The following is a 230,686-nucleotide window of genomic DNA, read 5'->3' on the forward strand; positions in this document are numbered from 1 at the left end:
CGCCCAAGGAAGGGCTCCCCGACCACAGCAAACCTGCCGCCGTGCTCGTGACCGTCAAGGACAAGTCGCCGCGCGATGGGGTCTGCGGGCCTCCATCCTTGACAAGTCACTGCGCGCTGGCGGCGACAGGCGACGGGTAATATAGGGTCGGGGCGAGGAGATGGTCGCCAATCGGTCATGCAAGATGGTTGACGAAAAGCAAAGCTTGACAATCATCGCCCCATTCACGCCAGACTTCTCCTGTGCGCTCATCACTCGGCTACGGCTCCTCGCCTGCCCCGACAAGGCTATCGCCGCCCGGCCGGGCAAGCGATGTCCCAGGTTCCGACGTGTTCCATTCATGCTTGATGGACCTAGGCCCCGGCAGGGCGGGAGCATGAGGCTGGGTTCTCGGTCGCGGATCTGTGAGGCAAGCACGGGGTAAGCGAAGGCTCGACCCACCATTGGGGAGGCCGGCTTCGGCACGGAGGTGCGGCCTCGGCGTTGAGAGGCATCGGATCGGGTGTAGCAGGACTTTCGAACTAACTGCCGACAACACACTGGATAGGCTGTTCTCGTCGTTCGGTCCAGTTCACCAACGCCTGTGTCGACATTTTACGGCGCTTCACTACTCAGCGCCGCGCCCGTGAGCGCCAGCGAGTGGTCGTCGGCGGGCTCGATGGCGCTATCAGGTCGGGGACTCGACCTCTATGATCATCACCGACTTAATTCAAATTTGTCTGTATATATTGACGATTGCACCACCTTCACCTCGTAAACGGCAATGCGGGCGGATGGAGAGGGTTCTATGATATGACAAGCGATTTTTCCGCCGCCCGAGGGCATTTAGATCGAGCGTATGACTACCTTTGTGGGGATGACCCGATGAGTCAAAGGGGCCGAGAAGCCTTGGATCTGCTGATTGAGGCGGTTGCCGTCGAAGAGTTCAAGCAGCCACGCCAAAGCGCGGAGGTGCTGAGGTTTCCGATCGGGCGCCGCTGCTGAGGTAATCTCCACGGCCGCCATGTAGCCTCAGGTGGCAGGGACTCGCCGCCCCGTGAGGGCCGGGAACGAACGCATTGGCAAAAGGAAAGCCCACTTGCCAGACCCGCGCCCGGCCGGCGTGGTAAGAAGGCCGGCGGGTTCCCAAGCGGAGACATTGACGCCGGACTATGACGTTCTTTGCATCGGCAGTGCAGCGCCGGCAACACCGCCGCCGGCGTAGGCAGCTTCGGCGGGCGCGCCGCCTTCTTCGGCAGGTGTCGAACGACGCGCTCGGCGAGATCTACGCCCACGACATCCACGCCCAGGGCGTCGCCTTCGACACCGAACCGCTAGTGGGACAACCACCGACGGCATGCTCGATGATCTTCGTAACGCCCGATGGCGAGCGCTTATCTCGGCGCCTGCTTCGAACTCGGCCCGACGATGTCGAACCGGACAAGGCTTCGGGCACCAAGGTCACTTATTTCGAGGGCTATCTGGGGGACCCGCCGCGCGCCAAGCAAGCGATCCGGCAGACCGCGCGGCTGGCGCATGCCGCTGGGCGCGAAGTGTCGATGACGCTGTCGTATTCGTTTTGCGTCGACCCCTACCGCGACGAGTTCGTCGAGCTGATCCGCTCCGGCACGGCAGCAGCAGGTCGTCTGGATCGCGGGGACTATCCGGGTGAGTACGTCGGGGTAGTGTGCTGAGAGTTCTGCAAATTCGCTGAGAGGGGGCGGTCATGGCAGGCTGGTGATTGTTCACGTCACCGATTGCCGCGAAGGAACGCCACCATGACAAGACTGAAGTTAAGACCGCCAGCGCTGCCGTCAAAGCAAGGGCATCGGGTTGGTCGTGTCCGACGATCACGCCGGCATGGTGGCAGCTGTCGGCGAGGTGATCCCCGAAGCCGCCTGGCAACGCTGCTACGTGCACTTCCTCAGGAACGCGCTCGATCATCTGCCGAGGAAGCACGGCGACGACTGCCTGCAGGAATTGCGCTGGCTCTACGACCGGCGCGATCTCGCAGAGGCCAGGGCTGATCTTGCCGCATGGCTTGCCAAATGGTCGGCACGCTATCCGCGCCTGACAGGCTGGGCCGAGGATGCCATCGAACAAACCCTGACCTTCTTCAGGCTGCCGAGACAGCACCCAAGCATCTCAAATCCACCAACATGCTGGAGCGGCTCTCAGCCGGCGCACCTATGTCGTGCGCATCTTCCCCAACACCGAAAGCTGCCTGCGCCTGGTCAGGGCGTTGGCCGTCGAGACCAACAAAACTGGATGGAGGCCTACCTGCGCGAGCACAAGAAGCTCACTCTGCGCCAAGCCGCATGACCAGCATATGGCCGCCCCATTTTGCAGGACTTGACGCACACAACCCGCTTTGCTCTCTCTACAAAGGCATCGGAGTTGCCGAGCCGCAACCGCCTTACATGCCACTGAAAGCGCCAGCCCGATGCTGACTCGCGCCATGTGAATTAAGAAGGGAGATCGAGCCGGCTTCGAGTGAGCCCAGGCTAAGATCTAAGCTCACCCACGTGCATGATCAGCTTACGACGGGCAGTCACGGCGTGGATGTGCCCGCGGTCAGGAGGCGTATCCAAGTAAACCCGCTGGGTAGATTGCAGTTCGGGATCCGAGGCACGCCCGCTGCCCGTAGCGATTTGAGGACAGCATTGTACACGATCCAACGCAATGACCGGCCGTCCGGCCTCTCGTGCAATTTAAATTGAAACGTCTGTCTTGCCGCTGCAGGTCGGCCCGTAAATCAAATGGATTAGCATGTGTTTACCGCTTAGAAGCCCTTGTTTTCGAACTAACTGCCGACAACAAACTGGATAGGCTGTTCTCGTGGTTCGGTCCAGTTCACCAACGCCTATGTCGACATTTTAGGGCGCTTCACTACTAACGGGCACCGCACGATGGCAGCTCGTTCTCTCCGGCAAAGATACTCCCTGTGTTAGCTTCCGTGTTGTGTGCTTGCCCTCACCTGCGGGATACGGAAGGCCATCCCTAAAAGCATCGAATGCGGCAGCGACAGCGCGAATCCCAAAGCGATGCTCCCGCCGTACGCGGACAAAACCGTTTTCGAAGTCCACTATTCCGACCTTGGCCAGCATCGCCAAACGCTCATCTGAACCGCGAAGACGGATCAAATCAGATCCGTGGGCGACACAGATTGCCGGCACGTCAGCCTCGAAATCGCACATTAATCGCTCGATGATTGCGGCTCGCAGGCGGTCGTCGTCTGTGAGGCGATGGCCCTTCGATGTCGCCAGTCGGCCAGCTGCGATGTGCCGGATGTAGAAATCCCGTGTAACTTCGTTTTGAACGTACCCCTGGCCAAAGCGGCCGATAGCCGACGCGCCGAAACCGATCAGGGTTCTGCAGGTATCGGCAGAGTAGCCCAACGAGTTACGTCGCAGGCGACCTGTTTCCTGTGCCAGCACGAGCTCGTCGTGCGGCAAGGCGAAATGGTCGAGCCCGATCTCTCGGTAGCCGGCGGCAACCAGCGTCACGGCGGCAGCCGCATGCTGTTCAGCGCGGGCAGCGCTGTGGGGAAGAAATTCCGCCTCGATGAGGCGCTGGTTCTTTATTTGGGATGGGATATGCGAGTAGCCGAACAAGGCAAGCCGGTCGGGGCGCATGGCGACCGCCGCCCTCGCCGTCTCGACGCACGACTCCACCGTTTGACGCGGCAGGCCGTAGATGAGGTCGAAGTTGATCCGGTTTACTCCATGCCGGCGCAGCATTTCCACGGCAGCCGACGTCTGGGCCTCGCTCTGGATTCGGTTGATCGCTTTTTGAACAATGGGATCGAAGCTCTGTACGCCCAGGCTCGCGCGGTTCACGCCGGCCGCTCCCAAGCCTTCCGCCATCTCGGGCGTGAGCGTGCGTGGATCGATCTCGATGGCGACCGTAGCTGTTTTCGAGATGGCGAAGCGGCATCGCAGGAACTCCATCAGAGCGAGGAACTCGGCTGGTCCGATGAGAGACGGCGTTCCGCCGCCGAAATGTATGTCGCTCACGGGCAGCGTCTTCGGCACTCGCTCACAAACCAGACGGATCTCGTCACGCAGCGCCGCCAGATAGTTGAGGATGGGCGCATCATGGCGGGTGATGGTGGTTGGGAAGCCGCAATACCAGCAGGCTGATCGGCAGAACGGAACGTGCAGATAGAGTGACACCGGATCCTCAGCCGGCAGGTTCCTGAGCCATGCCTCATAAGCCTCGGCGCCGACCGCCCCGGAGAACTCCGACACAGCCGGATAGATAGTGTACCAAGGCAGCCGGGCCTCTCGAAATTTCGTGGTCTGCAAAGGCACAATCCCATACTGATAACAACCAACCCTACCCACCGCGCCCGCCTGGGTCCTTGCGCTATGTCAGTCCGTTCCGTTGGGCTCGAATCTAGATCTTTTTTAGCAATGGGCCACAGGCGCCGCTGCCCATCACTTCGCGCTACGGCACCCTGAACGACGTTTACGAGGCCCCGGACGCCGATGACTGGGAATCGACCAACTACGCCAATCTCGTCGGCTCGCCGGATGCGTCGACGCTGCGAGCGTCCGGCCGGCTCCGGGCCCTCAAGCGGCTCTTCGCGCCGACGCCGGGGGGCAAGGACCTCCTTGACCAGGGCGCCAGCGTCGATTTGGTGTTGCCGGTGGCAAGCGTGACGGATCCGCTCTTCAATCGGATCCTGGGGGGACTGGCGCCCCTCAAAACCGGTGGCGCGGAACGAGCCCCGATCTGCATCTTGAAAGGCGCGTTTACCAGCCGATGGAGCGCCTCGACCGATCGCGTGCTCGACCGCTTTGAAGTCGCCTACACGCCCTCCCCGTATAATGCACCTGCAAACCGGCCCGTGCTCGCACAGCTGAGTGACTTCAACCAGCTGAAGCTTGCGCTGGCGAGCGACGATCCCGAAGTCATCGCCCGCGCGCCCAAACTGAGCCGTTCCGGACGTGTCGTGACCTTCCTCACCTATCCCGATGCGGCGGTGCCGATGCCTTCCGCGGGCCACCTGCCCGCCACGGCGCCTTGGCTGGTCGCAGCGCCTCCTCCGAGCGGGCGGTTCTTTGGCTATTTCCTGTCGCATTCTTCACACAGGACGCCCGCGGCGAGGAGCGCGACGCCGAGACGGAGCGGCTGGCGAGCGAAACGCTGCGCTTCATGAATTACCTGACCCCGCAATTGGCTTGGACGCTCGACGGATACCTGCAACATCAATACACGCAGCGCTACCCGTTGACGGCCCCGACGGTGATGTTGCCGCTTGCAACCGATATCCAAACCCCTGCCACAGCTGCGCTGCGGGACGACCATGGCAGCGAACTGCCGCTGATGGGCTGGCGGTTCTATCTCTCGCCTGCGCACTTCGAACTTGGTTTCTTGCGGCAATACCTCAAGAAGGCTCTGGCGCCGGCTGACAATGGCGAGGCAAGGCCAACCGCGCTCCGCTCCATTTATGAGCCGCTGGCGGACCTGATTTTGGCCGTGGACCGCGGCAGCGCCGAACTGGTGTTGCAGCGCTGGGCCTATGAGGCCGATGCCCGCGCGGGGGCGTGCCGTCGCAGAGCGGCGCCCTCACCGCAAACGTGGCAAAGGTTGGAACACACAAGCGCGCGCTAAAAGCGTCTGATTCACCTAATGAATTCAAGATCCTTCGGGACTTGCTGCGCCAGCCGCTCGACAAGTTCCAAGCCGCCGTCAAGGTCTTCGCCTCTGGCGTGAAAGACGACTGGCTGACGATCACGATACCGTGCCCGGCTGGATGGAGCGGACTGGGCTCCGCAAGCCCTGTCACTGACGGCAGCGACGTGCTGCGCCTCGGCCTTCGCCTGGAGCGCCCGAGCGATGCGGTGGTGCCGGCGGGCATTGCCGACCCAATGCGGCCGCAGGCCACGCCTGGATTGGCCTTGCAGTCGACAAGAACGAGGTCGCCATCTAACCGGAACTGCAAGGCGACACCTTTGCCGATCTGCATGACGGGGCGGCCACAGAGCTGGGCAAATATGTCTCGGCCAGCATGAAGACCTCACTGCGCGAACGCCTCGACTGGCTGCGTGCGATCCGGGCCGCGCCCGCGCTGCGCTCGCCGCTCCGACTCGCCCGCCGACGCCTTTGGCCTGCGCAACACCGTGCGGGCTCTCCTGCCCGACGTGGCCGCACGCATGGCCGCGCTGGTGACCTATGTGCACAATGACGACCCAGCTTCGGGTACCGACGCGCTGTTCGAACACGTCAAGGACCTTTCGGCAGAGCTGGCCGGCCATCTTTCGATGACGCTGAAGAGCCTGCTCATCACGACCCCGGGGCTCTTCGCCACGACCAAGGGCTTCGGAGTGGCGATCTTCGAACCCGATTCCTGTACCCAACGGCTCTACTCCTTGCAATTGCGTAAGCAGATCCATCCCGCACCCGCGCCAGGCGAGACCGCTAGCGACCCGTCGCGCTTTGATGTCGACCGTTTCCTCTTTCCTCTGTTCCACAACGCTGTGGCGGGGCGTTACGTTGTCGATATACTCGACGACGCCCGATATGATGACGAGTTCGAGATCGATGGGAGCGTTTTTGACCCGCCGCGGCCGCTGTGGACACGCGGCGGACCTGGCGTTGTGCTTGGGTCGGGCGGCGCGAAACTGCGCCAGCGCGGCGATGCCCAAGCGCGCAGCGGCGAGGACGTCATCGAGCAGCATAATCGCTTCGACGATGGCCTCGCCCCGGCCCGCCAGATCGAAGCCGATGTCGTGCATTGGAACCCGAACTGGACCGAACCGGTCGCCCCGAACACCCGGCGCTTCTACCTGCTGCCCTCGCGACGTCGGCCCGCGACGCCAGTGAAGCAGAAGCCCAGCGCCGACAGCGGACCGCCTCGCGCGCCGCTGCCGGTGAATCTGACAACGCCCATGCGGCCCCTGAACGATCAGCTGGCCGACCTCCTGAAAGGTCGTCTCGATGATAAGAAGATGGTGGCCTTCGGCTCGGGCGGCACAGGGCTAAGAGCGAAGCGCCGCAATCCAACCCTGACAGGGCTGATCCAGCCGACAGCAATGGGCTAGCCGCGCCCGGCTGGTGGCATCTCGAGAGCTATGCCTCCGAGCACTATTTCGTGCTGGAGGGTGACGAGGAGTCCTCGGGCTCCGAAGGCCCATTCCACAATGACCGCATCCGCATCGAGGTCGAGATTGGCGACAGCCCGTTCGTGGACGAGGATGCCGTCGCGCCAAAGACATACGCCGTCGAGGGTGAACTCGGCGACTGTTCGCATACCAGCGTCTGCGGGTCGCAAACCAAGCGGCGTGATCCCGAAGCCCGCCAAGATCTCGCGTGCTAACCTTGAGAAGCAGCTCCGCGACTGGCTGGCCCCAACGACTGCCGACGATGGGCTCCTGGTCCCGGCGCCGCCGGTCGTGGACTCCGGCAAGCGAGCATCGCAGAAGGGTAACAGCACGACTGTCGTGGCCGGCTTCACGCCCCAGCAAATCGGATGCCGCGCAGCGGCTCGAGAATCAATGGCCGCAAGGGATTGGCGCGGTGCTGGCCGCCGAAATCATGGATCTCGATGCCGATCCAAAGCCGCAGGATCGCTTGTGCTGAGGGTGGTTGTGCTGGACGAACCCTGGCGCTACGCGCGCGTGCGGGTCCGGATCGAGCGCAACAAGGCGGACGTCAACGACGACAAGCTGCCCGACATCAACCCGCTGTTCCAGATGATCGGGGAATTCTCCAGCTGGAGCAGTCATGGGCGCGAGCCGATGCTCCTTGATTTGCGCGACAGCGAGGGACTGGGCTTGCCAGCCGAGGCAGTTCAATTGGCTGCGAAGCTGACGCTTGGCGAGTTCCTCAAGAAAGATATGACTACTCCCCTCGACTACGGCGATCAGGTTGGGACAGCGGTTGACGCCCAATTCACCGCATCGGGTTTCGGGCGGCTTCCTCTGTGGAACCCCGATCGTGTTCGACTGGGGCAGTACGCGGTCTCTGGCATGGTGATCCAACTGCGAGCGGACCTTCATCCGCGCTACGCAAGGGCCGAGCTGAACGATCAGATTGAGGAGCGCATCGAGGAGATCCCGCGCGTACATTTGGCGCCCATGCCGTCCGACCCGACTATGCCAAGGCGTGACTTCGCGCCACTTCTCAAGGGCTTCACGCACACTGACGTGCCCTCGGCCATCATGCGGTGCGTATCAATTGGACCAACGCCGCCGGCGAGCTAATGGTGAGTTGCACGTGGCCAGTGCGATTCCAATCATGAAACGCAACGAGAGGCGCAGCCGAGCGATCTTGATTTTTGCTGATGCCATCGCACTAGGGTGCTCGATGCGACTCGAACGCGGCCTCGCCTTCGAAGCGCGGCTGTTCAGCGCCCTGCCCTCCTCGCGGCGCAGCGGGCATTGGTGGCGACGCTGGCGGAGGTATGTGCAGGGCGTGTCGACCCGCAAGGTGAAGGCGATCACGGAAGAACTGTGCGGCCATGCCTTCTCGGCCTCGTCGATCTCGGCCATCAGCAAGCGGCTGGACGAGAGCCTCGCTGCCTTTGCCAGGCGCCCCCTTCAAGAGCCGTTTCCTTACCTCATCCTCGATGCGCGCTACGAGAAGGTGCGTGAAGCCGGTGTTGTCATGAGCCAGGCGGTGCTGATCGCGGTCGGTATCGACTGGGACGGAAGGCGCCAGATCCTGGCCGTGGAGATGGCCAATCGCGAGAGCCGCTCGGCCTGGAGGGACTTCCTCGTCGGCCTCAAGGCGCGCGGCCTCAAGGGCGTCGAGTTGGTTGTGTCCGACGATCACGCCGGCCTGGTGGCAGCGATCGGCGAGGTGATCCCCGAAGCCGCCTGGCAACGCTGCTACGTGCACTTCCTCAGGAACGCGCTCGATCATCTGCCGAGGAAGCACGGCGACGACTGCCTGCAGGAATTGCGCTGGCTCTACGACCGGCGCGATCTCGCAGAGGCCAGGGCTGATCTTGCCGCATGGCTTGCCAAATGGTCGGCACGCTATCCGCGCCTGACAGGCTGGGCCGAGGATGCCATCGAACAAACCCTGACCTTCTTCAGGCTGCCGAGACAGCACCACAAGCATCTCAAATCCACCAACATGCTGGAGCGGCTCAACGAGGAAATCCGCCGGCGCACCTATGTCGTGCGCATCTTCCCCAATACCGAAAGCTGCCTGCGCCTGGTCAGGGCCTTGGCCGTCGAGACCAATGAAAACTGGATGGAGGCCAACCGATACATCAACATGGACGACCTGCGCGAGCACAAGAAGCTCGCTCTGCGCCAAGCCGCATGACCAGCATCATGGCCGCCCCATTTTGCAAAACTTGACGCACACAACCGGCGGAGCTGCCTTGCCGAGCGCCTCGACTAGCTTGCGATCACGCCCTTTGCTCCTTTGCAATCGGGCGACGGCGCCCAGATGGGAGCAACATGACGAACGCGCCTTCGGCGCCTCTGAGCGTTTGCCGATGGCTGCCGAACAACAGACGCTCACCAATTTTTTCGTACAGTGAGCGCTGGAAAAATTGAGCTTCCGCTAGCCAGAGCAGGAAAGAAGCCAGAAGAGTGCCAAAGGCGTTTATATCAAGGACCTAACTTCATACATCGATAAGCGACTGTCTGAAGTGCGCTCCTTCAGGCGTAGCTATCAGCAGCCCACCTGTGGCATCTTTGCGCTCGGAGTTTCAGCAATTCCTAGATGACTCACAAGATGCTAGCTCCCGTCCGCCATTCGTGCCCATTCCCAAAATACACCCGATTGCCCGCGCAGAACGGCGAACCCTTCTCGAGCACTGGCTCGCCTCAGAATGCCGCTGCCCCAGTAATGATCAACGTTTGGAAGATCGTGGCGCGTGGTCGTCTCAGTTTTCATCCCGCTCCTCGGTTTCCTCGGCAAGAATCTCCCTCTCCTGCTCAAGTCTTCGAATAAGGCGATCGAACTCTTTGACCCCAATCGCGCCAGTTGAAACGAGGTGAAAGCTGGCATCTTTCGACAGCATCCCTGCCCACTCGCGCTGATCGCCGTGCGGGCTCGCCACTCGCTCGACCCCCTTGGGTTTGGCATGCGGGTCGCCGGTCAGCACCGGTGGCCATGAAAACCAATCATCCGCGTACGGGACCTTGTACGACTCCTTTGCCCAATATCGGTCATGGTCGAACCGAGGAACCCGATCCATGTCCACGCCCAGATCGTTCAATCGCTCGTAGAATCCCGTGTAATTGAAGTTCTGCGGGTCACTGTGGCCGTCCGGAATCCCGCGATCGATTTCTATATGTGGCACGATCGTGAGAACTCGATCGACCGTACGGCAAGCGCCAATATAACAAGCCGCTAGGCTCGTGTACTGCGCCGAGTTCGGAGAGCCCCCCTCCTCGTAGTCTATTTCAATGTTAATTGCCTTGCCCTTAAGGTCGAACTTAGGCAGCTTTCCGTTCTTTGGCTTCAAGCCGGACTCTGCCTTCGTCGCCCACACGTTCGTCTCTTGGAATGGCCACAAATGGACCACCTCTCCCGTTTTGAGAATTACCGCGTGCGACTTGTTACGCTTTTTCCCAATCCAAGGCTTCACTGTGTCGTAGGTGAGCTTTCCGTCCACGGTCTGGTGGAGGATGAAGTGAGTGCGCCCGGCGCAACTGCCATCCATAAGGTCACAAGCGTCCTCGAGGTCAGCCAATGGATCTGTCGAAATATCGTTAATGCCCATGTCCCACTCCTAGCAAATAAATCCCCGATACTAGCATAGTAGCCGAGGCGTAGCCGGTTTGGTCAGCAAATCGTTCACGGTTTCCCTCCGCTGTAACATTTCCCCGACAGCTCAGAATAAGCCGGTTAGATCGAATTGCAATTGCGCGATGACGGGACGGTGTCGGTAGTAAGTTGCAACCTTTTTGGACCTTACAACCTGAATGAACCGAATTCACGCCCCTGAAATCGCTCACCTGTTAAATACTCAGAACAAGCTCGTCATTCATTACGACGTTCATTGAGCAGGATTGTTGAGCATTACCCTTTCATGAGCCCTGAACTCACGTGTGCTAGTGTGCCAGGCCTCTTGTCGCTGACCGTTAGCGACCAGCAGGCGCGGTCTTGTCAATCACAGCTGAAATCGCCTTCTGCCACACGCCGACGAGGTCACGCGCTTTCACTACCAACTTTGCTCAACGGAAATTCTGGATCACGTTTGAGCACATGCCAATCTGAATTTTCCGCAACGATCTCTTTGATAATACTTCCGGGGTCATCCTGAAGTCACTCGCCTAGCCAGCTCAGTTCGCTTCAACGTAGGCAGCGGCTCGATACCGCCCATAGCCGACCTTCACGAGCAGCCCTTCCTCGCACATCCGGGAGAGGTAGCACCGTGGGATGCCGACGTCGGTGAGATCGCGAGTCCGTACCTCGCCGCGTTCTTGCGCCAGAGCAACGGCGCGATTCCGGAGCGATGGTGGACGCCCACCTGCGAGGTGTAGCGCTTCCGCGCGGTCCCGATCACGTTTTCGCATTTGATGCGGCAGTGCCGCGTCCCGGAGTAGCGCTATGGCGAATTCGTATTTCTCAGATTCATCGATCCCGGAGAGCCAACTTCCAAAGATTTGGCCAATCGTGAGCATTGGCGGCGGCATAAGCCGCAGCTCTTTGTGCAGCAGATGCGCGAGGTTGGCGGCTTCGGATTTGAGGACATTCCACGCACGGCAGTTTGTTCTGCCCAATTGAGCGCGGATATCGTGCCGCTCATCTACCATGGAAGCAGTCGAACGACGCCGCTCACTGGCAAAGTGTTCGCCTGGCGCTTGCCCGATCTCATCGATTTCAAACACGGGAAGCTTCACTTCGAAACGCGCGAAACCTCTGTCGCACATAGTGGTGGACCCTTGGCGAGCAGCGCACCGCCATCATTAGGGGGACAAAGGAACTTGGAATCGCGCTTGTAACGACCCCGAACTTCGGTCTTCTGCTCGACAATCCGCGAACAGATGATCTTCACGCGATAAAGCGTATCGCCATCACATTCGAAGAATTCCAGCGTGAAGGGGTGGCCTGCGCACTCCATCCTAACGGCCGGACCTATCGGGACTTTGAGCGCTGGTCGAGACTTATTGCCGAGCGCTGTTTGGTGCAAGGCTGCAGCGCGTAGTTGTCGAGCATCAGCTCGCCAACATGACGGCGTCGTGCCGAGCGGTGCCGCCGCATGATGCCTCAACGTCGGGCTCACCACAAACAATGCTGTCCCCATTGAACGGAACTGTCGCGAAGCGAACAGTCGAACTGTAGCCGAACGTTTTCCGTTCGTGCTTGGGTGGATCCGCAAGGCAAAAACAAGGAAGTGCGAACCAAGGTCCGCCCGCACAATTGAGCTTCAAGCCGCAGCTGGTCGTCAGGCTGGCACGTCATTTGCGGTCGAATGCAGGACCCTTTGTGACGCCTACCTCTACCAGCTGAGTTGACTGTGATGATTGTACGAAATTTTGCATACCTCCATTTCGGCGAAAATTATGTTATCGGCAGCTAAAACCAAATATTGGACAACAATCACCAGAGTACATTCTAGGATTTCCTTCAGGGCTTAGCTGACGGCGCAGCAAAACTGCGCACGTTTCAAAGCTGTTCACAGAATCACTCGCGTCCATCACTTTATTATTAAAGCGGAGATCGACAATGACCACTAGGAGCCTCCTCCTCGGCTCAACTGCGGCACTGATTGCCGTTTCCAACGCTCGCGCCGTCAGCACCGCCGCCGAGCCTGACCCGACTGAGTACGTCAAGATCTGCGACGTCTACGGCTCGGGCTACGTCTACATTTCAGGCACCGAGACCTGCCTGCGAATCGGCGGCTCTGTCCGTTACAACGTCGGATTGTTTGACCACTCAAGAACCTCGGATGTGAGGACTGGTGAGCATCAGAGCGCGTGGCAAAACAACACACGCTTCACATTGAAAACCTGGACCGGCCAGGAGACCGAACGCGGGACGTTGAAGACCTACACCGAAACCCGCGTGAACTTCGGCAGCCACCAGACATCGGTTTCGGACAGTTCTCGGTCCTATGCCTTGAACGGAGGCAGCGGCCTGACTATCGCCTGGATTCAGCTTGGTGGCCTGCGAGTTGGTAAGGACCGGTCGGCTTTCGACATGTTTATTGGCTGCGCGGGTGATGTACTGAACCAGACGCCGGCTCCGTACGGCGCTTTCGATACCAATGTGGTTCAGTACTACTTGGACGCAGGGAACGGCTTTTCGGCCGTGGTTTCGCTGGAACAAGGCTCGGACGTGGTCGGCACAATCGACAGCTACGCTCCCCACATAGTAGGCGGCTTGAAATACGCACATGGCTGGGGAGCGATCACCGGCGTTGCAGCTTATGATAGCAACTACGAATCGGTGGCCGCCAAGGTCCGTGTCGACATCAATGTCACCAACGAACTATTGCTATCCGGAATGTTGGGCTACGGTTCCCATGGCCAGCTCAACTACGGCTCGACGAATTCGGTAGACGCTCATGGTCGCGGTTTCTATAAACCTTGGGGTGGGAACTGGGCTTTCTGGGCTGGCGCCGGTTACGAGCTCACCGAGTCAGCTTCGTTCAACCTTCAGCTCTCGGGTGATCAGCTCAACAACTATGGTGTCGCTGCGAACGTCGCCTATGCGTTCCTTCCCGATTTCACAGTTACGGCTGAACTCGACTATGACCGCTACGGAGGCTCCGCCGTCGGAAAGGTGAAAGCTTCCGAAGTGAACTGGACCAATGCCAACAAGAAGAGCAGTGTCGGCGGTATCCTGCGTTTCGAACGCTCATTCTAATGCGATGAAGCGTTGAGCTCCGAGGTCCAGTTGATGCGCGGACATTCCCCCTACATTCCGTTGATTGTGCATGCACGGCTCGGCCGTCGTACGCGGCGACCGTCATAGAGCTCGGGTTTGACGCCGTGCTCCTGAACACGGCGGTCCCGAGGGCGGCCGATCCGGTCGGCATGGCGCGTGCGTTCGGCAAAGCGGTCGATGCCGGTCGTGAAGCTTTCAGCTCGGGAATGCTCGAACGGCGCTACCCACCGACGATTGGCAGGGCCGTCTACTCATGAAGTCGTGGACGTGCCGGCTGGATTGACCGGCTGGTTCCGCTCGGCGTGAGTCTGGTGCAGCTCCGGATAAAGGATATGGACGAGAAAGGACTGCAGACGGAAATCCGCCGCGCGAACGACGCCTGCGCGGTCCATGGTTGCCAAGTGAGTCAACAACATTTGGCGCACGGCAATCGAGGAAGGCTGCGACTTCGTCCATCTTGGTCAAAAGGATTTGGCTGCCGCCGATGCTGGCGATGAAATACGTCGGATTGAAGCTCGGCCTGTCGATCCACGATCACACCGAACTGGAAACGGCGCCAGTGGCGGAACCGGAGTATGTGGCGCTCGCCCCAGTCTATCCAACAGCCTCAAGAAGATGAATGGGCGTCGCGAGGACTCGAGCGGATCAGCGGTGGAAGCACCAGGTCGCGCCGATCCCATTGGTCTGCATCGGCGGCCTCAACCTGACCGTCTCGAAGGCGTTTTTTGAGGCTGGCGCGGAAAGCGCAGCCGTGGTCACCGACTTTGCGCTGAACGACGCCCCAGAAGCGCGCACGCGAGAATGGATCGAAAGACCAGAGCAATGGCGCCGAGGCGAGAACCGCATGTGCTCGTTGCTGTCGGGTCAGACACCAGCGGTGGGGGCTGGAATTGCCCGCGAGATCCAGACGATCGCTTCCAGTGGCGTGCGCACCTGCCTTGCTGTCAGCGCGCTGACGGTGCAAACCCATGAACACGCCTGGAAATCCAAGTTACGCAACCCCGTCCGGTGGCGGATCAGATGCGCGCTACGCTTCAGCCTAACAGAGTGGCCGCCACCAAGATCGGCATGCTCGCAACGGCTGAGATCGATCGTCGCTGCGGTTGCCGCTGTGCTGCGCGAATATCCGCGCACCGGCAATCCAGATCCGGTGCTTCCACGTCAGGCCGAGCGTTCTTGAAGCAAGCGCCATCCCGCATCATGAAGTAGCATCTGATGCCGCTTTGCCGTGTCGACACCCAATGTCATTGAACTGGCGCTTCTTGCCGGCTCAGTGCTACCGGTGAATGAGGCCGGCGCGCTTCAACAAGGACCACAAGCCACCCCGTCTGCTGGACTCCTCCAAATTCGAAACACGGATGGTTACTATCCAGACAATTGATTTTATCAATCTGCGACAATACCGCATAGCGGCGCCGGCGGAATGATCACCGGTAGCAAGACGAGCTGTTTCGTTGGCCTGTAGGACGCGCACCGCGACCGAGGTACAAGCCAGCCCGTCTGCGGCCATGTTCGGATCGGGCGCATCGGTGCGCCGATGAGATTGCCGGCGGAACGTTCTATTCGTACAGCCGTGACGGCAGTCATCTCACCGGCGCCATCCTGCCGATGGATGGCCGGCAGTCGGTGCAGCATGGGCTGACACTGTTCGGAATGAAGCCGCTCGCGCTTCGGACGGTTGAAATGGAGGACATTAGCGTGGAACCGATCAGTCTCGACGAACTTCTGGCCAGCGTCGGCAAGGAAGTCGGCGTGTCGCCGTGGCGGGTGGTCTCGCAGCAGATGATCGACCAGTTCGCCGAGGCCACCGATGACCACCAGTTCATCCACTGCGATCCGGAGCGCGCCAAGCGCGAGACGCCGTTCGGCGGCACCATCGCACATGGCTTCCTGTCGCTTTCGCTTTTGTCGGCGATGACTTTCGAGACCATGCGGCCGCTCGAAAACTGCAAGATGGGTGTCAACTATGGCTTCGAATCGCTGCGCTTCCTGGCGCCGGTGAAAACCGGATCTCGCATCCGCACCCGTTTCGTACTGGCCGACGTCAAGGTCAGGCCGTCGGGCTGGGTGCAGACGGCGCTGGGCGTGACGATTGAGATCGAGGGCTCGAAAAAGCCGGCGCTGACCGCGCGCTGGTTGACGCTGACGCTGATCAAACGCCAGCCGGAGGCGGCCTGAATTGCTCAAGAGCATCAGCAGAGACGATCTTCACGTGCCGGGGCGATGTAGGCGACTAGTGCGCACCGATCGGCAACGCGGCCACGGGGGTCGGCTAGATAGAGTGGCAGGAATGCCTAATCGGGGCTCCGACTCGGAAGGGGCTTCGATCTATCGGAAGCGCTTCGGCTTTCGGCGCTGCATTCCTTCTTCACGAAGGTCCATGGAGAATTCCCGACCACGGGGTCGAAAGATCGGCTTGTGATCGGAGTGGGCAGATCCTCCCCGACTGAATCTGCCAATAGGGTGTTATCGAGTCAACCGGGTCGAACTTGAGGTCGCGGGTGTCGCTGATCGGCTGCTCGTCGAGCTCGAGAGCTGCCAGCTAAAGGAAGAACACGGCTATGAAGAGCTCCGCAGTTGATGTGGATGCCCAGAGCTGGGAGTGCAGACCGGCGAGTTCCCAGTGGGCGAACTTGCCATTGGTAGCGCGCCAGACCAGTGGCGAGAAACCCTCGATGAGAAGGCCCCCGAGGCGCACGCGGGATGGACTACAGTGGCGTTTGGCGAGAGGGCCTTCGAAGACGAGATCGAGTGTAAGATGGGCAAGCTCGACACGCGTATCGCGCAGTCCCTGCGATCGCCTTGTTCGCGGCGCTCGTGCGTGCGAACTGTTGGTAGATCGAGCTGACTAGATGAACCGGGATGGCATTAAAGCGGAACTGGAAGAGACGTCCCTGGCCGAACTAAGTAAGATCAATCCAGCCATCGCTAAAGGTAGGCGAACACGAGACGTTCGGACTCCGTGCCGCTGAAATCCTCAAATTGAAACGGCCGGACCGTTGGAGCTATCATCACCCGCTTGGCTTCCAGAGCTACGGAGCGGGTTGATTATCTGAACGTCCTCGAAGTCCTTTTCATTGTCGGTCACTACGACACACTCGTTGACTTCGGCTACAGCGGCAATGATTGTGTCTAGGGCGCTCCGCAAACGGCCTCTGGCTTTGCCGTTGGCCATCAGCCGCGCCCACACGAGGCCAGCTTTCTCGTCGAACGATAGCACGCGGCCAGCGAACAGCGCTTGCGGGCCTTCGGAGCCTTCGAACCAAGTTTCAAGGCTACTGCGCTTCTTCCCCTTCGGCTTCTCTAGGATGCCTCGGCGAATTTCGGCGACAGTAAGCGAAGCAATGAAGAGGTCTTCGTCCTTCTGCGCGCCCATCCAGGCCAGCAACGAGCCCGAAGGCTCCGGTTTTATGACGTTGCTGATGATGTTGGTATCAAGAAGGTAGCGCGTCACAGGTCGGTCTTGCGCCCCTCTTCGCGCGGCCGGCTGAGGTCGAGATTGGAGCCAACCAGAGGGGAGCGACGCAACGCGGCGAGAATGCTGCCCACTTTCGGTGGCTCACCCGCCACGGCTTGCTGTATGGTCCGACGAAGCTGTCGGGCATCCGGCCCGCTCTCCGTTAATTTTCGGGCAAGAGTTCGCAGTAGATCGCGGTCTGCGTCGAAGGCCTGGATCTCGAACCGCGCGATGCCGCGCTCAGCCAGGCGAGAGCGATAATTCTCGATGGCTCTCTTCTGTGCAGTGTTGCCCATCGCGTGCCTCCGTTCTCTATCCGGATATATAGCCATGGCTTCTTCGGAGCACAAGGTGCCCCGTCATCGGCCAGCACTGGCTCCTGCGCGACGCGCGTTATTGATAGAATTCCAGCTTGTCGAAGCACTGTGACTTGGCATCATTGTCGCGAAACGGAGTATTTCGCGTCAGGACAGGAACGCGATCATAGCGCGCCGAAACGGCAACAGCCGAAAAGCTTCGTGTGGTCGCCGGCGCGGCCCGCGAATCGGCTGTGTCTGCGTCGCCGAAGCCCGATCGACGCTTCGTCAATCTGGTCCGGCTGCTGGCGCGACAGGCCGCACGGGATTTCGTTCAAGCCGAAACGGATAGCCAGACGCGAGACCGCGTCCCGGAGTAAGGGGCCGCCTCATGAAGGTCGCGCTTGGCGCTCGCTACTCAACTGACAATCACCGAGACGCCTCGATCGAGGATCAGTTGCGGCTCTGCTGCTTGCGTGCTGAAAAGCAAGGCTGGACAGTCGTCGACAGCAATACCCACCGCGCGATCTGCGGCGGGTCGCTGTTGCGTCCCGGCCTTCAGGAGCTGATCAGCGATGCGATGCAGGGCAAATTCCTGATCGTGCTCGCAGAGGCGATGGATCGCCTGACCATGACCGCTGCAAACCGGGAGCAGGCCAGGCTGGGCAAACGTTGCAACAGATCCTTCAAGGAAATTCATAGACTCTTAGCAACTCCGGCTCGCTTTGAATGGTAGGCTTATTGCAACGTCTGAGGTCAGTGGTTCCAAACCGTGGCCCCGCTTGTCTTCGACTGGCCGAACTGCTTGCAATTTCGGCTAAAGGCAAGAAGAGCGCCCATTTGTTTGTTCGACACAGGATATCGACGGTCGTCACGGCCACCGAGATTTGTCCGGTCGTTGGACAACCCTTCGAAATCGCAACTTCTGCGGAGAACGCGAAATGAGAAATTCGGTAGGACTTGGTCCTGAGCCATGATGACACTGGTTAGTCGCCTACGCATGGCAGCGCATCCTGACCGCCTTCGAATCCTGGGCCTTTGTGCGCATGCGGACCTAACTGTCTGCGAGCTAGCGGAGATTCTGAGCGTGTGTCGAGAGCGGGTTGCGCGACACGTCCGGCTGCTCGCCAGAGCCGACTTTCTTTGCTGCAACGAACAGCCTCCGTGGCGCTCGTACCATCTCAACGCAGGATCCAACGACGGCGGGCTGGTTCAATTATTGGTCGATCTCCTGCCCCATCGCGACGGCTATCATAAACAGGACCTGCAGCGGCTCGAAGCGGTACGAGACACGCGGCCGAAAGGGACCGCGTGCTTGATCGTGAAATAGGTCAATCCAATTGGAGCGCGAAGCTACCATGGACAACTCCGCAGACGGCGCAATCGCACAGCCGGACACCCACGGGCGGTCTTCCTTGGCCGCGGTTGATTGCCGCGTCCACGAGCTGCTTCTGAGACAGGAGCGGCAGGAGCGGACGACCCTCAAGCTCATCGCCTCAGAGAACTTTGCGTCCTCGGCCGTGCTGGAAGCGAACGGCTCGATTTTCACGAACAAGTACGCCGAGGGGTACCCCGGCGCGCGCTACTACGCTGGAAACGAGATCGTTGATGAGCTTGAGGATCTGGCCATTGGGCGCCTGAAAACGCTATTTGGCAGCGAGCATGCCAACGTCCAGCCTTATTCCGGCTCGCCGGCCAACCAGGCTGTCTATCGTGCGCTTTTGAGTCCCGGTGACAAAGTCATGGGCTTGCCCCTTCCGGAAGGGGGCCATCTGACTCATGGTTGGGCCATCAACTTTTCCGGAACTGACTATCAACGCGTGCCCTATGGACTAGATGAAAAGACACAGCAGATTGACTATGACCGCTTGCGCGAGACAGCCAAGCGGGAACGGCCGCGGCTCATTTGGGTCGGCGGAACCGCTTACCCGCGTGTCTTTGACTACGCGGCAATGGCAGAAATTGCCCTGGAAGCGAACTCCTATCTCGTAGCCGACATTGCGCACATCAGCGGCCTGATTGCCGCGGGAGCGCACCCGAATCCCGTGGGCCATTGCGACGTGGTCAGCAGCACGTCCCACAAGTCGATCCGCGGTCCCCGCGGTGGCTTCATTTTGTCAAGGAACGAAGATCGCTATCAGGCCCTGTATCATACAAAGAGCAAATACAATCTCGCCAGACGAATAGACCGGGCGGTCTTCCCTCACCTGCAAGGCGGACCTCACATGAATGCCATCGCTGCGCTAGCGGTTGCCTTGCACGAAGCCGCGAACCCGTCCTTCCGAGGCTACGGCCAACAGACGGTCAAGAATGCCAAGGCTCTGGCACATGCACTGCTTGAGCGAGGTTATGACCTGGTTACCGGGGGGACGGACAATCACATGCTGATCCTTGATCTTCGCGATCGGCCACTATCGGGCAAGGCCTATGCCGAGCGACTAGCAAAGGCAGGAATCATCACAAACTTTAATATGGTGCCTGGCGACCCGCGGCATCCGGCGGTCACAAGCGGAATTCGCCTGGGGGCGCCAGCAGTGACGTCAATGGGCATGCGCGATGTGGAAATGGTGCAAATTGCTGGCTTCATTGACTCCGTCCTCCAGCGGCCAGACGACGAAGATCTCCATGCCTGCGTGCGAAGAGACGTTGCCGACATGTGCGCTGCGTTCGAGGTCCCGGGCATCTCCGACAAGTAAGGTGGGCCAAGCAAAATGCCCATACCACATCCAACATCCGAAGCGAGGTATTCATGGCTAGGCAGTTCGTGTTCTCTTCCGAATCGGTTGGCGCGGGGCACCCGGATAAGTTGGCCGACAACATCTCGGATGCCATCCTCGATGCCATCCTCCGCACAGATCCCAAGGCGCGCGTCGCCTGTGAAGCGTTGGTAAAATCAGGGATAGTCGTTCTGGCTGGCGAGATCACCAGCGATGCCCAGGTGGATTACAGCCAAGTTGCGCGCGATACGATTCTCGACATTGGGTACGACGACGAGGCCGTCGGCTTTGACGGCCGGCGTTGCTCCGTCGTTCATGCCCTCACCGAGCAGTCGCCCGACATCAGCCAAGGCGTTGACGAGGGAAGAGGGCAAGACCTCCAGCAGGGAGCGGGAGATCAGGGCCTCATGTTCGGCTACGCATGCCGCGAAACCGATACCCTGATGCCTTTGCCGATCCAGCTCGCTCATCGCTTGACGAAACGGCAGGCGTATGTCCGGAAGGCACAACAGCTTGGCTGGTTGCGTCCTGACATGAAATCCCAAGTCTCAGTGCGCTATGAGGGGTTGCGCCCGGTCGCCCTGGATACCATCGTCGTATCGACGCAACATGACGAGCAGGTCTCGCAAGAGACTGTCCGCGAGGGCGTCATTGAGGAAATCATAAAGCCTGTCCTGCCGACCCACCTGGAGACGGAAGGCATCAGAATTCTGGTCAACCCGACGGGGCGGTTCGTAGTCGGCGGGCCGCGCGGCGACTGCGGTCTCACTGGACGCAAGATCATCGTCGATTCCTATGGGGGGATGGGTCGTCATGGCGGCGGCGCCTTCTCGGGCAAGGACCCGTCCAAGGTTGACCGCTCGGCTGCCTATGCAGCCCGCTATGTCGCAAAGAACATCGTCGCTAGCGGACTTGCGGACGTGTGCGAGGTGCAGCTTGCTTACGCAATCGGCGTGGCCAGTCCGGTTTCCGTCATGGTCAACACGTTCGGGACAGCCAGGGTTGAGGAAAGCAGGATCGAGCGCCTCATTCTTGAGTTGTTCGATCTCAGACCGAAAGGCATTATCAAGATGCTTGATCTCTTACGCCCTATATATCGCAATACAGCGACCTATGGCCATTTCGGCCGTGAAGAGCCTGATTTCACCTGGGAGAAGACAGACAGGGCGGACGAATTGCGTCGCGAGGCAGGACTCGCCGCCCCGTGAGAGCCGCCGGCGAACGGATTGGCAAGCGGAAAGCCCATTTCCACCGGGCAGACCCGCGCCTGGCAGGCGTGGCGAGAAGCCGGCTCGGGTTTTTTGGCGGAGACATTGATGCCGGATTATGACGTGCTTTGCATCGGCAATGCCATTGTCGACATCATCGCCCAGTGCGACGAGGCATTCCTCGAGATCAACGGCATCATCAAGGGCGCGATGAACCTGATCGACACGCGCCGCGCCGAACTGCTCTACAGCCGCATGGGCCCGGCGATCGAGGCCTCCGGCGGCAGTGCCGGCAACACGGCGGCCGGCGTAGCCAGCTTCGGCGGACGCGCCGCCTTCTTCGGCAAGGTGTCGAACGATCCGCTCGGCGAAATCTATGCGCACGATATCCATGCACAGGGTGTCGCCTTCGACACCAGGCCGCTCAAGGGCGAGCCGCCGACGGCGCGCTCTATGATCTTCGTCACCCCCGATGGCGAGCGTTCGATGAACACCTATCTCGGCGCCTGCGTCGAGCTTGGCCCTGAGGATGTCGAGGCCGACAAGGCATCCGGCGCCAAGGTTACCTATTTCGAGGGCTATCTGTGGGATCCGCCGCGCGCCAAGGAGGCGATCCGGCAGACGGCGAAGCTCGCACACGAGGCCGGACGCGAAGTGTCGATGACGTTGTCGGATTCGTTCTGCGTCGACCGCTACCGGGACGAGTTCCTCGAGCTGATGCGCTCGGGCACGGTCGACATCGTCTTTGCCAACAGCCACGAGATCAAGTCGCTCTACCAGACAAAATCCTTCGACGAGGCGCTGGCTCAGATCCGCAAGGACTGCAAGATTGCCGCCGTCACCCGCTCCGAAAAAGGCTCAGTGATCGTGCGCGGCGACGAGACCGTGGTCATCGAGGCGACCGCCATCAAGGAGTTGGTCGACACCACCGGCGCCGGCGACCTCTACGCCGCCGGTTTCCTGCATGGCTACACGCAGGGCCGCAACCTCAAGACCTGCGGCGACCTTGGCTCGCTGGCGGCCGGCCTGGTGATCCAGCAGATCGGCCCAAGGCCAAGGCAGAATTTGCGCCGCGAGGCGGAAGGGGCTGGGTTGCTGTAGATGCGCGGGCAACTAACCAGCCGCCCTACTGACGCGATGACCGCAGTGGCGGAACTGTGTCAAAGCTCGCTGATAGCGACAGCCATTCGCTTCGGAGAACTGACCCATGCTGCTGCCGTGAAGCTCGCTGGAGGAGCGGTGCAAGGCGTGCTTGCCATGACGGCATTCACCGTCATCCAGATCGTCACCTGCATTTTCCAGAAGCTCAGCTTGGGGAAGGCCAGTAAGGTTCCTGAGGTAACGGAGAACTCGCGGCGTCCGTCGGACTTGACTTGCGATCACGTCCCACGATGCCGAATGCGGGCAGCAGACTGAATATTTCACAATGCTAGACAAAGGCGTAAAAGCGCGATCACATAACTACATAAACATTTCGTTATGCGTCATTGACAAAAGAGCGAACTGCTGTGATTGTCTACGTGTCGTGGTTCTCGCGTGCGGCGCTGCCGCAGCGGAGCTAAGAGGGAAGCCGGTGCGATGCCGGCGCTGCCCCCGCAACTGTTAGCGGCGAGCCAACCCCAATCACGTCACTGAGGCGAATACCCTCAGGAAGACGGGTAGAGGCTATGACCCCGCGAGCCAGGAGGCCTGCCACGCGAATTACGTCCACGGGCGGGGTGTCTCGGTGGCCGCTGCAACCCGGCGTTGATGCCGGCCTGCTAGCGCCTTCCTTGTCACCGACGCCCCAATCATCGGGGTATGACATGACTGTCTCTCAGCAAATTCCTGTAGCAACGCTCGGCGTGCCGCGCTTCGGTCGTCGGCGAGAACTGAAATTCGCGCTTGAAAGCTACTGGTCCGGAACATCGTCCGCTGGCGACCTTCTCACGACGTCGAAGGCGCTCCGTGCCGCTAGCTGGGAAGAGCAGCGCGATCGCGGTGTGTCGAAAATCCCGTCGAACGACTTCTCGCTTTACGACCAAGTGCTCGACACCGCAGCCATGGTCGGGGCCGTTCCATCCCGTTACGGCTGGAATAGCGGCGAGGTCCCACTTGACATCTACTTCGCAATGGCGCGCGGCAACCAGGGTCAGACGGAGGATTGTGGACACGCTGGTTACCAGGAGGAGGCTCATGGACCTGGTGTAACCGCGATGGAAATGACCAAGTGGTTTGACACCAACTACCACTACATTGTGCCGGAACTCGATGATGATCAGACGTTCGCCCTCTCGTCATCGAAGCCGGTCGATTACTTCCTCGAGGCTAAAGCTCTCGGCATTCACACACGCCCAGTCATCCTTGGACCCATCACCTTCCTCAAGCTGGCGAAATCGCCTGCCGAGGGGTTCGGTCCCATCGCTCTCCTACCGCGGCTGCTGCCGGTTTACGAGCAGCTTCTGGAGAGGCTGAAGCTGTCGGGAGCCGACTGGGTGCAGATCGATGAGCCAGCGCTTGTCCTCGATCTGAACCCGAACGAACGAGCTGCGTTCGAATTCGCCTATGGCCAGCTGTCGAAAGCCGCGCCCGAGCTGAAGATCATGCTGGCTACGTATTTCGGGTCGCTGGGAGACAATCTCGAAACCGCGATTTCTCTGCCCCTGGCCGGCCTGCATATTGATCTCGTGCGCGCTCCCGAGCAGCTGGAAACGGTGGCTCGGCTCGCTCCGAAGGATCTGGTGCTCTCGCTTGGCTTGATCGATGGCCGCAACGTCTGGCGTGCGAACCTGCCCGCCATTCTCGACCGCATCAAACCGATCGTCGCCGGCTGGCCCTTGGACCGCGTCGAGATCGCGCCTTCTTGCTCGATGCTGCATGTGCCGATTGATCTGCGCATGGAGACGGAACTCGACGCGGACATCAGGTCGTGGCTCGCCTTCGCGGCCCAGAAGACCGACGAGCTGGTCTTGCTGGCCCGGGCCCTGTCCCAAGGCAGGGATGCGGTGGCAGGCGCGTTGAAAGCGTCTGCCGAGGCTGCCGCCACGCGCGTGACATCCACGAGGATCCATGACCCGCTTGTTCAGGGGCGGATCGCTAGCATTGAGGACAGCGCGAAGCGACGAGAGAGCGCTTTTGGCGAGCGCTCCAGAGTCCAGGCCGGCTCACTCGGGCTGCCGCCGTTCCCGACGACGACCATCGGGTCCTTCCCGCAGACGCCGCAGGTACGCAAGGCGCGGGCCGCTCATGCGAAGGGCCAGCTGAGCTATGTCGACTATGAGACGTTCCTGAAGAAGGAGATCGAGGCTGCAATTCGCTGGCAGGAAGAGATCGGGCTGGACGTGCTGGTGCATGGTGAGTTCGAGCGAAACGACATGGTACAGCATTTCGGCGAGCAGTTGTCCGGCTTCGCGCTCACCCAGCATGCCTGGGTACAAAGCTATGGGTCGCGCTACGTGCGTCCCCCCATCATTTTCGGCGACGTATCGAGGCGCAATCCGATGACAGTGCGCTGGTGGCAATTCGCCCAGTCGCTTACGGAAAAGCCCGTGAAGGGAATGCTCACAGGCCCAGTCACCATTCTCAACTGGTCTTTTGTTCGCGACGACGTACCCCGCTCCGAAGCCTGCCGCCAGATCGCGCTCGCCATCCGCGACGAAGTGACGGATCTCGAAAGATCCGGCGCAAGGATGGTCCAGATCGATGAGGCCGCGTTTCGCGAAGGATTGCCACTGCGCCAATCTGACTGGAAAGTCTATCTCGACTGGGCTGTCGAATGTTTCCGGATCGCTTCAACGGGTGTAAAGGACGCGACTCAAATTCATACCCACATGTGCTATTCGGAGTTCAACGAGATCATTCACGCGATCGCTGGAATGGATGCGGATGTCATTTCGATTGAGACGTCGCGCTCGAAGATGGAACTGTTGGACGCCTTCACGAGCTCCAAATATCCGAACGAAATCGGTCCTGGCGTCTATGATATTCACTCACCACGCGTCCCGGAAGTCGGCGAGATTTCGGACTTAGTCATGCTTGCCCGCGAGCGACTGTCCGACGGCCAACTGTGGATAAACCCGGACTGTGGCCTCAAAACACGCAAATGGGAGGAGGTCCGCCCTGCCCTCATTAACATGGTCGCTGCAGCACGCGCGCTCCGGCAGAAAGTGCAGGCGTGAGGCCTCTCTTCCTCACCGTGTGGGGAGTTGCCGGCTGGCGGATGTCGGCCGGGAATATGCCAAACCGATCACACTCTTGGAAATGAGCCACTCGGCGCAAATGTGCAATTTCCCTACGGCACGTGTCTTAATCCCGCAGAAATATAAATGTGGCACTACGCTATAACATCGGTTCCTTGGGGACATACAGGCCCCGCGCCTCGAACAAATCGGACTGGCGTCGTTTCTCAAAGTAGACTGCTTGGCGCGTTCGCTCAGGCAGCGACAATATATGGTGCTGCGTCTGTCCGCCCCCAGTTGATCGCGCAGACTACGGGCGAGGTGGCAGGGTTCGGGTATCGCTAGCGTCCCGCCAATTCGGAGATGGACGTCGCAATTCGTGTCGCCAAGTAAAAATCGCCAATCATTTTCGATTGCAAGTCCGCAGCCAGTTGGCCCTTATTTTCCTGAGATCTGCGTTACAGGCCGGGGCGTTGTCGCCGTTTCTGAGGGTAAGATGGGATAGGCGACGTCAGGTGCCTCTCCGGTCAGCGAGTTGAGGAAGGCAACAAGCAGGTCAACTTCTTCGTCCGCCAGTACTACGCCGAGCTGGGTGGTCCCCATAATGGCGACGGCCTGTTTCAGATCCCAAACCTTGCCCGAATGAAAGTATGGCGCGGTGAGTGCAACGTTGCGCAGCGGCGCCACGCGGAAGACATAGGAATCGTCGGCTGCATTGGTGACCTCAAATCGGCCCTTGTCTTTGTCCGGCAGGACTTCGGCGCTGGGCCGTTCCACGAGGCCGAATGGGTAATAGGCTTGCCCACCAACGTTGATGCCGGCATGGCAGGACGAGCAGCCTTTGTCCATGAAAAGCACCAGGCCCTGTTTCTGTTCGGAAGTCATGGCAACCTCATCACCATTCAGGAAGCTGTCGAACGGGGCAGGTGTGACCAGTGTCGCCTCGAAGGCTTCGATCGCCTTGGCGAAGTTGTCGAAGGTGACCCGATCGGCTTCAGCCGGAAAAGCTGCATCGAACCACTCGACATATTGCGGCATGGACTTGAGAGTGGCGATGAGTTGGCCCGGTGTATTGGCCATTTCGATCCCGGCTTGGACCGGTCCCTTCGCCTGAGCCTTCAGGTCTTCGGCACGACCATCCCAGAACTGGGCGATGTTGAAGACAGCGTTCAGTACAGTCGGCGCGTTGCGCTGTCCCTTCTGCCAACCATGGCCAATCGAGGTTTCGTGATTGTCGTCGCCGCCGGTGGCCAGGTTGTGGCATGAATTGCACGACAAGACGCCTGACGCCGAGACGCGTGGATCGAAGAACAGTGCCTTGCCGAGAGCGATCTTTTCCGGGGTGATCGGGTTGTTGGCGACTGTCGGCGTGGTGGATGGCAAAGCCGTGAAGGTGGCCAATGCCGTATCTCTGAGGTCGGTGGGGATCGAATCCGCAGCAAAGGCGGTGGGTGCCAGCAAGGTGACAGCCATCGTACTGAATAGGATTTTCATAATTGGTCTTCCTGCGTCGTCCACGCAGCCATTATGCGATCTGCGGCTCATGAACGCCCTGAGCTAGATCAGCTTGAGGGAGAGGACGGGGTCTCACACCTGTTTTCGCAGCTGAGCTGGGACCCTCTTGGAAGCGATCGCTCTTCTCGATTGGACTTCAGGGAGGAGGAGTATCCCTGGTTGGCAACCGGTTTTATGCATCAAAGCACGCCCTGAGGGCGGCTTCGTAGATTCGGTCACTGCGATCTTTCAGCCAAGGTTGAGAAAGTCACAGCATGCGCAAGACTGGCAATCTCTTGCACGAGGTGCGCTGCACGCCTTGCGAAAAGTGAGCTTCTGAACCGTCAGGGTTCATTCGTTGCGTGAATCGGCCTTATCGACACCCGCCGACTGCACATTGTGATGTCACCAGCGATGGCGGTTTCAATACCTAAGCAGCGACGGTCTATGTGACAGTATGGATGTCGTATCGGAATAGGCGTTCCGCCTTTGTGGACCGTCACACCGGCATATAGCTCCGCTTCCACGAACATCCCATCACGCGAGGAAAGACATGGCCAACACGCGCAGTATCGCCAATCTAGCCCTTTGTGTCGACGGCGCCGCGATCGAGCAGGTCCACCCGCTGTAACTGCCTCACCTTGATCCACAGATCCTAGGCGCTGACCAGTTTGTCGTCATCATTTGACGGGCGGGGGGCATTGGCCCATAAGCGAGCCAACGCAAACTGTGCGGTTGCCAATGCGTAATGAAGTGAATTGCAATGATCTTCGGTTTGCGAAACACGCACTTCCGACGCAGCTTGCGTTGACAGAGGCGCTTTTAGGCGCAATAGCACTTCCGCTGGCCTATTTTGTGGAGTTCAACTGTGGTTCGGCCAAGGGCGCGGGGCGCCGGACCGGCCTCTTGTAAACCTAATCAAAGAGAGAGAGACCCTGCATGGAAGAAATCTTACCGCGCATCGCCACTGGTGCCGGCATCGGCCCGGCTCTCGCAGAGAAGGCCGTTGGGTTAATGCTGGGGTTCCTGCGGAGCCACGCGGCCGACGGCCCCGGCGCGCGCATGATCGAGGCCATTCCGGGAGCTTCGGAATTAGTAGCGAAGTATCATGGCGACGACCCAGAGGGTGGCGGCCTTATGGGGCTCGGGCAGCAATTGATGGGTGAGGGTCTCAGCATGGCAAAGATCGCCGCCCTCGCCAACGAGACGATCGCCTGCGCCAAGGAACATGCCGGCGACGAACTCGTGGACGAGGTCCTCAATTCCGTTCCTGGCCTTCCCCAGTTCGTCTGATCAGCGGCAGCCGGGGCGCATGACCTTGTGCGCCCGTGCCGGCCCGTCTGCGCAGCAGGCATTCTCCGCCGAGCGTTCCGCACCGATCTCGCCAGACCACCAACCGCTGGGCACGCGAATCGCGCGTTGGAGTACTTCATTCGTCTATCGAAAAATCAACTTCAGGCGATTCGATGTGTATAATTTCTGGCGGTAAGGGTTTATCCTGAACGCTTTCGATGAAGCCCGCGAGATAAGCAAACGTATTGTATTTCTCGAGGACTAGCCGTTTCGCCTCTCTTATTGCGCCGCGACGTTCCTTCCAGAGGTCTGAGTTGATGATTTCTTGAATTTTTTGGATTACGTTCTTGTCCTCTGGGTCAATCAGAACCATAGAGTCCGAAGGGAAGAACCTCGTGATTGCCGGGCTGCCGTAATAGATCGGCATTGTTTCAGCGACGAAGCAGTCCATAAGCTTCTCTGTAAAATAGTAATCAGCACGAGTATTCTCGAACGCTATACTGTAACGATAAGGTGCGAGCGCGTTCCATTTATCTCCAATCAGCCGAAAACCTCGGCCGAACAGGTCAAAATCGAGCTCCTTTCTTAGCCGTTCCAGAAACGCCAGCCGATACCGATGTCCTCTAAGCAGGGCGATGTTACTGGTAATCCATGAGAGCCGAAGTGGCTTATCCATGACTTCGCTGACCAGAAGTTGGTCATATGTCTTGTTTACAGACCAAGACCGAGTGATCGGTGGAGACAAAACGAATCGGCGAGCTGCATTCTGCCGAGCAACCAGCTCTGCGTCAGACGTCAGGACGATAGTATTTTTCCCCTGCCCTTCATGAAATGCACGATGAGCTTTCGTCGGCGGTTCGCCGATTGCAAAAATTGTCCTGTTTGGGCTCGCCTCGATATCGACAGGGAGCCCAAAAAGAGAAGCAGAGTTAAAGACAATATGCCAATCGGGCACGAAGGATGTCGTGCGTACAAAAGCGACATTGTTCCAGATTCCACTGCCCTTTGGAGTGAGCTGGTGGATTGCATCATCCAAAACGCCCCAAGAATCTAGACATGTAGCAACAATGGGCGCCGGGCGTTCCGTCAACAATTTGGCCGACAAAGCAGTTCCACTCCCTTCACTCGTGAAGGTACTCAATCGCCATTCAGGATTGCGGTAACATCGGGCAGCATAAACCTTCCGAGACCTGCTGTCGAGGCAATTGTCGCTTTGCACTTGACCAGGTTCTTCCTCGCTTCGTGTGGTGATTAGGCCGGCTGAGTGGCAGCATGCGTGCCTAAGGAGTTCGCAGCCGGCGCTGCCTAATGGTACGTTTGATCGTCTTCAGGCGGTTGATCAGCCCTTCCGCTTCGGCCGTTCTCCACGGCAGTTCAATGGCATCGCGAACGGAGTCACGGCGTAGGACCAGACTGAAACGCGTGATGGCAATGAGCCGGGTGACGCCAAGTCGATCGAAGTGCCGAGCTTGCCCAACTCACAGGCCCCGCAAAATGCCGCGGAAGGGCATGGCAAACCTGCGCATAGTGGCAAACTCATGTCATCCCTGCTTCAGGACGTCGACCTTTCTGGCCTGGTTGATCGTCAGCACATCCGGAGGCTTCATGCAGAGGGCCTCGGCGACTACCGGCGAGATCACACGGCCGGTCGCGGCATTCTGTATGAGGACGCGTCGCTGGCTGGTTGATGCGTATGATTGATGCAGGCGGCTCACTGTCCTTGCCCGGCCTCTCGGCGCGGCGCCAACTTGCGAGAAGCCGCTCCAGATTCGAGAAGCTGCCGGTCGCCGCGCTGTTTGATATCGTGGAACAGGTGTCATCCGCAGCCATTGCCGCCTCTCCAGGACCGGCTAAGAAACGCCTCGAAATACATTGATGTCCTAGGTTTATCAGCGGCGGTTCCCAGCCCCTTGCAAGAGCGGCTCACCGGCGATGAACTTACATCACTTTGGCCGTTGCCAATGAACGTTTGTTCCATCGTCCCTGACGCCCACCATCAAGCGACCACTATCGCTCGGTTTCACAGTCCAAAGAAGCAAAGCGCGACAAAAACAGCGCGCTTAGCCTCGAGGCTACTAGCAACTTCGGCGCAAAGTTCGAGCGGAACGCGCCACGCACCTCGGCAGGGTCGCCAACAACGAGTGGCTCAGCGGTCACAACGCGAAATATGGCGCATCGATGTCGCTTCTGGACGAGCATTGGCAATAACGCAGTCAGAGACATTGTTGCTTTCAGCGGCAACCGGCCCTATGAAGCGACGCTTCGCTGACTATGTTTCACCGCCTGGAGAGTTTCATGACAGAAGAAGCCGGAAAAAACGTCGACACCCTCATTGAGCTTGCCGCCGACGTCGTGTCGGCCTACGTGTCCAACAATCCGATCCCGGTGGGGGATCTCCCTGCCCTCATCGGCCAAGTGCATGCGGCTCTGAGAGCGACGGCCGGAGGTATCCCTGCACAAGAGCCGGTTGCCCTTACGCCCGCAGTCCCGATCAGGAAGTCGGTGACACCGGACTACATCATCTCCCTTGAAGACGGGAAGAAATTCAAATCTTTAAAGCGCCATCTGTCGACCCACTATGGGCTGACGCCGGGTGAATATCGGGCCAAATGGGGCCTGCCGGTGGATTATCCCATGGTGGCGCCGAACTACGCCGCGAAGCGTTCGTCACTGGCGAAATCGATGGGGCTCGGCCGCAAACCGAAAGCGCCGAAAGAGCCGGAAGCGCCGGTGCCGACGAAGCGAACTCGCAAGAAGGTCGCGGCTTGATTGCGGCAATTGAAATCCCTTCTGCAGCGTTGCAGCCGTCGGCTTAATCGTCGCATAAAAAAGGCGGGGCCAACCCCGCCTTCCTTTCCAACAACTTGTTTCATGAGGAATTCGCGACCCATGCAGCAATCTGCTGCCCTCACTTTTGCTCGTCCCTATCGAGCGGCCGTGAGCACTTCCGGGCCTACACGCCCACTCTTGCGACTTCGCAGGAGAAAATTTCAACCAGCTTTGCTCAGGCTGCCAGCGGAGGACTTGCCAGTGCGGCGATCCTGCTCGATTTCATAGTTGATCTTCTGGCCGTCAGCGAGGGTCGAGAGGCCCGCGCGTTCGACAGCGGAAATGTGGACGAAAACATCCGGCCCGCCATTGTCGGGCTGGATAAATCCAAACCCCTTGGTGCTGTTGAACCACTTTACCGTTCCAGTCGTCATATACTTGTTCCTTCTTCTACAATGCAACGTGGGCAGGCCATTAGGCCTGTCCGAGTCATAGCCGAGAGTTGGGCGCAGCAAAAAGCGAAAAATTGTTAAGCCCCAATCAGCTGGCGCACTCCATTGTTGGCGTAGCCGCCAGCAAGCACTGTCCACACTACCGCTCGACCAGGCGGAAGCGCTCGATCTTCCAACGCTCCTCAGCGCCCAGGTCTATGGCTCGTGCTTTGGCACGAGACGTAAGGCCGATTGCTGCTCGTGCCGTCAGGTCAAAGGCCGGGTAGTTCACGGAGCTGCCTTCGTGCATAACACCTTGGGAGCGCCTTAAGGAGTTTCGAGTTGGATTGTTTCAAGAGGGTCGAGGGGTTGATCGATGCGACCAGCGTGGAAGCGATCGATAGCGCGCGCGTTTTGCTGGACCAGTTCAAGGGCAAGTCAGAAACAATCGCCCAAGCGATTGACGACTTCCTGCTTGATTTCATGACCTTGCTGTTTGTGGTAGAAGCCACGCGCGAGCAGTTCCACAATCCGGCGAGGCGGTTAGCGCGCATCAGATTGAGCAAGGTCAGGCTGTTACTCACGCGATGCTCTTGACCTAAGCGACCACTCCGCCAGGCATGCATTTGCAGCCGAGCGCACCGGGCGGTATTTTACGCACATGAAATCAATCGCGACCGCTAAATTCTGCTGTTTGGTTCCCATGGACGACGGCAAGCGCGGACAGCTTCCGTGCTGCTGTCCTGCAGCGGCAAATGTGCTGCATGCCCCCATCCAAGGCGAGCTCGACGTTTGTTTCTTACGTTGACCAAGGTCCCGCGAAAACACTCTCCTTTCCGCAGCAACTCATCACTGTTCAACCGCCTCGCGGCAGGCCATCACGCCAGAAGACAGCAACGGCATCGTTTTTCCCGCCCAGTCCTACGACCTCGTTTTCCAGCGCCTCGCGAATGTCGCCACCCGCCGTTTTTTTACAGGTCCGCGCGAGCTGGGTCCGCGCCCACTTAGCTACGCTGCTCACGCCTCTACCCTTCAGTACCGCCCGGTCTGACTGTCGAGGACATCGGTCCGCTGGAGCGACAACATTTCAATTCTGACCATCGGTGCAGCGGCCTTCGAAGCGCATCCTGTCCCCCTTCCCCAGCAGCGCGCCCAATCGTCTTCCAATGAAGAAGATATTCTCAGCCGTGCTCGCGTCGCCTTCAGCCCCGTTCGATGGCCCACAATGTCGGATGCACAACATGTCAGACTGACTTGTCCACATGCCTCGAATGTTTTCTGATCTGGCACGGTGCATGCGTGGTCGTCCGCAAGGCGTCGCGGATCAAGGAAAATCCCTCCAATGACCATCCCCCCAAGAACACCGCCGCCGGTCTCCTGGACTCATCCCAAGATGAGGCTCGAGTGAGCCTTGGCCGCATGATTCATCTGGCTCGGCCTGCCCGCCGATCCTCCCACGGGGATCGAAGACGCAGCCCGTTCAGGAAAATGAGGAACAAATCACTGCCTCGAAACTTGCCTTTCCAACCGGAGCCATCGATCGCCCCCTGGCTGCGCAAGGCATTCACTGCCACCGCCCTGGCCTTGGCGACGACCGCTCCGGCTCTGGCCGCCACCGACGGCGGCAAGATTACGGATTTCCTGCTCGATGATGGCATGGAACGGTCGACATGACCCCGCGCAAATCGTCACTCATATGATCTGGCACAAGGTCCGCAGCGCCGACGAGCCACCGGGCAAACCCGAACTTGCCCCTTCCCTCGAGCGTCTGATCTTTAGGGCGACGCCCAACCACGCCGACAGCGAGTTCGACGGAGCCGTCTCAGTCAGCGGCTATAATACCGCCCTCACCGCCTATAAATCGCTTTGGGCGAGATGATGGGCTTCGAGGCCGCTAAACGACCATGATCGAGAGCGAGCGAAACGCGATCCTGAAGGAGCGCCGTTGCCGCACAGAGACGAACTGCTGGACGGGAAGGTCAACGCGACGTTGCGGCCAATCAGCCCTACCGCATTCCGGTCAACGGCTGGAGAGGAGATGCAGAAGCTGAACGGCACCGACGCATTCTCGATCTCCAACGGATACCGAACAACGCCGTGCTGGTGCTGGCCGGCGACGCAGAGCCTGAGACGGTGAAGGCGCTGGCAGCGAAGACCTATGGAAAGGTTGCGCGCGGGCCGGACCTGCCACCGCGCAACCGACCGTCGAGCCCGACTAGTAGAACCGCTAGGCGTCTTGTAGCGAATTCAGATATTCTCCCTGCCACTTGGGTACCGTGGTCTGCTAGCTGTATGGCCGAGGCCCTATAAGGAACCTTTACGTCCGGAATACACACCCCACCGACTATATACACCTGCTGCGTTGAGGAGGAATCCGGTATTGCCCCTGTGCCCGCCGATGATCCGTCACCTGCGATCCCCTGACCTGTTTGGACCCATCGATCGCCTGCCGGCACTTGGCACGCGGATGGGCGAGCGGACATTTGAGGTTCTCAACCCGTCGACCGGCGAAGTGCTGGCAGAGCTACCCGATATGGGTGTCGAGGAGACATGCGCTGCGATCAACAAGGCCTATGTCGCGCAGCCTGGATGGGCAGGGTTTACCGCACGTGAGCGCAGCGACGTTCTATGGCGATGGCATCAGTTGATCATCGACCACGCCGACGATCTCGCTGCAATTCTCACTGCGGAGATGGGCAAGCCGCTTGCGGAAGCCAAATCGGAGATATCGCATGCTGCGGCGTATCTGCAATGGTATGCCGAGGAGGCAAATCGGGTCTATGGCGAGACGATCTCCGCACCATCGGCCGACCGCCGAATGTTGGTGATCAAGCAGCCCATCGGGGTCGTCGGCACGATAACGCCATGGAATTTCCCGGCCTCGATGGTGGCGCGCAAAATCTCCCCAGCCTTGGCAGCGGGCTGCACGATCGTCCTCAAGCCCGCTGAACAGACGCCGCTCGTGGCTGGAGCAATGTTCGCCCTCGCCCATCAGGCAGGCTTTCCCGAAGGCGTCGTCAACCTGGTCTACGCATCCGAAGCTGACGCGGTCGGCCGCGAACTTTGCACAAATCCCAAGGTCCGCAAGATCAGCTTCACCGGGTCTACTGAGATCGGGCGCCTACTCATGCGCCAGTGCTCAGCCCAGATCAAAAAAGTCAGCCTAGAGCTTGGCGGCAATGCACCTTTCATCGTCTTCGATGACGCCGATATCGATGCCGCGGTTGACGGTGCGATCCAGGCGAAGTACCGCAATGCCGGTCAGACCTGCGTTTCAGCGAACCGCCTTTACGTCCAGTCGCGCGTTCACGACGAGTTCGTCGAGAAATTCGTGGAACGGGCTCGCCAACTTCAAGTTGGTGACGGTTTCGCTCCCGGAGTGGACATCGGGCCTCTCATCGACAAGCAGGCTTTGGCCAAGATTGAATCCCATATTGCCGATGCCGTAGCTAAAGGCGGCGCAATTCAATGCGGGGGCAAACGCGCCGGCACGAATGGCACGTTTTTCGAACCAACGGTCCTGACCGGGGTCACCAGCGAGATGACCGTGGCGCAAGAAGAGACATTCGGGCCGCTCGCACCGATTATTCGCTTCAACGATGCGGATCAGGTCGTGCGTGATGCCAATGAAACGATCTACGGCCTCGCGGCGTATTTTTATGCCTCCAACCTGAAGCGTGTCTGGCGTGTCGCCGAGGCCTTGGAATATGGAATGGTCGGGGTAAATACCGGCCGGATGTCTTCGGAAGCGGCGCCGTTCGGTGGGATAAAACAGTCCGGCATCGGGCGGGAGGGATCCCGCCATGGCCTCGAGGACTACCTCGAATTGAAATACCTCTGCATGGGCGGCATCTGAAGCATCGGCTTGCAGGGTTCACAGACGGGTTACCTAGCGAGCGATCTCCAAACATGTGAATTGTAGAATCGCTCCTCGATTGGGAACTGAGGGGCGGTCCGCACCCGAGCAAACACGCAATCCTGAGGAACCCCCTAAAATAGCTGGATGTATCTCTCGACGAGACAAGCGTCTGCATTTTCGGCGAAGACGGCGCGCATGCGACGGAGGATACGCTTGCGATTTGGCGGCCCTCGCCGACTATCCTCAGGCGACGGGCTGTCATTGCGCGGTCTGGTTGGAAGCTTGTGCACCAAGCCATCGTCAACGCTGATTGAGCAATATCCGGCTTCAGGGGCAGAATTTGGACCTGCTACATTCCGATATCAGTAGCTCAGCTGTTCTTCGGCTGACTGCCGCGCCGGTACACGCTCGGACAGAATCGAAGGTACCATCACGCGGCATTCGCATCCACATTGGTGATCGGCGCACGGTCCAGGGCGCGCCATGTTGACCAAGCGGGTCGAACCGAATGACAGCCTTGACCGGCTGGAGGACGGAAATCCCGATGCCGAAGAGGTTGGTCAGCCCAGTCGAGCCCACACGCATTTTCGGCACGAACAGCAAGGGCTGGGAAGCGATCGGCCGAGCGGTCCTTGAAGGGGCGGGCCAGGGTTGTTTGACGACGCGTTGGTTCAGGTCAGCTAATCTAGTCTCTACCGTTCAGAGCGGCTTCCCTCGCCAGTGACAGCGAGTCAAGATAGTTGGCATCGTCGGCTTTGATTGCCGCGCAGATCTGGTCGAGATGGGGACAGCTCACTGGTGCACCTTTGGGCTCATAGTGTTTCCTCGTCATCGAGGATTGCCGGATTTGGCATAGAACACCACCACGGGTCCGAGATCAAAGCGCGTCCCGGGCGCAAGGCGCTGGACGGACCGGGGCCATGTTTCGGTTGAGGCGCCATCGATGCCTCGCGCCAGCGTTTTGGCGAAGCGGGGCATCAGCGGAGCGAGTGTCGGTGCCAGGATCGCAGCGGCCGTCGTCTGAAGGGCTAGCGAAGTCCGATTGCGGGCTGGATAGAAACGTCGCGCCGCCGCAAAGTCTTGCGTCCCACGGTAGATCACGCAATCGCGCACGAATTCGCAGACCTGAGTGGCCGCGCGCCGGACCGAGAAGCCTTCGTCCGAATATGCCCGCTCCATCGCAGCGCGATAGATCTCTATGCGAGCAAAGAAGGCGCGGTCGACCGGGCTCCAGTCGCCTGCATCGGGTACACGGCCGGCAAAATCCTGCTTGATTTCCTGGTTCAACGCCTCAAGCCAGTTCAGCCAGATGCTTTGGAACACCTCGTTCTCGGTGCGGCGCAGCGCGTCCAGCGTGAAATCCGTCCGCTCACCTTCCGGGCGTGTCAGGCCCAAATGAAGGCGCACGACGTCGACTGTCTTTGGGCTCAGAACCTCCTTGCCCCAGACCGCATGGCGGCAGCTGGTTGAGAACTTCTTGCCGTCGAGCAGGTAGAACTCGTTGACGTGATAGCGGATGCGTGGCTTCCAGTGGGTGAAGACCTCGGCGTAAAGAGCGGGGTAGAGCAGCGCGTGGTAGAACGAATTGTCGAAGCCGAAGAAATGGACAATCTGCCAGTCGTTGGCGGGCATCTCCGCCTTCCAGTCGCGACCCATCGAGCGGCCGAGCGCCTGGATGTTGTACAGAAAACCGAAGGCCATCTCCGGCCACACCCAGGTCACTTGCCCCGGGAACCCCTCGGCCGGCAGGCCCCAGTCCGAGGGGTGGGTAATGGGTAATGAAAATCCGCCGCGTTGGCGTAGGCGCGCGAAGAGATCCAAGATGCGTAGCGAGACGCCTGATGCCCTTAGATGCCGGTCGATATTGTCGTAGCAGCGGTCCAGGGCAAGTTCCGGACGGCGGAGGGAGCCGACCAGCGGCGCTTCGGCAGACTGCCGTGACCGCGCTGCACCCAAGTCGTGGCAAAGGTTTGGGGCGCCGCATTCCTCGCAGATGTTGCCAGCGGCGGAGCCGCCGCAATCGGGGCAGAGGCCTCTAACATCCGGCTCATAAAGATAGTGGCCTGTCACAGCATCGAAAAGCGCGGGGCTCTGGCGCAGATCTACCGCCGTGCTGCTCAGAAGAGTTCGGAAACACGCGGCTTGAAATTCGCGGTAACCGTCATCGCCCATTGTGGCTTGGAAGCTGTGGACGTCACAATCGAGAAGTGCAAGCGTGGCGCGAATCTCGTCGGAATAGTAGCGCGCCACGTTTGCAGGCGTCCATTGATCGGTAGCGGCGCGTGTCGCGACGTAGCTCTGGTAATCGTCGCTTCCGGTCAGGTGATACGCCTCGACTCCTTTCATGCGCAGGAAACGGGTATAGACGTCAGCGCCGAAATAGGGGCCAGAAAGATGCCCCAGATGCAGATCGCCATTTGGCGTTGGCGGCGCGGAGAAGACGAAGGTCGGCCCGCGTGGAGCCGTGGTCTTTGCAGCGGCATGAAGGGCGGCCTCGCCGTCTCGCCAGTAGACATCGACGAAATCCAGGTCTTTGTTCCCGTCATTGCGCAGCACATGCGCTTCAAAAGGATGGAACAGAACGACGTCGCCGGCCCCGACCGAGATTTCCCCAAGGTCGGTGGTGACCTTGCCCGCACCAGACAGGACCACGAAGGCCTCGATTTCGTCGTGCCGATGGGGCTCGGATGTGACCCCGGGTCCAACCTTTCCGAACGAAAACCCCGTGCGAGCGCTGCCCGTTCCAAGCGTGGCCGTGTCGATACCGAACGCTCGCGACAGCTCCGTTCGAGAAAAGGTGTATTTGCGCATGACAACGAACCTAAGCTTTTGAAGAGTGGGACGGACCTTTGGCTGCCAACGAACAGCCTCAAGTGCACTTCATGGAGAGAAACGGCAGCCCGACCCGTTGGCGGCCCGGCCAGGATAATGCAGCTCTGGGCCGGCAGGCGGGCGACCAAGGGGGGCGCTAGTCGGGCTGTAGGCACACAGAAGACCGCCTGCAACCACGTCCACAATCCACGTGCCAAAGCGTCCGATGCTCCGCGAGCCCGCAAATCAGACCGCCATACCGTCCGCGCATCTTTGAGCGGTCGATCAGTTTCGTGTGCTTGCCTCCGCCTGGCTGCGTGAGCTCAATCGCGATAGAAGATGCCATTTGGGGGCTTGAGATTGTCGAGATCGGCCACTTTGCCCTCGGGCGGGTTAAGGGCGCGCTTGAGCACGTTATATTCAGCGCGGGTCGGCCCACTGGTTGAGGCACGCTGGAATACCAAGTAGAGTGTCCGCCGAGAACGATTGCTTTTGTTCGGTCGTGAGTAGTGCGGTGCGTAATCGTCGAAGATGAAGATGTCGCCAGCCTTCCATACTACGGGTTCCCACGAGAACGTTTCGGCGACTTGAGGATAGATCACCCCACCGGCATCCATGGGAAAGACCCCCTTTTTGTGGTTGCCGGGGCTGAAGAAAAGCCCGCCGTTTTCCGGGTCGGAGTCGTCGATGCCTATGGCAACCACGGCATGGACCATCCGGTCGGGGAGTTTGTGTGGAATGTGATAAATGTCCTGATGCGGGAGATAGCCGCCGCTGTCGGGGTAGTGGAAAATCAGCAACTCCTTGAGCCTGCGCGAATCTTCTCCAAGCAAATCATCGACTGCTGACTTTATGCGCTGATCTTCTAAGAGCAAACGACGCAATGGATCATGGAAGTCGAGAAAATTCTCGATCTTGGAGATGATCTTTCGATTGTCCGTCGTCTTCTCGAACCACATGAGCCATTTATCATCGCTGACATCCCAGCGTGACATATCTTCGACAAAAGTAGAGATATCTTCCTGAGCCGCTGGAGCAAAGAAGCTTTCGAACCTGACGTATCCGTCTTTCTGCCACTTGTCTCTTTGTGCATCAGTCAACATGCGAAAAGCCTCCTGTTGGAAAGACTGGTTGGTCGGACATCCCAATTAGGGCAGTCGGGCGCTGGGCAAGTTGCGGGTCCACGGAGACGGTCCCGCGCATGTGGGACGGCGATGCTAAGTGCGTTCCGCTCCAACGGATTTTGTCCGCAGAAGCTCGGCGCGAGACTGCCTATGTCAGGCTCAGCCGGGTCCAGGGCTTCGGTAAACTGGGCCGGATCAATCGGTTCACCCGGTCCAGCCGCGACACGCATCGCTATAGGCCGGCACCATCCGACCGCCGACCCAGCCATGGCCGCCAACGCCACGGCGCTCTTTCGAGTGAGCGACCTGGTACGGTCTTGACAACCGTAGGGGAAATGCACGCCCCCAGAATAATGCGATGCGCCGCTTGGTCCAAGAACTTGTTCGGTCACGATGATTTCGGAGAAGCCTCTGGCCTTCGCCGCAGCGGAGGCGGACATCATTCCCAAGATGCCACCGCCGATAATCAGAAGTTTACGAGTCATATCCCGCTGCCCATTTCTTCGGCTACGGGGGCGGGCCAGCTCTCGATCGAGGTATGGCTGATGAAGCCAGGATGCTCGGGGTTCGCGCATGGCGCGCGCCCAAGAAGGCTATCGAGGATGCGGCGCGCGCGCCAGGCCAGCAGGCTTAGGTTCGGATCGGCCAGGCCGCGCTGCCCGAGGCTCGCGTTTTGTACGAAGATGCGTCTGTCACGCGGTCCGTCCCAGCTCACCGAAAAGTCCTCGCAAATAGCTAATTCATTGTCGATATGCTCCAGCCGGTGCGCGATGGGTTCCAAGAAGTCTGGCATCGCGTTCTCGTAACCGGTGGCCAGGATGACGATGTCAGCCGTGACTTCTTCGACCTCGACCATGCCGTGCTGCAGGGTCAGCCTGTGACCCGCGCCGGCGTTGATGCAGTGCGAGACGGTGCAGCCCGGCCGTAGTGTGATGTCGGATCGGTTTGGCTCGAAAAATGCGTGGCGGTAGAGCGCCTGATAGATCGCGCGCAACGTGCTTTCCGAAATGCCGTCCGAGGCAAGCACGAAACGCCGCAGGAGCAGCTTACGCTGCGACTCGCTCATCGCCGCGAAACGATCCGAAAAGCAGGGCATGAACAACTCGTTTGTGAACGGGCTGTTGTCCAGAGGCAGATAGTTTTCGCGCTGCGAGACCCAAGTGATCGAGGCAGGCCCCCGATCTTTCGGCAGGCCAACAAGATGCAACATCACCTCGGCACCCGACTGGCCTCCGCCGACCACGCAGACATGCTTTCTCCGCACCTCAGGGTGGATGTGCAGTAAAACAGATGAGTGGAACAGGTTGCGTCCAGTCCAGCCCTGGAAGTGAGGCGGAATTTGCGCCTGCTTGCCAATACCGACCACGACGTCTCTGGCGCCGAGAACCGCCTTATCCGTCCGCACCCGAAACTCGCCATCAAAGCGGATTTCGCGCACTGTCTCGCCGCCACGCACAAGTGGGTTCCTGTGGAAGACCCAGTTCAGGTATTGTTCGAACTCCACTCTGAGCACGGCTTGGAACTGTGCGTTCAGGAAGTGATACAGACGCCCGTTCTCGTGCAGGAAGTTTACGAAAGTGTAGGCTGATCGCGGATTCACTAGAGTGACCAGGTCCTTGAAGTGGCTGACCTGGAGCTCCGAGGAATCGAATGCACTGCCTGGATGCCAGCGGAAGTCGACCTGCCGATCCAGGAACACCGCCCCTTTCCCAACTTGCTCGTGTAGCTGACACGCAAGGCTCAAATTGGACGGGCCAGCACCGATCCCAACGCAAGATAACTCCACTGCTTCCTCCTATAGAGTCTTCCCACTAAGCGGCTTGTTCGCGGCGAATATCGGCCGCAGCCACTGGACCCCCTCGCGGACGTTCGGAGCACCGGTCCCGACCGGGTTTGCGAGAATTTGTCCAGCGCGTTCGCGTCGTCGAATGTAGACCGGAGCATTCCAGCGCGGTGAAATCGAGGGGTCAGGCCGGCGACGTGGGGCAACGACGTAGTCTTTCCGTTCGTCTCGATGCCCGCGTCGCCGTCACGCGAGACGCTTTGCAGGCCCATTAAGGTGTTTGAAGCCGGCCCATTCGCCGGCCCGACCATGACGCGCCGGCCTTTCGGCGGCTTGATGGCAGGCGAGAGCGCGGTGTTCACTACGGCGACGGCATTTTCGGTGCGCATGATCATGGACGACGTCTCGCTGATGCGTTCGCAGAGTCCCATGCATGGGCCGTGCCAGAGAAGAAAACTTTATTAAACAATGGGTTGGCGGTCTACAATGCTGTTAGAAATCTGACATTGAGGGGGACGCCTCCCGGCGGCGCCCGATTTGCAAGTCGATGTCGCCTTTTCCGAAATAGCTAATCGGGCACCTTCTGCACCAGAATACTTCTCTTATGGAGACCAGCACAAAGTCTTCATGAACGGACTGTGCAGAACCTGGTGTCTCGCCGGAGATCGCGATTCCGTCGCCCTTATCGATCCGAAGCTCGGCCGATTTCGCGGTGAGCTTCACTGCTTATTCCGCAGTGCCCACCGAGCTGGCACAGGAGGTTCTATCAGGCGGTCACGGCTGCATTCGTTGTCGGATCTTCGACGATGTCGGACATGAGACACAGCGCCATCAGGGCGATCCCGTCGTTTTGAAACGATTTTTTCATTTGGCACGACTCCTGCGAGGCTGTCCGCAAAACGCGCTGCGGCACGGACACAGGAGAAATCATCACATGATCATGCGCGCCGAACATGCGGTCGCAGCCGCGAAAGCGGAGTTTCAACGGAAGACTTTGGGCCTGTTTTCCCGGCGACTTCACTCTTCGGGTTAACCGGGCATGAACGCATTCGATTGCCGCCCAACGCTGAATGCTCCCGACGATGATCCCTATCTTTGGCTCGAAGATGTAGAAGGCGAACGGGCACTTGACTGGGGCGCCAGCCAGTCTGCCAGGACCCTGGAGCAGTTCGGTGGAACGCAATTCGAGCGGGACCATGATGCCCTGACAGCGATTTTCGATCGCCCTGACCGGCCCCCCTTGATCGGGCGCCGCGGCCAGCACCTCTACAATTTGTGGCAAGATGCCGGAAATCCGCGCGGACTGTGGCGCCGGACCACCCTTGCCACCTACATGAAAGTTGATCCCCAGTGGGAGCTACTGCTCGACCTGGACGCCCTCGCCGCTAGTGACGGAGAGGACTGGATCTGGGGCGGCGCGTCTCTTGAGCCAGAGAGACGGGAAAGAGCAGTTCTGCGCCTGTCGCGCGGCGGCAGCGACGCGGTCGCGCATCGCGAATTCGATCTGGGATCTGTTAGCTTTGTCGCCGATGGTTTCAACCTCGCGGAGGCCAAGGGCGAGGTTAATTGGATCGACCCTCACACGCTTCTGCTTTCCAGTGCGCTTGGTGATGGCATGGCGACCCGCTCCGGCTACGCACGCACCGTGCGGCTGTGGAAGCGTGGCGCGGATCCGCTCACCGCGCCGGTAATATTCGAAACCGGTTCCGACTCCATAGGCGTGTCCGGCCATCTGGACCGCACCGCCGAGAGCGAGCGTATATGGTTCACCGAGCGGCCGGCCTACTTCGAGAAGATCGTCAGAATTGGCGACAGGAGCGGGCCCAAGATGCTGATCGACCTTCCTCGGGACGCCTGGAGGAGCGGCTTCGGCGACTGGCTGGCGATAAAGCCGCGCAAGCCATGGACAGTGGGAGGAATGACCCATGCCGCGGACGCGCTGATCAGCATCTCGCTTTCCTCCTTCATCGCCGGCGAGCGCAGTTTTGCCATCCTCTTTGAACCAGGGGACAGGCGCTCCCTGCAATCATTCTTCTGGAGTAACGGGAAGCTCGTTATCTCCTACCTCGTCAACCTCGATCCACGTTTCGAGATGTTCACCCCCGAGGGCCACGAATGGACGCGCCGAGCGCTGGACACCGTGCCCACCGAAGGGACTGTTGACCTTTGGTCGCTCGATGCTGAACCTCACGAGACCAATGGAGAGGTCCTCGTTTCGGCTCAGGACCCGATCACACCGCCGAAGCGTCTCCTATTGGACCTCAATGCCGCAGCGCCTCTCGGCGCTCCAGTAATCCTGAAGCGCGACCCGGAGAATTTCGACGCATCCGGGTTGGTGGTGGCGCGCCACGAGGCAGTTTCGACCGATGGTGAGATGATCCCCTATACGCAGGTCGGTCCGGCGAATGGGAACGGGGATGCCCCGGTTCACCTCACCGCCTACGGCGGGTACCGCAAATCGGTCCTGCCCCACTACAACTCCTCGCTCGGCAAACTGTGGCTCGAACGCGGCGGCACGTGCGTGGTGGCGAACATCCGGGGCGGCGGCGAGTTCGGCACCCGTTGGCACGAGGCCGGGCGCAAAGAGGGCAAGCGGCTCACCCATGACGATTTCGCCGCCGTTGCCGCCGACCTCGTGCGAAGAGGCATTACGCTGCCGAGGCGGATTGCCGCCCAGGGCTGCTCGAATGGCGGCCTTCTGATCGCCAATATGCTTACCCGCTATCCTGAGCGTTTCGGCGCGCTGTTCTGCACAGTCCCGCTTATCTATATGCGCCGCTACACCAAGCTTTTGGCGGGCGCGAGCTGGATTGACGAATATGGCGATCCCGACAAGCCGGAGGAATGGATTTTCCTAAAGGAAATCTCGGCCTATCACGCCGCGATACCAGGACAGCCCTATCCGCCGATCCTGCTTGGCACCACGAGGCGGGACGACCGCGTCCACCCGGGCCACGCGCGTAAGATGGCCGCAAAGCTGCAGGTTCTTGGCTATCCCGCCTACTTCTACGAGCCCGGCGCCGGCGGGTACGGCTACGACAAGAACAATCGGGAGCGGGCCGCATTCATTGCCCTGGGCATCAATTTCCTTCGCAGCGCGATCGGCTGGCAAGCCGAGGGCGTTCGATAGGTGGAACGGAGACAAAGGGCAACGTTTCAACAAGTGAGTACAGGTCGAAGATTGCGAGCACGGCGCAAACAATGTGTGCGCTGTCCCAGGCAACTGCGCCTGAGCGCTCCGTCGATTCCAGCAGGATTTCATAGTGCATCGCATCATTTCTGAAGAGCAAGGAGAGAATATCATGGCGAAAAAGCGAATGGGCGTGGCGCGGGGAACAACAGCGGCCATCATCCTCATAGTGGCGGGACAGCAGGCCGTCGCGGCGGACCTTGCGCACCCCGCGTGCGTCCCGCAGGCAGGAGCCTCGGTCACGGAAGCGCCAAGCCCTTGGCAGATCCGCCTGCGTGCGTTGGGGGTCGTCACTGAGGATTCGGGCTACGTCAATGCAGTGCCCCGCTCCGATCTTTCTTTTTCAAACACGGTGACGCCGGAACTCGATATCACCTATTTCTTCACGGACAACATCGCCACCGAGCTTATCCTCGGCACCAGCTATGCCAACATCGAGGGCCAAGGAACGATCGGCGGACTGGGCAATATCGGTAAGGTTTGGCTGCTGCCACCCACGCTCACCTTGCAGTATCATTTTACCGATTTCGGCGCTTTCAAGCCCTATGTCGGCGCCGGCGTGAACTACACGATATTCTATAACCAGGATGCCGGCAGCGCCGATGCTCTCAAGGTTAAGAACACGTTCGGCACCGCGCTGCAGGTCGGGTTCGACTACATGGTGGATCAGCACTGGGGCGTCAACTTCGACGTGAAGAAGGTTTTCCTCGAGCCAGACTTCGACGTCACGGTCAACGGCGCGAAGCTGACGGGGAAGGCGGAGCTCGATCCCTGGTTAATAGGCGCAGGTCTCACTTATCGCTTCTAACAACGAAAGGTGAAGGCGGCTGCTGATAGCTGATCGGAAATGAAGGGCGCCTCGTGCGCCCTTTCCACGCTGCACGGGCGAGTGGACCCGGATCATTAGAGGGGTGGGGCCTTGTGACCCCTAGGCGGGAGGTGTCCGAATCGGAGGAACGTTCTGATCAACTTAAGAGTGGGCGTCCCCGCCTGCGCCCGACCAGGTACTTGCCAGTAGCAGCCGACAGGCTGCCCCGCGCCGGGGCGCGAAGCCGAACGGGGCAAGATCGCTGGAGCCTGCCGAAGAAGACCGGGGGTCCACGAGCAGCCGGCGCGCTGGGAGGCGCGCGGGCCCGTTAGCAATTTCTTGGAAGTCCGGTGGGTCAGGCCTGTTTGTCGGGCCGAACCAGATCCGTGTGGCTGACGTCGAGGGCCAATGCCAGTTCATAGATCGTGATGATGGTCGGATTTCTTCGTCCTTTCTCCAAGCCGCTGATGTACTGCTGGCTGAACCCGGAAATTTCGGCAAGCTGCTCCTGCGTCAGACGCTTCCTTAGCCTGATCCTCTGCACATTCCGTCCGACCAATCTGCGCATATCCATGCACGATAGCCGGCGGATTAGGCAGCTTGAGTTTATCAACTAAAATATGTAATCCACATTGAGTATTTCAATCCGCTGGCGGAGCGCTTCGCGGAGGCCGTTTTGCGGAGGTATAGTCAGCGATGTTACAGCCCAAATCGATCACGCCGATTGCCGACGAAGTCCCATGGTCGGAGAGCCTTACGAGCTACGACAGGGAGCATTTCACGATCTATCTGCGTATCCTGGATGCCTGTGCCGACAATGCCAGCGAGGAGGAGATGGCCAATCGCATTCTCGGCATTGACCCGTCCATTGAACCGGTCCGCGCCAAAAAGGCCCTCCGCAACCATATCGACCGTGCTAATTGGATGGTGACGACCGGCTACAAGGAACTGTTTGCCGGCTGACGCACAGCGCGGATCTCATGCTCTTCAAAGAAGGAAATTCAGATATTCGCCGTCCATTAGCGCATGGCCACGTGAGACGGCGCGCCGGATACGATCGCGCAGGTGATCTTGAGGATCCTTCCAGTCGGACTGGACGCGCGCTTGGCCGACGAGCGCTTCGGCGATTTCGCGATGTGATGCTCCGGCAAGCGCGCCATCGAGCGCGCGGAGGACGAAGTTCAATCGGGGCCCGCGTCTTTCTGGCGGAAACAAGCGCGCGGGGAGTTTTCCGTAGGCACAAAGGGCATTGAGGCACTCCAGCGCTAACAGACGATGCTTCGAAAGTGCTGCCGGCCAGATCGCCTCGGTGCGCAGGTAAACAGGATGCAGGACATCCGCTCCCGAAACAGCAAGCTGGAGGCTGCGCTCCGCATCACGAAGAAGAACCTCCTGGCTCTTGTCGGGCATCAGCAGGACTGCAGCACGACATGGCAATGCCGCCAACTCGAACGACGATATCGTCGATGACGCAAATCGCCGTTCCGCAATTACAGGCAACACGCTTGGACACCGGCGGGGACACCAAAACACAGTCGCACTGCGCCCGTAAGATTCAGCGAAACGAAACACCCCAGCGCGACAGGTTGCCGGCCGACGCGATCACCTCGACGGTGGTTCCATGCGGCAAACTGTTGGCCTGCCGGCGCGCAGCAAGCACATCATGCTGGAATACCGGATTGCGCCGCAAAAACTCCCAAGCCCAGCCACGCAGCGTCAGCTGAGCGGCATAGTCGTATGCGCTATCATTCCACCAGTCGGGCAGATCGGCGTCCGTCGCAAGAGACGTGGACATGACTGTGCTCTCCTGCCGGGCGTCACATTCACGCCACCCGGCGAAGCACCGGCGCCCATAGCACCGGACTGTCGATACCGCTGTTTTGTCGCACCGCATGAAGTGTCGCTTTCGACACTTCGAGGTAGCCCGCCAGTGCGCGTGTCGCGCCGATCGTGTGCGGGTTGCCGATCCGCTCGAGGGGCCAGCCGGCGCGACGAAGAATGCGCTCCATGCGCAAGTCGGTGACCGTGACGATGTGGCTGAGCCGGCGTGAGAGGCCGAACTCGATCATACCGGCGAAGAGCTCATATGTCCCGAGAGCGATACCGCCCGCTCCCTTTTGCCCAGATGAAGCTATGTCGAGCGCAAAACGGCTGCTTTCCCACACGCTCGGATCCTCAGGTGCAGCCCTTCCTTCCAACAGCATCGGAAAGGTATCGCGAATCATGGTCGGGCCCGCTGAGGACAGAAGGCGAACGCAACCCTCCACCCGGCCACCGAAACCGCGCAACAACAGGTAGTGCGGTCTGAGCGCGTCAAAGGAATCGATTTCATAGCCGCCATTATCCTGCACGTCCCAGCCTAGGCGTTCCTTGAACACGCGAAATCGAAGCCGATGCATTGCATGCAGTCCGTCAGCAAAGTCGTCGTAGCACTCAGGCGCAATAAGCTGGATCATCAAACGCCTCCAATGGCGGGAAACATTTCCTCGCCATTGGAGACGATCCTCCGCGAAAGCGCAGCCTGTGCAGTTCCGGAGGTCAAGCCGACTCATCAGGAAGCGAAAAGCCTGAAGCCGCCAGACGCGTAATCGCCTGTCGGGTGGTTGTCACACCAAGCTTCTTGCGGACGTTTGCCAGATGGAACTGAGCCGTGTGCCGCGAGATCTCCAGGATGCCGCCTGTATCTCGGGCGGACTTGCCACGCGCCGCCCACTGCAGGCACTCGTATTCACGCGACGTCAACAACACCCCGCCAACTGTTCGATCGCCCGATAGTCTGCAGCGGACGAACGTATGAAAACAGCTCGCGAAAAACGGAAGACCTTGCTCGTAGCGATCGGCCATGCGAAAGTATGCAGGATCGGTCTTGTGAGCGGCAAAGGTCATAGCTGCAAAATTGCCGCGGCCATCAATGATCGGGATCGTCACGCCGCAGCGGATGCCGAACTGCGCTGCTTCCTCGAAAAACCTAAGCTGAGGCCCGGACAGATCAGAACCTTTTACGTCAAATCCCCATCGAAATGGGGATTTTCCATAGCTTGCCCGTAAAATGACCGGGTCGACGTTTTGATACCGGTTCTCAAGATAGCGCGCTCTCCAAAGCGCCGGATAATTTGAGATGAGCACCGGCCTGCCATCCGACCCCGGCGGCATGGAGAGGTAGGCAAAGGCCAGTAGATCGAGACTTAAAGCGACATCGGCCAAGGCTCCGCGAAAATCACCCTCATCGACACCTACCGACAACTTTTCCAGGAATGTCTCGAAGACAATTCGCATGTCCTTCCTCATTGTCCTGACTCACTCCCTTCATCTCTCTGCTGTGCGCCACCCGGCCTGTAGACCCCATCGTAAGCCGACCTCTTAAACTGGCCGGGCTGACTTTCTTTACAAATGCCGCGACGGTCGCGCATTCATTAGCTCGCCAGCCGTAGCTACGCGGCGAGCTCGGACGTTTTAGTCCGAAATGCTACGGCAGCCTCCCAACACAAGAAGGTGCTGATGGAGCAGTTCGAGAGTGCGAAGCGCATTGGTGGAGAGCAGCGGGCCGAAAATTGGGTCACCGAACCCAACAAAAAGACGGGCCGTGCGAGTGTTCGTCTTTGACAATTTCGACCGGTGATCGGCAAGGCGACCATTGTATTCCTGTGCAGCTATAACCGACGTGATCAGGTCGGAAATCGTCAGGCGTGTTGGGTAGCAGTGCTTTGGGCGACTTATGCCAGATGGGTAGAAGCTGTTGCTCCCGTTTGACAGACCGAGCGGCGATTCCGTCGATTTCGTAGTTCGTCCAGCCTTCGAACGGCTCTGACAAAGCGACCACGCCGAATGGCTGTTCGCTAATCCCTGATCGATCCGCCTGAGGCTGTTACCGATCCGAAGCTCGAATCCGTCAGACCAGACTACGAGTCCATCATTCAGCGCCGGTGGACGGACGACATCATCCTTATCTTTCGGAAGCATGGGAGATGAACACCTCGTACTGGCGATTCCCGTCTGTGGATGTTCCCGGCGGCGAACTATCCGTGACCAGGGACGGAACAGAACACAAAGCTTCGCGCAATTCGGGTAGAGGCCCGGGCAATTTCCTGATGCTGGAACAAGTGCTGCCTTCAAGCCGCTGCATATTGACGGCTACATGCCAACGCGCCGACTTGGGAACCTGCAGGCGGACTGGCTGCGTCGCAAGCCGGCCAATATACTGAGGTCGTTCTCCGTGCCCGTAATTGCTGCAGCTCGTCAAATCCAGCAACCTTAGATTGGCTGCCGACGCGAAAGTGATCTCGGCCCTCCGACCGCGAGAACACTGCCCCAAATCGCAATGCGTAAAATTCATCTCCCCCTCATCCTGTGTCGGCCAGAATTTTGATTAAGCTTTTACGATCTCCTCGCCTGTTTCAGAAGAGGGACTGGTGTAGGCTTCGATAGTCGCTTCTTTCTCATCCAGGAATTCAAAGAGAAATAACTTGGTCCGCAGTTGGCAGAACCAAGAGTGCAAAGACCACTCACCCGGTTTGCCGCACATGAGCATCATGACGGGCCTTTGATTTCGCGCCGTTGGGGTTTTTATGATCGTTTTCAGGCATACTCGATCCGTCCAGCTCAGGCGGTTCGAAACGACATCGGGGTGGGTGTGCCAGTCCCCGAGATACGTGTCCAACCTCCCGGAACGCTCATAGTGCTTCGCAATCTCCGCCTGTTGCCAGCTTTGATCAGGGAGAAAGCTGCTTCGCTCGTGAAATGCTCGGGGCCCGGCCGGGATCATTGCTGTTACGACGGCAACGTTGCTTTCGGCCCAGTATCCCATGAAGGTCCCACCCGTTTCCCGATCATACCAGCGGTCGGCATCGATCTGCATATCCTGCATAATCGCCCGAGGCACCCACACTATGGGTTGCATCCGCATTCCTTCATGGGAGGCAACCCATCCACCCGCCAAGACGGCGGCACCCGCTTGATGCCGTCATGCAATGTGAGGGTGTGAACCAAGGATTCCTTGAAATCGGCTGGCCGCGAGAGAATGTCCACGGTCAACCGGACAGCTTCCAGCGATAATTCATGAAGATCGAATGAAGCCCCAGTGAAGGTCAACTCGGCGCATCCAGCCGGCTGATTTAGCGCGGAGATTTCTCCTGACCCAGGAGCTTTCTCGATCAAACCTTTCGCATAGGCAAATTCGCGGCAGGTTGGACAGCCGGATTTCGGCTGATAGGCCGCAACGACGCCCCCCTTCAAAGAGAGCGTCCCGAAAAGAGAGATCATCGGTTTGCCCGCGGACTTGCAGTGGTCGGCCAGTAAACGTGAGATTCCCGAAGAGGCCGTTGCATCGATGACGATGTCCGCCTTCCCAAAAATCGGCGGTAGAACTGCATGATCTCCTCCGTTCCCGTCGGCGGCCGTGGCTATGCCTACGGTGTGGTGGATCGCCTCGACCTCGACGCTCGGGTATTCGGATTCCACGTGGTGCTTGACGGCCGTCGTCTTTCGCATTCCCCAGGCCGTCGCACCAAGCGGCCATCGGATCGAGTTTCCTGGTTCGACGATGTCATGGTCGATGACGGAGAGATGGGAACAGCCGTTGCGGGCAAGCTCGATCGCAACTGGGGCACCAATAGCTCCCACCCCGAAGATGACAATTACCTTATCCTTCAAGATGCCGACCGATGGAACTCGGGCGCCGATGTCTGTGGCCCCGGCGCGGAGCGTGGGAACTATGATCATGGAGGGGCTGGTCCCTCTCTGTCCTTGCTTCACAGCGCGGAACGACTTTGCTGGTCCGTAACGCAGTGGAAATAGCCAGGTGTCGCCGTCAACACGGTGGCTGAGTTCCGTCGATTGGACCGTGACGGACATCGAAATAGCGGGCGAGCCACTATTGATCACGTCGCCTCCAAAGGTAAGCTGGCCCTGCGCCTTCCGCCAACCCTCGGGCGATGGCGGCGCGAAACGACCTACGCGCCTCCACGGAAATATGCCCGTGACCTTCTTCAATTGAAGTCCGGGAGGAAGCGGAAATTTCCGGGCAGCTAGAACGGACCCGTCCTTCGCCTTGATTTCCTCGACCACACCCTGGAATCTAATTTTGTCGTCCATCTTTTGAAGGGAGTAAGACGCCCGCAAGGTGCCCTCTGTTTCAGCTCCTATATTCCAGGCAGTGTCGATCAACATATAGCTGCCGTCGACATAGCCATCGAATGCCGGGGCGAAGGCGTTCCACCAGAATTCCATCGGTTCGCCCTGTGGATCCTCCATGCCCGTACCATTCAGAGCGTTGGCGAGTTGCTTCTCCAGAAGTTTCGCCAACGTCCACTCGATGGACCACAGACCTGTGTCACGGCCCAACAGGCAAAGGTTGCCGTCGGTCGGTGAGCAATGCTTGTGCGGAAAAGTTTCCGGGTTTCCTCGAAGGGCGACTTGCGGGCGCACGAAGGGATAGCTGTCGGGGAAAACTGCGCGAAACTGGCAGACTTCCCCGGATGCCAGCGGCCATTCGAACTCGATGCTGAGCACCCCCTGTTTCAGTTGGTCTTCGTCGACTCGCAGCGAGTCTCGGGCGAAGAATGCCAGGTCGCGGAGTTCGAAATCCAGTCGCCCAACGCAGGTATGCTCCCAGTGGGGGAGCATACCTGTTTTCAGATGGCCATAGCCTATCCAGGTCATCCTACTGGACGATCCGGCAGCTGAGGTGGGTCCTTGGGGCCAGGCGGAACGCCGGGCGGACGACCCGGAACGCCGTCTGGCGGGCCTGGCACCCAATCGGAGGGGCGGGGCGGGGTGTGGCCTGGATTGCCGGGGATTGGGGGCCGTGCCATGTTGATTCTCCTTTTTTGGCTTTGGTCGAAGATACAGATTTTCACCTTGAGGTGTTCTCAGCCAAGCTGAGAACACGATTGCTTTATTTCCGTTGAGCATAATCCGCCGCTCCACATGCAGCTTGACGGCCTGTGCAAGGACTCGGCTTTCGATGTCGCGGCCCATCGCAACGAAATCCTCCGCGCTCATCCCATGCGTTACGCGCTCAGTCTCCTGATCTATGATTGGACCTTCGTCGAGGTCGGGCATCACGTAATACGGTGGCGCCGATAAGCCTCGCGAGCCTGACGGTCGGGCTTTTACGACCCTTGAAGGAGGGCAAGAAGAAATGATGGATGTTAGAAACTGTCCGTGCAAGCGAGTTGATAGGTCGGATAAGACTTTGCATTTTGAGGACTATAGTAATTAGAAACGATAGTTTGCACCAAAATGCGTTGGCTGCTGAAATACGGGCTGCGGAAGCCAGCGCGCTTTGAAACGTCGCTAGAGTATGCGGCGTCAGCAGCAATGAGACAAAATCGGTTTAACTGAGAGAGGAGGATTTCTGGTTCATCGTAGCCATTCAAGGAGCGAAGATGAGACAGAAATCCGGGACGGAAAAGCGCCCTGCAGAAGCGGTGATCAAGGACATCCGCCGGGTCACCTGCAAGCAGTATGGTGCGGAGGAGAAGATCCGCATCGAGCTGGAGGGACTACGCGAGGAAGAGTCGATCGCGGCGTTGTGCCGGCGAAGGGATCGCCGAGAGCCTGTATTACAACTGGTCGAAGGAATTCCTCGAAGCCGGCAAGAAGCGGCTGGCAGGTGATACTGCGCGTGCCGCCAGCACTGACGAGGTCAAGGTTCTTCGCCCCGAGTCGCGCGATCTGAAAGAGGTCGTGGCCGAACAGGCGCTGGAACTGCAGCTGCTCAAAAAAAGCATAATCGCGGATGGGGGCGACGACGAATGAGATACCCCGCCTCAGAGAAGCTCGAGATCATCCAAGACTGTCGAGCGATCGCACTTGCTGGCGCTTCGCACGCTGGAACGGCTCGGTATCCCGCGTGCCACCTTCCACCGATGGTATGATCGTTTCCTGACGGGTGGCGTCGATGCGCTCGAGGATCGTAGCCCACGGCCTGGCCGGGTATGGAACCGCATCCCGCAAGACGTCCGGGATAGGATCGTCGAGCTTGCCCTGGAGTAGCCGGAGCTCAGCCCACGGGAACTGGCGTGACGTTCACCGACACCCAAAGCTATTTTGTCTCGGAGCCTCAGTCTATCGCCTGCTCAAGGCGCACGATCTCATCACCAGCCCGGCCTTCATCGTGATCAAGGCCGCCGAGGAGTTCAAGGACAAGACGACGGCGCCCAACCAGCTCTGGCAAACCGACTTCACCTATCTGAAGGTCATCGGCTGGGGCTGGTTTTACCTCTCCACCATTCTCGACGACTTCTCCCGCTACATCATCGCCTGGAAGCTGTGCACGACCATGAAGGCCGAGGACGTCACTGACACGCTGAACCTGGCGCTTGTCGCATCAGGCTGAGATCGGGCGACCGTGCGACAACGTCAGATCCTGATGTGCGATCAGCGCCGCATCATCCGATGCCTTGGCCCTGGCGGTTCCGTCGTCGTCGTTGGCGCCGTACACCCAGATGACGTACGCGATGACCGACCGCTCGGCGGCGCCGATCCGCCGGCGGTCGTGTTCTCCTATTCCCGCGATCGCCGAGGCGAACATCCCGCGGCGCATCTCGCCGGCTGGAGCGGCATTCTGCAGGCCGATGCCAATGGCGGTTATGGCGATCTCTATGCGGCGGCCCGTCAGCCAGCGCCTATTCTGGAAGCCAGCTGTTGGGCTCACAGCCGGCGCAAAGTGTTCGAGCTAGCCGATATCGAGGCGGCGGCGCGCAAGAAGGCGCACGGCGAGAAGCCCAACCTGGTCTATCCGCTCGCGGTTGAAGCCGTGAAGCGCATCGATGCCCTGTTCGATATCGAGCGCGCGATCAACGGCCTGTCGCCAGGCCAACGCCATGCCGTGCGCCAAGAGCGGAGCGTGCCGCTGGTCACCGAGCTCGAGCGCTGGATGATCGAGACGCGCGACAAGCTCTCTCGCGGACACGATCTGACCATGGCCTTCAACTACATGCTGCGCCGCTGGTCGTCCTTCACCCGGTTCCTAGACGATGGGCGGATCTGCCTATCGAATAATGCAGCCGAGCGAACCCTGCGCGGCATCGCTCTCGTCTGAAAGTCCTGGCTGTTCTGCGGTTCCGATCGCGGCGGACAGCGCGCTGCCGTTCTCTACAGCCTGATCGTCAGCGCCAAGTTGAATGACGTCGACCCTCAGGGTCCGGGCCGCTGGCTGTTCGGCGGCGATCTCGTCTTCCGTTGCCGTGCTCTCGAGTTCCTCGAAGGTGAGTTCCATCTGGTCGTGCAGGCGGGCGGCACGTTCAGAACTCTGACCATGCAGCGCCCGCTGCAGCTTCCGGATCGTCAGATCCTGATGTGCGATCAGCGCCGCATCATCCGATGCCTTGGCCCTGGCGACCGCCAGTTCGGCCTGGACCAGCGCAGCGCGTGCGGCCTCGTCTTCGGCTCTGGCCAGCGCCGCGGTCAGCGCTGCTCTCAGCGCGCCAATATCGTCCGGAACAGCATCCGCGGTGGCAACCATGCCCTGGAGTGAATCATAAAACGCGTCCGCTGACTCGCGGAAAATCGCGCAAACTCAAAGAAAAACTCAGCCCGCGAGCTCAGGGCGGAACGTGTGACGCGGGTTGCGCCAATCGATCCCGTCGAGCATGTAGGCGAGCGGTGATATGGAAACCGTGCCGTCCGCCGGCGACGGCCATAGAAACCGGCCCTTCTCGAGCCGTTTTGCATATAGCGACATGCCGAGCCCATCATGCCAGATAATCTTGTCAGATTGCCGCTGCGGCCGCGGAAGACATAAAGATCGCCGGCATGCGGATCCCGGCCCAACGTCTCCTGAACCTGCAGAGCGAGGCCTTGCATTCCGCGACGCATATCGGTCCGGCCGACCGCCAACCAGATCCGCACCTGGCTCGGGACCGGGATCATGAAACGCCCAGCGCCTTCACCATCGCCCCGCCAGTGCCGGCGGCGTGGTCAGCGGAATCCGCAGCCTCACCTTGCCGGCGATCTCCAGCTCGATCACCGCTAGGGGCGCCCCGGCACCGAAGCGGCGACAGGTTTATCGGGAACCACGACAACTTCGGCAAAGCCCGTCTCGCGGGTTCTCATCGTGCGCCGCCACTTATAGATCAGACTCGTCGCGACATCGTACTGACGCGCTACCGCCTCCACCGTGGACCCGGGCGCGAATGCCGCGGCCAGTATCCGGCACTGATCCTCTTCACTCCAACGACGACGACGCTCAGGCCCGGTCAATAATGTCACATGGCTCATGCTGTGCTGCTAACTGCGCTCGTAAGGACGACCTTAGGAGCGCAGACTCGCTACCGTGCCATACTCGCGCAAGGCGGCCTTCGCCGGAGGCGTACGGTCGTTGAGGGGCCAAGCAGCACGGAACAGGACGACCCCGGGTAGCGCCAGGGATGCGCGCCTGCGCGCCGAAAGCGGCCATGAAGCGCATGAACGCATCGTTGAGGGCGACAGGATCGAGGGCCGCCAGCACCCGGCTGAAGGTGTCGTGGCTGGGCGCGCCACGCTCGAGCGGGATGAACTGCCGCAACAGGTCGAGCCGATTCCTGGCGAACAGCTCCATTTCCGTGCAATGCGTCGCGCCGCAAAGGACCGCCGCAAGCGCTACGAACAAAATCTCCGGCAACGGGTGCTGTGCCGTCAAGTCTCGAAGGTCCGGAACCTCGCCGAATACATCCAGAAACACCATGCTGACCTCCGATCATCCAGAGTCCTTTCAGAATCGATTTCCGCACACCACACAAGAGTCCCTTTGTACTCATGTGCGATTCCCCTGCGGGTAGCGCCGGTGGTGTTGCGAAAACGAGAGGATATTCCCATGGTACAAATATTCGAAGAACGGCTCTGCTTGTTACAGCCCTGATCATGGCAATCCTCCGCTTCAGCTCCCGCAACGCCTGGTGCGCTCGCCATCATCTCGACAGACACAGCGGATGCTGTATAGCTTCGTTATCCACTCGCATCGACAGCTCGGTAAGCTCGGACGGCTAATCTCCTAAGCCTGTTTTAGCAGCGCCATCGCCGGCGGCCATGCTTCAACCTCAGCGTGTCCGGGTGCGTCGGGACCGCATTATCGCCGGCATCAGGCAAACCTGACGCCTTCAGCCAAATCTCGGCGCAACCGATGGCTAGTCTCGATGCCGATCAGGCACTGTATGGCGACCTCGTCGCGCCGCAGCGCCTATCTCGCGAGTGGGGATGCAGTAGTTTTTTCATGAGAATTTCTCCGGATGGCATCGTGGCCCGGTAGTTGGCGCGGTGCCTCAAAAGGGTTGGTCTTGCAAGCAGCAGGTCGAACACCGCCCTATAGGCTGGGCCCAGGTGTCGCGGCCGGTCGGCCGGCGCTAGATGTTTGGTCCCGGCATTTGCTGGAGCGGATTGAGTTTGAAGCGTTCCGGTTGTGAGGCCCACGCTTGCAGATGAACTCGTAGGGTGTGAGACCCTTGAGGGTCTTGAGTCTGCGAGCGAAGTTGTAGGCGGCGAAAAATCGGTGAGATGGGTGCGGAGGTGGTCATGGCTCTCGTAGTAGAAACGCTTGACGGTGGCGTCCTTGATAGTCCGGTTGTCCTCTCGACCTGGCCGTTGGTCCACGGATGCCTGGCCTTGGTCGTGCGGTGCTCGATGTCGTTCCTGGCGCAGGCGTATTCGAAGGCGTGAGCGCGGAAGATCTCGCCATTGGCGATTGCCTCCTTAATCAGCGGCACCGCCGAGCCACCGGCACCGGGGGTGGTGAACTGGATGCCGTTGTCGGTAAGCACGGTGTGGATTTTGTAGGGCACGGCCGCGATCAGCCGGAGCAGGAACTCTTTAGAGACGGCGATGGGGGCCTTCTCGTGCAACTCGACGAAGGCGAACTTCGAGGTGCGGTCGATAGCGACGAACATGTGCAGTTTGCCTTGCTCGGTCCTGACCTCGGCAATGTCGATGTGGAAGTAGCCGATCGGGTAGCTTGAATTTCCTCTTCGCCGGTTTGTCGCCCTCGACATCCGGGAGCCGGCCCGCGTTGCAGGCACCGATGCAATGAAGACCGTGTCAGGTGCGGGATGGTCGCCTGAAGCGCATAGAGGCAGTCGTCGAGCGGCAGCAGCGTGTAGCGGGCGGAAAGCGACAATGACCGCCTCCTCCTCAATCGAGAGCACCGTCGATCTCGGTTCCTTCGGACCAGTCGGCAGATCGGTGACCGAAGCTCGCCTCTTCCATTTCGCAACCGTCTTCTGGTTGATCCCGTAGCGCTTGGCCAGGGTCCTCAGGCTCTCTTGACTATGCTGTATCGCTCGACGGACCGCCTCTGTCGTTGTGGCACTCCCATGCAGAACTTGGCCCATAGCGCATCCTTTGATTCGGAAGATAAGGATGCCCCATCAAAGCCTGGGATCAAACATCTTGTACTATCCGTTGCTGCCTGGTGCACGAAATGGTGAAATGCGGGTCAATCGGGGTACTATGTGCCAAAATGTGCCTATCGAAAGTCACAAGCGAGCCATCCTACTGAGAAAGGTGGAACAAACGGGCCTAGATAGCGCCAAGCTGTTACGTGCCCGGTGTTGACGCGAACGGCGCGATTCTCACGCTAGTGAGGCAGGCCGCGGCGAGGGTGTTTCGCGCTTGCGATTTTCTGGTGCGCCAGCGGACCCAGACCATCAATGCGATAAGTGGCCATCTTGCCGAATTCGGGCTGGTGGCCGCCCAGGGCCTTTTCCACTGGCCAAGCTTGTAGCGGCGATCGAAGGTCATGGCTCCGCCATCCCCGAGCCCCCCGTCCGATCCAGGTCTGTTTGTGGAACAGTTGCGCTCCCTGGATGAGTGGTGCATGCTCGTTCCCAGTGACGCACGCCAGCGGGTGATTGGTCACAACCTTCCATGTCATCCGCGTCGCCGTTTGTTGTCACAAGTCCAGGTGTCGCCGCTGGCTAGATAACGCCAGTCAATATGCTGTATAAATCAACATCCGTCTTTACGACGCTGTCAATTGCGCGACTTGTGTCAACACTCCGCCGCGCGACTCTGCCCTGCTACAAGCCCGGCGGAAGCGAGAGATTTCAAATCCCGTCGGTTTGTGCAGTCCGTATTTCAGCAGCCGACGCTATTTGGCGCAAACTGTCCCGCCCAAAGTGCTACCTGTTTCAAGATCGCTTCGTAGAGGATATCGGGAGAGAAAAAGGCGTCTCCTCTTCGGGATCGAATTGCCTACTCATAATGTCAACGCTAGGTGCGGATTAACCGCGCCGATGGCTCAAAAGGGAGGAACTGGACATGGCGCTTTCTCGACGCGAACTCATTAAAGCGGGACTGGCCGCCGGAACGGCTCTATCGATCCCGTCTGTCTTGCGGGCGCAGACGGCACCAGCCGACGCGCGGACGGTGCGGATGGTGATGGGCAGTGATCTGAGCGTGTTCGATCCGATCTTTTCGACGGCTTCCATCACCGGCAATCATGGTTACGCCATTTACGACACGCTGTTTTCGCCCGATTCAAAGCTTGTGCCTCAGCCGCAAATGGTGGGGAAGTGGGGCGTTTCCGACGACAAGAAGACCTACACATTCGAACTCCGCGATGGCTTGGGCTGGCACGATGGTACCCCAGTCACCGCAGCGGACTGTGTCGCCTCAATCCGTCGCTGGGGCCAAGCTTTTGGAAACCTGCTCCTGGAGCGGGCCAACGATATCTCGAAGAAGGATGACAAAACCTTCACGATTGCGCTCAAAGAGCCGCTGGGAATCTTGTTCGACCTGATGGGGGGAATCTCGGCGGTACCGGTGTTCGTCATGCGTGAGAAGGATGCGGATCGCCCCCCGACAGAACAGGTGACCGCAAATGTAGGATCGGGGGCGTTTAAGTTCAATCATGCTCTTGCCAAGCCGGGCGCTAACTTCACCTACGATCGCAACGAGAAATATGTTCCGCGCAGCGAAGTCCCCGATGGATTCGCCGGTGGGAAGGTCGTCAACGTCGACCGTGTCATCTGGGATAATATCGCCGATCAGCAGACTGCCTTAGCAGCCTTGCAGGGCGGTGAAGTTGATTTCCTCGCAACGCCTTCCGCCGATCTTTATCCCATGATCGAGAGCGATCCTAACCTTGCACTTCAGATTCTGAACAAGTCGGGAGACAACATGTTCTTCCGGATGAATTGCCTGCAGAAGCCGTTCGACAACGTGAAGGCGCGTCAAGCAATGCTTCACCTGATCGATCAGGAGGCGTTCCTCGGTGTCATTTCCCCCGATCCAAAGTACGGCCATACAGTTACTTCGATGTTTGGAACCAATACACTTTACTCGAACGACGAGAACACCGGATGGTATAAGAAGGGCGGAGATCCGGAAAAGGCCAAGCAGCTCTTCCAGGAAGCCGGATATGCTGGTGAGAAGATTGTCATTCTACAGCCGTCGACCTGGCTGCAGGTCAGCGACGCGGCGCAGCTTTTGGCGGCAACGCTTCGCAAGATCGGGGTGAATGCTGAGCTTGCGCCGAGCGACTGGGGCGGAGTTGTCGCACGCCGGTCGAACAAGGGCCCGGTCGAGAACGGCGGCTGGAGCATTTTCATTACGAACGACGCGGATGTTGCCTTCGGCGATCCGATCGCCGCACCTTACCTAATCGCGAATGGCGATAAGGGCTGGTACGGATGGTTCAAAAGCGACGAATATGAGGCTCTTCGGGCCAAATGGCCGGATATCGGAACGCTTGAAGAGCGCCAGACCCTGGCCCGCGAAATGCAGAGGGCTTGGTGGGACTCCGTCGGATTCGTTTATATTGGTCAAACTATTGGACCAATCGCGCGCCGCAAGACGCTTGCTGGGCTCATCGAAATGCCGGTGTGGACCGCGATGTGGAACATGCAGAAGACCTAAGCAGGGGCCGCTACAACCTCCCTGTTACGCCACCTCCCAAGGCGTAGCGGCCCGGCAGCGAGCTCTGGCTCCTGTCGGGCCTACTTCCGTGTGCACCTCGGGAGACCTACCGGCGTCTGAGCAAACGCTCCGAGATGAACGCACAAGAAAATCGGTGACTCGGCCTTGAAAGGCGAGTCTGCCAGCGACGCCCGTTCCGAATCCGGAGTGGCCTTTGTGCCGTCAGCGAGGAGATGAATTTGATCCTGCCATGTGCCCACCCTGTCGCCTGGGGAAAATGCCAGTCAACGCGCGACAGACGCGAAGCAAAGGCTCGCAGGAAAAGGTAGTGTTGCAAATTCGCTGAGAGGGGGCGGTCATGGCAGGCTGGTGATTCCCGCGAAGGAACGCCACCATGACCAAGACTGAAGTTAAGACCGCCAGCGCTGCCGTCAAAGACATTTTGCTTTCGAACCCGGATGGATTGCACGAAGTGCTCCGTGCGGTGATGCAGGAGGTGCTTGAGGCCGAGGATGCCGGGAAGGATGGGACCCATCTTTTTGACGGCGTTAACAGCCCTGGGGGGGGGCGCCGGTCCACATCCATCCCGCTTCGTCGCAAGTGACGTTGGCCGCCCTCGCGTCGAACTCTTTCGTCAGGCCTTGGTCATGGCGCCCCCTCCGGCAGCAGGCCCTGGGTCAGCTTGCGCGCCAAGGCGACGATCATGGTGCGGCGGATGCGTCCTTTGCCGGTGCCGACGCGCTCGTGAAACCAGCGCGCGAGACCGCTATCGGGCTGATGGCGCAGCCACAGCCAGGCGAGTTCAATGGCGGTTCGTCGCGCTCGCGGATTGCCCGATCTCTGGATGCCTTGGTCGCGGCTGACCGCGCCGCTGCTCCAAGGGCTGGAGACCGAGATAACCGGCGATCTCATGCCGGTTCTGGAAATCGCGGAAGAACACCTCGTTCGTCATTACGCTTGCGATAGTCAGGCCGATGCCACGCAGATGACTCAGTTGGGCGATCCCGGGAGCTGTGGTCTCGGCGGCCTGACGCTGCTCAGCCTCGACCTCCATGATCATCTCGATTACTTGCCACAAGCGGCGGCACTCGCGCTTGATCTCGTTTTTCGGGCAGGGCGGCAGATCCCGCCCGTCAGCCGTGCGCAGCGTCTCGAGCTGCTCACGCCAGTCCCGTCTGGCTGGCTTGAAGTCGCGGATGCCTTGGGTCATCAAAAGCCCCTTGATGCGGCTCGAATGCTGGCCGCGTTCGTTGACGAGCCGAGCCCGTTCCCGGCTGCGACGGCGATCGTTCTCCTGCTCGAGGCTCGGCACTCGCACAACCCGGCAGACCCTCGGCTCGCCACGTTCCATCGCCATCAGCGTGCGCAGCAGCGCCGCCGCATCGAGGCGGTCCGCCTTGGCGCGGCGTGACCGGCGGTCGACGGATGCTGGCCGCGTCCAGAACCTGATTGTCGATGCCGCGGTCGCGCAGGAAACGATGCAGCCAGAAACCGTCGTAGCCGGCCTCGTAGCACGACATTACCCGAACCGAACGCTTCAAGGCGGCCTGCGCCTGTTCGCGCCGGTGTTCGATGAGAGCCATAAGCCCTTCGTGTCACCTCCTTGCAGGCGATGCAGGCTGATCTTGTCGACCGCCGGCGAGTGGCTACAAGCCAGGTCGACTTGCTCAATTCCAGCGCCATGAAAATTGTGGCAGTCTTCTCGTTAACGGGCGGCAGAGCAACGGATGAGAGATTCATGACACGTCTCCAGGGTTAGGATGTCGGACCCCGAAACCTTACCTGAGTTCCGCCGCCCGTCCCCTCATGGGATCTTTTCCGGTCGCTGCCTGCTGGTGGGCGCGAACGATGGTACTGTCGAGCATCAGGTATTTGTTGTCGCGGTCAGCGGTCAGCTCAGCGTGTCGAACACGCGTTCCCAAACGCCGGCATGGCACCACCCGCTGAAACGCCGATGAGCTGTCTTCCACTTGCCATAGCGTTCGGGCAAGTCGCGCCAGTGCGCGCCCGATCGCAGAACCCACAAACAGCCGTTCACGAACAATCGGTTGTCCGAGCCAGTGCGGCCCGGATCACGCGCCTTGCCACGCAGTAGCGGCGCGATCCGCAACCATTGCGCCTCATCCAACTCGTACCGCTTGATCCCCATCGTTCGCTCCGTGCCTCAACACGGAAAATGAATCAGACATCAGCTGATTTGGGGAATCCTGAATGTCGATCCGCCCTAGATTTCCGACATCTTTGGGGTCGGAACAAGAGCTGTTCGAAATCGACGGGATCGCTCCCGCTCCGCCGGTGCTAGGTTGGCATCGCTGAGGATGGACAAACAGGGAGCGAATGGTAGAGATTTCCATCGTTGGCATCGACCTCGCGAAGTCGGTGTTTCACGTTGTCCGGCGCCAAGCTGCGCCGCCAGCAGATGTTGAAGTTTTTCGAGCAGCTACCACCCTGCCTGATCGGAATGGAAGCGTGCGGCACTGCCCACTCTGCGCGACGCCACGCTAAAAACGCTCTGCATAATCGTCAGGTGGCCATAATGCGAAGGAACGAGCGCAGATCGGCCGGTGGTCGGCGTTCCCGCCCAAAATTCCTTCGCATCATTTCAGAGCGTATCGAGCCAGGCGACAAGCTTGCATCCCGCTTCCATGATGGCCGATGACTTGCGGTCGTCGGAACGTCGACCAGTTCTTCGCCTTGTTTCCAGATTGGCTTTCGCGTAGTGGTTGGTGGTGTCGAGGCTCACGTGGCCTTAGCCAACGGCGGATGATCGTGACGTCGATGAGAGGTAGCGCTCCGCCGTTCTTAGGCCTTTTTGCAGGTAAACGAGCACTTCTCCGGCGCTTCCCCAACGACGTGCCAATGCTGCCATTCGAGCACATCCGAGCAACGATCCCCGCTAAAAGTGAGCAAGAAGATTCCGTTTCCTTCGCGCCGCTCCGAGGTGCCTCGCCGCGTCGTCTCTGCTTTCCAGTTTATGAGGACGCGGTCGGGTGATGGCTGGCAAAGGATGTGGAGAACGATATGGTTGTCCTGCTGACGCTCGGCAAGCGCTTGCCAAAAGGCGTGAAGGTCTTTTCCTGGAACAGGCTCCATAAATGGAGTCTCGCGATACTCGCAGTCCGGCGTGAAGAGGGTCACAATCAAATCTGCGTCTTGCGTCTCCCAGGCTTGCTTGTAGCGCGCAACCCAAGACTGCAGCTGCTCCTTCGACATCACATCGCTCATTTTGCTGTCTCCAACTCGATTGATTCCACAAATCAGAGGCGAGACGCTATAGGTTTCAGTAGCAACCGTTCGCGCAGACGCATTACGGGAGATTCCCGCCATCTCTCAGAGGAATGCCAAAAGATAGCCGAAGCGGTCGCACAATCGAGGCAAATTGCGCCCATTCTTGAAACAAGAGCCGCAAAGGAGCCGCAATTTGAAATGTTTGGGATCTTCTAAGGGCCAGGAAGATAACGGCATCGTAATGTGCCAAGGTGATGTGGCTAGGCCACAGAACAGAACGGACGGCGAATGAAGGATACGTTGGATCAGAGTGGATCTGGCAAAAAAATGTTTTCGTGCGACCTGCAAGTCGCGTGAGTTTCTGTTTCACAGAAGGAGATATTGGCCGGCGTATCCGACAAACAGATGCAATGCACTATACAGCTCAACCTAAGATCGCCCGTCAGTCCCGATGTGCGTCACCGGAAGCTGACGACATTCAACTGAACGCCTTTTTGTGCTCGACATTTCAGCAGCCGACTCACTTTGGCGCAAACCTGTCTTGTCTGAGTGCCATATTTCCTGAACGAGAATACTCTCCTTGAGACCAAACGGGGGTCTCTGCAGCGACGGTTGAAGCGCAGAAGCGTCCGTTACGAACGTTCGATGTAGGAGGTCCCTGCTCTGAACGGGACGTCGCTTCCCGAAAGGGGATGGAAAATGTGGAATTTTTTCAACATGGACGGTGGGCGATGAAGATTGCTCTTGGACCGCTACCCGTCACATTAGTGGAGAATATATGGTACGCTCGGCGGCCGCCCGAAGGACGACGCTGGCGTCCGATATGATGCGTCCGTCATCAAACCCAGTTGTGATCTTCTTGCGTCCGACTGTTGGAAAAAACGCAACGGCAGCAGGCCAACCGTCGACCATGGCGACTGACGAGGGTTTGCCTAAGCACCGGGAACCTTCCCAAATTCAAGCTCCCCGGCAGAGGATTGCCGGCGCAAATGGCCCAGCACAATCGTCTGAAGATCGACGCGGGCGTCAGGTCTACTTCTGTGACCCGCAAAGCCCATGGCAGCGCGGCACCTACTAGAATACGCAGTTTCCTAGAACAGTGCCAAGCTGTTCTATCCGGGGAAGCGTCAAGCGAGCAGATCTGGCAATTCCTAAAAAACGCCAACACACTATCCTTCGGGCCCTTCAGCGACCAACCCGGCTGGCTGATCGAATCGAGCTAAAATTCGCGCGGTGCCTAAGAATCTATCAGGTGGCGCAAACTTCAATGCCATAAGTTTACCAAATTGGAGCTATCCATGAGAATTGCGACGGTCCCTCAAGTCAGCGAGGCGGATACACGTATTGAGCGCCGACGTGTGAGCTCGCGATTTGCCATTCAGGACGGGACGTAGCCCGGAGCGACCCCGGTCTATGACGTGGTGACCTGGAGCTTAAGCGCCTCCGCGCCCGCAAATCTGACCTGCGTTGTCCGCGTCGCAGCAAGAAGGCACCAGGCGGCTGAGCCGAAAGCAGCCAGGTGACAAATCCTCAATTCTAGCCGTCAAGGAGAGCCACCTGTGCAGTACCCCAAGGATTTGACCGATGCCGTGGAGTTCATTTGGGGCGAAGGCATGCTTTCGCCGGGCGGATCGAAGAAGGTCGGCCGAATGCTGGAGGGCATCGACCTTTCCGGCCACCGCGTGCTCGACATCGGTTCTGGCCTAGGCGGCATCGCCGTGCTGCTGGCGGCCAAGTACGGCGCAGCCGCAGTCATTGGCATTGATGTCGAGCCACAGTTGATCAAATCAGCTCGCGACCTAGCAGCTAGGAAGGGGCTCGGCGGGCGTGTCATCTTCCAGTTGGTCATACCGGGAAAGCTCCCGTTTGCGGATGCCACATTCGACCTGGTCTTCTCCAACGACGCGATGCTGCATATCGCCGACAAACCGGCACTCTACCTAGAAGTCCTGCGCGTGCTAAAGCCCGGCGGCTGGTTCATTGCCGCCGATTGGCTCTGGTCCGAGGGCGCCGCCGAGAGCCGCGTCGTTCACGCCTGGCTGCGGGAACAGAAGTTCGCCTTCACGCCGCCCGCGGCCGCCCTTCAGGCGCTCATCGACGCAGGTTTCGCTGAACCGTCTGTTAGCCATCTCCGCAATGAACTGCAGGAGGCCACCCGCCGGGAGGTAGCGATACTCAAGGGGCCGGTAGGTCAGAAGCTTGCGGCCACCCTCGGCACGGAAATGGCCGAGAGCCGTCTCGCCAGTGCGAAGGGCCGTCAGGCGGCGCTAGATTCTGGCGATCTCATCCCTTGCTATATCAAAGCCCGCCGCCCAACCTAGGGCGGCATGGCCCTTCGTCATCTGCTATGTAACGCCCATTGCGGATTCGCCGACGATGCACCTCGGGCTATATTGCCGACGGGAACGATCACCGCCTGTTCCTAGGTCGTCAACATCTTTGTCCAGCCGAAGCCTTTCGATGCGCTTTTGACGCGGTGGCTGACGGCATAGCTACCGTGGCGTGTGAAACGGCCCTTCAATTGCGTGTGGTTGTCAATCCAAAGATTCACTCTGTCATCGCCGGGTCACGGTCCTTTTCCGAAGTCGAATGCCTCATGATGATGTTTGGGTCGGGCGCGTCAACGTGTGCAACGAGGTTCGAAGCCGACTTCAGCCGATTCAACGAGGTCACCACAACACCGTCCCGGCGGGGACATCACGGGTTCCGGAAACGAGCCGGCGATTGGGATCGAGTGCGGATCTGTTACGCCATCTTTTCGCCGCCCCGCTTAAAGCTGGTGCCTTTTCATACCTATCCGCTTTGACAGACGAAGGCCCCACGCCTTCAACGAAGACCATTCTTCGTTCGATTCATGAGTACGCTTGGTACTGCCTGCCCCCCTTCCCCGAAGTAATATTGAAGGCCAGAAAGCTGCGCTGCTCGGTGCGCGATCGCGCGCCGTTAGTAGCGCTGTAGGGAGCGAGCGGCTTTGCGGTGGTCATCGGCGCTTTTCCGGTAGGGTCTGGTTGGGACACCAACCTTTGACCGGAAGGACTACCGATGACCGACGACATGATGAACCTGCGCGCGCTCGTGGAGAAGACACCCGACGCCGATCTGTTGCGTGAGATGATCGGCTTTGCCGCCGAGCGTCTGATGGAGATGGAGGTGGGCGCCGCGACGGGTGCTGCCTATGGCGAGAAGAGCCCACTTCGGACGGCCCAGCGCAACGGCTACCGCGACCGGGACTGGGAGACTCGCGCCGGCACGGTCGAGCTGCGCATCCCGAAGCTGAGGAAGGGCTCCTACTTCCCGGGCTTCCTCGAACCGAGACGCATGGCCGAGAAGGCGCTAACCGCCGTCATCCAGGAAGCTTATGTGCAAGGCATCTCGACCCGGTCGGTTGACGACCTGGTCAAGGCCATGGGTATGAGCGGCATATCCAAGAGCCAGGTCTCGCGGCTGTGCGAGGAGATCGACGGGAAGGTGAAGGCATTCCTCGATCGGCCGATCGAGGGCGATTGGCCATACCTGTGGATCGACGCCACTTACCTGAAGGTCCGCCGCGGTGGGCGGATCGTCTCGGTCGCCGTTATCATCGCCGTCGGCGTCAACGCGGACGGCCGGCGCGAGGTACTGGGCATGGAGATTGGCACCTCGGAGGCCGAGCCGATCTGGACAGAGTTCCTGCGCAAGCTGACACGTCGCGGCCTGCGCGGCGTCAAGCTCGTCGTCTCCGATGCTCACGAAGGCCTCAAGGCGGCCGTCACCAAGGTGCTGTGCGCGACATGGCAGAGGTGCCGCGTCCACTTCATGAGGAACGTGCTGGCCCATGCCGGCAAGAGCGGCCGCAGGGTCGTCTCAGCCTTCATCGCCACCGCTTTCGCCCAGGAAACGCCCGAGGCCGCGTCCGTACAATGGCGCGCCGTCGCCGACCAGATCCGGCCGAAGGTGCCGAAGCTGGCGACAATCATGGACGACGCCGAGCCCGACGTGCTGGCCTACATGACCTTCCCCAAGGAACATCGCGCCAAGCTCCACTCGACGAATCCGATCGAACGTCTCAACGGCGAGATCAAGCGGCGCACCGAGGTCGTCGGAATCTTCCCGAACGACGATGCGATCGTGCGCCTCGTCGGCGCAATCCTGCTTGAACAGAACGATGAATGGGCAGTGCAGCGGGCCAGATATATGACTCTGGAAACGATCAGCCAGATGAGCGATGATCCCCTGATCAGCCTGCCAGCCGTGGCGCGCTGATCAGCCCGGCCCATGCCGGAGAGCACGGCGACTAATGCCGCCAGCTACACCACGCCGCGGGACACGATCCTTTGAAGCACGTAAGGATCAAACCGGCCGTCGCCGGCTGCTCAGTGCGGAATATTTTGAACGTCGGTATAGAGCAGCCTGGTTCCGGCCGGCGAGACGACAGGGCGGGCGTGTTCTGCGGCCAGCGGGGCCGATCGCTGCGGCGCAAATAATTGCCGAGGGCTGCAACAGTGCTCGGATGTAACGCTAACTCGCGGGATTTGCCGGCCTTTCCGTGCGGGATGGTGAGGACGCCACCGACGGCATCGAAGGCGTTGCGTGTTTCAGAAATTCGTGGACACCCATTCCGCTAATTCGCGGACAGCGATTTCAGTCATTACGGGACAGTGATTCCGCTAATTCCCGGACAGTTTTCGGGGGGATATAACGGTCGGTTCTCGGGAGCGCCGTTCTGGCATTTTGCCCTCTCATCATCGGAACGATCAATCCTGCGCCTGACGCATGAGCAGGGCCTCTCGGTGCGTGCGGTCTCGGAACGGCTGAAGATCAGCAAGACTTCGGTTTCGACCTATCTGTTGCGGGCACGTGAGGCTGGCGTCTCGGACTGGCCGCTGCCACCGGGCTGTGACGATGACGCATCGCTTGAGCGGCTTCTGTTTCGCCGGGTTGACCGGCCACCGCAGGATCCGAACGAGCCCGATTGGGCGATGATCTCGCGCGAGCTGAAGCGCAAGGGCGTGACGCTGACGCTGTTTGGCAGGAATACCGCGCGGCGCACCCCGATGGTTATGGCTACACCTGGTTTTGTGACCGGTTCGGCGCTTTCCAGCGCCGGTCGAGCGCCGCCACGAGGCGGGCGCGGTGATGCAGACCGACTATGCAGGCCACACCGTGCCCGTCGTCGATCCCGATACTGGCGTCATCTGCCAGGCTCAGATCTTCGTTGCGGTCCTGGGCGCGTCGTCCTTCACCTTCGCCCATGCCAGCTTCAGCCAGAAACTGCCGACTGGATCGAGGGCCAGTGCCGGGCACTCACCTTCTTGGGCGGAGTAACTAGATGTTTGGTCCCGGCATTTGCTGGAGCGGATTGAGTTTGAAGCGTTCCGGTTGTGAGGCCCACGCCTTGCAGATGAACTCGTAAGGTGACCCTTGAGGGTCTTGAGTCTGCGAGCGAAGTTGTAGGCGGCGAAAAATCGGTGAGATGGGTGCGGAGGTGGTCATGGCTCTCGTAGTAGAAACGCTTGACGGTGGCGTCCTTGATAGTCCGGTTGTCCTCTCGACCTGGCCGTTGGTCCACGGATGCCTGGCCTTGGTCGTGCGGTGCTCGATGTCGTTCCTGGCGCAGGCGTATTCGAAGGCGTGAGCGCGGAAGATCTCGCCATTGGCGATTGCCTCCTTAATCAGCGGCACCGCCGAGCCACCGGCACCGGGGGTGGTGAACTGGATGCCGTTGTCGGTAAGCACGGTGTGGATTTTGTAGGGCACGGCCGCGATCAGCCGGAGCAGGAACTCTTTAGAGACGGCGATGGGGGCCTTCTCGTGCAACTCGACGAAGGCGAACTTCGAGGTGCGGTCGATAGCGACGAACATGTGCAGTTTGCCTTGCTCGGTCCTGACCTCGGCAATGTCGATGTGGAAGTAGCCGATCGGGTAGCTTGAATTTCCTCTTCGCCGGTTTGTCGCCCTCGACATCCGGGAGCCGGCCCGCGTTGCAGGCACCGATGCAATGAAGACCGTGTCAGGTGCGGGATGGTCGCCTGAAGCGCATAGAGGCAGTCGTCGAGCGGCAGCAGCGACTGCGCGATCGACCTGGATACGAAGATGGCGTAGGCATGCGCCGGCCGCCTTGATGATCTCGCGAATGCCGGCTACCTTGTGAGCCGGGAGGTTGTCCATCACGACGACGTCGCCCGGCTGAAGCGTCGGCGCAAGGACGCGGCGCAGGTAGACCAGAAACGCTTCGCCATCCATCGCACCGTCGAGAAGCCAGGGAGCGGCGATCCCGTTGAGACGCAAGCCCGCCATGAAGGTCGTGGACTTCCAATGCCCGTGAGGCACGGCCGCCCGGCAACGTTCGCCGCGCGGCAAGCGACCCCGAAGCCGCGCCATCTTTGTATTGAGGCCACTTTCGTCGATGACGATCAGGCGGCTTGGGTCGAGATCGACCTGTCCGTCGAACGAGTCTTCTCGCGCGGCCAAAACGTCCGGGCGCTGCTGTTCGCCCGCGTGCGCCGTCTTTTCTTATACGTGATGCCGCGCTTTGCGAAGAACTCGTGGACCGTCCTCACGCCGGCTTTGACGCCGCGCTCGGCAAGGCGCTCGGCGATCTCAGCAAGCGTGATGTCCCGCTCGTCGGTCTCCACCAGGGCGAGAATGAACGCCTCGTGCGCATCCAGCTTCGAAAGCTTCGGCTTGCCCTGCCGGCCAGGCTCCGCCTGCCACGCGAACGCCACTCGCGATACCACGCGCCGGACGTCGAAATCCCGATCGAAAACCGCCGCGCCGTTGCCCGGGTCGACAGACCTTCGTTTATCGCCTCGACCACACGCTTTCGCAAATCCACGCCGTAGGCTCGCGCCATGCCGTTGCTCCTTTGCAAATCACTTCGATCAGGGAATCAGAACAAGCCACTCAACGCAAACCCGCGACTCCTAATTTGGCAAAACCGCTCTAAACCGCCAGTCCGGCCATAAGACCCTCGTAGATTGCTTCCTCGGCTGTGCGGGGAGTCTGACAGTCGCCAATCACGTGAACGTCACCGTCAAAATCCGCAAGAATCTCTTCGAGTTCCGTGTTCGATTGGTAACTTCGAGCAAGCACCAGCGTTTCCACGTCCTCCCAAATGATAGGTGTAAGGCTTGCAACATGCTCAAAGGAAACCGCCCGGCCCACGATCCCGGCGAGACGAACATGCGTCACGATATCGACCCCAAGCCGGTGGAGAATTCCCAGCCAATGGTAACGAGTGAACGAATCCAGTTCCTGGCCCGCCATATCACCCGAGACACACAACCGGACCCGATGTCCTTCACGAACCAGCTTTTCGGCCACACCCATACCAACCCAATCGCAACGTTCATCCGCGATCACGACAGACCCACTCACGCCGGCTTCATCCCCTAAGATTTGGGATGCGTCCCATACTGCGATTTCGTCATGATCGATTGTTGAACGATGAGGCAAAGATCCGGTTGCAATGATAACCGCTTCCGCTCCCTCTCGTTGGACCAAATTTAGATCAACCAATGTGCCGGGAACGAGTTTTACACCTGCCTCCTGTGCTTCACGAACGAGGTTCGGCACCATAACTCCGAATTCGCCTCTGCCTGGAATGAGCGCCGCTAATCGAGCCTGACCACCGAAGTGTTTTTCCTGCTCGAAAAGAGTCACGTGATGACCTCGTTCTGCCGCGACCGCGGCTGCCTTCAATCCCGCCGGTCCACCGCCGGCTACTAGGATCCGTCTCGGATGTCTTATGCCGGAGCGTGGTCCCAAAGCCAATTCACGACCGGTTTCCGGGTGCAGAATGCAGGAGACGGGCGCACCTAGTCCCTCATGCCCGATACAAGCCTGGTTGCAGCCGATGCAATCTCGGATACGTTCCGCCTGTCCGCTCTTGGCCTTGTTGGGAAGCTCTGGATCGGCGATCAGCGCACGAGTCATACCGCACAAATCGATTTGCCCATCTGCTAGCAGGCGCTCGGCGACCTCGGGCCGCGTTATTCGCCCTGCAACAAGAACTGGACACCCCGTAGCGGCGCGCAAAATCTCCGCCCCCGAGACCACGGCTTCACTGGACACGCCCATAGGTGGAACTATGTGACTGGAACCTGCGTATGTACCAAGCGAGCCTGTAACGACGTTAAAATAATCCACGAAGGGACCGAGCGCCTTGCAGGCCTCCTGTATTTCCTTAGATGACGGCCCCACTTCATCCATTGGCTCGATCGATACCCGGAGCCCCAGCGGTACGGTATCGCCGATCCGACGACGAACCTCATGAACGATCTCGGCTATAAATCGAAGACGGTTTGCAAAGGCGCCACCGTAGAGGTCCCTGCGTCGATTGATCTCGGTGCTTAGAAACTGGGCGGGCAAATTGCCGTTGCGCGCATTGATTTCGATTCCGTCCAGTCCGGCGGCCATCATGCGCAAAGCTGCCTCGCCAAACGCCGCAATCACTTCCTGAATTAGGGATAGCGACATCGCCCGTGCGGGGATCCGGGTTCTTTCATTGGCTCCCTGAGAAGGGCCCACTGGCACGAGCCTTCTTCCTTCGACGCGCCCACGCATCGACGCACCCGGGTGATAGAGCTGACCGAACACCTTCGCTCCGTTTGCGTGGATTTCTTCGGCAACGCGGCGGAAACCTGGTATGACTTCGTCGCTATGGCAGGTTAAGAAGGAGTCACTGTAAACTGCGGAAGGATGAACGGAGGCAGCTTCAAGAATTATTAGTCCGACGCCACCGCGAGCCAGTGCCGCGTAGTAAGCTGCGGTCGCTTCCGTCAGTAAGCCGTGATCCAGTAGATAGGTGCCGTGCGAGGTGGATACGATCCGATTGCGAATCTCAAGATCTCGGAGGCGCAGCGACGAAAAGAGTCGCGGAAAATGGCGGTTTTCGGTCATTCTGGCTTCTCAGCTAAAAAAATCCAATGGGCGGGTCTAAGATCTCTCCCAAGTGAAGGTGCGGCTATTAAAGGGTGCCATGATGTGCCAGTGTTGCCACTCGCGAACGTCTGAACATTTATAGCTGCGATCGAGCGGGAACTGGCTCGACGAACAGTGTGTCGCAATATTCACAATCTCGCGTGAAAAGTTGAACAAAGGCACATCTGGATCCTGCGTTTTCAGGCCCGCCTTCAAGCTTTAAGCCGTTCTGACAGTCGTCGAGTGCCCATGATCTGTCTCCATTAATAGGGTTGAGCGGCGGTTGGTGCACGTTTGGGCAGATGTGCGTTCACGGTAAATTTGGCGGGCGCTAGTTTTGCATCTGAATCACGGGAAGGACGAAACAAGACTGACATAATTCGATCCAACTGCCACAAACCGATCAAAGTGGTGCGGATTGCCTCTCGATCTCTGTTACTCCGGCTAAAGCGTGTCGCGATTTAAGAGATTCAGGATTCCCATAGATTTGAGTTCGTGATTCATTGCGGTTGAAAGGAGACCGCGATGGGCAAGCCGCTACCGCTTGAGTTGCGTCGGCGTGTTGTTGCGTATGTCGATGAGGGCCATGGTCACCGCGAGGCAGCGCGCCACTTCCGCGTTTCGCCTCGCTTTGTGAACAATCTGATCAAGCTGCGCAGGCAGACCGGTTCGCTCGAAGCGCGCCAGCAGGGCCATGTGGGCGGCGGCAAGCTTGAACGGCATGCCGAGTTCGTCCGCTTGCGGTTGGCCGAGACCGGCGAATTGACGCTGGATGAGCTTTGCCTCGAGCTGGAGGGGCGTGGTGTAAGCGTGCACCGCTCCAATGTCGGGCGACTGCTCAATCGCCTTGGGCTCAGTCATAAAAAAAACTCTACTGGCCAGCGAGCAGCGGCGAGCCGACGTGCGCCAGGCGCGTGAGCTGTGGACCGGGCGGCGAAAGCGCTTCTTCAACAAGGCTTTGGCGCGGCTGATCTTCATCGATGAGACGTCGACCAACACCAAGCTGACCAAACGCACCGGCTGGGCGCCGAAGGGCGAGCGCTTCAGGACACATGCGCCATTCGGCAAATGGCAAACGCAGACCTTCATCGCCGGGCTACGATGCCACGGTCTTGTCGCGCCGTGGATCGTCAACGCGCCGATGAATGCCGCCATCTTCGCAAGCGCCGCCGTCGTCATCATGCTCAGAAGCCTGAAGATGCAGGGCATGGCGCAGGCCGTTGCCGAACTCACCGAACAGAGAGCTCCCGCGTTCGAGGCCGCCGTTCCGATCCTGTCGCAACTGCTGAAGGCCGAAATGGCCGAGCGGGAGGTCAGGTCTGTGGCCTATCAGCTCAAGGCTGCCCGCTTTCCCGTCTATCGCGATCTGGCCGGCGACTTTGCCAGCAGTCAGGTCAACGTGGCCCTCGTGCGGCAGCTCCATCGCTGTGGGTTCATGGGCCAGGCCAACAACGTCGTGCTCGTCGGCGGCCCCGGAACAGGCAAGACCCACATCGCCACCGCGCTCGGCGTGCAGGCGATCGAGCACCTCGCGAACGTATCCGCTTCTTCTCAACCGTCGAACTCGTCAACGCGCTCGAGCAGGAGAAAGCCCAGGGAAAGGCCGGCCAGATCGCCAACCGGCTCGCCCATTCCGATCTGGTCATCCTCGATGAACTCGGATACCTGCCGTTCAGTCCCTCAGGCGGTGCGCTGCTGTTCCATCTCCTGAGCACGCTCTACGAACGCACCAGCGTCATCATCACCACCAATCTGAGCTTCAGCGAATGGGCAACCGACGCTCGGCCTTGGCAAGCAGGAGACCGCCGCCAGGCTGCATCGATCACACCGACCGTGGATGCCAATATGCGTCCGAGACCTACCGAAGAGCACTCGAAACGGCCGGCCTGTGCGGCTCAATGAGTGCGACCGGCAATCCCACCACAATGCGCAGGCCGAGAGCGCCAGAGGAATTTGAAATCCAACTTGCCCGGAAGGCGGCTTAGTTTGGCGGCATCGCCTGATCCAGCCGGGTGGGGTTCACTCCAAGCCGGGTCAGCTCTTAGCGGAAATCAACATCCTCACTGCTCGGCCAAGCAGCTTGTAAAGAGGCTCCCCACCACCTTGCCACGCAGATCCCACAATACAATTTCGGCCAGAAGCCGTTACAACCGCATTGTCACCGGTGTTTTGAACGACTTGCCACGAGCGCATAAGTCACGAACTCGCAACCAGCGATGTCGAGCCGATCACGGGCAACGAGTCGTCACCCGGTTCGGTGGCGGTATGTCGCGGTGATGCCGACATCAGTCCGGTTCGGTAGAGCGGTTATGCCAAAGGCTCTTCAAAGGAGTAGATGGGGCGTGGCTTCATCGTCTAGGGGCCAAATCGGTCGATTGACATTCTTATATTCGTGTTTTCGGCCCAGCAGCCCATCGCTGTTCAAGAAGAGAACCTTCTTAGCGATCGGTCCGTAATCTACCATAAATGCCAAGCTCGACTTTACCACTAGAATTTTCTTAGAAAGTGGATCAATTCCCACGTTACTAAAAAGTTCTAGTCCTAGAGCCTGCGTCCGCTCGCTGGTGAGCACAACTTCCACGCCGCCAATTTGCACCGCAGCGCAGTCACCAAGCGCGGTTCGCGTAGCGCCACTGAACTGCCAGCAATCTCGCTTAAGTCCTACTACGGAGACGGTCGCATCGATCGGCATACCCGAGACGGGGCCGATTTTGCCCCCCATGCGCAACGGAAGCTTTGCTCCTTCACCGGCCTTGAAGCAGATGCGCACCGCGACAGGGTCCCAAAGCGGGCCTAATGCGACGTTCTCGATTTGGTGCTCAATGAGGTACCGAAGAATGGTTGTGTTATCCGAAGTGGCCCCTCCACCGGCGTTGTCCCTACTATCCGCAATCACCACCGGCGCGCCATCGAATTGAAGGGCGGCGTTAATGCCGTCAGGGATAGCATAGGGCCGAAACGCGGAAGTTGGTTCGTCACGCATTGACACCAACTCCAGCCCCAGCTTTGTGGCAAGTGCGCCCCCCTTCTCTTTATCCTTATCTGTAATGACAAGAATGCGCGTCCCCACCTCGGGTACGTCCGATGGGGGGAAACCGTGGCCGATCGAAATAGAGAGGACACCGTCTTTGCCCTCGGTCGCCTTTATGCGATCGACCAAATCTCGCATCCTTGGCATGTTAGTGGCGTACCAATGCATCTGCCGACAATCATACAGTGACATTACCGGCTTCACTTGACCTCGAATCGTCTTCAGGACCAAATCGAGCAATTCCTCGGCGGCTTCGATCTGGTCAGTGTGAGGATATTCCTTATACAGAATTATGATGTCGGCGATCTTCACCCGTTTTACCGTCAAATGACAATGCGGGTCGAGATGAACACCAATAATGCATTTAGGGCCGACAATGGCGCGCACGTGCTCCAAAAGGTCTCCTTCGGCATCATCATAGCCATACGCCACCATGGCGCCGTGCATGCCCAAAAGTACGCCATCTAGAGGCAGCGCCGCCTTGAGTTGGTCTAGGATCTCGTCACGCATGAATTCGTAATCGCGCCGATTGGTTGGGCCAGCAGCCTCGGCGAAGAAACAGCTACCCTCGATCAAAGTGAACCCATCTTTAACCGCTCTGCGCCGCGCCACCCAGAGCGGTTCTGTGCACCAGACTGGCGCCTCTTCGGGGTGCTCGCCCGGACGGAAGAATGCGCCAGCTTTGAAGTCATCGATCCCCGTGGGCATCGGGGAGAAGCTATGGGTTTCAGTACCAAGCGTTGCCGCAAATAGACGCATCAAGGCCTCCGACATCTCTCTGAGTGGAATGCAAAGAGCATAGACTAAGCGGTCGCATGATTGCGCCAAGTCACGCCCATTCCTGAAATGAGCACCGCAAAAGGCGGCCCAGTTTTGAAAGTCAGTGCATTCTTCTGCCCCAATCCAGGTGACCGCTTTGCCTATTGCAACGCCTCTGGCAGCGCCGCGACACGGCCGATCCACCCGGCCGTTAGTAGTAGCGAGCACAAATGCCCGCTTGCACTTACACGCACCGCTATTTTCGCCGCCAGTTCCTTCTTCCCCCGGGGGCCAGCCTTGACCAGGCGATGAAGCAGGCTGAGGGATGTGCGTCTTGTTGAGGACGCCGGCTTCCAGCGCCATCTGGACGGCAGACAGCAGCCTGCTCATCCCGCTGGAGGACTAGCGCCAAGATATCGACTATCTCGCGATCACCACCGGCTTCTTGATCAGGTCCCGCTGCAGGCTTCGGGAGGCATCGGAACGCTCTATGAACGGCGCGCGTTGCGCAGGGCACCGGGCTTGCGTTGCACCACGGCCAGATAGTGCCGCCAGTCGTCTATAGTCTGGCCGGGCCGATCATGGGAGCGGTCGGTTACGCAGGGATGCTCCCAAACGGCACGGCGCTCGGTAGCAGGTGAGGACGAAACGCCACGCGGCGAGGATGCCGGATCCCAAACCGTCATCGAAAGGATCATCGTCAGGAGCGGCAGGAAAATAGTCGTTCTAGCCGCTGCGAGATGACCTCGAGAACCGATCGTTCATCCGGATCCACGCCGCACGCCGATGAGGCCGGCCTGCGTCTTGCCGCGCGAGATTGGCGTGACACATTGAGCTAACAGAACCGCGGGGACATAGTTCCAACATATTTGCCGCATCTTGCGCGCAAGTGCATTGTGTTCTTCGAGCGTGTCGAGATCCGCCCATTTGCTTCGAAGAGCCTCATGGTCGTCGTCCTGCGGCCAACCAACCCAACCTTTTTCCGCCATTCATGGGCAGGGTGCTGCCGGTGATAACGCTGCCGAGGATCGCTTCAGGTTCGGTCGTTGTGAAGATGTTCCAGCCGCCGTCCTCGATGGGCCGCTTGTTCGGCCACCCGTCAGTGAGTGGGAATCAGACATCGCCCTTGGGTTGGGCAGCGCGGACCAGTTCCTCAAGACCCAATTCTTGAACGATAGTAGATGATGTGAGGATGGAGTGCGGTTTGTAACAACTTACCTTCCTATGCCTGCTCAAACTCTCGCATGAAACAAAACGTCTTCCGGCCCAATTCGGCTCATCCACGGTGCTGAAGCCCGCAATGTCGAGCGGTTCGTTCGCATCGCCCCAGTGACGAGGCAGGTACGCTGAAGCGCGGCACCTGGTGGTGGCTCGACCCGCTGGTACGGTAGTTGGCTTTAAGAAGCACATGATCTATTCGGTCGTTGAAACGATCCAACAGCGGCTCGAACGGAAGTCTACTACCGGTATGAGCGTGGCCGCGGAGCCTGGCAGACGGCCGTGGAGGGACGGACAGACATGACCGCTGCTACCAAGCCATGGCGAGGCCGTTCGACAGGCGCAAGCCCAGCCCCCCATCCGCCGCGAAGCCGATCGCCATCTGGCTTCGCCGCGCCAGACCGTGCCCTGAGCTTTCGGTTGGACCGTCTATGAACTTCTCAGTACCGTCTCATGAACCTCTTAATGAAGATCCCGCAGGGGCATTATGGGTCGGCGAATCGAAGGAACAGGTCCCAAGTGCGTCTCAGAAACTGACTACACTTCAAACCGCGCCGCATTCTGCGATCCACATTTCACCAATCGACTCCGTTTGGCACAAACCCCTCTCCGTCATGCATCATTCTTTTAGACGAAATCTGATTCTTGTGAATGAAGTAAAGAATTGAAGTTCGATCGCTATGCCCCGCTCAAAAGGAATTCCCATTGTCCAGCCAGCAATATGCGACGCGGCTGGGGAAGAACATCGGAACGGCTCGGCGGGATCGCTAAATAGGATTATACGAATGAGAAGCGTTGAAGTTTTTGGCGGTGATCTGCAGCGCGAGGTGACCGAGTGGCGCCGCTACTTGCATGAAAATCCAGAACTCGACTTTCGGGAACACAATACAGCGAAGTTCGTGGCTGAGAAACTGGCATCATTCGGCATCAATCATATCGAAACGGGGATAGCCGAGACCGGCATCGTCGCATTGATTCAGGGCGAAGGCGGAGACGGACCGACGATCGGGCTGAGAGCGGACATGGATGCCTTGCCAATCGTTGAGGCGTCAAACAAGCCCTGGTCGTCCAAAAACGCGGGCGTAATGCATGCATGCGGCCATGACGGTCACACGGCCATGTTGTTGGGCGCGGCGAAATACCTCGCGAGTATGCGCAAGTTCAAGGGCTCCGTTGCCTTGATCTTTCAACCTGCTGAAGAGCCAGAATTCCCAACGGGAGGCTTTAAGATGGTCCAGGAAGGAATCATGGACCGGTTCGACATCTCCCAGGTATTCGGCATGCATAACTCTCCAGGCTTGGAAATCGGCAAATTCGCTATTTGCCATGGCTCTATGATGGGATCGCAAGACGACTTCGATATTGTCGTGAAAGGCATGGGTGGCCATGCGGCTTCCCCACATCGAACCGTAGACCCCGTAGTCATCGCAGCACAGATCATCATTGGCCTGCAAAGTTTGGTCTCGCGTAAGACCGATCCTCGGGAGTCGCTGGTGATCTCCGTCACCAAGTTGCGGGCCGCACAGGCCTACAACGTTATTCCCGATCAGGTTGAGATCGCTGGCACCGTCAGGACTCTCTCATCCGGCCTGCGGGACTTCGCCGAGCAAGAGATTCTGGCAGCCGCCCAGGGCATCGCCCGCGCGTTCGGCGCAGATGTCGAGTTCAGGTACCTTCGATCTGTTCCAGCAGTCTTCAATGACAAGGCCGGGACCGATCTGGCGATCCAGGCGGCACGCAGTTTCGTCGGGTCATCATCGGTTAATGATAGGATTAACCCAAGCATGGGAGCGGAGGATTTCTCCTACATGCTTGAGGCGCGGCCGGGCGCCTACATCCTTCTTGGCAATGGGCTGACCGCTAACGTACACCATCCGGCATATGACTTCAACGACGACGCGCTGCCTTATGGGATCGGCTATTGGGTGAACTTGGTAGAGACCGTGCTGGATGCCTGAAGTGGAGTTGGTGAGGTTCGCTGGATCACGAGTTGGATAGCTTTTCGACATCTGGCTCCGGGCTGCACACGGAGCCGGCGAGACCGAAATAATCGTTGGCGCAAAAATTCAGGACCTTGCTACCATCCGCGAGTTTGATCTCGGACTTGTAGAGCCCCAGGAACTTCAACCCCGCCAGTTCGTCCGACAACTAGGCCGTGGGAGCATGACCCTAGAGATGCTCTGCAGTCATTGTAAGCGGTGGTGGAGCGGGCGGGATGTTTTTTTCGCGCGGATTATGGAAGGGCTGGCACCGGCTGCCGACAACAAGACAATCATGACCGACCCAGCTTTATCTGAGAGCCCACCGCACGGCGTCGAGACGAACATCGGGCCATCTAACCATTCCGCGCCAACAAAAATAATGCTGCAAGAATCCGCGAGGGTGCTTGGCACTGAAATCGGCGGTTTGGACACGCCGATCAGCATTGAACCCGTTACGGGTATGTCGTGGCGAGAATGCCTCGACGCGGCCAATCTGCAGCACGTTATTTATCTGCGCATACTTCACGGACAGCGGAATGCAGGACATGCAAGCTGGCTGCGTTTTCGTCGAGCGCGGCACCGACGACTGGAGTGCACCCCTCGACTGAGACAAATAGATATCGGACAGTTTCTGGATTGCAGGGATTGGAAATGGTTGGAAGAGAACCGAGATCTAGCGAAGAAGAGAAACTCTCCATACTCCTAAGGATGCAAAATGGGGAGAACATTAGCCGGCTGGCTGATGAACTGGGTATTCGTCGCCAACGCCTGTAAGCGTGGCGTCAGCAGTTGCGGGTGTGTGGCAATCTAACGCCGAGCCGAGACGGGCGTCCAAAGAAGCGGCCTTCCGAGGCACCACCAGATCGGCAAGCCTTGGCGGCAGGTTTTGCACTGCCGGCTGAACAGCGTCGTGCCGATGGGTTGACAAAAGCGCGTCGCCGCATTGGCGAACTTGAACGCAATATTGGGCAGCAACAGGTTAATTTTTTTCAAGAAGCCTTGCTGTATGTCAGGGCAGTCAACAGCAGAAAGACGCACCTCGCGGTGCAGCGTCTTCGAAGTCATTCAAAAATGACAGCCCATGTGCCGCAAGGCTCTCCAGGAATTGAACAGATGTGCCGTCTCGCCGGTGTCAGCAGGGCTGGATACTACCGGCAGTGGCGGCAATCGGCGCCGCGTCAGGAAGAAACTGGTCTGCGAGATGTTATTCAAAGGCTGGCCTTGGCCAACCGGCACTATGGCTATCGCCGGATCGGCGCCCTTCTTGGCCGCGAGGGTTGGCAGGTAAACCACAAACGTGTGTTGCGGTGCCGAACCTTGCCAGAGGCATGGAACTGACAGGCGTCAACCAGCTTTGGGTCACCGACATCACGTATTTGCACCTTGCCGAGCATGAGCCTATCTGGCGGTTGTGCTCGATGCATTCAGTCGCAAGGTCATCGGATGGGCGCTCGAACTCCACTTGCGGGCCAGCCTTGCTGTCGATGCCCGAAAATGGCGATCTCCGCACGTGTTCCGGTTCCCGGCAGTTTGATCCATCATTCGGACAGAGGAGTTCAAAACGCTTGCACCAGCTATTCTGATATCCTCCATGGGCATGGGATCCAGCCGAGCATCAGCCGGTGGGGAACCCTTATGACAACGAACGCGCGGACAGCTTCATGAAAACCTTGAAGCGAAGTCGCAGGGGCCTATCGCGATGCACCAGATGCGCGGCGACTTTCTTCTTGGGTTGCTTGTCGCCTTCGACCTCAGGCAGCCTCGAATGCCGTGACGCTGCAGGCAGCGATGCAATGACGAGCGCGTCAGGTTCGGGATGGTCGCCTGCAAGGAATAAAGGCAGTCATCGAGCGGTAGCAGCGTATGTTTGCGGAAGGCGACCATGACGGCCTCTTCCTCGATCGACAGCACCGTCGATTTTGGGTCCTTGGGACCAGTTGGCAGATCGGCGACCGAAGTCCGCCCCTTCCACTTGCAACCGTCTTCGGGTCGATCCCGTAGCGCTTGGAGAGCTTCCTCAGGCTCTCTTGACTATTTTGTATTGCTCGATGGATTGCCTCTGTCGTCGTGGCGCGCCCGTGCAGTACCTGGCCCATAGTTCATCCTTCCATTCCAAGGAAAACAATGCACCATTTAAACTTGGGGATGATAGAACTAGGTCGTATTTCGCCCTCCCTCCAAGCGGTTCGCAAGCTTGAGACGAACTGATCGAGCGCCGCTCGGACACCACGGAATCTGATGTGGGCATCGATCGGCTGAGGCTGCAAGGCGCTGTTGTGCGGCTCGCATGTCGCTCAGCGGTCTGACAGGATCCAGCTGCGCAGCCGACTGCGCCAGCTTCGCGCGAACGGACGCCGGTGTCTGCGGACTTTCCGTCAAACGCTGCCAGGGCGTTGCCGGAAGGTGATAGCGTTTGCGCACACTGGCGCCGTCACGCTCCTGTTCCGCCAGCTTGAACGAGGGCTGGAAGAAGTTCACGAACAGCCGAACGGTCGAATAGAGCTGTGCAAGGGCAGCAGCGGCTTCAAGCCCCTCCAACCGACGATACCCTACAATGCGCCGCACCACGGCGGCTGTTCGTCTGTTCGACGAACGCCTGATCGTTTTTGCGGTAAGCACCGCAGCGGGTGAATTTGCGGCGGGAAACGATGGGGCTTGTAGCTGACGGTCGCGGTGTTCATGCCATCAGTCTATGCCGCAAATCCCTGAACGCGAGTTAAGTTGATAACGCCGGCCGCACCTGAGATATCACCACATGCGCTCATTGCGCCAAGGTGGACGGCAGTCGGATCAATCCAACCCCGTTCTCGATCTCAATTTTGGTGCCAAAAGGCGTCGAGAGCTTCTGTAGGCGCTCCAGAATAGTTATTGCTTGCGGGCCGGGTGCGAGCCGCGGTACACCCCGGTTCGCAAATCTGTTTACGCGGCGGAGCTCGATCGGGTGGAGCCGCAATTCAGCGAGTTGGTTCTGCTCAAAGCGGCTAAGGGCCACCACGCTCTCATAGAAGATCGTATCAGATTGAGACCCTACTAACCCTTCCGCAGTCGGATAGCCTTTTGCCACCTCGTCGACCGTGACTTCGACGTCCGTATCGACCCTCGGATCCTTGCCGTATACCTCGTACATGTCATCGCCTACTGGCGTCCGGAGGTCCTGACAGAAGAAATTACCCAAACTATAAAAGATAGGCCGACCTTTGTAGATCTCGATGCCTCGCAGCTGATGAGGCCCATGCACGACGTATGCGTCCGCCCCGGCATCGATAAGCCTTCGGGCAAACGCCTGTTCGTAGTCAGGCGGTTCTCGGCTCCATACTCCGGGCTCGTGCTCATGATTCGTGGCGATGCAGAAGTCGGAGATCTGTTTGCCCCGACGAACGTTACGCAGGATATTGGCGATGTCGCGCGAGTTGGGCTCGAAGCTGTAACTGGCTTTGTTGCCAGCTTTGTACGTCACCCCGCCCAGGACTACGCGGCTTGGATCTTTTCCAGCGGGGTTGTAGCCCGGTAGCACTTCGCGGATTTGTCTCAAGCTCTCGAGCATCTCCGGCGGAACAACGATGCTCTTCTCCAAACGAAGGGCGTTGAGCCCTGGTCGGCCTGGCGCCTCGCCAGCGGGATCGCACGCACGAGCCATCGGCACGAACGTCGTAGCAAATGACACCAACGCTACCCGTCCGCGCGGAGTCTCCAGGAAGCGCGCGGCTCCAGCTTGTGCGAGGTTTTCGCCTGCGCCTGCATGGATGATGCCGTTTTCATTGAGCGCCCGGCTCGTCTCGCGCATGCCTTCAAGGCCCCAGTCGAGCGTATGGTTATTCGCGCGACTGACCATATTGAAGCCCATGGCGCTTAAGTCAGGTGCTAGCTGCGGGTCGCTGATGCAATACGCTCCACCGTACTCAGCCTGTGGGCATCCCTTAGATTGAACATCCAAGATGTTGGTTTCCAAGTTCCCGAAACTGACATCGGCCCCATGGAAGATCCTGAGAACATCGACTAAGCCAGGATAATGGCCCTTCGTCACTGGCCGCGCAAAGAGAAGGTCCCCAACTGCTGCCATTGTGAAACCGTCTTCAACGTTGGTCGCGATCGAACCGACCGTATCATAGCCAGCATTCTGTTGGATCGGGCGGCTTCCATTCTCGTGTGAATCTCTCTCCATATGATTTCCTATCTGTCTCGGGTGCTCATATTGCTGTCGCTGTGCTTGCGCTTTCCGATACCTCATGACCGGATCATGTTGTTTGAGCAAGCGAAGAACTGCCCGCCGCAGCTCGCTGCACTGGGATCTCTGTGGCCGGAGCGCGCACATGACAGGCCACGATGCGCCCGTCTGCCATCTGCACCAAAGGCGGGACTTCGATGCGGCACCGCTCGACTGCGAGCGGGCAACGCGGGTGGAACGCGCACCCACTCGGCGGATTGATGGGGCTCGGCACCTCGCCCTCAACGGGCGCCTCCAGCCGAACCCGCGTCGGATCCGGCACTGGTGCCGCCGCGATCAGCGCCTCGGCGTAAGGGTGTACTGGTTTGGCGAACAGCGCATCGCATGGCGCGAGCTCCACGATCCGCCCCAAATACATGACCGCAACGCGATGGCCGATATGCTCTACGACACCAAGGTCATGCGAGATGAAGATGAAGGCGATACCCATCTGCTGCTGGAGATCCAGAAGCAGATTCAAGATCTGCGCTTGCACGGACACGTCAAGGGCTGACACCGCTTCGTCGGCGATGATGAGCGAGGGAGTGAGCGACAGGGCGCGTGCAATGCCGAGCCGCTGGCGCTGACCGCCCGACAATTCGGATGGGAGCCTGTGCATCATGTCCGGCGACATTCCGACCTTTCGGAGAAGGTCTGCGGCGAGTGCCTGACGCTCCCTTCGGCTGAGACGCTCGAAATTCTCGACGGGTTCGGTGATGATTTGCCCAGCGGTGAGGCGCGGGTTCAGCGACGAGTAAGGATCCTGAAACACCATCTGCATCCGGCGGCGCCAGGCGTGAAGCGCGTCCTTTTTGAGGCCCGCAATGTCGGTCCCGTCGATCAGCACGCGACCACCCGTCGGCTCGACGAGCCGCATCAGGAGGCGCGCGACGGTGGACTTGCCGCAGCCGGATTCCCCGACGATGCAAAGCGTCTCGCCCGCCTCGAGGGAAAAGGACACATCCTCCACCGCCCGGATCATCGGAATGCATTTCTTGAAGAGTCCTGAGCCAAGCGGGTAATACTTGGTCAGATTCTCGACTTTCAGCAGAGGACCACTCATGCGCCCATCACCTCTTCGGCGCGCCAGCAAGCCGCGGCGTGGCTCGAGCCCACATCACGCAGGGCGGGCGTCTTCTTGCGGCAAATGTCGATCGCGAACGGGCAGCGAGGCGCAAAGCTGCAGCCCACTATGGGCTCGCGCAGGCTTGGCACGATGCCGGGAATTTCCGGAAGGCGGCGCTGTCGGCCGCGCCGCCGATCCGGCACCGATCGCATGAGGCCCTGAGTGTAGGGATGCGCCGGTCGCGCAAACAAATCTATGACGTTCGCTTGTTCCACAATCCGGCCTGCATACATCACGATCACGCGTTGGCATGTCTCGGCTACAACGCCCAGATCATGTGTGATGAACATCACGGCCGTTCCAGTGCGCTCTTTCAGATCGACAATGAGCCGCAGGATCTGCGCCTGGATAGTGACGTCGAGGGCCGTCGTCGGCTCGTCGGCGATCAACAGCTCCGGTGAGCAGGCAAGAGCCATGGCGATCATGGCGCGCTGGCGCATCCCGCCGGACATTTCGTGAGGATAGTTGCTGACGCGCCGTTCAGGGTCCGCGATGCGCACGAGACGGAGCATCTCTTCAGCCTTTGCCATGGCCACCGAGCGGGACGCCTTCGTGTGGATCTGCACCGCCTCGGCGATCTGGTGGCCGACCGTATAGACCGGATTCAAGCTCGTCATCGGCTCCTGGAAGACCATGGCGATCTGGTCACCGCGGATCTTTCGCATCTCCCGATCGGACAGATCAAGCAGATCGCGTCCGTGAAAGCGCACCTCGCCGCCGATGGTCCTGGCGGTCAGCTTCGGCAGCAGGCGAAGAATGGAGAGGGCGGTGACGCTCTTTCCGCATCCGGATTCACCGACGACGCCGAGCGTTTCGCCCTTCTTCACCTGGAAGCTGATGCCGCCCAGGGCGCGGGTGACGCTCTCTTCCCCGTAAAAGTGCGTCTCGAGATCGCGAACGTCGAGAAGCACATCGTTCCCTGCGGTTTTATGCATCTGCATGTCAGCGCCTCCGCTTCGCGCGGGGATCGAACAGGTCGCGTAGGCCATCCCCAAACAGGTTGACGGCAAGGACGGTGACTGCAAGGCAAATACCGGGGGCGAAGATCGTCATTGGAGCGATAGCGAGATACAGCCGAGAGCTTGAAATCATGTTGCCCCAGCTCGAAATCTCGGGCGGCACGCCCACACCCAGGAAGCTCAGCCCGGCCTCTGTCAGAATCGCATCTGCGCAGACTATGGCGCTCTGCACCATAAGTCCCGGAATGGTGCTCGGGAGGATATGCCTCCACAGGACTTTCGGCAGGCGCGCGCCGCCGCAGAGCGCGGCCTCCACATAAGGACGCTCCCGAACAGTCAGAACCACCGAACGAACCAGCCGCGTGACGCTCGGCATCTGGGGGATCGTGATGGCGACGATGAGGATACCGATCCCGGGGCCCGTCAGAGAAATAAGGGCGATGGCTAGCAGAATCGTCGGGATCGACATAAGGCCATCCATGAAGCGCATTGCGATATTATCGAAGCCGCGGTTGTAGCCGGCGATGACACCGATCAGAAGACCGCCCAAAGCCGCGCCCGCCGCCGACGTCAATCCGACTATTAGCGAAATCCGGGCGCCGAACACCGTTCGTGCAAACACGTCACGGCCCAGATTGTCGCTCCCGAACCACATGTCAGCTGAGGGCGGCTGAAGGCGTTTGAATGGATCCATGTTCGATGGATCGCCGGCGTAAAGTGGGGCAGCGAGCGCCAGAATGATCAACAGCGCCAAGAGGCCGCCGCCTACAAGGACGAGCGGATGCCGACGTGCCAGACGGGGAAGATCAGATATTCCCAGGCGGCCCATGGGGACGTATTCGACTGGTGCTGAGAGGAGCTTCATAATCAGTACCGGATGCGGGGGTCGACAAGGGTGTAGGAAAGATCGACCGCGAGATTGATAAGGACGTACAGACCCGAAACCAGGATAAGCACACCTTGAATGATTGGATAGTCGCGGTTGTTGATTGCATCGACCACCAAACGACCGACACCAGGTATGTTGAACACCGTTTCCGTGATGACGACACCGCCAATTAGACCGGCGAAACTTATGCCGATCACCGTTAGGATCGGGACACCCGCATTCTTCAAAGCATGATGGAAAAGCACGGCATAGGGCGACGCGCCCTTGGCCGCGGCGGTTCGCATATAGTCTTCCGACAGTACGTCCAGCATGCTCGCCCGCGCGATCCGGGCGATGAAAGCAATGTAGGGGACGCTCAAAGTCACGGTCGGCAGGATCAGGTGCACAAGCCATGGTCCGAAGCCGTGGTCAATCGGCTGGTATCCTTGAACCGGTAGCCAATGTGTTGTGATAGCAAACAAGTATATGAGAATGAAGCCAACGACAAATACCGGGACAGAAAAACCAAGGGTCGCAAAAGCCGTCAGGAAGCGATCAACAAGACCGCCAGCTCGCCATGCCGCAATGATGCCAAAGGAGACTCCTATGATGATTGAAAGGGTCATCGTCCAGATCGAAAGGGAAATGGTAGGCTCCAGCCGCTGCGAGATCAGCTCAAGAACAGGCCGCCCCGTGAAAATTGAGGTCCCGAGATCGCCACCGAGGATGCTGAGCGCCCAATGCACGAACTGAACGGGCAGCGGCTGATTGAGACCTAACTGTTCGCGAATGCCGGCGATCATATCTGGCGTGGCCCTAGGGCCGGCGATGATGTCGGCCGGATCGCCGGGCGCGAGCCTGAGAAGCAGGAAGACGAAGATGCCGACCATCGCCATGACCGTGACGGTCGAGACCATTCGGCGAAGTATGTAGGCAGCCATTGGGCCCTTAGACCTTCTGCATGATGAGGTCGCGTCCAGAGATTCTCAAGTTCCGCACCCCTCTCGTATTCGCGACGCGGTCAATCGGCACCTATTAGTTCGGTCGGCACCGCGAGAGAGGCTTTCGATCTCGAAGTGACTCAGACGTCCCGTTCTCCCCACGAATGACTTTGTCGGGAGACGCCATTTTCGAAACGATAGCACCTACAGAGGTAGGTTTGAGCCAAAATGCGGTCAATTGCTGAACTGCTACCCCCAGAAAGCGACCTTATTTGATACGCCTCAGCCTTTTTCCGGGCGCACGCCGCAACCGGATCGCATACGCATGGGCCGTTTCCCTAGGCGCAGGGTCCGTTAGGGAGCGTCGCGTTTGATCATCCCACTTGATCCCGTTGAGAATCGTCGACCAGCGGTTCCAGACTTCAGCGTTGCTTGCCGATAGCTGTCCGTCATTGGCAAACGATGTTTCCATCGCAGCATGCCGATGACGATCTAAGAGTCCTGTCTGATTGGGGTCGTTTTAGTCAAGATGCTCCTGCACTTTTTTCTGAACCGTTCGGGGGGTCACTCGCTTCTCTTCGCGCTCAGCGCTTGGGCCGCCGCATGATGGGGTCAGGAGAGCGAGGCGTCTCAATCTGGTTCACGACCTTGCTGCGCTTGGGCCGGCAGGTTCGGGACTCTCAACGAGATCGCCTCCCCCATCGTCCCCAAGGAACGATCCCGGCATCGCCCTTTCGGGCGAAGCTTTGTTTCGTGTTGCTTGCTCCTCGATCTGTCTCAGTTCACGCGGCCAGGTAAACAGGCTCCTTTCCAAAGCGGAACTCGGTCGCGTCGGCCCACATGCGATGCAGAATGATGGCCAGTTTGCGGGCGACCGCAACCCGGGCTCGTGCCATGCCGCGCCGCCTGGCGATGTTCATGCCCCATGCTTTGAGGCTCGACCACTTCTTCGATCGCACCAGCAGTGTGTGGGCCGCCTCATAAAGCGCGGTGCGTGCAAGTTCGTCGCATCGGGCTGACCCTTCCGTGGACGTCGGTTTGGCCGGACTGGTAGCGTGCCGGCGTCAGTCCCAGATGCGCCCCACCGCCTGCGACGAGCCGAACCGCTCAGGCCGGTCGATCGTGGCCCGGAAGGCGAGCGCGGTGATCGTCCCGACGGGGCTGGAGAGCGCGCCGGGCGGAGAACCCTTACTTCCAGTATCTGACCGGCGAGACGTTCTTTTGCTATACGCTGGCGTTTGACCGCTCCTCGATGACGGGTTGGCGCAGCCGTATGGGCAAGGAGCGGATCGTGGCGCTGTTGCAGGAGAGCCTCAGCCTTGCGGTCAAGACCGGGGCGATGAACCCGGCCGACACGCGCCAGGTCATCGTCGACCCGACCGTGCAGCCGAAGAACGTCATGTTCCCGACCGACGCCAAGCTCATCCACCGGGCGCGCGAACGGCTGGTGCGGCTGGCCAAGAGGAAGGGGCTCCATTTACGACGCCAGAGCTATGTGCGGGCCGGCAAGCTGGCGCTGATCAGCCATCAGCGCTATGCCCACGCCAAGCAGTTCAAGCGGGCGAACAAGGCGCTGCGCAGGCTCAAGACCTATCTCGGCCGGACCATTCGCGACATCGGTCGCCAGATCGCCGGCGATGCGGGGCTGGACGCGCTCTTCAAATGGCCGCTCTACCAGGCGGCCACCGTTCTCCAGCAACGCCAGCGAGCCAACCTTCCGTTGCACAGATCGGCCCGGACTTGACGCCAGGGGCTCATCATGACTTCCTCGCAGAGAACGACGAAGGCGTCCGTTATGTTGGTTATCGGAAGACTCCCAATTCTCTGCCCACCTCAGTGAAGGCCTCAACGGCACGGTCAACATCCGTACTGGAATGCGCGGCAGACATCTGCGTGCGGACACGCGCCTGTCCCTTTGGCACGACGGGGAAGGAGAACCCGGCCACATAGATGCCGAGCTGGAGCATCCTCTCGGCCATCTGCTGCGCGAGGCTCGCGTCGCCCAATAACAAAGGGATGATCGGATGGTTCGCGCCAGCCAGGATGAAGCCTGCCTTCGACATCTTCGAGCGGAAGCGGTCGGCATTGGCATAGAGCATTTCGCGCAGCGCATCGCCTTGTTCTAACAGATCGAACACCTTCAGCGACGCCCCTGCAATGGCAGGCATCAGCGTATTGGAGAACAATACGGCCGGGAGCGCTGGCGAAGCCAGTCGATGACCTCGCGCTTGCCTGCTTGTAACCGCCCGAGGCGCCGCCGAGCGCCTTGCCGAGCGTGCCGGTGATGATGTCCACCCTGCCCTCGACGCCGCAATGCTCCGCCGAGCCGCGTCCATGCTTGCCGACGAAGCCGACCGCATGACTGTCGTCGACCATGACCATGGCGCCATATTGTTCCGCCAGGTCGCAAACCCCGCCGAGATTGGCAATGATGCCGTCCATAGAAAATCCGCCATCGGTTGCGATCAATTTGAAGCGGCTGCCCCTCGGCCTTCTTCCACTGTTTTTCCAGCACTTCCATCGGAAGCGCCTGGCCTTTGAAAGCCTTACGCCGTCAATGATCGAGCGCATCGGAAAATAATGGCGTCTTCCTCGCCGAGCAGCGTCTCGAACAAACCAGCGTTGGCGTCGAGACAGGATGAATAAAGGATCGCATCTTCCATCTTTAGGAATGAGGAGATGCGCCTCTCGACTTGCGTGTGCACTTCCTGAGTGCCGCACATAAAGCGGACCGACGCCATACCATATCCATACCGATCGAGCGCGTCCTTAGCCGCCTTCCTTAGACATTCATTGTCAGCGAGACCGAGATAGTTGTTGGCGCAGAAATTCAGTGCCCTGCTGCCATCTGCGAGTTCGATCTCGGACGACTGCGTCGACGCGATGACGCGCTCGGATTTGTAGAACCCCCCGGATTTAAACGGCCAGCCAGTTCCGCAGACAAATAGGCAATGAATTCGTTGATCATCGGCAACTCCGCAGGAATGGCATAAAGTACGTCCAACACAAGGCCAAGACATCAGCGCGGTTTGGACGGTGATCATCGAGTGGTAGCGGCTGTCGATTCGCTCAACCCGCGCGCCACGACGCAAACGACGTAGCAGCTCCGGGCCCATCATATTCCACAGGGATTGTGACGCCGAGCAAACGGCTTACCAATTCGCGGATGTACTCCCACGGAGCGCGGCCCGACCTCGGCGACGCAGAAATTTGCCGCCCCATCGCGGTTCTCGATCGTCTTCCGACTGCAGGTCTCCCGGTAGCAGGAGACGTCGGCCTGCATCGAGCGGGCTTCTTAATACAGTGCGGCGCCGTGAGGAAGCGAGCCTGCTCGATTTTCGGGAGCTTGCGTGACCACAGCTCATCGCCATCGTCGCGAAGCTGCTCGCAAAGACGCTGTCGCATGGCTCATTTTCGATCACGGATAGATGACAGCAGTCGACCATGCCGGATCATCGTGCTTTCGCCAGTAGAGATCCATCAGCCGGCGAGTGACGGATCCGACCTGCCCATTAGAGATCGCGGCGTCGTCGATGCGCGTGACGGGCATAATGCCGCCGGCAGTCGAGGTGATGAAAACCTCGTCAGCCCCTTTGATCTCAGCACGACTAATATCAGCAGCCGTGGCCGACAATCCAATCTCGGCGCAAAGCTCGAACACAGTCTGGCGCGTGATGCCCGGCAACACCCCAAAAGCGGGAGTCCTCAAGGATCCGTCCTTTACAACGAACACATTGAAGCCGGGCCCTTCCGCGATGTGCCCGTTCGTATTCATGAGCAGCGCTGTCTCCGCTCCGCTGTCGTAGGCATCGAACAGGCCCTTCACGAGATCAAGCCAATGATAATTCTTGATCAACGGATCGACGGATTTAGGCGGGATACGGACGGTCTCGCTGATCGCGACATGTAAGCCTCTTTCCAACTGCTCCTTGCTGGCGATCGATCCAAAGGTAACAGCAAACGCGATGAAGCGGTTCTCCGCCTGGCGGGGATCGCGGCTGAATGTCGGCGACGAACCGCGCGTGCAGATCATCTCCACGTACGCCGATCTGTGCCCCGACAAAGCGACGCAATTTGTCAGGATCGCCGCTATTTTCTCCCGATCGTAGGGCAGCTTCATTCGCAGCCGTTCCACGCTCCCAAAGAAGCGGTCAAGATGCAAATCCAACCGGAAGAACCTGCCATTCCAGACGTGCACAGTGTCGTAAGTGGCGTCCGAGTGCAGGAAACCCCAATCGAGCACGGAGATTTTGGCCTCGGACATCGGCAGGTATTGCCCATCCATAAAAGCGGCCCCGTGCGGATAGCGCCGTTCATCGACGTAATGCTCGTTCACAGCTGAAAGAACAGGCAAGATCTGTGTCATCGGGGTCGCCATTCTTTTTCCTATCGGGACGGTTACTTTGCCTGCGTCAAACGATCGGGCAACTCACACCGTCGTCGCGCAGGATCGACTGCACCCTCTACGTCGCACAGTTGCATAGGCGAAAAAGCTCAATCTGATGCTGGACGCGCAATGACGGTTTCAAAACGTAGCCCGGAGTGATGGCTCCAGCGCAGCGCGTCCAAGTCTACACCGTTACCCGGGGCTCGAACTTGACACGATCAAGCGCGATCATGCTCTGAAATTTTCGGACATTGGCATTGGTATAAAGCTTTGTCTTGACGAAGACGTCAAAGCCTTCGACGTCCTCAACAGCCACGATCAGCACAAAGTCGGCGTTGCCGGTAACCATGTAGCACTGGGTAACCTCTTTGGCCGCGCGCATCGCGCGCTTGAAATCGTCGACGAGGTCAAGACGCTCACGGTCCAACTCAACCGTGACAACGACGGTGAGTGATTTGCCGACAGCTTTCGGATCTACCAGCGATATGTCCGCAATGATCACGCGATCAGAACGCAGCTTGTTCACTCGACGCATGCATGACGCTGCCGAGGAACCGACCAATTCCGCCATTTCTGCAAAGGAGAGCCGGTTGTTCTTTTGTAGAGCCGCAAGAATCCTTCGATCTAGGTCATCCATGGAACAATGTCCGTGATTGCAACTTTAACAATCGCCAAAAGTGACGCTAAATTCATTGCATTTTTTTCTACAAAATGAAACAATCAGACCAAATTTCGCCCCGCCGACTGCAAGAATCAGCCGCTGCTACCAAAGACCCATCCAGAGAGTCCGTCTTTGGACCGTGAAGAAGCTCCTTTCCACGGATCACTTCTCGGTCGACGGAACGCTGATCGCGGCCTAGGTGTCGATGAAGAGCCTAAGCCGAAGGACGGTTCGGGCGAAGAGCTGGGGAATGACTCAGGCGAGCCGCCGGCTCAGGGCGGTGGGGCGCAACGGAGCGGACTTCCACGGCCAGAAACGGTCGAGCGAGACGCATGCTTCGACCACCGACCCCCAGGCTCTACCGTAAGGGGCGGGGCAAGGAGGCCAAGCTCTGCTTCATGGGGCACGGGCTGATGGAGAACCGCTATGGCCTGCTGGTCGAAGCCTGCCTGACGCTGGCCGACGGACATACCGAACGAGTGGCCGTACTGGACATGATCGAACCGCGTGCCGACCGGCCGCGGGCGATCACGCTTGCGCCGACAAGGCCTATGACGCGGAGGACTTCATCAATGAGTTGCGTTCGATGAGGGTGACGCCGCAGAAAACGAACGGGCGCCGTTCAGCGATCGACTGGCGCACGACGCGGCACGGCGGCTATGCCGTCGGCCAGCGCGTCAGAAAGCGCATCGAAGAGGCGTTCGGCTGGATCAAGACCGTCGCCGGGCAGGAGAAGACCAAGTTGCGCGGACGCGACCGCGTCGGATGGACCTTAACCTTCGCTGCCGCCGCCTATATCTGGTGCGGCTGCCGAAGCTCCTGGCGGTGCCGGCATGGCCGCCCGCGGGCTGCCAACGGGCCGCTGGCGGATCATCGAAGCCGATCTGGGATCGCCGCTACCTGAACCTCAGCGGCCCCGCTATGATCACCATCGGCGGCGACAACAACGGCGAAATCGCCTTTGGCGCCCTGCAAGCCGGCCTTGATCTCAGCTACAGCCCCTCAATAGTTCATTTCACATGGGGCGGATGTGACGAGATGGACGAAGTCACCTCGCCTCGCTCAGTTCGATGACGACGACGATCATGTTATCCTGTTCGAGAGCAGTAACGGACCGGCTTGCGTCAAAAGACGGCCACATGGGGCGCCTCCTTCGGAAGAGTTGGTTCTAACGATGCCGAAAGATGCCACACCCTCGCCGCTCACCCATGGTGGGTTTTTGCAAAGCGATTGGCCCGTCGAATTTGATCGGCGGCAGAGGCATTAGTACGACGGATATGCGGTGCAGGAGGCAGGACTTAAACGTCGGTCAACAATCTCTCATCCGCGGGTCGAGCCGCATGACCTTGTTTCGTTTGGGGCTTCCTCTGTCTAGATGGCGAGCATCAAAGGCTCATAGTGGACACGAGGGCTCCCCGGCATTGTCCTGCCCCCAGCGCCGCATAACGCGCCGAGGCTGATGTGGTGTTTGCGATCTCCTCTGCTGGCTGTCTGTCAAGTCATGGTCACGCCGTCCTTGGCGCTGATTGAACCGTGCAGGCGATCGACCAGATGAAGCCCACCATCTCGCGTGCGATGGCGATATTTACGACGTTGGCGTTCTTGCCGCGCGCGCTCAGCCGACGGTATCGGGCACAGAGTCGAACCTGCGCTTTCCACCCGATGTCGCGAATGATTTTTGGCAGCGCCTCGATCCGGTCGACCTTGTGACGGCCGATGCGCGGCTTCATTCGGTATGCCCAGGCGCCTTCGACCAGCGCACGCCGGGCATGGCTGTTACCGGTTTTTGTAATGCCGGTATGTCGGATCGTCTCACCGCTTGATTGCTCGCCTGGCACGAGACCAAAATAGGCCATCAGCTGGCGTGGATTCGAGAAGCGTGTGAAGTCGCCGACTTCCGCGACCAACACCACCGCATTGATCAGTGCGATCCCCCGCATCGCCTGCAACGCGTCAACAACTGAGCGCAGATTCCATTCGGGAAGAAGGCAGGATATCTGTTCCTCGACCCGCTGCAGGCGCCGTTCCGCATCCATGACGGCATCGACATAGTCCTGAAATGCGATCTGCTGAGCGGGGTGTTGAAAGGCCAGGGTCGACAGCCATCGCCGGTAAGCCATTCGCCACGCCGTCCCTTGCCCATGCTTGCGGCCGTGACGCAGCAGAAAGCCTTGAAGATGTTGACGCGTACGCGTCACGATCTGTCGCACGACGCTGCGCAGCCGGATCAGATCGCGCATGGCTTCGTGATCGGCGTCAGGCACCCAAACCGACGTCAACTCTCCAGCGCGATGAAGACGGGCCAGCATGGTGGCGTCGCGACGATCTGTCTTTACCCGATCACCAGGCTTCATCGGAATCAGCGACGGCGCCACTACGTCGCACCGATGGCCGAGGCTTGTGAGTTGTCGATAAACGCCATAACCACAGGGTCCGGCCTCATAACAAAACGCCAGCGGCCTGCCGGGACGCCCGAGACGGTCGCACAACTTGCTAATCGCACCAGGATCATTGGCAATCTCGCCAAGGTATTCGACCACCCCAGAACGTCCGCTCTCCGCTACGGCAATTGAGATCCGTTCTTTGTGAATATCCAAGCCAACAAATCGGGTATGTTCCATAAGGCCCGTCTCCTATGCATGAGGCTCTGTACCGGTCACCCGGCTTAACCCTCGTACCGTTGCATATCGGATGACGGGCCACCCTCAGGCCCAGCAATCATAGGGACTAATCGTATTCGCGGGCTCTCGCATTCCGGGCGGCAGTTCGCCAACCTTACAATGTCGATAATCAGTCGGCGCCGCAACGCGAGGAAGGAGAACTGCTATGACGAAGTCTGCGGCCCTCGATGTCTCGATGGAACAGACCGCCATCTGCGTGTTCGATGAGAATGGTAAGAAGATCGCGGGAGGGAAGTTCCCACCGATCTGCGCTATTGCCGACTGGCTGGCCGGGAAGGCTGAGGGGCTTGTTAGGACCGGCATGGAAACCGGCTCGCTGGCTGTCTGGCCTTAGGCCGTAGACTCATAAGCGCGAAGCCACAGTCGCATTGAGGCGAGTTGGATCATGGCGAGGAAGTTGGCTGCCAGTTTGTCATACCGTGTAGCGACACGGCGGAAATGTTTCAGCTTGGAGAAGAAGCGCTCGATCAGGTTTCGCTCGCGATAGAGGCGCTTGCTGAAGCAAGGTTTCCACTTCCGGTTCCGCTTGGCGGGAATGTTGGGCGTCGACCCGCCTGCTGGATCAACTCCCGGATACGGTCGGCATCGTAGGCCTTGTCGGCCAGGACGATACTGCGCGGGCCGAGATGGTCGAGCATCGATCGGCGATCTGCCCATCGTGCGTTTGTCCCGCCGTCAGGCCGAGCCGGATCGGGAGTCCTTGTGCGTCGACGACGACGTGGATTTTGGTCGTGAGGCCATCATCTCGATTACTTGCCACAAGCGGCGGCACTCGCGCTTGATCTCGTTTTTCAGGCAGGGCGGCAGATCCCGCCCGTCAGCCGTGCGCAGCGTCTCGAGCTGCTCACGCCAGTCCCGTCTGGCTGGCTTGAAGTCGCGGATGCCTTGGGTCATCAAAAGCCCCTTGATGCGGCTCGCTTTCCGCAGGTAAGCGACCGTGATGGGGTTCGATCAGGAGTGGTCGGAACTGGGCCCGGCGCCATTCATTGCCACCAGCAGCAAGCGCTCCCAGAGGTATTGCCATGGTAACCTTGATGGAGCGCGATGATATGCCGGCGGCGACCTTCCCCCTTCTCGACGAAATACTGGCGCATCATCTTCAGCGTAGCATCGCTTCCGACCCCCAGCTGACGAGATAGGCGTAATCGATCCATCCGGCAAGTCGGCGACCTGGCGACCAGCAAGCTGCTCGGCGATTTCCGTGGTGAAGAATGCCGTATGATTTTGTCGAGTTGAGCGTGCAGCGCCGCGAGCACCTCCGGATGACTGCCCAATACATGACACAGCGGCTCCACCGGAGGCGTCGATGTATCCTAGGCCGTCGGCGTCAAATAGTTCGATACTCCGCCCGCCCACTACGCTTCTCGCCCCATATTAACCACTCGCCGGGACACGACCCGTTGCCAGTGCAAGGTGCCAGTACCATTGGACGTTGTCCAACATCCTCTCCTAGGTGGCTTGGTGCTTCTCAATGAGTTCTTTCACGTTCTGTTTGCGGTGCATCTCAGCGTGCGCCCAGCGCTTCCGCATGTCCTCGCATTTGAGCTGCATATCCCGGAAGAGCGTTTTTGCTAAAGAAACCTGGTCGTCAGTTGATTTCTTTCCGGGTCCTCCTCCGAACTGCAGAGCATCCCTACACTCTTCAAGACTCGCCGGTAACACGCCAGCGAGTTGGCTGGCCAGCTCGCTTCGGCGCTCCGCGGGGCTGCTATCCTCAGACAGTCGTGCGGTGACATCGCGAATCAAGCTGTGGGCGTTCCTGAAAGGAACGCCTTGCGACGCCATCCTTTCGGCGGCGACGACCGTCATCGATGACCCGTCTTCCAAATGTTCGCGCATAGACTGCACGTTGAAAGACATGAACTTTACGATGAGCGATGTGAGGGTCATGGCCCGCTTAAGGGCATCCTCCGCAAGTTTCAGAGGAGAGCAGCCGTAGTTGCTTGCCTCGATCGAGTTGCTGAAAGGCGCTTTGCAGGTAACCGTTGCCGCAGAAACGTATGCGCCAATTACGGTGCTTGCCGATCCCTTAATGTGTTCAAGCAGAAAGGGATTCTTCTTTTGGGGGAGCATTGAAGAGCCGCCGGCAAGATTGTGAGGGATCTCGACGAGGGCGAACTCCCGCGTCGTCCAAACCTGCAGGTCCTGGGCCACACGACTGAGCAAGATTGAAACCCCAACGAAGACTGAAAGTCCCTGCAGGTGATGATCGCGGCTCGCGACCGCATCAAGTGAGTTGAACGACGGAAATTCGAATCCCAAAAGACCTGCGGTTTGCAGGGGATCTATAGGAATGCTGGTGCCTCCGCCCGCTCCGGCCCCCATAGGGCAATTCCTGATGTCATCCAGCAGGGAATGGAGGCGCTGGCGCTCCCGCCCCAGAGCGAAGAAGACGCCAAGCAGGTAGTGCCCTGGCGACCCAGGGAGTGCGATCTGGTATTGACTGTACAGGGGAGCCACAAGTCCCGATGCCTCTTCCGTTCGCTGAAGGAGGGCATCCTGTAAAATACCTATTTCTCGCGAAATTGAACACGCCGCTTCCCGAAAAGCCAGGAGAGAAATGGTCGCGTTTAAGTCGTTGCGGGACCTAGCGAGATGCAGCCAGCCGGCCTTTTCCGGGCCAACTCTGGCGGCAAGTTCGGCCTCATAGGCAAGGTAGAGGCCACGCGGCGCATCGCGGCCCTCCAAAGACTGAAAGCCCTCGTCCTGGAGGTCCAAGATGTGCTTGAGGAGATCGGCAGCGGCTGCCTGGCTGATCAAGCCCTGATCGGCGAGCATCACCAGATGTGCCTCGTCTATGGTCGCTTGGTGCTGCAGAAGGTGGCCATCGCGCGCGATTTCGATAGGCGGAGCGAGCAGCTTCATCGCTTCAGGATGGAGGTTCCACCCGCCCTCGCTTGACCCAGCGACTTGCGTGTTGGCCGTTTCGTCAGTAGGTGTCTCGATTTCGATTACAATTGAATCGATCATCCGTTGCGCTGCCGCGACGGCGGCATTTAGTTCATCAGACACGCCTATGGAGTAGGCTACGCGGTCTCTGAAGTCGCCATTAATTTTAACTTCCACTCCCTCAGATTTCAGAAGACCTGCCTCGGGTGTTGTCGAGTCTGGATTTCGAGAAAAGCCGAGGCGTTTGAGCTTGCCGGATTTATGAACGAGTTGGAAACGGATGGCTCCCGCCCTAGCGCTCGCGTGTGGAGGCGTGAACCCTTCTCCCGCGTAAAGTCTAATCACCATGTCGAGGACTGACGTGCCCAAGGCGTGCGAGAGCATGACTGGAATCATTCCTCCAGCCAGCCTGGGATTGACCTCGATGATGACGGGCCCCGACTCCGCTATCACGAACTCCACATGAGCCGGTCCGAAATTTAGGCCCAGAGCCGACACCGCGCGTGCGGCATAAGAAGCCAATTGCCTGAGGGATGGCTCCGGAAGCTGGGCCGGGAAGTCGTGCCCTACCTCTACGAAGCAGGGAGGCGGGCCTTTGTGCTTGGCAAGAATTCCAAGACAATGCAGCGTCCCATCGTACGCAATTATCTCTGCAGAGTATTCCTTACCCTCCACATACTGCTGGATCAGGATGTCTGGGCTGGGCAGATCAACTTGATCGAGCAGCGCGCCCCTTGCACTCTCAAACGCCTTGATGGCGGCGGCGGCGCTGTCGCACAACCTCACGCCGCTACTACCACTGCCGGACACTGGCTTGACGACCACCGGCAGAGTGGCTTGGGCAAGAATATTCTCGATATCTCTGACGGAAGTGACCAGACGTGTTTTAGGGATCGTGATTGATTGTCGCCGCAATTCGACCGCCTGCTTCCATTTGTTGCGGCATGTGGCTATAGCCTCCGAATTCGCTGCTGGTCGCCCTATCGCCGTCGCGACACGAGACGCTGCTTCCACAAAATAATCCGACGATGAGTATATACCTGCCACCCTGCCTAATTTGGCGGCGACCCCGATGAGTTCATCCGGGCTGCGGGTCTCAGCTTCGATCACTTGGGCGACAGAGCCCTTAAGAAACGGATAGCGCGCAGGATCGCGCGTCACGAGATAGGGCTCAAAGCCGAGGACTCGGGCCCGCTTCATCAACAGTTCGCCAGTGCCCGTTGTGTTGCTTTCCACGAAAAGGAAGCTACCTCGGTTCATGACGCGTCCTCCAGAACGTTTAGGACAGCTTCCCGGCTTCTCCGCTCCCAGAGATATCGGTTCCATGGTGGGACAGCGGTCGAGGGGTGATTTTCTGTTACCGGCGCGTCCAGCAGAGCCCCTTGATGTAGACATTCGTGCTGCTCGAGCCACTCGTGGTCGTAAACAGCGTCGACGTAGCGGTGGCCTTCATCAGGACATATCACGACTAGGGTCTCTCCCGGATATTGCCGAGCACGCCAGCGCCCCACGATGTAGCTCGCTCCGGATGTCGGACCGGCGAAAACGGCATGCCGCTCGTGGAGGGTTCGCGTTGCAGCAATTGCGAGCGGAGCCGAGACGAGATGCACCTCGTCATACAGTTCATGCCTCACGTTCTTGGGGACAAGACTGTTCCCAAGCCCCCGTAGTTTGCGTTCGCCGTCCCGTTGCCCAAAAATGACGCTATTGAAGGTGTCCACTCCAATCAGGCGCGCGCCAGGGGCTTTTTGGCGGAGGCGCTCTATCGTTCCGCAAGTAGAGCCGCCAGACCCCACAGAACCGACCAAAGTTACGTCGGCGTCCAACATCCCCGATATCTGGTCGGCGAAGAGCCCATAAGCTGCGGGATTGTCGGGTGTTTCGTACTGCTGGGGCCAAAAACAATAATGGCCCAACTGTCTGATCCTAGCGTCTAATGCATCAAGGCGGCTTCTTTGATACCCACCCTCCTTCGCCTTTTCAGTTATTATGAACACTTCGGCTCCCAAGGAGTTCAGCCGGTTTTCCAGGCCTCTGTCCATCACTGGGTCGGTGAAGATTTCCAGCTGGAATCCGCGTTCCCGGCAAACTACGGCCAAACCAAGTGCGAAGGTTCCACTCGAAGTCTCGAGAACTTTCATTCCGCGCGTCAAATTTCCTCTATCTAACGCTTTCTCAATAATGTACTTCGCGGGAAGAAGCTTCATGAACGCGAACTGCGCAAGATAGAGGTTTGTCTCACATCTAATGATGCTGGGGAGCGCATAGGCATCAGAATAGCCAGAGAATGGGAGGAGTTTACGGGCAGCGAGCATCTTTCCTACCTCACTGGCAGCCAGTCATGGTTAGATATACTTTCGGCGAGTTGTCGAACGGCGATACATGGGCGATTACGGACCGAAGCTTCCGTGGGAAGTCAGCCGCCATTCGATCAAGCAGGATTCCGATCATTGTGCCGCTGTGCGCGACTATGACGCCGAGCGCGCCAGTGTCCTCGGATATATTCAACATCGAGTTCAGATGCTTCTTTGGAGTCCGCTCCTGATGCAGGAGAGCACTGGCTGTAGCAATTCTGCCTATCGTGGCCGTGTCGCCGCGCGGAATTGCTACGCTGGCGCGGTCGAGTAATTCCTGATACCCTGCTCTGTGAGAGGCGGAAATTTCACCGCGCCGTTGATCATAATCGATAGTTTCGACGATCCCTCCTTCATCAATACCAACGATTGCAAGAGGCGGCATTTGCCCGAGGAAGGAGAGAGGGCTACATGCTCGCTGCTGATAGGCGACCACGCCAGGGTACATCACCCCGTCAGACGGCTCAATCCTGGCCATTAGCTTCTCGATAAACGATGTCCGGACTCTGCGCTTGAAGCTGGACGCGATTGATCGTGCAGTCGCAACGAGATCCGCGGACGAGCTCGCCAGCCCTTTGCCTTCCGGGAGCTCAGATTCCAAAAGGAGAATTCCTCCCGAGACGCCGAGCGCAATCACGAGATTCTCAGCCAGTCGTTTTGCTTTGACTTTATGTGATGGATAGACAGTGACAGATTGTGTGCCTACAATCGGCACGAAGTGAGCTCGCGCAAAAAGCGCGATGGGCATCGTGACCAAGAAGTGAAGGTCCCGGGGAACGGAGCCCAGTGGTAACTGGCCTTGCAGCAACTCGCCGAATGTGCCGCAACAGAGAGCGTCCCTGGGATGAGCCCTTGGCTGTTGCCCTTTCGCGGGGATAATCTGGGCCGAGTCTGCGCCATCGAACGTCTGGTGATACATATATAGTCTCCAAACTTCATCATTGGCCGCTTCGAGAAGTTCTCTGGTCGACACGCTCGCCCCGCTTCCTGGAGGACCGATTGGATGGGTAGAATTTTGGATCGCCATATCACTTCCCGTCAGGGTCGATGCGAGACACGAATCGGATCATCGGCAGATGGGCTCGCGCCTAACTCGGTATACGTCCGATACCTCCAGGTTCCTCACTTCAGACTTTGAGGGAACTTAGCACAGTTAGCGGTTTTGAATTGCAAAGCTTCCGTGAAGTTACTTGCATGATCTGTTGCAAGACCGTGGATGGTGTTAAATGGAGCGCCTCAGCGCGATTTTCGCGCCCTCTACATCATCGCGGTCACCCGCGCCAGATGCCTGTCATCGATGTCTTACCCGCCCGGATCACTGCGTCCCCCTCCACGGGGTGACGATGCAAGTCTCCGCGGAACGGCCGATCGCCGCCCTTGAAATCGCGCTTTGGCCGCTCGCCATCGGCCGCAACCGGCCGATCGCCGCGCGGTGCATAAGGCTTGCGCGGCCCCTCGCGCTTTTCATACGGCTTGCGTTCACCCTCGGCCGCCATGCAGATAGAGACTGTAGAGCGGGCTGCCGCGGAACAGCACGACTTGTCCTGCGCCGCTCTCCAGCGTAGCGTCACAAAACCGGTGCGCGAGCGATGGCTAGGTGTATTATCCCAAGTTTTAATGGTGCATTGTTTTCCTTGGAATGGAAGGATGAACTATGGCCCAGGTACTGCACGGGCGCGCCACGGCGCAGGCGACGGTATCAGAATCGCTGGGGATGGAAAGCGGTGTCATCGAAGCCGCCTTGATTGCCACGTGGCGCAGGCGGCGTCCTGCTAAAGACCAACAAGATCTATAAGGTGTTGGTGCTTGCGCTGCTCGTTGGGGGCGAGTCGCGCGTGTGCGAGATGGTCAGGGCTCGAGGGCCAAGGAGGACGCCCCAGCGCATCGGCTGTGAACGCGAGGAGGCTGCGAGTTCTCGCAAGCGAACGAAGCACCTGCCCGGCATTCGCCACGCCCCACCGGCCGACTGTCTGTTCGGGACTGCCAGGCCCTTAACGTAGTCCGGCCCCTATTGCATAGAGTGCACCTCTTCTCCGGTCACTCCGATCCCCACCGATGGAGCGATGCCACTCAATGATTCTCCTAACGTACGGATCAGAATTTCCAGGATGCGAAGTTATTGCAGAAGTGACATACCTGCCTTTCCCCTCACTATATTGGCGCCGTCTTACAATTTTATTATGCCGGCGCTGGCCGCCTTGATGGCGGCGACCGTTCTGTTAGCGACGTCCAATTTTTTTATCACATTCTTTATATGGAAATTTACTGTATTGGTCGAAATTTTCAGAATTTTTCCTATTTCCCACGAAGATTTTCCTCTGGCCACCCACAAAATGCACTCCTTCTCCCTTTGCGAGAGACTAGCTGGCTCTTCGTTGCCACTCGAATTCGCGAACCCGACGATTCTGAGGTGAAAGTGTAACGCTGCGAGCTCCAAGTATGTGATAGATATATTTTGCAACTCTCGGTCGCAACTCTGAGCGAAACTGACGACTGCAAGGCCACCGTCGGGGCGGTGCAATGGAATGCTAATGCCCGATCTTACACCAAACGTCGCAGCCTCGTCGAAAACGCGACGTTCGGCTTCTGTCGTATTTGAGTCGTTGTACACGTCGCTCCAACGAAAGGCGCCAGTCCGCTTTCGGCTTGTCTTAATGATGGGATCTATTTTTTCGTAGCCCATATCGAAATAACGTTGCTGCCATTCATTAGGATAATTCAGCATGACTGCAGGATCGCGCCGGACCGGCATTAATAATTTCTGATTGGGGTTAAGAAGGCCATATGCGATCCAGGGGCAATCAAAATTCAGGGCAAAAGCACCTACTAAGCCGAACAGCTTTTCCGGTTTAGCGATACCATGAGCCTGGTCGAGAAATCGGCCGAACTCGACCGCAAATGCCTTCTTGGTTGCCACTCGCATATCCGTCGAGGGGACCAAAGAAACCCGGTTGGGAACTCCGATTACCAACTTTCCAAGTTGAGGACCTGCAGTCATCCGCGGGCTTTCATAGTTTCTGTTTAGCCGTAATCGCGCAGTGTGTTCACTGTTGCACAAAGCTGCCGGACTTAGGCCGCCGTACTCGGCAGACGGGCACCCCAATGTCTACTCCAGCCCCGCGCGGCATAAAGTTATTTTATGTTAAGTTCATTGAGTGCTTTGTGAAAGTCATATCATAGTAAAACTCTCGAATAATGCATTGACAGATGTGCTTGAACTGGGTTAGGCCGCTGAGGCTCTTCAGGCGTTTGGCGAAATTGTAGGCGTCGAGGAATGTTGCCAGGTGGGCACGCAGCCGATCATGATTTTCGTAGTAGTAGCGGCGCACGGTGGCTTCCTTGATCGTGCGGTTCATCCTGTCGACCTGACCATTGGTCCACGGATGTTCGGCTTCGTCAGATGGCGATGCGGGCGCAGGCTACGTCGAAGGAATGGGTTCGGAAGATCCCCTTGCGCTCGATGATGGCACTGATCTCGGGGACGCTCCAGCTTGCGCCTTCGGGCACTGTGAAGTGAATGCCGTTGTTGGTGAGAACAGTGCGGATCTTGTAGGGCACCAGTTCGATCAGCTTGCGCAGGAAGTCGGCCGCAACACGTATGGTGGCGCGTTCAGGCAGTTCGGCGAAGTGACAGTCGGTCGGGTGCAGGCATGTATTCGGCCTTTGAGTGCGGCCTGTTCATGCCGCTGGCCCTGATGAAGTCCGTGGATCGGATCCCAGACGGGTAAACGCGCTTTGAGCGGCACCCACTGAGCTTTGTCCGATCCCGGTTCGACCGTCCACCGTCAAACCATCAGCACCTCATCAATCTCTGCGTATCCTCCGCGACTACGTCACGCTGCCGGCGAAGTTGCGAAGCGCTTGCCCGTAGTCATCAGCGCCCAGACGATCCGCGCCATCTTGTTCGCAACAGCAACGGCGACTGTGGTTTTCATGGAATAGGGACCCGTTTGAGGGGTCGTTTTCATGCAAACGGGACCCCCTTAACGCAGGGGCGTGACACTGCTTCCGGTTTAATCGGAGGCATTTGTTTTGGATGTTGGTTGTGGAGACGATTGCAAAGATACGCCGGCTTTCGCTGGTTCAGGGAAATCGATCAAGCAGATCTGCCGAGAATTGAAGGTCTCTCGGAAGGTGGTCCGTAAGGCCCTGCGTTCGGGGCAGACGGAGTTCCGCTACGAGCGCAAGCATCAGCCGTTGCCTCGGATGGGCGCATGGCGCGATGAGCTTGGGCGGCTTTTGGCGACCAATGCGACGAAGCCGTCACGACGGCTGACGACCCGGATTTTTGAGCAGCTTCGCGATCTTGGCTATGACGGCAGCTACAGCTCGGTCTGGCGGCATGCGCCGGCCTTTGAGGAAGAGCGGGGCAGCGCCGCCGCCGATGCGTATGTTCCGCTGATCCTCGCGCCGGGCGAAGCCTACCAGTTCGACTGGAGCCACGAGATCGTTGTCCTGAACGGAGTGACGACGACGGTGAAGGTGGCGCATATGCGGCTGTGCCATAGCAGGATGTTCTTCGTCAGGGCCTAATCCGCGCGAAAGCCAGGAGATGGTGTTCGACGCGCACGATCGGGCGTTTGCCTTCTTCCGGGGCACACATGAAGACGGCTGTGGAGACGATCTTCATCGGCAAGGAGAGGCAATACAACCGCCGCTTCCAGCAGATGTGCGGCCACTTTCTTGTCGAGCCGGTGGCCTGCACGCCGGCGTCGGGCTGGGAGAAGGGCCAGGTCGAGAACCAGGTCGGGCTGGTGCGCGAGCGCTTCTTCACGCCGAGGCTCCGCTTCAAAAACCTGGAGGAACTCAACGCCTGGCTGCTCGACCGATGCATCGCCTATGCCAGGGTACACCGGCATCTTGAACAGGGCGATCGCACGGTCTGCGAGATGTTCGAGGCCGAGCGCGGCAACTTCATTCCCTATGCCGGCCGCTTCGATTGCTTCCACTGCATCCCGGCCTCGGTGTCGAAGACCTGCCTGGTTCGCTTTGACAACAACAGATACTCGGTGCTTTCAAGTGTCGTCGGCCGTCCGGTGGAAATCCACGCCTATGCCGACCGCATTGTCATCCGCCAGGACGGCGTGATCGTGGGGGAACATGCCCGCTCCTTCGGGCGCAGCGAGACGCTGATCCGCGAACTCGCCAACGGCACCTTTGCTGCCGATCAGCGCAACGCCGTTCTGGTGGGCGGAACCGGTACCGGAAAGTCGCATCTGGCGATCGCCATCGCCCGGGCGCTGATCCGCTCCGGCCTGCACGGCCGCTTCTACAATGTCGTCGATCTGGTAATCAGCTGGAAACCGAAACCCACGCTGGCCGCCAAGGCCGTATTGCCGATCACCTGACCCGGCTCGACTTCGTCGTCATGGACGAGCTCGCCTATCTGCCTTTCGCCCAGGGCTGGCGGGCAACTGCTCTTCCATCTGATCAGCAGGCTCTACGAGCGAACCGCGATCATCGTCACCACCAATCTCGCCTTAGGCGAATGGCCGAGCGTCTTTGGTGATGCCAAAATGACCACCGCCTTGTTGGACCGGCTCACCCATCATTGCGAGATCCTCGAGACCGGAAACGCTTCCTGGCGATTCAAAAGCCGCTCTCAAAGATAAAGCCGAAAACGAAAACTCAGCCGCACCCGATCAGGCTGTGCAACCCCGACCAGCTACGCCTGATCGGGTGCTCGCCGTCGTGCCCTTCACACGCCAAAACCAGGGTCCCTTTGGGCGAAAATACGGGGGCCCGATTCCGTGATCATTGACAGGCGACGACATTATAGGCCTTCTTCGTCAGAAGCTCGGCAGCCCAGCGGGTAGGCGCTGCTTTCCTTGCGGCTGAACCTGAGGACGGCATGTGCGCCAACTACAAGCAGTCGGCGGGTATAGGGACCGCCCTGCTTGCTGATCCGACCGAGCCTATCCTTTCCTCCGGACGAGTTCTGTCGCGGCACGAGGCCAAGCCAAGCCGCGAGTTGCCGGCCGGATTTGAACAGGGAGGCGTCTGTCACGGTTGCAACGATCGCGCCGGCGGTGATTGGACCGATGCCGGGGATCGTTTCCAATAGCAGGCTCAGTTCATTCGAGCGGTGCCAGGTTTGAATCGGATGATCGAGTTCACGGACCTTCTCGTGCGCCGCCCGTAGCTGTTCGACCAAGGGAACAAGCGCATCTCGGGCAAGCGGGGGGATAAGCTCGTCATTCTCGTCTTCGGCGAGCCCGATCAGCCTCCGGACGCCGGCAATGCCCTGGCGCGTCACAATCCCGAACTCGGCCAGGTGGCCGCGCAGCGCGTTCACCAGCATGGTCCGCTGTCGGACCAGAAGCTCACGAACTCGATGCAACATCAGCACACTTTGCTTTACTCGCTCTTCACCGGAACGAAGCGCATGGACGGCCGCGTCACTGCCTCGCAGATCGCCTCCGCGTCCGTCACTTCATCTTCTGCCGTTTGACATATGGCTTCACATAGGAGGCTGGCATCAGCCGGATCTTATGACCCAGCCCCATGAAAACGCGGGCCCAGTGATGGCTCATTGCGCAGGCTTCAATGCCGATCAGGAATGCTGGCAAAGACGCGAAGAATACGACGACATCGTCGCGACGCAGCTTCCGGCGCACAACCACCGTGCCCTCCGCATTGAAAGACGTGCTTGGCGACATCCAGACCGATTGCTAACCTTCTCCATGGACGGCTCTGACCTCGACAGCCATTGTGATGCCGGGAGCGGAGGCCGTCCACCACATCAGGTCAGTTTGCCGCGATAGCCAGGACAGGTCAAGCACACGATCAATTCGCGCCAGAATATGATCTTCAGGAACACGCTGCCGAAGCGAGCTTTGGGGGCATCAACGACGGCCAGTATGATATCTTCCCAGAATGATATCTTCCATGCCGCGGTTCTTGAGTTCGTTCATCACCGGCAGCCAGAACTTGGCGCCTTCATTCTGCTGGAGCCACAAGCCGAGCGCCTCCTTGGCACCGTCGGTGCGCACGCCAGCACGAGGCGGATGGCCTTGTTGCGGACCATCCCTTCATCGCGGATTCTGACCCGGCGCGGAAGGGTCCGGCTTCAATGTATTCGTTGTTAAGACGGATTCTAGTGAGTTGAATGTGTCGGTGCTCACCCTCGATCTGCACGTTGCGTGTTTCAGAAATTCGAGGACACCCATTCCGCTAATTCGCGGACAGCGATTTCAGTCATTACGGGACAGTGATTCCGCTAATTCCCGGACAGTTTTCGGGGCGGATATAACGGTCGGTTCTCGGGAGCGCCGTTCTGGCATTTTGCCCTCTCATCATCGGGTTGAGAGGGGCCATGCCAAGACGGAAGCAAGCGAGACGGACGACAGTGAAAGACCTACGATCAATCCTGCGCCTGACGCATGAGCAGGGCCTCTTGGTGCGTGCGGTCTCGGAACGGCTGAAGATCAGCAAGACTTCGGTTTCGACCTATCTGTTGCGGGCACGTGAGGTTGGCGTCTCGGACTGGCCGCTGCCTGGCCGCGCACGGGATTGGCGGCCTGTTGTGCGCTGAGCGTTGCGGAGGAGATATAATATCTGGCCTCGATACGGCATCGATCCTTGAGTTCGATATGCGCGGCGACGCGGACGATCGAAGCGGCGGCGGGCAGGCGCAATTCGTCGGGGAAGCGGCGGGTGCCGGAGAGCCAATCGGTTTCGCCGCTGAGGGTGACGGTGCGCTGCTCGACGCGGCCATGGGCCTTGCCGAGATCGGTGGAGTGATCGAGTCTGTCGGCGGGCGCGTCGGCGAAATAGGCTTCGATCTCGCTCCTGATCGTGGGTTGGTTGGCCTTGACGGCGAGCAGGTAGTCGGCGCCGGCGTCGCGGATTGCCGCGGCGACGGTGGCATTGGTGACGATGCATCGTTGGAGACGAGTGCGCCCTTGAGCCGTCATCCTTGCCTAGTCGCTCCAGCAGGATGGAGATGGCGGTGATCTCGTTGCTCTTGTCGGTGACGGCTTCCTGGCCAAGTACGAGGCGCGCGCTGTGGTGGCGAAGTGGGGTCTTGTCGGCGCTCCTGTCGTGGCTGCGGCGCGAGGTCTTGCCGTCGATGGCGACGAAGTCGGGCTTATCCGGCCAGGTCTCGCGGACCCAGGCACTGAAAGCGGCCGAGAACAGGGACGGGTTGATGCGGTTCATCAGAATGGTCAACCAGCGCCCGCCTGGCAGGCCGTGGTGGTAGGGCATATAGCGGCGCAGGAAACGGAGATGCGCCTCCCCCATTCGGCGATGCCGTCATAGTCGTCGCAGTCGCAGATCGTGCCGCAGACGACCACAAACAGCACTTCGGGCAGGGGATGTGCGACCTGCCACGGTTCGCGCGGGTCTTCGATTGCAGAAAGGTGCTCCAACAGCGCCTTCAGGCGTGGCTTCTCGAAACCGGCTCCGAATCTGGGAACCCAATGGAATCAGATCAGCCGCAACCCCAAAAGCGCTTTAACCCGACTTCGTAGCCCTGTCTGCGCCGGCTCGAAGGTGGACTACAGGGTAGTTCGGCGGTAAACTGAGATATGACGTTTTGACCCTGTAGTGAACGCACCTCTTGCCCAATCTCCCCAACGCTCCGCTAGCTTCAGCCCTACGCATTCGGCCATGGTATCGAGTTCCTGATGATAAACGTAGCGGATGCGATGCGGTAAACGTCTGACCGATGTATCAGAAAACCAGAGAAGGGTCGAGACTAAGTTTTGCTTTAGAGGATCATGGACATCTGCAATCAGGATTGTATTCTCATGGTCTAAGAGAATTGTACTTGTTTTCTGGCCGTTGACTAAACCATCCAGTTCCGGCACAACGATTTCTATCACCAGTACCCCCTCGTCCTCCAGTGCCTCTGCGGCAGATCGAAGGCAGGTTAATTGCGATTCGCGTGTGAAGAGCATTGTGAACGTGTTATAAACGCAATACACCAACTTGTAGCGTTCCTCTGATCTGAAATCCGCAATGTCCCCCTTCCAACCCTTGACCTTATCAGTGCGCTTGGCGAGAAGTTGCAACATGCTGTCCGAAATGTCGATACCTTCGACCCTTACGCCCCGCTGGCTCAACGGAAGTGCCACACGTCCGTCACCAATACCGAGTTCAAGGGCACTGCCTCCACCGGCAAGTCGCTCGAGAAAGGCGGCAGTCTCGTCTGCCTCAGCGATCCTACCTCGGATACTGGTATATTTTTCATAGACCGAAGACCACTTTTCCCCATACATGACGTCGTTAGACATATTTGAATCCTCTCTGCGTGATTGCCGTCTATTCAACTTAGTCGAAATCTTGTTCCTTTCTAATTGCTTCGATTGGATTGGACCCTTGGAAACTCGTCACGGCTCTCAGCCATCGAGTTGACCAACCAGCTTCACAGAATGCACGTCGCTGTAGAACTGGGAGCGCATGCGCGCCACGCCCGCTAATATAGGAAGGCCCCAACTCGCCAATAATATCTCCGTAGTCGACCCGTTCCGTCACCAGAAACTGTCGGAGGATGTTGTGCTAAGTTAAACAGTCAGGCGAAATCATCGATGCAGACATCGAACGGCTCCTTTGCTGAATGAACATCGCAATTTAGAGCTGCAAGTGCCATGCCATAATGGAAAGCGGTTTTAGTTCATTATCTTGGCCGTTTGGTGTCCGATTCTGTGTGTGGCTACGGCCCGGGTTTGTCAGCTTCCGACACGATCAATCATCGGACCGCGGAGGCCACCCTATCTAACAGGCTTCTCTGATGGGTTTGAGGTGCAGCTTCGGTCGGCATCCCCATCGGTCAACGCCAGGTACGCATCGACTAGAAGCCTGACGGTTCTCCATCAAACTATGCATCATGAAGCAAAGCTTGGCCTCCTTTGCCCGTGCGATAGACCCGGGCATTGTGCACGGCCGTTCCTTTCGCAAACGTGATTCTTTTCGAGAATGCCGAGCATTATTCATGCCGAATCGGGAGCTTCTTGAGAAAACAACGCTTTGAGCTGAGCTTTGTGCTATGTCCGACACAGCCGCGTATTTAATCGGACATTAATCTACGCTTATCGCAAAAACCAGGCCGATCCGAATACCTTTTGTCGCTCTCGGCCGCCAACCAGCCTGACTTTGCCGGTCTCGTGTGCCACAACTTCCTACAGAGAGCTGAAGACCGGCTCTTTACTTTAGGAGGCTGTTGAAAAAGGCACTCGCCGCCGGACCACTGCGTGCTTCACTGTTCCGAAGGGATTCCGAGGTGACGAGTGCGCGGCGGCGACGATCGAACTGGCGAACTGTTCAGCTACGCGTGACGTGGACCTTGAAGCCCGGGTTCGGCGCAATCATCCGTTGGGGCGATCCGGACGATTGTGAATGAAGCCCTGTTGGCGCTGGGGCGCGAGTTCGCGGCGCTGTACTCGTCTATCGGACGGCCCTCTTTCCCGCCGGAGAAGCTGCTGCGGGCGATGCTTTTGCAGGCGATTCTATTCGATCCGCTCGGAGGGCTTTTGATGGAGCAGCTGGAATACGACCTACTGTTCCGCTGGTTCGTCGGCATCGGCATCGACGGCGTAGCCTGGGACCATTCGGTGTTCTCGAAGAACCGCGACCGGCTGCTTGAGGGCAGCATCGCGGCGAAGTTCCTCAATGCAGTTCTGGCGCAGCCCAAGGTGAATACGCTCCTTTCCACGGATCTCCGCGCTCGCAGCGCATCCGGGAAAGTCGCGAGGTGCGGCCATGTAACGAACTCGGGCTCTCAGCCCACGGTCTATTGACGGCCTGCCTGCACCTTCGTGCTCCCGGTGTCCCACGTTCTGGATGGGCTCACCATAAGGCCGTTCCAAAACAAGAACAGCAGGGACGAATAGGCACCAAAGACCACATACCGGATAACGGACAGGTCGAGCGGATGAACCGCACGATTAAGGACGCAACCGTCAAGCGCCACCACTACGAAAACTCGCGACCAGTTGCGACGCCACCTCGCAGACGTCGCAGCTTACAATTTTGGGCGCCGGCTGAACACCCTGAAGGGGCTCACATCCTACGAGTTCATCTGCAAACAATGGACCATCGAGCCCGAAAAGTTCAGGCTCGATCCAGGCGCCAACAGATCGGGACTTCTTGAGGTTGCCCGGATCTTCAATGGCAGTGGCGAAGGAGGTTGCGGTGATCGCCGATGCCAGGGGTCGACTTGAGTATGCGGCATGCCTGGGTCTGACGTGCATCTGCGACAGCTGGCGCCCAAGCTCGGCGGCACGAATGCGAATGCCTCGCCAGGAACATCGGCAGCACGGTAGGGCATCAACACATCGAGACCGACATATTCTCCCACGGCTGTTCGACGAGATCGAAGAGCCCTGCGAGCAAAGCGAGACAAGGCAGCGTCTGGCTACGATCCCAGGCGTGGGCATGTTATCGGCGACGATCGTTGCGGCGACGACGCCGGATGTCGACAATTTCGACTGCGCGAGGGACTATGCCGCTTGGCTCGGCCTCACACCCAAACCCACTCCACCGGAGGCAAGCAGAGGGAGGCCGGATCTCGAAGATGGTATCCGACGGTTGCTCTACCTCAGCGCCATGGCACAGATCTTGCTCAGACGTAGACTCAGGCGCGAGCCGGGGTCGGATTGGCTATCGAGCATGCTGATCCGGAAGAAAACGAAGGTCGTCGCCATCTACTTGGCGCATCGCATGGCAAGAACGATCTTCGCCCTCCTAATGGAGGGATCGCGTTGAGCTCAGGCAGCCTGACAGGCTCTCGGAATGGTCAGGGCAAAGGGTGGTGATGGCAAACAGACGGAGACGAAGAACCAGGAAACCCCGATCAAAAGCCCCTCGATCGCGCTCGATTGAGTGGGACCTGTTCTCCAAGCGGATATTCATCAGGGCGCGCAGCGATCTCACTGCAAATCAGACGCCGTATACATGGCCGCAACCGACCCGTCGCCAATCCGATCCGACACCCTTAACCCGCAGGGCCCATCATACGGCGGCAAGTAGAGCAGGCTCGCGTCAGCGGCCTCGATCGCGTCGCCATGCTGATCCGCCTCGCCATCCATCCTCCGAACCGGGACAGTGCGCCATGGCCATCCCAGTTGGAGCGTCGATACTATCGGTAACAGGCAGCGGGATTCAAATACTCGCGGGACTCAAATACTCACTTCTCTTGACAAAGGCCGAATGGCTGAGCTACAGCTATGTCACACACAAGCAAGTAATAACAACTGGTCGATATCAGGCACAAACCATGGCAACTTTGAGCAAAATGTAGCAGCGACTTAACTTTAGTTGTCTTGTTGCCGCAGAGCGATGGAATATTACTATTTGATTTTAACAATATGGTCTTTCATCGTGTAAGGTCTTGAATGCGATGCAATCGATGCAATTAACTCGACAACGGTCATGCCATGACTTTGAAGGACCATCTCGAAGATGCTCCCCTTAGCCAATCCCGGAATGTAATTGCACTCTAGGAAAAATATATTGGAGTCAGAATCGACTCTGAAGTCAAACCTGGAAAAATTGAGAAGCTCTATAGAAGATGCGATCTTCCTTGTTATGTGCTTTATCCTCTGAGAAACTATATCTTTTCCGTCAACTATCGTTTTCTCAACGAGGTTTCCGTCGTTCTTTTCGATTGGACCAAAAAAGCGACTCTCGGTTTCAATTTTTGCGACTGGCAGCGGTGTCACGTCGCACCAACCAACTATACATCCGCAAGAATATTCGTCGCCATCAATGAATTCTTGCAATAATGCCGCGGTATCATACTTAAGTATTGTCTGAATCAGATCAATAATGTTGGCCTCACATCCTGCCGGATTGGGAAACAAAGCAGTAAACAGGGATAAGCCAAGCGAGTTGGGCTTCACCACAACTGGACCGCGAAATGAGTGTGCAATTTGTATTGCACCATCTAAATTTCTACAGTTTATTAGCGCAGTCTTCGGCATCCTCACAACCTCAGGGGGCAATAGCGATGACACGAATGACGACATTGCATACTTATTCATCGTCAATGATGCGACTTGCGGGTCACCGAACGTGCCTTTCAAACCTGAAAGCGCCGCAATCGTCTGAACTCCACCGTCCTCGCCAAACTGCCCGTGCAACAAATTCACAACATACTCTTTGCGTTCTCTAATGGCGTCGAACGCCATTGACAGTGTTGATCCAGGAATCACGTCGATATTAGAAATACAACCCTGGAACTCAGAAAATGTAAACCCGTTATTGAATGCAATCTCACGAACAAGACTATCCTGCCGACTCAGGTGATATAAATGCCTTATGGAGAATGGCCGTTGGTCGGGGGCAATGGCCAAGTATGAGGAGATACAGTTGTTTAATGATGAGATTGACGAATCATATTCTGTCGAGAGGCCGCCGAACATAAACGAAATTTCAAGAGGCATTTTTCGGTTTCCTTAACCGTTGAAAGAGACTAGAGCATAGCGTATGTAAAACGTTCCATGACCTATCAACTCTGGCAGGTTGAGTTCGACTATCGTACTGAGTTGGGAAACAGCAAGCTGCTCAATTCGTAGCCGCAGTGTTGGATTCGGGACCGCCCCTTCGGAACACCCAGGAGACACGGCCGTGAAGGGTTCCCGACGATAGCTCAACAGGCCCGCAAACAGACGCCTGACCACAATGAAGTGCAAACCAAAAGAGGACACCGTCACTTGGAGATGACGCTCGCATGAGGTTGGCGTGGCCAAGAGCGTCGTTGAAGCACATATCGCCGGCCCAAGGCGCACCGGCCCGGCATCGAGCTTAGGCTCCTGCCGGCATTTTTTTTCTGGACTGCGCTTTGATCGAGCTGTCCGCGCTCCGGTATATGGGGATGACAAGCCGTCTGCGATTTCACTGCAGTTTAGCTATGCAGGACGTTTTTCATAGATCTGTCGAGCAAATCGCGGACAGCGCTAACGCGATGCACCTGCGCGACGCTTTGGCGGAGATTGCCTCTTCGCTCGATTTGCCTTCTTTCGCCTGCCTTTTCCCTTCGCCTAGCGTGGGCCGCAAGGTGCGCCTGATTTCGACCTACCCTCAATCCTGGAGGGATCGCTACTTCACAGTGGGTATGAAAGCTGGACCCGGTAATCCATAAGGCACGTAGTCGTCAGGAAAAATTCCGCTGGGATTCGCATGGCGCCGATCTTGGTCTGTCTAGGCCACAGCGACAATTGATGGATGACGCGACGCAATCGGCTCATTGCGGCTATAATCCCGATCCATGATAGCGGCGGTATGTTTGCAGCACTGACCTTCGCCTCCGATGAAGGGCAACCACTGTTCTTCCGCGTGATTGACGGATGTGACCGCGCGCTGCAGCTCTTCGCGATATTCTTCCATCTCCATGCCTGTCGTAAGCTAGGCCGACGGCAGGATCGTGGATGGCGTTGCCCTATCCCGAAGCGAAATCGAGTGTCTGAAGTCGGCGGCTCGCCGCAAGACGGCGTGGGAGATCGGCCGCATCTTGGGGATCAGTCGGCTCACAGCGGCCTATCATCGTGACAATGCCAGAAAGAAACTTGGCGCGCCGGCAGTTACTTAGGCAGCTATTCGGCTGATACTATCCAGGCCATCTCTTCACCTGATCTCCCAGAACCTGGGAACATGCGCAGGTGCTATCAACTCCGGTCTTTGCCTTCAATCGCAAGCGTTATCCACGCGCGGGAGAGAGGCCATCATGATGCAGTTGATCACGCCGGATTGCTCCGCTGAGTTCAGCGACGGCTTGATTGGGACGTTTCGTTCAGCGGCGGCTATGAGGTCGATCCGTTCGACGCGCTTCGTCCCCGCGAGGCCCTTTTGCCGACCACCGGACCCACGATGCTGCGCGACAGCTTCTGCGCTCTCATTGCAGACCGTTCGGCGCCGGAAGATCCTCGGGTTTGGGAAAGCAGCCGTTTTGCGCTTGATCTGCCGCCTTCCGCGCCGAAACAGGCGGGCATCGCTATTGGCACCTACGAGCTCCGGGATGGTCGAGTTTGGTTTGTCACGCGGTCTGCAGCATCGTTACCGTAACAGATCTGCGCGTAGAGCGGATCTTGCGTCGCGCCGGCTGGCCACTCGAACGGTTGTCCGATCCGCAAACATAGGCAACACGCGCGCCGTTGCTCGTCACGCGGAATGGGCATCAGCACGCCCTTGTCGAGGACAATGGCAGGAGCTTGCAGCTGGCTGTTTAAGGCGTAAGCCTCATCGAATTTGTGCGATTGACTTCCTCCGTCTTCTAGCCGCCTGAGGAACTCATGCAACGCCTGAACGGGATGGACTGTCTGAACGGCCTCCGTTCGACCAAAACGCTGCAATCGGGATTCTTTCCGACTCGAGCCCCCTCGCACGCGGTTGCGCCGAGTCTTACGTGCGCTCGAGGCTCCATCGCTGGCGCGCCACACCGCCAGATCGGCCTCGCCCTCTTCGGTAGACTCCACGTCGAGCGCAACTGGGCCGATCCCAGTGACCATCTTCGTGACAGCGTCCGCCGTGCAGTCAGACGCGGGCGCTCGCTTATGAACGGTCCTGCCGGATCGATACTGCCGTCGCTTTCATGGGCACGTCGAGACCGATACACTGCTTCATGGCTGTCCTCCGTTCGATGCCTGGGCCCGGTGTCGATCGTGAGCCCGTTCTTCACCCTATCGGGGGGACAGCCTCCCGCTCTAGATGTTCCACCATCGCCGCCACATCTTAGGTGGCCATCGCTCCCGCGAGTACGTCATGTTCGTTCAATCCTGAATCCCTTTAAATTGCGACACGCTTTAGTGATTGATTTTGCGTCGGGCGTGACGCAGGTCGAGCGTCAATCGATGCCAAATGCCACGCAAAAAACGGCGATCAGAGTTACGAGTGGTTCAGCCGGTCGCGGGCGTGACCAGCGTCAACCACCAGATTTGGTAGTTTCTGAAAACGTGAAGGTACAATAAATGTATGTCCTTAGCGACATGGGGCGCCGAAATGACGTTTGCAGTTTTGTTTATGTCCAGGAGGATTTCGACAGAGCGCTTTCAAATCAAGGGCGCTCCGGTGACCCATATGGTGCATCGTTGCGGATGGATAGGTTCACAGTGTCGCCATTAGCTTCGTCAGCTTCGTCGCGATTGCCTAGTGATGCCGTTAGACTACAAACGCAAATTCCAGCAACACGTAAAGGTGAGGATAAAAAAACGCAAGTCATCAGGTCGCAGAAGCTCTTCAAGTATTCGAGATTGGGTTATGAACAAAATCGGAAATAAATATCGACGAATCGGATTGGTTGGCGGCGTTAGCTGGGCTTCGTCTGCCGAGTATTACAAACGTTTTAACATGTTAATGGAAGATTCGGACGAGCTTGGTATAGTATTGGTAGATCTTAACTTTAAGCATATTCGCGAAGCTCAAGAGAGGGACCTGGTCGATAAGGAGATGGAAATAGTCGCTGACGGGATTCAGAGAGCGGTGGATGCGGGTGGGGAGATTATACTGATTTGTTCAAATACTACTAGCCGTACGATCAATCGAATCAGAAAGCAGACCGACGTTGAGATAATCAGCTTAATTGATTGCGTATACTTGCATCTTGAGCGAGAACAATTTAGGGAGAGTCTACTTCTTGGCACAAGATATACCATGGAACGAGATTTCTACCGCTCCGCGATAGCAAGTGAAAATAGGATCATTCACACACCAGAAAGCCGAGATCGCAAAAAAGTTCACCAAATAATATATGGAGAGCTATGTAGAGGACGCATATTGCGCGAATCAAAAATCTGGTTTTGCAATATGCTCGAATATTACAGCGCGAAATTCCCCAACCTTGATAGCATCATACTCGGGTGCACTGAGCTTTCTTTGCTGGGCATCGCCGAAACGGTAAGTCAATGCGCTGCGATCGACACGATCTCTGTTCACATTGAATGTGCTCTTCGATTGGCATCGAACGAATATAGTCCTCACCGCAACCGAGCGAAAGGTCGGGCAACCTCAAATTTCTAAGGCTCACCGCATCGGCATAGGCGACGTCAGGATCGATCGCGCAATCGCGGTGTCGGGCCTCGCTATCGAGGCGGCGATCTTCGCTTCGGATCAGGTCCGAGCTTGTGACTACAAAGCGCGACAAACAGTGTCCGCCTTGCGCTTCCAGAACATCAGCTGTGCCGGTAAGATTTGCCTTTATGCAGGCATCAAAGTCCCGCTCAGCTCCTCTAACTGACTAAGGCTTGTTGAGAGTCAGCGTGAGTTTATGACGGCAGCTGCGAGGTTGATGAAGGCTGCGAAGCTCTGGTCGGTTTTGTCGGCTCGCATGGCGATACGCTTGAATCCTTGAGAAGAAGTTCTCGATCAGTTGGCGCCATTTGTAGAGTTCCTTGTCGAGCGGCAGAGGAAAAGTACGACGTGAGTGCTGTGAAATAGCGATGTTGGCGCCGCGATCATTCAGGTCGGCAATGATGCTGTTGCTGTCGAAAGCTTTGTCGGCGATCAGGCCGCCGAAACAGACACCATCGATGAGCGGTGCGACACCCACCGTATCGAACCGTTGGCCGGGCAAAAGAGCAAAGCGCACAAGATTGCCAAGCGCATCAGTGAGCGGCAGAATTTTGGTGTTCATGCCGCCCTTGGAACGGCCTATGGCCTGGCTTTGAGTCCCCCTTTTGCGCCCTGGCCGTGGCGATGGACCTTGACGATGGTGGCATCGACCATGGCGTATTCCTCGAAAAGCCGAATGAAAACATTTGAAAACCGTGTTCCAGAAGAAGGTTGGAAGATCGCCCACGGACTTCCTGTCCGCACGATTCAAAGCAAGGCTTCGATGAAGCGGCGATTGTCGCCACCACTTCGTCCAGGATCGGCTGGTTTACCCGGACAATGCGGTTCCATCTTCGCCCATTTGGCGTCCGTCAGCATAAATCGTTTCATCCAAAGCTTGAATCACAATCAAAGCTCAAGGGGAATCCTGAATCTCTACAAACCTTAGGGCTGCCAAATGAAAAATAGGTTCGGCCGTTCGCAAACAGCGCAGCGACAAGTTCCGAATCATGGATGTCGCCGAGTGATCCGATATCCCCTCATCTGCAGGCCGGCCGAAAAGGCTATGCCATATATCGGTAGCCCCATCGCGCTCTCCGCCGCGATCGGAACCGCAGAATAGCCAGGGCTTCCGCAAGAAAGCGCTCTTCGCCGGCTCCGACGGCGGCGCCGAACATTGGGCAACGATCGCTTCGCTGATCAAGACCGCCCAATGCCGTGCGCGGCATAGGGCAGAGCCTTTTTAGCTTGGCGTCGCGCAGAAGGGCGGGTGGCGAGAGCGCGCTGCGGTGGATCGCGACGGTGAGCTAAAAACGTGTTGGACTTAGCCGCCGGCACCGGGCCGTTATGGGTTTTCAATTAGGGCCGGACCATGAACAGGCATCGCATGGCGGTGCGGATCCGGTCGCGGCCGCGGCAATTGAAGGCGTGGCATACGCGGAAAGCAGCACGGATATCGGTTCCGGCATGTGAGGATCGGCGCCGGCCCCTGCCTGGGAGAGCTTGCCGGTGATGACGGCGCAAGCGGGACCGGCTCAGTTTGCCTTCCGAGCGGGCCGGCGCGATGCTGATGACAAGGAAGGCGACGCCCTGGTTCATGAAGTGTCCTGGTATGGCGGGCGTCCGATGACGCCGTCGAATGTTTCGATGATGATCATTTGGCCTTGACGGCAGGGGGGCATTACCTGAGGGAATGCCCTGTGAGATCCTCGTAGCGGTCGCGGTAGCCGCGAGGCCGATCCCGACTACGTTCGAAAGTGACTAAGCCCTCACCACTACCATTGACACGATGTGCCTCATATGAGGGGGGCCAAGGAGCAGGCGCTGGGGCGTTCCCGAGGTGGACTGACCACCAAGATCCACATGCTCTGCGACACGCGCTTGGCCGTCCCTTGCGGTTTCTGATCACACTTGGCCAAGCCAATGACATCACCGCTGCTCCTGATCTTCTGGGCAATGGGGGGTCAAATCCTCACTTCGCTTGACACCTGGCTGACGGATTCTGCAAGGCAGATGCATCTGCTCACATCGCGGCCTCCGCTGGCGACCACGCTCCCGATATGCTCCTGATGTGGATTCAGTCCTTCCGCCGCTTCTTGACGGCCCCTATATGGGAGCATGTCTTGATCTTGCTGATGGGCGCGCTGCTGGTGCCCGGCAAAAGAACCGTGATGGCGGCGTTGCGGATTACCGGTTGTCGAACGGCCTCCCACTTCACCCACTACCATCAGGTCGCGCTGGAGCGGACGCGCCATCACTCGCCGGCTTTTGACGCTGGCGTGCGCGACACGGTCGAGCGACGCTGGGCCCGAGTATTGCCGCCCGCGCATCTACTGGGACCCTGTCCGTCCAGTCATGCGCAGTTTCGTGAAGACCAGCGGCCTGCCTTGGCTGAGGTTCATGGTGGTGTGCCTGTTGCCGGGGCAGGTCGGGTCAAGGCGCTGCCCTTCCTGACGGTTCTCGCCCCCTCCGAAAGATGCAATCGCGGACATGGACGACCCCATAAGCGCCAGACGGACTAGGCGCGACAGGGCATTGCCCAGACCCGCCGCTGGCTGCCCTCGAGTTCCTCGAGCTGCAATTCCAGTTAGTCCAGCAGCCGGCGGGTTCCGCTCAGCGCTGGGGCTTGCGGGACGCGTCTCGTGGCGTGATTTGAGATCAAAGCGGCTGCGTTTGCGTCAACCGAATCTAGCCGCTGCATAAGGAGATGGGTCGATCACCGGCGGGCATCCGGCGACGATCTGTGACACGAGCCTCCCGCTCGGCGGGCCACCGGTCATGCCGTAGTGGCCATGTCCGAAGCAAAGGAATAGGTCGCGATGTCCGACGACTGGTCCAAGCACCGGCAGGCTGTCCGGAGTCGACGGACGGTATCCCATCCACAGCCGGGGCATCTCGCTTTCCAGTTTCGGAAACAGCTTCTTGGCATGATCCTGGAGAATCGACGCCCGACGTTCGTCGGGTGGTGCATCCAATCCGGCGATCTCGACCATGCCGGCCACACGGATTCCACCTTCCATCTGGGTCATGCCAAATCCGCGCGACTTGTGCAGAATTGGCAATTTGAGCGAGATAGTCGGCTCAGGTAGCATGACGTGGTAACCGCGCTCGGTCTCGAGAGGGAGCCTTATGCCGAGGGGCTTCAGCAGTTGTCCGGACCAGGCGCCCGCCGCAACGACGATCTTCTCCGCCCAATGGTTGCCGACATTGGTCAGGACCATCCAGCCGCCACCTGCCTCGGGAATCAGCTTCAGGGCGCGTTCTTGCACGATCAGGCCACCTTCCGCCAACAACAACTCGGAGAGCGTATGGACCAGCCGCCCGGGACTTACGGTGTGGCCGTTGCCGGGGATCAAGACGCCCCTTACCACATCGCGCGCGATGCCGGGATACATCTGCCGGATGTCGTCCGTTCCGAGCGTCTGGCTTTCGATGCCATGGATCTCCCGCAGGTTTCGCTCGACGGCGGCAGTGGCTGTCTCCTCCGCCGAGCTCCACAATTGGACGTGTCCAGTCTGGCGGATCAGGTCGTGGTAAAGATGGTCCCCCAGCAGTTCCTTCCAGTCATGGAACGCGTTTCTATGCAGCGCGCGCATGGCCACCGCGATACCGCGTACCCGGTCAATCTGCCCCGAACGGACCCAGCGTATCAGCCAAGGAGCTGCCTTCAGCAGATAGGCCGGTCGGACCGATAGGGGCCCGAGCGGATCGGTCAGCCAGCCAGGAACCTTGCGCAACATGCCCGGCAGCGCGATCGGCACGACGGTATCCGCCGAGAGCAGACCGGCATTGCCATAAGAAGCACCACCCGGAGACGGTGACGGGTCGATGACCGTAACCCCAACGCCGAGACGACGGAGATGCAGGGCGGTCGAAAGGCCGGCGACGCCAGCACCGACCACAATGGCCGAGCCCGGTTCTGCGTGGCTCATTTCATACGGCTCCCAGATGGGCAGTCGCGATGATCTCGATCAACATTCCCGTGGCCAGAAGCTCCTTGACGACGACGGTGGCGCGGCAAGGAAACGGCTCCGTGAAGACCTCACCCCACACCGCGTTCATCGCTGCAGCATCGGCCCCTTCGACCAAAAAGACTTGAACCATCATCACATCCCGCAGCGAGCCGCCCGCGCCCTCCATGGCGATGCGCAGGTTGTCGAGCGTTCGCCGGGCTTGAACGGCGATGTCCCCTTGCACAATATCGCCCGTGCTCGGGTCCTTGGGGATTTGTGCGGTGAGCACGTGCGGCCCATTTCGAACGACTCCCGAGATGGGTCCTTTTGAGGCGACAAGTCTGGTCTTTACGGCTTCGAACACGCTTATTCTCCGACTTGGTTGATGATGCGATCTCGAGGTGGACGGTCGTTGGGTACCGGGCGGCAGATCCGATCCCATGGCCGTCACTCTCAACGCCGCGTTAGATGCCATAAGCATCGCAGGTATCGCTACATGCCGAATTAAGCCGAGCTGGGTCACAATCGGATCAATCGAACGCCGTTCTCGATGTCGATTTGGGTGCCGAATGGCTTCGAGAGGTTCTGTAGACACTCCAGAATGCTCGAGGATCGACCGATTTGCGCGGGCGGGATGCGGGCGGCCTTGATGATCGCGACGTGCAAGCCTCTTTCCAGTTGCTCCTTGTTGGCGACTGAGCCAAAGAGAGAGCAAAGGGGATGAAGCGGTTCTCCGCTTGACGGGGATCGCGGCCCAAGCCGGCGATGAATCGCGCGTGCGGATCATCTCCACGTACGCCGATCTGTGGCCCGACAAAGCGACGCAATTATTGAGTATGGACGCTATCTTCTCGCGACCAAAGGGCAGCTTCATTCGCAGCCGCTCCATGCCCCGGAATAACGGTCAAGATGCAAATCCAAGCGGAAGTATCTGCCATTCCAGACGCGCACCGTGTTGTAAGTGGCGTCGGAGTGCAGGAACCGCCAATCGAGCACGGAGATTTTGGCCTCGGACATCGGCAGGTATTGACCATCCATGAACGCGACGTGCGGATACCGATGTCGGTCCGCGTGATGCTCATCGACAGTTGTAAGAACGGGTACGAACTGTGTCATCGACGGCCCCATTCTTTTTGCTTACACCGGCACGGTTGCTTTACCTGCCGAACGGGCTGGCAACTCACACCGTCCTGACGCAGGATCAACTGCCCCTTTACATCGCACAGTTGCTTAGGCGGAAAAGCTCAATCTGAGGCTGGGCGCGCAATGGCAGTTTCAAAAAACGAGGCTTGGAGTGTGGGTTCAGCGCACCCCGCCCAGATCCTCGTAATCGACGAGGTGCAAAACAACATCGTACCGCCGCTTATCATCCTTCGGCATTGCTACCCCAGGCCGCCTCGTTGCGAGTCGCCAACCTCCCTCTGAATGACGATCAGCAGGTCCGCCTTGCCAGAATGTTCTCTACCGTGCCGGCTGATACACGCCTTCGCAATGCTCCAGCATCATCTTATCGGCTTGTTGCCGCGAGGCCGTTGCAGTGCTGCACGAGCTGCAATCACACTTGCGCAGGACCGACGCCTGTCCGCGCAACCAGCCTATGGGCTGGCGTATCACGTGTCCCTCATTGCGAAGACCTGTTTCGGTGTCCCGGAGAGCTCCAGCTACCCTGCCCTTTCAAGCGAGCAGTTGATCGGCATATTTGGAGACCAGGACCTGGGCGACCGTCGCCTCGCTGGGTCGGCGCGGGAGCCTGCACGACTACATCCTCGCAGGCGCGGCAGATCTCATGGAGAGTGGATAGTGGCCCGCACTCTGGCAGAGTGGGCCATCGCAACTCGCTCTTTGGAGGCCCTTCATGCATCTTTTTGACCGCACTCTGCGCAGCAAGGCGCCGAGGCGCGCACGGGCACGCTTTATCCGTTGGTGGGGATCCAGGAGGCGGGGCTGGACGGCTCCTAGGTCAACCGGGTGCTGAACCGCGATGACTGGATCGAAAGTCACATCGACGATGCGGCATCGATCGCGGTGTCACGCCGCCACCGTCGCGGCAAGACGGATCGGCTCGGGCGAAGCGCTGATCCGCGCCCTGCTGGCTGTCAAGCGGGGTGAGCCGCGCGTCTGCGCGATGGTCCGGGTGCCGACGCCAGAGAATGAGGCTCGCCGCCGGACCAACCGCGAGCGCAACGTGATGGTCGCCGAACGCGTCGAGCACGCTCAACCGATGGGGTGGACACCTCCTAAGGGCATCGCGATGTGCCAAGGTAGCGGTGTCGAAACGCTGCTACGACAGGTGTCCATGAACCATACTATCATCATTGCAGTCGATTTGGCCAAGAATGTGTTTCAGCTGCACGGCATGCGAGCCGATGGGTCGGTGGCGTTCCTTCGAAGATATCGCGGGCCAAGTTCCTCCCGTTCCTGGCTGAATATCCGGCCTGTCTTGTCGCGATGGAAGCCTGCGCCAGCGCGCATTACTGGGGACGGGAGATCGGGAAACTTGGCCATGAGGTGCGCCTGATCGCGCCTCAATATGTGAGGCCTTCGTCAAGCGGCAAAAGAATGACGCGGCGGACGCGGAAGCGATCGCCGAGGCGGCGTCTCGCCCGACAATGCGCTTTATCGCGGCCAAAAGCGCGGAGAAGCAGAGCCAAGCGATGTTTTTTAAGACCCGCGAGGCTCAGCAAGCCCAGACGATCAATGCTTTGCGCGGTCACCTCGCAGAGCACGGAGTTATTGCACCGCAAGGCATCCAGAATATCGGCCAATGGCCAAGGCCCTCGACGATCCGGAAGCAACCCTTCCGCCGGCTGTCGTCGAACTCGGCAGAGAGCTTCTCGATCATCTTGCAACATTGGATGACCGCATTGCCGCGCTGAGCGATCGCGTCAAGGAGATCGCAAAAACGGATGACACCGCTCGGCGGCTGATGACGATCCCTGCATGGGTGCGATTTGCGCGGCCGCGATGGCAGCAGTCGCTCCGCCGCCCTCAATCTTACGAAGGGACGTGATTTTGCTGCCTGGCTGGGGCTCACGCCGAAACAGAACTCGACGGGTGGTAAAACGCGATTGGGCAAGACATCGAAGATGGGACAGAGAGATCTACGACAGTCTCTTGATCCTTGGGGCAATGGCTGTAGTGCAACAAGCATCGCGGCGCGGTGCGGCTGCAGGATCCTGGCTCGCACGCATGCTTGCGCGAAAGCCGAAAATGCTGGTCGCGGTTGCGCTGGCAAACAAGATCGCCCGTGTCGCTTGGGCCTTGATGGCCAGCGGCGGGGTGTACCAGGCTCCAGCTGGCGCCTGACGGCGACTGGCTGGAGGCGTTGGAATGCGGTGGTTCTGAGCGGAGGTTTATGGGCGAAGTCGAGAAGGACGGGATCGGAAAAACAATTTTTGATGTTAGTGTCTTTGAGCACGGTCAACCGATTTGGATCCGATCCCCGAACGATCCATAAGGGCCCGCGGCGTTGTAAGGCCGCACTATGAGGCCGGACACACGACGGAACTCGACCGCATCCTCATCGCCAATGTGAAGAAATCGCTTCCATCCCCGGAGGTATCGACACACGCATCAAACGATGCCACGAAACTGCGCCCGCTTTTGTCGTCGCTTAACCAAGGCAGCGGTGACGGGGAAGAGCTAGCCATCCGGTAGATCGATCTCAAGCACTGGCGCGCGGACGAAACCGTCCCAGCGTTGCGGATACCCGAATTCCACGATAGAAGTGGGCGAGGCAAGCCGTGAGCCAATTTCTACGCATCCGGAAATCTTCGTCAGCGATCCGCGCGTCTCACGACGGCGTGCAGAAGCACGTTGAGGCCTGCGCGGAAATCTGCCGGTTCGCAGGACTCCTTGTTGTTGTGAGTAATCCCACCTTTGCATGGTGTAAATATCATCGCGCTCGGGCAATGCATCGCCAAATGATAGGCGTCGTGACCTGCTTGAGAGTGGATATCACGCCAGGCGTAGCCCTGACGGGCCGCCTGGTCGCGGATGCTGTCGATAAGCTCCTCATCGAAAATGTCGCCGCCCCAAACCCATTCGTCTTCGACAACGGCGACACAGCCCGCCATGGCCGCGCTGGCCTTGGCGGCACGACGCATTTTTTCAGCCATCACCCGAGCCGTCACGGGATCGGGGTGGCGGACATCTGCGACGCACTCGGCCCTATCAGACAGAATGCCCGGCTTATTCGGCCACGCGGCGAGGCGCGAGCCAGTCGCCTTGCCGTCATGGATGGCGAATTCCCAACCAATGTCGTCGACGGCAGTCAGAAATCGCGCGCCGGCGATCAGCGCATTATGGCGCAGGTCCATCGGCGTCGGGCCGGTGTGGGCGGTCTCGCCTTCAAAGCGCACGCGTATGCCGTGGCTCGGGTAAGCGCCGGTGACAACCCCTAACTCGCGCCGCTCGGCATCGAGGATCGGCCCCTGCTCAATGTGCAACTCGAAATAGGCGTCGATATCGCCCGCTTTGCAAGGCTTGTCACCTTTGTAGCCGATTCGCTTAAGCTCATCGCCGAAACGTGGGCCGTCATCAGCAACTAGATCATAAACCCAGTCGCACTTGTAACGCCCGACAAAACAGCCGGAGGCCACCATCGGCGGAGAAAACCTCGCACCTTCTTCGTTGGTCCAGTTGACGACGATGATGGGCCGTTTGGTTACAAGGCCGAGGTCGTTAAGCGTGCGCACAAGCTCGAGTCCCGCAAGCACTCCTGCAATTCCGTCAAAGCAACCGCCGTTGATTTGGGTGTCGAGATGACTGCCGATCAGGATCGGCGGTAGTTTGTTATCCGTACCCTCGCGCCTTGCGAAGATCGAACCGAGTTCGTCGATCTCGACGTTCAACCCCGCCTCGCGGCACCAGTCACAAAACCGATCGCGCATCTCGCGATCGGTATCCGTCAGCGTCAAACGCGATAGCCCCCCCGGACGGCCTTTGCCGATTCTCGAGGAGGCTTTGATCGTCGACCAGAAACGATAGAGGGACACACGAGCGTCAGGGGAAATTGTCATCGCTTATCTCTTTCGGGGTAGCTTAAGGGCACGTGGAAAGAAGAGGCCGGTAAGTGTTCTCGCGTGCATGATCAGCGGCGGATCGACAGCGCCGCTGGCGCTGTCATCACGCCGTCAGGCCGATGCCCAAAAGTGGTGCTTTGCCACCTTTCGAGGCACTGCGTCGAATCCCGGGAGACCGATACGGACTGTCGGCGCCGGCCCGCTTCATCTCCTTCGCCAGATTCCAAATTGGCGAGATAAACGCCATCTATTTGGACGGCGCCGCTAGGCGCGGCAACCCTGACGCGGCGTGCTCTAATGCCCAGCGCAGATGATATGAGCGCTTGTATTTTAATAGACGCCTGGCCCTTTTTGAGGTTACAAGAAGTGCTTCGAAACGTGAAGGATGGTTGTAATGGGAGCAAAGGCGCGAGCGGCCATGACTCTCCTTTCTTAATACCTCCATCGCGCGCAAACACGTCGGGATGACGACCACCTAGTTCCCTCGAGTTCAAACTCAAAGGGGCAACACTGTCTCGACTAAGCTGACCCAGTAACCGATGCCATAGGGCAACGCATCGTCGTTGAAATCACATGCTGGGTGGTGCAGACCAGCCGTCGCCCGTTCCCAAGTAAAATCATAGCGCCTGGTCGTGCCTCGAGCATGTAGGCGAAATCTTCCGCCCCCATGCTTGGTCTCATCTTTTCTTCCACCGATGCTGGCCCGACACCGCTTGCCGCCGCGATCGACAGATTGTTTCCTCCGTATGGTTGAAGGTAACCGGAACAGATAGACGGTTTTGAACTGCAGATCCGCGTCGAACCCGCGCGCAATGCCCTTTGCGGCTGCCGAAATCTCTTGTTCGGCGAAGTCTCGCAGGCCGGATGCGAGGGTCCTGACGGTTCCGGCGATTTGAACGCGATCAGGAATGATGTTGTAGGCCTGTGCGGCGCGCAACCTGGTGACGGAGATCACCAGCGAGTCCCTCGGACCGGTCTTGCGCGAGATCAAGGTCTGCAGGCCGACGATGATCTGTGCTGCAATGACAACGGGAGCGATGGTTCGATGCGGCGAGGCCGCATGGCCGCCCGTAGTCATCCTGCGAACCCATCATCGTGCCGTCACAAATTGCGAATTTGCCGGCCTCTATGCCTGGTGCGTTGTGCATGCCAAAGGCCTGAGAGATGCCGAAATGGTGCATGATTCCTTCCTCGACCATCCTTAGGCCGCCCGCCGGCAATTCTACTTCTTCTGCCAGCTGAAAAATCAAGCAACAGAGCCTTTGAACTTGCGCGTAGACGCGAGGTATTTCGCAGCGCCCAGCAGCATGGCCGTCATGGCCACATGCGTGCATCATGCCCGGGTTTTTTCGACGACCAGGGTTGCCTGACTCCACAACGACTGGCAGGGCATCCATGTCCGCCATCAGCCCGATCGTCGACCCGTCTCCGCCTTCGCCCTGAATCAATGCGACGATGCCGGTTTCAGCTATCCCCGTTTCGATGTGATTGATACCGAACGATGCCAATTTCTCGGTCACGAACCTCGCCGTATTGTGGTCCCGATAGTCGAGCTCTGGATTTTCATGGAGGTAGCGTCGCCACTCGGTCCCCTCGCGCTGCAGATCCGAGAACGCTTCAATACTTTTCATATTGCATCAGCCCTCTCGGTGTCCTTTTCCGGCGGCGTCTGGTGGAAAGGGACGTCGGCATTCATGAAGCCTTTTGATTTCGTTCATTCGGTTAGAATTATTGGTTATTCGGTACAATGGTGCATGAGAGAGTGAGCTTGGCGCCAAACTGGACGGCCTGCTGAAATATAAATGACACAAAGCGGCGTAGTTTGAAATGTCGCCAGCTGTTGAGGCGTATTGAAGGGTCGCGTCAACTGACAGATGTGCTTGAGACCGGGGCGCGCAAATTGCTGGCGCGGGCGATCGAGATCGAAGCCGAGATGTTCATGTCGAGATGCGGGATCTCAAGCTTGCTGCTGGCCGTAACCGGATTGTCCGCGATGATCCCGAAGCGAGCATCCAGACCGGCATCCCTCCGGTGCCGGTCAGCCGGTGAATATCCGGGCGGCGCGAATTCCGAGGTTGATCGGGTCCGGTTCGCCTCATCGATCCTGCGGAGATGGGGGGCGTCGGACGTGAAGTCTGGATGCGCTGCTTCCCGTTCCCTACCTGCGCGGTGTTTCGACGGGCGATTTTCAGGAAGCGCTGAGCGCGCTTGTGGGCAAGGACAGGCCGAACCTTTCGGTTTCGGGGATCACGCGGCTGATAGGAGAGTGGAACGCCGACTACGAGCGTTGGCAAAAGCGCGATCTTTCGGCGCGCCGCTATGTCTATGTTGGGCGGACGGGGTCTAATCTGCAGGCGCGGATGGAAGACCAAGCCCAATGCATGCTGGTCCTGATCGGCGCCACGCCCGAGGGCAAAAAGGAACTCGTCGGTTTCCAGGCCGGCATTCGCGAAAGTGCGCAAAGCTGCCGCGAGCTGCTGGTCGACCTGAAGCGGCGTGGCCTGAAGATCGCGTCCGATATTGCCGTCGGCGATGGCGCGCTTGGCTTCTGGAAGGCGCTCGACGAGGTCTTTCCCGCCACAGGCACCAATGTTGCAGACGTCCGGATTATGCCGACCATGGTGTGGTCCGGCCTTTTGTGGCGGGGATCGCTGCGATGAGGTCGGCATGATCAGAGCGCCTCGAGGAACACGAGAAGCTTGTCGGGCGGCCTGTAGCGGCTGGCGCCGTGTTGGCCGGCTTTTTTTCGCCAGGGTGCGCTCTTTAAGCTCCAGATCGGCGTGCAAATAGACGTGGGTAGTCTCGATCTGTTCGTGGCCAAGCCACAGCGCGATCACCGAGGTGTCGACGCCGGCGCGCAGCGCCGCTTGATCAACCCCGTCACCCAAAATCCGTCATAGCTTGTAAATCGCCTGAGCATTTCAGGCGGACCTGTTCTTGATACCCGCCCGATGCAGTTCGCCCGCCGAGCGGACCAGTCTGCTGGTGACCCCCGCCGCTCCCGGAACCCCAAAAGCCGATGGTCGGGCTGGCGCAGCGCCGCACTAGCCGAGCCGGTGGTCATTTCCCCGGAGGGATTTGCCACCGCACCAGCCTGATAGCTCGGTAACGCCGAATAGTCTTGCGATCGACGTCAGCCTTTGAATCTCGCGCTGGCTGGTTTTGCGATCAAGTAATGTGAGTACGGTGCTTTGCAGATGTGCCTTCAAGACGTCCAACTCCCGGTCCCCTCGGTGTATGAAACGGGATGAAAATAAACCTCCTACCGGCTACCGCTGTTCAGAAACGCTGCCGGCGATCCTCAGTTGGGGGAGTTTCAAGTGACCACACCTTGGAGTTTTGAACGCCCTAGGGGGCAGTTCGCCTTTCCTGTAGGGAACCTGACAAACTGTCAACTTCCGGTGTCGGACATGAGGGTCATAAAGGTCCATGAGGGTCGTGGTCGAGTAGCTCAGCCATTCGGCTTTCGCCCTCACAGATCCGGGCGGGCGGATTTCCCGCACCCGGCTCTTCCCGAGGGTAACCCGCGTCATATTCGTGCTTGCGCCCAAGTTCGAGTGATGCGCGGAGTTGGCAGGGGGAAGCGCGCCGTCAGGGTCTCGAACTCCGACCAGCCCATGCGCCGGCTTTTCTGGCTGCGCCGTCTCAGACACCGTAGCCATATCCGGCGCATTTGCCGATGGAATCCGTTGAGCGCTGGATAGTTGTGCGGCCTGCCGTAGTAGCCGTAGTGTCCACGCAGAACGGCGGCGAACCACCTGTGCTGCGCAGCCATTGGCGCGTGCATGAGCCGCCAGGCATCCTGGCGCAGCGCCTTCAGCTTGCGCGTCAGGCGTTTCCCTTCCGTCTTGTGCTTCACGATGAACCGGCCATCCCGGGTCCGCCCGCAGTAGTGGGTGAAGCCCAGAAAGGCGAAGGTCTCCGGTCGCCGCTCGCCACGCTGCTGTCGTGAGAGGGCCGCGAACCGCCCAAACTCGATCAACCGCGTCTTGTCCTCGTGGAGTGTCAGGCCAAAGCCGGCCAACCGCGCCTTGAGGGCCAACAGCATCTCCTCTGCATCGGCCTTCTTCTCAAAGCCCATGACGAAGTCGTCAGCGTAACGCACGATCACAACGCGACCGTGTGCATGGCGGCGACGCCATTGGTGGGCCCAGAGATCGAGGATGTAGTGCAGGAAGATATTGGCGAGGAGCGGACTGATGCCCGCCCCTTGCGGGGTACCCCTGTCCGTCTCTTGCTTCTCGCCGCTCTCAAGGACGCCAGCCCGCAACCACAGCCCAATGAGCCGTAGGATACGACGATCAGCGATCCTGTGCGCCACCATCCGCAGCAGCCGCTCGTGGTCGACCGAGTCGAAGAAGCTGCGAATGTCGGCATCGAGCACCCAGTTCACACGCTGGCTCATGATCGCTGTATGCAGGGCATCAAGCGCCATGTGGGGGCTCCGCCCCGGCCGGAAGCCGTAGGAGAATCCCAGGAAGTCGACCTCGTAGACAGCACTCAGCACCTCGGCCACCGCGCTTTGGACGATCTTGTCTTCCAGCGCCGGCACCCCGAGAGGCCGTTTACCGCCATCGGCTTTGGGAATGTAAACCCGCCGCACCGGCTGTGGCCGGTAGCGATCGGTGTGGACCCGTTCGCAGAGATCACGGATGTTATCCGTCAGACCCTCTTCGTATTTCGCCACGGTCATCCCATCGACCCCAGCACTCACCTGTCGCTTCTGTCGCCGAAACGCCCGGTAAAGGGCTTCTTCGTCGACGTGATGCAGCAGGGCCGTGAACCGGGTTTGGGCAGCATGCTTGGCCGCCGCGTTCACCCGCTCGAGGTTCAGCGGCAAGGCAACCCGGCTCTGTGTCCGGACCTTGGCCTCCTCGCGCAGGCTCCCCTCAGGCTGGTCCCTTCCCTCCACTCGCCTCGTTTCCTTCGACGACTTCACGGGTACTATGAACCAGTCCGACTCCCGACCTCAGCTCGGACGGCAGCTCTGGCAGTACCTTGCTGCTGTCCCCCGCTGGAGACCAATCCAGCGGACCCGGTCGGGCCTCTCATGTTCCGATGATTACCTTCCATGCGTGATCCGGCCATCGACCCCGGCGGAGCGGCATCGTCTCGCGTAGCGACGATGCTCATATTGCCTTCGTGAATAGGGAACACACTCGGCCTCCGCGAACATCCACCTTTCGAGGCTCATTCCCGCACCCCGCATGGCTCCTGTCTACACTTCAGACCCCGCGTTGCCGCGACGCCCGCAAGACTCGGTCCCGGCTTGCCCGCTACGGCTTTGGCCGGATGGGACTTGCACCCACAAGCAATCATCAGCTTGGCATGACGTACTCCCCGTAAGTGGTGTAGCTCGGCAGTAGCAAAGCTGCTCGCGCAGCGCGCCCTCGAGGGCGCTGTAGGGAGCGAGCGGCTTTGCGGTGGTCATCGGCGCTTTTCCGGTAGGGTCTGGTTGGGACACCAACCTTTGACCGGAAGGACTACCGATGACCGACGACATGATGAACCTGCGCGCGCTCGTGGAGAAGACACCCGACGCCGATCTGTTGCGTGAGATGATCGGCTTTGCCGCCGAGCGTCTGATGGAGATGGAGGTGGGCGCCGCGACGGGTGCTGCCTATGGCGAGAAGAGCCCACTTCGGACGGCCCAGCGCAACGGCTACCGCGACCGGGACTGGGAGACTCGCGCCGGCACGGTCGAGCTGCGCATCCCGAAGCTGAGGAAGGGCTCCTACTTCCCGGGCTTCCTCGAACCGAGACGCATGGCCGAGAAGGCGCTAACCGCCGTCATCCAGGAAGCTTATGTGCAAGGCATCTCGACCCGGTCGGTTGACGACCTGGTCAAGGCCATGGGTATGAGCGGCATATCCAAGAGCCAGGTCTCGCGGCTGTGCGAGGAGATCGACGGGAAGGTGAAGGCATTCCTCGATCGGCCGATCGAGGGCGATTGGCCATACCTGTGGATCGACGCCACTTACCTGAAGGTCCGCCGCGGTGGGCGGATCGTCTCGGTCGCCGTTATCATCGCCGTCGGCGTCAACGCGGACGGCCGGCGCGAGGTACTGGGCATGGAGATTGGCACCTCGGAGGCCGAGCCGATCTGGACAGAGTTCCTGCGCAAGCTGACACGTCGCGGCCTGCGCGGCGTCAAGCTCGTCGTCTCCGATGCTCACGAAGGCCTCAAGGCGGCCGTCACCAAGGTGCTGTGCGCGACATGGCAGAGGTGCCGCGTCCACTTCATGAGGAACGTGCTGGCCCATGCCGGCAAGAGCGGCCGCAGGGTCGTCTCAGCCTTCATCGCCACCGCTTTCGCCCAGGAAACGCCCGAGGCCGCGTCCGTACAATGGCGCGCCGTCGCCGACCAGATCCGGCCGAAGGTGCCGAAGCTGGCGACAATCATGGACGACGCCGAGCCCGACGTGCTGGCCTACATGACCTTCCCCAAGGAACATCGCGCCAAGCTCCACTCGACGAATCCGATCGAACGTCTCAACGGCGAGATCAAGCGGCGCACCGAGGTCGTCGGAATCTTCCCGAACGACGATGCGATCGTGCGCCTCGTCGGAGCCCTGCTGCTCGAACAGAACGATGAATGGGCCGTCCAGCGCGCAAGATACATGACACTGGAAACGATGTCGCAGATGAGCGATGATCCTCTGATCAGCTTGCCAGCCGTGGCGCGCTGATCAGCCCGGCCCATGCCGGAGAGCACGGCGATCAAAGCCGTCAGCTACACCACTCCCAGGGACACGATCGACATGAGCTTCAACGTATGCCGCGAAAGTCTTTTTTGGTGCGGCATGTTCTTTGCGGCGGACTACATCATTCGCACAGACCGGAGCAGTCCATGTCCACACGTAAGATTTCATTTGAGAGATTGACCGGCATAGCATCTCGCCAGTCGCTGGCGGCTGCGGATGGTGCAAGCAAGGTGCCGTTGCCCCTCGGCCTTGTGGCGACCGTCTATAAGACATGGCTTGGCACCATCTGCCAATGAGGACGGCCACATGACGAGCTTAGGGGTCCATTCAGAAGTCGGCCGGTTACGCGAAGTGCTTGTTCACCGGCCAGGCCTTAGCGTCCGCCGCCTTACACCGCAGAACTGCAAGAGCCTCCTCTTCGATGATGTGCTTTGGGTCGAGCGTGCACAACACGAGCACGATGCCTTCGTGAACGCACTTCGCGAGCGCGGCGTTGTAGTTCATTCATTAGGCGAACTGTTATCGGAAACTATGGCGTTGCCCGACGCGCGCCGCTGGCTGCTAAGTCGACGCGTCTGTCCTTCAGTCGTCGGCCGTGACTTCGCCGATGAGCTGCGGCGCTGGCTTGAGGAGATGCCGTCCATTCATCTCGCGACCTTTCTGATTGGCGGGATTGCGCGTGCGGATCTTGGGTTTGAGCCGCGCGGGCTGACAGGACGAACACTGAAGCCCGATGACTTCGTTCTACCGCCTTTACCGAACCAGCTTTTCACGCGTGACAGCTCATGCTGGATCTATGGCAGCGTCTCAATCAATCCTCTGTATTGGCCCGCGAGACGGCCTGAAGCAGAGAACGTCGAGGCTGTCTATCGCTTCCATCCTCGATTTCGCGATGCTAGCTTCACGTACCTGTCGCCTAATCGCACAGACGGCGCCCCCGCTCTTGAGGGTGGGGATGTGATGCCGATTGGTGACGGGGTCGTTCTGATCGGCATGGGCGAAAGGACCACGCCCCAGGCCGTCGAAGCCTTGGCGCGCAGCTTGTTTAGGGTCGACGAAATCACCCGCGTCATCGCAACTCTGATGCCGCGGGATCGCAGTTTCATGCATCTCGACACTATCTTCACCTTCTGCGACCGAGACCTCGTGACGATCTACCCGCCGGTAGTAGAGCGGCTGCGAACATTCACGCTCCGTCCGGGCAATCCTAAGGGCACAGTCGATGTCACTGAAGAGACTGAATCCTTCTTATCTGTCGTGGCCCAAGCCCTGGGAATTGGGGCTCTCCGCATTGTCCCTACCGGCGGCGATCATCATCAGGCAGAGCGAGAACAATGGACCGACGCTAACAATATCATTGCTGTGGAGCCGGGCGTTGTGGTCGCCTATGATCGCAACGTCTACACGAACACGCTGCTGAGGCGCGCTGGCGTCGAGGTGATAACGGTCGAGAGCGCAGAACTCAGTCGTGGACGAGGAGGCGGCCATTGCATGACTTGCCCGCTGGTACGCGATCCCCACTGATCACAAAAGTATATACACAATCGGAATAGAAGTCGACTTCCGCTGTTGTATTACGCTATAACGCATCGTTCGTGAAGAACTCGGAATGGCTGAAGGCGCTGGAGAGAACGCGCGGCTCAAGAAGCTGCTCGCGGAGCAGATGCTCGACAATGCGATCCTGAAGGATGCCGCCGCAAAAAATGTATGGTCCGCCCCGTCCGTGCAAGGGTTCGCGACATCGCAATGAGGGCAGCACGGAACGGCATGGGCCTTGAGACGACGGTTGACTTTCGTAATCCGTCCTGGGCCATCCCTGTCTAGTAGCGGGCGTTGGGCTGATGCCCGGCCACATAATTAGGACGGGAGTTCCCCATCGTGGCCACATCCCGTCGCCGTGCTGCCCGGTTTTTCCGCCGAGAGATCCGGCGCGGGCAGAGGCTTCAATCCGGCGGCGCCCGCGCCGGGGGCGCTCTTGTCGGGATCTTGATCTTCGATGAAGAAGCGCACCGCATCTCAACGCACCGGTTTGACCTGGTGGCCGATGGCCCACAGGAACGCCGCCACCTCGCGCGCGATCGCCGCAACGACGATGGGTTTGTTCTTGCCCGCAGCCGTCAGGCGCCGGTAGCGGGCGCAAAGCCGCGTCTGCGCCCTCGCGAATGGGCTCTGTCACCCGGGCGGGATAACGGTAGGCCCAGGCGCCTTCGATCAGGCCGCGGCGGGCGCGGCGATTGCCGGCCAACGTTAGGCCGCCGCGCTTTACCGTGTCGCCGGTCGAGCGCTCCGAGGGCACCAGGCCCAGAAAGGCCTCAGCTGCTGCGGAGTGTCGAAGCGGCGGACATTGCCGACTTCGCTGACGAAAGTGACGGCGACGATGAAAGACATACCACGCAGCGCCTGATAGGCCACCACCACCGGCGCTATCGACCAGCTCGGCACAAGCTCGGCCAGTTGCGCATCCAGCCGCTCCAGCCGTCCTGCACATCGGTGATCACGTCGACCTGGTCCTGCAACACGATCTGCTGGGCCGGATGGCCGAACTTTTGCGCCGCCAGCCAGCGGGCAGGGGTCCGGGTCCAGTTCTTGCGCCCGGAAAGACCCGGCCATGGCGCAGCAGGAACGACAGAAGCGGCTGGCGCTTCTTGCGCAGATCCCTGCTCGCCGCAGAGCGCACCCGCACAGATCGCGCACCGCTTCATGCACCACGTCTGGAACCCAGATTCCCTTCAATTCTCCAGCCCGCAGCAGCCGCACCAGACTGACCGCATCGCGCCGGTTCGTCTTGACGCGCTCGCCCGGGCGCTTCGCGGCGCAACGACATAGCAGCGCTGACCGAGCTCGACGATCTGCCGGTAGAGCCCGTAGCCGCTCGGCCGGCTTCGTAACAGAAATGCAGGCGAGGGTGCTTTTTCCCCAGCCTGCGCACGAAGCGCTCGACCGCCGCCGGCCTCGCTTCGATCTCGCCGAAATACCGGACCTCCCCATTGCGGCCACCCTTGGCAACCGCAATGGCGTGCTTCGCCTTGGACACGTCGACACCGACTTAAAAAACCCTATCTTGCTTCATGGCCCGCCCTTTCTTCGCTTGAGGCTCGGGTCGGGCACTCCCCGAGCGGGGCCGCCGCTCAGACCGCGATCATAACGTCTAGCGCAGGAACTCGCAGTTGCACAGGGAACATTCAGGTAGCGTCTTGAACAACCGGCGGCAAGGCGCATTAGCATTTCGGGCGGATATACGTCAGCTGCCGCCGCAAGATCATTGAGGGTGAAATTTTCACCCAGCAATTCTACAAAGATACCGGGACCACAGAGTCCCTCAGGAACGTCCGTTATATCAACCGCAGTGTATTCCATTGACATCCTTCCGACGAGAGGAGCCGAATATCCGGCACACCGGACGGATATCTTCCCCCCACAGGCCCATGGAATGCCGTGCTTGTAACCGATTCCCAAGATCGCTATGCGGCTGGCTCGAGCTGTACGAAACGTCGCACCATATCCAACAGCCTCACCCTTTGGCACATCGCGCACGTCGAGTATTTTCGCCCGAAGCCTGACGACGGGCTGAAGAGGGTTCGGTTGAATGCCGGCGTTGTTGAGCCCATATAGCGCTGAGCCCACCCGTACCATGTCCAAATGAAAGGCCTCGCCCAGCCAAACACCGGCGGAGGCGGAGATGCTGCAATGGGCAGGTTTAAGCAGATCGGAGATCGCGTGAAGGCGGTTCTTTTGCAACACATTCATTGCGTCGGCAACGCGATCGCTACATGCGAGGTGGCTGAGGACGACTGAAGGAGGGTGCCGCTTGAAAGTGCCACAAAGATACCTGCGCCGCACGTCATCAAAAGTGAGCCCGAGGCGAGAAAATCCGGTTTCCACATTGAGAAAATATGTTTGCGGCTCCGCTGAGGCGCTAATAGTGTCCAATTCACCGCAATTATTTACGACGGGTATAATGCGGTTGGATCGATAATACTGCCGTACCCTCGTAAACTCGTCGCAAAAAACCGCAACCGCCGCGTCTATCTTGGACGACCTTAAAGTTAGCGCTTCGTGTAGATCTCCAACGAAGAGTAGATCGCACCCGGCGGCAACCAGCGCCCTTGAAACCTCAATGATACCAAGCCCGTAACCGTCGTTTTTAACAACAGCGGCCACCCTTACGTATGGTCCGACCACGTCCAATATAGTCTGGAAATTTGTCTGAACCGCATTGAGGTTGACTTCTAACACAACATCAGTTCGCCGCGTCAATGACAACATCTTTTGCTCCAGTACTTCTGGCCTTCGCTTAACAAGCGTCCCATTCTCGGAATCGACTCGTTCGCTGTTATGCCGGCAAGCTCAGCCAATTGCACCCAGATACCACCAGTGGTCACTCATCGCCGGCGAGAACGTTATATCTAATATCGCAACGAGATTCTGCCGATATCCGCGGCGAAGGTGTAAAATAATGTTACGTTTTGACGCGCATTGTCGCTCTTGTGCAATGTTACTTCGAATATTTCTGCTTGACAGATTGTGGAGATTTTGTTCGTTGACGAGTGATGGAGGCATGGCATGCAAGATTGTGCTAGGCTAGTCATCTGGAACTTAAGTAAGCCTCATTGTATGATGACGCTCGGAGCGATGAGAGCATAGATGGCAAACGCAACCGGCCGTCCTACGGCCGCCTTGGTTCTGAGTTCGGTCCAGCGGGAGTATCTGGAGCGGCAGGACCGGCGTCGGCGTGTAGCGCGATCGATGGCGGAGCGGTGCCGGATCATTCTTCGATGCGCTGACGGTGTCCGCAGCAAGGTCGTGGCAGCCGAGTTGGGCGTGTACGAACACACGGTCGGCAAACGGCGACGACGTTTCCTCAAAGATCGCGTCGAGGGGCTGCTGGACGAGGCCCCCCCGGCAGACCCGGACGATCGACGATGATCAGATCGCGGCCGTGATCGAGCGGACGCTACGCTCGAAGCCTGATAATGCGACCCATTAGTCAATCCGCTCGATGGGCCCTGCGACTGGCCTCTGCCATACGACGATCCGCCGGATATGGACCCCCTTCGGACTGCAGCCGCTTCGCTCGGAGACGTTCAAGCTGTCGAGCGATCCACTGTTCGTCGACAAGGTTCGCGACATCGTGGGGCTCTACCTGTCACCGCCCAACAGGGCACTGGTTTTGAGCGTCGACGAGAAGAGCCAGATCCATGCACTCGATCGGGAGCAACCGGTTCTGCCGATGATGCCGGGCATACCGGAGCGCCGGACCCATAGCTATGTCCGACACGGCACCACCTCGCTGTTCGCGGCGCTCAATGTGGCGTCCGGCTTTGTGATTGGCAAATGCTACAAGCGGCACAGGGCAACCGAGTTTCTGGACTTCCTCAAGCAGATCGGGATAATTATGCCACCCACAAAACCGCGCTGGTCAGGTCATGGCTCGCGCCGGCCTCACTACCATGTCCACTTCACGCCCACATCGGCATCCTGGATCAATCAGGTCGAACGCTGGTTCGCTGAACTGACCCGAAAGCAGCTGCGACGCGGCGTGCATGCCTCACCAGCCAGCTCGAGGCCGATATTCGCACCTTCATCGAGCGCCACAATGAGAACCCAAAGCCCTATCGATGGACCAAGTCCGCGGACGAAATTCTGTCGTCCGTCAGGCGTTTCCGTCAGAAGGCCGAGCAGGTCTTATGTGGCGAACTTTAGATTCTCATGACTAGTCTAGTTTCCGTCCATAAACGCCAACATATTGATTGTTGCGTGAATCGGAGTTTTGCGCAGGGCAAGGCCCGGCGCACTTTGGTCTCATGCCACTGATACCCAAGCACAACCTGCAACCGCCGGAGCCGACAATGCGCCAAGAACGCAGCGTCCAAGCCAGTAATTCGATCTTTTTGCCACGCACGAGATCGGCCATGAGTTAAAGGCGATGTCGCTGTGGCTGGACGGGCACCACGATCTGGTTGGCTTGGTGGCGTGAGACTTGGTTCGGTGCAGCGTCAGGGCCACCGGACGGCAAGGCCTACCTGCCGAAGCGGTCTTGCGTTGCGCGCTTCTCAAGCAATACCGGCAGTTGACCTATCGGGAACTGGCCTTCCATCTGGAGGACTCGGCATCGTTCCGGGCTTTTGCGCTGCTGCCGTGGTCATGGAGCCCGCAGAAGTCGGTGCTGTAAAAGACGATCAGCGCGATCCGGCCTGAGACCTGGGAGCAGATCAATCGGGCGCTGCTATCGAATGCCCGGCAGACAAAACTTGAAGATGGCACCGTCGTGCTGCTGGACAGCACTGTAACCTCAGCACTCATGCACGAACCGAGCGACAGCAGCCTGCTGTGGGATGCGGTGCGAGTGATGGTGCGCTTGTTTGAAGCAGGCTGATGCCTTGGCCGGCGGCGTCGGCTTGGAATGGCGCGATCATTGCCGCGCGGCCAAGAAGCGCGCCCGCAAGATCCAGTTCACACGTGGCCGACCAACTGTGTCCAACTCTACCGTGAGCTGATCGCGATCACCCGCGCGACCTTGGCATATATGCGTGAGGCGGCGGCGCGATTGGCTTTGGTGACCAATCCGTTTATCGAACTGTGGCAGGCCCAGGTCTGTCACTATGGGCCGCTGATCGAACAATCATCGCACAGACTGAGCGGCGGGTGTTGGCCGGCGAGCCGGTGCCGGCCGGCTAGAAGCTGGTCAGCCTGTTCGAGCCCCACGCCGATATCATCGTCAAAGGCGGCCGCGACGTCGATTACCGCCACAAGCTCAACCTGACCACGGGCAGGAGCGGCATGATTCTTGATCTGGTGATCGAGACGGGCAATCCGCGCGACAGCGATCGGTTGCTGCCGATGCTGGAACGCCACATCGCCTTCTATGGTCAAGCGCCGCGGCAGGCGACCGACGGCGGCTTTGCCAGTAGCGACAATCTGGCTACAGCGAAGACCTTGGGCGTTGGCGACATGGCATTCCAGAAGAAAGCTGTCTTCGAATCGAGGATATGGTCAGAAGCAAGCGGGTATATCGCAAGCCGCGCAACTTCCGTGCCGGCACTCGAGGCCGGCACCTCATGTCTCAAGCGTGCCTACGGCTTGGCGCGCTGCACATGGCGCGGGCTTGACCACTTCAAGACTTACGTCTGGTCCTCGGTCGTGGCTTTCAATGTCGTTCTCGTCGCTTGCCTCAAGCGAACCTGACGTCGAGCCCATAGCCATGACTAACTTCCTTTCGGGGACGGAAACTAGGCTAAAATGTTTGATCCCGGGTTTTGATGGGGCATCCTTATCTTCCGAATCAAAGGATGCGCTATGGGCCAAGTTCTGCATGGGAGTGCCACAACGACAGAGGCGGTCCGTCGAGCGATACAGCATAGTCAAGAGAGCCTGAGGACCCTGGCCAAGCGCTACGGGATCAACCAGAAGACGGTTGCGAAATGGAAGAGGCGAGCTTCGGTCACCGATCTGCCGACTGGTCCGAAGGAACCGAGATCGACGGTGCTCTCGATTGAGGAGGAGGCGGTCATTGTCGCTTTCCGCCCGCTACACGCTGCTGCCGCTCGACGACTGCCTCTATGCGCTTCAGGCGACCATCCCGCACCTGACACGGTCTTCATTGCATCGGTGCCTGCAACGCGGGCCGGCTCCCGGATGTCGAGGGCGACAAACCGGCGAAGAGGAAATTCAAGCTACCCGATCGGCTACTTCCACATCGACATTGCCGAGGTCAGGACCGAGCAAGGCAAACTGCACATGTTCGTCGCTATCGACCGCACCTCGAAGTTCGCCTTCGTCGAGTTGCACGAGAAGGCCCCCATCGCCGTCTCTAAAGAGTTCCTGCTCCGGCTGATCGCGGCCGTGCCCTACAAAATCCACACCGTGCTTACCGACAACGGCATCCAGTTCACCACCCCCGGTGCCGGTGGCTCGGCGGTGCCGCTGATTAAGGAGGCAATCGCCAATGGCGAGATCTTCCGCGCTCACGCCTTCGAATACGCCTGCGCCAGGAACGACATCGAGCACCGCACGACCAAGGCCAGGCATCCGTGGACCAACGGCCAGGTCGAGAGGACAACCGGACTATCAAGGACGCCACCGTCAAGCGTTTCTACTACGAGAGCCATGACCACCTCCGCACCCATCTCACCGATTTTTCGCCGCCTACAACTTCGCTCGCAGACTCAAGACCCTCAAGGGTCTCACACCCTACGAGTTCATCTGCAAGGCGTGGGCCTCACAACCGGAACGCTTCAAACTCAATCCGCTCCAGCAAATGCCGGGACCAAACATCTAGTGCCCGTCCGCAAAGGGAAATATCTGATATTACCTAATTGCAGGTTTTCTGCGGACAAAGCCCGGCGGTTTCAGGTACACTTTAGCATGAAGCGACTGATTCTAAAGACAAACCCGCAAGAACCCACCATCGAGGCCAGTATATTCGATCAGTTCTCCGAGCACGAGATCGGCCACGAACTGCAAGCGATATCGCACTGGCTGGACGCGCATTATGATGTGCTGACCAGGTGGCAGAGGATTTGCGTGGGCGCGATCTATACCGCGACAATCTGGGAGAGACCTGCGCGACATATGTTTGGAACTGCCACGCGGGCAAGCGCTTTCAGACATCTCACCCAGCGGGATAGGTGCGGTCATATGTCCGGCCTTTCAGCGCGGTCTAAGACCGCTGGCCTCGAGGAAATTCGCGATGCGAGGGGCTGATCAATCTGACGCGCTGTAAGCGCATTGTCGCCCCGGCCCCTCTCGCATCGGGATTCGTCCTCCGGCACACCTGCCTTGGCGCAATCGGGGTCGTTTGCCCAGCTTTCCGGCAGATAGAGCTGATAGGCGACCGGAAGGCTCGCCTTGTCGGTGGCAACCGACAGACTGACCGCGACCTGGCAATTGTCCTGCTTGCCGAGCTGGCCGCAGTACTGCCGAGCCACACCGACCGAATGCTTCCCTTTCTTGGGAAAGCCGGTGTCATCGACGATCCAGGCGCGGATCTGCCCCTGACGCTCAAGCGCCGGCAGAACCTGCGCCCGCACGACGCCAAGCACGGCATCGTCCAACCAGTCCGCTTTCGCCACGAAGTGATGCAGAGACTGGTGCGCCGCCTGACACGCCCGGGGTCCGCCCCGTGCCGCCATTGGCTCCACGCTCTTGCGCTCGCCTGGCAAAAGCAGCCCGATACAATAAGCCTTCAGTGGCGCCACCCCGGTCGGCATGACCCAATGCTGAGGCGCGCGTCTCGACATAGGTCGCAAAACGCCATTCACTCGTTTCGATACCGTCCTGGAGATCCATCGCTAGTGACACAGTAGTACTAGCAGGCTTCGCTGATTGGGGTTGTTGAGGTCAAGCTCCTGTTGCGTTTTGTTCGGACCGTCTCGCCCCGCGGGTCACTCGCTTCTCTTCGCGGTCGGCGCAGGGCCGCCGCATGATGGGGTCGGGAGAGCGAGGCGTCTCAATCTGTTGAACGACCTTGGGAAAGTTCGCCCCAGGATCGTGCCTGCTAACGAGACCGCCTTGCCCATCGTCCCCACGGGAACGATCCAGAATCACCCTTGTGGGCGAAACTCTTTCTTCATTTGTCCGTTGTCCCTTCATGCCGATACGAGACCGGGTTCCTTGCCGTAGCGGAACTTGGTCGCGTCGCTCCACATGCTATGTACGATGACGGCGGGGTTTCGGGCAACCGCGACACGGGCTCGCGCCATACCGCGCCCCGCTTGGCGACGTTCATGCTCCACGCGCGCAGGCTCGACCATTTCTTGCTGCGCACGAGCAGCGTATGAGCTCCTTCGTAAAGCGCTGTGCCGGCCAGTTCGTCCCCGCAGCGGCTGACTTTGCCTTGGATATCGGCCTGACCGGAGGGTAGCGCGCCGGGGTCAGTCCCAGGTGCACGCCGACATCCCGCGACCGGCGAAAGCGGTCCGGCCGGTCGATCGTGCGCGGAAGGCGAGCGCGGTGATCGGCCCGACACCTGGAACGCTCATCAGCCGCCGACAGACCTCTTCCTTGCGAACGAGACCGAGAACCTCCTTCGTCAGGCGGACGAACTCTCCCACATTGTGGCGAGGATCGTTAGCAGCGGCTCGACCAGCGGCACTACAGCCGGATCTGTGCCGGCCGACTCGCGCACACGAGCGGCGAAGGCGGTTCGCGACGGCCTGCCCAGCTTGATGACGGCCTCCCGCAGGATCGCCCGGATCACGTTCTCGATGGTGCGCATTTCATTTATCACCGTGCGACGGTCGATGAGGAGGGATCTCCAGAGCCGGCACTGCCGGTTTCACACGCACCTGCCGATACCAGCCGGTGCGCATGATCTGCGCCAGCGCCCGGGCCTCATTCCGATCCGTCTTGTTCGGCATCGTCTTCGTCGCCGCATTGGCCTGCCGCGTCTCGATGCAGATAGCCGGCAGGCCGCCGGCGCACAGCCCGTCGTGAAGCCAGGCCGTCAGTGAACACGCTTCAGCCCGATCCGCTCCAGCGGCTTTCTGCAGGGCGTCGCACAACGCCTCCGGCTCGCTCGCCGCGCGCGCTTCCTTCACGATCCGCCCAGCCGCGTCGTCGACGCAAATCGCGGTATCTTCCAAAGACACGTCAAGTCCGGCAAAATACTTCATGGCTGCTCCTTCCAGATGTTTGTGGCGATTCACATCGACCACGTTCTCAAAGCCGCCCTCAGTTTAGTTGGTTCCCTTGGCGTCACACCAAGCGCATCGGCGCGATCGAACACCAGCGCGCCGCATTGCTCGAGAGCGGCAAGTTTCGCGTCCCAGATGTCACAGTGGGCCGCGGATGATCGCCATACCAGCCTTGGTGGTTCAGGTGGGGTGAACGCCGCCCGAGCGCTCTTCGCGACGACGAAATTCAGCAAATTTCGTGGCCAGCTCCCAGCACGGGTTCGCACGCATCCAGCGCCATTGCCTCCCAGTCGTAGCCGAAAAAGGCACGTACGACATTGACTGACTCCGCATTGAAACGCACGGTGCTGCTACTGTCCACGGCTTCGATATCGTCGAATTTTTGGCAGCCCCTGTTGATCTCAATCACTTCGGCCAGATAGGCCATTGGCAAATCGACCGAAATACCAGTTGGAGTGATCCTCACGGGGTAGGCTCCGGAAGACCCAACGGGCCTGGTGCATGGAAAACGCGCTCGACGCGGTCGGCCAAGGCGCGCAGTACAGATATCGCCGACGACGCGGTCACCGACTGCCGTGGCGCAGGAGGGTGCGCACCTCCGACCGCCCGAGTTCGACGCCGCCATGCCGAAATCGCTTCGGTACTCTTCTCGAAACAGGCGACGGCGCACTTGGGCGGCCCCAAGGGCTGCGTGAGGGACAGGAACAGATACGGACTTATCGACCCTCGGTCGAGCGACTCTCTCGATTGCACCAATGTTCGGCACGATCACCTGTTGCGCAGGTGCGGGGAAGTGAGGGCCAGAGATCGTTCCTATCCGCCAACCGTCGGAAATGGTATGATCGACCAATTGATAAAGCTGACGGCTCGCTGAACTATCATCTCGGCAGCAGCAGGGCTCGGTGAGGCGGCGATGACATAGCCCATAGAGTCTCGGTAATCGCCTTTCCTGACGATCGCCGTCTTGGGTTTAATATAAAATTTCACCTCGGCGACACCTGGTACAGCCGCCGCCCGACTGTCGCCATCGATCCAATCGAGGATGCCATCGCGGTCAGGAAGCAGAGCCCGCCAGGCCGCAATGTGCGAATGCCTCCTGTGCAAATTCCATTCATCTCCGATAACAAGCTTGATGTGCTCGGTGATGAGATCGACATCGTAAGCCAGATGAATCGATTGAGCGCCTCCAGCGAGACGCGGATTGACTTCAATGACGACTGGGCCCCGCCTCGTCCACCGGAATTCTATGTTTGTTGGGCCCCAGCCAAGATTAAGAATTCGCAAACAGCTCAACGAAACATCGGCAATACGCCTATAATCGTCATCGGTCAGCGGGGCTGGAAAGATGCCCCGACGGAAGACGAAATGCGGTGGCGGGCCGAAGTCAGCGGCAGAAATTCCAATGATCTCATTTTGCATAAAATGAGCACAATAATACGGGCCCTGTGCGAATTCTTCGACCAGTATCCTTGGCGAAGGCCTCCACAAATAATCCTCGCCCAATAGATAGGTCGTATGTTCGGCCACCTCGTCGACGTTGCGGCACAATCGGACACCGTTGCTGCCGCTCCCCACGGTTGGCTTGAGAATCACCGGCAGGCCGATATCCACGGCAGAGCTTGCCGCCTGCGTCGCATTCGATGCCAAGCGATAAGCAGGTATGGGAACGCCGGCCTCCGCGAGGAGGTGACGTTGAAGGAATTTGTCGCAGCATCGTTCAATCGATTCGGGGTTCGGTCCCGGCAGATGGAAGTACCGGCAGAGCCTGCTAGCCGTAGCATAGGCCGACTCGTCGGCGCGTGAAAACCCAGTAATGCCGGCAATGTCATAGGTCGCACGTAGCCGGAAACATTCGCGGATCAGCGCATCGAGATCGTCTGTATCGACTCGGATTGCTTCAACCGCTTCCGCAGCAAGATAGTCGTACTGAGCTGGATCAGCCGAAAAGGTGACTGAATGAATGCCAAGACGCTGAGCCGCTTGGATGTATCGCAGACCATAGTCCGGATGACCTTCAACCAGGATAAGCGCTCTTCTTGCCATTGGCTGTTGACCCTCCGTTGCATGCGGTGCGGCAGTCTGAGCGTAAACAGGCATCAACCTCTTATCCATGCCTGACCTCAGAGTTCGTGATAAAGGTACACTTGTTAGCGATCTACGGTCGCAAAGATTCTGTAAATTTGATTGAAGGATTTGTTGCAGTTTGGGTTCCCGGCGTTGCGGCTGAGCTATAGGCGAAGGTGACGACGGTTTGAGGAGAGCGGCGTACCGAGGCGGGTGATGAAGGCTGCCAGAACCTCACATGAGAGGATTACGCCAAGTGAATTCATTAGGGCGACATTAAGGTTCCAACCTTGAATCCAGGGCCCGAGCCTATCGCATGACGCGGCTCGTTTCCGAACGCGGCCAACCTCACATCCAGTCGCCGCTCTTGGCGGCTGCACGAACATCCCGCTTGCGGCGGCAGGGGGCTGAGGAAGACGAGACCGTACTCTTGAACGGCAATTCAAGCCATGGTTCTGGATCGGTCAGAACTGGTCGCGTCCTACGGATTACAGGATTGGTTCAATGGGGTATCGTCAGGCGACTTTCCCTCCGACGTTGCCTAAAATGCCGCCTTCGACTACGACGCCGGTGCTCACATATTTCCGCAGCGCGACCAGCAATTTGCGAGCAAGCGCCACGATCGTGGTCTTGCGCTAGCGGCCACCGCCTTATCTGCTCGAGAAGCAGTTCGAGCCGATCGAGTTCGCGGCTTACCCGGTGTCGTGTTGCCTCATATAATTCTGTTACCGGCTGCCTCATCTTGTCCATCATCGCCAAGATCGGCTTTACGGCGCAGAAGAAGGCCGAGCGCCACAGCGGCGTGCGTGCCGGTGTGCCTATGGACGTGGCGACGAAGCTGACAGGTTCGACGCGTCCTTCCCCACAAGCGCGCTCAGAGCTTCCTGAAATCGCCGTCGAAACACCGTTCAGGTAGAGAACGGGAAACAGCACATCCAGACTTCGCCGTACACTGCGATCCCTGGTCCGTATCGAATATTTTCGGCTTTCCATACTGGGCAAGCGCTTCCTCGACCGGCCTCTATGCAGAACGCCGTTTCCATCGCGATCAACAGTCGCCAAAACAGAACCCTCCGGCCGAACCAATCAACGACTGCGCAGAGATAGACAAAGCCGCGAATGGCGAGGTTGATCGGGTCCGGTTCTCCTCATCGATCCTGCCGAAATGGACGCGACCGACGGCCAGAGCCGCTCAACGAAGATGTTGCCCCGCCATGTGCCTGCCATCCATCGAGATTTCAATCTCGGCCTTCGTCAGCATGGTCGTGAAGTCGATGGACGCGCCGCGATCCCGGATCTTCACCCAGCTGACTGGCACTGGTCCGATCCCCGTCTGGATGTTCCGCTCCGGGCCGTGACCATGCCGCACAATCCGGCCACGGCCGTTGGCGAGCTTGAGATCCCCCATCTCGGCTAGAAACTGCTCAAGTGCCGGTTTCGACGTGTTAGGGCGTGGTAAATCGCCTGAATGCTCATCTTCCTCATCAGCGTTGCGACGTGCAGCAGTCCCGAGGAAAGCTCTTCTGCCTTCAAAAGGACCTTGCAACATCCCCGCTTCCGGCAAAGGGATAATCGAGATGCAGTTCATTGATCCGCCGCATCAAGGCCAGATCGCTGTCTGACACAGGACGTGGCGAAAATTAGACGCTGCTGCGGCTGACGCCGAGAAGCTTCGCCTGGCGCACCACCGCTACCTCGTGCGACCGATTAATCATTTCTTTCCGCTCAGCAACCCGGCTCTGCCGAGCGAGGATAAAACATCTTTCTCAAGCGTCAGTTCTCCAATCTTGGCATGGAGTGTTTTGACATCGACAGTTAGTGCGGCGGGCTCCAACTTTGGTTCATAGGCGAGAACGCCCGTCGCCCCTCAAGGAGCTGGTCTTTCCACTGCTTGATCTGGTTAGCGTGTAAGATTGAACTGCTGGGACAATTCCACCAGCGTCTGTTCGCCCCTGATGGCGGTAAGCGCCACCCTTTGCGTTGAAAGCAGGGATGTGGTTCCGCCGCCGTCTTCTCGTCATGCTATCTCCTGTTTCCGGCATCTAAGCCAAAGTCAGGCAGAAAAATTCCACTTATACCGGCTGTCCGAGTTTACCGAGCCAACGCTCAGGAGTTTCGCTTCTTAAGCCTCGCAACTCCGCGACGCGGCACGTTAGTCGTCATGCCGACAAGCTCAACCCGTTTCATTCCAATGCCTTCAGCAGAGAAGCGAAGATACGTCTCGGGGCAGGCTGGATGCCGCAGGTAAAGCATTGTTTAATGAACATAACTTATATGTTAAATAGACTATGTATTTGTATGTAATTAGATATCGAAAACTTAACACGCATCGGATTGCTATTAGTCCTAACGGTGTCAAACTAGATGCATTCAAAATATATACATAAAATGAGTTTCATTCGTGCGACTCTTCCAAATTCACAGAGGAGATTCTTCGATGCAAGGTCGAGTAAGTATCCTAACTATTGGTCATGGTGTACTAGGTGGGGATGTTATTGATTTTCTAAGTCAAAGCGGAAGACCATATGACCTTTATGTCGGAGCAAGAGACGTGCGACGGGCCTCTTTAAGGGCCAATCTGGCGAGATACACGGCCATAAACCTCGGCCACCATCCGACCATTGAGGTGGTCCCTGTGGATCTCATGAATATAGAGGCTACAGCAGAGCAACTGGCGGCTCTCCGTCCGGATATCATTTTCAATGCAACGACATTGCATTCATGGTGGACCATATTGCAATTGCCGCCTGATGCTTATCAGCGGGTTGATCGAGCTCGCGGCGGCGTATGGACGCCGATGCATCTCGTTCTCGTTCGACGCCTGATGAGAGCTGTGCGAGAGGCCGGGCTTCAGACCGTGGTCGTGAATGCATCCTACTCTGATGTAACACATGCCGCCCTTGCAGCCGAGGGCCTCTCGCCGGCGATTGGCATCGGTAATGTCGCGAATGCCGTCCCGGGCATCAGGTTGGCGGCCGCGCATCTTCTAGGTTGCGAACTGAAGGCGATCGATGTGCGGTTCTTTGCCCAACACTACGTCAGCTATCGCATGCCCCGGACTGGTTCCACTGACGGAGCGCCCTACCATTTGTCTATATATCGGGAAGGTCAGAGAATTGGGCCTGAGGAAGTGTCCCACGATGAAATCTTCGCAAATGTTGCCGGACGTTTTCGGCGGGTGGAAGCCCTCGCAGGACAATCGGTGACTGCATCGTCGGCGACAGCTGTTCTACGCGCGTTGGCCGATCGGGTAGAGCGCGTCGTTCATGCGCCAGGGCCGTTGGGTCTCGTCGGAGGCTACCCCGTTAGGGTTGCTCCAACAGGCATTTCGATCGATTTGCCTGAAGGCCTGTCATTGGACGATGCGGTGGAGATCAACAGAGAATGTCAGAAATACGACGGGATCGAAGCCGTGGAAAGCGACGGGACCGTGCGCTTCACGGCGGAGTCGGCAGAAATTATGCGCAAGTTGCTCGGCTACGATTGCGATGCAATGGCGCTGGATGAGTGCGAAGGCCGAGCGGAGGAACTGGCAGCAAAATATGCTGAGTACCTTCGTCGCTTCGAGTAGTCGGGCATCCATTCTGGCTGACAAAGGCACATCAGCGGCCGCAGTGGCCGAGCTAACCGTCGGCATGCGCATGCGCGAGTGGTGGCGATGCATTCGCGACCACCAAAATCAAAAATAACTGGAACAGCGTCTCCGTGTTTCTTCACGAGATATTACTGGACCGGTCGAAGCACAATCTGCGCTACATCATTGAGGATATTTCTGCGACGCCAATGGTAACGACTCGGCCGAGATTTCTCTTGATACCGGTGTCTGGCGAAGCGGTTGGCATCGTCCCGCAAGGGTCGATGAATTTTATCGCCAGACCACTTCGGCAAAAGTATACCGCAGAGCCCAACCCCGCCGACGAGGGCGTTTTGACGCTGACGCGCATTCTGAAAGAGTTGCTGCCGCTTGCGGAATACGCGGCGATTGTCGGGCGAGGCTAATGATAACGACCGTGGATCACGACACGCTGGTTGCGACACTCGAGCGGTTAAAGCTGACGGCAACCGCAATCCGCCAGTCCGGCCAGTGGGAGGGCAAGAGCTTTATCCAGGGCGGCTGGCAAACGCTCAGTCAGGCACTCTACATCCCTGCCCTCGTCGCAATCCGATTCAATCAGCCTCTCAAAGCAAATACGAAAGCCTCCGAACAGGCGGAAAATCCGCAAAGGTCGCCATAACCGCAGCATGCGAAAGCTCGTCGCTCGCAAACGACGCTCTCATCAGCGAGACCGGAATGCTGTCCATCCCATTCCTTGACCAAGACGGATACTTGTTGACGACACGGCCTGGGATCACTCCAGCTTCACCAAGAACCGGGATCGGCTGTTGGAAGGTGAGATCGCGGCCAAGTTTCCGCGCGGTGCTGGCGCAGCCTGAGGACGATACCAATGAACGGCGCTGAACTGCTTGTTTCTACTCTGGAGAACGAGAAGGTTCATCAGATCTTCGGCATACCCGGAGAAGAGAATCTCGACCTTGTTGAAGCACTGCGGCGTTCCTCGATCAAATTGGTGGTGACGCGCCACGAGCAGGCGGCCGCGTTCATGGCGGCCACGCATGGGCGACTGACCGGCAAGCCCGGGGTCTGCCTGTCCACGCTCGGTCCCGGTGCGCTCAACCTCACGACGGGCGCTTCCTACGCCCTGCTCGGCGCGATGCCTATGATCATGATCACCGGCCAGAAGGGCATCCTAAGCCGGAAGCAGGCACGATTCCAGATCGTGGATATGGTCTCGACAATGAGACCACTGACCAAAATGGCGCACCAGATCATCAGCCCGGCGACTATCCCGATCATCGTGCGCGAAGCGTTTCGGTTGGCGCAACAGGAGCGCCCCGGCCCGGTTCATCTCGAACTTCCGGAAGACGTCGCAGCCGAGAGAATGGCTGTGGCTCCGCCGATGATGCCGCCCTATCCGATCCACGCGCCCGTTCCGGCCACAGAGGCCTTGGATCGTGCGGCTGAGTTAATCCTCAAGGCCGAGCGGCCGCTGGTTATGTTGGGTGCGGCCGCAAACCGACCGCGTCTGACTGAGGCGTTGTCGGACTTCGTGAGGCGCCTGCAGATCCCCTTCTTCAACACTCAAATGGGCAAGGGCGCGGTATCGGGCGGGTCCGGACTGTACATCGGCACCGCCGCTGTGTCGGAGCGAGATCATGTGCACCGGGCGATCGATCGCGCCGATCTTATCATCTCGATCGGCCATGACACCGTGGAGAAACCGCCCTTCCTGATGGAGCCGAGTGGGCCGACCGTGCTCCATGTGGGCTACTCGCCGGCGACGGTTGAGGAGGTATTCTTCGCACATGCCGAGGTGGTGGGCGATGTCGGACCGGGGCTAAGATTGCTTTCTGACCGGCTTGAGGGCAGGCTGCCCAACGCCGGTGCTCTTCTCGGGCTGCGTGAGGGAATCCTGACTAGGATCGCGGACCGGGCCAAGGATAGCCGCTACCCGCTCACCCCGCAGCGAATCGTGCACGACGTGCGCCAGGTCATGCCCGAGGACGGCATCGTCTGCCTCGACAACGGCATGTACAAGATTTGGTTCGCTCGCAACTACCGTACTCGAGTAGCCAACACGCTGCTCCTCGACAATGCGCTTGCCACCATGGGCGCAGGGCTGCCTTCAGCTATCATGGCCGCGATGCTCTGTTCGGAACGTCGCGTCCTCGCGGTGTGCGGCGACGGCGGGTTCATGATGAACTCGCAGGAGCTGGAGACCGCGATTCGCCTCAGACTCAATCTCGTCGTGCTCATCCTACAGGACGACGCTTATGGGATGATACGTTGGAAGCAGGCGCTTAACGGGCACAGCGATTTCGGGATGACCTTCGGCAATCCCGACTTTGTCACTTATGCCAAGGCCTACGGCATCGAAGGCAGGCGAATCGAAGGCCCCGACGATCTCGTGCCGACGCTCGAAGCGGCCTTTGCGGCGGGCGGTGTCCATCTCATCAGCACGCCGGTGGACTATTCGGAAAACATCCGGATCCTGGGCGAAGAATTGTCTAGAGCACGTCCTTAGATCGATGAATGGGTTGTGATGTGAAGAGGCGTTAGCAGTGTAATTCAACGTCCATTTTCATGAGATGGATGGAAGAGCACTGAGCGAATATCTTCGGTTCCGCGTCTTTGAAGCAGACGCCGGCATGTCGTCGCGGCAGGCTGCAGCGCGGTTCAGGGTCGGCATATCGAGGGCGATCCGTTGGGTCCCTCGGGCAAAGACCGGCGAACTGACGCCACGGCCGCAATCGCGGCCTGACGGCCACCATGTGTCGGGAACTGAAACGACGATCGGCCTTCGAGGCCACCATCGGTCACATGAAGACCGACGGCCGACTGGACCGCAACTTCCTCGGCGACCATGATGGCGATGCGATCAATGCGCTGCTCGTCCCCGCAGGCCAAAATCTGCGCCTGATCATCACAGTTCTCGCTCTTGGCTTGCATGGTGCCTACAAGCACTCCAGCCGAAAACGGCGAAATCGGATGCTTCCAGTCGTAGACGAAGGACGCAGTCATGCCCGTCAGCCGTAGCGCTCCGGTGAAGGTCGTGGTCTTCCAGTGGCCATGCGGTACGCCGGCCCGGCAGCGCTCGCCGCGCGGTCGATAGCGACGAACATGTGCAGTTTGCCTTGCCCGGTCCTGACCTCGGCAATGTCGATGTGGAAGTAGCCGATCGGTAGCTTGAATTTCCTCTTCGCCGGTTTGTCGCCCTCGACATCCGGGAGCCGGCCCGCGTTGCAGGCACCGATGCAATGAAGACCGTGTCAGGTGCGGGATGGTCGCCTGAAGCGCATAGAGGCAGTCGTCGAGCGGCAGCAGCGTGTAGCGGGCGGAAAGCGACAATGACCGCCTCCTCCTCAATTGAGAGCACCGTCGATCTCGGTTCCTTCGGACCAGTCGGCAGATCGGTGACCGAAGCTCGCCTTCCATTTCGCAACCGTCTTCTGGTTGATCCCGTAGCGCTTGGCCAGGGTCCTCAGGCTCTCTTGACTATGCTGTATCGCTCGACGGACCGCCTCTGTCGTTGTGGCACTCCCATGCAGAACTTGGCCCATAGCGCATCCTTTGATTCGGAAGATAATGATGCCCCATCAAAGCCCGGGATCAAACATTTAGCATTTGATTTTGGAGCAAATCTGCAGATTCACTCCTCACCTCATCATCGTCTGACCGCTGGTATCCAACTTCCTTGCAGCTGCCGAAATGCTCAGCCTTTTGGCCAGCTCGGCTGACGCAGCCAGACCGCCAGATCAGAAAGAGCACGCTTGCGAAATACGCAACCTGAAGGAGCAACCAACAAGCCAGCGTCGTGACGACGACTGCGCGGATTGAATGAAACGCGAAGTAGACAGTCAAAGCGTTGGCGCACAGGACCAGCCACAGGAGGCGTCGCAAGATTCTAAAGGGCAACGCCGTTCTCCTGGTTTGTCGGCCATGTCATGCAGCGACCTTGTCGGCTGCAACATGGGTCTGGCAGTTCTTCGGGCAAACGCGGGCGCAGGCTCCGCAGCCGACGCAGCGCCCTCCATGGTCGACGACCATGATCATGCGATTGAGCTCGCCGTCGAAATCGTCGTCTTCGCCGTCGCAGACGCCAAGGATTTCGCCCGCGTCATCGACGCCGTAAAGGTGCATGACCTCGCGCGAGCAGACCTTGAAGCAGCGGCCACAACCGATGCAGGTCGTGCCGTCGATAGCGGTGAGATACTCCGGCATCCATTTGGAGCCGTCGCGGGTGACGAAAGCGCTCGTCATCGTAAATTCTCCGAGGCAGCGAGGTCTCTCTTGGCAGCGTCCAACTCTGCAAAAACGGCGCACGTTTTTGCGGCAACCGTCTTGATCTCAGTCCAGTTGACCGGCTTGTCCTCGGCAAGGTCGTGCAATTCCATCTTCGCAATGCCCGCACCCGACTGCAGATTGCGGACTTTCTTCTGCAACTCCTCAAGGCCTGGCATTGATCTTTCCTCGAAATTGGCTTTCATCACGCCATCGCCACGCCGGGAAACGGTCCCGTGGCTGCGGTCGCATCGTCGACCAGTTTCGTACCGGCCTCCGCGAGTTGCCGGAGCGTCTCGAAGCCGAACCGATGGATGTCTGGACAAAACGACCAAACGCCTGGCCCTGAAAAGCAAGCGCCCGAAGCCCCCATGGATTTCACCTCCATGATTGGCGATGTCACCGGGCGGAAACGCTGCGCGATCGAAAGCCCGACGGCGGTGAAAAACATATCGAGCCTCCACAGCACGTCCGGATCGGGATAGCCCATGCCAGGGATCGCGCGGCGCTTTTTTCTGGTGACGATAAAATCGGCCAGTAGCGTGGCGTCCGATTTGCCTTCCCATAAGCAGTAGGACTCCTGAGCGCGGATCAGCCGCACGAGGCATTTGACGAACGGCGTGGCAAGGGCCGCCTCGTCCTCGTTGACAGCAGGGCGAACTGCGGCATCAGACATTTCATATTTTCCTGATTTCAGTCCTCTTCCTCGAAGGACTCTTTCTTTTTCGGAGACGCCTGCTTCGCCCACTTGCGCAGCCGACGCCCAGCTCGGGCCGGGCAATTCCACGCGATGTCCCTGTGGCCGACCCTGGACGCGTCTTTGACTGCGAGGCCTTCCACGCGGATTGGCGTCGATCATCACTTCCGCCGCGATGCGGCCAGAGGTCATTGCAAGGTTCTCGCCTCGAACCCGTTGAAAACAATCCATCCCTGTGCTGCATGGAGCCTGCTTGCGTCCACTCCAGGGAAATGGACGAATTGGCCAGTAAACATTCCGACCATCCCCCTTTTTAAGGATTCCTCTCGGCCGGCCGCGCCTTGGCACCTTCGGAAAGCTTGTTTTGCGGAGCCGCACAGCAGCGCCGTAACAAACCTTGTCACCCTTGTAGTTGGCCAGTGCCTGCAGCAAATCCAGTAGAAGGCGTTCTTTCAGTTCGTCCGGGATAGGCTCCAGACCGTCCAGCGACTTCGGTGTCAGTTCGACCAACTCGATCGCGCGATCATTGTTGCCGTTCTCATGATAGTACCGGGCGGCCGCGGGATAGGACCGGAACTTAGGACTGTCGCCTTGCGGGGGATTCAGCGCCAGGATGTGTTCGGACAGCTCCTTGCCCATCGCGAAGCGCTCAGCAGGGGGAAGGCACGAATGGTCATTAGCCGGATGGAAGAGTTGGTCTAGCGCCGAAACCATCCAATCCTCGGAATTTGTGTCGATCGCGTCGCGAACCAACTGGCGCATCACCGGCAAGCCGGTCCAAATGTCTTGTAATTTTCGAAGCAACAGATGTGCATGAGCCAGGCGGAAATCGAGGTCGTCCGGCATCAAGGCAATGCCCTCTTCGATCGCCCAGAGCGCCGTCTTCCAATCTTCCAATTTCACCGCCGCCCAGAACCTGTCATCGATCGGCTTCTTCAACGCTTGTTCGCGCGCCAGGGGTTCACTTGTGGCGATCCGCTCTTGATCGGCGGCTTTCGCTTTGTTGCTGGTACGCCAGCTGCCGTTGAGCACTTTCGGCAAAACCTCACCGAGATGGCTCGGATGACCGATAAAGGCGATGCAGCCGTCTCGGTCGACTACGAACGAGGTCGGAATCCCGACGCAAAAGGTGGGTTCCCTCCAAAGCTTCGTCATTTCGCCTGTGAAGTCGAACGCAATCCGATGATTCAGATCCGGGCACTTTTCGGCCAACCACGCGTCCAACTTGGTCTGGGCCTCGACGGCCGTTGGAGCGTCTTCATCAGCCGCGAGCCCGACGACCTCAAGTCCGCTGTCCTTGTATTTCTCTTGCAGCTGCATCAGTTCGAGCATCTCCGCCGCACATAGTTCGCACCAAGTTGCCCAAAACTGGGCGATATAAACTTTGCCGGGCTGGAAGTCCGCAAGGGGCTCGCCACGCAGCTAGTCCCCCACCTTCATCGAAGGAGCCGGAGACCCCATCCGCAACATATCTTGCCCTCCAAAGCTGTTGCAAAAGGTTGCGTGGCCTCATGCGCAAGCTTGTTCCCCTTTTTAGACGGGGCACGAGGTTCAATGAAGGGAGAGGCATCGCTCGTCTTGCGCATCTGCGTGCAGTCAGCCTTCACTCAGTGTTGCTGAATCTTAATTCGCAAAGGCCATGCCAACGCGCTCAGCGTGCAGTAATCGCTTGATTTTACTTAAAGCTTCCGGGGGCTCAGATAGCCGGCTGTATCAGTCGCGACATGTTTTCTGCCATTGTCAGCTCTTGGACGCGCACCACCCGCTTCGCGCGGCACAGAAGCGTGGCCACGGACGTCTCGACATATAGGGACGAACAGATGGACATCATGACTGCGTTGGCTAGCGCCAGCCATGTCATCATCGTCCGCCTCAAGCCTTGCTTGAGCTTCTTGCCGCTCCGGTCGCTCAGCGGAACGCCAATTGCGATTGCAGGCGCCGCTCCATCCGAGCCTCGCCTCTCCCCTACCTTTTCCGCTTTGCGCTTGAATTCCTGGTAGCGACGCAGGAGTTCTTCACGACGACGCCCGTTATGTCCGGCTGCGGTCGCGAGTACCGTCATCGCCAGATGATGATCGTGGCGAAGAGGGCCAGGATGAGTGCCGGCCTGTGCCGGGCCGGTGAACTCTCCCGAATCCTACTTTTTGTTGTTCTGTGTCCCTGTGCGGAAGTCCTACAGGAACCACCTGGTCCGAATGTGAGCGTTGTCGGAATTGACCGGCCTCAAGGCCGCTCGGTCGCCACGCGGTGGGCAGGGCAGACTGAAAACGCCGAAGATGCGGCCGCCCTCGCCGCTGACCCGGCTACCATCCCAGGCGATGACACGTGATTGATGCCACCGTTCGCCCCGAGGGCCGGCAGGAGCCCGCCCGTCGGACTCGAAGGTCGGTGCCTTGGCCGCTGCACGGTCGTTGCCGTGTTCAGTTCCCGGCCAGTGGTGAAAGAAATCGTGATAACGCCAATACGATGAGCTACGGTCCGAACGCGGCCTGCCGCGCTGAAACGACTCTCTTCTCGACCTGACGCCGGCTCGAGTGGTGTTTCGAGGGTATTGAGGACGCCTGGGCTTCTGCCCGGCCGTTTGTCTGCGCGCTACGGGTTGTCTCGGCGAGCAGACACCGAACGCGTTAGAGGCGTCCGGGGAATGTTCTTCGCGACGGCGCTTGCAAGTTGCTCATGAGCTTCGCGAAACCTGCTCGTTTGCGGCGACCTTTCTCCGACTGGGTATCAGGTGATCAGCGGAGTAGAGCTTGGAACAGCATCGGTGCTACTTAAGAACCCGTCAGCGGGCCAAAAACAGCGGCAACGGCGGCTTGCCAACTATCCATCTTGTCACGCTACCGAAGAGCCGCTCACGCAACCGGCGGCTGCCATAAGCGCCCATGACGATCAGGTCGGCAGACGTGTCGATTGCCTGCTGCGCTAGCACCGTAGCCACCGGTTTGCCGCGGCTCGCCAGCCGGTCGACCGACACCCGAGCACCGTGCCGAGTGAGATAGGCAGCGATGTCGGCTCCCGGCTCGGCGCCGTTTCCGGTGCAGGTCGCCTCCGGATCGACGAGTGCGACACGAACTTCCTCAGCACTGGCTAGCAAATCCAGCGCTTCGCGAACCGCGCGGGATGCCTCGGCCCGCGAATCCCAGCCGACCAGCACGCGCCGTGGAGACAGAGTTACCTCAGCGCCCTCTGGCACGACAAGCACCGGCTTTCCGGTGTCGAACAGGCTGCCGTTGATAACAAGGGGACCGACGTTAATGTCGTTGAGAAGTGCGGGGCCGACGATTGTCAGGTCGTTGCAGAGCGCCCGCGCTCGCACTGCGTTACCGACGCTGGCCTGATCGCAGTTGACAACATCGACATCATAGCACCGCCACGTGGCTCTCAACAGTTTGTGAATTTGCTTAGATGTTTTTTCCAGACTGGCTGCGTCCTGTGAAAATCTCTCGATTTGCCTGTATCGTTTTTCCAGTCCGGCAATAGCCTGTGCGCGTTGCGTAGGCCACGCGGGGATGCCATCGCCTAGCAGCGGAGGCGACACAACGAGCGGCGGAGGCGACATAATCAGGACGGACAAATGTGCGCCGACTTCGGCGCACAAGCTTGCAGCTGTTCGGACGTCCCGATCGGAGTGGTCAGCTCCCGCTACACTGAGTAGGCTTTTGAAGGCCATCTGGCTGCTTCCCCCTGAGATGTCGCGCCCGTAGCGCGTTTCGAACCGCAAGACTTGCCTTCCAATGAAGATGGAGAGTGGCAGACCGTCCGTTCGCGATTCAGTCGTCCAGCTTCTCGAGCGAGTAGCCCGCACACCTGACAGTATGAATGACGCTACCTGGCGAGGCCGCCTTCAGCGCCTTTCTAATCCGGCTGATATGGACGTCGACAGTGCGTTCACCGACATGGATATTGTCCGGCCAGGCCGCGTCGATCAGCTCGTCTCGGCTGAAGACCTTGCCGGGAGCCTCAAGAAATTGCCGCAGCAGGTTGAATTCGAGAGGTCCGAGATGGATGTCGTGGCCATTACCTCGAACCCGGTGAGCATCGAGCTTCATCTCAAGGCTGCCGCAACAGAGCCAGCTGCCGTTTTTTATCCCGTTTGAACCCGGCTGTGGCAGCGCCAACTTCGTGCGTAGACAGTCAAGCAGCTTGGCCGGTGCGAAGGGCCGCACAAAGCTCTCGTCAACACCTGCCTTCAAGAGATCGAGGTGCTGGTTCTCGGCGCCGGGCGCGATCAACGCAATGACGGGCAGGCGGCCGGTCCGGGGCTCCCCCTTGAACCGGGCGCAGATTGTGGAGCCTGCCGCGCTTGCTGGCCCGCAGTCCAGGACTACCGCCTGGAGCTCCCGTTGATCGGCCAATGCAAGTGCTTCCTTCACGCCGTCTGCCGGCTCACTCGTGAAGCCGTCCACCCCCAGAATGTGGCTGAGGAACAGATACAACTCCGCATCTTGCGAACAGATCAGTACCACTGGCTTCATCAGCGCTACCCCAAGAACCACATCGGCTTCGACAGCCTCGATTGAGAGGGCTCGCATGTCCTCAAGGCCTGACATGATCCCCTCGATCGAAAATCGGTTGCATCACGCCCGCGCCACCTCGGGATAAGCCTCAATGGCTGCGGTGGCATCGCCGGCCAGTTGGGTGCCCGCCGCGGCGAGTTTCCAGAACGTCTCGAAGCCGAACCGATGGACGTCGCGCAGGGTCTTGGACAGAACGACCAGTCGCCCCGCCGTGAAAAGCACGCGCCCGAAGCCCTCATGGCTCATCTCCATGATCGGGGATGCCATCAGGCCGGAGCGTTCCTCAATCGCAAGCCCGACGGCGGTGTAGAACTTATCGAGCCTCCACAGCACGTCCGGATCGGGATCGCCGATGATTGGAATTGCACGGCGCTGTTCCCTGGTGATGATGAAGTCGCCCAGCAGCTCGGCGACCGATTTGCCTTCCCATGACCCGTGGGAATCATTGGCACGGATCAGCCGCACGAGGCATTTGACGAACGGGGTGGCAAGAGCCGCCTCGTCCTCGGTGGCGGCAGGGCTAACAGCGCCTTCAAACATTTCGCCCACTCCTCATTTCAGCTTTCGTCCTCGAAGGAGGGTTTCTGTTCAGCGACACCTGCCTGCGCCAGCACCTTGCGGAGCCAGGGGGGAGGACACGTCCTGAGCATCATCTGCGTGCGCAACAACACCTCTTGGATGGTCTGGGGCTGCGGCACTTTGATCGGATGGATCTTTGCGGAAACAAGTTTGGCTGCCGAAGGTCCGCCGATCGCCAGACAAAACAGCAAATGGCAGCCCTTTAGCGCCTCCACCTTCTGGGTGATGCGGTCATCGCCCTCGGTTCGGTGCTTCCCGCTCTCGTCGGAAACGTCGTCAAAGGCCACGGCTTCCACAAGATTCCACTCCTCGCGCATCACGTCGTAGACAGCAAAGCGCCTGGCCGACCCGAAATGGGCGTTGAGGTTCTTCATGTCCTGCGTGGCGATCGCCACGCGCAATGCGCCCGCTTGGCGTTCCGGCGTCGGTGCGTGAACCTCGTCAGTGACGAGCGAGAGGCGACGGACGGAGTTCATCTGGCATTTCTCGCTTACGGAGTGGATCAAGCGCCTCAGGCGTCGGCGCTCGCCCGTTGGCTTGAAAAATGTTGGCAACCTCGAAGATCAGGTCGCGGGTCCCCTGGTAGAGGATTGTGAGCTTGTGCTGGGCACCGAGCCGGTCGAAGATCGGGAAGCCGACCCGCATGAGCGGAATGCCGAGGCGCTGCGCCGCCTGGCGGCCGTGGGAATGAGTAACGAGAAGATCAGCGCCGGCGCCAAGCGCTTCCAAATCGCCGAGATCGCCGATTTGAACCGACTGCGCCGGTACTTCCTCCACAATTTTCGACATAGCGGCCGTTGTGACCGCCGCCGCGATTTCGGAGCCCATGGCGATGAAGAAGCTCGCGAGTTGGTAGAGTTGGTCTGGTTCAGCAGCGATCGCAATTTTCTTGCCTCCAAAGTGGAAATGTCCGTCGAGCAACGCGTCCTGCAACTGCGCCCGCCGACGGCGCACCTCAGCCGGCGCCGCCTCGCCCGAAACTGCGGACAGCAGGGAGACGAACCGGTCGGCGTCCCTCAATCCGGTCAGCGACCGGAACAGCACGTAAGGCACGCCGGTCAACCTCTGCAGCAGCTCGGCCGGGCGGCGCATATGCTCACCGATGACGATACATTGCTCGGCCGTGCCAAGCTCGCGGATATCCTCGACGCTGGTGCCGCCATAGGTGGTCGTGACCCAGCGGTCGGGCACCGTACCGTCGAGCGAGCCGGAGATGTCCGGCAGAATCACCGGCTTCAGTCCAAAGCTTTCAACCATCTCACGCAAATGCTCGATGTCAGCCACAGTGAGGTTCCAGCCAGGCAGGATCACGATTTTCTTCGACTGCCGCGCCTGCTCGCCGGGCCGCGTAATCCTTTCGATCATAGCGGTGACAGCCTTGGCCCAGCCCTCTTCGATCGCGCCGTCGAAATCCGGTGTGTTGGCTAGCACCACCTCCGTACCCGCGAGTTCTTCCATGCGCTTCAGCCTGATATTGGCGACATCCCCTGCGCAGTCTTCGCCCCGGGTTTCCACCAGCGCGGTCGTGCAAACCCCGATCAGCGTTGGCTTTGTGCGGGCCTTGAGGTTGAGGATGGCCTCTTCCAGATGGTCTGCCCCCCCGAGGATCGTCGCCACCTCGTCCATCGCGGTTGTCTGCAAGGGAATGGCTTCCTTGAAATGTCGCACGAAGAGCACGAGCGCGAAGCTGGTGCACCCCTGGCTGCCGTGGAACAATGGCATCGCGCCGTCGACGCCAAGAAAGGCGAGGGCGGCGCCGAGCGGCTGGGATGACTTCAGCGGATTGACCGCCGCCGCTTTGGACTGGGGAAGGATGCGGACCATTGGCTTCCTCAACACTCGCCGAAATCAGCGGCCGTGGTGCCGGAGAATTCCTGGACAGCATGCAAGGTCACGGTCTCGCTTTTCGTGCACGGCCGTTCCTCCCCCACCGCAGGCTGGCAATCCCATGGTGCCGGCTCCCGTACCTGGCACCAGATGGGGTTTCGAATGGCCAGGTCGATCTGGCGTACGAGTTCCACCATGCCGTCATAGCCGGCGTAAGGGTGTTGGCGCTCCTGGTTGATGTCGAGCCAGGGTGTCTTGGCCTTCAGAGCGACGAATTGCGTGCGCCCGCCTGATAGCAGGATATCGGCCTTGTGTTCGGAGAGCATGGCGTAAAGGTCGCGCGCTGCCATCTGCTCGAATATATGGTAGTCGTCCTTGAGGATCTGCTTGATCCGCTCCTTGTCTTCGACGGTCGACTTCTTGACAGAGGTGCCGACGATCACGATCCCGATCTCCATCAGCGCATGGACGACCGACCAGGACTTCACGCCGCCGGTGTTGAGCAGCACGCGCTTGCCTTCGAGCCTCGGCCGGTAGGCCGCTAGCTTCTTCCAGGCGATCGCCTCTTCCTCTGCAATCAATAGCTCGGTGCGGCCGAGGATCTCCGGATCAGCACCCTTCTGCACGAGCAGCTGAGAGATTTGTCTGAGCGCTTCCGAGGTGTCGGTGATGCCGTAGAAGGAGCCCTCGAAAAACGGGATGTCCCAGCGCTCGTCCATCTTGCGGGCGAGATTGATGAGCGCGGTCGAGCACACCACCATAGCCGCCCGGGCGCGGTGCGCGCAGGCAATGTCGAAGTAACGCGCGTCACCCGGAATGCAGGCGCGCACCCGGATCCCGAGCCGATCCAGCAGCGGCTTCACCAGCCAGAATTCGCCTGAGAGGTTGAATTCGCCAAGGATGTTGATGTCGTGAGGGCCGGCATCGTGGGGCTCGGCCGTGCCGATGACATGCTCGAGCAACGCCTCGCCGGCAAGCTTGTTGCCAAGATTCTTGGAGCCGACGAAGCCCGGCGCATTGACTGGTACAACGGCCAAGCCGAACTTTTCCGCCGCGCGCTGGCAGACGGCGTCTATGTCGTCGCCGATCAGCGCCGTCACGCAGGTCGGATAGACGAAGATCGCCGGCGGCCCATACGCTTCCTTGATCTCGCGGATCGCTTTGAAGAGCTTCCGCTCGCCCTGCCCCATGACAACATCGAGTTCGGTGAGGTCGGTCGTGAAGCTCGTGCGCCACAGCGTTGGCCCGGACGAAGCCGCACCGCGGTTGTCCCAGGAATTGCCCTCGCAGGCGAGCGGCCCATGGACCAGGTGTGCGACGTCGGTGATCGGCTGCAGTACGATCTTGGCGCCATCGAAGGCACAGCCGCCGGCCGCCGCCCCGGGGGTCAGTGGCTTCGAACAGCCCTCCTTGCGCGCCTTGGCATCCTTGCCGCGGTTCTTTTCGCAGCCAGGCTCGTTGAAGACATCCTGGATTTTGGCTCTGAGCAAGGACATTGCGTCGGTCTCCGAAGTCCCTCGGGAAGACGACCGGCCAAAGCCGACCGTCAAGCTTAGCGGGTGAGGTCATACGAATAGTCCGTCACGCCCGTCTCGCTTGTCTCGCGATCGAGCTTGTCGAAGATCTTGTCGAGGATCGTCGTCAAGACGCGCAACCCGCCTTGGTAGCCCATAAGCGCAAACCGATGGTGATGGTGGCGGTCGAAGATCGGAAACGTCAGCCGGATCAGCGGCGTGCCCGTGTCGCGCTCCAGATACTTGCCATAGGAGTTGCCGATCAGCAGGTCCACCGGCTCGGTGAAGAGCAGCGAGCGCATCGCCCAGAGGTCCTTGCCCGCCCAGACTTGAGCATCCTTGCCGAAGGGCGATGATGCAAGCAGTTCCTTCAACTCCGCTTCCCATGTCGACGTGCCGTTGGTGGCGAGGCAATGGGTCGGCTCGCCGCCCGTCTCCATGATGAAGCGGGCCATGGCGTAGACAAAGTCCGGATCGCCGTAGATGGCGTATTTCTTACCGTGCAGCCAGGATTGGCTGTCGGCCATGGCGTCAACAAGTCGGCCGCGCTCCAGGCGGATTGCCTCGGGGATTTGCTTGCCGGAAATCGCGGAGACCTCCACGAGGAAGTCGTCGGTTGCCTGGACTCCGAGCGGGTAATGGAACGAGGCAGTCGCCTGCCCCACCCCCTCGCAATACTCAAGTGTTTTTCGGGTGTTGTAATGCTGCAGCGACAACGTCGCCCCGGCGTTGAGTGCCTTCCTCACGTCTGCGATCTTCGTGCCGCCGTCGTACATGCGGTATTCGCCGTCGGACGGCGTGTCGAACTGGTCAGAGGCGTCTTGGATGAAAGTATAGGACACGCCTATCAGATCGAGCAGGCGCTTGAGTTCCCGGTTGTTGCCAACACAGAAGCCGTCGAAGCCCGGAATGACGTTGATGGTCCCCTCGGCTTCCGTTCGCTCCTCGCCTTTCCAGAAATGCTCCAAAATCCCCTTGAGCGTGACGTCGTAGCCATCGACATGACTGCCGACGAAGGCCGGCGTATGGGCGAAGGGGACGTCGAAGTCGCGCGGGACCGATCCTTCGTCCTTGGCGTTCTCGATGAAGCTGTGCAGGTCATCGCCAATGACCTCCGCCATACAAGTAGTCGAGACGGCGATCATCTTCGGGTCGTAGAGTTGGTACGTATTGGCGAGCCCGTCGACCAGGTTCTTCAGGCCGCCGAACACTGCCGCGTCCTCGGTCATCGAGGAGGAAACCGCCGAAGCAGGCTCCTTGAAATGGCGCGACAGGTGCGAGCGGTAATAGGCCACGCAGCCCTGGCTGCCGTGGACGAAGGACATGGTTCGCTCGAAGCCTGCGGCCGCGAACACCGCGCCGAGCGGCTGGCAGGCCTTGGCGGGGTTCACGACAAGCGCTTCGCGAGCAAGGTTCTTTTCGCGGTATTCCCACGTCTTGGTGAATTCGCCTTGGTCGGTAACGATCTGGTCCGGGTGAGGACATTCGAAATTCAGCCTCTTCTCGGCAAGCATCTGCCTGTATTCCGGCTCGCGGAACAGGGGCGCGTGGTCGAGAACTTTTTCAGCCGACTGCGGCATGGGTGGTTACCTCTTTCCATCTGGCCCGCCATACGGCGGCACAGGGACGTCGAAACGTTTTCAGGTCTCCCGCGGACAAGCGGCCACAGGCGTTCACGGCCTCCCGGCTTCCGGGAGGCCAGAGTTTTATTCGGCTGCGATCGCCGCCGACGGCTCGGCTTTTTTCTTCCAGGGGGCGTCGTAGAGGTTCCAGACTGGGTTGTTGATGGCCAGATCCATATCGCGCGCGAAGATGGCGAACCCGTCGTAGCCATGATACGGGCCGGAATAATCCCAGGAATGCATTTGACGGAACGGTATGCCCATCTTCTGGACCGGGTACTTTTCTTTGATGCCGGAGCCCACGAGATCAGGACGGATCCCCTCGATGAACTTCTCCAGCTCGTAACCAGTCACGTCGTCATAGATTAGCGTGCCCTTCTTCACGTAGTGGCCGGTGCGCTGATAGTCGTCGTTATGGCCAAATTCGTAGCCAGTGCCGACGATCACCATGCCCAGATCCTCATATGCCGTGACGACGTGACGGGGGCGCAGCCCGCCGACATAGAGCATCACCGTCCTGCCTTCGAGGCGCGGCCGGTACTTGGCTATGACCGCTTCGACCAGCGGCCGGTATTTGGCGATGACCGCCTCGGCCTTGGCCTCGATTTCGGGCCCGAAGTGCTTGGCTATCTTGCGCAGAGAGGCTTCGGTCTGGGAGGGGCCGAAGAAATTGTACTCCATCCAGGCGATGCCATATTTTTCCTCCATGTGCCGGCAGATGTAGTTCATCGACCTGTAGCAATGGATGAGATTGAGCTTCGCCTTTGGCGCTCGCTCTATTTCGGCCAGCGTAGCGTCGCCCGACCAGTTGCCGACCACGCGCAGGCCCATCTCCTCGAGCAGGATGCGCGAAGCCCAGGCGTCGCCGCCGATGTTGTAGTCGCCGACCACATTGACATCGTACGGGCCGGCCTCGAACTCGAGGTCCTTCTCGAACACCCAGTCGCGGATCGCGTCGTTGGCGATGTGGTGGCCGAGGGATTGCGAGACGCCGCGGAAGCCCTCGCAGCGCACCGGCACGATTGTCTTTTCGTGCTCCTTGGCCTTGTTGCGGGACACAGCTTCGGTGTCGTCGCCAATCAGGCCAATCGGGCATTCGGATTGCACAGTCATGCCCTTGTTCAGCGGAAACAGTTCCTCGATCTCGTCGATGATCCGTTCGAGCTTCTTGTCGCCGCCGAAAACAATGTCCTTCTCCTGGAAATCGGAGGTGAACTGCATGGTGACGAATGTGTCGATGCCGGTCGTGCCGACGTAGTAGTTGCGGCGTTGAGACCAGGAATATTGCCCGCAGCCGACCGGGCCGTGCGAGATATGGACCATGTCCTTGACTGGACCCCACACCACGCCTTTCGAGCCGGCATAGGCGCAGCCGCGAATTGTCATCACGCCGGGGATGGACTTGATGTTCGATTTGACCTCGCATTCGGAAAGGACCTCGCTTTCCTCGCCAGCCTCGTCGCCGCTTTTTGCGACGCTGAGGTGCTTTCTGCGGCGCTTCGCCGACTTGTCAGGATATTGCGACAGCACCTCCTCGATAAGCTTCGCATGGAGGGCACCGTCATTCTCGTATTCCAGGCTCATGGGACCCCTTTCAAGGTTCAGGGTGACGCCTCACCGACGAGGCGCCGTTCTTTGAAAGGCGCACCAGGGCAGGCGGCGCCTCATGTCGGCAGCGGTCGCTACTGTGCGGCCGCCTTAGCCGCTTCCTTGACCTGAAGCTCGGCAAGCATCTGCTCGTCCGTCTTCATGATGCCGAAGTCGAGCAGCATGTCCTCGAGCTCCTCCATGGTGATCGGGGTCGGGATGGTGCCCTGGCCCGAATTCCCATGGATCTTCTCGGCCAGCGCCCTGTATTCCCCGGCCTGCTTCGAGTCCGGCGCGTACTGGATTACAGACATCTTCCTGAGCTCGGCGTGCTGGACGATGTTGTCGCGCGGCACGAAGTGGATAAGCTTGGAATTGAGCCTGGAAGCCAGCGCTTCGGCGAGGTCGAGCTCGCGGTCGGTTTGGCGCTCGTTGCAGATCAGGCCACCGAGCCGCACGCCGCCCGAATGGGCGTATTTCAGGATGCCCTTGGCGATGTTATTGGCGGCATAGAGCGCCATCATCTCGCCGGACATGACGATATAGATTTCCTGGGCCTTGTTCTCGCGGATCGGCATCGCGAAACCGCCACACACCACATCCCCGAGCACGTCGTAGGAGACATAGTCGACATCGTCGTAGGCGCCGTTCTCCTCGAGGAAGTTGATCGAGGTGATCACGCCGCGGCCGGCGCAGCCGACACCTGGCTCGGGTCCGCCCGACTCCACGCATTTGATGCCTTTGTAGCCGACCTTGAGCACGTCCGCGAGTTCCAGGTCTTCCACCGAACCTTCCTCTGCCGCGAGATGCAGGACCGTATCCTGCGCCTTCGCGTTCAGGATCAGGCGGGTGGAGTCGGCTTTGGGGTCGCAGCCGACGATGAGGATTCTCTGCCCGAGGTCGACCAGGGCGGCGAGCGTATTTTGGGAGGTGGTGGACTTGCCGATGCCGCCCTTGCCGTAAAAGGCGATCTGACGCAAACCTGACATGTAGCTTTCCTTCCTTCGTTCCCATTCATCGCGGCTGCCGCGACTTGAATGCCGGTCGGGCAGCTCTAGCCGCCTCGCACCTAAGGATCTCAAGACTCGTGCCAATTTGGCTGATCCAACCGAAGAATAATTTCGTGGTTGCTTTTCAGGGGTTTAGCTTGAGTTCCAAGAAAGGATCGTCGGAACAGCCCGTGTAGCGGACGCGACATTGGCGACACAAAGCGTCGGATCGCGATCCTCAGTCACCGCATTCGGTTGAACCGCATCGTTGTATTGAGGTGGACGAACAGCATCTCGACCCTCTGCGGGATGCTGCGAACTCTTCTGTGCCCGCGAGCTGACGTGCTTGCTCAACGCGTGTCCAAGTGGACACTCCGCCGACTTTGCGCGCGATCCTAGCATGCCACCGATCCACGGCCACTCATCCGGGGCACGGGCGAATAGTTCCGCTATATCAACCCGAGGGACTCGGTTTACTTCTCGGCGCAGGAGTTCAGTATCGGCGTCATCGCCTTCACATGTTCGTCGATCCGCTCGAGCACTTTCGCTGCGACGACATCACGCTCAGGCAGATGCCACCAGTGTTCGTTGACGAGTTTGACCGTCTCGACCACTGCCTTCAGGACTGCTGGCTCCGGAAGCCGTGCACGGTTCGCAAATGCTTTCCATCGCGGTGCTGCTAGCGCCTTAAACGAGCGCTCTCCTCCAAGCGACAGCGCCATGGCGTCGGCGGGAATATATGGCACGGTGGACAGGAGGTCGTAGATTGGTGCAAGCGCCGGCTTGTCGCCGTTATCGGGATAGATCAAAGACCAGTTCTTCAGGTGCATGTCGCCATTGCCGGTGATGGCGGTCAGTGCCAGGCGGCGGACGAACGCGAGAGCCGCCGTAGGCGAGACGGCCACGCCAAGAGCCAAGGCTATGTCGTGATAAGCGGCCCCCTCATATTTGCGCGAGGGGTAGACACCGAAGACCTGAGCGAAATCCTCGATGTGTATCCTCTCGCCACCGGCGCCGCGATCGAAGCGTTTGACGAGAAGGACCTTGCCGTCAGACAGCGTGTTGAATTCTTCGGGAACGCCCTCAAAATCGGACTTTTCGACCAGTTCGCATTCAGGAACCTCCATGCCGATTGCTGCTGCCAGCGCCAGGTTGGCGAATTCGTTCTCGGAAACGCCCGGAAACGCCGTCGAAGGGAACTTGGCAATGTACCGGCCCTGCTCGTCGTCCATTGGCAAGGTAAGGCCGCCGCCTTTTCCAATGTTCTTCATGACCGACAGCTTCATCTGCACGCCGGCAAGCGAGAACCGTGCCTTGGGCTGATCCTTTGAAGCATCCTGCGAAACCGCTATCGCGCCGTCACTGGGCAACGCCCGTACGGCTCCCGGCAGATCGGCGCCCAGTGCCGCTAAAAGGTCGAAATCATTGCCTGGCCGCACATTGCCTTCGTGGTGCCTTTCCATCGCCTCCCGCAATTTCTCCTCCGGCAGGAGGTTCGCGAAGAAAGCGGGCAAGGCGCTTGCCAGAGGCTTCGGATCTTTTCGCAATCCTCCCGTCGCTGCCCGGAACGACAGGCTGAGAACCGGAAAGCCGCCCGTCGCGCGGTAGGCCTCATCGAAGTTGAATGCATTGAAATCACCCGGCGTCCTGACGATTGTGCCGATCTTCACTGCGTTCAAGAGCACGTCCAGGGACGGGATTGTCTTAGGTGCGCGAAAGACTGGGGCCATGATCGTCATCGTCAGGTTGAGAAACAAAGGCGGGTCGATCGTCATCATCATGCGGACGCAATAGAGCCTGGACAGCCGGCACCATGGCTTGCGGAACCAGCATCATTTCCAGACCGAGCGCGCGAGCGATATTCATGAGCGTCGTCGCACGCGCGGCTGCGGCTCCCTTTTCGATGTCGCGATATCGGGGACGGGATATACCCGCCAAATCAGCGACCTGCTCCTGCGTCATCGCAGCGGCCAACCTCGCCTGCCTGAAAAGCCCACCGATTTCCCGTAGAATTTCCGATTGAGCGTCCATATGATATGTAAACGATCCATTCCAATGCTAGATGATATGGCAGAGTATCTTATCTAGCGCTCGAGTCAACATATTATGATCTGTTCGCGCATCATGCACCAGCCCGATGATACCTAAAGAGATCAATCGTCCTGCCTTTTGGCGCCGCCCGACGGTGGACGCCGCTCCGAAACCATCGGAATGTTAAATCAAGGCAGTCGGCCAGATGAAGGCGCTCGTCTCTTCGCCTTCATACGACCGACCGCGCATGACTCGAGGTCAATGTGGATCCCTACTCCTTCATTGCAATGGATTTGCACCATCTGCTCCTGCCGGTCGCCCGCCGCAGCTGGTGTTCCGATGCTTTAGGGGCTCCTCTCGCCGGCGTCCGGTCACCCTGATCAAGCATCGAGATAGCCGTCGAATACGCTTACTCGCGGCTGTCCATATGGCGTAACGCGTCCTTGATCACGAAGCAGCACCAGAAAAACCCGGCGACCAGCGCGAAATCCCTCCGCGTCCGCGATCTTCTCACTCAGTAAGACTAGCGCCCGCCGCACGTACGGGCGCCGCCGGCGTCAACCGGCGGGCAGGTGCGCCGAGGGCAACAAGCGCGCCTGACGCAACGCGGCAAGATCAGCCGAGCCGGTGCAGAAGCAGGCGACGGCCAACTGGCGGATGACGATCTCGAAATGCGCGACAACCGCCTCGGTGGATACCGTAGCCGCGCGCAGCACGCCGGCCGCCTGCCCGGCGATGTCCGCGCCCAGGCGGATGGCCTTGGCCACGTCGACGCCGTCGCTGATCCCGCCCGACGCGATCAGCTTCACCGCTGGCAGCGCCCGACGTACCGCCTGCACGCTGGCTGAGGTCGGTATCCCCCAATCGGCGAACGCCATCGCCACTGCGCGGTCGGCGGCATCGCGGGCGCGCTCGCCCTCCACCGCGGACCAACTGGTGCCGCCGGCGCCGGCGACATCGATCACCGCCACGCCCGCCTCGACGAGCGCACAGGCCACCGAGGGGGACAGGCCCGACCCCACTTCCTTGGCCACGATCGGCACACCCACGCTGCGCGCGGCGCGAGCGATCTGCGCCAGGACGCCGCGCCAGTCGCGGTCGCCCTCCGGCTGTACCGCTTCCTGCAGCGGATTGAGATGGACGATGAGTCCATCGGCCTCCAGTGCATCCACCGCCCGGCGCGCGAGGTCCAGGCCGTCGGCCTCGCGCAGTTGCGCGGCGCCGATATTGGCCAGCAAGGGAACGTCTGGGGCCAGGCGGCGCAGCGCGCGCGTCAGCCCCTGGGAATTGCGGGATTGCAAGCTCACGCGCTGCGAACCGACGCACATTGCGATCCCCAAGGCTTGCGCCGCCTCGCCCAGATGTCGGTTGATGGCCTCGGCGCGTGGCATGCCGCCAGTCATGGAGCTGATCAGCAGCGGCGCGCGCATGGTCTTGCCAAGCAGCGAGGCGCTGAGGTCGATCTGCGTCAGGTCCAACTCGGGCAATGCGCAGTGTTCGAAACGGATGTACTCCCAGCCGGCGGCCTTGGCCCGTGCCGTTCGCCGATTCAGCACGATGTCCAGGTGGTCGTCCTTGCGCCGGCTCAACTTGGTGTCGCTGATGCTCGCTCCTTCCGCCGCATCGGGCGACGGCGTTGCGTCGGGTCGAACCGACGGCAGGGCGCGCACGCCGCCGTTTCCCCCGCGTTCAGGCCGGCGCACGCTGGCCCCCGCCCGCAGCATCGCTGCGGTAGCGGCTGGTTGAGGTCTCGTAGTACTGCGCGCGGATCGCCGCCATGGCCTCGATCAACGGTCCCCACGGCGGGGGAAAGCGTTCTTCCGCCATCACCCCGTGCAGCATGCGCGTATGGCCGGCCAGCTCGTCCTTGAGGAAATCTACCACAGGCATGGCCGGATAGCGCTGCAGCAGCAGGATCGCCGCGTTGTCTCCCTCGCCGGCCGACCTATCCTTTTCGCGTCCATGCAGATCGTTCTGCAAGCGCCCTATCGCGGAGATGAGCCGCAGAGCCTGCCGAAACCCCGCACGCGCGCGCAAGGTCGCCATGTCCAGCCCCCACAGCAAAGACAGGCAACAGAACACGTTCGTGTAGGCGATCGAATCGATGCCGTTGTGCAGGTACTCGGCGTACGACCAGCGTTCCGCCCCTGCCGCCTGCGCGTGTCCAGCACGCAACGCCGCGCAGTAGCACCGGGTATCGTGGAGAAGCTGAGCATAATCGCGACGATCGTAGGCGAGCGCGGCGAGCGAAGCGCGCAGCACAGCACAGCCCTCGAATCCGGGGAGCGCGCACGGCACGCCCTGCCCCAGCGCCTGCTCCACCGCGGCGAGCTGCTCCGGCGCGATCAGGCCAAGGTCGTTGCAATCGTCGAGCCAGAAGAGCAGCGCCAGTTCGCGATAGAACGCCACGATCAGCGTTTCGTCGAGCGGATCGCGGCCGGTGCGGGCGCTGGTGTCGCGCAGGCTCGGGTGGATGCGCTGCAGGATGTACTGCCCGCCCCTGACCGCTTCCACGGCATGCTCGTCGGCGAACCCGGTCAGGGAAAGCCCCCACTCCAGCACCTGCTGCAGCGCGCGATCGGTCGGGATCATGGTCCCGCTCCTGCTCCCTCGGCCGAGACACGCCGCCCCCAGCGAAGCGCCAGCCACAACCCGGCGAGTTCGGCCACGCGCACGACCCGGGTGGGGCAATACAGTTCCTTGCCGATCCACAGCGGCGTCTGGGGCAATGCATGCGCCGCGTGGCGGGCGAGCATCCACTTTAGCGCGCGCGCCACCGCCTGCGCTATGCGCCGGCGCCCTGCCGGCTCTTCGCTCCCGTCCATCACGTGCAACGCGAACAGCGCATAAGCGGTTTCCTCGAATGTAGACGCGCGACCGGCGCCCCAGCCGCCGTCGTCGCGCTGCGCACGCAGCAGCCCCGCCAGCGCGCGCTCGTCGCGCCACTGGGGCTTGCCTTGCGCCAGCGCAGCGACTGCATGCGCGGTGGGATACAGCCACGAAACGTGCCATTTTTCGTTGTCCCATAGACCGTGCGGGTTGCGATTGGCCTCGACGTAGGCGCTGGTGCCGGCGGCGGGTTTTCCCAACATTCGCAACGCATGCAGGGCATGGATGTTGGTCGACACCGAGGCATTGCGCTCACCGGGGAAGGTGACGAAGAGCTCGCCGGTTTCGAACTGGCGCAATGCATCGACCGCCGGGTCGCGGCCTGCAAGGCGAAGGACGCACAACGCAACGGCGGTGTCGTCCGCATCGGCCGCGAAGTGCAAGGCCGGGCCCAGACCGCGGACTCCGAGGCGGGCGTCGAGCTGCGCGACGATCACTTGCACCCCCTCGGCGAGCGCGGGATGCGCGAACAGACCCGCCAGATGCAGGGTGTACAGCGACCAGCATGGCTCGAACACATTGATCGGCCAGACATTGGGAACGACACCTTCAATGCCGGTGCGCGTCGCCCGCGATGCCGCCTGCAGATACCCGCCCGTGCGCCCGACGTGCGGCGTTCTTCTCTGTGTCACGGCGTGCGCACGCCACGCGGCGGTGGCCGCCGGACTGATGCCGATGCTGCCGTCGTCGTCCGGGCATGCGGTGGCCGGCGACGTCCCCCAGGCTTCCCAGGAGTGCAGCAACGGATGGCCGCTCGGCAACGTCGCCACAGCCCCCAGCTTGACCAGGCGTGCTTGCCGCAACGGCAACAGCGCCGGGTGGCGCGAAAACGACAAGCCGCCCAGCAAGGATGCGGCCTCGTCGCACAACTGCGGCAGGATCAGCTCCGCGCCGATGGGCGCGTCTTCCGGCACCGCATGCGCGTAGGGATCGGGCTGGCGCTCGATGAACCGGGTTGCAGCCTGGACTGCGTCGGCAGCCCTGGGAAGAGGATCGGCACGCTGCAATGCCAGCAACGCCGCCCACGTTGGCGCATGGCGAAACAGCGGGAAGTCCGCACTTCCCCATCCGCCATCGGCCTGTTGCTGCGCGATGAGCCACGCGTATGCGTCGTGCCGACCGGTGACGTTGCCGTCGAACTGCAGAGCTCGCGCCGTGTCGTATACGGACGGACCGACGCTGCCGCCGTCGCTCATCTCGCTCAGCAGGTGGCGCAATTCGGAAAGGATCTGTTCGGACAGCGCGTTCACGCGGGAAGTTCCTTCTGCAGACGGATGACGAGAACCATGATCGCGCAGACACCGCGCACGTCGCCGCCGACACGGGATGCAGCGCCCGCCGGCCGATCGCAGCAGCACAGGGGCGAGTCCATACGGACGGGCGCGCTCACGCGTATGGCGCGGACAGATAGACGTTGGCCCGCTGCAGCATCTGCGCCAACCCTTCCCCACGCGGCCCCAGAGGGGCGATGGCCTCCCCGGCGTCGTGCAACAAATACAGCGCGAACTGGCGCGCTGCCTGCAGCCCCATGATCGACGCGCAGGTCGGCTTCTGCGCGGCCGCGTCCTTGCCGGGGGTCTTGCCAAGAGTCGCGGTATCCGCCGTCGCGTCGAGAATGTCGTCGGCCACCTGCAACGCCAGGCCAAAACAGGCGGTGTAGCGATCGAGCGCACAGTACAGCGCAGCGTGCGCGGCATCCTCCGCGATGGAGTATAGCGCGCCCATGCGAACCGACGCGCGCACTAGCGCTCCGGTTTTCATCCGGTGCATCGCCAGGATCCTGTCCAGCCCGGCGTGCTTTCCGACCAGCGACAGATCCATGGCCTGCCCGCCTGCGGCACCCTCGGCGGACACCGCCTGCGCCAGTTCGCGCACGAGCGCAATACGATTGTCGCTCGGCGCATCCAGGCTCGCCAGCGTCAGGAAGGCGTGGGCCTGCAGCGCATCGCCGACCAGGATCGCAGTGGCTTCGCCGAACTTTACGTGCACGGTCGGAAGGCCGCGGCGAAGCACGTCGTCGTCCATCGCGGGCAGGTCGTCGTGGACCAGGGTACAGGCGTGCATCATCTCGATGGCGGCACCGACGTCGTCGAGCATGTGCGCCGGCGTGCCCGCCAGTGCGCCGGCAGCCAGACAGAGCAAGGCGCGGGTGCGCTTCCCGCCATGCAAGGTGGCGTAGCGCATGGCCGCCATCAGCTCTGTTTCACCGTCGTCTTCGGCGCAGAGCAGACGCGCCAGCGCCTGTTCGACCCGCTTTGCGCCGTCCTGCATCCAGATCTCCGGGAGCAGCCCGCCAGATGCGCCGCGCGCCTGCCCGCCCAGCCCGCCGAATGCGGAAACGCCAGTTCGGTCGTCGTGTAGTGTGGAACCGGTTTGCATGTTGTTCATGTCCTTGTAGCTGAGACGGCCACGGCGAGCGCAAGCCGTCACGGTGTTGCCGGCGCTACACCGAGCGCGTGCGCTGAGTGCCGCAATGCCGCGCCTCGCCGGCGCCGCTGCCCTGCCACACGGGGCATGCGATGCCAGCTCATGAGAAGCCTATGCGGATTGCCATGGACGGATGTGCGGTCGGGTAATAGCGTCGACCTTTTTCGACGTCGCTCAGCAACTGCGGCCGCACGCCGGCCTTGTGCATGGTCAGCGCCAAGGCGATGCAGAACTGCATCATTTCCAGCCATACCAGGTGGTAGCCGATGCAGACGTGTGGGCCGGTACCGAACTGCAGCATGTCAACCGGCCGGATCGGCTCCGTGCGTTGCAGCCACCGCGCCAGGCGGAACTGATCAGGCGCCTCGTGCAGCAGCGCCGAGGTCGAGAAATGCAGCAGCGGGATGCACAGATGGGTGCCCGCGGGAATGCGCCGTTGGCCGAGTTGCAATTCCTGCAGCGCGCGACGCGGCAGGAGCGTGGTCGCCGGGTGCAGGCGCAGTGTCTCGCGGAACAGCGCCTCGGCGACCGGACACTGCGCCAGGTCCGCGTGCCGGGTCGGCACCGCACCCACGCGTTGCGCCTCCTCGACCAGGGCGTCCCACAGCACAGGCTGCCGCGCCAGCTCGATCACGATCCAGGCCATCGTCGAGGCAGTGGTGTCGTGACCGGCAAGCAGCAGCAAGCGAATATTCGCGACCAGGACGTCATCGGAGAGCGGACCGTCGCTGCTGTCAAAAGCGCTCACCATGTCGTTGATGAACCCGGTGCGCGCGGCATGCGCGCGCGCATCGCGGACGAACCGGCGCAACTGCGCGTCGATCCAGTCGCGGGCGGAGCGGCCGCGCCGCAAAGCCAATCCGGGCAGGTCGACCGGTGGCGCGATGATCAACTGCAGCAATTGCCGGTACTTGCGATGCCATCCCGGCAGGTCCTGGGCGGGGATTCCCATGAGGCTGAAGATGAGCTTCAGCATCAGGTCGCCGGTCTCGCGCAGGATAGTTACCTCGCCGCGGGCGCGCCACGCCTGCACCCGCGCCTGGATGACCGGCGCGAACAGGTCGCCGATCCCGGCCTGGGTCAGCCCCTTGGGCAAGAACGCTGCCTTGATGGCATCGCGCGCCTGCCGGTGCGCGCCGCCGTCCAGGGCAACCAACGTTCCGCCAAGCAATTCGGGCGCGATCTCTTCGATCAGCGCCGAGGACACGTCCTTGTGCTTGAGCAGAGAGAATGCGTCCGGATCCACACAGGTCATCAGATGTCCGGCAGGGCCGAAATCCAGCCAGAAGTGGCTGCCCAGCGTCCGTTCTGCGCGTTGCAGCAGGCGCGGCAGGTCGCAGACAATGGCGGGAAGATGCCCGACCAGGGGGAAAGCGCCGGGCATGACCGGGATGTCGGATCGCAGCCGGTGCCGACGGTTGAGTGGGTTGAGCAGTATGTCCATCAGCAGCGCGCCGCCGTCGCCGATTCGGTGTCGCCGGCAGGGCGCGCGGCGCAGCTGTTGCCACCGTCCGCGTATGTCGGCACATGCGCCAGCATGCCGCCATCGATGCACACGACCTGGCCGGTGATGAACGCAGCATCGGCGGAGAGCAGGAACGCCACGAGCGCGGCCACGTCCTCGGGGCGGCCGACGCGCTGCAGGAGCTGGTGCCGGCGCAGATGCCGTTGCATGCACTCGTCCAGCTTGGCGAGGAGACGCTCGGTCATGATAAGACCCGGCGCAACCGCGTTGCAGCGAATCTGCGCATGACCGTACTGGGTGGCGAGCGAAGCCGAAAGCATGTTCATCGCCGCCTTCGACGCGCCATAGGACGTCTGCGCCGTGTCACCGCTGAGCCCTTGGCACGACGACATGTTGACGATCGCGCCACCGCCGCGGGCCATCATCCGCGGGATGGCCTGCCGGCAGCAGAGCAGCGTGCCGCGCAGATTGGTCGCCATGGTCTGGTCCCAGACTGCCAGGTCCAGGTCGAGGATCGCGCAGTCGCGCGAGGTCAGATGCATGGCGCTCGCATTGTTAACCAGCAGGTCGACCCCCCCGAAGTGCCGCTCCGCCGTCTCGAACAGCGCTGCCACCGCCTGCTCATCGGCGATATCCATGGCTATGGGCAGCGCGTGGCCTGCTTCGGCCGCGATCTGCGCGGTGCAGGCGATGGCGGCCGAGCCATCAATGTCGGCCACCACCACTCTGCCGCCCCCGCGCGCGATGGCGAGAGCGCATGCCTTGCCGATGCCGGCGCCGGCGCCGGTCACCACCGCCACCTTGCCTTCAAACCTTGCCATCGTGTCTCCTGAATTGCATTGGTCTTTCGCAGCATGCCGCTCGGCCTGCGCCGGAGAAGGCGCAGGGTCGGCACTGGCGCTCTCGTCATGGCCAGCGTCGCTTTCGATGACCCGAATGGCGGCGACCGGGCACTGGTTGGCCGCAAGCCGCACGGCGGCGTGTAGCGCCTGCGGGACCGTCGCCACGCACACTTCGGCCACCCCGTCCGGTTCGCGCTGGCGAAAGGCGCCCGGCAGCGTCAGCACGCACTGCCCGGTAGTTCCGCACAGATCCTGATCGACCACGACCCGCATCTTAACCCTCCTGCCGGTGCAGCCGCACCGGCAGCGCGCGGAACGTCCTAAGGAACGCGGAGGGCTCCCGGGTCGGCTGCTCGGCCAATGCCAGCGTGGGGAAGCGCGCCTGGATCCGCGGCAGGCTCTCGGCCAACTGCACCCGGGCCAGTTGCGCGCCAAGGCAGAAGTGGATGCCGTGGCCGAAGGTCAGCATGATCTTCCCGTCGATCGACATGCCAGGACTGGTGCCGCAGAACCGCACGGGATCGAAGCGATCGGGATCGGCGAAGGCGTCCGGGTCGCGATTGCCGGCCGCGATCAGCACGCGCACGTCCGCGTCCTTCGGGATCACCACGCCGCCCATTTCGATGTCGCGCTGGGCGATACGCGGAATGGAGCTGAACATGGCGGGCGCGTCGTAGCGAAGGGCTTCTTCGACGAATGCCTTCACCCCCACGGCATCTCCCTTCAGCCAGTGCCGCTGTTCGGGATACGCCAGCATCGCCAGGACAGCATGGCCGATGGCCGCGGCAGTGGTGGCGAAGCCGCCCAGCAGCATGCCCCAGAGCATGCTGATCAATTCCGCATCCGACAGCGTCTCGGCATCGTCGCCGTGTGCGCCGACCAGCATTGACACGATGTCATGGCAGGAATCGGTGCGCTTGCGCTGTATGAGGTCGCCGAAGTAGGCCTGCACCCTGGCGCTGGCCTCGTCCCCCGCGGCGAGCTGCGGATCGCTGGCGTGCGGGCTCAGGCCTTCCAGAATGGCGCTGATGCCGGTGACGAGCGCGAGAATGTCGTCCGGGGGCATGCCAAACAGTTCACCGAAAACCAGCATGGGCAAGGCCAGCGCGAATTCCTGATGCAGGTCCACTGCCTCCCCGCGCTCCAGCGCGGGCGCCATGCCGTCCAGGCGCGCCGCGACAATGCGAGCCATGGTCGGCCTCAGCTTGTCAATCTGGCCGATGGTGAAATCGCGCGAGATCAGCCGGCGCAGACGCGTATGCGTTGGAGGTTCCTTCATCGCTAAAGTAGACGCCAACAAACTTAGCGACAGGCTGGTCGCCGCACGCGGGAAATAGCGCGCCAGTTCGCCTGGTGCCGGCCCCCGAAAAGCATCGCCAGTGGCTTTAAGCGCCCAGCAGATGTCGGCGTGGCGGCTCAACAGAAAGAGGCCCGACGCCGCGCGATGTACCGGATCGTGCTCGCGCAACCACCGCATGAATGGGTACGGGTCCTGAATGCACGCTGGCGACGCCAGTTCGGCGAAGGCGTCCCGGCATGCTGCCGTGGTTTCTTGCACGTCCATCTTGGTCACCTGTTGGTTGGCTGATCTGATCGGCGCGCGGCAGTCGCGCGGGCAATTCGAGGACATCGCGATTCCTCGTGGCGTCCGCGCATCACCAGAGCACCGGGAACTCCTCGAACCCGCCAGTGATGATCTCCTTGCGCAACTCCAGTTCTTCGGGCGCCACCGCCAGGCGCAGCGCGGGAAAGCGCTGGAAGATCGAACCGAACACCACTTTGAGTTCCAGCCTGGCTAGCGCCAAGCCGATGCAGCTGTGCGGCCCGTAGGAGAACGCCAGGTGCGGGTTTTCGTCACGTCCGATGTCGAAGATTTCCGGGTCGTCGAAATGGCGCGGATCGAACGACGTCGCCGGCAGGCCGACCAGCACCTTGCTCTCTGCGGGAACATGCACGCCCGCGATGGTCACGTCGGTCCTCGGATAGCGCATGATGCCGTCCCAGCCGGCGCCCGGCGGGTACATGCGCAGGATTTCCTCCACGGCCTTGTCCACCAGGGATGGATCGCCCACCAGGCGTTCGCGCTGTTGCGGATGGCGGAACATGGCCAGCAGGCCAAATTCGATCTGTGCCACGGTGCTCTCGTGCCCCGCCACCAGCATGCCTGCCGCCAGGCCGATCGCCTCTTCCTCGGTCGCCTTGCCCTGGTCGACCGCCGCGAGCAGATCCGTCAGCACGTTGTCGCCCGGATCCTGGCGCTTGTCCCTCATCTTGCCGCGAATGTAGGCGCGGAGTTCTTCCCAGGCCAAGCGCGACGCGCTTCGCGGGCCGCTTTCATGCTGGTGGGTCATCACCTCGTCGGACAGCCCTGCAAAAAAGGCGTGATCCTCGTAGAGCACGCCCATCAGCGCGCCAATGACCATCGCAGGGAGCGGAAAGGAGAGGTGGCGCCGCAGATCGGCGGGCTGGGGCTGGGCCGCCAGCGTCTCGAACAACTGCGCGGTGATCGCCTCCACTTGCTGCGCGAGCTGCTTCACCCTGCCGTTGCTGAAGGCCGGCGCCACGATCGTGCGTAGCCGCGTATGCTCGCCCCCCTCGTGCGAGACCAGCCATCCTGGCGAACCGAGAATCACCGAATCCGGGGTGAATGCCGCCGGCGGCATTCCCGCGGGCCGGAACGCCGCGTCGGTCAACACCGCCTTGGCCTCGTCATAGCCTGTGACCCACCAGCCTTCGTGCCCGGACGGGAAGCGCACGTGGTGGATCGGACCATTGGTGCGTAGCGCCAACATCTCGGGCGATGGCTCAATGTGATCGACGCGCCACATCGGCAGCGTCGGCAAGGGTTGTTCGGACATGGTGGCACTTCACTTAATAGCGAGGGCGGAAGGTGACCGGCGGGCGCTGCGGCAGCGAAGACCTAAGACGGCATATAGATGACGTCCTCCGAAGGCAGACCGATAATCAAGAACGGCTAACGCGTAACTGTCTAGGCACATCGCGCGGCAAGATGCGGAACGTTATCTTGCACCTTCGAGGTCAGGATAAAGTCGGCGCGGTGGGCGTTTGAGACGCCGCCGGCCAAGCTTTCCTGCGCAAGGTTCGACAAGGGCGGCGAGCTGTTGGGTAGGGCGGTTTCGCCGAGGGGCCTCTGCCCATAGACGCTAAGCAACGCGGATTTGACATTTTGCTTTCTTTCTTCGTTCCATTCGTGTCATTCACGAATGGAAGTCGGTCGGGCTCCCGGCCCGCAACGAAGGTGCTTCAAAACTCGTGCCAATTTGGCCGACCAAAGAAAAAAAATCTGTGATGCTTTTAGGGGCTTAGCCTGAGGCCAGAGAAGGGCTAGGCGAAATAGGCCGGTGTCGCGGGCCAACAAAGGCGACGGAACAGTGTCGGACAGAACGCCTCGGCGACCTTTAGGTCGGGCTTGCGACATTCTGGTCCCAGTTTCGAACATAAGAGGGCGGCAAACAGACACGATTGGGGAATTCGATCCTCACGGGGCCAAGGCGCTTGTCCAAGAGCGCCCGCTAATGGTCGCTGCGACAGGCGCATGTTCGCGATAGCCGTGCCGGCGCGCCCATGAACGCTAGCGCCACACGTTACGCAATGACTGGAGTGCCCTCCAGCCTCAGGTAATGCATCGGCTCGGCTTCCGGTTCGTCTTTGCCCAGCCGGGGCTGAAGCGCCGAATATCCGCACACAGCATCGTTGTTGCCTGTGTGACGAGGCGGTTATAGCGCGCGCCCGATCTTCTAAGACACGGCCTCCGAGAAGGAGGGGCGGTCCAACAGCCCCTCTATTCCAAGTGGCACGCCGCTTGCTGCTCCTGGTTAGAGCACCATCAAATCACGATGAAAGCGACTTGCACCATGGCCGACACGCGAAGCTCCAGACCGTGGCCTGAGGAGACGGTGCCCCTTCCAGCTGAACATCGGGGCATCGTCTCCTCCGGAAGTCCGTTCTGGGTGGCCGCTTTGCGCATGGCTGGTCCGATGCCGGCACGCCAACACGGGCCGCGCGCGCAAATGCGGTTTGCCGGTTCTGTTCAGCATGTGAGTGCCGAAAAGCCTTGTCAAAGGGTCACCCAAGCCAAGGCCGGCGGGTCACTGCCACATATCGACAACACGCTGAACCAGTCCAGTGACGCGGGTCTGTTGCGTAAAGTCACTTTTGAGGCCTGCACATGCTTGCGACATTGGCTACTTCCGGCCGCTATCACTTTTCCTTGGGCACGAGCGCGAGTGATCGATCCCGTTTGCGGCGCCATAGCCGTGGAAAGCAAGCGGCTCGACGGTCTCCAGCTCGCTCAGATCGATTGCGTTCGGATGGCAAAGGCCAGCAGCCAGGACGTTCCCATACGTCGGGATGGAAAAGGAGGTTGCGAGCCGCGAGGTCCTTCCGTGCCCGAGCATACGAGCCTTTTCTCGGTATTGCGCCAGCCTCTGCCAGAAATCAACGGCAGTTTTCTTCTTTAGGAGCAACTTGATGACATTTCAAAAGAAAGTTCCCTTCGTCACCTTTCTCACCCGTGTTCACGATAAGTCGGTCCAGGGGCCAAATCCATATCGCTGGGAAGAAAAGACATCTGATGACTACTTTGCCGGCAAGCGGGTCATCCTGTTCTCGCTGCCTGGCGCCTTCACTCCGACCTGCTCGACCTACCAATTGCCCAAGTTCGAAGAGCTCTATGATGAGTTTGAGAAGGAGGGAATTGACGCGATTTACTGCCTCTCAGTCAACGACGCCTTCGTCATGAATGCGTGGGGGAAGTCCTTGGGCCTGAAGCAGGTCGAGCTCATCCCCGATGGCTCAGGCGAGTTCACACGCAAGATGGGCATGCTGGTTGCCAAGGACAATCTCGGATTCGGGATGCGCTCATGGCGCTACGCCGCCCTGATCAACAATGGCGTGGTGGAGCACTGGTTCGAGGAGGAAGGTTTCTCCGACAACTGCGAGGCCGACCCGTATGGCGTCTCATCCCCGCAAAACGTTCTTGAAACGCTGAAAGCCGCCGCATGACCTAGAAAACGTCTCCTGGCGCCATTGCAGGCCCCAAGAGGCTCCTCGACAGGATTATCGCACTCACCATGCAATCTTCAGCAAGCCTGTTTCAGCGCCAGAAGCAATCCATCGTCGCATCGCCTCAACTCATTGAGTCGATTCGCTTGCTGCAACTGGCGCATACCGAACTGCATCAGTTTGTGGAGCGGGAAATCGAGAAGAACCCGCTCTTGGAATCTGCGTCAAACGATGGCGGGCCTTTTGACGATGCTTCGATTTCAGGAGCGGATCAGCCTCTCGGCCCTGGCGCAAACGCCGTTGAAGGACTGACCGGGGCAGGGTCGCCTGAACGGCTCGGGCAATGGAAATCACTTCGCAACACGACCAACAACCCGCCGGGCAATAGCCCTTCCCTCGACGAGTTTGCCATCCTCGCCGAAACGTTGCACGACCATGTCGCTCGTCAGATCGCCCTCACTGCGTTCACACCACAGGAGCGGCTGATCGCTGGCCAGCTTGCCGCCGATCTGGAAGACACTGGCTATCTTCGGGCAAACCTTTTGGAGCTGGCCGAGAACCTTAATGTCCATGAGGCTGTTGTGGAACGGGTTCTCGGAACCTTGCAGCAATTTGATCCACCGGGAGTTTTTGCGCGAAGTCTCAGAGAATGCCTCGAGATCCAGTTGCGCCAGCGAAACCGGCTCGACCCGGCAATGGCAGCTTTGGTTGCCCATCTTGAAATGCTTGCGCGACGCGATTTTGAGGCACTAAAGCAGCATTGCGGCGTCGATGAAGAAGACCTTCTCGACATGATGCATGAGATTCGGGCGCTCGATCCCAAGCCTGGGAACAGATTCCAATCCGGTGCGTCTGAATCAATTATACCCGACGTCTGGGTCACGCCATCGCCGCAAGGCGGGTGGCAGATCGAACTTGATCCCGCCACGCTGCCGAAGCTGCTGATCAACCAAACCTACTATGCCGAAGTCACGCGTCAAACTGCCCAAAATTCGAAAGATAAAGCATTTCTCGACGAATGCTTGCAAAACGCGAACTGGCTAATCCGCAGCCTCGATCAGCGCGCCAAGACGATTGTTAAGGTTGCGGCTGAAATCGTGCGTCAGCAGGATGCCTTTTTGGAACATGGCGTCGCCCACCTGCGGCCTCTCAATCTCAGAACGGTCGCTGACGCGATCGGCGTGCACGAGTCGACGGTAAGCCGGGTGACCTCGAACAAGTACATGCTTACCCCGCGCGGCGTCTTTGAACTGAAGTATTTTTTCACCGTCGCGATCGCGTCCTGCCAAGGCGGCGATGCGCACTCCGCCGAAGCTGTCCGGCATCGGATCAAAGCGATCATTGCCGCAGAATCTCCCGGCGACGTGCTTTCCGACGAGGACATCGCTGTCCGGCTGAAGGAAACCGGCATTGATGTTGCGCGCCGCACCGTCACAAAGTATCGCGAAGCAATGAACATCCCCTCCTCCGTGCAACGCCGCCGGGAAATGCGCTTGTGTTTTTAGATTTGGGTCAAGGCAGCCAACATCACGTTGCATTGCATCAAAGTGGAGACTTCGTTCATGACCCGATCCGCAGCAGGCGTCATGAACGCTGTTCTGCAAGACCCAGAAAAGCCCGTCCCACCGTCTGGTCCCGCATGGGGTGCCATCATTTCGCTTTCCTTGGGCACCTTCGGGTTGGTCACGGCAGAGTTTCTGCCTGTCAGCCTGCTCACGCCCCTCGCGCATGATCTCGGTATCAGCGAGGGAGCGGCTGGACAGGCGATGACGGCGACAGCTATCGTCGGGGCGATCTCGGCGCCGACGGTGGCCATCATCACAAAGCGCCTGGACCGCAGGACCGTCATGTGGACCATGACGCTGCTGCTGATCCTGTCGGACGTTCTGGCGGCCGGCGCGTGGTCGCTGGCGGTTCTCCTGACTGCACGCGTCGTGCTCGGCATAGCGCTCGGAGGCTTCTGGTCGATGTCGGCAGCACTGGCGATGCGGCTCGTTCCAAGCCACCTCCTGCCTCGCGCTATGTCGATTATCCTCACCGGCGTTTCCGTAGCTACCGTCTGCGCAGCTCCAATCGGCGCTTATGTCGGCGATATCTGGGGATGGCGAAGCGCCTTCATGCTCGCCGCAGCCGGCGGCGTCGCTACACTGCTCGTGCAGCTCATAACCATTCCGAGACTGCCTCCGATTGGAGTGACTAGCGTCCGCAGCCTGCTGGATGTGGCAAAGATTCCGATGGTCAAGGTTGCGCTTTTTGTCATCCTGCTGGTCGCTTCCGGCCACTTCGCCGGAATCACCTATATCCGCGCCTTCCTCGAAAAGATTCCCGCACTTGACGTTGAGACGATCTCGCTTGTGTTGCTTGCTTTTGGCATCGGCGGATTCTTCGGCAATTTGGCCGGCGGGCTTCTGGCCGAGTACAGTCTCAAGGCAGTCGCGGCCCTTGCACCGCTGCTCATAGGGATAGCGGCTGTTTCGCTACTGACGGCGGGAGCATCGGCCTTCGCCTCGGGGATTGCGGTTGGCGCGTGGGGCTTTGCCTTCGGCGCGGTGCCGGTGGGATTACAGACGTGGATGGTGCGGCGGGCCGTTCCCGAGCAGGCCGAAAGCGCCGGTGTGCTGATGGTCGTAGCATTCCAAGTGGCAATCGCAGCCGGCGCGATTTTCGGCGGGCTATTGGTGGAGAATGCGGGGATCGCCAGCGCCATTGCCTACAGTGCTGTTGCCACGTTCGTCGCTGCCCTCATAGTTTTCCTGCTCGGCCCGAAGCGCGAAACCTAGACCGCCTGACAGGAGAGAACTCAGCAGCGCAGCGGACGAGAGGTCCAATCGCATGCACGGCGCGGCGATCCTCTGCTTGCATGGACCCGCGGAAGCGCTTCGCCGGCTTCACCTCCGGGCCATGACGACCGACACCGCCAGACAAGCGAACCTCGCCGGCACCGGTTTCCATTTGGCGACGGTGAGCGCTGCCGGCGCGATGGAACCCTTGCTGGCGGTCATATCCTTCACGACAAGCCGGCATTCCGAGCGTTGCCCCAGATAGTCCAAGATGAGCTATTGGCCTCGGCTAAGCTGCTCGGTGTGTTCGGGCCCCAGCTGGGGCGACCGCATGCGGATACCTTGAATGACTCGTCGTTTGCGAACATGAAAGAACTTCGCTTCGATGCTGATGATGGTGTCTGGCGGTTGCGTTCGCATTCGACCGGAAGCGGAAGGCGATCCTGCTCGTGGCCGGCGATAAGTCGGGCGTGAGTGAGAAGCGCTTCTGTAAAGTCTGATCGCCAAGGCGGACAAGCGCTATCAAGGGCATCTCGGTCATGGAGAGTTCGCCCGGTCGTCGCGTTGTGTCCGGCGGTCCGGGCGGCTGTCTTCACCGTTCGAAGGTCTCGATGATGATCATGCCCGCCGCAGCACGAGCATGGCGGGCGGAAGTCTTCCGGTACCTCGGGATCACCGGGGCTGGGCAGCTCGGCCAACCACGTCCGTGCGGCCGCGCCTTGGCACTTCGGGCAGTGCCGGTTGCGGCAGGAGGTGTAGGCGATCCGCCATTGGTCGCAGTCCTCGCAAGCCTCGACGTGACCGCCAAGGGCTGCGGTGCGGCAATGCTCGATCGCCGACATGACCTTGAGCTGGGCGAGGCTCCGGTGACCTGCATGGGCGGCCAGGTGGGCGGGGCCGGCAGCACGGAAGATGTCGGCGACCTCGGTCGAGGCGCGCACGGCTCAGATGTCGGGCGAGATCTCTCCCGGCTTGAACAGGCCAAGCTTGTCGAGCGGGCTCGTCACCGTGCGCACCGTCCGGGTCGCCACCTTCGCGTAAAGGGCGGTGTTGTTGAGCTTGGCATGCCCAAGCAGGACCAGGATGATGCGGATGTCGGTGCCGTCCTCCAGCAGGTGGGTGGCGAAGCTGTGGCGCAGCGTGTGCGGCCCGACTCGCTTGGCGATGTCGGCGGCCCGGGCCGCCTCGACGACGATGCGATAGAGCTGCCGCGTGCTGATCGGCTTCATCGCGTGCTGTCCGGGGAACAGCCGGCCGTCGCGGTGCATCACGCCCTGCTGACGTCAGACCTTCCACCACTCACGCAGAAGCGTGAGCAGGTCCTGCGAGAGCATGGCGTTGCGATAGCGCCCGCCCTTGCCACGCTCGACGCGCAGCAGCATGCGCTCGCTGTCGACGTCGGCAACCTTCAGCATCGACACCTCGGCGACGCGCAGGCCCGCGCCATAGGCAACCGACAGTGCGGCCCGTTGAGCAGCCGGGCGAGCTCGTCGCGACTGAGCACCACGGGCAGGTTGCGCGAATGCGACAGCCGGACGAGCCGGCGCGCCAGATCCGGGCGGTCGAGCGTTTTGGGTGATGAAGAAGCGCAGCGCCGACACGATGCTGTTCACCGTCGGCACGGGAACGCCGTCCTCCTGCTGCTCAATCTGGAACCGGCGCAGGTCGTCGGCGGTAGCGGGGTCTGGTGAACGCCCGAGAATGTCGCCAGGCGTCCGATATCGCGGAGATAGTTGCGCTGCGCCTTGCGTGAGAAACGCCGCATGTTCATGTCGTCGATCAGCCGCTGGCGCAGCGGGCTGACGGGTACATCGAGAACGGGATGGTGCATGGTCAGGCTCCTTGTTGAAGAAGCCCGCCATGCTCTGCTCCCGCCGAACGACGCTCAACGCGAGCGCGACGACCGATTCTCGATCTTTACCTCAACCGCAAGCGCCCCTCCCGCGCAGCGGGTTCGTTCTGCAGACCTTTTCAGATCGTCCTGTTTCAGATTCTGAAGCATCGGAAGCGGATGTTCGTCCAGACCCAAACTAGAGCTTGCTCGTGGGCGCGGCCGCGTCAGCGGCGGCCCTACCTGAGCACCCCGAAAGTTGTGTTCTCGTCATGCAGCTTACGCCAACGCGAGAAGCGTTCGGGATCGATCCGCCCGTCTCCCACGGCGATGATCACGGCGCAGGATGGTTCGTGGGTATGCGTACAGTTGCTGAAATGCACTGGCTCTCCAATTCGGAAATCACGCGAAGCAGCGGGAGTAGGCCGCCGTGAGGGCAGCGTTGCTTGCCGACGCCGGCTCTCTAAGCAGCTTGCGGACGAAGCCCTTCATCTTCTTGTGCCCCATGCTCGACATCAGAGCACAGACCGTCAGCTCAACGATATTCGATGCGTTGACGGGTATCGTCGGAAACCGTTGTGAAACGAGTGCCGCGTCCGGCACCAACTCCTTGTCACCGAAGTTCCGGCACGGTTGGCAGTGGTAGTAATTATGCTCCTCACCTTGCTCAGGCGAATCGAAGCGAAAAGCGAGAAAGGTCTTTTGGCCATCGATCTCGCACCAATGACCGAGGAACAGCCTGAACTCGAACGGATCGGCCTCGAAATTCCAACGCAGCCAGAGGCCCAAGATCGCCTCTTCTTCCCGGCCCGAGGGCGTCATTACGAGGATTTTTTTGGCGGGAAAGCTACCCTTCGGTTTGCGCCCAACGGTATGGATCTCCCCTCCGTCGAAAATGGAGAAGCTGCCGGAAATGCGGCGCTCAAACAGGTAAACATCTTCGGCCTTCGCGCCGCGATACCATTCCAGACCTTCGGTTTTCAGGCGGTCCAAGATGAGCACGACCGCTTCGTGGTGTTCCGTCATTTGCGATCAGCCGAAGCGGATACGACGAAGCGGGCCGTAGCTGATCCCATCGATCTTCTCGATGCCGCGACGATCGCCAAAATTGTGGAAGTCGGCCCGAAAGCGCGTCAACGCACCTTTCTCAACGAACCTTGACGTATCTTCCGCAAGGAAGAACCTGCTCGGCTGGCCTTCGAGGTACTTGTCCTGCATCTCGTCGACCAAATCGTCCTCCGCGAGCCTGAACCAGTCGAAGACGGGCTTGCCCAAAGCACTGGAAGCCAGTGGGTTGTGGTACTTTTCGAGCAGATCCCATCGCAGAGAGTCTTGGGGCGATCCAATGGCCTTCGCCCAGCTTGAAGAATCGCTCGGATCAGCTTTATCCGGATCGATCATGAATGGCAGTCTGTCGAGAAGGTGAGCGGCGTCGACGAGCACATCCATGGGACGGAGTACGGCGCGGTCCAACCACTTTACCAGCCGAAACGCCGCGAAGGCATACACGATATTCGCCGCTGTCTCGGACAGGTGTGAGGCGAAGTCTGCGTCAAGCGAGTAGCCGACGAACTCTCTCAGGGTAACGACGGCGAGTTCCTCGGCTGTCTGCGCCTTGGGACTGACGAAGCCAAAGGCGGTGTCGGACAGTTCCGCTAGCGCACCGGCATCCAGTCCAAGTAGGGGCATGATGGGGAAATCGAGCCCCTCGGAAGCGAACTTGGACGCCAAGCCTCTACCCGCTTCGAGCAGAGCAGGCATCGGCGTCCACGTAGTCGGATTGAACTCCGATGCCCCGGGCTTGATGGCCTGCCAAAGGGCCGGCTTTCCCACCAACGAAGCTTCGATGTTGACCTCGGCGAAGCTGTCTAGGTGACCGCGCATACCGAGGTCGAACTGCGGACCCTTGTACTGGTTCATCACGACGATCGCCCCGCACGTCGACAACGAACGTGCAAGTCGCGCGACACCCTCGCCGGTCGTTCTACTTCCCGCATCGTCGAGGTGAAGCAAGTCGTAATCGACGACGAGGATATCGATGCCGTCAAACCCAGTCGCTGTTCCCAGTGGATCGGCGCCGTCCTCTACGGCGAGTTTGCGACGAAGAAGATTGGAGACATCATCCTTCGCGGCTGCCATTCGATCGACATCGAACTGAGCAGGAACCACCGCCTTGATCGCAGCTACCCAATCCTCGGCGATCGACGCGTCGTCGTCGCAAACCCGCACCCGCATATCTATCGCTCCACTCGCCAGCTCATCTGAAACGTCGTGCTCCAATTGGAATCGCCCGGATCGACGAACTCGACATCGCAGTTTCTGTTATCTGCAATCATTTCCACAATGGTGAGACCGAGCCCGGTTCCCCCCATTCCCAACTCTCGACGTTCCGACGAAATGTTTGACTTCCGAGCAAACGGCTTGAATAGTTCCTCGGCATTGTCGCCGATGCCGATGCCGTTGTCGGAGACGTAGAGGTATCCGTATCGATTGTAGATTTCGGACGAGATTTCGATCCTAGGGACCTTAGCATCTAACGTCGCGTTGGCCGCGTTCAGCAGCACGTTCTGGAGAATGGCGTTCCACTCCGAATAGGCGGCGGCGGGGAAATGCAGCCGCTCTTCCATGTCGAAGGTGACTTGCACGTTGCCGAGAAGTGGGCGCAAATTGGCGACCACGGTTCGTGCGACACCTTCGCACTCCAGCGGTTCAATCCTTTCGCGATCTTCAGCGTCCATCATCGGCAGGAAGATGTTGCGCGTCGCTTCGAGCCGGTCCACCCACTCGGTCAATTCGCTCGCCGTTTCGCGAAGACCGGGGATGTCGTTCTCCTTCGCGATCTTCAGGAGCTTGCGCAGTTTCGATCGAACCCCCTGCATCTCCTTTCGGGTCTCGTGCTCTATCGCGAGCGCCGCCATTCCGGCGGAAGCCAGCGGCCCCAAGATTATACGCGAGGCCTCGTCGCTTTCCCGGACCTTCTCCAGGCTGGCATCGACGTCATCGAGCTCCCCTTCGATCGCCGCCATCGTCTCGTCGTTCGGGTAGGTCGCGACGGCGTCGTCGACCAACCTGCGCAAGCGCCGCAGCTTCGACTCGGGTCGTTCGGACGGGCGGACGACTTCGACCGTCTCGGCGACCCGACGGCGCTTCAGGGTCGCATAATAGTCGATCGACTGACGGACCGCGTCCCTGAGCGCAGCAAAAGCCTTGTTGGCGACAAGCCGGTCACGAGAGACCTGAATTTTCAGGAACTCGCCAGCGTTCTTCCTTCTTGCCTCGGCAAGCTGGTTTTCGCGCGACGTGTTGACATTGACCACGCCAAATATACGGCCCTGCGTGGGCAAATCGTTCAACGCTCGCGCGACATGCAGGTGATCCGGCAGCAATTTCGACCGGTTTCGACGGTGGGAGTGATCATACTCCAGTTCCAACCAGTCGTTTTCCGCTCCATAGTATGGCAGTCGAAATCCCTTATCGAAAACGGTGACGCCGCCGTATTTCTCGAAGTACTCGCGCATGTCGTAGACGGAAACACCCCCGGCCTGCCGGCCCGCGAGGTTATAGATCCTGATCTCCCAGTCTGCTTCTCTGAGGAAATCGGGGCAGGCGAACGTCTCGGAAAAGACCTCGTCTTCAAACTCGACGCTCACGGTCGAGACGTTGTTCCGGCCCTCGCGTTCGATCTTGCCGCGGATGATCGCTTGAAAGTTGTCGAGCGCCTGAGTGAGTTGCGTCTCGAACGCCTCGTCGACCCCGGGCAGATCGGTCTTGAACACGATCCGGAAGTCGTTCGGGTCTCCTCGCCTGCGACGATTGCTGCCGAAGAGGTAGATGGGCGAGTTCAGCATCCAGATTTGGCGGCCGAGCTCGCGAATCTCCTCCTCATCCCACGTCTGCTTCAGGTCGTGGAGGATCACGACCGTGCCGTGGGTGGATGCGAGCGGGTAGAGCGTCGGATCGGAGGGCTCCAGGCGATAAAGCGCCTCGGCTTCAGTCAGGCTCCCCGTGTCGATGGCGGTTTCCCAATCGACGAATGCGTGAAGCCGTTCGCGGGAGCCTCGCGCGGTAGAGAGCAATTGCATCCGTTGCGCAAGGAACTGCGCGGAAAGACGACCCACGCCCTTCGAGCCGGTCACCCTTCGCCCCAGGGTGCGGCTCTTCTCAGAATGCTGCTTGTGACGAGTCCCGACCGTCATCCAGTAATCGAGGAACTCCTTCTCGGTCATGCCGTGACCGTCGTCGGAAACCTCGATGCGACGACGCGTGAGGTTAATGACGCAACGCGTGGCGTCGGCGTCGTAGGCGTTCTTGATCAGCTCCGCCAACGCGATGTACGGCTTGCCGACGAGCCGTTCGCCCAGTTCGCGCAGAAGCGCAGAATCGGCTTTGAAGTAGGTTTTTTGGTTCTTCGCGGCAACGAGCTGGGCATCGAACCCTCCGATCGTTCCATTACGGGGGGGCGAAGACGCTGTCTTCATCGCAACGTCCTCACAGCGCCGGCCGGTGACGATGCTTCGAGAAAGGCATGCAACTGGGAGGCCAAGGTATCGGAGGATCGCGTCTCGCACTCCCAGACAGTGAAGGTCGACCAACCCGCGTCTTTCAGGCGGTCTTCGGCATTCCGGTCGCGCTCGACGTTTCGCTCGAACTTCTCCGCCCAGAACCCCGCTCGCGTCTTCGGCATCGTCGTTTTCGAGCACCCTAGATGTCGGTGCCAGAAGCAGCCATGGACAAAGATTGCCTTCCGCCGGCCTACGAACACGATATCCGGCCGCCCGGGCAGTTCCTTGCGGTGAAGACGATACCGATAGTTCATCGAGTGGAGCAGGCGCCGGACGACCATCTCCGGCTTGGTGTCGCGTCCTCTAACGGCCGACATGACGCGCCGTCTAAGCGGGTCTACGTCTTCGAAAGGTGCCGTCACTTGCCGTACTCGTCGAGATGGCTCCGGATCCGCCGCGCGATCGCTCGGCCGAGGTCGACCGGAACCGCATTGCCGATCAAGCGCCCGATCGACTTCATCTCGACCTTTTGCCCATCAGGCACGAAAGCGTAGTTCGGCGGGAAGGTCTGGATCAGGGCTCCCTCACGGAGCGAAATCGCACGATCCTGCTCCGGATGACCGAAGCGCCCGTTCCCGAAGCCGAAGAACTGCGTTGTCATCGTCGGGGCAGGCTCGTCCCAACTCATACGGCCATAGACCGAGGAATAACCCTTGCCGGTCTCGCGTCTGTGACAAGCGGTCACCAACTCTTCCGACCAGTCGCGCCAGCTTCCGCCTGGCCGCGAAGCATGCATGCGCTTCTCGTTGCTGGCCGACAACGCGCTGCATCGGTGCAGGTCGTCGGTGGCATGTGCGCCGCCGGCGGCGATGGGTGGCAAATCGCCAATCGTCTGGCGAACGGTCAGATAGCGGTCGGGCGTATGGGTGGGAGCAGGCACACCCGGCGGGCCTAACCGCGACGCTAGCAGCACCAGTCGCGAGCGAGATTGCGGGATGCCGAAGTCCGGGCAATAGACGATTTTCCAATCGACGAAGTAATCGGCGTTGCGTAGCGCTCGTACGAACGCGTCGAACACCGCCGAGTCCCTGAATTTCTGCAACCTCGGGACGTTTTCCATGGAGACGATATCGGGCTGAATCTCACGGATCAGCCTCGAGAAATGCTCCAATAACTGCCAGCGCCCGTCCTCGCGGCCTTGCGAGTATTTGGAGAACGGTTGGCAGGGAGCACAGCCGACGAGAACGCGGGGCGAGCCGGATACGAACCGCTCGCCTAATGCATCTGCGTCGATAGTGCCCACGTCTTCCAGCAAGAAGGGCGCGTCGTTATTGCGCTCGAACGGGAACCTGCATTTTTCGTCGATGTCGACGCCCGCTACGACCTCAAACCCTTCAAGCTTGAAACCGTGGGACAGCCCGCCGGCGCCGCAAAACAGGTCGATCACTGACCCTCGGCTGCGTTTCTTGGCGCCGCGACGTGATTCGACTCGATCGAGGCGAGCTATTTGCGTCGCGATGCTCATGCGCGCCCCTTCCGCTTGTCGCGGATTTCCTCCTCGGGGACGTCGTAGCCAGCGGCGGCCAACGCAGAGAGTATCAACGACCGTATGGTGACGCCCTTCTTGGCAGCATCCATGGCCAGCCTGCGCTTGAGCGCCTGCGGTATGCGCAACTGCAAGATGTCGCTGGTTGTCTTCGCCATCCCGATCCACCGTCTGTTTTAGGTCTGATCTTCTACATATCATGAAAGAAGACAACAGCCGTTAACGCCGACACCACCCATCGTAGGATTTTGTTCACCGGAAATCTGCGTCCTGACCCGGATCACTTCCGGCGATAGCTTGGAGTATAGATATCGCGCACCTTCGGCGATCGGAGGCCTAGCTCGCGGCAATCCGGCCCGCTGCCCTGCTTCGCCTCGCCTGTGCCGGAGCTAAACGCTTTGCCGCGATCGCCGACGGTGGCGGGCAACTCCGACATGTCGTGCAGCCTGCTAACACAATGTCGACCACGTCGCCGTCGCGCTGGACGCGGCGATCGCCAGCATACCAGCCGATAGAACCACGCGGCACTGTGCCCAATGTCCGCTTTCGGGTAGCCGGGATCGTATTTGCTACGACCGGGGGTTGGGCGCATAACTGCCAATACGACACGTAGAGTTAAACGCCTTCGTGCTGACGTGAACGACCTGCGAGGTCGCGAGCGTTAGAAATTCGAAGCCTCCTGAATCTATCCTAAATCTGAATCTAGTGGACCTAATATGTCCAACAAGCACACGCGAGTCGGGTTGAGGCGGGATCCAGAAAGTTCGAAAAGCTTCCAGGAACCCAGCGCGCGCCCTGCCGGAACCTGACCGAGAATGGTGGCAGAGCGGCAGCAACGAAATCGATGGCAACTGGTGTTCTCCGGGCCGTTGCTGCTCGCCTGCCTCGCGGTTGCGGCGCCTGGGCGGCTGCGGTTCAGCGACGTCAGTATTCGCGCTGGTGCACAGTTTCGCCTCGCTCACCTATGGGGCGGCCAGATTGTCCCCGGCGGCGATATTGCGGGTCGCATCCCGCACCGCCATCATGACGGCGCCCGCCGAAGTGAGCATGGCGAGTAATCGGAAGCAGGCACAGCATTCAATCCCCGAAGGCGTCAGTCGACGCTCGCCAAGAGACATATGGCGCGGCGCGAGCGCTGCGGCTGTACGACAGACGAAAGCAGTTCTCAATCCGAGGCGATGCCGTTCTTGATCCGTGTGAGGCGGCTTTCGCCTTCCTCCGGGCCGAAGCAGCTTTCGAAATCATTGCATTCCCGGCAACTGGGCGCGCTGCACAGCGAGAAACCTTCGGCCTCGCAGAGCTTGCGGTAAAAGTATTTCTTCCATTTCATGTTTTGGGTGTTGCCGGCCGCCAGCATCGGAAAATGCGAGGCGAGCAGGCGGCCGAGGTCGGTTCGATCAAAAAGGCCAAGGTCCTGCCAGAGGTGGTCATTGCGCATGGCACGCCGGGCGATGATCCTGGCGAAGCGGGCGCTCGTCGGGTCACCAGGTCGGGCATGCGCCAGCAGCAGTCCATGCAGAAGTTCTTCCTCCAGATCCGGCTCGGGCTCGCTCCCCTCTTCCAAGGCAAACGCGTTGATAGGAAAAGCAGGGAAACAGCGGGACAGGACATCGCGCAACTCGGCGCGCGAAAGTCCGGTTGCCTCCGTCGCCGTCGCCTCGCCGGCCTCGATCTCCTCGAGCGCACGTGAAAGCACACAGGCAAGCACATGCTGGTCGAACCTTCTCTCCAGCTGCGGCCATTGGCCGGTGCTGAGCCGGGCATAATGTTGGGCAAATATGGTGCGTTCTCCTGGTTTCGCCCTATCAAATCATGCAGAGACCCGGCCTGCCGCAACATGGGTCGGGCAGTTCTTCGGTACGGCACTCCGGGTCGCCTCGCGTCGAGTAGTTCGGCAATTCTCGTCTGGTCCATCGGCTTCTGGCGCAAATTCTGTGATTCGAAGAGGTTCGCGAACCCCGGCCCTGCCGTTTGCGCCTCACGGGGAACACTGGCGCCGGAATTTGCCCCGCAGAGTTGGACGTGAACCGTGCGGGACAGAGGTCGCGTGCTGAGTGCGGCCACATGGTCGGCCCCATTCAAGCCCGCCAGACTCACGGTTGAATGACGTCTGATTCAGAGCGTCAGAGAGTGAGTTCCAGCGCACGTTCAGGACAGGATCGCGCGCCTCGTGATGCAGGCAGTTCCTCCCCTTCCGCAACTTCAATGTCACCAGGCAGGATGTAACCGTCATTATCGAGTTTAAAGATGTCCGGCGCTTGCGCCGCGCATCGCGCGTGGCCCTGGCATTTGGCCTTTTGGACGATGATGCGCATGGCGCTGCCTCCATTGTCTGTGCCCGGGCTCCGGGCGGGCCTAAGACCAGTCCAGGATCAAATTTTCGATCCCGAACACATGGCCGCCAGAAGTTATCGGCGCCGTACCCTGCTTGATCCTGAAAGCCGGGATGCGCGCCAGCCACTCCTCCAGGCCAATGACAATCTCGCGCCGGGCAAGGTGTGAGCCAAGGCAACGGTGGGGACCATAGCCAAACGCTGCGTGGCGGTTGTCCTCCCGCTCCAAATCAATCGTGTTGGGGCATTCGAATTCCGCCGGGTCACGATTGGCAATCATCGTGGCGCAGGAAACATAGTCCCCCTTCCGGATCGGCGCGCCTTCGAAGTCGATATCTTTCGTGGCCACGCGGATCAACTGAATGGGCGGATAGGCCCGCAGCAATTCTTCGGTTGCGAGCGGGATGCGGTCCGGTTCGCTCCGCAGCAATTGCTGATCTTTGAGGTTGCGTGCGAGGTACGCCAAGTCAAAGCCTATAGCTGCTGCGACCGTGTCGAGCCCAGCGACGAAGACAAGCACGCCGATGCCGCGGACTTGGGTGTCAGTCAGCCGGCGGCCCTCGACCTGTGCCTGCACTATAAAGGTCATGAAATCGTCAACCGCCTCATCGCGGCGCATGGCTGCAAGTTCGTCGATGAATGCCACGATCGTCCGGGCAGCCACAGGTCGTTCCTTATCGTCGCCGTGGAGCAGATCTTTCCCCCAGCCGACGAATGTATCGAGTCGGTCATCAGGCAACCCCAGAAAGCGAAGAAAGGTGCTCACCGCGAAAGGAAAGGCAAAATCCTTCATCACGTCGCAGCTTGTGCGCGACGCGGCGATCCTTTCGATCAGCTCGACCGCCCGTTCGCGGACAGCCGGTTCCAAAGCCAACACCCGCTTTGGCGAAAGCAGCGGATTAAGCAGTGAGCGAAAGACGCCATGGGCCGGTGGATCGAGCTCAAGCGGGATCGTCGGCCAGTTCTCACCCAGTATGGAGGAGAAGATGCTGCGATGGCTGGAAAAAGTCTCTGCGTCCTGCAGCACCTTCCGCTGGTCCGCGGCACGGGTGATGACCCAGGTACCCCGGCCATCTTGCGTGTTGTAGCGGGAGTAAAAGATCGGAGGCCCGTCATGTACGCAAGCGACAGCTGCGTGTGGATCCCCGTTGGGTGTTGGTGGCATCCCTGGCGATGTAAACAGGCTGAAGTCCCTCACCATTTCGGGCGGGACATGATCTGGAACGGGGTTGGTCGCCATTTTGTTTTCTCTACATTGGCGTTCATGGCTCGATTGAGATTGCACCGCTGTTCATAAAGTCGATTTCCAGCATGGGCACGTCTCTTGTCGGGCGCCTTCTAGATTCTGTCGCCTGATACAGCCCACCTGCACCAGCGCGGATGAGATGGGTTGCGAAGTCGATCAGAAGGGCATCTCCGCCGCGCTCCGGTCATGAAGCAAAGCGGCCGCTTCCCCGTTAGGGTTGAGAGACTGGTCAATCACCTCTGCCCTGCTGATCAAATTGTCGAAGCAAGTCGCGTGCCGGATAGGGTAGCCATGGCGGTGCACCAAGCAATGCCAGCCTGCGCTGGGTCTGCCGCTGATGATCACCTGTCCATCATTCTTATGACAACGTCCGACAACCGACATCCGTGGTCGGTTTTGTCGAGCCCGCGACATCGGGCTGTTCGGCTTGGCTGTTGCTGCACAGCCTGCCGGTCGACGAGCGAGTAGATCGCTCGCACGGCCCGGATTGAGCAATGACGCGATCCAGCGCAAGGATCGGGTGCGGTCCGAGAAGACCCGACGGCGCTTGCGCGAGACGATCGGAAATATCAAAAAGGTCAAGCCGCGCTTCGGTTCGGCGCTGATGGCGTATGCGTTTTATCGCTCGCAGGCGCTGCAAGGCTTTTCCGGCAGACGGCGATGCACTCGTGCGCACCGGTGCCGACCGGCGACCAGCTTGACTGTATAAATGCGGTCCATTCCGGCGTGCATCACCTGACCATGCGCATGCGCTACGACGGCATCCTTTCCGCTCATGGACCTAGATTTGCTCGCGAGCCGCTGTCGGAACGTGGTGCTGAGTCCTATCGCGGCCAATTCAATCCGAGGACCTGTCGGCAGTCAACACACCCCTGGAGGTCGGACCGGGAACGCGTGGCAGACTCTCGGCCAGAAACCGCCAGTCGCTGCCCTCGCGTTCGCCTTCCTTGCGCGTGCCGAAGAACTGGATGATCATCTTGCCGTCCGCGCCATAGGCTTCAATGGACGTAACGTGACCATCCCTCGTCGGCTTGCGCACGGCCCAGACCTCGCGGATGCGATGGGTCCTAAGATGCAGATGGAAGGTCTCTTCGAGCACATTGATCCGCGGCCCGATCTGCTTGACCGACCTGATCGGGCCGGAATGGATCTGAATGCAACCACGATTGCCGACAAAGCACATGATCGGCATCTCGTCTTCGGCCGCCTGTTGGAACAGGGCGCCAATGGCATCATTGTCGAGTAGCCAGGCGTCATCCTCGTCGGCCATACGCATCGCCTGGCAGCGGCTGAGCTTCAGTGTCTTCAACATATGGTAGAACTGATGCACGTCGCTTAGCCGGCCCCAGTGCTCGCGTAGGTCGTCGACCGTGGTGGCGTGGTCTGGACTCACTGCGTTATCGCGCGCCCCGCTCGCCTCGAGCGATATGATCGGCTCCTGGTCGGGGGATACAAGCTCTGCCGTCAGATCCTGATAGGCCTGCAGGTTCGAGGCGGGCGTGAGATGAGCTTTGTGCATCGCCTCGCCGGTGGCATCAAAGAATTGCAGGCTGCGGCGGATCTCGGCCCCCTCGCGCTTCTCGACGGCGAAGCCATACGCCCACGCTTTCGGGAAGATGCGCAGGTCGATCTCGTCGCCGAGCAGTATGGCATGCTGGTTGCCGGTGACCACTTTGCCGTAGACGCCAATCTTTTGGTGCACGGCACTTTCGTTGCTGGTGACCGCCATCACCTCGCCGACCGCTTCGAGGCCGGTCAGCAGATCATCGACGCGCGGCTCGATGCGCACCGCGCCGTGACCACAATGCGCCGCGACCAACTCGGCTTCCGAAATGCCCAATCGAGCGGCGAGATCATGCTCCCGGATCTTCGGATTGTCTTTGCACGCCCGCCGGATTTCGTCGGGCGACGGTTTCTCGCGTTGGTCCATGCTTACCCCTGTTTCTACGACGTGTGAGGATCATCTGCCCTGCCCGGGAATCTTCAGCCGATAAGGCGCGCCGAAATGCTCGATCCTGATCTGCTGCTGGCCCATGAACAAGGTGTCGCTGGACAGCGTGGGCACGGCGTCGCACCGATGCGAAAACCGGCGAGCAGCCACATGCCGATGGCATCCCATCGAGCCGGTCGGCGGCTACTGGGCGGTGGTGAGCCAGTATGGATGTTGTCGCAATCGGCCAAGCGGGCATTCGGATGCCACGAGCGGCGCTGCTTTGCCAACAACGCGTATCTGACCACGGTCCTGACATGTTACTCCCTTGCTTCGCCCCATCCATCGCGATGGCACCCACGGCATGGTTGTGGATCGGCATGCTCTTGCCGTCTCGCCAAACGGAGCTTCAAAAACCGTGCCAATTGCGCCGAGGCAAGCTCAGAAGAAGTTCTGTCCTTGGTGATGTGAGTTCACCCAAGAACTCAGGCCAACATCCCTCGTGCCGGACCCGACAAACCCAACAGCACGTGTCGATTGGCCGACACCTTATCAGCAATCAAGAGGCACCAGTGCGAGAGATGCCGCGCTGTGTTGAAACGTTTTTTGGCTTTGGCACGGTGCATGCAACGTGATGGGCAAGCAGGTCGCGGACTGAGGAGAATGGAGCCATGATTACGCTCACCGACAACGCTGTTGCCGCCTTCAAGACTGCTCTTTGCCGTGCCAGCGAGCCGGCGGAAGGCTTTCGCATTATGGTCGAGGCCGGCGGCTGCGCAGGCTTCAAATACTTAATGGGCCTGGAGAGCGTGTCGCGCGAGGGCGACGCGATCACTGACACAGATGGGGTCAAGCTGTTCGTGGACGCGGGCTCCCAACCCCATGTAGCCGGCATGACCGTCGACTTCCTCACCGGGCTCCAATCTTCCGGTTTTGTCTTCGATAACCCCAATGCGCGCGAAAAGTGCGGCTGCGGCAAGTCCTTTAGTTAAACGCCCGAAGCGCCTGTGCGGCCGACAGAGTGATTTTGCGGCAGAGGAGACTTATATGGCCGGCACAACAGATGTCCCCGTCCTAAAAAACAAGACAAGGTCAAAGCCGATCTCGGGACCGCCATTCGCTCCCAGTAGGATTCAAAGAACGTCGCCTCGCGAAGCAGCTCGGTTCCTGGTGGCACCCGAGCTGCTTGCGGACAAATCGCGCCGCTGCGCCAAATTCGGCTCATCGGTAGCGTTATCGCGTTCGGGCGTCCTTACCTGCGGGCTGACCTACGGCCACTGCGAACATGTCCATGTCGACGGAGATCCGGTTTACGTCAAACACTCCGGGCGCCTGCGCGCGCTGCCAGTCCAAATGATCATCAACGGCATGCGCCAGAGGCTCAACGAGTCGGTCTAGCGCTCGCGTCATTCTGTTTAACTGAGGATCGCACCCATGAAGCCTGTCTACCTCGACAACAACGCAACCACACGGGTCGATCCTGAGGTCGTGCAAGCGATGTTGCCGTTCTTTAGGGATCAATTCGGCAACCCTTCGTCGGCACACGCTCTTGGCGCCTCAGTCAGTGCGGCGGTGAGAAAGGCGCGGAGGCAGTTGCAAGCTCTGATCGGCGCGGAGTTCGAGGATGAGATCACTTTCACCTCGGGTGGGACAGAAAGCGACAATGCAGCGCTTCTTTCAGCGCTCGAGGCGGCGCCCAACCGAACCGAGATCGTGACGTCCGCGGTCGAGCATCCCGCCGTGCTGACGCTCTGCGCGCATCTTGAGAAGACCCGCCGCCTCAAGGTGCACAGGATCCCCGTGGATTGCCGTGGTCGGCTCGATCTCGACGCCTATATGGCCGCCCTCACCCCACAGGTGGCAATCGTATCAATAATGTGGGCGAACAACGAGACTGGTGTGATCTTCCCCGTGGCAAGGCTTTCCGAGTTGGCCAAGGAAGTGGGTGCCCTATTCCATACCGATGCTGTGCAGGCGGTCGGTAAGCTTCCGATGGACCTGAAGTCGACCGCAATCGACATGCTGTCGCTCTCCGGCCACAAGCTGCACGGGCCGAAAGGAATCGGTGCGCTTTTCGTAAAACGTGGCGTCAATTTCCATTCGCTGATCAAGGGGGGTCACCAAGAACACAACCGGCGTGCTGGCACCGAGAATACGCCCGGCATAGCCGGGCTCGGCACGGCGGCCGAACTCGCCTTGAAATTCATGGACGACGAGAACACGCGGGTAAAGTCGCTCCGCGATCGCCTGGAGGGCGGGATCCTCCAGCGCATCCCAAGCACCTGTGTCACTGGTGATCCCTTGCAACGGTTGCCCAACACCGCAAACATCTCCTTCGAACATGTCGAAAGTGATGGAATTCCACTTCTCCTCAGCCGCATTGGCATCGCGTGTTCCTCTGGCTCGGCCTGCACCTCCGGCTCTCTGGAACCAAGCCATGTCCTAAGCGCGATGAAAACGCCACACGCGGCAGTCCGCTTCTCCTTGGCGCGGGACAACAGCGAAGAGGACGTCGACCGGGTGCTCGAGGTCATGCCGGGAATCGTGGGGAAGCTGCGCAGCTTTTCCGGTTCTGGGCCGGGTAATCCGGTCTATGCGTGAGCCGCAGAAGAACAGGCTACCGGTCATGAACCGTCATGTCTCCCTCAACGATACGACCTTGCGCGATGGCGAGCAGGCGCCGGGCGTCGCCTTCACCACGACGGAAAAGCTGGAGATCGCTGAGTCTCTTGCGGCGGCCGGCGTGACAGAGATCGAGATCGGCACGCCGGTCATGGGCGTCGACGAGATGGAAACAATTCGCGCCGTGGTAGCGCGGCGTCTTCCGGTTCGGCTCATGGCCTGGTGCCGGATGACGTCATTGGATCTCGATGCAGCGATCGAGAGCGGCGTCCAAGCGGTCAATTTGTCGCTGCCTGCGTCGGACATCCAACTTGCCGCCAAGCTCGGCCTCGACAAGGCGGGAGCGCTCCAGGTCATCGATCATATGGTGAGGCGCGCCGCCGCCGCCGGCTTCTTCGTCGCGGTGGGCTGCGAGGATGCCTCGCGGGCCAATCGGGATCATCTCGCCCGCGTCATCGAGACGGCCGCACGCGCTGGCGCAAGCCGCGTGAGGCTGGCTGACACAGTCGGTGTTCTGGACCCGTTTTCGACCTTCGAACTTGTCGCCCAGCTCGTGGTGCAGTCTCCAATCGACCTTGAATTTCATGCGCACAACGATCTCGGACTTGCTGCCGCCAACACGCTGGCCGGGATCCGCGCAGGCGCGCGCCATGCCTCCGTCACCGTCCTGGGGCTCGGCGAGCGTGCGGGCAATGCCGCGCTAGAGGAGGTGGCCGCCGCAATGGCGGTCTTCGACGGCGCAGACACCGGCATTGAGCTGACCGCATTGCCCGGCCTCGCCGCCCAGGTGGCTTGGGCCGCCCGCCGGCCGACCGCGGCCACTAAGCCAGTCGTCGGCGCCGATGTTTTCACCCACGAATCCGGCATTCACGTCGCAGGGCTGCTGAAGGACTCGCGTACTTATCAGGGGCTCGATCCGACTCTCGTGGGCCGCTGCCGGCGGATCGTCATCGGCAAGCATTCCGGCGCCACTGCGATTGCCCATGTGTTGAGCGAAAGCGGTCGCGATCTCGACCCGGATCTGGCAGCCGCGATGGTGGCCCGCGTCCGGCGCGAGGCGGCCGAGACCAAATCGACCGTCACTGCAACTCGACTGGTCGAGCTCTACGATGGAATGTGCAGCGAGGGATCCCTCATCGAGCTGTGCGGGTCCAAGTCAGCCGTGCGCGAGCGCACAGAGGCCACAGTTTTGCGACCAGGAAGAATGCAATGAATTGTTCCGCTGACAGCCGCCCCATGGATGTCACTGACATCCTCGCACGACTGAAGCGCTTGTCGGCTGCAGAGGAATTCTTCTCAGTCCTAGGCGTCGCCTATGACCCGAAGGTACTGAATGTCTCGCGGCTCCATATCATGAAGCGTGTGGGCCAATACCTCGCCGGAGAAGATTTCTCCGGTCTGCCCGACCAGGTGATTGCCGCGAGGGTGCGCGCGACGCTCGAACGCGCTTACGAGGACTTTGCCATTTCCTCGCCGCTCACGCATCGGATCTTCAAGGTGCTCAAGGACCACGATCCGAACAAACCTGCCGCGCCGGGTCACACCTTTGTTCCGTTCGACTCGGTACTGAAGCGGTTCGGACGGGAATGATCGGCGACAAGGGTGCGACGCGACAATGTCGAGCAGCCGCCAAATCCGGTCATCACCACAGCGCCGTCAGAAGCAACCAGCCGAAGTTGTAGGAAAGGGGGCAGCGCAAGAGACTTGGCACGAATAATGCGGATCAAGGAGATAACCGCAATGCCGCACCCGGACAGGAGCCTAGAGAAACCGCCAATGCACATCGTAATCTGCATCAAGCAGGTGCCGGACTCGGCACAGATAAGGGTCCACCCGGTCACGAACACGATCATGCGCCAGGGTGTTCCGACCATCATCAACCCTTACGACCTGTTCGCCCTCGAAGAAGCGCTCAGACTGCGCGACGCACATGGCGGCGAAGTCACTGTGCTCACTATGGGTCCGCCCATGGCAGAGGACGCGCTGCGCAAGGCGCTCGGTTACGGCGCCGACCGAGCGGTGCTCTTGACCGACCGCTATTTTGCCGGCTCCGACACGCTGGCAACCTCGTTCGCCCTTTCCCAGGCAATCGCGAAGATTGGCGAGACGTTCGGCACGCCAGACCTCGTCTTCACCGGCAAGCAGACGATCGATGGCGACACCGCCCAGGTCGGGCCCGGCATCGCCAAGCGCCTCGGACTCCTGCAATTGACCTATGTCGCGAAGATCCCTTCTGTCGACCTTGCTGCACGCGAGATCAAGGTCGAGCGCCGCTCCGAAGGCGGCACACAGATGCTGAAGAGCAGGCTCCCTTGCCTCATCACCATGCTGGAAGGCACAAACGAGATCCGCCGGGGCTCGATCCAGGACGCCTTGTGCGCCGCGCGGAGCCAGGTCTTGAAATGGAGCGCGGCCGACGCCGGCATTGAGGATCTCACCAAATGCGGCCTGCGCGGTTCACCGACGGTCGTCAAACGTGTTTTCGCCCCTCCTGCTCGAGCTGAAAAGGCGGCACAAATCGACACCGCCGAGAAGGCCTTGCGCGATGTCGCTGACGAACTCATCACCGCAATCTTCACCCGCCAGCCGGCGCTGGAACATGAGCTCGCCTTTAACGGCGGCGCGTGACGGCAAGGAGCAAAACGATGTCGACCGCGAACGGAGAAACCCCTCGCCCTGCCGCCGGCCGCGCCGGCATAAAGAAGGAATTGCCCGCCCATTTCAAGGACTATCGGCACGTTTGGGTTTTCATCGAGCTCGAACGTGGCGAGGTCCATCCGGTATCATTCGAACTGCTCGGCGAAGGCCGCAACTTAGCAGACAAGCTTCAGGTCCAGCTTGCAGGCGTCGTGCTTGGGCCGCCGGGAGAGGCCGTCGGGAACGCCGTTGCCGAAGCATTCGCGTATGGCGCTGACCTTGTCTACATCGCCGAGGCGCCCCTGCTCGCCGACTATCGGAATGAACCTTTCACCAAGGCGCTGACGGATCTGGTCGATACCCACAAACCCGAAATCCTTCTTCTCGGTGCCACCACACTGGGCAGGGATCTTGCCGGCTCCGTGGCGACGAACTTGCAGACGGGGCTCACGGCCGACTGCACCGAACTCGATGTGGATACCGACAGTTCGCTCGCCGCCACGCGTCCGACTTTCGGCGGTTCCTTGTTGTGCACGATCTATACGCTCAATTTCCGCCCGCAGATGGCGACCGTGCGGCCGAGGGTCATGCCCATGCCGCAGCGGACGGATAAACCGGTCGGGCGTGTCATCCGGCACAAGCTTTCGCTTGCCGAGGACGAGATCGCTACCAAAGTCCTCGGCTTCCTGCCGGACAATCAGTCGGCGAAGGCAAACCTTGCCTATGCCGACGTCGTGGTTGCGGGAGGCCTTGGTCTTGGCGCGGCGGAGAACCTGCAGCTTGTGAAGAACCTCGCACGAGCAATCGGCGCCGAGCACGGCTGTTCGCGTCCGTTGGTCCAGAAGAGCTGGATGCCAGCTGATCGGCAGATCGGCCAAACTGGCAAGACGATCCGGCCGAAGCTTTACATAGCGGCCGGGATTTCCGGCGCCGTCCAGCATCGGGTTGGCGTGGAGGGGGCGGATCTCATCGTGGCCATCAACACCGACCCGAACGCGCCGATTTTCGATTTCGCTCACCTCGGAATCGTCACCGACGCGATCCGCTTCCTGCCCGCACTGACGGAAGCCTTCACCCGGCGGCTGTCGCCCCACAGTCGCGATAAGCTTTCGAGCTAAGGGGATGGACATGATCGAGGAAAACTTCGACGCCATTGTTGTTGGGGCAGGCATGTCCGGAAACGCAGCTGCTTACACCATGGCCAGCCATGGCCTGAAGGTGCTGCAGTTGGAGCGGGGTGAATATCCGGGCTCCAAGAATGTCCAGGGTGCCATCATGTACGCGAACATGCTGGAGAAGATCATCCCGGATTTCCGGGATGATGCGCCTCTCGAGCGGCATTTGGTTGAACAGCGGCTTTGGGTGATGGACGACACATCCCATACAGGGATTCACTATAGGTCGGACGACTTCAATGAGGCGAAGCCCAACCGGTACACGATCATCCGTGCCCAGTTCGATAAATGGTTTTCGCGTAAGGTGCGCGCGGCCGGCGCGACCGTTCTGTGCGAGACGACCGTGACGGAACTCATCCGTGATGCCAATGACAGGGTGATCGGCGTCCGCACAGACCGGGCGGGCGGAGCCATCTACGCGGACGTGGTCGTTCTCGCAGAAGGTGTCTGCGGACTGCTTGGCACTCGAGCCGGCCTGCGTGAGATGCCAAAGCCGCAAACCGTGGCCCTCGCCGTCAAGGAAATGCATTTCTTGCCCGAAGAGGTCATTGAGCAGCGGTTCGGCGTAAAGGGCGATGAGGGCTGCGTGATCGAGGCGGTGGGCACGACCTCCCGCAGCATGGCCGGGCTCGGCTTCCTCTATACCAACAAGGAGTCCATCTCACTGGGCATTGGCTGCCTCGTCTCCGATTTTGCCGCGATGGTCGAGAGCCCCTACGTTCTCCTTGATGCCTTGAAGAGCCATCCTTCGATCCGGCCGCTGATCGCCGGCTCGGAAGTGAAAGAATATTCCGCACACCTCATTCCCGAAGGCGGCTACAAGGCTATTCCGCAGCTCTTTGGCGATGGTTGGGTCGTGGTCGGCGATGCCGCGCAACTGAACAACGCCATTCACCGCGAGGGTTCGAACCTCGCCATGACCTCCGGCCGCATTGCGGCTGAGGCAATCGTCGAGGTCAAGAGCCGCAACGGTCCGATGAACAAACGGAATCTCGCCCTTTACAAAGCCATGCTGGACAAGTCCTTCGTGGTCAAGGACCTGAGGAAATACAAAGACATGCCGGCCTTGCTCCACACCAATTCATGCAATTATTTCACGACTTATCCGCGGTTGATGTCGCAAGCTGCGCAGAACTTCATGCGTGTCGACGGCACGCCGAAGATCGAGAAGGAAAAGGCGACCACGGCGGCCTTCATCAAGGCGCGCTCGCGCTGGGGGCTGGTCAGCGACGCGGTCCGCCTTGCATTGGCGTGGCGCTGAGGGGAGACGAAATGACCAGCGCAGCGACGAAGTCACGTGTCGAGGACAAGCTTTACCAGAACCGCTACTTGGTGGATTCCGGCCGCCCGCACATCAAAGTGCGACCGCACCAGAAGCCGAGCGCGAATTTGCTCGCGCTGACCCACGTCTGCCCGGCGAAATGTTATGAGTTGAACGACAAGGGTCAAGTGGAGATCACTGCCGACGGCTGCATGGAGTGCGGCACCTGCCGGATTTTGTGCGGGACGACTGGTGAGATCGAGTGGAACTATCCACGCGGCGGTTTCGGAATCCTCTTTAAATTCGGATGACCGGCGCACGCATGCCCTAAGCAGATACCGCGCTCAGGGACTCTACGATATGTGAAGGTGCTGACCGCGCCAAGCGAGCTGGAGATTACGCTCGCCATACGCTGGGCAATTGTCGTGAACGTCCTGCCCACGTTTCTGCAGACGGGTGATGGAGAAGTCGTCGTCTGGACGCTGAAGGAGAGCCGGAGATTGCCGCCACTGCCGGCAACACCCACGCACCTCAATCAGGCACTCGCCGCCTCATACCACAGGCTGTACCAGATCGAGCGGATTGCGGCTGCCGGCCAGTCGCATCGGCGCCTCCGCAGCAAGGTATCTCCCCTTACGGCCGGCGTCCGAACCATGCCGCTTGTCGCCCGCATCTGACGGAACGCTAGTGGCTGATCGACGCGATTGACAAGGCCGGTTGGGTTTTGCCAGGGCGGCTCGTATCCCTGGCCTCACGCCCTGGATAATCGGCTACGCCCTGCGCCGGCATGGTATCAAGGTTAAGAAATTCGGGACGTCGTGATGACGTCAAGCGTAAGCAGCCCGGAGTGGTCTCGCTCACACTCTGCGCGCCCGAGGCTGCTAGCCTCGCGACCCTATTTGCCTGTCCACTGTCGTAAGCCCGACAGGTGTGTCGGAGCAATCCGAAGGAATGTGACACGGGAAGCCTATTCATGAACCGAAACAGCTCTTTGGGCTGGCATAGCTCTTGCGCTTTGAACTGCGACATCACGCAGCAACGGAGCCGTTCATGTCTGCACCGGCAATTTCGCTTGAGAGCCTCAGCACGACATTCGGTGACCAGTTGCTTGGCACCATGAAACTCGGGGGCTGCGCGTCTTCGTCCTGCGGCTCGTCGACAAAGCCCGACGACACGGATCCGGCTGTCTGGGAGAAGATCAAGGATCACCCCTGCTTTTCAGAAGAGGCGCATCACTATTTCGCGCGTATGCACGTCGCGGTCGCGCCGGGCTGCAACATCCAGTGCAACTACTGCAATCGCAAATATGACTGCGCCAACGAAAGCCGGCCTGGGGTGGCCTCTGAAAAGCTGACGCCCGATCAGGCGCTACGCAAGGTGATCGCGGTCGCCAATGAGGTGCCGCAGCTTTCCGTGCTCGGCATCGCCGGACCGGGCGACGCCTGCTACGACTGGAAGAAGACGAAGGCGACCTTCGCCAGGGTCGCCAGGGAAATCCCAGACATCAAGTTTTGCATATCCACGAATGGGCTGGCGCTGCCCGACCATGTCGATGAGCTTGCTGACATGAATGTCGATCACGTGACGATCACGATCAACATGGTCGACCCTGAGGTCGGTGCAAAGATCTATCCTTGGATCTTTCACGATCATCGCCGCTACGTCGGCATTGAAGCCACCCGGATCCTGCACCAGCGGCAGATGTTGGGCCTGGAGATGCTGACCGCGCGGGGCATCCTCACCAAAATCAACTCGGTGGTGATCCCGGGCGTGAATGATGAGCATCTGATCGAGGTGAATAGATGGATTAAGGAGCGAGGCGCGTTCCTGCACAACCTTATGCCGCTGATTTCGGACCCGGCCCACGGCACGCACTACGGTCTGAGCGGGCAGCGCGGCCCAAACGCAATGGAGATGAAGGCTCTTCAGGATCGTGTCGAAAACGGCGCCCAGTTGATGCGCCACTGCCGGCAGTGCCGGGCAGATGCCGTGGGCCTGCTCGGAGAAGATCGTGGCCAGGAATTCACAGTCGACCGGATTCCCGGCGAGGTCACCTACGATGCCAGCAAACGCAAGGCCTATCGGGAGCTGGTCGCGGAGGAGCGCCGTGATCACGTCGAGGCTAGGAGAGAAGCGATCGGATTGGTCAAGGCAGCGAGCCCCGGCAAGTCCCTTCTCTTCGCGGTGGCGACCAAGGGCGGCGGCCGCGTCAATGAGCATTTCGGCCATGCGAAGGAATTCCAGGTTTATCAAGCCTCGCTGAAAGGGATCAGCTTCGTCGGGCATCGGAAGGTGGACAAGTATTGCCTTGGCGGCTGGGGCGCAGAAGCCGCCCTCGATGGCGTCATCGCAGCGCTTCAAGGCATAGATATCGTGCTGTGCGCCAAGATTGGAAATTGCCCGCAGGATCAGCTCGCGGAGGCTGGAATCAGAGCCACCGACGCCTGTGCCCATGACTATATCGAGACAGCAATCAGCGCGATTTACATCGCCGCATCTGGGACCCCCACACTCGCGGCGACGGCCTGAGCTGTCTCATTCATTCGGACCAGGAGTTAAAATGGCTTTCAAGATCATCGCATCCCAATGCACCCAATGCGGCGCCTGCGAATTCGAATGTCCTTCCGGCGCGATCAAGTTCAAAGGCGAGAGCTACGTGATCGAGTCACAGAAGTGCACCGAATGCGAGGGGGTCTTCGATGCGCAGCAATGTGCCTCGGTATGTCCGGTGCCGAAGACCTGCGTTCCTGCGTAACGGACATTGGACTGCCGACATGGTTGGGGGCTGCCTACGCAGGACGCCTGGAACGCCTTGTTCGCAATCTCAGCCGCAAGAGAAATCAGGGAACGGACATGTCGCTCGGACGCGAAGAGGAGATCGAAATCCGCAGGCCTCCACGATTCATGCCGGGAGAGCGGGTACGTGCCACTCGCCACATAAAGAATGACGGCACCTATCCTGGCAGGGAGATCGGCGAAAATCTCGTGCGGAAGGGGGACGAGGGATATGTGCGCGACATTGGCACCTTTCTCCAGCAGTTCTTCATCTATGCGGTCGAGTGGATCGACCGTGGCACCGTAGTCGGTATGCGAGCGCGTGAACTGATGAGCCTCGACGAGGCCGAGGCGCCCTGCAGTGCTGAAAGCAATACCAATGAAGGGACGGCCAGATGAAAGTCATGATCCGCAGGACCGATGCTGGTTTGTCAGCGTATGTCCCCAAAAAGGACCTCGAAGAGCCGATCATCAAACTCGAGAAGGAAGAGTTGTGGGGCGGAACGGTCACGCTCAGGAACGGGTGGCGGCTCCTCCTACCCGATCTCCCACATGATACGCGTCTGCCGATCACCGTCGAGGCAAGGAAGATTTCCGAAGAGGGCTGATGCTGCCCCTAGGTGCGTCGCGAGGAAACGAGATGAACACGATCCTGACATCGGGCCACCTCGTCATTGTGCGGGACAGTTTTGCTGAAAAGCTGCTTGACCTGGCGAAGGAAGCGCTCGCCGCCGATGAGGTGATCCCCTATCTCGGTCCGGGTCTTCTTGAGTTGAACTGTGTGGAACCGCCTGTGCCGCATACCCCGGAGGTTGTTGCCGCGGCACTCAATGCACGGGCTCCAGCCCCTTCCAGGATCCGCACCAATATGTGGTCGGTTGCACAGTTCATCGAACAGCGCCGGCATCGCCGGACGCTTCAAGCTTGGATGACCGACATATTCGCAGCGCCGGTGGGGCCGACCCCCTTCCACGCCTGGCTCGCAAGGCTGCCACTCTCCCTCATCATCGACAGCTGGTATGACAGCGCGATGCGCACGGCTCTGGTAGAGACCGGCCGAACGGACGTCCTTGAGATACAAGGCGTCACGCGCGCGAATGAAATCGGCAACATTTGGACGAAAACCTACGATTTGTCCGGGAGGGAGCTCGACCCCCGATTGGGGGCCAAGACGGTTCTCTATTCACCTCACGGGAGTATTACGCCCGCGCAAAACTTTCTCGTCGCAGATTCCGACTACGTCGAAGTCCTGTCCGAAATTGATATCCAGACACCGATCCCAGACGCTGTGAAGGAACGGCGCATCACCCGTGGATTTTTCTTCGTTGGCTGCCGCTTCAACGATCAGATGCTGCGCACCTACGCCAGACAGATCATGAAGCGCTCCCGCGGTCCCTATTGCACCGTAATGGACGCGGAAACCCTGACCAGAAACGAAGCGCGTTTTCTTGCGGCAAGCGGAATCACGGTGATCGACATGCCACTAAGTCAAGCGGCGGCTCGGCTTGTGGGAACGGGCACGGCTGCAGGTTGAGGACGGGATTAACAATGGCGGATGCCTTTGATGATGTCTGCTTCGGCTTTCCTCGAAGGCGCAAAATGCAGTCGGGAATACACCCGTGAACAGTGAAGCTGTCAGCGGCGCAACGAACGCACTGAATTCGTTGGCCCATGTTGAAGCGGCGCGCTGGGGCCGGGATTTGAGTACGCTGTTGCGCATCACGCGTATGAATCTGCGCCATCCGTGGCAGGTCGCCCTCGCTATGGGCTCGACGATCATGGCGGCAATCCTCCAGTTGCTCATTCCCCATCTTCTCGGCCGGGCTGTCGACCAGACCCAGACAGCTATCGGGGGCGGTGTCGCGGGGGCTGCGGCAGGACAAGCGCTCTGGGCCCCGGCTCTCCTGCTGCTCGCCGTCAGCGCGCTACGCGGCGTTTTCACGATGGCGCAGAACTATTTTGCCGAAGCCGTCGGGCATCATGTCGCGTACGAATTGCGGCTCGCCTACTACGACAAGATCCAACGTCTCAGCTTTTCCTTTCACGACCGGGTCCATTCAGGCGATCTGATAACTGCCGGAATGCTCGATCTCGAAGGCGTGCGGATGTATTTTTCCACCGGGCTCATGCGGGTGCTCCTGCTGACGATGCTGATCGGGATTGGCGCTTACATGATGATCTCGACCGATCCGATGCTCGGCTTGGCCGCGCTCAGCTTCGTGCCTCTTGTCGCTTGGCGCTCATCGACCACACAGCTTAGGCTGCGCGCCACCTGGCTCGACCTCTATGAGCGCCTTTCGGTACTAAGCCGCGTGATGAAGGAAAATCTCGCAGGTATCCGTGTGGTCCGCGCTTTTGCGGCTCAATCCTATGAGATGCTGAAGTTCGACGGCGCTTCCAAGAACGCGCTCGACCTCGCCAACGATCTCGTTGACATCTACGTACCCAACACGTCGGCGATGACCTTGTCCTACTTTTTCGCAATGGGATTGGTGCTTGGGATCGGTGGCAACAAGCTCGTCGCTGGCGAGATCAGCGTCGGAACCATGGCGACCTTCCTGACCTTCATGACCATGCTGCAAATGCCAGTCCGCCAGATCGGTCTCATGGTCAATGCGTTTGCCCGCGCTTCTAGCTGCGGTTCGCGGCTTTTCGGTCTCCTCGATCAGGAGATCACCATCAGGGATGCTCTCGAGGCCAGACCGCTTGAGATAAGTGACGGCACTCTGCGCTTCCACAATGTCTCATTTGCCTACCCCAACGCCGAAAACCGCGCCATTCTGAAGAACCTCAGCTTTGAGGCCCGGAGAGGCGAGACGATCGCTATCGTCGGTCCGCCGGGTTCCGGCAAATCGACGATGGCTCATCTGGTCCCCCGCTTTTACGACGTGACCGGTGGCGCCATCACGTTGGACGGCCAGGACATACGCAATGTCACCCTCGAGAGCCTTCGCAAGGCGGTCGCGGTTGTACAGCAGGATGCGTTCCTATTCACAACAACGATCGAGAACAACATCGCTTATGGCGATCCCTGGGCGAAGAGACAGCGAATTGAACGCGCTGGAGAATTCGCCCAGCTCCACGACTACATCCTCGGGCTCCCGGCAGGGTATGAGACGGTCGTGGGCGAACGCGGCGTTTCTCTCTCTGGCGGCCAGCGCCAGCGTCTCACGATTGCTCGCACCATGATGCTGCGCCCCTCCGTCATCATTTTCGACGACTCGATGGCCGCGATCGATGCCGGCACCGAGCTGCGCATTCGCGCGGCGATGCGGCGCTTCGCAAAGGATCGGGTGACGATCATCATCGCGCACCGGCTGAGTGCGCTTAAGCATGCCGATCAAATCCTTTTTGTCGATAAAGGCGAAATCGTAGAACGCGGCACGCATGAAGAGCTTCTGGCGAAGCGGGGACGCTACAGGGCCCTTTACGATCTCCAGACGCGCCCGGGTGATAGCATTATTAGCCAGGATGGGGGCGCCCGCTGATGGACCAGGGCCGCGGCGAACTCGAAGCCGAACGTGACGATGGGAGACGCCCTCCGCGCGCGGTCGTCGGCTCGCACCGGATCGAGGAGGAGATGTTCGGCCGGGCTTTCGACAAGAGCATCCTCCGTCGCATCTGGGGCTTCGTCCATCCCTACCGGGCAAAGGTAGTTGTCACGATTGTCGCGATGCTGATCTTCACCGGGACGCAGCTTCTCATCCCCTTGATCATCCGCTACGCGATCGACCTCGGCATGAACCCGGCAAGGCCCGATCGCTCAGCCCAGCTTGCGGCCGTCGGCGCGTTCCTTTCGGCGATTTTGGTCAATTTCGCCGCCGGCTACATGCAGGAAGCCTTGGATGGGAAAATGGCCGAAACTGTCCTGTTCGACATCCGCCGCGCCATGTTTGGCCATCTGCAAAAGGTTTCGCTCTCTTTCATGGACAAGACCGAGGTCGGACGCCTGATGTCGCGCCTGCAAGGCGACGTTAACTCCATACAGGAGTTCCTGGAAACCTCGGTATATTCCCTAGGCGATGTTGCGCTTCTCTTCGGCATCGTTTTCGTAATGCTGTGGCTCGACTTTCGCCTCGGCCTCCTGACGCTATCGGTTCTGCCGATCCTGGTGATCGTCCGCATTGTCTGGTTGCCGCGTGCCCGCGACGCCTTCATGGCTGCACACGAAACCAATTCCGTCGTCAATGGCGCGCTGGCCGAAGCCATTCACGGCGTGCGGACCATACAGTCAATGGACCGCCAGCAGGTGAATTTCAGTCTTTTTGACGATCGGGCCCATGCCAACCTCAGGACCCACCTGATCGCTGCCAGATATGCACTGGTCATGGTGCCCATCGTCGATGGCATCACCGGCCTCGCCTTGGCCGCCGTTATTGTGGTCGGCGGCTCGATGGTCATGAATAGCCGTATAGATGTGGGCGTGTTGGTAGCCTACCTATTTTACATCCAGCGCTTCTTTGACCCGATCCGCTCACTCACCCTGCAATATTCGGTCATGCAGCGCGCCATGGCCTCAGGCAAGCGCCTGACCGATGTGCTCAACGTCAAGATCGATGTTAAGGACAAACCCAATGCCGAGGTGCTTTCGCCCGAAATGGACGGCTCGGTCGAGTTTAGGGACGTCACCTTCGGCTACGATCCGAACCGTTCGGTTCTGAAAAATGTCTCGTTCAAGGTCAATCCGGGCGAGACGGTCGCACTAGTCGGACCGAGCGGTTCTGGCAAATCGAGTGCGATGGCCCTGGTCCACCGCTTCTATGATGTTCAGCAGGGTCAGGTGCTGGTCGGCGGACATGATGTACGCGACCTCACCCAGGATTCGCTCGGCCGCCAGGTCGCCATGGTGCTGCAGGAGCCATTCCTGTTCACCGGGACGGTCTTCGAGAACATTCGATACCAGAAGACGGAAGCCACGCGCGACAAGGTGATCGAGGCGGCCAAGGCTGTCGGCGCGCATGACTTCGTCATGAGCCTCGCCGACGGGTATGAGACCCAACTTGGCGAACGCGGCGACAACTTATCTCTCGGCCAGCGCCAGCTTATCAGTTTCGCCCGCGCCCTCGTCGCTGACGCCAAGATCCTCGTGCTCGACGAAGCTACCGCCAATATCGACAGCTACACGGAATTGCAGATTCAGAAGGCTCTGATCAAGCTGCTTGAAGGGCGGACTGGCCTCGTCATCGCCCACCGTCTCGCCACGGTCCGGGGGGCCGACCGCATCATCGTGCTTCAGAATGGCCAAGTTATTGCGACTGGCAACCACGATGAGTTAATAGCCATGCGCGGCCTGTATTCCAAACTCTACTATCTCAACTACGCCTCCTTCGACGACCTTCCCGAACACGATACCACCGTCCAAGCTGGCTCTCAGACCTGACATCTTGGCGGCCTTGTGGTAGTGGCGTTGACTTTCGGGCGTGTCGGCAGACCACTCAGGCCACCGCATCCGGCCAGCAGCCAGCATTCAAGAACGAGCACTCCTCGCAATTCGTGAAGACCGGCTGCGAACGATTTCCTCCAGCATCGTATCCGACCGCGGTGCACCACCATCATCGGGCGAGCTCGCTGGAGGTGTTGGCTGGGCGTCGCAAAGCCGCTCGCGAGCGCGCCCTCAATAGCGCCGTAGCGAGTGACGGCTTTGCCACCGACGGGCCGCTGATGAAGCTGGATTAGTGGGCGCCGCACCGACGCCGCCCCGGGCGAGAAGAACCTCCTGCGGCTGGCTATGGGCAACGACTAGCGCCAGCGCGACGAGCAGACGCGTGCCGGCATCGTGACGCGCTCGGCTACCCTCTCCTTAGGATCGTGCATGTTCACACGATGGCCCAGACGCCAGCCAACGCACAAAGCTGGTATCCTGTGCCGCCTGCTCGTCGTCAGTTTGGCCTCCTCCCGATTGCCCGCCCCACCACGTGCAAGCTCGAGCACATGGTCAGCCAAGTCGAGCCATGATTTCGGATTGAATGGTCCTCGCGGTGTAAAGGGAAGCATCTAGCGGCAGATTTCCAAATGCCATTTGACAAAGCAGGTAGTTGGCACCTGCCTCTTCCAACTGATCTAGCAGAGCTTTTCGCACAGACTCTGCTGATCCTACCACGCACAATTCACTCTCGACTGCCGCATCGAAGGTCAGCGGCAAGTTTGGTGGAGTGGGGATAGCGTTAAGCTCGTAAAGGAATTGGAAGCTCTTGAGCCAGCGTGCGTAAGCAGGTGCCGCGAGCGAATAGGCATGTGTGTCACAACGCCCAATCACGACCATGCGGAGCAATCCGACAAATCTCCCTTGATCCCCCCCGCCTGCGTTGTCCTCTCGATAGGCGCGGAACGCATCAGTAGTTTTGCGAACAGAAGAGGAAGGTCCTACACACGCGATATTTGTTCCATTCGCAGCGGCCCAAGCTGTGGACTCGGGTCGATTGGCAGCGACCCATGTGGGCGGATGTGGACGCTGATGAGGTCTTAGCGTCAAAGGAACGTCATTGAGATCAAAATGGCGACCTTGATAGCAGAGCGTGCCGACCTCCCTCGAATTAACAAGTATTTGCATAAGAATTTCGCTGGCTTCGGCATAACGGCCCGGCACCGCGTCCGCACCAATCCCGAAGTAGCCCAATTCGGTCGGGAGAGCACCGCGCCCTATGCCCAGTTCGAGCCTGCCACCGCTCAACTGGTCCAGCATACAGATCTCTTCGAACGCACGCAGCGGATGATAAAGCGCAAGCAGCATCACCAAGGGTCCGAGACGCAAGCGCCGGGTGCGCTGGGCGACGCTCGATAAGAACAGATTCGGCGATGGACCTCTCCCATGGGGAGTGCAGTGGTGTTCTGCGAGATGATAGGCATAGAACCCTAGCTGATCGCACGCCTCTGCTAATATCAGGCGATCTTCGTACTGCCGGCCTATATCGCGGCCATCCTCATCCAAATGATCGAAGATGCCGAAAGCTAGGTTTGAAGGAAAGACGTTTGTCACTCTTTAAGTCCCCGATTTTAAAAGCAGGCTGTTTTCTTGCTGGGGTCACCAAGCAAGTCGGAAGAGATGTGTGTGATCGCCGATTAGCGTCAGTGTAACGAAGAAGCAGAGCCTGACGCTTCCCTGCCCCTGAAGCTTGGCACCGTTAAGCTTCCAGCGATGTCGCCAGCGGCAGCAAGAAATTCATCCATCTGCTCTTTTGTGCCGATGCTGACGCGGATACAGTGTTCCAAGCCTTTGTCCGGAAAAAACGCGACAAGTATCTTTTGCCTCTCCAATGCTGCTTGCCACCATGAGCCGTCCTGTCCCGCGGGCACACGGGCCAGCAAGAAATTTGCGCGGGAGGGTGTTACGGAAAATCCGAGTTGCGATAGTGCAACTGTCACTCGCTCTCGTTCATCCTTGATGTGCTTGTGGTTGTCTGCGTAGGCGCCGCGATGCGCAAGCACGCTGATACCTACGGCATGCCCGATCACGTTCATGTTGAAGACGTTCTGGATGTTTCGCAGCCTTCCAATAATTTCAGGGTGACCGAAACCGAAACCGACGCGAATGCCGGCGGCGGCATAGCTTTTCGAGAATGACCTCAAGATCAGAAGGTTCGAATACCGGTTGATGAGGCGCAGTCCGTGATCGGGTGCAAAGTCGACGTATGCCTCATCAAGGACAATCAAGCGGTCCGATTGTGCTACGAGGCGTTCGATATCGCTGATCGGGAGGAATGTTCCGGTCGGATTGTTTGGATTGGCCAACATAATAAACTTGGCGTCTTTTGCCGGACCGGAAAGCAATTGCTCCATTGGCAGGGAATGAGCTTGACATCCGATTTCGAGGAACTCAGCGCCCTGAAGCATGGCAAGTTTGCGGTTGAACGAAAACCCTGGCGACATCATCGCAACCTTGTCGCCGGGTGCGAGGAAAGCTCTGTAGATCAGTCCGAGCAGTTCAGACGACCCGTTGCCAGCGATGACCTGATCCCTGGAAACGCCATAGGCGCTGGACGCTGCTTCCCTCAGTCTGGAGTTGTCGTCATCCGGATATAGATACTGGCGCTTGAGGGCCGCCACTGCACTTTGCATTATGATTGGCGGCAACGGAAACGGGTTCTCATTCGTATTCAGCTTGATAAAATTTCCGTCCGGCGCTGGTCCGTTGGACGGCAGAGCATCTAACTGTCGTGTCACTTGCGAAAGAGCCGAAAGCACAGTTTGCAGTTTTGCATCGGACATATTTTACTCCGTTTCAGTCACACAGGGGGCATCCGTATGAGCTCGCAACGAGAGCAACATGGCGGACGAGATTGACGATGGCAGGGTTGCCTTTCACACAATGGTCGCAGCGCCCGCTGACATGGGAATTCGGCCAGGCTGTCCTCGGTCGAATCGAGTTGACGCGGACGCGGATCTGCATCGCTGCGCGGCGCCAAGGCGCTAAGCGGCTCAGCTCATGCCCAGGGTCATGCTTTCAAAGACGCTTGATCTCGACGCCATATTTCCTCAGCACGTAGCCAATCTGTCGCGGGGTCAGCCCAAGCAAGCGCGCTGCCTTTGCCTGCACCCAGCCACATCTTTCCATGGCAGCAATGACGCGCTCTATATCGGGCGTCCTCGCGCCAATTGGGTGGGTTGCGCCGGCAAGCGGGTTAGTCGCGGCCGAACTGGCGGCCTCGTCCGGGGGCGTGGCCAAATTCGCTGACTCCGGCAGGATCGGCGGTGGTTGCAGCGCGGCCTTGCCCGATCTGCACTTCCACAGCGCCTCGGCAAAGCATTGGCCTTGGGAGCAGGCAAAGTCGTTTCTCCCGATTGACAGTCCCTCGGCCAGGATCGCTGTCCGGTGCACGCAATTTTCAAGCTCGCGAATGTTGCCGGGAAACTCACATTTCATCAGCACTTCAATCGCACGCGGATCGAAGGTGAGCGTACAGCCGTTCTCGTCGTTGAACTTCTTGAGAAACTCAGCTGCGAGGAGCGGAATATCGCTGCGCCTTTGGCGCAATGCTGGTACCAGCAAGGGAACCACGTTGATGCGGTAGTACAGGTCGGCGCGGAACTCATTCCTTGCAACCGCCTCTTCCAGGTTCCTGTTCGTGGCGGCAATCACGCGAACATCGACCTTGATGGTCTGATTGCTGCCGACGCGCTCAAACTCCTGCTCCTGCAGCACGCGCAGTAGCTTTGCCTGGAACGAGGCCGAGATCTCGCCAATCTCATCCAGAAACAACGTCCCCTTGTCAGCGAGCTCAAAGCGCCCCTTGCGGGAATTGAATGCGCTTGTGAAGGCACCCTTCTCATGACCGAACAATTCGGATTCCAGGACTGTCTCTGGGAGCGCTGCACAATTGAGTTTAACGAAGGGCCGCTTGGCGCGCGGCGACAACTCGTGAATTGCCTTGGCAGCCAGCTCCTTCCCGGTACCGGACTCACCTCGCAACAGAACTGTGGTTTTTGCCTTCGCTACGACCGCGATCTTCTCCAGCAGGGCGCTTATCGCCGGACTGTCACCAATCATACCCTCGACGTGAACCTTTTTTCGCCGGGGTGCAGGGTGCTTAACATCAGAAAATTTCGTTTGCAGCCGATGTTCCAGCTCCGGCGCTCGCTCGCTGTCGGCCGCGGAGAAGCGATGCAACTTGACTGTCTGTCCCACCATGTTGGCAATCATGGTGAGCAGCCGGACATCATCGTCGAGCCCATAGCTTGACCTGCTTTCCAAAACCCGGTCCAAAGTCAGCGCGCCTATGGCGTTCCCATCAACACGAATGGGAACGCCGATGAACGACACGGTGTCGGAGGCCCCAAGCACCTCGATATCAGTGGCAGTGAAGGTCGGATGCATCGCTATGTCGTCGGCGACGAGCGGCGTGTCGGTCGTCACAATCTGATCGATGGCGTTGCGCGGCAGGCGCGACCGGGAGGGCTCATTGCCGTTCGTGCCGCAGCCGCTGGCCACTGTGATGTCCAGTCCGCCCTCGGCATCGCAGAGAGCGATGATGCCGTGCCGCATCTGGACAAACGAGTGCAGGAGGTCGACTACCTTGGCCAACTTGAGTTCGAGCCGGGCGGCATCGGCGAGTACTTTCGATATTTCGAAGATGCCGGTTAGCGCGCGCTCGTGCAATGCCACATTCGCAGGATTCGTGTCGGGCTTTGGACAACCCTTTATCGCATTCGGCAGCGATATGCCGCAGTCGCGGGCATTCTGTTCTGACTTGCTAATGTTGTGGTGCATGTGATCCTCGATCTCGCGCCATCAAATCTAGGCTGGCGGCATGTGCGCCCGCGACGTCGCGGGCACGCGCGAATATGCTCCGACGTGAACTCGTGCCGCCGCCGTGTGGTCGAGTGCAAAGCGGGTCTAGCCCTGACGCATCGCTTGGCTACTCCCTCCACGAAGCTTGGCCATGTTATTGGCTTGCCCCGGGCAAACACACGTTGTTTTCAAAAGACTGGAGCGAGGCAGCATAGTCAATCGAGCTTTCTTTCATCTGTGAAAGGAAACCTCGCGGCCTATGATAGGATTCATCAGTTCTATCTTTGCGTTGAAGCAGAAATACCTGGGCCGGCCATGCCTTGCCCGAGCGGCTGACCGCGCGGAGTGTAAATGCGGGGCCGTGACATTCACCAGCGCCCGCGAAGGAGGGGCGGGAGCGATAATAACAGCCAACGGCACTGGTCCGTTGCGGCAACCGCCATCTTTCTCGAGTTGATCAGGCGGCGGCGATGTCGGGTGTGAAGGCGCGAAGCTGGCGTCGAGTACGACTTCGTAGGCGGTGCTCGCGACTTCTGAATCGCATCGTCGTGGTCAGCACCATCACCAGCCTGGGGCCGAAATCGGCACACTCAATGAGCGTATCGAAAAGTCTGAACAGATTACGATGCGACCGCTTGAAAACGGCTGCCCCTGCTGCGGGCGTTGATTTGCAAAATGGGTCGTCCAAAGGACCGTCCGAATTTATTCTGTGCATTGCAGTGGCTGCACGGTGGTAGGCTGTCCAGAAACGAGCGCTTCCGAACAGGGGTAAGTTAGCCTGTCATCTGGACGGCCTTGAACAGGCGACACGATGGGGCCCGGTCCAAAGCCGGCTAACGAGGAACCCACCACGCTCTGTGCAGCAAACCGCTAGCCAGAGGGATCGACCGGCAGCACTCTGCCAGAGACCATCAAGGGCGTTCGGACCGCGACCTTGCCCGCTGGTCTGACACCGCATTCCTCCATCATTGGCGAGCCCACGTCAGTTCAGGTGATGCGGATTCATCTGGCATGGGTATTGCGGCGGCGTTGGTGCAGCGTTCGACCGGAGCGCCGCGATAGGGAGAAGCCCGGGAGAAGTCACGCCACCTCGATCCGGTCAGGGAGAGAGAAACAGTGTCAGGTGCACAAGTCCGCGGCGCGAGTCCCGCGCCCCGCAAACCCTTCTACACCAAGCTCTACGCCCAGGTGCTTGCCGCCATCGCGCTCGGCGTCGCAATTGGCTATTTTTATCCGGAGACCGGCGAGAGCCTGAAGCCGCTGGGTGATGCCTTCATCAAGCTGGTCAAGATGATCATCGCGCCTGTCATCTTCCTGACAATTGCGACCGGCATTGCCGGCATGAACGATCTTCATAAGGTCGGCCGGGTCGCCGGCAAGGCAATGGTTTATTTCCTCACCTTCTCAACGCTCGCGCTGATCGTCGGCCTCATCGTCGCCAATGTCGTCCAGCCTGGCGACGGCCTGAACATCGATCCGGCCTCGCTCGATGTCCAGGCCGTGAATACCTATGCCGCAAAAGCCAAAGCGCAGTCGGTCACCGGCTTCCTGATGAACATTATCCCGCCAACGATCGTCGGTGCCTTCGCGGAAGGCGACATCCTGCAGGTGCTGTTCTTCTCGGTTCTGTTCGGCATGGCGCTTGCGATGGCCGGAGAGACGGGCAAGCCTGTCGTTTCCTTCCTCCAGGCGCTCATTGTGCCTGTCTTCAAGCTCGTCGGAATTCTGATGAAGGCCGCGCCGATCGGCGCTTTTGGCGCGATGGCCTTCACCATCGGCAGATATGGCATCGGTTCGGTAGTCAACCTCGCGATGCTGGTCGCGACGTTCTATTTCACCGCCTTCCTCTTCGTGTTCGGGGTTCTCGGCGCAGTCTGCCGGTACAACGGCTTTTCGATTTGTTCTCTCATTCGTTACATTAAGGAAGAGCTGCTGCTTGTCCTCGCAACGTCCTCCTCGGAGGCGGCGCTCCCGTCGCTGATGGAGAAAATGGAGAAGGCGGGCGCCAGGCGTTCGGTTGTGGGTCTCGTCATCCCGGCCGGATATTCGTTCAATCTGGACGGCACGAATATCTACATGACGCTAGCGGCTCTCTTCATCGCACAGGCGACGAACACGGATCTGTCCATCGGCGATCAGGTGCTGCTGCTGCTCGTAGCAATGCTTTCCTCCAAGGGCGCTGCAGGTGTGACAGGTGCGGGCTTCATCACCCTGGCGGCTACGCTCGCGGTAGTTCCGAGTGTTCCCGTTGCTGGGATGGCACTGATACTCGGCATCGACCGATTCATGTCCGAATGCCGGGCGCTGACGAATTGCGTCGGCAACGCAGTGGCATCCCTCGTCGTCGCACGCTGGGAAGGAGAGTTGGACCGAGCACAGATGAAAGCTGCCTTCAGCGGTCATCAGCTTACCGAGGCATCAAACCGGCTACCCTCCTGCAAGTAAGGTGGGCGGCCCACGACCTGTCAAGTCGCTTAGCTGGTCACATAACTGAACGACCGACCCGCAGCCTCTAAACGGCTCCTCACGGACCATGTATCAGAAGCGCTAAATGTGTGAGTGCAAATCGTCACCGCCCTTTAAGCGAATGAGCCTTTCAGTATACCCGGCCGGTTTACGTCTGCAATGATGTTCGTCCAACACGTTGTGCCCATTCGTATGGGGACGTCTTCACTTTGCCACCCGAAACCGAAACGCGTTAGGCGGACAGAGAGCCGGCCGGCGTCAAAAACCAATCAGAATAGGACCTATGACCAAGCGCCCCACAATTGCCGATCTCGCCCGCGAAGCCCGAGTCAGCGTAGCAACGATCGATCGGGTTCTGAACGCCCGCCATCCGGTGCGCGAGGAGACCGCGCGGCGGGTCCACGACGCCGCCCAGGCGATCGGCTATCATGCTGCCGGGCTAATCAAGCAGCGGTTGCGGCGAGACCTACCGCACTACCGTCTGGGCTTCATCTTGAGAAAACCGGCCCAGCATTTCTACCAAGATTTTGCGCGCGAGGTCGAAGCATCGGTCAATTTGGCCCAGTCCTTCCACGGCATTCCGCTCGTCGAATTCGCCCCGTCACATATGCCGAGCGACCTGATCGCGCCGCTCAAGGAGTTGGGCGCACGCTGCCATGCAATCGCGATGGTGGCACCGGACCACCCGAAAATCACAGCAGCGGTTGAGGACCTCAAGGCCAAGGGCATTCCGGTTTTCTCGCTGCTTTCCGACTTCGCCGCCGGCGTGCGACAGGGGTATATCGGCCTCAACAACCGCAAGGTGGGGCGCACGGCCGCTTGGATGGTGTCCAAGGTCGCAAAACGGCCCGGCAAAGTGGCGGTGTTTGTCGGCAGCCATCGTTTCCAGGGTCACGAGCTCCGTGACGTCGGCTTTCGCTCCTATTGCCGTGAGAACGCGCCCACGTTCGAGGTGCTGGATCCGGTCATGAACCTCGAGAAACGGCAGATCACCTACGAGGCAACGCTTGATCTCATGCAGCGGGAGCCCGAGCTCGTCGGCTTCTATGTCGCCGGCGGCGGCATGGAGGGCGCCATCTCCGCGCTCCGAGAAGAGGGCAAAAGTCGGGATCTCGTCGCGATAGTGAATGAAATCACACCTGAGTCTCGGGCAGCGCTCGCAGATAACATCGTCACGATGGCGGTCGCCACGCCAATGCGCCGGCTTTGCCAGGAGCTGATAACGCTGATGACACGGGCTATCGAGACCGGCACCGCTGAAACACCCGGACAGACATTTCTGCCGTTCGACATCCATCTGCCGGAAAATATATGAAGGACTCTATCCTAAGCGGGCGCTTTAGCCGCGGCCCAGGACGAAGAGCCAAATTGGGTACGGCCGCGCCTTAAGGCGGAAGCGCGAGGTAGATTGCCTGGATCCGCAGCATCAACCTCCACCGGCTTTACTGCCAACAGGCCCGACGTTCTCGTGCAGGGGGTGTGGTCAATGATCTCGCACAGCAATAGCAGAGCGAGGCCAGCACAGTCCATTTGGGATCGACCTCGTCGACCGCCATCTCCTCGCCTGGCTGCACGTGAAAAGCCGCGGCACAGCCGGCAAGGTAGGAATTTAACCGGGCTAACCATCTTCTGGGACTTCGCACGCAAATCGAGGCGGCAGTCAATTCAGTAGCAGCCCGGGCGTGTGTTCTGCTCATTCCGGCCCCTCGCACTTAGCAAGGAACTGCGCCGCTCTGCCGGGCCAAAGGCCCGACGCCCGAAGGGCAACCGCTCCTACGCGATCGCGTCCGCCTCCAGAAGCCGCCATCGAAAAGAATGCTCGCGTCGTCACCACCTACGGCCAAAGCGGGCAATCAAGGCAGCTGGCATCACTCTGCCACACATCCTTGACGAGCAACTCGCCTGAGATCAGCCCCAGAACGTAGGTAACACGCGCCGCGCCGGCGCTTGTCGAACATGCTGATCAGCCTGTCTTACAGGCGGTGATTAGGTGGGGCTCAACATCTTCCGGGACTTCGCACGCGATTTCGAGGTGGCAGTCGGTACCAAGAAACGAAAGGTCGGATCGGCGTGCCCGAGACGCTCAATGATTTCAGGCAAAGGCGCCAGGCGAGATGCCTCCTGCAACATCATTTCCCGCATCCACATGCTTGCCGGATCACTATTGTGAAGCTCAGGCCATTGGACGGCTTCCGTGAATGCAGGAGGAGGAAGTGGCGGCGGAAGTTGGACAATCCGCAGGGGTGTTGTTTTTGCGAAATGCTGCGCCAGCCGTAAGGGCATAGTCCCGATGCGGCTGGTGCCTGACAGGACGGGCGGGATCAGGCTAAAGCCCTGTACGACAACTTCGATACGTCTCTCGAAACCGTGCTCGAGCAAATACCATTCCTCCATGGTGGGCTGCCGGGTGTGCCTGAATTTGAGCACAACATGCCCCATGCACAAGTATCGCTCGAATGTAAGTGGCTCCGACAGCTGCTTGTTCGTGCCGCAGCCTACGCCTACGAGCTTATCTTCGAACAGGGCTGCGCGAGGATGTTTCGACATGAACACTTCCGGCATAATCAGAAAATCAACGTCGCCGCGCCGGAGAAGCTCCTCGGGGTCGTCGCAAATAGGCAGACATTCAAAGCGAACGGCGGGAGCTTCCCGCGCAGCGCGCTCTACTATCTTCCTAAAAAATACGAGCGTGATGTAATCGGAAAGCATGATTCGGAAGAGACGATCCGATTGGGCCGGGTTGAAGGCGTCGGGCGAAATAATCGATAGCTGGATGTGCAGCAATGCGTCCCGGACTGCTGGGGCGAGCCCGTCGGCGCGCGGCGTCAAAATGAGCTCGCGGCCGTTCATCGTAAATAGCTCATCGTTGAAATAGGCGCGTAGCCGAGCAACGGCGGCGCTCATGGCCGGCTGGCTCAGGTTGATACTGCGAGCCGCGGCAGTGACTTTACGCTCCCTCATCAGAGCGTCCAGCACAACGAGGAGATTTAGATCCAGCCCTTTAAAACGCATGTCATGTTCTATCCAACGTGTGGATGCGTATCATTCAAACAATCAATTTTACGAATTTACGAGCCATGCATTAGAGGAACGGAAAGTGAGCGACGTCAAGCTCAAATCGACGACACGGGCCGGAACTCGAGAGAGCGTCTGGCTCACCTTCGCCAACGACAACGGCTGAGTGCAGCCAACAACGCCGCTTTGGTCGAGTAATGCGGCCGCAAAAACCAATATGAAGAGAGGTCCTGAATGCGCCATCAGGTGCAGTGGAAGTTGTGCTGGGAAAACGAGTTGCAGCTCTCCGATCACGTTAAGCTCGCCGAGTTCTTTCGTGATACGTACGGGCCGACTGGGGCGTCCAACGCAGAACCGTTCGAAGGTAGTCGAAGCTGGGCCGGAGCCAGGCCTGAACTCCGCGTAATCGCCTATGATTCAAGCGGTGTAGCGGCTCACATGGGCATACTGCGCCGTTTCATCAAGGTCGACGCGGTCGACCTGTTGGTGGCTGAACTGGGCCTGTACGGGGTACGTCCGGACCTTGAGGGTCTGGGAATCGCCCATTCAATCCATGTCATGCTTCCAATACTGCAGGAGCTTGGCGTTCCATTCGCTTTCGGAACGGTCAGGGACGCGCTGCGGAATCATGTTGAGAGGTTCGGACGGCGATACAGCCCTATGGCCGTTTTGTCGGGAATTCGCGTGCGCTCCACCCGACCAGAGGCCCGCCTCGACCTGCCGCCCACACGCATCGATGACGCACTCACAATTGTTCTGCCAGTTGGACGGCCGATCAGCGAATGGCCCACGGGCACGATGATAGATCGGAACGGACCAGAGCTATGAGCCGGTCCGATTGCTTGTACGAAGTGCGCCGTGAGTGCTCTGACGGCACCGGCCGTCGAAGCGTTTATCTGACGTTTGACGACGGTCCCAATCCACTTTTCACACCGGAGATTCTCGACGTGCTGGCAGAGCAGCGGGTGCCGGCGACTTTCTTCGTCATCGGCGCCTACGCCTTAGAGCACCCATATCTAATCCAACGGATGATCGCAGAAGGGCACGAGGTAGGCAACCACACGATGTCTCATCCGGATCTGTACCAATGCGGTTTCGGCGAAGTGCAACGTGAGGTCTTTGAAGCGAACGACGCCATAATGAGAGCGTGCCCGCAGGCCTCGGTCCGCTTTGTTCGCGCGCCCTACGGCGCCTGGAGCGAAGAAGTCTGCACAGCATCACAGATCGCCGGGCTGGCGGCCCTTCATTGGTCCGTCGACCCTCGAGATTGGTCTCGCCCTGGGGTCGAGGCGATTATCGATAAAGTGCTCGCCTCCGTCCGGCCGGGCGCAATTGTACTCTTGCACGACGGATGCCCTCCCGGCGAGTTGAGCCAGGGCGCTCACGCCGGCATGCGCGACCAGACGGTCACGGCGCTGTCCCGGCTGATTCCAGCACTGCGTGAGCGCGGATTTGTAATCCGCTCACTTCCTCAACATCACTGAACAACGAGATCCCATGACTCTTCTTGGTACAACCAGCACTGTGGCCATTTCGCTTTATGCACTGCTCTCGACTGCCTATAAGAGCATGCAAGGGCTTTATGCTATGCCGACAAAGGATTCGTCGGGGTTGGAGGTTCTCGTCGGCTCCGACAAACTGCCCAGCGTGGATGTCATCGTCCCCTGCTTCAACGAGGATCCGCGCACGCTTTCAGAGTGCCTGGCTTCCATTGCAGACCAAGAATACGCCGGAAGACTTCGGGTCTATTTGGTTGATGACGGTTCTGGAAATCGCGAAGCCTTAGGAACTGTCCACGAAGACTACGCGCGCGACCCCAGGTTCGACATCATTTTGCTTCCCGAGAATGTTGGAAAGCGCAAGGCGCAGATCGCCGCGATACGACGCTCATCAGGGGATCTGGTGCTTAACGTTGATTCAGACACGGTACTCGCGCCCGACGTCATTTCCAAGCTTGTACCGAAGATGCGAGATTCAGCGGTCGGCGCAGTCATGGGTCAATTGACGGCCAGTAACCGAACCGAGAGCTGGCTGACCAGGCTGATAGACATGGAGTACTGGCTGGCTTGCAACGAGGAGCGCGCGGCACAGGCTCGCTTCGGTGCCGTTATGTGCTGTTGCGGCCCATGTGCCATGTACCGCCGGTCTGCGCTCCTTTTGTTACTGGACCAGTACGAGTCGCAATTTTTTCGGGGCAAGCCAAGCGACTTCGGTGAGGATCGCCATCTCACTATCCTGATGCTGAAAGCAGGCTTTCGAACCGAATACGTTCCGAGCGCCATCGCGGCCACAGTCGTTCCGAACAGACTCGCACCGTATCTGCGCCAACAACTCCGTTGGGCACGAAGCACATTCCGGGACACGCTGCTTGGGCTGCGCTTGCTGCCTAACCTAAATAGCTATCTCACGTTGGACGTGGTCGGACAGAATCTCGGCGCGCTACTCCTCGCCCTATCGGTATTAACGGGCCTCGCACATTTCGCACTGACAGGCACTGTGCCTTGGTGGACAGGACTGATGATTGTGTCCATGACCATGCTCCGATGCAGCGTGGTAGCATTTCGTGCTCGACAATTTCGATTTCTTGGCTTTTCGCTGCACACGTTCATCAACGTCTTTCTCTTGCTTCCGTTGAAGGCCTACGCGCTGTGTACCTTGAGCAATAGCGATTGGCTGTCGCGAAGCTCTGCTGTCGCTACATCGAACACTGGGGGAAAACAGGCCCCCACCCAAGCTCCGATCACTGGTTCCAGCAGGGCAGAACTCTCGCCCCATTCGGCTCCGCTTCGCAGGCTCAATCTTGCGCGGGATTCTTCGGAATTAGTCCTGTCGGACAACATTTGCGGCGACGACTGACCGCAAATACCTAATGGACGAGAGGTGCACGAGTTTGACCCAGAACGTGAATCATCAGTTGCTTGATCGGGAATTGGCCGCTGACGATCCGTGGCGCCTCGACGGCAATCCATTCGAGCGGAAGCGCCACACGCAAATGCTCCAGCTGGCGCTTGCCCAAGGCTCCATTACAAATGCCCTCGAAGTCGGGTGCGCTGCCGGCGCATTCACGGAAAAACTAGTCCCCTACTGCCAAGGGCTCACCGTCATCGATGTCGTGGCGCAAGCGATTGCTCGAGCACGTCAACGGATAAAGGAGCCGTCGCGCATCAACTGGATAGTCTGCGATGTTCAACAGTTTTCGACCGACGAGTTGTTTGACGTGATCGTTGTGGCGGAGGTCCTCTACTACCTCGGAGACATAGCCGAGATGCGCGCGGCCATCAAAAACCTGGTGCGGGTGCTTGCGCCAGGCGGGCATCTGATCTTCGGATCGGCAAGGGATGCTAATTGCCGTCGCTGGGGTCACGCCGCTGGTGCTGAGCCGGTCATCGCCATGCTGAACGAAACGTTGATCGAGGTAGAGCGGCTTGAGTGTCGGGGCGAGTCGGTCAACGAAGACTGCTTGCTCGTCCGTTTCCGGAACCCGATTTCCGCTTCCTGATGAATCTCGAATCTATCGCCGTTAACGTGGAGACACTATGCGCATCTGTGGTACCAAGCTGACCCATGATGGGGCGATCGCCCTGGTCGAGGATGGACGGCTCGTCTTCTGCGATGACCAGGAAAAGCGGCACAACGATCCGCGTTACCAATCCATCGATAATCTCGACGCAATTGTCGCCGCTTTAGCGGAGCAGCGGCTAGATCCTTGTGATGTCGATCAGTTCGTTATCGACGGCGGGGATGGCGAAGACGAGTTACAGTTTCAGATCGGCAGGGAACCAAGCAACCGCCAGTTTTGTCGTCCCTCTCGGTAAAATGAACCCATGTCCATGATAGCGATCGACCTTACTGACGTAAGCAAAACTTATGACAAGCTCGTTGTCGACAGGCTGTCGTTCCGCGTTGCGGCGGGGGAATGCTTCGGGCTCTTGGGACCGAACGGCGCGGGCAAAAGCACGATTGCGCGTATGGTCCTCGGCATGACATCGCCTGATGCGGGGAAGATTACTGTGCTCGGCGCTCCAGTGCCGGCGCGCGCGCGTTTGGCACGTATGCGCATCGGCGTGGTCCCGCAGTTCGACAATCTTGATGCCGCGTTCACTGTACGCGAGAACCTGTTGGTGTTCGGGCGCTACTTCCGGATGAGCAGACGCCAGATCGATGCGGTCATACCATCGCTGCTTGAGTTCGCCCGCCTCGAGAACAAAGCGGATGCGCGCGTCGCCGAACTGTCCGGCGGCATGAAGCGGCGCCTGACGCTCGCGCGTGCGCTCATCAATGACCCGCACTTGCTGGTGATGGACGAGCCGACCACCGGCCTCGATCCGCAGGCCCGCCACCTGATCTGGGATCGGCTGCGATCGCTGCTGGCGCGGGGCAAGACTATTCTTTTGACTACCCATTTCATGGAAGAGGCCGAGCGGCTGTGCGATCGGCTGTGCGTTATGGAGGAGGGGCGCAAGATCGCCGAAGGTCGCCCGTCCGAACTCATTGACGAGCAGATCGGCTGTGACGTGGTCGAGGTCTACGGCGGCAATCCGCATGAACTGGGTGCGCTGATCCGGCCGTACGCACAGCGCATCGAGGTGAGCGGTGAGACGCTTTTTTGCTATGCACCCGATCCGGAGCAGGTGCTGGCGCAGCTACGCGGGCGCACGGGTCTACGCCTTCTGCAGCGTCCCCCCAATCTCGAGGATGTGTTTTTGCGGTTAACCGGGCGCGAGATGGAGGACTGAACAATGGGCGAACGTTATGCGGCGGGCATGCCCGCCAATGCGTGGAATTGGGTCGCGGTTTGGCGCCGCAACTATCTTGGATGGAAGAAAATCGGGCTTGCATCGGTTCTCGGCAACCTCGCCGATCCGATGATCTATCTGTTCGGTCTCGGCTTTGGCATCGGAACAATGATAGGTCCTGTTGAGGGCACTTCGTACATTGCGTTTCTCGCGGCTGGCATGGTTGCCACAAGCGTGATGGCATCGGCGACCGCTGAAACGGTCTACGGGAGTTTCGGCCGCATGGGCGACCAGCGCACCTGGGAAGGAATGCTATGCACTCAGCTGACGCTCGGCGATATCTTACTCGGCGAATTGGCGTGGGCAGCCACGAAGGCCCTCATGGCGGGCACAGCAATCACTATTGTTGCCACCACGCTCGGCTACGCATCGTGGCCATCCATCCTCTGCTTGCTGCCAGTCATCGCTCTCAATGGCCTCGCCTTCGCGAGTCTAGCGATGGTCGTCACGGCGCTTGCGCCCAGTTATGAATATTTCATATTTTATAATACGCTTGTTATTACACCCATGCTGTTCCTTTGCGGCGCGATGTTTCCGATCAACCAATTGCCCGGCGCTTTTCAGTATGCTGCCTCCTTATTACCGCTCGCACATGCAATCGACCTCATTCGTCCAGCGATGCTTGGCCGTCCGATTGACAAAATGGGCCTGCATATCGGCGCGCTTTGCATATACACAGTTTTGCCCTTCTTCTTTTCGATTGCTCTTTTTCGTCGAAGGCTGATGCGTTGACGCTACTCACCATTCGAATTGAATGTTTGGTCGCAACCCATTCACACGCCGCCTAGATCAAGACATGCGTTTTAAGGGACTCGATCTGAATCTCCTCGTTGTGTTGGACGCTCTGGTCAGGGAACGTAAAGTCACCGCGGCGGCCCGCAGTATTAACCTGAGCCAGCCGGCAATGAGCGCCGCCGTTGCTCGGTTACGCGCCTATTTCAGCGATGAGCTATTTACGATGAGCGGCCGCGAGCTCATTTTGACACCTCGCGCTGAGGGGCTCGCCCCAGCAGTCAGGGAGGCATTGCTGCACATCCAGCTATCGATTATTTCCTGGGACGCCTTCAACCCAGCCCAATCGGATCGTCGCTTCCGGATTATCCTTTCCGATTACATCACGCTCGTATTTTTTAAGAAGATCGTAGAACGTGCTGCGCGGGAAGCTCCCGCCGTCCGCTTTGAATGTCTCCCTATTTCCGACGATCCCGAGGAGCTTCTCCGGCGCGGCGACGTTGATTTTCTGATCATGCCGGAAGTATTCATGTCGAAACATCCTCGCGCAGCCCTGTTCGAAGATATGCTCGTGTGCGTAGGCTGCGGCACGAACAAGCAGCTATCAGAGCCACTTACATTGGAGCGATACTTATCGATGGGGCAGGTTGTGTTCAAATTCGGGGACACCCGGCAGCTCTCCATGGAGGAATGGTATTTGCTCGAGCACGGTTTCGAGAGACGCATCGAAGTTGTCGTACACGGCTTTAGCCTGATCCCGCCCGTTGTATCAGGCACCAGCCGGATCGGGACCATGCCCTTACGGCTGGCGCAGCATTTCGCAAAAACAACACCCCTGCGGATTGTCAAACTTCCGCCGCCACTTCCTCCCGCATTCACGGAGGCCGTTCAATGGCCTGCGCTCCACAATAGTGATCCGGCAAGCCTGTGGATGCGGGAAATGATGTTGCAGGAGGGATCTCGTATGATTCCTCTGCCTAAGAGCACCGGACGTCTCAGTTGTCCCCAAATTGAGAAACTGCCCCCCCCTCGACTATGAGAGGAGGCATGGATGGCGATCCCCCGCCGCCTGCGACCCCGCAACTGCTCAGCAGAAGGGCGAAGCGAACGAGAGTGAATCCATTTCGTAAATGTGTGCCTATCCAAGCAATCGATTTCTGCAATTGTCCGATGACGAATATGAACGCGCCTGAAGGTGTGGAGGCGGAAGCCTGTTCGGGCCCTTGCGGCCGACCACGATGAATCCCTTCCAAACCTTCAGCCGGACGGTGTTGTTGACGCGCTCCATTAAACGCCGGGACCAAACATATTCGGCGGGAGCACTGATCCTGAACCAGCGAGCGGATGCAGTCGGTTGCCGGTCGGGGAGCAATATAGGGAGCTGGGTCGCCAGCCTCC

The 230,686-nt window shown here is 59.6% G+C and carries 170 protein-coding genes, 66 pseudogenes and 1 riboswitch; of the genes and pseudogenes, 107 read left to right on the forward strand and 129 right to left on the reverse strand.

What is annotated here, in order from left to right; genetic code table 11:
- Positions 1-792 precede the first annotated feature (792 nt).
- The 3 genes and pseudogenes from NLY42_RS01260 to NLY42_RS01270 all read left to right on the forward strand — a co-directional run.
- Positions 793-984: a hypothetical protein gene (locus NLY42_RS01260; RefSeq protein ID WP_023679698.1), complete on the forward strand. Its 192-nt coding sequence runs from the start codon at positions 793-795 to the stop codon at positions 982-984.
- A gap of 192 nt (positions 985-1,176) precedes the next feature.
- Positions 1,177-1,610: pseudogene (locus tag NLY42_RS01265) on the forward strand (PfkB family carbohydrate kinase); the annotation flags it as partial.
- A gap of 181 nt (positions 1,611-1,791) precedes the next feature.
- Positions 1,792-2,301: pseudogene (locus NLY42_RS01270) on the forward strand (transposase); the annotation flags it as partial.
- A 182-nt stretch (positions 2,302-2,483) separates the two neighbouring features.
- On the opposite strand, the gene NLY42_RS01275 reads toward NLY42_RS01270, so the two are convergent.
- The gene (locus tag NLY42_RS01275) at positions 2,484-2,657 is read right to left on the reverse strand and encodes an isopentenyl transferase family protein (protein ID WP_286497557.1); all 174 of its coding nucleotides are present in this window, start codon (positions 2,655-2,657) and stop codon (positions 2,484-2,486) included.
- Positions 2,658-2,855: 198 nt separating this feature from the next.
- The gene (gene hemN, locus NLY42_RS01280) at positions 2,856-4,286 is read right to left on the reverse strand and encodes an oxygen-independent coproporphyrinogen III oxidase (RefSeq protein WP_023756575.1); all 1,431 of its coding nucleotides are present in this window, start codon (positions 4,284-4,286) and stop codon (positions 2,856-2,858) included.
- A gap of 353 nt (positions 4,287-4,639) precedes the next feature.
- Here hemN and NLY42_RS01285 point away from each other — a divergent pair, with 353 nt between their 5' ends.
- The 6 genes and pseudogenes from NLY42_RS01285 to NLY42_RS01310 form a co-directional block, all read left to right on the forward strand.
- Positions 4,640-5,143, forward strand: coding sequence for a hypothetical protein (locus tag NLY42_RS01285; protein ID WP_286497558.1), 504 nt, complete (start codon positions 4,640-4,642; stop codon positions 5,141-5,143).
- Positions 5,140-5,598, forward strand: coding sequence for a hypothetical protein (locus NLY42_RS01290; RefSeq protein ID WP_156933853.1), 459 nt, complete (start codon positions 5,140-5,142; stop codon positions 5,596-5,598). Before NLY42_RS01285 ends, NLY42_RS01290 begins: the two co-directional genes overlap by 4 nt.
- 542 nt (positions 5,599-6,140) lie before the next feature.
- Complete coding sequence (locus NLY42_RS01295; protein ID WP_156933854.1) at positions 6,141-7,028, forward strand: hypothetical protein; 888 nt, start codon at positions 6,141-6,143, stop codon at positions 7,026-7,028.
- Between the two features lie 50 nt (positions 7,029-7,078).
- Complete coding sequence (locus NLY42_RS01300) at positions 7,079-7,303, forward strand: hypothetical protein (protein WP_023703296.1); 225 nt, start codon at positions 7,079-7,081, stop codon at positions 7,301-7,303.
- A gap of 271 nt (positions 7,304-7,574) precedes the next feature.
- The gene (locus tag NLY42_RS01305; RefSeq protein WP_156933855.1) at positions 7,575-8,189 is read left to right on the forward strand and encodes a hypothetical protein; all 615 of its coding nucleotides are present in this window, start codon (positions 7,575-7,577) and stop codon (positions 8,187-8,189) included.
- Between the two features lie 165 nt (positions 8,190-8,354).
- Positions 8,355-9,261, forward strand: a pseudogene (locus NLY42_RS01310) (IS256 family transposase); the annotation flags it as partial.
- 568 nt (positions 9,262-9,829) lie between these two features.
- Here NLY42_RS01310 and NLY42_RS01315 read toward each other — a convergent pair.
- Positions 9,830-10,672 carry an N-acetylmuramoyl-L-alanine amidase gene (locus NLY42_RS01315; protein WP_023702986.1) on the reverse strand — a complete coding sequence of 281 codons (843 nt, stop codon included), beginning with the start codon at positions 10,670-10,672 and terminating at the stop codon, positions 9,830-9,832.
- 562 nt (positions 10,673-11,234) lie between these two features.
- Positions 11,235-11,783 carry a type IV toxin-antitoxin system AbiEi family antitoxin domain-containing protein gene (locus tag NLY42_RS01320; RefSeq protein ID WP_245263595.1) on the reverse strand — a complete coding sequence of 183 codons (549 nt, stop codon included), beginning with the start codon at positions 11,781-11,783 and terminating at the stop codon, positions 11,235-11,237.
- 838 nt (positions 11,784-12,621) lie between these two features.
- On the opposite strand from NLY42_RS01320, the gene NLY42_RS01325 reads away from it, so the two are divergent.
- From NLY42_RS01325 to NLY42_RS01340, 4 genes and pseudogenes are all read left to right on the forward strand, one after another.
- Complete coding sequence (locus NLY42_RS01325) at positions 12,622-13,764, forward strand: porin (protein WP_023756003.1); 1,143 nt, start codon at positions 12,622-12,624, stop codon at positions 13,762-13,764.
- 18 nt (positions 13,765-13,782) lie between these two features.
- Positions 13,783-14,042 (forward strand): annotated as a pseudogene (locus NLY42_RS01330) (thiazole synthase); the annotation flags it as partial.
- Between the two features lie 21 nt (positions 14,043-14,063).
- A pseudogene (locus tag NLY42_RS01335) lies at positions 14,064-14,614 on the forward strand (thiamine phosphate synthase); the annotation flags it as partial.
- A gap of 854 nt (positions 14,615-15,468) precedes the next feature.
- Positions 15,469-15,963: a MaoC family dehydratase gene (locus NLY42_RS01340; RefSeq protein ID WP_031203438.1), complete on the forward strand. Its 495-nt coding sequence runs from the start codon at positions 15,469-15,471 to the stop codon at positions 15,961-15,963.
- Positions 15,964-16,762: 799 nt separating this feature from the next.
- Here the strand turns inward: NLY42_RS01340 and NLY42_RS01345 are convergent.
- Both NLY42_RS01345 and NLY42_RS01350 read right to left on the reverse strand, forming a co-directional pair.
- Positions 16,763-17,239 (reverse strand): type II toxin-antitoxin system VapC family toxin, encoded by a 477-nt coding sequence (locus tag NLY42_RS01345; protein ID WP_023755998.1) that lies wholly within the window; start codon positions 17,237-17,239, stop codon positions 16,763-16,765.
- Positions 17,236-17,538 (reverse strand): hypothetical protein, encoded by a 303-nt coding sequence (locus NLY42_RS01350; protein WP_023755997.1) that lies wholly within the window; start codon positions 17,536-17,538, stop codon positions 17,236-17,238. Before NLY42_RS01350 ends, NLY42_RS01345 begins: the two co-directional genes overlap by 4 nt.
- A gap of 391 nt (positions 17,539-17,929) precedes the next feature.
- On the opposite strand from NLY42_RS01350, the gene NLY42_RS01355 reads away from it, so the two are divergent.
- The 5 genes from NLY42_RS01355 to metE all read left to right on the forward strand — a co-directional run bounded on the left by NLY42_RS01355 (position 17,930) and on the right by metE (position 25,620).
- Positions 17,930-18,274, forward strand: coding sequence for a recombinase family protein (locus tag NLY42_RS01355; protein WP_023755996.1), 345 nt, complete (start codon positions 17,930-17,932; stop codon positions 18,272-18,274).
- 622 nt (positions 18,275-18,896) lie between these two features.
- Positions 18,897-20,234, forward strand: coding sequence for a serine hydroxymethyltransferase (glyA, locus tag NLY42_RS01365; RefSeq protein WP_023755995.1), 1,338 nt, complete (start codon positions 18,897-18,899; stop codon positions 20,232-20,234).
- Positions 20,235-20,287: 53 nt separating this feature from the next.
- Positions 20,288-21,463, forward strand: a complete 1,176-nt coding sequence (gene metK / locus NLY42_RS01370) for a methionine adenosyltransferase (protein ID WP_023693516.1) — start codon at positions 20,288-20,290, stop codon at positions 21,461-21,463.
- 108 nt (positions 21,464-21,571) lie between these two features.
- On the forward strand, positions 21,572-22,564 hold the full coding sequence (locus NLY42_RS01375) for an adenosine kinase (protein ID WP_286489020.1): 993 nt from the start codon (positions 21,572-21,574) through the stop codon (positions 22,562-22,564).
- A 408-nt stretch (positions 22,565-22,972) separates the two neighbouring features.
- A riboswitch (cobalamin riboswitch) is annotated at positions 22,973-23,174 on the forward strand.
- Positions 23,175-23,268: 94 nt separating this feature from the next.
- Positions 23,269-25,620 (forward strand): 5-methyltetrahydropteroyltriglutamate--homocysteine S-methyltransferase, encoded by a 2,352-nt coding sequence (gene metE, locus NLY42_RS01380; RefSeq protein ID WP_023755992.1) that lies wholly within the window; start codon positions 23,269-23,271, stop codon positions 25,618-25,620.
- A gap of 438 nt (positions 25,621-26,058) precedes the next feature.
- Here the strand turns inward: metE and NLY42_RS01385 are convergent, their stop codons facing one another.
- Positions 26,059-27,114 (reverse strand): cytochrome-c peroxidase, encoded by a 1,056-nt coding sequence (locus tag NLY42_RS01385; protein WP_023685632.1) that lies wholly within the window; start codon positions 27,112-27,114, stop codon positions 26,059-26,061.
- Positions 27,115-28,053: 939 nt separating this feature from the next.
- On the opposite strand from NLY42_RS01385, the gene NLY42_RS01390 reads away from it, so the two are divergent.
- Positions 28,054-28,407 carry a hypothetical protein gene (locus tag NLY42_RS01390; RefSeq protein WP_023690586.1) on the forward strand — a complete coding sequence of 118 codons (354 nt, stop codon included), beginning with the start codon at positions 28,054-28,056 and terminating at the stop codon, positions 28,405-28,407.
- 136 nt (positions 28,408-28,543) lie between these two features.
- On the opposite strand, the gene NLY42_RS01395 is transcribed toward NLY42_RS01390, so the two are convergent.
- Positions 28,544-29,548, reverse strand: coding sequence for a glycosyltransferase family 10 domain-containing protein (locus NLY42_RS01395; protein WP_156933857.1), 1,005 nt, complete (start codon positions 29,546-29,548; stop codon positions 28,544-28,546).
- A 1,154-nt stretch (positions 29,549-30,702) separates the two neighbouring features.
- Between NLY42_RS01395 and NLY42_RS01400 the strand changes: the two genes are divergently transcribed.
- A complete protein-coding gene (locus NLY42_RS01400; protein ID WP_023690583.1) occupies positions 30,703-31,176 on the forward strand; it encodes a Ros/MucR family transcriptional regulator in 474 nt (157 codons plus the stop codon).
- Between the two features lie 221 nt (positions 31,177-31,397).
- On the opposite strand, the gene NLY42_RS01405 is transcribed toward NLY42_RS01400, so the two are convergent.
- Positions 31,398-31,610: a cold-shock protein gene (locus NLY42_RS01405; protein WP_023671852.1), complete on the reverse strand. Its 213-nt coding sequence runs from the start codon at positions 31,608-31,610 to the stop codon at positions 31,398-31,400.
- Between the two features lie 339 nt (positions 31,611-31,949).
- Here NLY42_RS01405 and NLY42_RS01410 point away from each other — a divergent pair, with 339 nt between their 5' ends.
- On the forward strand, positions 31,950-32,204 hold the full coding sequence (locus NLY42_RS01410; RefSeq protein ID WP_023671853.1) for a hypothetical protein: 255 nt from the start codon (positions 31,950-31,952) through the stop codon (positions 32,202-32,204).
- Between the two features lie 259 nt (positions 32,205-32,463).
- Here the strand turns inward: NLY42_RS01410 and NLY42_RS01415 are convergent, their stop codons facing one another.
- Positions 32,464-32,628 carry a hypothetical protein gene (locus NLY42_RS01415; RefSeq protein WP_156933858.1) on the reverse strand — a complete coding sequence of 55 codons (165 nt, stop codon included), beginning with the start codon at positions 32,626-32,628 and terminating at the stop codon, positions 32,464-32,466.
- A 278-nt stretch (positions 32,629-32,906) separates the two neighbouring features.
- Between NLY42_RS01415 and NLY42_RS01420 the strand changes: the two genes are divergently transcribed.
- The 3 genes from NLY42_RS01420 to NLY42_RS01425 all read left to right on the forward strand — a co-directional run bounded on the left by NLY42_RS01420 (position 32,907) and on the right by NLY42_RS01425 (position 35,463).
- Positions 32,907-33,281: a hypothetical protein gene (locus tag NLY42_RS01420; RefSeq protein ID WP_156933859.1), complete on the forward strand. Its 375-nt coding sequence runs from the start codon at positions 32,907-32,909 to the stop codon at positions 33,279-33,281.
- 459 nt (positions 33,282-33,740) lie between these two features.
- Entirely contained in the window at positions 33,741-33,917 is a 177-nt protein-coding gene (locus NLY42_RS31715; RefSeq protein ID WP_348528097.1) for a hypothetical protein, read from the forward strand.
- 88 nt (positions 33,918-34,005) lie between these two features.
- On the forward strand, positions 34,006-35,463 hold the full coding sequence (locus NLY42_RS01425) for an NAD-dependent succinate-semialdehyde dehydrogenase (protein WP_198022226.1): 1,458 nt from the start codon (positions 34,006-34,008) through the stop codon (positions 35,461-35,463).
- An 831-nt stretch (positions 35,464-36,294) separates the two neighbouring features.
- On the opposite strand, the gene NLY42_RS01430 is transcribed toward NLY42_RS01425, so the two are convergent.
- From NLY42_RS01430 to NLY42_RS01440, 3 genes are all read right to left on the reverse strand, one after another.
- Positions 36,295-38,277: a class I tRNA ligase family protein gene (locus NLY42_RS01430; protein ID WP_023755987.1), complete on the reverse strand. Its 1,983-nt coding sequence runs from the start codon at positions 38,275-38,277 to the stop codon at positions 36,295-36,297.
- A 323-nt stretch (positions 38,278-38,600) separates the two neighbouring features.
- Complete coding sequence (locus NLY42_RS01435; protein WP_023755986.1) at positions 38,601-39,380, reverse strand: phytanoyl-CoA dioxygenase family protein; 780 nt, start codon at positions 39,378-39,380, stop codon at positions 38,601-38,603.
- A 502-nt stretch (positions 39,381-39,882) separates the two neighbouring features.
- Positions 39,883-41,187 carry a lysine N(6)-hydroxylase/L-ornithine N(5)-oxygenase family protein gene (locus NLY42_RS01440; RefSeq protein WP_023755985.1) on the reverse strand — a complete coding sequence of 435 codons (1,305 nt, stop codon included), beginning with the start codon at positions 41,185-41,187 and terminating at the stop codon, positions 39,883-39,885.
- A gap of 1,036 nt (positions 41,188-42,223) precedes the next feature.
- On the opposite strand from NLY42_RS01440, the gene NLY42_RS01445 reads away from it, so the two are divergent.
- Both NLY42_RS01445 and NLY42_RS01450 read left to right on the forward strand, forming a co-directional pair.
- Positions 42,224-44,314, forward strand: a complete 2,091-nt coding sequence (locus tag NLY42_RS01445) for a prolyl oligopeptidase family serine peptidase (RefSeq protein ID WP_023755982.1) — start codon at positions 42,224-42,226, stop codon at positions 44,312-44,314.
- Positions 44,315-44,486: 172 nt separating this feature from the next.
- Positions 44,487-45,182 carry an OmpW/AlkL family protein gene (locus NLY42_RS01450; RefSeq protein ID WP_023755981.1) on the forward strand — a complete coding sequence of 232 codons (696 nt, stop codon included), beginning with the start codon at positions 44,487-44,489 and terminating at the stop codon, positions 45,180-45,182.
- 355 nt (positions 45,183-45,537) lie between these two features.
- Here the strand turns inward: NLY42_RS01450 and NLY42_RS01455 are convergent, their stop codons facing one another.
- Positions 45,538-45,756, reverse strand: a complete 219-nt coding sequence (locus NLY42_RS01455; RefSeq protein ID WP_023755980.1) for a helix-turn-helix transcriptional regulator — start codon at positions 45,754-45,756, stop codon at positions 45,538-45,540.
- A 122-nt stretch (positions 45,757-45,878) separates the two neighbouring features.
- On the opposite strand from NLY42_RS01455, the gene NLY42_RS01460 reads away from it, so the two are divergent.
- Complete coding sequence (locus NLY42_RS01460) at positions 45,879-46,145, forward strand: DNA -binding domain-containing protein (RefSeq protein WP_023755979.1); 267 nt, start codon at positions 45,879-45,881, stop codon at positions 46,143-46,145.
- Positions 46,146-46,169: 24 nt separating this feature from the next.
- On the opposite strand, the gene NLY42_RS01465 is transcribed toward NLY42_RS01460, so the two are convergent.
- The 8 genes and pseudogenes from NLY42_RS01465 to NLY42_RS01495 all read right to left on the reverse strand — a co-directional run.
- Entirely contained in the window at positions 46,170-46,592 is a 423-nt protein-coding gene (locus NLY42_RS01465; RefSeq protein ID WP_023755978.1) for a DUF2285 domain-containing protein, read from the reverse strand.
- A gap of 145 nt (positions 46,593-46,737) precedes the next feature.
- A complete protein-coding gene (locus tag NLY42_RS01470; protein WP_023755977.1) occupies positions 46,738-46,977 on the reverse strand; it encodes a transcriptional regulator domain-containing protein in 240 nt (79 codons plus the stop codon).
- A gap of 28 nt (positions 46,978-47,005) precedes the next feature.
- The gene (locus tag NLY42_RS01475; RefSeq protein WP_023755976.1) at positions 47,006-47,638 is read right to left on the reverse strand and encodes an acyl-homoserine-lactone synthase; all 633 of its coding nucleotides are present in this window, start codon (positions 47,636-47,638) and stop codon (positions 47,006-47,008) included.
- 82 nt (positions 47,639-47,720) lie between these two features.
- Positions 47,721-48,458, reverse strand: coding sequence for a helix-turn-helix transcriptional regulator (locus NLY42_RS01480; RefSeq protein ID WP_023756579.1), 738 nt, complete (start codon positions 48,456-48,458; stop codon positions 47,721-47,723).
- Between the two features lie 667 nt (positions 48,459-49,125).
- Positions 49,126-49,515 (reverse strand): DUF1883 domain-containing protein, encoded by a 390-nt coding sequence (locus tag NLY42_RS31720; protein WP_084779909.1) that lies wholly within the window; start codon positions 49,513-49,515, stop codon positions 49,126-49,128.
- A gap of 33 nt (positions 49,516-49,548) precedes the next feature.
- Positions 49,549-50,037: a Mov34/MPN/PAD-1 family protein gene (locus tag NLY42_RS01485; protein ID WP_245271317.1), complete on the reverse strand. Its 489-nt coding sequence runs from the start codon at positions 50,035-50,037 to the stop codon at positions 49,549-49,551.
- Between the two features lie 29 nt (positions 50,038-50,066).
- Positions 50,067-51,839, reverse strand: a complete 1,773-nt coding sequence (locus NLY42_RS01490) for a ThiF family adenylyltransferase (RefSeq protein ID WP_023756580.1) — start codon at positions 51,837-51,839, stop codon at positions 50,067-50,069.
- Between the two features lie 219 nt (positions 51,840-52,058).
- Positions 52,059-52,376 (reverse strand): annotated as a pseudogene (locus NLY42_RS01495) (formyltransferase family protein); the annotation flags it as partial.
- 191 nt (positions 52,377-52,567) lie between these two features.
- On the opposite strand from NLY42_RS01495, the pseudogene NLY42_RS01500 reads away from it, so the two are divergent.
- Positions 52,568-53,517: pseudogene (locus tag NLY42_RS01500) on the forward strand (DDE-type integrase/transposase/recombinase); the annotation flags it as partial.
- A 117-nt stretch (positions 53,518-53,634) separates the two neighbouring features.
- Positions 53,635-54,342: pseudogene (gene tnpC / locus NLY42_RS01505) on the forward strand (IS66 family transposase); the annotation flags it as partial.
- A gap of 9 nt (positions 54,343-54,351) precedes the next feature.
- Here the strand turns inward: tnpC and NLY42_RS01510 are convergent.
- From NLY42_RS01510 to NLY42_RS01525, 5 genes and pseudogenes are all read right to left on the reverse strand, one after another.
- Positions 54,352-54,648 (reverse strand): annotated as a pseudogene (locus NLY42_RS01510) (transposase domain-containing protein); the annotation flags it as partial.
- A gap of 66 nt (positions 54,649-54,714) precedes the next feature.
- Positions 54,715-55,055 (reverse strand): annotated as a pseudogene (gene tnpB / locus NLY42_RS31725) (IS66 family insertion sequence element accessory protein TnpB).
- A 99-nt stretch (positions 55,056-55,154) separates the two neighbouring features.
- The gene (locus NLY42_RS31730; protein ID WP_353622719.1) at positions 55,155-55,403 is read right to left on the reverse strand and encodes a transposase; all 249 of its coding nucleotides are present in this window, start codon (positions 55,401-55,403) and stop codon (positions 55,155-55,157) included.
- Positions 55,372-55,848, reverse strand: a complete 477-nt coding sequence (locus NLY42_RS01520; RefSeq protein ID WP_023755968.1) for a transposase family protein — start codon at positions 55,846-55,848, stop codon at positions 55,372-55,374. Before NLY42_RS01520 ends, NLY42_RS31730 begins: the two co-directional genes overlap by 32 nt.
- A gap of 655 nt (positions 55,849-56,503) precedes the next feature.
- Positions 56,504-57,484, reverse strand: a pseudogene (locus NLY42_RS01525) (IS481 family transposase).
- A 928-nt stretch (positions 57,485-58,412) separates the two neighbouring features.
- On the opposite strand from NLY42_RS01525, the gene NLY42_RS01535 reads away from it, so the two are divergent.
- Together NLY42_RS01535 and NLY42_RS01540 are read left to right on the forward strand one after the other, a co-directional pair.
- The gene (locus tag NLY42_RS01535) at positions 58,413-60,011 is read left to right on the forward strand and encodes an ABC transporter substrate-binding protein (protein ID WP_023756092.1); all 1,599 of its coding nucleotides are present in this window, start codon (positions 58,413-58,415) and stop codon (positions 60,009-60,011) included.
- A gap of 394 nt (positions 60,012-60,405) precedes the next feature.
- Entirely contained in the window at positions 60,406-60,615 is a 210-nt protein-coding gene (locus NLY42_RS01540; protein WP_023756091.1) for a hypothetical protein, read from the forward strand.
- Between the two features lie 41 nt (positions 60,616-60,656).
- Here the strand turns inward: NLY42_RS01540 and NLY42_RS01545 are convergent, their stop codons facing one another.
- On the reverse strand, positions 60,657-60,923 hold the full coding sequence (locus NLY42_RS01545; RefSeq protein WP_023756090.1) for a hypothetical protein: 267 nt from the start codon (positions 60,921-60,923) through the stop codon (positions 60,657-60,659).
- On the opposite strand from NLY42_RS01545, the gene NLY42_RS01550 reads away from it, so the two are divergent.
- Positions 60,922-61,422, forward strand: coding sequence for a hypothetical protein (locus NLY42_RS01550; protein WP_023756637.1), 501 nt, complete (start codon positions 60,922-60,924; stop codon positions 61,420-61,422). The genes NLY42_RS01545 and NLY42_RS01550 overlap by 2 nt on opposite strands.
- A gap of 382 nt (positions 61,423-61,804) precedes the next feature.
- On the opposite strand, the pseudogene NLY42_RS01555 reads toward NLY42_RS01550, so the two are convergent.
- A pseudogene (locus tag NLY42_RS01555) lies at positions 61,805-62,154 on the reverse strand (IS5 family transposase); the annotation flags it as partial.
- A gap of 194 nt (positions 62,155-62,348) precedes the next feature.
- On the opposite strand from NLY42_RS01555, the pseudogene NLY42_RS01560 reads away from it, so the two are divergent.
- A pseudogene (locus NLY42_RS01560) lies at positions 62,349-62,496 on the forward strand (IS110 family transposase); the annotation flags it as partial.
- 117 nt (positions 62,497-62,613) lie between these two features.
- Here NLY42_RS01560 and NLY42_RS01565 read toward each other — a convergent pair.
- Both NLY42_RS01565 and NLY42_RS01570 read right to left on the reverse strand, forming a co-directional pair.
- Positions 62,614-62,754 (reverse strand): hypothetical protein, encoded by a 141-nt coding sequence (locus tag NLY42_RS01565; protein ID WP_245263599.1) that lies wholly within the window; start codon positions 62,752-62,754, stop codon positions 62,614-62,616.
- 59 nt (positions 62,755-62,813) lie between these two features.
- Positions 62,814-63,236, reverse strand: a complete 423-nt coding sequence (locus NLY42_RS01570; protein ID WP_023756034.1) for a nuclear transport factor 2 family protein — start codon at positions 63,234-63,236, stop codon at positions 62,814-62,816.
- 1,562 nt (positions 63,237-64,798) lie between these two features.
- Here NLY42_RS01570 and NLY42_RS01575 point away from each other — a divergent pair.
- The 3 genes and pseudogenes from NLY42_RS01575 to NLY42_RS01585 form a co-directional block, all read left to right on the forward strand.
- Positions 64,799-65,560, forward strand: a complete 762-nt coding sequence (locus NLY42_RS01575; RefSeq protein ID WP_023756036.1) for a class I SAM-dependent methyltransferase — start codon at positions 64,799-64,801, stop codon at positions 65,558-65,560.
- Positions 65,561-66,281: 721 nt separating this feature from the next.
- Positions 66,282-67,481: an IS256 family transposase gene (locus NLY42_RS01580; protein WP_286489030.1), complete on the forward strand. Its 1,200-nt coding sequence runs from the start codon at positions 66,282-66,284 to the stop codon at positions 67,479-67,481.
- A gap of 494 nt (positions 67,482-67,975) precedes the next feature.
- A pseudogene (locus NLY42_RS01585) lies at positions 67,976-68,557 on the forward strand (IS21 family transposase); the annotation flags it as partial.
- Here the strand turns inward: NLY42_RS01585 and NLY42_RS01590 are convergent.
- The 4 genes and pseudogenes from NLY42_RS01590 to NLY42_RS01605 all read right to left on the reverse strand — a co-directional run.
- A pseudogene (locus tag NLY42_RS01590) lies at positions 68,544-69,286 on the reverse strand (DDE-type integrase/transposase/recombinase); the annotation flags it as partial. The pseudogenes NLY42_RS01585 and NLY42_RS01590 sit on opposite strands and share 14 nt — an antisense overlap.
- 100 nt (positions 69,287-69,386) lie before the next feature.
- Positions 69,387-69,599 (reverse strand): annotated as a pseudogene (locus tag NLY42_RS01595) (IS630 family transposase); the annotation flags it as partial.
- A gap of 32 nt (positions 69,600-69,631) precedes the next feature.
- A complete protein-coding gene (locus tag NLY42_RS01600; protein ID WP_023756006.1) occupies positions 69,632-69,943 on the reverse strand; it encodes a hypothetical protein in 312 nt (103 codons plus the stop codon).
- A gap of 217 nt (positions 69,944-70,160) precedes the next feature.
- Positions 70,161-72,119 carry an oxidoreductase gene (locus NLY42_RS01605; protein ID WP_023756007.1) on the reverse strand — a complete coding sequence of 653 codons (1,959 nt, stop codon included), beginning with the start codon at positions 72,117-72,119 and terminating at the stop codon, positions 70,161-70,163.
- 546 nt (positions 72,120-72,665) lie between these two features.
- Here NLY42_RS01605 and NLY42_RS01610 point away from each other — a divergent pair.
- The 3 genes and pseudogenes from NLY42_RS01610 to istB all read left to right on the forward strand — a co-directional run.
- Positions 72,666-73,058 (forward strand): helix-turn-helix domain-containing protein, encoded by a 393-nt coding sequence (locus NLY42_RS01610; protein WP_084779902.1) that lies wholly within the window; start codon positions 72,666-72,668, stop codon positions 73,056-73,058.
- Positions 72,964-73,242, forward strand: a pseudogene (locus NLY42_RS31735) (IS630 family transposase); the annotation flags it as partial. The gene NLY42_RS01610 and the pseudogene NLY42_RS31735, both read left to right, overlap by 95 nt.
- 39 nt (positions 73,243-73,281) lie before the next feature.
- A pseudogene (istB, locus tag NLY42_RS01615) lies at positions 73,282-73,916 on the forward strand (IS21-like element helper ATPase IstB); the annotation flags it as partial.
- Between the two features lie 547 nt (positions 73,917-74,463).
- Here istB and NLY42_RS01620 read toward each other — a convergent pair.
- Both NLY42_RS01620 and NLY42_RS01625 read right to left on the reverse strand, forming a co-directional pair.
- A complete protein-coding gene (locus NLY42_RS01620) occupies positions 74,464-75,930 on the reverse strand; it encodes a M81 family metallopeptidase (RefSeq protein WP_031244958.1) in 1,467 nt (488 codons plus the stop codon).
- Positions 75,931-76,217: 287 nt separating this feature from the next.
- A pseudogene (locus tag NLY42_RS01625) lies at positions 76,218-76,565 on the reverse strand (IS21 family transposase); the annotation flags it as partial.
- A gap of 1,368 nt (positions 76,566-77,933) precedes the next feature.
- Between NLY42_RS01625 and NLY42_RS01630 the strand changes: the two are divergent.
- Positions 77,934-79,106, forward strand: coding sequence for a M20 aminoacylase family protein (locus tag NLY42_RS01630; protein ID WP_023756011.1), 1,173 nt, complete (start codon positions 77,934-77,936; stop codon positions 79,104-79,106).
- A gap of 70 nt (positions 79,107-79,176) precedes the next feature.
- On the opposite strand, the pseudogene NLY42_RS01635 reads toward NLY42_RS01630, so the two are convergent.
- A pseudogene (locus NLY42_RS01635) lies at positions 79,177-79,296 on the reverse strand (glycine C-acetyltransferase); the annotation flags it as partial.
- 1,049 nt (positions 79,297-80,345) lie between these two features.
- Here NLY42_RS01635 and NLY42_RS31940 point away from each other — a divergent pair.
- Positions 80,346-80,438: pseudogene (locus NLY42_RS31940) on the forward strand (IS3 family transposase); the annotation flags it as partial.
- A 400-nt stretch (positions 80,439-80,838) separates the two neighbouring features.
- On the opposite strand, the pseudogene NLY42_RS01645 reads toward NLY42_RS31940, so the two are convergent.
- From NLY42_RS01645 to NLY42_RS01680, 9 genes and pseudogenes are all read right to left on the reverse strand, one after another.
- Positions 80,839-81,226, reverse strand: a pseudogene (locus NLY42_RS01645) (transposase family protein); the annotation flags it as partial.
- A 57-nt stretch (positions 81,227-81,283) separates the two neighbouring features.
- Positions 81,284-81,762: pseudogene (locus NLY42_RS01650) on the reverse strand (transposase); the annotation flags it as partial.
- Between the two features lie 129 nt (positions 81,763-81,891).
- Positions 81,892-83,292, reverse strand: a complete 1,401-nt coding sequence (locus NLY42_RS01655; RefSeq protein WP_031244955.1) for a CapA family protein — start codon at positions 83,290-83,292, stop codon at positions 81,892-81,894.
- Between the two features lie 73 nt (positions 83,293-83,365).
- Positions 83,366-84,397, reverse strand: coding sequence for an ABC transporter ATP-binding protein (locus tag NLY42_RS01660; RefSeq protein ID WP_023756016.1), 1,032 nt, complete (start codon positions 84,395-84,397; stop codon positions 83,366-83,368).
- A complete protein-coding gene (locus tag NLY42_RS01665; RefSeq protein WP_023756565.1) occupies positions 84,394-85,401 on the reverse strand; it encodes an ABC transporter ATP-binding protein in 1,008 nt (335 codons plus the stop codon). The genes NLY42_RS01660 and NLY42_RS01665 overlap by 4 nt, the downstream gene beginning before the upstream one ends.
- Before the next feature lies 1 nt (position 85,402).
- Complete coding sequence (locus NLY42_RS01670; RefSeq protein WP_023756018.1) at positions 85,403-86,284, reverse strand: ABC transporter permease; 882 nt, start codon at positions 86,282-86,284, stop codon at positions 85,403-85,405.
- Between the two features lie 2 nt (positions 86,285-86,286).
- The gene (locus NLY42_RS01675) at positions 86,287-87,228 is read right to left on the reverse strand and encodes an ABC transporter permease (protein WP_031244954.1); all 942 of its coding nucleotides are present in this window, start codon (positions 87,226-87,228) and stop codon (positions 86,287-86,289) included.
- A 357-nt stretch (positions 87,229-87,585) separates the two neighbouring features.
- A pseudogene (locus NLY42_RS31945) lies at positions 87,586-87,727 on the reverse strand (D-amino acid dehydrogenase); the annotation flags it as partial.
- Between the two features lie 283 nt (positions 87,728-88,010).
- A pseudogene (locus NLY42_RS01680) lies at positions 88,011-88,385 on the reverse strand (transposase); the annotation flags it as partial.
- 14 nt (positions 88,386-88,399) lie between these two features.
- On the opposite strand from NLY42_RS01680, the pseudogene NLY42_RS01685 reads away from it, so the two are divergent.
- A pseudogene (locus NLY42_RS01685) lies at positions 88,400-88,936 on the forward strand (transposase family protein); the annotation flags it as partial.
- A 94-nt stretch (positions 88,937-89,030) separates the two neighbouring features.
- Here the strand turns inward: NLY42_RS01685 and NLY42_RS01690 are convergent.
- The 3 genes and pseudogenes from NLY42_RS01690 to NLY42_RS01700 all read right to left on the reverse strand — a co-directional run bounded on the left by NLY42_RS01690 (position 89,031) and on the right by NLY42_RS01700 (position 92,252).
- Positions 89,031-90,196, reverse strand: a pseudogene (locus NLY42_RS01690) (glycine C-acetyltransferase).
- Positions 90,197-90,646: 450 nt separating this feature from the next.
- Positions 90,647-91,606: an aminotransferase class IV gene (locus NLY42_RS01695; RefSeq protein ID WP_023756025.1), complete on the reverse strand. Its 960-nt coding sequence runs from the start codon at positions 91,604-91,606 to the stop codon at positions 90,647-90,649.
- A gap of 193 nt (positions 91,607-91,799) precedes the next feature.
- On the reverse strand, positions 91,800-92,252 hold the full coding sequence (locus tag NLY42_RS01700; RefSeq protein WP_031244950.1) for an Lrp/AsnC family transcriptional regulator: 453 nt from the start codon (positions 92,250-92,252) through the stop codon (positions 91,800-91,802).
- A gap of 163 nt (positions 92,253-92,415) precedes the next feature.
- Here NLY42_RS01700 and NLY42_RS01705 point away from each other — a divergent pair.
- Both NLY42_RS01705 and NLY42_RS01710 read left to right on the forward strand, forming a co-directional pair.
- A pseudogene (locus NLY42_RS01705) lies at positions 92,416-93,110 on the forward strand (transposase); the annotation flags it as partial.
- Between the two features lie 87 nt (positions 93,111-93,197).
- Complete coding sequence (locus NLY42_RS01710; protein ID WP_023756563.1) at positions 93,198-93,350, forward strand: hypothetical protein; 153 nt, start codon at positions 93,198-93,200, stop codon at positions 93,348-93,350.
- Between the two features lie 431 nt (positions 93,351-93,781).
- Here NLY42_RS01710 and NLY42_RS01715 read toward each other — a convergent pair whose 3' ends face one another.
- Positions 93,782-94,897, reverse strand: coding sequence for an IS110 family RNA-guided transposase (locus NLY42_RS01715; RefSeq protein WP_031244948.1), 1,116 nt, complete (start codon positions 94,895-94,897; stop codon positions 93,782-93,784).
- Between the two features lie 205 nt (positions 94,898-95,102).
- Here NLY42_RS01715 and NLY42_RS01720 point away from each other — a divergent pair, with 205 nt between their 5' ends.
- Entirely contained in the window at positions 95,103-95,291 is a 189-nt protein-coding gene (locus NLY42_RS01720; RefSeq protein ID WP_023756031.1) for a hypothetical protein, read from the forward strand.
- Here the strand turns inward: NLY42_RS01720 and NLY42_RS01725 are convergent.
- The 9 genes and pseudogenes from NLY42_RS01725 to NLY42_RS01765 all read right to left on the reverse strand — a co-directional run.
- A pseudogene (locus tag NLY42_RS01725) lies at positions 95,288-95,696 on the reverse strand (IS5 family transposase); the annotation flags it as partial. The gene NLY42_RS01720 and the pseudogene NLY42_RS01725 overlap by 4 nt on opposite strands.
- Positions 95,633-95,851: a hypothetical protein gene (locus NLY42_RS01730; RefSeq protein ID WP_198022229.1), complete on the reverse strand. Its 219-nt coding sequence runs from the start codon at positions 95,849-95,851 to the stop codon at positions 95,633-95,635. The gene NLY42_RS01730 and the pseudogene NLY42_RS01725, both read right to left, overlap by 64 nt.
- An 89-nt stretch (positions 95,852-95,940) precedes the next feature.
- A complete protein-coding gene (locus tag NLY42_RS01735) occupies positions 95,941-96,252 on the reverse strand; it encodes an aminotransferase class III-fold pyridoxal phosphate-dependent enzyme (protein WP_156933849.1) in 312 nt (103 codons plus the stop codon).
- Positions 96,253-96,406: 154 nt separating this feature from the next.
- Positions 96,407-99,106 (reverse strand): lyase family protein, encoded by a 2,700-nt coding sequence (locus NLY42_RS01740; protein WP_023756087.1) that lies wholly within the window; start codon positions 99,104-99,106, stop codon positions 96,407-96,409.
- The gene (locus NLY42_RS01745) at positions 99,103-100,161 is read right to left on the reverse strand and encodes a cysteine synthase family protein (protein WP_023756086.1); all 1,059 of its coding nucleotides are present in this window, start codon (positions 100,159-100,161) and stop codon (positions 99,103-99,105) included. Before NLY42_RS01745 ends, NLY42_RS01740 begins: the two co-directional genes overlap by 4 nt.
- Positions 100,162-100,171: 10 nt before the next feature.
- Complete coding sequence (locus NLY42_RS01750) at positions 100,172-101,119, reverse strand: GHMP family kinase ATP-binding protein (RefSeq protein ID WP_023756085.1); 948 nt, start codon at positions 101,117-101,119, stop codon at positions 100,172-100,174.
- Between the two features lie 1,248 nt (positions 101,120-102,367).
- Entirely contained in the window at positions 102,368-103,123 is a 756-nt protein-coding gene (locus tag NLY42_RS01755; RefSeq protein ID WP_023756082.1) for a LuxR family transcriptional regulator, read from the reverse strand.
- A gap of 214 nt (positions 103,124-103,337) precedes the next feature.
- Positions 103,338-103,589: pseudogene (locus NLY42_RS01760) on the reverse strand (integrase core domain-containing protein); the annotation flags it as partial.
- 7 nt (positions 103,590-103,596) lie between these two features.
- A complete protein-coding gene (locus NLY42_RS01765; RefSeq protein WP_023756080.1) occupies positions 103,597-103,758 on the reverse strand; it encodes a hypothetical protein in 162 nt (53 codons plus the stop codon).
- A gap of 478 nt (positions 103,759-104,236) precedes the next feature.
- On the opposite strand from NLY42_RS01765, the pseudogene istA reads away from it, so the two are divergent.
- Both istA and NLY42_RS01775 read left to right on the forward strand, forming a co-directional pair.
- Positions 104,237-105,332 (forward strand): annotated as a pseudogene (istA, locus tag NLY42_RS01770) (IS21 family transposase); the annotation flags it as partial.
- A gap of 51 nt (positions 105,333-105,383) precedes the next feature.
- Positions 105,384-105,812: pseudogene (locus NLY42_RS01775) on the forward strand (ATP-binding protein); the annotation flags it as partial.
- A gap of 178 nt (positions 105,813-105,990) precedes the next feature.
- Here NLY42_RS01775 and NLY42_RS01780 read toward each other — a convergent pair.
- Together NLY42_RS01780 and NLY42_RS01785 are read right to left on the reverse strand one after the other, a co-directional pair.
- Positions 105,991-106,885, reverse strand: a pseudogene (locus tag NLY42_RS01780) (IS110 family RNA-guided transposase); the annotation flags it as partial.
- A 187-nt stretch (positions 106,886-107,072) separates the two neighbouring features.
- Positions 107,073-107,251, reverse strand: a pseudogene (locus NLY42_RS01785) (transposase); the annotation flags it as partial.
- A 264-nt stretch (positions 107,252-107,515) separates the two neighbouring features.
- Here NLY42_RS01785 and NLY42_RS01790 point away from each other — a divergent pair.
- Positions 107,516-107,698, forward strand: a pseudogene (locus NLY42_RS01790) (IS21 family transposase); the annotation flags it as partial.
- Position 107,699: 1 nt separating this feature from the next.
- On the opposite strand, the pseudogene NLY42_RS01795 reads toward NLY42_RS01790, so the two are convergent.
- Positions 107,700-108,584 (reverse strand): annotated as a pseudogene (locus NLY42_RS01795) (ISAs1 family transposase); the annotation flags it as partial.
- A 117-nt stretch (positions 108,585-108,701) separates the two neighbouring features.
- Positions 108,702-109,439 (reverse strand): class I SAM-dependent DNA methyltransferase, encoded by a 738-nt coding sequence (locus NLY42_RS01800; RefSeq protein WP_023756071.1) that lies wholly within the window; start codon positions 109,437-109,439, stop codon positions 108,702-108,704.
- A gap of 993 nt (positions 109,440-110,432) precedes the next feature.
- Here NLY42_RS01800 and NLY42_RS31950 point away from each other — a divergent pair.
- Together NLY42_RS31950 and NLY42_RS31955 are read left to right on the forward strand one after the other, a co-directional pair.
- Positions 110,433-110,861: pseudogene (locus NLY42_RS31950) on the forward strand (transposase); the annotation flags it as partial.
- 176 nt (positions 110,862-111,037) lie between these two features.
- Positions 111,038-111,287 (forward strand): annotated as a pseudogene (locus NLY42_RS31955) (integrase core domain-containing protein); the annotation flags it as partial.
- Here NLY42_RS31955 and NLY42_RS01810 read toward each other — a convergent pair.
- Positions 111,267-111,437 (reverse strand): annotated as a pseudogene (locus NLY42_RS01810) (transposase); the annotation flags it as partial. The pseudogenes NLY42_RS31955 and NLY42_RS01810 overlap by 21 nt on opposite strands.
- A gap of 142 nt (positions 111,438-111,579) precedes the next feature.
- On the opposite strand from NLY42_RS01810, the gene NLY42_RS01815 reads away from it, so the two are divergent.
- On the forward strand, positions 111,580-111,909 hold the full coding sequence (locus NLY42_RS01815; RefSeq protein WP_198022233.1) for a transposase: 330 nt from the start codon (positions 111,580-111,582) through the stop codon (positions 111,907-111,909).
- A gap of 584 nt (positions 111,910-112,493) precedes the next feature.
- Here NLY42_RS01815 and NLY42_RS01820 read toward each other — a convergent pair.
- Positions 112,494-113,588 (reverse strand): D-alanine--D-alanine ligase family protein, encoded by a 1,095-nt coding sequence (locus tag NLY42_RS01820; RefSeq protein WP_156933847.1) that lies wholly within the window; start codon positions 113,586-113,588, stop codon positions 112,494-112,496.
- A 521-nt stretch (positions 113,589-114,109) separates the two neighbouring features.
- On the opposite strand from NLY42_RS01820, the gene NLY42_RS31960 reads away from it, so the two are divergent.
- From NLY42_RS31960 to NLY42_RS01840, 7 genes and pseudogenes are all read left to right on the forward strand, one after another.
- Positions 114,110-114,286 carry an autoinducer binding domain-containing protein gene (locus NLY42_RS31960; RefSeq protein WP_502882141.1) on the forward strand — a complete coding sequence of 59 codons (177 nt, stop codon included), beginning with the start codon at positions 114,110-114,112 and terminating at the stop codon, positions 114,284-114,286.
- A gap of 140 nt (positions 114,287-114,426) precedes the next feature.
- Positions 114,427-114,477: pseudogene (locus NLY42_RS31740) on the forward strand (hypothetical protein); the annotation flags it as partial.
- Between the two features lie 91 nt (positions 114,478-114,568).
- Positions 114,569-114,733, forward strand: a complete 165-nt coding sequence (locus NLY42_RS31745; RefSeq protein ID WP_198022232.1) for a LuxR C-terminal-related transcriptional regulator — start codon at positions 114,569-114,571, stop codon at positions 114,731-114,733.
- A 278-nt stretch (positions 114,734-115,011) separates the two neighbouring features.
- The gene (locus tag NLY42_RS01830) at positions 115,012-115,206 is read left to right on the forward strand and encodes a hypothetical protein (protein WP_198022231.1); all 195 of its coding nucleotides are present in this window, start codon (positions 115,012-115,014) and stop codon (positions 115,204-115,206) included.
- Complete coding sequence (locus NLY42_RS01835) at positions 115,170-115,280, forward strand: acyl-homoserine-lactone synthase (RefSeq protein WP_198022230.1); 111 nt, start codon at positions 115,170-115,172, stop codon at positions 115,278-115,280. The genes NLY42_RS01830 and NLY42_RS01835 overlap by 37 nt, the downstream gene beginning before the upstream one ends.
- Before the next feature lie 171 nt (positions 115,281-115,451).
- Positions 115,452-116,108, forward strand: coding sequence for a DNA -binding domain-containing protein (locus tag NLY42_RS31750; RefSeq protein WP_353623135.1), 657 nt, complete (start codon positions 115,452-115,454; stop codon positions 116,106-116,108).
- Positions 116,109-116,397: 289 nt separating this feature from the next.
- Entirely contained in the window at positions 116,398-117,156 is a 759-nt protein-coding gene (locus NLY42_RS01840) for an aspartate/glutamate racemase family protein (RefSeq protein WP_031244944.1), read from the forward strand.
- A gap of 234 nt (positions 117,157-117,390) precedes the next feature.
- Here NLY42_RS01840 and NLY42_RS01845 read toward each other — a convergent pair.
- A pseudogene (locus NLY42_RS01845) lies at positions 117,391-118,077 on the reverse strand (IS5 family transposase).
- A gap of 704 nt (positions 118,078-118,781) precedes the next feature.
- Positions 118,782-118,921: pseudogene (locus tag NLY42_RS31965) on the reverse strand (IS91 family transposase); the annotation flags it as partial.
- Positions 118,922-118,992: 71 nt separating this feature from the next.
- Between NLY42_RS31965 and NLY42_RS01855 the strand changes: the two are divergent.
- Both NLY42_RS01855 and NLY42_RS01860 read left to right on the forward strand, forming a co-directional pair.
- A pseudogene (locus NLY42_RS01855) lies at positions 118,993-119,138 on the forward strand (IS5-like element ISNeu3 family transposase); the annotation flags it as partial.
- 171 nt (positions 119,139-119,309) lie between these two features.
- The gene (locus NLY42_RS01860) at positions 119,310-119,708 is read left to right on the forward strand and encodes a hypothetical protein (protein WP_156933845.1); all 399 of its coding nucleotides are present in this window, start codon (positions 119,310-119,312) and stop codon (positions 119,706-119,708) included.
- Positions 119,709-119,864: 156 nt separating this feature from the next.
- Here the strand turns inward: NLY42_RS01860 and NLY42_RS01865 are convergent, their stop codons facing one another.
- From NLY42_RS01865 to NLY42_RS01875, 3 genes and pseudogenes are all read right to left on the reverse strand, one after another.
- On the reverse strand, positions 119,865-121,118 hold the full coding sequence (locus tag NLY42_RS01865) for an NAD(P)/FAD-dependent oxidoreductase (protein WP_023756059.1): 1,254 nt from the start codon (positions 121,116-121,118) through the stop codon (positions 119,865-119,867).
- Position 121,119: 1 nt separating this feature from the next.
- Complete coding sequence (locus NLY42_RS01870; RefSeq protein ID WP_031244943.1) at positions 121,120-121,503, reverse strand: RidA family protein; 384 nt, start codon at positions 121,501-121,503, stop codon at positions 121,120-121,122.
- Between the two features lie 254 nt (positions 121,504-121,757).
- Positions 121,758-122,177 (reverse strand): annotated as a pseudogene (locus tag NLY42_RS01875) (aminotransferase class IV); the annotation flags it as partial.
- An 843-nt stretch (positions 122,178-123,020) separates the two neighbouring features.
- Here NLY42_RS01875 and NLY42_RS01880 point away from each other — a divergent pair.
- Both NLY42_RS01880 and NLY42_RS01885 read left to right on the forward strand, forming a co-directional pair.
- Positions 123,021-123,420, forward strand: a pseudogene (locus tag NLY42_RS01880) (IS110 family transposase); the annotation flags it as partial.
- Positions 123,421-123,435: 15 nt separating this feature from the next.
- Positions 123,436-124,445, forward strand: a pseudogene (locus tag NLY42_RS01885) (IS110 family RNA-guided transposase).
- 470 nt (positions 124,446-124,915) lie between these two features.
- Here NLY42_RS01885 and NLY42_RS01890 read toward each other — a convergent pair.
- The 3 genes from NLY42_RS01890 to NLY42_RS01900 form a co-directional block, all read right to left on the reverse strand.
- Positions 124,916-126,160, reverse strand: coding sequence for a Zn-dependent hydrolase (locus NLY42_RS01890; protein WP_023756052.1), 1,245 nt, complete (start codon positions 126,158-126,160; stop codon positions 124,916-124,918).
- A 499-nt stretch (positions 126,161-126,659) separates the two neighbouring features.
- Positions 126,660-127,118, reverse strand: a complete 459-nt coding sequence (locus NLY42_RS01895; RefSeq protein ID WP_156933844.1) for a zinc-binding metallopeptidase family protein — start codon at positions 127,116-127,118, stop codon at positions 126,660-126,662.
- Complete coding sequence (locus NLY42_RS01900) at positions 127,066-127,794, reverse strand: M20 metallopeptidase family protein (protein ID WP_084779884.1); 729 nt, start codon at positions 127,792-127,794, stop codon at positions 127,066-127,068. Before NLY42_RS01900 ends, NLY42_RS01895 begins: the two co-directional genes overlap by 53 nt.
- A 191-nt stretch (positions 127,795-127,985) precedes the next feature.
- Here NLY42_RS01900 and NLY42_RS01905 point away from each other — a divergent pair.
- Positions 127,986-128,745 (forward strand): annotated as a pseudogene (locus NLY42_RS01905) (transposase); the annotation flags it as partial.
- A gap of 337 nt (positions 128,746-129,082) precedes the next feature.
- Here the strand turns inward: NLY42_RS01905 and NLY42_RS01910 are convergent.
- Positions 129,083-129,402, reverse strand: a pseudogene (locus tag NLY42_RS01910) (IS21 family transposase); the annotation flags it as partial.
- A 290-nt stretch (positions 129,403-129,692) separates the two neighbouring features.
- Complete coding sequence (gene ltrA / locus NLY42_RS01915; protein ID WP_031253104.1) at positions 129,693-131,102, reverse strand: group II intron reverse transcriptase/maturase; 1,410 nt, start codon at positions 131,100-131,102, stop codon at positions 129,693-129,695.
- A gap of 550 nt (positions 131,103-131,652) precedes the next feature.
- On the opposite strand from ltrA, the gene NLY42_RS01920 reads away from it, so the two are divergent.
- From NLY42_RS01920 to NLY42_RS01930, 3 genes are all read left to right on the forward strand, one after another.
- Complete coding sequence (locus NLY42_RS01920) at positions 131,653-132,852, forward strand: IS256 family transposase (protein WP_286489038.1); 1,200 nt, start codon at positions 131,653-131,655, stop codon at positions 132,850-132,852.
- Positions 132,853-133,173: 321 nt separating this feature from the next.
- The gene (locus NLY42_RS01925) at positions 133,174-134,391 is read left to right on the forward strand and encodes an arginine deiminase (RefSeq protein WP_031244942.1); all 1,218 of its coding nucleotides are present in this window, start codon (positions 133,174-133,176) and stop codon (positions 134,389-134,391) included.
- An 85-nt stretch (positions 134,392-134,476) separates the two neighbouring features.
- Complete coding sequence (locus tag NLY42_RS01930; RefSeq protein WP_023756041.1) at positions 134,477-134,617, forward strand: hypothetical protein; 141 nt, start codon at positions 134,477-134,479, stop codon at positions 134,615-134,617.
- A 266-nt stretch (positions 134,618-134,883) separates the two neighbouring features.
- Here NLY42_RS01930 and NLY42_RS01935 read toward each other — a convergent pair.
- Both NLY42_RS01935 and alr read right to left on the reverse strand, forming a co-directional pair.
- Positions 134,884-135,901: pseudogene (locus tag NLY42_RS01935) on the reverse strand (IS110 family RNA-guided transposase).
- Positions 135,902-135,933: 32 nt separating this feature from the next.
- Positions 135,934-137,133: an alanine racemase gene (gene alr, locus NLY42_RS01940; RefSeq protein WP_084779882.1), complete on the reverse strand. Its 1,200-nt coding sequence runs from the start codon at positions 137,131-137,133 to the stop codon at positions 135,934-135,936.
- 378 nt (positions 137,134-137,511) lie between these two features.
- Here alr and NLY42_RS01945 point away from each other — a divergent pair.
- The 3 pseudogenes from NLY42_RS01945 (at position 137,512) to NLY42_RS01955 (ending at position 141,145) form a co-directional block, all read left to right on the forward strand.
- Positions 137,512-138,570 (forward strand): annotated as a pseudogene (locus NLY42_RS01945) (IS630 family transposase).
- A 146-nt stretch (positions 138,571-138,716) separates the two neighbouring features.
- Positions 138,717-140,052 (forward strand): annotated as a pseudogene (locus NLY42_RS01950) (ISNCY family transposase).
- A 111-nt stretch (positions 140,053-140,163) separates the two neighbouring features.
- Positions 140,164-141,145 (forward strand): annotated as a pseudogene (locus NLY42_RS01955) (IS481 family transposase).
- Positions 141,146-141,500: 355 nt separating this feature from the next.
- On the opposite strand, the pseudogene NLY42_RS01960 reads toward NLY42_RS01955, so the two are convergent.
- From NLY42_RS01960 to NLY42_RS01975, 4 genes and pseudogenes are all read right to left on the reverse strand, one after another.
- Positions 141,501-142,155: pseudogene (locus tag NLY42_RS01960) on the reverse strand (IS701 family transposase).
- A 299-nt stretch (positions 142,156-142,454) separates the two neighbouring features.
- Positions 142,455-143,480: pseudogene (locus NLY42_RS01965) on the reverse strand (IS110 family RNA-guided transposase).
- Between the two features lie 247 nt (positions 143,481-143,727).
- The gene (locus NLY42_RS01970) at positions 143,728-143,967 is read right to left on the reverse strand and encodes a hypothetical protein (RefSeq protein WP_156933843.1); all 240 of its coding nucleotides are present in this window, start codon (positions 143,965-143,967) and stop codon (positions 143,728-143,730) included.
- A 347-nt stretch (positions 143,968-144,314) separates the two neighbouring features.
- The gene (locus NLY42_RS01975; RefSeq protein ID WP_031244940.1) at positions 144,315-145,544 is read right to left on the reverse strand and encodes an ATP-grasp domain-containing protein; all 1,230 of its coding nucleotides are present in this window, start codon (positions 145,542-145,544) and stop codon (positions 144,315-144,317) included.
- 763 nt (positions 145,545-146,307) lie between these two features.
- Between NLY42_RS01975 and NLY42_RS01980 the strand changes: the two genes are divergently transcribed.
- Complete coding sequence (locus NLY42_RS01980) at positions 146,308-146,481, forward strand: hypothetical protein (RefSeq protein ID WP_023755814.1); 174 nt, start codon at positions 146,308-146,310, stop codon at positions 146,479-146,481.
- 27 nt (positions 146,482-146,508) lie between these two features.
- Here the strand turns inward: NLY42_RS01980 and NLY42_RS01985 are convergent.
- From NLY42_RS01985 to NLY42_RS01995, 3 pseudogenes are all read right to left on the reverse strand, one after another.
- Positions 146,509-146,683 (reverse strand): annotated as a pseudogene (locus NLY42_RS01985) (DDE-type integrase/transposase/recombinase); the annotation flags it as partial.
- A 158-nt stretch (positions 146,684-146,841) separates the two neighbouring features.
- Positions 146,842-146,991: pseudogene (locus NLY42_RS01990) on the reverse strand (IS256 family transposase); the annotation flags it as partial.
- A gap of 3 nt (positions 146,992-146,994) precedes the next feature.
- Positions 146,995-147,607 (reverse strand): annotated as a pseudogene (locus NLY42_RS01995) (transposase family protein); the annotation flags it as partial.
- 602 nt (positions 147,608-148,209) lie between these two features.
- Between NLY42_RS01995 and NLY42_RS02000 the strand changes: the two are divergent.
- The 6 genes and pseudogenes from NLY42_RS02000 to NLY42_RS02025 all read left to right on the forward strand — a co-directional run.
- Positions 148,210-149,136 carry a hypothetical protein gene (locus NLY42_RS02000; RefSeq protein ID WP_023755816.1) on the forward strand — a complete coding sequence of 309 codons (927 nt, stop codon included), beginning with the start codon at positions 148,210-148,212 and terminating at the stop codon, positions 149,134-149,136.
- A 134-nt stretch (positions 149,137-149,270) separates the two neighbouring features.
- Positions 149,271-149,564, forward strand: coding sequence for a hypothetical protein (locus NLY42_RS02005; RefSeq protein WP_023755817.1), 294 nt, complete (start codon positions 149,271-149,273; stop codon positions 149,562-149,564).
- A gap of 11 nt (positions 149,565-149,575) precedes the next feature.
- A complete protein-coding gene (locus NLY42_RS02010) occupies positions 149,576-149,800 on the forward strand; it encodes a hypothetical protein (RefSeq protein ID WP_156933842.1) in 225 nt (74 codons plus the stop codon).
- Between the two features lie 210 nt (positions 149,801-150,010).
- A complete protein-coding gene (locus tag NLY42_RS02015; RefSeq protein WP_023755819.1) occupies positions 150,011-151,648 on the forward strand; it encodes an acetolactate synthase large subunit in 1,638 nt (545 codons plus the stop codon).
- 64 nt (positions 151,649-151,712) lie between these two features.
- Positions 151,713-151,874, forward strand: a pseudogene (locus NLY42_RS02020) (IS630 family transposase); the annotation flags it as partial.
- A 7-nt stretch (positions 151,875-151,881) separates the two neighbouring features.
- Positions 151,882-152,129: pseudogene (locus tag NLY42_RS02025) on the forward strand (IS5/IS1182 family transposase); the annotation flags it as partial.
- On the opposite strand, the pseudogene NLY42_RS31970 reads toward NLY42_RS02025, so the two are convergent.
- The 27 genes and pseudogenes from NLY42_RS31970 to NLY42_RS02160 all read right to left on the reverse strand — a co-directional run.
- Positions 152,065-152,250, reverse strand: a pseudogene (locus NLY42_RS31970) (IS630 family transposase); the annotation flags it as partial. The pseudogenes NLY42_RS02025 and NLY42_RS31970 overlap by 65 nt on opposite strands.
- Positions 152,211-152,684 (reverse strand): annotated as a pseudogene (locus NLY42_RS02035) (transposase family protein); the annotation flags it as partial. The pseudogenes NLY42_RS31970 and NLY42_RS02035, both read right to left, overlap by 40 nt.
- A 49-nt stretch (positions 152,685-152,733) precedes the next feature.
- Positions 152,734-153,039, reverse strand: a complete 306-nt coding sequence (locus NLY42_RS02040) for an exopolysaccharide production repressor protein (RefSeq protein WP_023756547.1) — start codon at positions 153,037-153,039, stop codon at positions 152,734-152,736.
- Positions 153,040-153,066: 27 nt separating this feature from the next.
- Positions 153,067-153,384 carry a ferredoxin III, nif-specific gene (gene fdxB, locus NLY42_RS02045; protein ID WP_023755823.1) on the reverse strand — a complete coding sequence of 106 codons (318 nt, stop codon included), beginning with the start codon at positions 153,382-153,384 and terminating at the stop codon, positions 153,067-153,069.
- A complete protein-coding gene (locus tag NLY42_RS02050) occupies positions 153,381-153,584 on the reverse strand; it encodes a CCE_0567 family metalloprotein (protein WP_031244936.1) in 204 nt (67 codons plus the stop codon). Before NLY42_RS02050 ends, fdxB begins: the two co-directional genes overlap by 4 nt.
- A 26-nt stretch (positions 153,585-153,610) precedes the next feature.
- Positions 153,611-155,524, reverse strand: coding sequence for a DUF269 domain-containing protein (locus NLY42_RS31975; protein ID WP_502882142.1), 1,914 nt, complete (start codon positions 155,522-155,524; stop codon positions 153,611-153,613).
- Between the two features lie 274 nt (positions 155,525-155,798).
- Positions 155,799-156,164, reverse strand: a complete 366-nt coding sequence (locus tag NLY42_RS02065) for a hypothetical protein (RefSeq protein WP_023755826.1) — start codon at positions 156,162-156,164, stop codon at positions 155,799-155,801.
- Between the two features lie 720 nt (positions 156,165-156,884).
- On the reverse strand, positions 156,885-157,772 hold the full coding sequence (locus NLY42_RS02070) for a universal stress protein (protein WP_023756545.1): 888 nt from the start codon (positions 157,770-157,772) through the stop codon (positions 156,885-156,887).
- A 100-nt stretch (positions 157,773-157,872) separates the two neighbouring features.
- Positions 157,873-158,652, reverse strand: a complete 780-nt coding sequence (locus NLY42_RS02075; RefSeq protein WP_023755828.1) for a response regulator transcription factor — start codon at positions 158,650-158,652, stop codon at positions 157,873-157,875.
- 27 nt (positions 158,653-158,679) lie between these two features.
- Positions 158,680-159,159 carry a NifX-associated nitrogen fixation protein gene (locus NLY42_RS02080; RefSeq protein ID WP_023755829.1) on the reverse strand — a complete coding sequence of 160 codons (480 nt, stop codon included), beginning with the start codon at positions 159,157-159,159 and terminating at the stop codon, positions 158,680-158,682.
- Between the two features lie 17 nt (positions 159,160-159,176).
- Positions 159,177-159,674, reverse strand: coding sequence for a nitrogen fixation protein NifX (gene nifX, locus NLY42_RS02085; RefSeq protein WP_023755830.1), 498 nt, complete (start codon positions 159,672-159,674; stop codon positions 159,177-159,179).
- Entirely contained in the window at positions 159,640-161,022 is a 1,383-nt protein-coding gene (gene nifN, locus NLY42_RS02090) for a nitrogenase iron-molybdenum cofactor biosynthesis protein NifN (protein WP_023755831.1), read from the reverse strand. The genes nifX and nifN overlap by 35 nt, the downstream gene beginning before the upstream one ends.
- 8 nt (positions 161,023-161,030) lie before the next feature.
- Positions 161,031-162,521 (reverse strand): nitrogenase iron-molybdenum cofactor biosynthesis protein NifE, encoded by a 1,491-nt coding sequence (gene nifE / locus NLY42_RS02095; RefSeq protein WP_023755832.1) that lies wholly within the window; start codon positions 162,519-162,521, stop codon positions 161,031-161,033.
- 56 nt (positions 162,522-162,577) lie between these two features.
- Positions 162,578-164,119: a nitrogenase molybdenum-iron protein subunit beta gene (nifK, locus tag NLY42_RS02100; protein ID WP_023755833.1), complete on the reverse strand. Its 1,542-nt coding sequence runs from the start codon at positions 164,117-164,119 to the stop codon at positions 162,578-162,580.
- A gap of 126 nt (positions 164,120-164,245) precedes the next feature.
- Positions 164,246-165,745: a nitrogenase molybdenum-iron protein alpha chain gene (gene nifD, locus NLY42_RS02105; RefSeq protein WP_023755834.1), complete on the reverse strand. Its 1,500-nt coding sequence runs from the start codon at positions 165,743-165,745 to the stop codon at positions 164,246-164,248.
- 98 nt (positions 165,746-165,843) lie between these two features.
- Entirely contained in the window at positions 165,844-166,737 is an 894-nt protein-coding gene (gene nifH / locus NLY42_RS02110) for a nitrogenase iron protein (protein ID WP_023706403.1), read from the reverse strand.
- 473 nt (positions 166,738-167,210) lie between these two features.
- A complete protein-coding gene (locus NLY42_RS02115) occupies positions 167,211-168,467 on the reverse strand; it encodes a type II toxin-antitoxin system HipA family toxin (RefSeq protein ID WP_031244934.1) in 1,257 nt (418 codons plus the stop codon).
- Complete coding sequence (locus NLY42_RS02120; RefSeq protein WP_023755836.1) at positions 168,442-168,768, reverse strand: helix-turn-helix domain-containing protein; 327 nt, start codon at positions 168,766-168,768, stop codon at positions 168,442-168,444. Before NLY42_RS02120 ends, NLY42_RS02115 begins: the two co-directional genes overlap by 26 nt.
- Positions 168,769-169,325: 557 nt before the next feature.
- The gene (gene fni, locus NLY42_RS02125) at positions 169,326-170,372 is read right to left on the reverse strand and encodes a type 2 isopentenyl-diphosphate Delta-isomerase (protein WP_031244932.1); all 1,047 of its coding nucleotides are present in this window, start codon (positions 170,370-170,372) and stop codon (positions 169,326-169,328) included.
- Positions 170,373-170,457: 85 nt separating this feature from the next.
- Positions 170,458-171,360, reverse strand: coding sequence for a terpene synthase family protein (locus NLY42_RS02130; RefSeq protein ID WP_023756541.1), 903 nt, complete (start codon positions 171,358-171,360; stop codon positions 170,458-170,460).
- Positions 171,357-172,907 carry a hypothetical protein gene (locus tag NLY42_RS02135; RefSeq protein WP_023755840.1) on the reverse strand — a complete coding sequence of 517 codons (1,551 nt, stop codon included), beginning with the start codon at positions 172,905-172,907 and terminating at the stop codon, positions 171,357-171,359. The genes NLY42_RS02130 and NLY42_RS02135 overlap by 4 nt, the downstream gene beginning before the upstream one ends.
- A 136-nt stretch (positions 172,908-173,043) precedes the next feature.
- Positions 173,044-174,036, reverse strand: a complete 993-nt coding sequence (locus NLY42_RS02140) for a polyprenyl synthetase family protein (protein ID WP_031244931.1) — start codon at positions 174,034-174,036, stop codon at positions 173,044-173,046.
- A 148-nt stretch (positions 174,037-174,184) separates the two neighbouring features.
- On the reverse strand, positions 174,185-175,528 hold the full coding sequence (locus tag NLY42_RS02145; protein ID WP_023755842.1) for a cytochrome P450: 1,344 nt from the start codon (positions 175,526-175,528) through the stop codon (positions 174,185-174,187).
- Entirely contained in the window at positions 175,528-176,370 is an 843-nt protein-coding gene (locus tag NLY42_RS02150) for a glucose 1-dehydrogenase (protein ID WP_031244930.1), read from the reverse strand. Before NLY42_RS02150 ends, NLY42_RS02145 begins: the two co-directional genes overlap by 1 nt.
- Before the next feature lie 168 nt (positions 176,371-176,538).
- A pseudogene (locus tag NLY42_RS31760) lies at positions 176,539-176,664 on the reverse strand (ferredoxin); the annotation flags it as partial.
- A 1-nt stretch (position 176,665) separates the two neighbouring features.
- Positions 176,666-177,955 (reverse strand): cytochrome P450, encoded by a 1,290-nt coding sequence (locus NLY42_RS02155; RefSeq protein WP_031244928.1) that lies wholly within the window; start codon positions 177,953-177,955, stop codon positions 176,666-176,668.
- A gap of 91 nt (positions 177,956-178,046) precedes the next feature.
- Entirely contained in the window at positions 178,047-179,249 is a 1,203-nt protein-coding gene (locus NLY42_RS02160; protein WP_023755845.1) for a cytochrome P450, read from the reverse strand.
- Positions 179,250-180,882: 1,633 nt separating this feature from the next.
- Between NLY42_RS02160 and NLY42_RS02165 the strand changes: the two genes are divergently transcribed.
- The 4 genes from NLY42_RS02165 (at position 180,883) to NLY42_RS31765 (ending at position 184,670) form a co-directional block, all read left to right on the forward strand.
- Positions 180,883-181,416, forward strand: a complete 534-nt coding sequence (locus NLY42_RS02165) for a peroxiredoxin (RefSeq protein WP_023755847.1) — start codon at positions 180,883-180,885, stop codon at positions 181,414-181,416.
- Between the two features lie 68 nt (positions 181,417-181,484).
- Complete coding sequence (gene rpoN, locus NLY42_RS02170; protein WP_031244927.1) at positions 181,485-182,921, forward strand: RNA polymerase factor sigma-54; 1,437 nt, start codon at positions 181,485-181,487, stop codon at positions 182,919-182,921.
- A 57-nt stretch (positions 182,922-182,978) separates the two neighbouring features.
- Complete coding sequence (locus NLY42_RS02175; RefSeq protein WP_286489275.1) at positions 182,979-184,196, forward strand: MFS transporter; 1,218 nt, start codon at positions 182,979-182,981, stop codon at positions 184,194-184,196.
- A gap of 303 nt (positions 184,197-184,499) precedes the next feature.
- A complete protein-coding gene (locus NLY42_RS31765) occupies positions 184,500-184,670 on the forward strand; it encodes a hypothetical protein (protein WP_348528094.1) in 171 nt (56 codons plus the stop codon).
- 221 nt (positions 184,671-184,891) lie between these two features.
- Here NLY42_RS31765 and NLY42_RS02185 read toward each other — a convergent pair.
- From NLY42_RS02185 to hemP, 13 genes and pseudogenes are all read right to left on the reverse strand, one after another.
- Positions 184,892-185,137 (reverse strand): annotated as a pseudogene (locus NLY42_RS02185) (transposase zinc-binding domain-containing protein); the annotation flags it as partial.
- Positions 185,138-185,140: 3 nt separating this feature from the next.
- Positions 185,141-186,027 (reverse strand): annotated as a pseudogene (locus NLY42_RS02190) (tyrosine-type recombinase/integrase).
- Between the two features lie 402 nt (positions 186,028-186,429).
- Complete coding sequence (locus NLY42_RS02195; protein WP_023755854.1) at positions 186,430-187,053, reverse strand: hypothetical protein; 624 nt, start codon at positions 187,051-187,053, stop codon at positions 186,430-186,432.
- A 6-nt stretch (positions 187,054-187,059) separates the two neighbouring features.
- Positions 187,060-188,262 carry a hypothetical protein gene (locus NLY42_RS02200; RefSeq protein WP_023755855.1) on the reverse strand — a complete coding sequence of 401 codons (1,203 nt, stop codon included), beginning with the start codon at positions 188,260-188,262 and terminating at the stop codon, positions 187,060-187,062.
- A 2-nt stretch (positions 188,263-188,264) separates the two neighbouring features.
- Positions 188,265-190,505, reverse strand: a complete 2,241-nt coding sequence (locus tag NLY42_RS02205) for an ATP-binding protein (RefSeq protein WP_023755856.1) — start codon at positions 190,503-190,505, stop codon at positions 188,265-188,267.
- A complete protein-coding gene (locus NLY42_RS02210; RefSeq protein ID WP_023755857.1) occupies positions 190,502-190,906 on the reverse strand; it encodes a very short patch repair endonuclease in 405 nt (134 codons plus the stop codon). Before NLY42_RS02210 ends, NLY42_RS02205 begins: the two co-directional genes overlap by 4 nt.
- 41 nt (positions 190,907-190,947) lie before the next feature.
- On the reverse strand, positions 190,948-192,054 hold the full coding sequence (locus NLY42_RS02215) for a DNA cytosine methyltransferase (RefSeq protein WP_032896379.1): 1,107 nt from the start codon (positions 192,052-192,054) through the stop codon (positions 190,948-190,950).
- On the reverse strand, positions 192,051-192,233 hold the full coding sequence (locus tag NLY42_RS02220) for a toxin-antitoxin system HicB family antitoxin (RefSeq protein ID WP_023755859.1): 183 nt from the start codon (positions 192,231-192,233) through the stop codon (positions 192,051-192,053). The genes NLY42_RS02215 and NLY42_RS02220 overlap by 4 nt, the downstream gene beginning before the upstream one ends.
- A 1,007-nt stretch (positions 192,234-193,240) precedes the next feature.
- Positions 193,241-193,855, reverse strand: coding sequence for a nitrogen fixation protein NifQ (locus NLY42_RS02225; protein WP_032896382.1), 615 nt, complete (start codon positions 193,853-193,855; stop codon positions 193,241-193,243).
- A gap of 343 nt (positions 193,856-194,198) precedes the next feature.
- On the reverse strand, positions 194,199-194,390 hold the full coding sequence (locus NLY42_RS02230) for a ferredoxin (protein ID WP_084779877.1): 192 nt from the start codon (positions 194,388-194,390) through the stop codon (positions 194,199-194,201).
- A 40-nt stretch (positions 194,391-194,430) separates the two neighbouring features.
- Complete coding sequence (locus NLY42_RS02235; protein ID WP_023727121.1) at positions 194,431-195,648, reverse strand: cytochrome P450; 1,218 nt, start codon at positions 195,646-195,648, stop codon at positions 194,431-194,433.
- Between the two features lie 844 nt (positions 195,649-196,492).
- Complete coding sequence (locus tag NLY42_RS02240; protein WP_023672205.1) at positions 196,493-197,584, reverse strand: hemin-degrading factor; 1,092 nt, start codon at positions 197,582-197,584, stop codon at positions 196,493-196,495.
- 30 nt (positions 197,585-197,614) lie between these two features.
- On the reverse strand, positions 197,615-197,719 hold the full coding sequence (hemP, locus tag NLY42_RS02245) for a hemin uptake protein HemP (RefSeq protein ID WP_023755863.1): 105 nt from the start codon (positions 197,717-197,719) through the stop codon (positions 197,615-197,617).
- A 536-nt stretch (positions 197,720-198,255) separates the two neighbouring features.
- On the opposite strand from hemP, the gene NLY42_RS02250 reads away from it, so the two are divergent.
- The 16 genes from NLY42_RS02250 (at position 198,256) to NLY42_RS02325 (ending at position 213,434) form a co-directional block, all read left to right on the forward strand.
- Positions 198,256-198,576, forward strand: coding sequence for a HesB/IscA family protein (locus NLY42_RS02250; protein ID WP_023672207.1), 321 nt, complete (start codon positions 198,256-198,258; stop codon positions 198,574-198,576).
- A 442-nt stretch (positions 198,577-199,018) separates the two neighbouring features.
- Complete coding sequence (gene nifS, locus NLY42_RS02255; protein WP_023755865.1) at positions 199,019-200,185, forward strand: cysteine desulfurase NifS; 1,167 nt, start codon at positions 199,019-199,021, stop codon at positions 200,183-200,185.
- A 25-nt stretch (positions 200,186-200,210) separates the two neighbouring features.
- Entirely contained in the window at positions 200,211-201,419 is a 1,209-nt protein-coding gene (gene nifV, locus NLY42_RS02260; RefSeq protein ID WP_031244921.1) for a homocitrate synthase, read from the forward strand.
- A complete protein-coding gene (gene nifW, locus NLY42_RS02265; RefSeq protein ID WP_031244919.1) occupies positions 201,416-201,796 on the forward strand; it encodes a nitrogenase stabilizing/protective protein NifW in 381 nt (126 codons plus the stop codon). The genes nifV and nifW overlap by 4 nt, the downstream gene beginning before the upstream one ends.
- A gap of 186 nt (positions 201,797-201,982) precedes the next feature.
- Entirely contained in the window at positions 201,983-202,834 is an 852-nt protein-coding gene (locus tag NLY42_RS02270) for an electron transfer flavoprotein subunit beta/FixA family protein (RefSeq protein ID WP_023672212.1), read from the forward strand.
- 17 nt (positions 202,835-202,851) lie between these two features.
- A complete protein-coding gene (locus tag NLY42_RS02275) occupies positions 202,852-203,961 on the forward strand; it encodes an electron transfer flavoprotein subunit alpha/FixB family protein (protein ID WP_023755868.1) in 1,110 nt (369 codons plus the stop codon).
- 10 nt (positions 203,962-203,971) lie between these two features.
- Positions 203,972-205,279: an FAD-binding protein gene (locus NLY42_RS02280; protein ID WP_023712672.1), complete on the forward strand. Its 1,308-nt coding sequence runs from the start codon at positions 203,972-203,974 to the stop codon at positions 205,277-205,279.
- Positions 205,280-205,290: 11 nt separating this feature from the next.
- Positions 205,291-205,590, forward strand: coding sequence for a ferredoxin family protein (locus tag NLY42_RS02285; RefSeq protein ID WP_023806340.1), 300 nt, complete (start codon positions 205,291-205,293; stop codon positions 205,588-205,590).
- Positions 205,591-205,641: 51 nt separating this feature from the next.
- Positions 205,642-205,956 carry a hypothetical protein gene (locus NLY42_RS02290; RefSeq protein ID WP_023672216.1) on the forward strand — a complete coding sequence of 105 codons (315 nt, stop codon included), beginning with the start codon at positions 205,642-205,644 and terminating at the stop codon, positions 205,954-205,956.
- Between the two features lie 373 nt (positions 205,957-206,329).
- On the forward strand, positions 206,330-207,808 hold the full coding sequence (gene nifB, locus NLY42_RS02295) for a nitrogenase cofactor biosynthesis protein NifB (protein WP_023708818.1): 1,479 nt from the start codon (positions 206,330-206,332) through the stop codon (positions 207,806-207,808).
- 31 nt (positions 207,809-207,839) lie between these two features.
- Complete coding sequence (locus NLY42_RS02300) at positions 207,840-208,034, forward strand: 4Fe-4S dicluster domain-containing protein (protein ID WP_023672218.1); 195 nt, start codon at positions 207,840-207,842, stop codon at positions 208,032-208,034.
- 98 nt (positions 208,035-208,132) lie between these two features.
- Positions 208,133-208,453, forward strand: a complete 321-nt coding sequence (locus NLY42_RS02305) for a nitrogen fixation protein NifZ (RefSeq protein ID WP_023672219.1) — start codon at positions 208,133-208,135, stop codon at positions 208,451-208,453.
- Complete coding sequence (gene nifT, locus NLY42_RS02310) at positions 208,450-208,662, forward strand: putative nitrogen fixation protein NifT (RefSeq protein ID WP_023672220.1); 213 nt, start codon at positions 208,450-208,452, stop codon at positions 208,660-208,662. The genes NLY42_RS02305 and nifT overlap by 4 nt, the downstream gene beginning before the upstream one ends.
- Before the next feature lie 32 nt (positions 208,663-208,694).
- Positions 208,695-209,588: an SIR2 family NAD-dependent protein deacylase gene (locus NLY42_RS02315; RefSeq protein WP_023706365.1), complete on the forward strand. Its 894-nt coding sequence runs from the start codon at positions 208,695-208,697 to the stop codon at positions 209,586-209,588.
- Between the two features lie 85 nt (positions 209,589-209,673).
- Complete coding sequence (locus NLY42_RS02320; RefSeq protein WP_023755870.1) at positions 209,674-211,542, forward strand: ABC transporter ATP-binding protein; 1,869 nt, start codon at positions 209,674-209,676, stop codon at positions 211,540-211,542.
- Positions 211,542-213,434: an ABC transporter ATP-binding protein gene (locus NLY42_RS02325; protein ID WP_023755871.1), complete on the forward strand. Its 1,893-nt coding sequence runs from the start codon at positions 211,542-211,544 to the stop codon at positions 213,432-213,434. Before NLY42_RS02320 ends, NLY42_RS02325 begins: the two co-directional genes overlap by 1 nt.
- A 555-nt stretch (positions 213,435-213,989) precedes the next feature.
- On the opposite strand, the gene NLY42_RS02330 is transcribed toward NLY42_RS02325, so the two are convergent.
- The 3 genes from NLY42_RS02330 to nifA all read right to left on the reverse strand — a co-directional run bounded on the left by NLY42_RS02330 (position 213,990) and on the right by nifA (position 218,258).
- Entirely contained in the window at positions 213,990-215,030 is a 1,041-nt protein-coding gene (locus NLY42_RS02330) for an LLM class flavin-dependent oxidoreductase (protein WP_031194208.1), read from the reverse strand.
- An 89-nt stretch (positions 215,031-215,119) separates the two neighbouring features.
- On the reverse strand, positions 215,120-216,259 hold the full coding sequence (hisC, locus tag NLY42_RS02335; RefSeq protein WP_031244917.1) for a histidinol-phosphate transaminase: 1,140 nt from the start codon (positions 216,257-216,259) through the stop codon (positions 215,120-215,122).
- A 235-nt stretch (positions 216,260-216,494) separates the two neighbouring features.
- Positions 216,495-218,258 (reverse strand): nif-specific transcriptional activator NifA, encoded by a 1,764-nt coding sequence (gene nifA, locus NLY42_RS02340; protein WP_023731294.1) that lies wholly within the window; start codon positions 218,256-218,258, stop codon positions 216,495-216,497.
- Positions 218,259-219,395: 1,137 nt separating this feature from the next.
- Here nifA and NLY42_RS02345 point away from each other — a divergent pair.
- The 3 genes and pseudogenes from NLY42_RS02345 to NLY42_RS31980 all read left to right on the forward strand — a co-directional run.
- Positions 219,396-220,724 carry a dicarboxylate/amino acid:cation symporter gene (locus NLY42_RS02345; RefSeq protein ID WP_031244916.1) on the forward strand — a complete coding sequence of 443 codons (1,329 nt, stop codon included), beginning with the start codon at positions 219,396-219,398 and terminating at the stop codon, positions 220,722-220,724.
- 304 nt (positions 220,725-221,028) lie between these two features.
- Positions 221,029-222,060: a LacI family DNA-binding transcriptional regulator gene (locus NLY42_RS02350; RefSeq protein WP_023672231.1), complete on the forward strand. Its 1,032-nt coding sequence runs from the start codon at positions 221,029-221,031 to the stop codon at positions 222,058-222,060.
- Between the two features lie 363 nt (positions 222,061-222,423).
- Positions 222,424-222,651: pseudogene (locus NLY42_RS31980) on the forward strand (IS1634 family transposase); the annotation flags it as partial.
- An 80-nt stretch (positions 222,652-222,731) separates the two neighbouring features.
- Here the strand turns inward: NLY42_RS31980 and NLY42_RS02355 are convergent.
- Positions 222,732-223,757, reverse strand: coding sequence for a LysR family transcriptional regulator (locus NLY42_RS02355; protein ID WP_023712679.1), 1,026 nt, complete (start codon positions 223,755-223,757; stop codon positions 222,732-222,734).
- Positions 223,758-223,994: 237 nt separating this feature from the next.
- Here NLY42_RS02355 and NLY42_RS02360 point away from each other — a divergent pair, with 237 nt between their 5' ends.
- From NLY42_RS02360 to NLY42_RS02395, 8 genes and pseudogenes are all read left to right on the forward strand, one after another.
- Positions 223,995-224,588: a NodA family N-acyltransferase gene (locus NLY42_RS02360; RefSeq protein ID WP_023694280.1), complete on the forward strand. Its 594-nt coding sequence runs from the start codon at positions 223,995-223,997 to the stop codon at positions 224,586-224,588.
- Positions 224,585-225,244 (forward strand): chitooligosaccharide deacetylase NodB, encoded by a 660-nt coding sequence (gene nodB / locus NLY42_RS02365; protein ID WP_023672235.1) that lies wholly within the window; start codon positions 224,585-224,587, stop codon positions 225,242-225,244. The genes NLY42_RS02360 and nodB overlap by 4 nt, the downstream gene beginning before the upstream one ends.
- A 13-nt stretch (positions 225,245-225,257) precedes the next feature.
- On the forward strand, positions 225,258-226,616 hold the full coding sequence (gene nodC, locus NLY42_RS02370) for a chitooligosaccharide synthase NodC (protein WP_031244915.1): 1,359 nt from the start codon (positions 225,258-225,260) through the stop codon (positions 226,614-226,616).
- A gap of 13 nt (positions 226,617-226,629) precedes the next feature.
- Entirely contained in the window at positions 226,630-227,259 is a 630-nt protein-coding gene (nodS, locus tag NLY42_RS02375) for a nodulation methyltransferase NodS (protein ID WP_023755874.1), read from the forward strand.
- 37 nt (positions 227,260-227,296) lie between these two features.
- A pseudogene (locus tag NLY42_RS02380) lies at positions 227,297-227,530 on the forward strand (carbamoyltransferase N-terminal domain-containing protein); the annotation flags it as partial.
- A 54-nt stretch (positions 227,531-227,584) separates the two neighbouring features.
- Positions 227,585-228,496: a nodulation factor ABC transporter ATP-binding protein NodI gene (gene nodI, locus NLY42_RS02385; RefSeq protein WP_023685034.1), complete on the forward strand. Its 912-nt coding sequence runs from the start codon at positions 227,585-227,587 to the stop codon at positions 228,494-228,496.
- Between the two features lie 3 nt (positions 228,497-228,499).
- Positions 228,500-229,288: an ABC transporter permease gene (locus tag NLY42_RS02390; RefSeq protein ID WP_023698293.1), complete on the forward strand. Its 789-nt coding sequence runs from the start codon at positions 228,500-228,502 to the stop codon at positions 229,286-229,288.
- 64 nt (positions 229,289-229,352) lie between these two features.
- Positions 229,353-230,327 (forward strand): LysR family transcriptional regulator, encoded by a 975-nt coding sequence (locus NLY42_RS02395; RefSeq protein WP_023685036.1) that lies wholly within the window; start codon positions 229,353-229,355, stop codon positions 230,325-230,327.
- Positions 230,328-230,686 lie beyond the last annotated feature (359 nt).

Origin of the sequence: Mesorhizobium sp. C372A, from assembly GCF_030323245.1 — a bacterium.
Taxonomy (GTDB): Bacteria; Pseudomonadota; Alphaproteobacteria; order Rhizobiales; family Rhizobiaceae; genus Mesorhizobium.

Excerpts from the sequence above, each read along its gene's own strand:
- NLY42_RS01260 (WP_023679698.1), top strand. The coding sequence starts at position 793 with ATGACAAGCGATTTTTCCGCCGCCCGAGGGCATTTAGATCGAGCGTAT.
- NLY42_RS01290 (WP_156933853.1), top strand. The coding sequence starts at position 5,140 with ATGAATTACCTGACCCCGCAATTGGCTTGGACGCTCGACGGATACCTG.
- NLY42_RS01295 (WP_156933854.1), top strand. The coding sequence starts at position 6,141 with ATGGCCGCGCTGGTGACCTATGTGCACAATGACGACCCAGCTTCGGGT.
- NLY42_RS01315 (WP_023702986.1), bottom strand. The coding sequence starts at position 10,672 with ATGGGCATTAACGATATTTCGACAGATCCATTGGCTGACCTCGAGGAC.
- NLY42_RS01325 (WP_023756003.1), top strand. The coding sequence starts at position 12,622 with ATGACCACTAGGAGCCTCCTCCTCGGCTCAACTGCGGCACTGATTGCC.
- NLY42_RS01340 (WP_031203438.1), top strand. The coding sequence starts at position 15,469 with ATGGAGGACATTAGCGTGGAACCGATCAGTCTCGACGAACTTCTGGCC.
- NLY42_RS01350 (WP_023755997.1), bottom strand. The coding sequence starts at position 17,538 with ATGGGCAACACTGCACAGAAGAGAGCCATCGAGAATTATCGCTCTCGC.
- NLY42_RS01355 (WP_023755996.1), top strand. The coding sequence starts at position 17,930 with ATGAAGGTCGCGCTTGGCGCTCGCTACTCAACTGACAATCACCGAGAC.
- glyA (WP_023755995.1), top strand. The coding sequence starts at position 18,897 with ATGGACAACTCCGCAGACGGCGCAATCGCACAGCCGGACACCCACGGG.
- metK (WP_023693516.1), top strand. The coding sequence starts at position 20,288 with ATGGCTAGGCAGTTCGTGTTCTCTTCCGAATCGGTTGGCGCGGGGCAC.
- NLY42_RS01375 (WP_286489020.1), top strand. The coding sequence starts at position 21,572 with ATGCCGGATTATGACGTGCTTTGCATCGGCAATGCCATTGTCGACATC.
- metE (WP_023755992.1), top strand. The coding sequence starts at position 23,269 with ATGACTGTCTCTCAGCAAATTCCTGTAGCAACGCTCGGCGTGCCGCGC.
- NLY42_RS01385 (WP_023685632.1), bottom strand. The coding sequence starts at position 27,114 with ATGAAAATCCTATTCAGTACGATGGCTGTCACCTTGCTGGCACCCACC.
- NLY42_RS01390 (WP_023690586.1), top strand. The coding sequence starts at position 28,054 with ATGGAAGAAATCTTACCGCGCATCGCCACTGGTGCCGGCATCGGCCCG.
- NLY42_RS01400 (WP_023690583.1), top strand. The coding sequence starts at position 30,703 with ATGACAGAAGAAGCCGGAAAAAACGTCGACACCCTCATTGAGCTTGCC.
- NLY42_RS01405 (WP_023671852.1), bottom strand. The coding sequence starts at position 31,610 with ATGACGACTGGAACGGTAAAGTGGTTCAACAGCACCAAGGGGTTTGGA.
- NLY42_RS01425 (WP_198022226.1), top strand. The coding sequence starts at position 34,006 with ATGATCCGTCACCTGCGATCCCCTGACCTGTTTGGACCCATCGATCGC.
- NLY42_RS01430 (WP_023755987.1), bottom strand. The coding sequence starts at position 38,277 with ATGCGCAAATACACCTTTTCTCGAACGGAGCTGTCGCGAGCGTTCGGT.
- NLY42_RS01435 (WP_023755986.1), bottom strand. The coding sequence starts at position 39,380 with ATGTTGACTGATGCACAAAGAGACAAGTGGCAGAAAGACGGATACGTC.
- NLY42_RS01445 (WP_023755982.1), top strand. The coding sequence starts at position 42,224 with ATGAACGCATTCGATTGCCGCCCAACGCTGAATGCTCCCGACGATGAT.
- NLY42_RS01450 (WP_023755981.1), top strand. The coding sequence starts at position 44,487 with ATGGCGAAAAAGCGAATGGGCGTGGCGCGGGGAACAACAGCGGCCATC.
- NLY42_RS01455 (WP_023755980.1), bottom strand. The coding sequence starts at position 45,756 with ATGGATATGCGCAGATTGGTCGGACGGAATGTGCAGAGGATCAGGCTA.
- NLY42_RS01460 (WP_023755979.1), top strand. The coding sequence starts at position 45,879 with ATGTTACAGCCCAAATCGATCACGCCGATTGCCGACGAAGTCCCATGG.
- NLY42_RS01465 (WP_023755978.1), bottom strand. The coding sequence starts at position 46,592 with ATGCCCGACAAGAGCCAGGAGGTTCTTCTTCGTGATGCGGAGCGCAGC.
- NLY42_RS01470 (WP_023755977.1), bottom strand. The coding sequence starts at position 46,977 with ATGTCCACGTCTCTTGCGACGGACGCCGATCTGCCCGACTGGTGGAAT.
- NLY42_RS01475 (WP_023755976.1), bottom strand. The coding sequence starts at position 47,638 with ATGATCCAGCTTATTGCGCCTGAGTGCTACGACGACTTTGCTGACGGA.
- NLY42_RS01480 (WP_023756579.1), bottom strand. The coding sequence starts at position 48,458 with ATGCGAATTGTCTTCGAGACATTCCTGGAAAAGTTGTCGGTAGGTGTC.
- NLY42_RS31720 (WP_084779909.1), bottom strand. The coding sequence starts at position 49,515 with ATGAATTTTACGCATTGCGATTTGGGGCAGTGTTCTCGCGGTCGGAGG.
- NLY42_RS01485 (WP_245271317.1), bottom strand. The coding sequence starts at position 50,037 with ATGCAGATCGATGCCGACCGCTGGTATGATCGGGAAACGGGTGGGACC.
- NLY42_RS01490 (WP_023756580.1), bottom strand. The coding sequence starts at position 51,839 with ATGACCTGGATAGGCTATGGCCATCTGAAAACAGGTATGCTCCCCCAC.
- NLY42_RS31730 (WP_353622719.1), bottom strand. The coding sequence starts at position 55,403 with ATGAGCCATGTGACATTATTGACCGGGCCTGAGCGTCGTCGTCGTTGG.
- NLY42_RS01520 (WP_023755968.1), bottom strand. The coding sequence starts at position 55,848 with ATGGTGTTTCTGGATGTATTCGGCGAGGTTCCGGACCTTCGAGACTTG.
- NLY42_RS01535 (WP_023756092.1), top strand. The coding sequence starts at position 58,413 with ATGGCGCTTTCTCGACGCGAACTCATTAAAGCGGGACTGGCCGCCGGA.
- NLY42_RS01540 (WP_023756091.1), top strand. The coding sequence starts at position 60,406 with ATGACCAAGACTGAAGTTAAGACCGCCAGCGCTGCCGTCAAAGACATT.
- NLY42_RS01550 (WP_023756637.1), top strand. The coding sequence starts at position 60,922 with ATGCCGGTTCTGGAAATCGCGGAAGAACACCTCGTTCGTCATTACGCT.
- NLY42_RS01545 (WP_023756090.1), bottom strand. The coding sequence starts at position 60,923 with ATGAGATCGCCGGTTATCTCGGTCTCCAGCCCTTGGAGCAGCGGCGCG.
- NLY42_RS01570 (WP_023756034.1), bottom strand. The coding sequence starts at position 63,236 with ATGAGCGATGTGATGTCGAAGGAGCAGCTGCAGTCTTGGGTTGCGCGC.
- NLY42_RS01580 (WP_286489030.1), top strand. The coding sequence starts at position 66,282 with ATGACCGACGACATGATGAACCTGCGCGCGCTCGTGGAGAAGACACCC.
- NLY42_RS01605 (WP_023756007.1), bottom strand. The coding sequence starts at position 72,119 with ATGACCGAAAACCGCCATTTTCCGCGACTCTTTTCGTCGCTGCGCCTC.
- NLY42_RS01610 (WP_084779902.1), top strand. The coding sequence starts at position 72,666 with ATGGGCAAGCCGCTACCGCTTGAGTTGCGTCGGCGTGTTGTTGCGTAT.
- NLY42_RS01620 (WP_031244958.1), bottom strand. The coding sequence starts at position 75,930 with ATGCGTCTATTTGCGGCAACGCTTGGTACTGAAACCCATAGCTTCTCC.
- NLY42_RS01630 (WP_023756011.1), top strand. The coding sequence starts at position 77,934 with ATGAGAAGCGTTGAAGTTTTTGGCGGTGATCTGCAGCGCGAGGTGACC.
- NLY42_RS01655 (WP_031244955.1), bottom strand. The coding sequence starts at position 83,292 with ATGGAGAGAGATTCACACGAGAATGGAAGCCGCCCGATCCAACAGAAT.
- NLY42_RS01660 (WP_023756016.1), bottom strand. The coding sequence starts at position 84,397 with ATGAGTGGTCCTCTGCTGAAAGTCGAGAATCTGACCAAGTATTACCCG.
- NLY42_RS01665 (WP_023756565.1), bottom strand. The coding sequence starts at position 85,401 with ATGCAGATGCATAAAACCGCAGGGAACGATGTGCTTCTCGACGTTCGC.
- NLY42_RS01670 (WP_023756018.1), bottom strand. The coding sequence starts at position 86,284 with ATGAAGCTCCTCTCAGCACCAGTCGAATACGTCCCCATGGGCCGCCTG.
- NLY42_RS01675 (WP_031244954.1), bottom strand. The coding sequence starts at position 87,228 with ATGGCTGCCTACATACTTCGCCGAATGGTCTCGACCGTCACGGTCATG.
- NLY42_RS01695 (WP_023756025.1), bottom strand. The coding sequence starts at position 91,606 with ATGGCGACCCCGATGACACAGATCTTGCCTGTTCTTTCAGCTGTGAAC.
- NLY42_RS01700 (WP_031244950.1), bottom strand. The coding sequence starts at position 92,252 with ATGGATGACCTAGATCGAAGGATTCTTGCGGCTCTACAAAAGAACAAC.
- NLY42_RS01710 (WP_023756563.1), top strand. The coding sequence starts at position 93,198 with ATGATCACCATCGGCGGCGACAACAACGGCGAAATCGCCTTTGGCGCC.
- NLY42_RS01715 (WP_031244948.1), bottom strand. The coding sequence starts at position 94,897 with ATGGAACATACCCGATTTGTTGGCTTGGATATTCACAAAGAACGGATC.
- NLY42_RS01720 (WP_023756031.1), top strand. The coding sequence starts at position 95,103 with ATGACGAAGTCTGCGGCCCTCGATGTCTCGATGGAACAGACCGCCATC.
- NLY42_RS01730 (WP_198022229.1), bottom strand. The coding sequence starts at position 95,851 with ATGACCCAAGGCATCCGCGACTTCAAGCCAGCCAGACGGGACTGGCGT.
- NLY42_RS01740 (WP_023756087.1), bottom strand. The coding sequence starts at position 99,106 with ATGAACCGAGGTAGCTTCCTTTTCGTGGAAAGCAACACAACGGGCACT.
- NLY42_RS01745 (WP_023756086.1), bottom strand. The coding sequence starts at position 100,161 with ATGCTCGCTGCCCGTAAACTCCTCCCATTCTCTGGCTATTCTGATGCC.
- NLY42_RS01750 (WP_023756085.1), bottom strand. The coding sequence starts at position 101,119 with ATGTATCACCAGACGTTCGATGGCGCAGACTCGGCCCAGATTATCCCC.
- NLY42_RS01755 (WP_023756082.1), bottom strand. The coding sequence starts at position 103,123 with ATGCGAGTGGCAACCAAGAAGGCATTTGCGGTCGAGTTCGGCCGATTT.
- NLY42_RS01800 (WP_023756071.1), bottom strand. The coding sequence starts at position 109,439 with ATGTCTAACGACGTCATGTATGGGGAAAAGTGGTCTTCGGTCTATGAA.
- NLY42_RS01815 (WP_198022233.1), top strand. The coding sequence starts at position 111,580 with ATGTTATCGGCGACGATCGTTGCGGCGACGACGCCGGATGTCGACAAT.
- NLY42_RS01820 (WP_156933847.1), bottom strand. The coding sequence starts at position 113,588 with ATGCCTCTTGAAATTTCGTTTATGTTCGGCGGCCTCTCGACAGAATAT.
- NLY42_RS31960 (WP_502882141.1), top strand. The coding sequence starts at position 114,110 with ATGCACCTGCGCGACGCTTTGGCGGAGATTGCCTCTTCGCTCGATTTG.
- NLY42_RS01830 (WP_198022231.1), top strand. The coding sequence starts at position 115,012 with ATGCTGCGCGACAGCTTCTGCGCTCTCATTGCAGACCGTTCGGCGCCG.
- NLY42_RS31750 (WP_353623135.1), top strand. The coding sequence starts at position 115,452 with ATGGACTGTCTGAACGGCCTCCGTTCGACCAAAACGCTGCAATCGGGA.
- NLY42_RS01840 (WP_031244944.1), top strand. The coding sequence starts at position 116,398 with ATGAACAAAATCGGAAATAAATATCGACGAATCGGATTGGTTGGCGGC.
- NLY42_RS01865 (WP_023756059.1), bottom strand. The coding sequence starts at position 121,118 with ATGAGCCACGCAGAACCGGGCTCGGCCATTGTGGTCGGTGCTGGCGTC.
- NLY42_RS01890 (WP_023756052.1), bottom strand. The coding sequence starts at position 126,160 with ATGACAATTTCCCCTGACGCTCGTGTGTCCCTCTATCGTTTCTGGTCG.
- NLY42_RS01900 (WP_084779884.1), bottom strand. The coding sequence starts at position 127,794 with ATGAAAAGTATTGAAGCGTTCTCGGATCTGCAGCGCGAGGGGACCGAG.
- NLY42_RS01920 (WP_286489038.1), top strand. The coding sequence starts at position 131,653 with ATGACCGACGACATGATGAACCTGCGCGCGCTCGTGGAGAAGACACCC.
- NLY42_RS01925 (WP_031244942.1), top strand. The coding sequence starts at position 133,174 with ATGACGAGCTTAGGGGTCCATTCAGAAGTCGGCCGGTTACGCGAAGTG.
- NLY42_RS01930 (WP_023756041.1), top strand. The coding sequence starts at position 134,477 with ATGGCTGAAGGCGCTGGAGAGAACGCGCGGCTCAAGAAGCTGCTCGCG.
- alr (WP_084779882.1), bottom strand. The coding sequence starts at position 137,133 with ATGTTGTCATTGACGCGGCGAACTGATGTTGTGTTAGAAGTCAACCTC.
- NLY42_RS01975 (WP_031244940.1), bottom strand. The coding sequence starts at position 145,544 with ATGGCAAGAAGAGCGCTTATCCTGGTTGAAGGTCATCCGGACTATGGT.
- NLY42_RS02000 (WP_023755816.1), top strand. The coding sequence starts at position 148,210 with ATGAATATAGAGGCTACAGCAGAGCAACTGGCGGCTCTCCGTCCGGAT.
- NLY42_RS02015 (WP_023755819.1), top strand. The coding sequence starts at position 150,011 with ATGAACGGCGCTGAACTGCTTGTTTCTACTCTGGAGAACGAGAAGGTT.
- fdxB (WP_023755823.1), bottom strand. The coding sequence starts at position 153,384 with ATGACGAGCGCTTTCGTCACCCGCGACGGCTCCAAATGGATGCCGGAG.
- NLY42_RS02050 (WP_031244936.1), bottom strand. The coding sequence starts at position 153,584 with ATGCCAGGCCTTGAGGAGTTGCAGAAGAAAGTCCGCAATCTGCAGTCG.
- NLY42_RS02065 (WP_023755826.1), bottom strand. The coding sequence starts at position 156,164 with ATGACGGTACTCGCGACCGCAGCCGGACATAACGGGCGTCGTCGTGAA.
- NLY42_RS02070 (WP_023756545.1), bottom strand. The coding sequence starts at position 157,772 with ATGGCCTTCAAAAGCCTACTCAGTGTAGCGGGAGCTGACCACTCCGAT.
- NLY42_RS02075 (WP_023755828.1), bottom strand. The coding sequence starts at position 158,652 with ATGTCAGGCCTTGAGGACATGCGAGCCCTCTCAATCGAGGCTGTCGAA.
- NLY42_RS02080 (WP_023755829.1), bottom strand. The coding sequence starts at position 159,159 with ATGTTTGAAGGCGCTGTTAGCCCTGCCGCCACCGAGGACGAGGCGGCT.
- nifX (WP_023755830.1), bottom strand. The coding sequence starts at position 159,674 with ATGAACTCCGTCCGTCGCCTCTCGCTCGTCACTGACGAGGTTCACGCA.
- nifN (WP_023755831.1), bottom strand. The coding sequence starts at position 161,022 with ATGGTCCGCATCCTTCCCCAGTCCAAAGCGGCGGCGGTCAATCCGCTG.
- nifE (WP_023755832.1), bottom strand. The coding sequence starts at position 162,521 with ATGTCCTTGCTCAGAGCCAAAATCCAGGATGTCTTCAACGAGCCTGGC.
- nifK (WP_023755833.1), bottom strand. The coding sequence starts at position 164,119 with ATGCCGCAGTCGGCTGAAAAAGTTCTCGACCACGCGCCCCTGTTCCGC.
- nifD (WP_023755834.1), bottom strand. The coding sequence starts at position 165,745 with ATGAGCCTGGAATACGAGAATGACGGTGCCCTCCATGCGAAGCTTATC.
- nifH (WP_023706403.1), bottom strand. The coding sequence starts at position 166,737 with ATGTCAGGTTTGCGTCAGATCGCCTTTTACGGCAAGGGCGGCATCGGC.
- NLY42_RS02115 (WP_031244934.1), bottom strand. The coding sequence starts at position 168,467 with ATGGCCCCAGTCTTTCGCGCACCTAAGACAATCCCGTCCCTGGACGTG.
- NLY42_RS02120 (WP_023755836.1), bottom strand. The coding sequence starts at position 168,768 with ATGGACGCTCAATCGGAAATTCTACGGGAAATCGGTGGGCTTTTCAGG.
- NLY42_RS02130 (WP_023756541.1), bottom strand. The coding sequence starts at position 171,360 with ATGATCCCGACCGATCGCGCGCTGCAGCAGGTGCTGGAGTGGGGGCTT.
- NLY42_RS02140 (WP_031244931.1), bottom strand. The coding sequence starts at position 174,036 with ATGCAAACCGGTTCCACACTACACGACGACCGAACTGGCGTTTCCGCA.
- NLY42_RS02145 (WP_023755842.1), bottom strand. The coding sequence starts at position 175,528 with ATGGACATACTGCTCAACCCACTCAACCGTCGGCACCGGCTGCGATCC.
- NLY42_RS02150 (WP_031244930.1), bottom strand. The coding sequence starts at position 176,370 with ATGGCAAGGTTTGAAGGCAAGGTGGCGGTGGTGACCGGCGCCGGCGCC.
- NLY42_RS02155 (WP_031244928.1), bottom strand. The coding sequence starts at position 177,955 with ATGGACGTGCAAGAAACCACGGCAGCATGCCGGGACGCCTTCGCCGAA.
- NLY42_RS02160 (WP_023755845.1), bottom strand. The coding sequence starts at position 179,249 with ATGTCCGAACAACCCTTGCCGACGCTGCCGATGTGGCGCGTCGATCAC.
- NLY42_RS02165 (WP_023755847.1), top strand. The coding sequence starts at position 180,883 with ATGACATTTCAAAAGAAAGTTCCCTTCGTCACCTTTCTCACCCGTGTT.
- rpoN (WP_031244927.1), top strand. The coding sequence starts at position 181,485 with ATGCAATCTTCAGCAAGCCTGTTTCAGCGCCAGAAGCAATCCATCGTC.
- NLY42_RS02175 (WP_286489275.1), top strand. The coding sequence starts at position 182,979 with ATGACCCGATCCGCAGCAGGCGTCATGAACGCTGTTCTGCAAGACCCA.
- NLY42_RS02195 (WP_023755854.1), bottom strand. The coding sequence starts at position 187,053 with ATGACGGAACACCACGAAGCGGTCGTGCTCATCTTGGACCGCCTGAAA.
- NLY42_RS02200 (WP_023755855.1), bottom strand. The coding sequence starts at position 188,262 with ATGCGGGTGCGGGTTTGCGACGACGACGCGTCGATCGCCGAGGATTGG.
- NLY42_RS02205 (WP_023755856.1), bottom strand. The coding sequence starts at position 190,505 with ATGAAGACAGCGTCTTCGCCCCCCCGTAATGGAACGATCGGAGGGTTC.
- NLY42_RS02210 (WP_023755857.1), bottom strand. The coding sequence starts at position 190,906 with ATGTCGGCCGTTAGAGGACGCGACACCAAGCCGGAGATGGTCGTCCGG.
- NLY42_RS02215 (WP_032896379.1), bottom strand. The coding sequence starts at position 192,054 with ATGAGCATCGCGACGCAAATAGCTCGCCTCGATCGAGTCGAATCACGT.
- NLY42_RS02220 (WP_023755859.1), bottom strand. The coding sequence starts at position 192,233 with ATGGCGAAGACAACCAGCGACATCTTGCAGTTGCGCATACCGCAGGCG.
- NLY42_RS02230 (WP_084779877.1), bottom strand. The coding sequence starts at position 194,390 with ATGCGCATCATCGTCCAAAAGGCCAAATGCCAGGGCCACGCGCGATGC.
- NLY42_RS02235 (WP_023727121.1), bottom strand. The coding sequence starts at position 195,648 with ATGGCGACCAACCCCGTTCCAGATCATGTCCCGCCCGAAATGGTGAGG.
- NLY42_RS02240 (WP_023672205.1), bottom strand. The coding sequence starts at position 197,584 with ATGGACCAACGCGAGAAACCGTCGCCCGACGAAATCCGGCGGGCGTGC.
- NLY42_RS02250 (WP_023672207.1), top strand. The coding sequence starts at position 198,256 with ATGATTACGCTCACCGACAACGCTGTTGCCGCCTTCAAGACTGCTCTT.
- nifS (WP_023755865.1), top strand. The coding sequence starts at position 199,019 with ATGAAGCCTGTCTACCTCGACAACAACGCAACCACACGGGTCGATCCT.
- nifV (WP_031244921.1), top strand. The coding sequence starts at position 200,211 with ATGAACCGTCATGTCTCCCTCAACGATACGACCTTGCGCGATGGCGAG.
- nifW (WP_031244919.1), top strand. The coding sequence starts at position 201,416 with ATGAATTGTTCCGCTGACAGCCGCCCCATGGATGTCACTGACATCCTC.
- NLY42_RS02270 (WP_023672212.1), top strand. The coding sequence starts at position 201,983 with ATGCACATCGTAATCTGCATCAAGCAGGTGCCGGACTCGGCACAGATA.
- NLY42_RS02275 (WP_023755868.1), top strand. The coding sequence starts at position 202,852 with ATGTCGACCGCGAACGGAGAAACCCCTCGCCCTGCCGCCGGCCGCGCC.
- NLY42_RS02280 (WP_023712672.1), top strand. The coding sequence starts at position 203,972 with ATGATCGAGGAAAACTTCGACGCCATTGTTGTTGGGGCAGGCATGTCC.
- NLY42_RS02285 (WP_023806340.1), top strand. The coding sequence starts at position 205,291 with ATGACCAGCGCAGCGACGAAGTCACGTGTCGAGGACAAGCTTTACCAG.
- nifB (WP_023708818.1), top strand. The coding sequence starts at position 206,330 with ATGTCTGCACCGGCAATTTCGCTTGAGAGCCTCAGCACGACATTCGGT.
- NLY42_RS02300 (WP_023672218.1), top strand. The coding sequence starts at position 207,840 with ATGGCTTTCAAGATCATCGCATCCCAATGCACCCAATGCGGCGCCTGC.
- NLY42_RS02305 (WP_023672219.1), top strand. The coding sequence starts at position 208,133 with ATGTCGCTCGGACGCGAAGAGGAGATCGAAATCCGCAGGCCTCCACGA.
- nifT (WP_023672220.1), top strand. The coding sequence starts at position 208,450 with ATGAAAGTCATGATCCGCAGGACCGATGCTGGTTTGTCAGCGTATGTC.
- NLY42_RS02315 (WP_023706365.1), top strand. The coding sequence starts at position 208,695 with ATGAACACGATCCTGACATCGGGCCACCTCGTCATTGTGCGGGACAGT.
- NLY42_RS02325 (WP_023755871.1), top strand. The coding sequence starts at position 211,542 with ATGGACCAGGGCCGCGGCGAACTCGAAGCCGAACGTGACGATGGGAGA.
- hisC (WP_031244917.1), bottom strand. The coding sequence starts at position 216,259 with ATGTCCGATGCAAAACTGCAAACTGTGCTTTCGGCTCTTTCGCAAGTG.
- nifA (WP_023731294.1), bottom strand. The coding sequence starts at position 218,258 with ATGCACCACAACATTAGCAAGTCAGAACAGAATGCCCGCGACTGCGGC.
- NLY42_RS02350 (WP_023672231.1), top strand. The coding sequence starts at position 221,029 with ATGACCAAGCGCCCCACAATTGCCGATCTCGCCCGCGAAGCCCGAGTC.
- NLY42_RS02355 (WP_023712679.1), bottom strand. The coding sequence starts at position 223,757 with ATGCGTTTTAAAGGGCTGGATCTAAATCTCCTCGTTGTGCTGGACGCT.
- NLY42_RS02360 (WP_023694280.1), top strand. The coding sequence starts at position 223,995 with ATGCGCCATCAGGTGCAGTGGAAGTTGTGCTGGGAAAACGAGTTGCAG.
- nodB (WP_023672235.1), top strand. The coding sequence starts at position 224,585 with ATGAGCCGGTCCGATTGCTTGTACGAAGTGCGCCGTGAGTGCTCTGAC.
- nodC (WP_031244915.1), top strand. The coding sequence starts at position 225,258 with ATGACTCTTCTTGGTACAACCAGCACTGTGGCCATTTCGCTTTATGCA.
- nodS (WP_023755874.1), top strand. The coding sequence starts at position 226,630 with ATGGACGAGAGGTGCACGAGTTTGACCCAGAACGTGAATCATCAGTTG.
- nodI (WP_023685034.1), top strand. The coding sequence starts at position 227,585 with ATGTCCATGATAGCGATCGACCTTACTGACGTAAGCAAAACTTATGAC.
- NLY42_RS02390 (WP_023698293.1), top strand. The coding sequence starts at position 228,500 with ATGGGCGAACGTTATGCGGCGGGCATGCCCGCCAATGCGTGGAATTGG.
- NLY42_RS02395 (WP_023685036.1), top strand. The coding sequence starts at position 229,353 with ATGCGTTTTAAGGGACTCGATCTGAATCTCCTCGTTGTGTTGGACGCT.